At 66.2% G+C, this 225,367-nt stretch carries 208 protein-coding genes, 6 tRNA genes and 3 rRNA genes (2 of these 217 cut by a window edge); 141 read left to right on the top strand and 76 right to left on the bottom strand.

The window, feature by feature from the left end; all coding sequences use genetic code 11:
• The 11 genes from PQB87_RS13070 to PQB87_RS13020 form a co-directional block, all read left to right on the top strand.
• Nucleotides 1-220, top strand: the 3' end of a protein-coding gene (locus PQB87_RS13070; protein WP_489242051.1) for a tyrosine-type recombinase/integrase. 992 nt of this gene lie to the left of the window's left edge; only the last 220 of its 1,212 coding nucleotides appear in the window; its start codon lies off the left edge, out of view; its stop codon occupies nt 218-220.
• A gap of 109 nt (nt 221-329) precedes the next feature.
• Nucleotides 330-542 carry a helix-turn-helix transcriptional regulator gene (locus PQB87_RS13065; RefSeq protein ID WP_212205694.1) on the top strand — a complete coding sequence of 71 codons (213 nt, stop codon included), beginning with the start codon at nt 330-332 and terminating at the stop codon, nt 540-542.
• Nucleotides 539-1,150: a hypothetical protein gene (locus tag PQB87_RS13060; protein WP_489242049.1), complete on the top strand. Its 612-nt coding sequence runs from the start codon at nt 539-541 to the stop codon at nt 1,148-1,150. Before PQB87_RS13065 ends, PQB87_RS13060 begins: the two co-directional genes overlap by 4 nt.
• Nucleotides 1,151-3,430 carry a VapE domain-containing protein gene (locus PQB87_RS13055; RefSeq protein ID WP_489242047.1) on the top strand — a complete coding sequence of 760 codons (2,280 nt, stop codon included), beginning with the start codon at nt 1,151-1,153 and terminating at the stop codon, nt 3,428-3,430.
• A 238-nt stretch (nt 3,431-3,668) separates the two neighbouring features.
• Nucleotides 3,669-4,217 (top strand): terminase small subunit, encoded by a 549-nt coding sequence (locus PQB87_RS13050; RefSeq protein ID WP_489242045.1) that lies wholly within the window; start codon nt 3,669-3,671, stop codon nt 4,215-4,217.
• Nucleotides 4,218-4,420: 203 nt separating this feature from the next.
• Nucleotides 4,421-4,672, top strand: coding sequence for a hypothetical protein (locus tag PQB87_RS13045; protein ID WP_489242043.1), 252 nt, complete (start codon nt 4,421-4,423; stop codon nt 4,670-4,672).
• Between the two features lie 3 nt (nt 4,673-4,675).
• Nucleotides 4,676-5,344 (top strand): hypothetical protein, encoded by a 669-nt coding sequence (locus PQB87_RS13040; RefSeq protein WP_489242041.1) that lies wholly within the window; start codon nt 4,676-4,678, stop codon nt 5,342-5,344.
• The gene (locus PQB87_RS13035; RefSeq protein ID WP_489242039.1) at nt 5,344-6,018 is read left to right on the top strand and encodes a hypothetical protein; all 675 of its coding nucleotides are present in this window, start codon (nt 5,344-5,346) and stop codon (nt 6,016-6,018) included. Before PQB87_RS13040 ends, PQB87_RS13035 begins: the two co-directional genes overlap by 1 nt.
• A 15-nt stretch (nt 6,019-6,033) precedes the next feature.
• Nucleotides 6,034-6,267: a hypothetical protein gene (locus PQB87_RS13030; RefSeq protein WP_489242037.1), complete on the top strand. Its 234-nt coding sequence runs from the start codon at nt 6,034-6,036 to the stop codon at nt 6,265-6,267.
• Nucleotides 6,268-6,284: 17 nt separating this feature from the next.
• Nucleotides 6,285-6,788, top strand: a complete 504-nt coding sequence (locus PQB87_RS13025) for a GNAT family N-acetyltransferase (RefSeq protein ID WP_489242035.1) — start codon at nt 6,285-6,287, stop codon at nt 6,786-6,788.
• Nucleotides 6,788-7,357 carry a hypothetical protein gene (locus tag PQB87_RS13020; RefSeq protein ID WP_489242033.1) on the top strand — a complete coding sequence of 190 codons (570 nt, stop codon included), beginning with the start codon at nt 6,788-6,790 and terminating at the stop codon, nt 7,355-7,357. The genes PQB87_RS13025 and PQB87_RS13020 overlap by 1 nt, the downstream gene beginning before the upstream one ends.
• A 58-nt stretch (nt 7,358-7,415) precedes the next feature.
• Here PQB87_RS13020 and PQB87_RS13015 read toward each other — a convergent pair whose 3' ends face one another.
• Nucleotides 7,416-7,898 (bottom strand): hypothetical protein, encoded by a 483-nt coding sequence (locus tag PQB87_RS13015; protein ID WP_489242031.1) that lies wholly within the window; start codon nt 7,896-7,898, stop codon nt 7,416-7,418.
• A gap of 386 nt (nt 7,899-8,284) precedes the next feature.
• Here PQB87_RS13015 and PQB87_RS13010 point away from each other — a divergent pair, with 386 nt between their 5' ends.
• On the top strand, nt 8,285-8,491 hold the full coding sequence (locus tag PQB87_RS13010) for a hypothetical protein (protein ID WP_489242029.1): 207 nt from the start codon (nt 8,285-8,287) through the stop codon (nt 8,489-8,491).
• Between the two features lie 63 nt (nt 8,492-8,554).
• Nucleotides 8,555-8,938: a helix-turn-helix transcriptional regulator gene (locus PQB87_RS13005; RefSeq protein WP_489242027.1), complete on the top strand. Its 384-nt coding sequence runs from the start codon at nt 8,555-8,557 to the stop codon at nt 8,936-8,938.
• 74 nt (nt 8,939-9,012) lie between these two features.
• On the opposite strand, the gene rng is transcribed toward PQB87_RS13005, so the two are convergent.
• From rng to upp, 9 genes are all read right to left on the bottom strand, one after another.
• Nucleotides 9,013-10,482, bottom strand: coding sequence for a ribonuclease G (gene rng / locus PQB87_RS13000; RefSeq protein WP_021161094.1), 1,470 nt, complete (start codon nt 10,480-10,482; stop codon nt 9,013-9,015).
• 8 nt (nt 10,483-10,490) lie between these two features.
• Nucleotides 10,491-11,123 carry a Maf family protein gene (locus PQB87_RS12995; protein ID WP_489242025.1) on the bottom strand — a complete coding sequence of 211 codons (633 nt, stop codon included), beginning with the start codon at nt 11,121-11,123 and terminating at the stop codon, nt 10,491-10,493.
• 51 nt (nt 11,124-11,174) lie between these two features.
• Entirely contained in the window at nt 11,175-11,645 is a 471-nt protein-coding gene (gene rlmH, locus PQB87_RS12990) for a 23S rRNA (pseudouridine(1915)-N(3))-methyltransferase RlmH (RefSeq protein ID WP_489242023.1), read from the bottom strand.
• Between the two features lie 25 nt (nt 11,646-11,670).
• Nucleotides 11,671-12,117, bottom strand: coding sequence for a ribosome silencing factor (gene rsfS / locus PQB87_RS12985; protein WP_027786832.1), 447 nt, complete (start codon nt 12,115-12,117; stop codon nt 11,671-11,673).
• 4 nt (nt 12,118-12,121) lie between these two features.
• Nucleotides 12,122-12,823, bottom strand: a complete 702-nt coding sequence (locus PQB87_RS12980; RefSeq protein ID WP_254617097.1) for a nicotinate-nucleotide adenylyltransferase — start codon at nt 12,821-12,823, stop codon at nt 12,122-12,124.
• 41 nt (nt 12,824-12,864) lie between these two features.
• Nucleotides 12,865-13,785: an oxygen-dependent coproporphyrinogen oxidase gene (gene hemF, locus PQB87_RS12975; RefSeq protein WP_059688864.1), complete on the bottom strand. Its 921-nt coding sequence runs from the start codon at nt 13,783-13,785 to the stop codon at nt 12,865-12,867.
• Between the two features lie 118 nt (nt 13,786-13,903).
• Nucleotides 13,904-15,181: a phosphoribosylamine--glycine ligase gene (gene purD / locus PQB87_RS12970; protein ID WP_021161100.1), complete on the bottom strand. Its 1,278-nt coding sequence runs from the start codon at nt 15,179-15,181 to the stop codon at nt 13,904-13,906.
• 104 nt (nt 15,182-15,285) lie between these two features.
• Nucleotides 15,286-16,014: a YebC/PmpR family DNA-binding transcriptional regulator gene (locus PQB87_RS12965; protein ID WP_011352741.1), complete on the bottom strand. Its 729-nt coding sequence runs from the start codon at nt 16,012-16,014 to the stop codon at nt 15,286-15,288.
• A 197-nt stretch (nt 16,015-16,211) separates the two neighbouring features.
• Entirely contained in the window at nt 16,212-16,862 is a 651-nt protein-coding gene (gene upp / locus PQB87_RS12960; RefSeq protein ID WP_011352740.1) for a uracil phosphoribosyltransferase, read from the bottom strand.
• Between the two features lie 231 nt (nt 16,863-17,093).
• Between upp and PQB87_RS12955 the strand changes: the two genes are divergently transcribed.
• The 17 genes from PQB87_RS12955 to PQB87_RS12875 all read left to right on the top strand — a co-directional run bounded on the left by PQB87_RS12955 (nt 17,094) and on the right by PQB87_RS12875 (nt 34,356).
• The gene (locus PQB87_RS12955) at nt 17,094-17,873 is read left to right on the top strand and encodes an SDR family oxidoreductase (RefSeq protein WP_489242019.1); all 780 of its coding nucleotides are present in this window, start codon (nt 17,094-17,096) and stop codon (nt 17,871-17,873) included.
• 55 nt (nt 17,874-17,928) lie between these two features.
• Nucleotides 17,929-18,321 carry a methylglyoxal synthase gene (locus PQB87_RS12950; protein ID WP_060063541.1) on the top strand — a complete coding sequence of 131 codons (393 nt, stop codon included), beginning with the start codon at nt 17,929-17,931 and terminating at the stop codon, nt 18,319-18,321.
• A 175-nt stretch (nt 18,322-18,496) separates the two neighbouring features.
• Nucleotides 18,497-19,471 (top strand): quinone oxidoreductase family protein, encoded by a 975-nt coding sequence (locus PQB87_RS12945; RefSeq protein ID WP_059688483.1) that lies wholly within the window; start codon nt 18,497-18,499, stop codon nt 19,469-19,471.
• A gap of 204 nt (nt 19,472-19,675) precedes the next feature.
• A complete protein-coding gene (locus PQB87_RS12940) occupies nt 19,676-19,798 on the top strand; it encodes a hypothetical protein (protein ID WP_258403958.1) in 123 nt (40 codons plus the stop codon).
• Nucleotides 19,795-19,887: a K(+)-transporting ATPase subunit F gene (gene kdpF / locus PQB87_RS12935; RefSeq protein WP_006752209.1), complete on the top strand. Its 93-nt coding sequence runs from the start codon at nt 19,795-19,797 to the stop codon at nt 19,885-19,887. Before PQB87_RS12940 ends, kdpF begins: the two co-directional genes overlap by 4 nt.
• Nucleotides 19,884-21,689 carry a potassium-transporting ATPase subunit KdpA gene (kdpA, locus tag PQB87_RS12930; RefSeq protein WP_489242016.1) on the top strand — a complete coding sequence of 602 codons (1,806 nt, stop codon included), beginning with the start codon at nt 19,884-19,886 and terminating at the stop codon, nt 21,687-21,689. The genes kdpF and kdpA overlap by 4 nt, the downstream gene beginning before the upstream one ends.
• Before the next feature lie 46 nt (nt 21,690-21,735).
• Nucleotides 21,736-23,820: a potassium-transporting ATPase subunit KdpB gene (gene kdpB / locus PQB87_RS12925; RefSeq protein ID WP_059688485.1), complete on the top strand. Its 2,085-nt coding sequence runs from the start codon at nt 21,736-21,738 to the stop codon at nt 23,818-23,820.
• A 25-nt stretch (nt 23,821-23,845) separates the two neighbouring features.
• Nucleotides 23,846-24,427 carry a potassium-transporting ATPase subunit KdpC gene (kdpC, locus tag PQB87_RS12920; RefSeq protein ID WP_489242014.1) on the top strand — a complete coding sequence of 194 codons (582 nt, stop codon included), beginning with the start codon at nt 23,846-23,848 and terminating at the stop codon, nt 24,425-24,427.
• 148 nt (nt 24,428-24,575) lie between these two features.
• Nucleotides 24,576-27,419, top strand: a complete 2,844-nt coding sequence (locus tag PQB87_RS12915; RefSeq protein ID WP_153488614.1) for a DUF4118 domain-containing protein — start codon at nt 24,576-24,578, stop codon at nt 27,417-27,419.
• A complete protein-coding gene (gene kdpE / locus PQB87_RS12910) occupies nt 27,412-28,110 on the top strand; it encodes a two-component system response regulator KdpE (protein WP_027786844.1) in 699 nt (232 codons plus the stop codon). The genes PQB87_RS12915 and kdpE overlap by 8 nt, the downstream gene beginning before the upstream one ends.
• A gap of 158 nt (nt 28,111-28,268) precedes the next feature.
• Nucleotides 28,269-28,553 carry a putative hemolysin gene (locus tag PQB87_RS12905; RefSeq protein WP_301861181.1) on the top strand — a complete coding sequence of 95 codons (285 nt, stop codon included), beginning with the start codon at nt 28,269-28,271 and terminating at the stop codon, nt 28,551-28,553.
• Between the two features lie 137 nt (nt 28,554-28,690).
• On the top strand, nt 28,691-29,011 hold the full coding sequence (sugE, locus tag PQB87_RS12900) for a quaternary ammonium compound efflux SMR transporter SugE (RefSeq protein ID WP_021161112.1): 321 nt from the start codon (nt 28,691-28,693) through the stop codon (nt 29,009-29,011).
• Between the two features lie 211 nt (nt 29,012-29,222).
• Nucleotides 29,223-29,840, top strand: coding sequence for a DUF4126 domain-containing protein (locus PQB87_RS12895; RefSeq protein WP_021161113.1), 618 nt, complete (start codon nt 29,223-29,225; stop codon nt 29,838-29,840).
• A gap of 50 nt (nt 29,841-29,890) precedes the next feature.
• Nucleotides 29,891-32,452 (top strand): ABC transporter permease, encoded by a 2,562-nt coding sequence (locus PQB87_RS12890; RefSeq protein WP_059688515.1) that lies wholly within the window; start codon nt 29,891-29,893, stop codon nt 32,450-32,452.
• 43 nt (nt 32,453-32,495) lie between these two features.
• Complete coding sequence (locus tag PQB87_RS12885) at nt 32,496-32,906, top strand: group II truncated hemoglobin (RefSeq protein WP_006398765.1); 411 nt, start codon at nt 32,496-32,498, stop codon at nt 32,904-32,906.
• Between the two features lie 104 nt (nt 32,907-33,010).
• Entirely contained in the window at nt 33,011-33,742 is a 732-nt protein-coding gene (locus PQB87_RS12880; RefSeq protein ID WP_489242009.1) for an alanyl-tRNA editing protein, read from the top strand.
• Complete coding sequence (locus tag PQB87_RS12875; protein WP_059688489.1) at nt 33,739-34,356, top strand: DUF924 family protein; 618 nt, start codon at nt 33,739-33,741, stop codon at nt 34,354-34,356. The genes PQB87_RS12880 and PQB87_RS12875 overlap by 4 nt, the downstream gene beginning before the upstream one ends.
• A 185-nt stretch (nt 34,357-34,541) precedes the next feature.
• On the opposite strand, the gene PQB87_RS12870 is transcribed toward PQB87_RS12875, so the two are convergent.
• The 11 genes from PQB87_RS12870 to PQB87_RS12820 form a co-directional block, all read right to left on the bottom strand.
• Nucleotides 34,542-36,434 (bottom strand): ArnT family glycosyltransferase, encoded by a 1,893-nt coding sequence (locus PQB87_RS12870; protein ID WP_233345368.1) that lies wholly within the window; start codon nt 36,432-36,434, stop codon nt 34,542-34,544.
• Nucleotides 36,435-36,663: 229 nt separating this feature from the next.
• Nucleotides 36,664-37,425 (bottom strand): SDR family oxidoreductase, encoded by a 762-nt coding sequence (locus PQB87_RS12865; protein WP_027786852.1) that lies wholly within the window; start codon nt 37,423-37,425, stop codon nt 36,664-36,666.
• Between the two features lie 22 nt (nt 37,426-37,447).
• On the bottom strand, nt 37,448-38,029 hold the full coding sequence (locus tag PQB87_RS12860; RefSeq protein ID WP_059688491.1) for an LOG family protein: 582 nt from the start codon (nt 38,027-38,029) through the stop codon (nt 37,448-37,450).
• On the bottom strand, nt 38,026-38,784 hold the full coding sequence (locus PQB87_RS12855) for a TetR/AcrR family transcriptional regulator (RefSeq protein WP_021161119.1): 759 nt from the start codon (nt 38,782-38,784) through the stop codon (nt 38,026-38,028). Before PQB87_RS12855 ends, PQB87_RS12860 begins: the two co-directional genes overlap by 4 nt.
• Nucleotides 38,785-38,990: 206 nt before the next feature.
• The gene (locus PQB87_RS12850) at nt 38,991-39,527 is read right to left on the bottom strand and encodes a diacylglycerol kinase (RefSeq protein ID WP_111942582.1); all 537 of its coding nucleotides are present in this window, start codon (nt 39,525-39,527) and stop codon (nt 38,991-38,993) included.
• On the bottom strand, nt 39,524-40,558 hold the full coding sequence (locus tag PQB87_RS12845) for a glycosyltransferase family 4 protein (RefSeq protein ID WP_027786855.1): 1,035 nt from the start codon (nt 40,556-40,558) through the stop codon (nt 39,524-39,526). Before PQB87_RS12845 ends, PQB87_RS12850 begins: the two co-directional genes overlap by 4 nt.
• A gap of 29 nt (nt 40,559-40,587) precedes the next feature.
• A complete protein-coding gene (locus PQB87_RS12840) occupies nt 40,588-41,526 on the bottom strand; it encodes a UDP-2,3-diacylglucosamine diphosphatase (RefSeq protein ID WP_060063557.1) in 939 nt (312 codons plus the stop codon).
• Nucleotides 41,527-41,776: 250 nt separating this feature from the next.
• Nucleotides 41,777-42,283: an RDD family protein gene (locus PQB87_RS12835; protein ID WP_059688493.1), complete on the bottom strand. Its 507-nt coding sequence runs from the start codon at nt 42,281-42,283 to the stop codon at nt 41,777-41,779.
• A gap of 6 nt (nt 42,284-42,289) precedes the next feature.
• Nucleotides 42,290-43,048, bottom strand: a complete 759-nt coding sequence (locus PQB87_RS12830; RefSeq protein ID WP_060063561.1) for a DUF3106 domain-containing protein — start codon at nt 43,046-43,048, stop codon at nt 42,290-42,292.
• A gap of 26 nt (nt 43,049-43,074) precedes the next feature.
• Nucleotides 43,075-43,515: a DUF3619 family protein gene (locus PQB87_RS12825; RefSeq protein WP_059492618.1), complete on the bottom strand. Its 441-nt coding sequence runs from the start codon at nt 43,513-43,515 to the stop codon at nt 43,075-43,077.
• Complete coding sequence (locus PQB87_RS12820) at nt 43,512-44,075, bottom strand: RNA polymerase sigma factor (RefSeq protein WP_021162797.1); 564 nt, start codon at nt 44,073-44,075, stop codon at nt 43,512-43,514. The genes PQB87_RS12825 and PQB87_RS12820 overlap by 4 nt, the downstream gene beginning before the upstream one ends.
• 355 nt (nt 44,076-44,430) lie before the next feature.
• Between PQB87_RS12820 and PQB87_RS12815 the strand changes: the two genes are divergently transcribed.
• The 6 genes from PQB87_RS12815 (at nt 44,431) to PQB87_RS12790 (ending at nt 51,440) form a co-directional block, all read left to right on the top strand.
• The gene (locus PQB87_RS12815) at nt 44,431-46,194 is read left to right on the top strand and encodes an acetolactate synthase 3 catalytic subunit (protein ID WP_043188873.1); all 1,764 of its coding nucleotides are present in this window, start codon (nt 44,431-44,433) and stop codon (nt 46,192-46,194) included.
• Nucleotides 46,195-46,305: 111 nt separating this feature from the next.
• Nucleotides 46,306-46,797: an acetolactate synthase small subunit gene (gene ilvN, locus PQB87_RS12810; RefSeq protein WP_011352712.1), complete on the top strand. Its 492-nt coding sequence runs from the start codon at nt 46,306-46,308 to the stop codon at nt 46,795-46,797.
• A 104-nt stretch (nt 46,798-46,901) separates the two neighbouring features.
• Nucleotides 46,902-47,918: a ketol-acid reductoisomerase gene (ilvC, locus tag PQB87_RS12805; RefSeq protein ID WP_021162800.1), complete on the top strand. Its 1,017-nt coding sequence runs from the start codon at nt 46,902-46,904 to the stop codon at nt 47,916-47,918.
• 127 nt (nt 47,919-48,045) lie between these two features.
• Entirely contained in the window at nt 48,046-48,690 is a 645-nt protein-coding gene (locus PQB87_RS12800; RefSeq protein ID WP_011352710.1) for a phosphatidylserine decarboxylase, read from the top strand.
• Nucleotides 48,691-48,705: 15 nt separating this feature from the next.
• A complete protein-coding gene (pssA, locus tag PQB87_RS12795; RefSeq protein ID WP_021162801.1) occupies nt 48,706-49,578 on the top strand; it encodes a CDP-diacylglycerol--serine O-phosphatidyltransferase in 873 nt (290 codons plus the stop codon).
• Between the two features lie 317 nt (nt 49,579-49,895).
• Nucleotides 49,896-51,440 (top strand): 2-isopropylmalate synthase, encoded by a 1,545-nt coding sequence (locus PQB87_RS12790; protein ID WP_021162803.1) that lies wholly within the window; start codon nt 49,896-49,898, stop codon nt 51,438-51,440.
• Between the two features lie 71 nt (nt 51,441-51,511).
• Here PQB87_RS12790 and PQB87_RS12785 read toward each other — a convergent pair whose 3' ends face one another.
• From PQB87_RS12785 to PQB87_RS12775, 3 genes are all read right to left on the bottom strand, one after another.
• A complete protein-coding gene (locus PQB87_RS12785) occupies nt 51,512-53,062 on the bottom strand; it encodes a SulP family inorganic anion transporter (RefSeq protein ID WP_301861201.1) in 1,551 nt (516 codons plus the stop codon).
• Between the two features lie 33 nt (nt 53,063-53,095).
• Nucleotides 53,096-53,737, bottom strand: coding sequence for a carbonic anhydrase (locus PQB87_RS12780; protein WP_489241999.1), 642 nt, complete (start codon nt 53,735-53,737; stop codon nt 53,096-53,098).
• 382 nt (nt 53,738-54,119) lie between these two features.
• Nucleotides 54,120-54,632, bottom strand: a complete 513-nt coding sequence (locus tag PQB87_RS12775) for a hypothetical protein (protein ID WP_059688497.1) — start codon at nt 54,630-54,632, stop codon at nt 54,120-54,122.
• A 169-nt stretch (nt 54,633-54,801) separates the two neighbouring features.
• Between PQB87_RS12775 and PQB87_RS12770 the strand changes: the two genes are divergently transcribed.
• The 28 genes from PQB87_RS12770 (at nt 54,802) to PQB87_RS12635 (ending at nt 81,592) form a co-directional block, all read left to right on the top strand.
• Entirely contained in the window at nt 54,802-56,061 is a 1,260-nt protein-coding gene (locus PQB87_RS12770; protein WP_111942578.1) for a branched-chain amino acid ABC transporter substrate-binding protein, read from the top strand.
• A gap of 118 nt (nt 56,062-56,179) precedes the next feature.
• The gene (gene rpsO, locus PQB87_RS12765) at nt 56,180-56,449 is read left to right on the top strand and encodes a 30S ribosomal protein S15 (RefSeq protein ID WP_006398792.1); all 270 of its coding nucleotides are present in this window, start codon (nt 56,180-56,182) and stop codon (nt 56,447-56,449) included.
• A gap of 290 nt (nt 56,450-56,739) precedes the next feature.
• Entirely contained in the window at nt 56,740-58,887 is a 2,148-nt protein-coding gene (gene pnp, locus PQB87_RS12760) for a polyribonucleotide nucleotidyltransferase (RefSeq protein WP_048020531.1), read from the top strand.
• Nucleotides 58,888-59,039: 152 nt separating this feature from the next.
• A complete protein-coding gene (locus tag PQB87_RS12755) occupies nt 59,040-60,059 on the top strand; it encodes an NAD(P)H-quinone oxidoreductase (RefSeq protein ID WP_060357746.1) in 1,020 nt (339 codons plus the stop codon).
• 163 nt (nt 60,060-60,222) lie between these two features.
• Complete coding sequence (gene tpiA / locus PQB87_RS12750) at nt 60,223-60,978, top strand: triose-phosphate isomerase (protein ID WP_021162811.1); 756 nt, start codon at nt 60,223-60,225, stop codon at nt 60,976-60,978.
• A 72-nt stretch (nt 60,979-61,050) separates the two neighbouring features.
• On the top strand, nt 61,051-61,431 hold the full coding sequence (secG, locus tag PQB87_RS12745; protein WP_059688501.1) for a preprotein translocase subunit SecG: 381 nt from the start codon (nt 61,051-61,053) through the stop codon (nt 61,429-61,431).
• A 112-nt stretch (nt 61,432-61,543) separates the two neighbouring features.
• Nucleotides 61,544-61,628 (top strand) — tRNA-Leu (locus PQB87_RS12740).
• A gap of 153 nt (nt 61,629-61,781) precedes the next feature.
• The gene (locus tag PQB87_RS12735) at nt 61,782-62,141 is read left to right on the top strand and encodes an NADH-quinone oxidoreductase subunit A (RefSeq protein ID WP_006398798.1); all 360 of its coding nucleotides are present in this window, start codon (nt 61,782-61,784) and stop codon (nt 62,139-62,141) included.
• A 62-nt stretch (nt 62,142-62,203) separates the two neighbouring features.
• Nucleotides 62,204-62,683, top strand: coding sequence for a NuoB/complex I 20 kDa subunit family protein (locus tag PQB87_RS12730; protein ID WP_006398799.1), 480 nt, complete (start codon nt 62,204-62,206; stop codon nt 62,681-62,683).
• A gap of 21 nt (nt 62,684-62,704) precedes the next feature.
• Nucleotides 62,705-63,307, top strand: a complete 603-nt coding sequence (locus PQB87_RS12725; RefSeq protein WP_006478264.1) for an NADH-quinone oxidoreductase subunit C — start codon at nt 62,705-62,707, stop codon at nt 63,305-63,307.
• 9 nt (nt 63,308-63,316) lie between these two features.
• Complete coding sequence (locus PQB87_RS12720; RefSeq protein WP_043188847.1) at nt 63,317-64,570, top strand: NADH-quinone oxidoreductase subunit D; 1,254 nt, start codon at nt 63,317-63,319, stop codon at nt 64,568-64,570.
• A gap of 185 nt (nt 64,571-64,755) precedes the next feature.
• Nucleotides 64,756-65,241 (top strand): NADH-quinone oxidoreductase subunit NuoE, encoded by a 486-nt coding sequence (nuoE, locus tag PQB87_RS12715; protein ID WP_006756903.1) that lies wholly within the window; start codon nt 64,756-64,758, stop codon nt 65,239-65,241.
• A complete protein-coding gene (nuoF, locus tag PQB87_RS12710; RefSeq protein ID WP_006478267.1) occupies nt 65,238-66,548 on the top strand; it encodes an NADH-quinone oxidoreductase subunit NuoF in 1,311 nt (436 codons plus the stop codon). The genes nuoE and nuoF overlap by 4 nt, the downstream gene beginning before the upstream one ends.
• A gap of 82 nt (nt 66,549-66,630) precedes the next feature.
• A complete protein-coding gene (gene nuoG / locus PQB87_RS12705; protein ID WP_048020499.1) occupies nt 66,631-68,961 on the top strand; it encodes an NADH-quinone oxidoreductase subunit NuoG in 2,331 nt (776 codons plus the stop codon).
• Entirely contained in the window at nt 68,962-70,029 is a 1,068-nt protein-coding gene (nuoH, locus tag PQB87_RS12700; protein WP_059688503.1) for an NADH-quinone oxidoreductase subunit NuoH, read from the top strand.
• 10 nt (nt 70,030-70,039) lie between these two features.
• The gene (gene nuoI, locus PQB87_RS12695; RefSeq protein WP_009691265.1) at nt 70,040-70,528 is read left to right on the top strand and encodes an NADH-quinone oxidoreductase subunit NuoI; all 489 of its coding nucleotides are present in this window, start codon (nt 70,040-70,042) and stop codon (nt 70,526-70,528) included.
• A 112-nt stretch (nt 70,529-70,640) separates the two neighbouring features.
• Entirely contained in the window at nt 70,641-71,291 is a 651-nt protein-coding gene (locus tag PQB87_RS12690) for an NADH-quinone oxidoreductase subunit J (protein ID WP_021162815.1), read from the top strand.
• A gap of 18 nt (nt 71,292-71,309) precedes the next feature.
• On the top strand, nt 71,310-71,615 hold the full coding sequence (gene nuoK, locus PQB87_RS12685; protein ID WP_006478272.1) for an NADH-quinone oxidoreductase subunit NuoK: 306 nt from the start codon (nt 71,310-71,312) through the stop codon (nt 71,613-71,615).
• A 17-nt stretch (nt 71,616-71,632) separates the two neighbouring features.
• On the top strand, nt 71,633-73,687 hold the full coding sequence (nuoL, locus tag PQB87_RS12680) for an NADH-quinone oxidoreductase subunit L (RefSeq protein ID WP_021162816.1): 2,055 nt from the start codon (nt 71,633-71,635) through the stop codon (nt 73,685-73,687).
• Between the two features lie 16 nt (nt 73,688-73,703).
• Nucleotides 73,704-75,194 (top strand): NADH-quinone oxidoreductase subunit M, encoded by a 1,491-nt coding sequence (locus PQB87_RS12675; protein WP_021162817.1) that lies wholly within the window; start codon nt 73,704-73,706, stop codon nt 75,192-75,194.
• A gap of 36 nt (nt 75,195-75,230) precedes the next feature.
• Nucleotides 75,231-76,685 carry an NADH-quinone oxidoreductase subunit NuoN gene (gene nuoN / locus PQB87_RS12670; RefSeq protein ID WP_027786870.1) on the top strand — a complete coding sequence of 485 codons (1,455 nt, stop codon included), beginning with the start codon at nt 75,231-75,233 and terminating at the stop codon, nt 76,683-76,685.
• On the top strand, nt 76,685-76,981 hold the full coding sequence (locus tag PQB87_RS12665) for a DUF2818 family protein (RefSeq protein WP_021162819.1): 297 nt from the start codon (nt 76,685-76,687) through the stop codon (nt 76,979-76,981). The genes nuoN and PQB87_RS12665 overlap by 1 nt, the downstream gene beginning before the upstream one ends.
• Before the next feature lie 36 nt (nt 76,982-77,017).
• Nucleotides 77,018-77,608, top strand: a complete 591-nt coding sequence (locus PQB87_RS12660) for an NUDIX domain-containing protein (protein WP_021162820.1) — start codon at nt 77,018-77,020, stop codon at nt 77,606-77,608.
• Nucleotides 77,609-77,744: 136 nt separating this feature from the next.
• Nucleotides 77,745-78,167: a DUF1178 family protein gene (locus PQB87_RS12655; RefSeq protein WP_048020504.1), complete on the top strand. Its 423-nt coding sequence runs from the start codon at nt 77,745-77,747 to the stop codon at nt 78,165-78,167.
• Between the two features lie 103 nt (nt 78,168-78,270).
• The gene (locus PQB87_RS12650) at nt 78,271-79,467 is read left to right on the top strand and encodes an acyl-CoA dehydrogenase family protein (protein ID WP_111942572.1); all 1,197 of its coding nucleotides are present in this window, start codon (nt 78,271-78,273) and stop codon (nt 79,465-79,467) included.
• A gap of 19 nt (nt 79,468-79,486) precedes the next feature.
• Nucleotides 79,487-80,620 carry an acyl-CoA dehydrogenase family protein gene (locus PQB87_RS12645; RefSeq protein ID WP_060063593.1) on the top strand — a complete coding sequence of 378 codons (1,134 nt, stop codon included), beginning with the start codon at nt 79,487-79,489 and terminating at the stop codon, nt 80,618-80,620.
• A gap of 37 nt (nt 80,621-80,657) precedes the next feature.
• Nucleotides 80,658-81,119 (top strand): MaoC family dehydratase, encoded by a 462-nt coding sequence (locus tag PQB87_RS12640; RefSeq protein WP_059688506.1) that lies wholly within the window; start codon nt 80,658-80,660, stop codon nt 81,117-81,119.
• Complete coding sequence (locus PQB87_RS12635; protein ID WP_060063599.1) at nt 81,116-81,592, top strand: MaoC family dehydratase; 477 nt, start codon at nt 81,116-81,118, stop codon at nt 81,590-81,592. The genes PQB87_RS12640 and PQB87_RS12635 overlap by 4 nt, the downstream gene beginning before the upstream one ends.
• Before the next feature lie 47 nt (nt 81,593-81,639).
• Here the strand turns inward: PQB87_RS12635 and PQB87_RS12630 are convergent, their stop codons facing one another.
• Together PQB87_RS12630 and PQB87_RS12625 are read right to left on the bottom strand one after the other, a co-directional pair.
• The gene (locus tag PQB87_RS12630; RefSeq protein WP_048020511.1) at nt 81,640-82,332 is read right to left on the bottom strand and encodes a glutathione binding-like protein; all 693 of its coding nucleotides are present in this window, start codon (nt 82,330-82,332) and stop codon (nt 81,640-81,642) included.
• Between the two features lie 204 nt (nt 82,333-82,536).
• Nucleotides 82,537-83,328 (bottom strand): oxepin-CoA hydrolase, alternative type, encoded by a 792-nt coding sequence (locus PQB87_RS12625; protein WP_111942570.1) that lies wholly within the window; start codon nt 83,326-83,328, stop codon nt 82,537-82,539.
• A 202-nt stretch (nt 83,329-83,530) separates the two neighbouring features.
• On the opposite strand from PQB87_RS12625, the gene PQB87_RS12620 reads away from it, so the two are divergent.
• The gene (locus tag PQB87_RS12620; RefSeq protein WP_153488604.1) at nt 83,531-84,187 is read left to right on the top strand and encodes a glutathione S-transferase family protein; all 657 of its coding nucleotides are present in this window, start codon (nt 83,531-83,533) and stop codon (nt 84,185-84,187) included.
• A gap of 42 nt (nt 84,188-84,229) precedes the next feature.
• On the opposite strand, the gene PQB87_RS12615 is transcribed toward PQB87_RS12620, so the two are convergent.
• Nucleotides 84,230-85,402 carry a pyridoxal phosphate-dependent aminotransferase gene (locus tag PQB87_RS12615; protein ID WP_059688511.1) on the bottom strand — a complete coding sequence of 391 codons (1,173 nt, stop codon included), beginning with the start codon at nt 85,400-85,402 and terminating at the stop codon, nt 84,230-84,232.
• Between the two features lie 33 nt (nt 85,403-85,435).
• Complete coding sequence (locus PQB87_RS12610) at nt 85,436-85,915, bottom strand: putative toxin-antitoxin system toxin component, PIN family (protein WP_021162828.1); 480 nt, start codon at nt 85,913-85,915, stop codon at nt 85,436-85,438.
• A 57-nt stretch (nt 85,916-85,972) separates the two neighbouring features.
• Here PQB87_RS12610 and yaaA point away from each other — a divergent pair, with 57 nt between their 5' ends.
• Together yaaA and PQB87_RS12600 are read left to right on the top strand one after the other, a co-directional pair.
• A complete protein-coding gene (yaaA, locus tag PQB87_RS12605) occupies nt 85,973-86,755 on the top strand; it encodes a peroxide stress protein YaaA (protein ID WP_059487346.1) in 783 nt (260 codons plus the stop codon).
• A 137-nt stretch (nt 86,756-86,892) separates the two neighbouring features.
• Nucleotides 86,893-88,047 (top strand): M14 family metallopeptidase, encoded by a 1,155-nt coding sequence (locus PQB87_RS12600; RefSeq protein ID WP_048020519.1) that lies wholly within the window; start codon nt 86,893-86,895, stop codon nt 88,045-88,047.
• Nucleotides 88,048-88,129: 82 nt separating this feature from the next.
• On the opposite strand, the gene PQB87_RS12595 is transcribed toward PQB87_RS12600, so the two are convergent.
• The 4 genes from PQB87_RS12595 to PQB87_RS12580 form a co-directional block, all read right to left on the bottom strand.
• Complete coding sequence (locus tag PQB87_RS12595; RefSeq protein ID WP_042977384.1) at nt 88,130-88,783, bottom strand: BspC domain-containing protein; 654 nt, start codon at nt 88,781-88,783, stop codon at nt 88,130-88,132.
• 139 nt (nt 88,784-88,922) lie between these two features.
• Nucleotides 88,923-89,597 (bottom strand): energy-coupling factor ABC transporter permease, encoded by a 675-nt coding sequence (locus tag PQB87_RS12590; protein WP_060063610.1) that lies wholly within the window; start codon nt 89,595-89,597, stop codon nt 88,923-88,925.
• 75 nt (nt 89,598-89,672) lie between these two features.
• A complete protein-coding gene (locus tag PQB87_RS12585; RefSeq protein WP_059688513.1) occupies nt 89,673-90,509 on the bottom strand; it encodes a response regulator transcription factor in 837 nt (278 codons plus the stop codon).
• Nucleotides 90,510-90,720: 211 nt separating this feature from the next.
• Nucleotides 90,721-91,938: a DUF2863 family protein gene (locus PQB87_RS12580; protein WP_021162835.1), complete on the bottom strand. Its 1,218-nt coding sequence runs from the start codon at nt 91,936-91,938 to the stop codon at nt 90,721-90,723.
• A gap of 566 nt (nt 91,939-92,504) precedes the next feature.
• On the opposite strand from PQB87_RS12580, the gene PQB87_RS12575 reads away from it, so the two are divergent.
• The 8 genes from PQB87_RS12575 (at nt 92,505) to PQB87_RS12540 (ending at nt 99,282) form a co-directional block, all read left to right on the top strand.
• A 16S ribosomal RNA gene (locus tag PQB87_RS12575) occupies nt 92,505-94,037 on the top strand.
• A gap of 63 nt (nt 94,038-94,100) precedes the next feature.
• Nucleotides 94,101-94,177, top strand: a tRNA-Ile gene (locus tag PQB87_RS12570).
• An 88-nt stretch (nt 94,178-94,265) separates the two neighbouring features.
• A tRNA-Ala gene (locus tag PQB87_RS12565) sits at nt 94,266-94,341 on the top strand.
• Nucleotides 94,342-94,628: 287 nt separating this feature from the next.
• A 23S ribosomal RNA gene (locus tag PQB87_RS12560) occupies nt 94,629-97,509 on the top strand.
• Nucleotides 97,510-97,664: 155 nt separating this feature from the next.
• Nucleotides 97,665-97,777, top strand: a 5S ribosomal RNA gene (gene rrf / locus PQB87_RS12555).
• Together the 16S, 23S and 5S rRNA genes with 2 tRNA genes alongside form the textbook arrangement of a ribosomal RNA operon.
• Nucleotides 97,778-98,031: 254 nt before the next feature.
• Nucleotides 98,032-98,436 carry a Cu(I)-responsive transcriptional regulator gene (gene cueR / locus PQB87_RS12550; RefSeq protein ID WP_027786885.1) on the top strand — a complete coding sequence of 135 codons (405 nt, stop codon included), beginning with the start codon at nt 98,032-98,034 and terminating at the stop codon, nt 98,434-98,436.
• A 215-nt stretch (nt 98,437-98,651) separates the two neighbouring features.
• Nucleotides 98,652-98,798 carry a DUF3563 family protein gene (locus PQB87_RS12545; protein ID WP_006478295.1) on the top strand — a complete coding sequence of 49 codons (147 nt, stop codon included), beginning with the start codon at nt 98,652-98,654 and terminating at the stop codon, nt 98,796-98,798.
• Between the two features lie 115 nt (nt 98,799-98,913).
• Nucleotides 98,914-99,282, top strand: a complete 369-nt coding sequence (locus tag PQB87_RS12540; protein ID WP_489241985.1) for a hypothetical protein — start codon at nt 98,914-98,916, stop codon at nt 99,280-99,282.
• Between the two features lie 15 nt (nt 99,283-99,297).
• Here PQB87_RS12540 and PQB87_RS12535 read toward each other — a convergent pair whose 3' ends face one another.
• Nucleotides 99,298-100,143 (bottom strand): 23S rRNA (adenine(2030)-N(6))-methyltransferase RlmJ, encoded by an 846-nt coding sequence (locus PQB87_RS12535; RefSeq protein ID WP_021164367.1) that lies wholly within the window; start codon nt 100,141-100,143, stop codon nt 99,298-99,300.
• Nucleotides 100,144-100,255: 112 nt separating this feature from the next.
• On the bottom strand, nt 100,256-101,227 hold the full coding sequence (locus tag PQB87_RS12530) for a potassium channel beta subunit family protein (RefSeq protein ID WP_174414275.1): 972 nt from the start codon (nt 101,225-101,227) through the stop codon (nt 100,256-100,258).
• A 164-nt stretch (nt 101,228-101,391) separates the two neighbouring features.
• Here PQB87_RS12530 and PQB87_RS12525 point away from each other — a divergent pair, with 164 nt between their 5' ends.
• On the top strand, nt 101,392-102,180 hold the full coding sequence (locus PQB87_RS12525; RefSeq protein WP_048026652.1) for a 3-hydroxybutyrate dehydrogenase: 789 nt from the start codon (nt 101,392-101,394) through the stop codon (nt 102,178-102,180).
• 150 nt (nt 102,181-102,330) lie between these two features.
• Here the strand turns inward: PQB87_RS12525 and PQB87_RS12520 are convergent, their stop codons facing one another.
• A complete protein-coding gene (locus PQB87_RS12520) occupies nt 102,331-103,530 on the bottom strand; it encodes an amino acid aminotransferase (protein ID WP_059688937.1) in 1,200 nt (399 codons plus the stop codon).
• Between the two features lie 263 nt (nt 103,531-103,793).
• On the opposite strand from PQB87_RS12520, the gene uvrB reads away from it, so the two are divergent.
• The 5 genes from uvrB (at nt 103,794) to PQB87_RS12495 (ending at nt 109,339) form a co-directional block, all read left to right on the top strand.
• On the top strand, nt 103,794-105,884 hold the full coding sequence (gene uvrB, locus PQB87_RS12515) for an excinuclease ABC subunit UvrB (RefSeq protein WP_027786890.1): 2,091 nt from the start codon (nt 103,794-103,796) through the stop codon (nt 105,882-105,884).
• A gap of 220 nt (nt 105,885-106,104) precedes the next feature.
• Nucleotides 106,105-106,656 (top strand): iron transporter, encoded by a 552-nt coding sequence (locus tag PQB87_RS12510; RefSeq protein ID WP_021163417.1) that lies wholly within the window; start codon nt 106,105-106,107, stop codon nt 106,654-106,656.
• Nucleotides 106,657-106,711: 55 nt separating this feature from the next.
• Nucleotides 106,712-107,044 carry a cupredoxin domain-containing protein gene (locus PQB87_RS12505; RefSeq protein ID WP_047898577.1) on the top strand — a complete coding sequence of 111 codons (333 nt, stop codon included), beginning with the start codon at nt 106,712-106,714 and terminating at the stop codon, nt 107,042-107,044.
• A gap of 58 nt (nt 107,045-107,102) precedes the next feature.
• The gene (locus PQB87_RS12500; RefSeq protein ID WP_021163415.1) at nt 107,103-107,945 is read left to right on the top strand and encodes an FTR1 family iron permease; all 843 of its coding nucleotides are present in this window, start codon (nt 107,103-107,105) and stop codon (nt 107,943-107,945) included.
• A complete protein-coding gene (locus tag PQB87_RS12495) occupies nt 107,942-109,339 on the top strand; it encodes a 4Fe-4S binding protein (RefSeq protein ID WP_027786892.1) in 1,398 nt (465 codons plus the stop codon). Before PQB87_RS12500 ends, PQB87_RS12495 begins: the two co-directional genes overlap by 4 nt.
• Nucleotides 109,340-109,612: 273 nt before the next feature.
• On the opposite strand, the gene hemP is transcribed toward PQB87_RS12495, so the two are convergent.
• The 3 genes from hemP to PQB87_RS12480 form a co-directional block, all read right to left on the bottom strand.
• Nucleotides 109,613-109,858: a hemin uptake protein HemP gene (hemP, locus tag PQB87_RS12490; protein WP_021163412.1), complete on the bottom strand. Its 246-nt coding sequence runs from the start codon at nt 109,856-109,858 to the stop codon at nt 109,613-109,615.
• Nucleotides 109,859-109,996: 138 nt separating this feature from the next.
• The gene (locus tag PQB87_RS12485) at nt 109,997-110,479 is read right to left on the bottom strand and encodes an SRPBCC family protein (RefSeq protein ID WP_027786893.1); all 483 of its coding nucleotides are present in this window, start codon (nt 110,477-110,479) and stop codon (nt 109,997-109,999) included.
• 99 nt (nt 110,480-110,578) lie between these two features.
• Nucleotides 110,579-111,451 (bottom strand): pirin family protein, encoded by an 873-nt coding sequence (locus tag PQB87_RS12480; protein ID WP_059688938.1) that lies wholly within the window; start codon nt 111,449-111,451, stop codon nt 110,579-110,581.
• 122 nt (nt 111,452-111,573) lie between these two features.
• Here PQB87_RS12480 and PQB87_RS12475 point away from each other — a divergent pair, with 122 nt between their 5' ends.
• Complete coding sequence (locus PQB87_RS12475; protein ID WP_021163408.1) at nt 111,574-112,548, top strand: LysR family transcriptional regulator; 975 nt, start codon at nt 111,574-111,576, stop codon at nt 112,546-112,548.
• Nucleotides 112,549-112,932: 384 nt separating this feature from the next.
• Here PQB87_RS12475 and PQB87_RS12470 read toward each other — a convergent pair whose 3' ends face one another.
• The 9 genes from PQB87_RS12470 to PQB87_RS12430 all read right to left on the bottom strand — a co-directional run bounded on the left by PQB87_RS12470 (nt 112,933) and on the right by PQB87_RS12430 (nt 120,236).
• Nucleotides 112,933-113,361 (bottom strand): ExbD/TolR family protein, encoded by a 429-nt coding sequence (locus PQB87_RS12470; protein WP_021163407.1) that lies wholly within the window; start codon nt 113,359-113,361, stop codon nt 112,933-112,935.
• A gap of 13 nt (nt 113,362-113,374) precedes the next feature.
• Nucleotides 113,375-114,106, bottom strand: a complete 732-nt coding sequence (locus tag PQB87_RS12465; protein WP_059489888.1) for a MotA/TolQ/ExbB proton channel family protein — start codon at nt 114,104-114,106, stop codon at nt 113,375-113,377.
• A 36-nt stretch (nt 114,107-114,142) separates the two neighbouring features.
• Complete coding sequence (locus tag PQB87_RS12460; RefSeq protein WP_059688940.1) at nt 114,143-114,874, bottom strand: energy transducer TonB; 732 nt, start codon at nt 114,872-114,874, stop codon at nt 114,143-114,145.
• Nucleotides 114,875-115,091: 217 nt separating this feature from the next.
• Complete coding sequence (locus PQB87_RS12455; protein WP_011352654.1) at nt 115,092-115,328, bottom strand: (2Fe-2S)-binding protein; 237 nt, start codon at nt 115,326-115,328, stop codon at nt 115,092-115,094.
• Nucleotides 115,329-115,479: 151 nt separating this feature from the next.
• Nucleotides 115,480-116,340 carry a glutamate racemase gene (gene murI / locus PQB87_RS12450; RefSeq protein ID WP_489241976.1) on the bottom strand — a complete coding sequence of 287 codons (861 nt, stop codon included), beginning with the start codon at nt 116,338-116,340 and terminating at the stop codon, nt 115,480-115,482.
• 39 nt (nt 116,341-116,379) lie between these two features.
• Nucleotides 116,380-116,856: a bacterioferritin gene (bfr, locus tag PQB87_RS12445; protein ID WP_059535536.1), complete on the bottom strand. Its 477-nt coding sequence runs from the start codon at nt 116,854-116,856 to the stop codon at nt 116,380-116,382.
• 194 nt (nt 116,857-117,050) lie between these two features.
• Complete coding sequence (locus tag PQB87_RS12440; protein ID WP_006478316.1) at nt 117,051-118,574, bottom strand: fumarate hydratase; 1,524 nt, start codon at nt 118,572-118,574, stop codon at nt 117,051-117,053.
• A 34-nt stretch (nt 118,575-118,608) separates the two neighbouring features.
• Complete coding sequence (locus tag PQB87_RS12435; protein WP_059688942.1) at nt 118,609-119,226, bottom strand: TIGR00645 family protein; 618 nt, start codon at nt 119,224-119,226, stop codon at nt 118,609-118,611.
• Nucleotides 119,227-119,339: 113 nt separating this feature from the next.
• Entirely contained in the window at nt 119,340-120,236 is an 897-nt protein-coding gene (locus PQB87_RS12430) for a DMT family transporter (RefSeq protein ID WP_059688943.1), read from the bottom strand.
• 316 nt (nt 120,237-120,552) lie between these two features.
• On the opposite strand from PQB87_RS12430, the gene acs reads away from it, so the two are divergent.
• From acs to PQB87_RS12415, 3 genes are all read left to right on the top strand, one after another.
• Nucleotides 120,553-122,535: an acetate--CoA ligase gene (gene acs, locus PQB87_RS12425; RefSeq protein ID WP_489241971.1), complete on the top strand. Its 1,983-nt coding sequence runs from the start codon at nt 120,553-120,555 to the stop codon at nt 122,533-122,535.
• An 83-nt stretch (nt 122,536-122,618) separates the two neighbouring features.
• A complete protein-coding gene (locus PQB87_RS12420) occupies nt 122,619-122,963 on the top strand; it encodes a DUF4212 domain-containing protein (protein ID WP_021163615.1) in 345 nt (114 codons plus the stop codon).
• A 3-nt stretch (nt 122,964-122,966) separates the two neighbouring features.
• A complete protein-coding gene (locus tag PQB87_RS12415) occupies nt 122,967-124,982 on the top strand; it encodes a sodium:solute symporter family protein (protein WP_060066368.1) in 2,016 nt (671 codons plus the stop codon).
• 71 nt (nt 124,983-125,053) lie between these two features.
• Here PQB87_RS12415 and PQB87_RS12410 read toward each other — a convergent pair whose 3' ends face one another.
• The 3 genes from PQB87_RS12410 to PQB87_RS12400 form a co-directional block, all read right to left on the bottom strand.
• Nucleotides 125,054-125,632: a hypothetical protein gene (locus PQB87_RS12410; protein WP_228395606.1), complete on the bottom strand. Its 579-nt coding sequence runs from the start codon at nt 125,630-125,632 to the stop codon at nt 125,054-125,056.
• A gap of 489 nt (nt 125,633-126,121) precedes the next feature.
• Nucleotides 126,122-126,212 (bottom strand) — tRNA-Ser (locus tag PQB87_RS12405).
• Between the two features lie 57 nt (nt 126,213-126,269).
• The gene (locus PQB87_RS12400; protein WP_222156163.1) at nt 126,270-128,450 is read right to left on the bottom strand and encodes a TonB-dependent receptor; all 2,181 of its coding nucleotides are present in this window, start codon (nt 128,448-128,450) and stop codon (nt 126,270-126,272) included.
• Nucleotides 128,451-128,798: 348 nt separating this feature from the next.
• Between PQB87_RS12400 and PQB87_RS12395 the strand changes: the two genes are divergently transcribed.
• From PQB87_RS12395 to PQB87_RS12360, 8 genes are all read left to right on the top strand, one after another.
• Complete coding sequence (locus PQB87_RS12395; RefSeq protein ID WP_021163610.1) at nt 128,799-129,428, top strand: LysE family translocator; 630 nt, start codon at nt 128,799-128,801, stop codon at nt 129,426-129,428.
• Between the two features lie 45 nt (nt 129,429-129,473).
• Nucleotides 129,474-129,890 carry a hypothetical protein gene (locus PQB87_RS12390; protein WP_104766967.1) on the top strand — a complete coding sequence of 139 codons (417 nt, stop codon included), beginning with the start codon at nt 129,474-129,476 and terminating at the stop codon, nt 129,888-129,890.
• 352 nt (nt 129,891-130,242) lie between these two features.
• Complete coding sequence (locus PQB87_RS12385) at nt 130,243-131,334, top strand: toxic anion resistance protein (protein ID WP_222156161.1); 1,092 nt, start codon at nt 130,243-130,245, stop codon at nt 131,332-131,334.
• Between the two features lie 20 nt (nt 131,335-131,354).
• Nucleotides 131,355-132,101 carry a VWA domain-containing protein gene (locus tag PQB87_RS12380; RefSeq protein ID WP_027786910.1) on the top strand — a complete coding sequence of 249 codons (747 nt, stop codon included), beginning with the start codon at nt 131,355-131,357 and terminating at the stop codon, nt 132,099-132,101.
• Nucleotides 132,102-132,147: 46 nt separating this feature from the next.
• Nucleotides 132,148-133,164 carry a DUF475 domain-containing protein gene (locus PQB87_RS12375; RefSeq protein ID WP_021163606.1) on the top strand — a complete coding sequence of 339 codons (1,017 nt, stop codon included), beginning with the start codon at nt 132,148-132,150 and terminating at the stop codon, nt 133,162-133,164.
• Between the two features lie 94 nt (nt 133,165-133,258).
• On the top strand, nt 133,259-133,915 hold the full coding sequence (locus PQB87_RS12370) for a TerD family protein (RefSeq protein WP_021163605.1): 657 nt from the start codon (nt 133,259-133,261) through the stop codon (nt 133,913-133,915).
• 51 nt (nt 133,916-133,966) lie between these two features.
• Entirely contained in the window at nt 133,967-134,836 is an 870-nt protein-coding gene (locus PQB87_RS12365; protein ID WP_059619892.1) for a hypothetical protein, read from the top strand.
• A 152-nt stretch (nt 134,837-134,988) separates the two neighbouring features.
• Nucleotides 134,989-135,609, top strand: a complete 621-nt coding sequence (locus PQB87_RS12360; RefSeq protein ID WP_021162444.1) for an HAD family hydrolase — start codon at nt 134,989-134,991, stop codon at nt 135,607-135,609.
• Between the two features lie 23 nt (nt 135,610-135,632).
• On the opposite strand, the gene PQB87_RS12355 is transcribed toward PQB87_RS12360, so the two are convergent.
• Nucleotides 135,633-136,742, bottom strand: coding sequence for a fatty acid desaturase (locus PQB87_RS12355; RefSeq protein WP_489241963.1), 1,110 nt, complete (start codon nt 136,740-136,742; stop codon nt 135,633-135,635).
• Between the two features lie 204 nt (nt 136,743-136,946).
• Between PQB87_RS12355 and PQB87_RS12350 the strand changes: the two genes are divergently transcribed.
• Entirely contained in the window at nt 136,947-137,984 is a 1,038-nt protein-coding gene (locus PQB87_RS12350; RefSeq protein WP_059528420.1) for an AraC family transcriptional regulator, read from the top strand.
• 61 nt (nt 137,985-138,045) lie between these two features.
• Here the strand turns inward: PQB87_RS12350 and PQB87_RS12345 are convergent, their stop codons facing one another.
• The 5 genes from PQB87_RS12345 to cysD form a co-directional block, all read right to left on the bottom strand.
• Nucleotides 138,046-139,095: a lactonase family protein gene (locus PQB87_RS12345; RefSeq protein WP_489241961.1), complete on the bottom strand. Its 1,050-nt coding sequence runs from the start codon at nt 139,093-139,095 to the stop codon at nt 138,046-138,048.
• Complete coding sequence (locus PQB87_RS12340; protein WP_489241959.1) at nt 139,082-140,449, bottom strand: MFS transporter; 1,368 nt, start codon at nt 140,447-140,449, stop codon at nt 139,082-139,084. Before PQB87_RS12340 ends, PQB87_RS12345 begins: the two co-directional genes overlap by 14 nt.
• 257 nt (nt 140,450-140,706) lie before the next feature.
• A complete protein-coding gene (locus PQB87_RS12335) occupies nt 140,707-141,894 on the bottom strand; it encodes a helix-turn-helix transcriptional regulator (protein ID WP_021162441.1) in 1,188 nt (395 codons plus the stop codon).
• 138 nt (nt 141,895-142,032) lie between these two features.
• A complete protein-coding gene (gene cysN / locus PQB87_RS12330) occupies nt 142,033-143,946 on the bottom strand; it encodes a sulfate adenylyltransferase subunit CysN (RefSeq protein ID WP_060066336.1) in 1,914 nt (637 codons plus the stop codon).
• Nucleotides 143,946-144,842 (bottom strand): sulfate adenylyltransferase subunit CysD, encoded by an 897-nt coding sequence (cysD, locus tag PQB87_RS12325; RefSeq protein WP_059682380.1) that lies wholly within the window; start codon nt 144,840-144,842, stop codon nt 143,946-143,948. The genes cysN and cysD overlap by 1 nt, the downstream gene beginning before the upstream one ends.
• A gap of 214 nt (nt 144,843-145,056) precedes the next feature.
• On the opposite strand from cysD, the gene PQB87_RS12320 reads away from it, so the two are divergent.
• From PQB87_RS12320 to PQB87_RS12305, 4 genes are read left to right on the top strand one after another with little or no spacing between them, the layout of a single operon-like run.
• Nucleotides 145,057-146,166, top strand: coding sequence for a DUF1214 domain-containing protein (locus tag PQB87_RS12320; protein ID WP_059857759.1), 1,110 nt, complete (start codon nt 145,057-145,059; stop codon nt 146,164-146,166).
• On the top strand, nt 146,163-147,356 hold the full coding sequence (locus tag PQB87_RS12315; RefSeq protein WP_489241955.1) for a sulfotransferase family protein: 1,194 nt from the start codon (nt 146,163-146,165) through the stop codon (nt 147,354-147,356). Before PQB87_RS12320 ends, PQB87_RS12315 begins: the two co-directional genes overlap by 4 nt.
• 41 nt (nt 147,357-147,397) lie before the next feature.
• On the top strand, nt 147,398-148,189 hold the full coding sequence (locus PQB87_RS12310; protein ID WP_489241953.1) for an SDR family oxidoreductase: 792 nt from the start codon (nt 147,398-147,400) through the stop codon (nt 148,187-148,189).
• Between the two features lie 17 nt (nt 148,190-148,206).
• On the top strand, nt 148,207-149,187 hold the full coding sequence (locus PQB87_RS12305) for an acetyltransferase (protein ID WP_226146089.1): 981 nt from the start codon (nt 148,207-148,209) through the stop codon (nt 149,185-149,187).
• A gap of 91 nt (nt 149,188-149,278) precedes the next feature.
• On the opposite strand, the gene PQB87_RS12300 is transcribed toward PQB87_RS12305, so the two are convergent.
• Together PQB87_RS12300 and PQB87_RS12295 are read right to left on the bottom strand one after the other, a co-directional pair.
• Complete coding sequence (locus PQB87_RS12300; RefSeq protein ID WP_059675867.1) at nt 149,279-149,731, bottom strand: nuclear transport factor 2 family protein; 453 nt, start codon at nt 149,729-149,731, stop codon at nt 149,279-149,281.
• Between the two features lie 13 nt (nt 149,732-149,744).
• Entirely contained in the window at nt 149,745-150,224 is a 480-nt protein-coding gene (locus tag PQB87_RS12295) for an SRPBCC domain-containing protein (protein WP_059682387.1), read from the bottom strand.
• A 362-nt stretch (nt 150,225-150,586) separates the two neighbouring features.
• On the opposite strand from PQB87_RS12295, the gene PQB87_RS12290 reads away from it, so the two are divergent.
• A complete protein-coding gene (locus PQB87_RS12290) occupies nt 150,587-152,065 on the top strand; it encodes a cryptochrome/photolyase family protein (protein WP_489241950.1) in 1,479 nt (492 codons plus the stop codon).
• A 135-nt stretch (nt 152,066-152,200) separates the two neighbouring features.
• Here PQB87_RS12290 and PQB87_RS12285 read toward each other — a convergent pair whose 3' ends face one another.
• Nucleotides 152,201-153,433 (bottom strand): MFS transporter, encoded by a 1,233-nt coding sequence (locus PQB87_RS12285; protein WP_027786929.1) that lies wholly within the window; start codon nt 153,431-153,433, stop codon nt 152,201-152,203.
• A gap of 203 nt (nt 153,434-153,636) precedes the next feature.
• Nucleotides 153,637-154,578, bottom strand: a complete 942-nt coding sequence (locus tag PQB87_RS12280) for a LysR substrate-binding domain-containing protein (protein WP_489241947.1) — start codon at nt 154,576-154,578, stop codon at nt 153,637-153,639.
• Nucleotides 154,579-154,976: 398 nt separating this feature from the next.
• Between PQB87_RS12280 and PQB87_RS12275 the strand changes: the two genes are divergently transcribed.
• Nucleotides 154,977-156,017 carry an alpha/beta hydrolase family protein gene (locus PQB87_RS12275; RefSeq protein WP_489241945.1) on the top strand — a complete coding sequence of 347 codons (1,041 nt, stop codon included), beginning with the start codon at nt 154,977-154,979 and terminating at the stop codon, nt 156,015-156,017.
• A gap of 194 nt (nt 156,018-156,211) precedes the next feature.
• The gene (locus PQB87_RS12270) at nt 156,212-156,967 is read left to right on the top strand and encodes a 4'-phosphopantetheinyl transferase family protein (protein WP_111943342.1); all 756 of its coding nucleotides are present in this window, start codon (nt 156,212-156,214) and stop codon (nt 156,965-156,967) included.
• A 21-nt stretch (nt 156,968-156,988) separates the two neighbouring features.
• On the opposite strand, the gene PQB87_RS12265 is transcribed toward PQB87_RS12270, so the two are convergent.
• Entirely contained in the window at nt 156,989-157,945 is a 957-nt protein-coding gene (locus PQB87_RS12265; protein WP_489241943.1) for a glutamate/aspartate ABC transporter substrate-binding protein, read from the bottom strand.
• 213 nt (nt 157,946-158,158) lie between these two features.
• Between PQB87_RS12265 and hutH the strand changes: the two genes are divergently transcribed.
• The 10 genes from hutH to PQB87_RS12215 all read left to right on the top strand — a co-directional run bounded on the left by hutH (nt 158,159) and on the right by PQB87_RS12215 (nt 170,563).
• Entirely contained in the window at nt 158,159-159,682 is a 1,524-nt protein-coding gene (gene hutH / locus PQB87_RS12260) for a histidine ammonia-lyase (RefSeq protein ID WP_059682397.1), read from the top strand.
• Between the two features lie 4 nt (nt 159,683-159,686).
• Nucleotides 159,687-160,382: a histidine utilization transcriptional repressor HutC gene (gene hutC / locus PQB87_RS12255; RefSeq protein WP_027786935.1), complete on the top strand. Its 696-nt coding sequence runs from the start codon at nt 159,687-159,689 to the stop codon at nt 160,380-160,382.
• Between the two features lie 38 nt (nt 160,383-160,420).
• Nucleotides 160,421-162,109 carry a urocanate hydratase gene (hutU, locus tag PQB87_RS12250; protein WP_027786936.1) on the top strand — a complete coding sequence of 563 codons (1,689 nt, stop codon included), beginning with the start codon at nt 160,421-160,423 and terminating at the stop codon, nt 162,107-162,109.
• A gap of 2 nt (nt 162,110-162,111) precedes the next feature.
• A complete protein-coding gene (locus PQB87_RS12245; protein WP_153488580.1) occupies nt 162,112-162,750 on the top strand; it encodes a HutD/Ves family protein in 639 nt (212 codons plus the stop codon).
• Nucleotides 162,751-162,754: 4 nt separating this feature from the next.
• Nucleotides 162,755-163,978, top strand: a complete 1,224-nt coding sequence (hutI, locus tag PQB87_RS12240; RefSeq protein WP_059682401.1) for an imidazolonepropionase — start codon at nt 162,755-162,757, stop codon at nt 163,976-163,978.
• Between the two features lie 8 nt (nt 163,979-163,986).
• On the top strand, nt 163,987-165,363 hold the full coding sequence (locus PQB87_RS12235) for a formimidoylglutamate deiminase (protein WP_111943346.1): 1,377 nt from the start codon (nt 163,987-163,989) through the stop codon (nt 165,361-165,363).
• Between the two features lie 60 nt (nt 165,364-165,423).
• Entirely contained in the window at nt 165,424-166,221 is a 798-nt protein-coding gene (gene hutG, locus PQB87_RS12230; RefSeq protein ID WP_091925843.1) for an N-formylglutamate deformylase, read from the top strand.
• A gap of 762 nt (nt 166,222-166,983) precedes the next feature.
• Nucleotides 166,984-167,790 carry a gamma-glutamyl-gamma-aminobutyrate hydrolase family protein gene (locus PQB87_RS12225; protein WP_489241938.1) on the top strand — a complete coding sequence of 269 codons (807 nt, stop codon included), beginning with the start codon at nt 166,984-166,986 and terminating at the stop codon, nt 167,788-167,790.
• A 12-nt stretch (nt 167,791-167,802) separates the two neighbouring features.
• Nucleotides 167,803-169,140: a glutamine synthetase family protein gene (locus tag PQB87_RS12220; RefSeq protein WP_027786942.1), complete on the top strand. Its 1,338-nt coding sequence runs from the start codon at nt 167,803-167,805 to the stop codon at nt 169,138-169,140.
• Between the two features lie 28 nt (nt 169,141-169,168).
• Nucleotides 169,169-170,563: an aspartate aminotransferase family protein gene (locus PQB87_RS12215; RefSeq protein WP_489241935.1), complete on the top strand. Its 1,395-nt coding sequence runs from the start codon at nt 169,169-169,171 to the stop codon at nt 170,561-170,563.
• A gap of 128 nt (nt 170,564-170,691) precedes the next feature.
• Here PQB87_RS12215 and PQB87_RS12210 read toward each other — a convergent pair.
• Nucleotides 170,692-170,766, bottom strand: a tRNA-Val gene (locus PQB87_RS12210).
• A 99-nt stretch (nt 170,767-170,865) separates the two neighbouring features.
• Nucleotides 170,866-171,768 carry a LysR family transcriptional regulator gene (locus PQB87_RS12205; RefSeq protein ID WP_489241933.1) on the bottom strand — a complete coding sequence of 301 codons (903 nt, stop codon included), beginning with the start codon at nt 171,766-171,768 and terminating at the stop codon, nt 170,866-170,868.
• Between the two features lie 172 nt (nt 171,769-171,940).
• Between PQB87_RS12205 and PQB87_RS12200 the strand changes: the two genes are divergently transcribed.
• From PQB87_RS12200 to PQB87_RS12190, 3 genes are all read left to right on the top strand, one after another.
• Nucleotides 171,941-173,692: an acyl-CoA dehydrogenase family protein gene (locus tag PQB87_RS12200; protein ID WP_301863785.1), complete on the top strand. Its 1,752-nt coding sequence runs from the start codon at nt 171,941-171,943 to the stop codon at nt 173,690-173,692.
• Nucleotides 173,689-174,885: a CaiB/BaiF CoA transferase family protein gene (locus PQB87_RS12195; RefSeq protein ID WP_060063393.1), complete on the top strand. Its 1,197-nt coding sequence runs from the start codon at nt 173,689-173,691 to the stop codon at nt 174,883-174,885. The genes PQB87_RS12200 and PQB87_RS12195 overlap by 4 nt, the downstream gene beginning before the upstream one ends.
• Before the next feature lie 89 nt (nt 174,886-174,974).
• A complete protein-coding gene (locus PQB87_RS12190) occupies nt 174,975-176,390 on the top strand; it encodes an MFS transporter (RefSeq protein WP_059688906.1) in 1,416 nt (471 codons plus the stop codon).
• Nucleotides 176,391-176,529: 139 nt separating this feature from the next.
• Here the strand turns inward: PQB87_RS12190 and PQB87_RS12185 are convergent, their stop codons facing one another.
• Both PQB87_RS12185 and argA read right to left on the bottom strand, forming a co-directional pair.
• Entirely contained in the window at nt 176,530-176,805 is a 276-nt protein-coding gene (locus tag PQB87_RS12185; RefSeq protein WP_006478357.1) for an oxidative damage protection protein, read from the bottom strand.
• Nucleotides 176,806-176,855: 50 nt separating this feature from the next.
• Nucleotides 176,856-178,235, bottom strand: a complete 1,380-nt coding sequence (gene argA, locus PQB87_RS12180) for an amino-acid N-acetyltransferase (protein ID WP_027786948.1) — start codon at nt 178,233-178,235, stop codon at nt 176,856-176,858.
• A 23-nt stretch (nt 178,236-178,258) separates the two neighbouring features.
• Here argA and hrpA point away from each other — a divergent pair, with 23 nt between their 5' ends.
• The 5 genes from hrpA to PQB87_RS12155 all read left to right on the top strand — a co-directional run bounded on the left by hrpA (nt 178,259) and on the right by PQB87_RS12155 (nt 186,380).
• Entirely contained in the window at nt 178,259-182,467 is a 4,209-nt protein-coding gene (gene hrpA, locus PQB87_RS12175) for an ATP-dependent RNA helicase HrpA (protein WP_489241928.1), read from the top strand.
• A 181-nt stretch (nt 182,468-182,648) separates the two neighbouring features.
• Complete coding sequence (locus PQB87_RS12170) at nt 182,649-183,638, top strand: YVTN family beta-propeller repeat protein (protein ID WP_027786950.1); 990 nt, start codon at nt 182,649-182,651, stop codon at nt 183,636-183,638.
• Nucleotides 183,639-183,654: 16 nt separating this feature from the next.
• Entirely contained in the window at nt 183,655-184,629 is a 975-nt protein-coding gene (locus tag PQB87_RS12165; RefSeq protein WP_059688904.1) for a sterol desaturase family protein, read from the top strand.
• 111 nt (nt 184,630-184,740) lie between these two features.
• On the top strand, nt 184,741-185,568 hold the full coding sequence (locus tag PQB87_RS12160) for an EI24 domain-containing protein (RefSeq protein WP_021157649.1): 828 nt from the start codon (nt 184,741-184,743) through the stop codon (nt 185,566-185,568).
• Nucleotides 185,565-186,380, top strand: coding sequence for a competence/damage-inducible protein A (locus PQB87_RS12155; RefSeq protein WP_027786951.1), 816 nt, complete (start codon nt 185,565-185,567; stop codon nt 186,378-186,380). The genes PQB87_RS12160 and PQB87_RS12155 overlap by 4 nt, the downstream gene beginning before the upstream one ends.
• A gap of 115 nt (nt 186,381-186,495) precedes the next feature.
• Here the strand turns inward: PQB87_RS12155 and PQB87_RS12150 are convergent, their stop codons facing one another.
• Nucleotides 186,496-186,960 carry a rhodanese-like domain-containing protein gene (locus PQB87_RS12150; RefSeq protein WP_027786952.1) on the bottom strand — a complete coding sequence of 155 codons (465 nt, stop codon included), beginning with the start codon at nt 186,958-186,960 and terminating at the stop codon, nt 186,496-186,498.
• Between the two features lie 407 nt (nt 186,961-187,367).
• Between PQB87_RS12150 and glnA the strand changes: the two genes are divergently transcribed.
• The 4 genes from glnA to PQB87_RS12130 all read left to right on the top strand — a co-directional run bounded on the left by glnA (nt 187,368) and on the right by PQB87_RS12130 (nt 193,848).
• Nucleotides 187,368-188,783 (top strand): type I glutamate--ammonia ligase, encoded by a 1,416-nt coding sequence (gene glnA, locus PQB87_RS12145; RefSeq protein WP_017331833.1) that lies wholly within the window; start codon nt 187,368-187,370, stop codon nt 188,781-188,783.
• A gap of 160 nt (nt 188,784-188,943) precedes the next feature.
• Nucleotides 188,944-190,086 (top strand): nitrogen regulation protein NR(II), encoded by a 1,143-nt coding sequence (gene glnL / locus PQB87_RS12140; protein WP_021157653.1) that lies wholly within the window; start codon nt 188,944-188,946, stop codon nt 190,084-190,086.
• A 46-nt stretch (nt 190,087-190,132) separates the two neighbouring features.
• Complete coding sequence (gene ntrC, locus PQB87_RS12135; protein WP_021157654.1) at nt 190,133-191,650, top strand: nitrogen regulation protein NR(I); 1,518 nt, start codon at nt 190,133-190,135, stop codon at nt 191,648-191,650.
• 89 nt (nt 191,651-191,739) lie between these two features.
• A complete protein-coding gene (locus PQB87_RS12130; protein WP_489241924.1) occupies nt 191,740-193,848 on the top strand; it encodes a prolyl oligopeptidase family serine peptidase in 2,109 nt (702 codons plus the stop codon).
• 17 nt (nt 193,849-193,865) lie between these two features.
• Here the strand turns inward: PQB87_RS12130 and xth are convergent, their stop codons facing one another.
• Nucleotides 193,866-194,642 (bottom strand): exodeoxyribonuclease III, encoded by a 777-nt coding sequence (gene xth, locus PQB87_RS12125; RefSeq protein WP_048024087.1) that lies wholly within the window; start codon nt 194,640-194,642, stop codon nt 193,866-193,868.
• 182 nt (nt 194,643-194,824) lie between these two features.
• Here xth and PQB87_RS12120 point away from each other — a divergent pair.
• A tRNA-Met gene (locus PQB87_RS12120) sits at nt 194,825-194,901 on the top strand.
• Between the two features lie 98 nt (nt 194,902-194,999).
• Here PQB87_RS12120 and PQB87_RS12115 read toward each other — a convergent pair.
• Nucleotides 195,000-195,692: an aspartate/glutamate racemase family protein gene (locus PQB87_RS12115; RefSeq protein WP_021157657.1), complete on the bottom strand. Its 693-nt coding sequence runs from the start codon at nt 195,690-195,692 to the stop codon at nt 195,000-195,002.
• 136 nt (nt 195,693-195,828) lie between these two features.
• Here PQB87_RS12115 and dinB point away from each other — a divergent pair, with 136 nt between their 5' ends.
• A complete protein-coding gene (dinB, locus tag PQB87_RS12110) occupies nt 195,829-197,022 on the top strand; it encodes a DNA polymerase IV (protein ID WP_175829640.1) in 1,194 nt (397 codons plus the stop codon).
• Between the two features lie 60 nt (nt 197,023-197,082).
• Here the strand turns inward: dinB and PQB87_RS12105 are convergent, their stop codons facing one another.
• From PQB87_RS12105 to fixL, 4 genes are all read right to left on the bottom strand, one after another.
• Nucleotides 197,083-199,170, bottom strand: coding sequence for a M3 family metallopeptidase (locus PQB87_RS12105; RefSeq protein ID WP_027786957.1), 2,088 nt, complete (start codon nt 199,168-199,170; stop codon nt 197,083-197,085).
• A 237-nt stretch (nt 199,171-199,407) separates the two neighbouring features.
• The gene (folD, locus tag PQB87_RS12100) at nt 199,408-200,268 is read right to left on the bottom strand and encodes a bifunctional methylenetetrahydrofolate dehydrogenase/methenyltetrahydrofolate cyclohydrolase FolD (protein ID WP_048024084.1); all 861 of its coding nucleotides are present in this window, start codon (nt 200,266-200,268) and stop codon (nt 199,408-199,410) included.
• A gap of 244 nt (nt 200,269-200,512) precedes the next feature.
• Complete coding sequence (gene fixJ / locus PQB87_RS12095) at nt 200,513-201,151, bottom strand: oxygen response regulator transcription factor FixJ (protein WP_006493245.1); 639 nt, start codon at nt 201,149-201,151, stop codon at nt 200,513-200,515.
• Complete coding sequence (gene fixL, locus PQB87_RS12090) at nt 201,148-203,664, bottom strand: oxygen sensor histidine kinase FixL (RefSeq protein ID WP_027786960.1); 2,517 nt, start codon at nt 203,662-203,664, stop codon at nt 201,148-201,150. The genes fixJ and fixL overlap by 4 nt, the downstream gene beginning before the upstream one ends.
• A gap of 273 nt (nt 203,665-203,937) precedes the next feature.
• On the opposite strand from fixL, the gene aceE reads away from it, so the two are divergent.
• The 3 genes from aceE (at nt 203,938) to lpdA (ending at nt 210,409) form a co-directional block, all read left to right on the top strand.
• Nucleotides 203,938-206,634: a pyruvate dehydrogenase (acetyl-transferring), homodimeric type gene (gene aceE / locus PQB87_RS12085; protein ID WP_059688897.1), complete on the top strand. Its 2,697-nt coding sequence runs from the start codon at nt 203,938-203,940 to the stop codon at nt 206,632-206,634.
• Nucleotides 206,635-206,702: 68 nt separating this feature from the next.
• Nucleotides 206,703-208,355, top strand: coding sequence for a dihydrolipoyllysine-residue acetyltransferase (aceF, locus tag PQB87_RS12080; RefSeq protein ID WP_111941477.1), 1,653 nt, complete (start codon nt 206,703-206,705; stop codon nt 208,353-208,355).
• Nucleotides 208,356-208,642: 287 nt separating this feature from the next.
• Nucleotides 208,643-210,409 (top strand): dihydrolipoyl dehydrogenase, encoded by a 1,767-nt coding sequence (lpdA, locus tag PQB87_RS12075; RefSeq protein WP_489241919.1) that lies wholly within the window; start codon nt 208,643-208,645, stop codon nt 210,407-210,409.
• 198 nt (nt 210,410-210,607) lie between these two features.
• Here lpdA and PQB87_RS12070 read toward each other — a convergent pair whose 3' ends face one another.
• Entirely contained in the window at nt 210,608-211,174 is a 567-nt protein-coding gene (locus PQB87_RS12070) for a phasin family protein (RefSeq protein ID WP_006481973.1), read from the bottom strand.
• A gap of 652 nt (nt 211,175-211,826) precedes the next feature.
• On the opposite strand from PQB87_RS12070, the gene pbpG reads away from it, so the two are divergent.
• Nucleotides 211,827-212,996, top strand: a complete 1,170-nt coding sequence (gene pbpG / locus PQB87_RS12065) for a D-alanyl-D-alanine endopeptidase (RefSeq protein ID WP_489241916.1) — start codon at nt 211,827-211,829, stop codon at nt 212,994-212,996.
• Between the two features lie 92 nt (nt 212,997-213,088).
• Here pbpG and PQB87_RS12060 read toward each other — a convergent pair whose 3' ends face one another.
• Complete coding sequence (locus PQB87_RS12060) at nt 213,089-213,898, bottom strand: IclR family transcriptional regulator (RefSeq protein ID WP_027786965.1); 810 nt, start codon at nt 213,896-213,898, stop codon at nt 213,089-213,091.
• 183 nt (nt 213,899-214,081) lie between these two features.
• Here PQB87_RS12060 and PQB87_RS12055 point away from each other — a divergent pair, with 183 nt between their 5' ends.
• From PQB87_RS12055 to iscX, 12 genes are all read left to right on the top strand, one after another.
• Nucleotides 214,082-214,804, top strand: coding sequence for a (Fe-S)-binding protein (locus PQB87_RS12055; protein WP_021157667.1), 723 nt, complete (start codon nt 214,082-214,084; stop codon nt 214,802-214,804).
• A gap of 34 nt (nt 214,805-214,838) precedes the next feature.
• Entirely contained in the window at nt 214,839-216,248 is a 1,410-nt protein-coding gene (locus PQB87_RS12050; RefSeq protein WP_059707080.1) for a lactate utilization protein B, read from the top strand.
• A 129-nt stretch (nt 216,249-216,377) separates the two neighbouring features.
• On the top strand, nt 216,378-216,605 hold the full coding sequence (locus PQB87_RS12045; RefSeq protein ID WP_027786967.1) for a hypothetical protein: 228 nt from the start codon (nt 216,378-216,380) through the stop codon (nt 216,603-216,605).
• Nucleotides 216,606-216,706: 101 nt separating this feature from the next.
• Entirely contained in the window at nt 216,707-217,189 is a 483-nt protein-coding gene (locus PQB87_RS12040) for a low molecular weight protein-tyrosine-phosphatase (RefSeq protein ID WP_489241912.1), read from the top strand.
• Nucleotides 217,190-217,303: 114 nt separating this feature from the next.
• Complete coding sequence (gene iscR, locus PQB87_RS12035; protein WP_009691731.1) at nt 217,304-217,843, top strand: Fe-S cluster assembly transcriptional regulator IscR; 540 nt, start codon at nt 217,304-217,306, stop codon at nt 217,841-217,843.
• Nucleotides 217,844-217,908: 65 nt separating this feature from the next.
• Nucleotides 217,909-219,132 (top strand): IscS subfamily cysteine desulfurase, encoded by a 1,224-nt coding sequence (locus PQB87_RS12030; RefSeq protein WP_021157672.1) that lies wholly within the window; start codon nt 217,909-217,911, stop codon nt 219,130-219,132.
• A 68-nt stretch (nt 219,133-219,200) separates the two neighbouring features.
• The gene (gene iscU / locus PQB87_RS12025; protein ID WP_006481982.1) at nt 219,201-219,608 is read left to right on the top strand and encodes a Fe-S cluster assembly scaffold IscU; all 408 of its coding nucleotides are present in this window, start codon (nt 219,201-219,203) and stop codon (nt 219,606-219,608) included.
• A 65-nt stretch (nt 219,609-219,673) separates the two neighbouring features.
• Nucleotides 219,674-219,997 carry an iron-sulfur cluster assembly protein IscA gene (iscA, locus tag PQB87_RS12020; RefSeq protein ID WP_012492710.1) on the top strand — a complete coding sequence of 108 codons (324 nt, stop codon included), beginning with the start codon at nt 219,674-219,676 and terminating at the stop codon, nt 219,995-219,997.
• A gap of 94 nt (nt 219,998-220,091) precedes the next feature.
• Complete coding sequence (hscB, locus tag PQB87_RS12015) at nt 220,092-220,619, top strand: Fe-S protein assembly co-chaperone HscB (protein ID WP_042973645.1); 528 nt, start codon at nt 220,092-220,094, stop codon at nt 220,617-220,619.
• Nucleotides 220,620-220,673: 54 nt separating this feature from the next.
• Nucleotides 220,674-222,542: a Fe-S protein assembly chaperone HscA gene (gene hscA / locus PQB87_RS12010; protein ID WP_027786970.1), complete on the top strand. Its 1,869-nt coding sequence runs from the start codon at nt 220,674-220,676 to the stop codon at nt 222,540-222,542.
• Nucleotides 222,543-222,630: 88 nt separating this feature from the next.
• Complete coding sequence (gene fdx, locus PQB87_RS12005; protein WP_011352558.1) at nt 222,631-222,972, top strand: ISC system 2Fe-2S type ferredoxin; 342 nt, start codon at nt 222,631-222,633, stop codon at nt 222,970-222,972.
• A gap of 19 nt (nt 222,973-222,991) precedes the next feature.
• Entirely contained in the window at nt 222,992-223,201 is a 210-nt protein-coding gene (gene iscX, locus PQB87_RS12000) for a Fe-S cluster assembly protein IscX (RefSeq protein WP_021157676.1), read from the top strand.
• 147 nt (nt 223,202-223,348) lie between these two features.
• On the opposite strand, the gene PQB87_RS11995 is transcribed toward iscX, so the two are convergent.
• Together PQB87_RS11995 and lysS are read right to left on the bottom strand one after the other, a co-directional pair.
• Nucleotides 223,349-224,092, bottom strand: a complete 744-nt coding sequence (locus tag PQB87_RS11995) for a glycine zipper 2TM domain-containing protein (RefSeq protein ID WP_021157677.1) — start codon at nt 224,090-224,092, stop codon at nt 223,349-223,351.
• Nucleotides 224,093-224,440: 348 nt separating this feature from the next.
• Nucleotides 224,441-225,367, bottom strand: the 3' portion of a protein-coding gene (gene lysS / locus PQB87_RS11990) for a lysine--tRNA ligase (RefSeq protein WP_021157678.1). It continues 600 nt past the right edge of the window; the window shows 927 of its 1,527 coding nt (coding positions 601-1,527); its start codon lies beyond the right edge, outside the window; it ends in the stop codon at nt 224,441-224,443.

Here is a 225,367-nt window from a genome sequence, read left to right as displayed (position 1 = left end):
GATTCGCCGCTTCACACCTCACGATCTTCGAAGCACGATGAAGAGCCACATGCGGCGGCTAAAGGTGCCGCGCGACATTTCGGAAATGTGCTTGAACCACAAAATCCCGGGCGTGGAAGGGATCTACGATCAGTACACATATTGGGACGAACGCCGTCACGCGCTCGGCACATGGGCGGCGCATCTTCAGCGATGCGCTCGCGGCTGCCCGGATGTTTAATTAATAGGGGATCGATCGCTCGGAAGATACGCACAATCCTGCGCGGGCTTCCCTCGATTATTGAGGCGCGGCGAGATTCGCCGAGACGCTATAAACGATGGGAGTGATCATGGTGACTGCAGCTAGCCGGTGCGGATTGCGTCCGCGGAAAGCCGCCGAATTTATCGGCGTTGGGCTATCGACTTTCTGGCGCTATACGAAGACTCGGGAGGACTTTCCAAAGGGCGTTCCTCTTGCCCGGAATGTGACCGTCTTCTTCGAGGATGAGCTGCGCACTTGGCTCAATAACCAGGCCGATAAACAGCGGGCGGTGGGGGCATGAATTCCATCGACAACGCACGCTATCTCAGCCCCGCCGCGAAGCAGACCGCCGCCGAGCATCTGCTCAGGATCCGCGCACTCCACGGGGACGACCCGTGTTCGCGCGAGCAGACCGCCGCGCACGAGGCCGGGCACACGATCATTGCAATGGCGTTCGGCTGGCGCTTCCTCGGCGCTCACGTTCGTTCGAAGGACGGAGCCTGGACAGGATCCACGCACTACGAGCACCGGATGACCGGGCGTCCGTACACCCTCGACGAAGCGGCCGACATTTTCTTTGCTGAAGCCGTGATGGATCTGGCCGGCGTCGCAGGGGAGCAAGTTGCTGGCCTGTGCCACCCGGCGTCAAGCCATTTCGAGATCAAAAACGCAGCGGCCGCGTGTGCTGCTCTCGATGCATTCACCGACGACGCGCCGAGCAGCCATTTCGCGCGGGCGCTCGCGCTCGCGATGACGGAGATCCGGGCCAATGCCGCGACGTTTGAGATTCTGCGCGCGCACTTCCGACGATCGAAGCGACTGACGCCGGCCGAAGGGCGGCGGATGCTGAAGAACGTCGCACCGCGGCTCGCCGACATGCAGTTCGTGAAAAGAAAAAGCCCGCAGTAAATGCGGGCCCAAAAATTTCAAAGCTCGGTAAACACAATGAATAGTACACCTACAGAAAATACTGTCAAGCCTAGCTGTACACATTCGGATCTCGTCGCCGCGCTCGCGCCGATCGTTTCGCGCGTGCGTACGTCGACGTGCTGCATGAAGCGCCCGGGGAAACCGCCGCAGCACATCGGCCAACCGCTGACTGCCGATCGACTTGCGCATCACGTGAATGGTGGGCCGGCCTACGGCGTGTTCCCGATGCAGCCGGGCAGCGACGTGACGCTGGTGGGATTGCTCGATCTCGATTCGCACAAGGGCGAGACGCCGTGGCACGAAATGCAGGACACCGCGGTCAGCATCGTCACTGCCGCGTCGGCGGCCGGCCTGCAAGGCATTCCATTCCGCTCGTCGGGCGGGGCGGGCATCCATATCTATTTCCTGTGGGACGAAGCGCAGGATGCGTACAGTGTGCGCCAGGCGCTGCGGCGCGTGCTCGGTGCGTGCGGCCTGCAGGACGGGACGAAGGGTGTCGCCGCCGGCCAGGTTGAAATTTTTCCCAAGCAGGGTAGCGTTTCGCACAACGGCTTTGGCAACATGTTCTTGCTGCCGCTTGCTGGCAAGTCGGTGCCGCTCGACTCGTTCGAGCTCGACGACATGCCGAAATCGTACGTGACCGAAATGGACTGGCCGACAAGTGCGCCCGTTCCACGCGCCGAGCGAGAGATTCTCGTGCCGCCGGCGGTCGTCGCGCCTGCGGAGCTCGACGCGCTGAAGTCTGCCCTCGACGCGATCCCGAACAGTGGCGAGCACGAGCTCGATTACGACAGCTGGCGCAACGTGCTGTTCGGTGTGCACCACGCGTCGCGCGGCTCGGATGATGGCTTGGCGCTCGTGCACGAGTTCTCGGCGCGATCGAGCAAGTACGACGCGGCGAAGACGGAGCGGGATTGGGGCTATGCCGGCAAGAACCAGGGCACGCCGATCACGATCGGCACGATCAAGGCGATGGCCGCGGCACACGGTTGGCGGGATCCGGAGCGCGAGCCGAGCGAGGACGACTTCGACGTAGTGCCGGTCGATGAACAGGAACCGCCGCGCCCGGGCTATCGCCGCAACGGCAAGGGCGAGATTCTCGCGCTCGCTGAGAACATCGTGACCGCCGTTCGCGCGCCGCACGAGTGCGGCTGGCACATCCGATACGACGACTTCCGCGCGGAGATCATGCTCGCCGGCGAGGCGGATCCGCGCGGCCTGCGCGCGTTCACCGATCCGGACTATACCCGCTTGCAGATCCGGCTCGAGCGACTCGGTTTCCTCAAGCTCAGCAAGGAGGCGCTGCGCGACGGCGTGGGCCTCGTGGCCGACGAGAATCGAATCGATTCGGCCGTCGAGTGGTTGACCGGGCTGCAGCACGACGGCGTGCTGCGCATCGAGACGTTCCTGCGCAACTACATGGCCGTGGAGGACACGCCGTACACGCGCGCGGTGTCGCGGTATCTCTGGACGGCGCTCGCGGGCCGCGTGCTGTCGCCAGGATGCGAAGCGCCGATGGTGCCGGTGCTGATCGGCGAGCAGGGCGCTGGCAAGACGCGGGCCGTGAAGGCGCTCGTGCCGGCGCAGGAGTTCTACTCCGAGCTGAAGCTCGACGAGCGCGACGACAACGCGTCCCGCATGATGCGCGGCCGCCTGGTGGTCGAGCTCGGTGAGCTGCGCGGCCTGCACACGCGCGACGCCGAATCGATCAAGGCGTTCATCAGCCGGACGCACGAGAACTTCGTGCCGAAGTACAAGGAGTTCAGCGTGACGTTCGCGCGCCGTTTCCTGTTCGTCGGAACGACCAACCAGGACGAGTTTCTCGCCGACGAGACGGGGGAGCGCCGGTGGCTGCCCGTGCGCGTCGGTCGGTGCGACGTCGACAGAATCGCGGCCGACTGCCTGCAGTTGTGGGCCGAGGCCCGCGCGGCATACGAGCGCGCCGGGAATGTCGATTGGCGGGAGGCCGAGACGCTGGCGCGCGAAGTGCACGCGCAGCACAAGCTGTCCGACCCGTGGGCACCGATTATTCACGAATGGCTTGATAGCGATGGTGAATGCGAACTTGGTCTTCCGCCGCGTGAGCGCGAATTTTTACAGGTTCATGAGATCGCAACCGGCGCCCTTGGAATGGCCCACGGTCGCCTGACACGCAGCGACGAAATGCGAATCGGGAAAATTTTGCGAGAAATGGGGTATTCGAAGCAGCAAAAGCGGGTCGCGGGGCGCCCGGTCAAGGTTTGGGTCAAGCGCGCGTAGCTACTGTATCCACCTGATGCGTAGCAGGTGGATACGCGCTGATCCTTATGCGGTATGGGTTGTATCCACCGTATCCACCGTATCCACCTTTCTCTATATACGTGTGCGCGATAAATAAGGGGGATGCAGGGGTTTATAGGAAACAGGGGATACGGTGGATACAGGTGGATACGCCCCGGTGGGGCCGAAAGATGCAGGAAATTACAAGTTCGCAGTACGAATTTAGCGAGGTAAAGCAATGAAGAAACTGACCGCGAAGCAACAACGATTCGTCGACGAGTATCTGCGAGATCTGAATGCGACCGCTGCGTACAAGCGCGCCGGCTACGCCGCGCAAGGCAATGCGGCGCAGGTGAATGCCGCACGTCTGCTAAGAAATGCTCAGGTGCAAACAGCCATCGCCGCTGCGATGAAAGCGCGTAGCGAGCGCACGCACATCACGCAGGATCGTGTGCTGCGTGAGCTCGCACGCATCGCGTTCTTCGACATTCGGCGCCTGTACAACGCCGACGGCACGCTGAAACGACCAGACCAGCTCGACGACGAGGCCGCCGCGGTTCTCGCCGGCGTCGACGTGGTCGAGCAAATGACGTACAGCGCGGACGGTGACGGCGAGCTGATGCCCACGCCGACGCTCACGAAGAAAGCGAAGGTGTTCGACAAGACAGCGGCGCTCACGCTGGCGATGCGCCACCTGGGCATGCTGAACGACAAGCTCGAGATCTCGAAGCTGCGCGTGCGCGTGGTCGACCAGACTGGCCGCAAGCCACGCGTGAAGGACGATTGAAATCCCCACTGGCGATTTTCATTCACGGCGCAGCGCCTTGCGTAGTGGGCGTTGCACGCCGCGCGACTCCCGAAAACGTCACGCAGCTACCCAACTGGCTACCCGCTTTCCCTACGTTTATGGCCATAAATGAAGGGCCATAAACGCACGATTCTGCACGGTGTCGGTGGGATGCTGGCGACGTGACCACTTTGGGGAAGGACATGGCAGCAACCCACATTTACATGGCCCCGCGCACGCGGATGGCGCTGCAGACCTGCGCGCTGTTGCGCGGTGCGTCGATGGCCCGCGTCGTCGCCGATGCCCTGGCCGAATTCATCGAGCGCCACGGACTGCTGAAGGGCGGTGAATGGCGTATCCGCCCGAACGCGGATCACGCGTGGGGCCGAGCCACGGCCGAGCAGGCCGAAGCAGCGCGTGTGCTCGACTGGCAAGTCGAACTGGTGGAGGGCTGATCGATGGCCGATATCCGACTGATCGAAGCGCAGCTCGCAGAAGCGCGCCAGCAGACCGCCACCGCGCAGCAGCAGCTCGAGGATCGACTGCTCGAGAACAACGGTGCGGAGGACGAAGAAACGGCGTCGCTGCGTGCCGTCGCGGATCTGCACCGGTCGCGCGAAGCGTCACTCGTCCGCGTACACGGAGCTGCGGCTCGCGCCAACAGCGCGGCGGCGCTCGAAGCGCGGCGCCAGGAGTCGCGGGACGGTGCGCGCGCGGCTCGCGCTCTGGAGCGCCGATACGTCAACGCGGCGAAGGCGCTGGAAGCCGCGCTCGAAGCGGTCGCAATCGCGCGCAGTGAGTTCTTGCAGATTGAATCAGAACTGCGTGCGGCGATTTGCGCGGTTTGCGCGAATCCCGAGTTGGCCGATGCGCAGCGATCCGGGCTGTATATAAGCGGTGCCCACCCGTGGATATCCAATGATGCCGTTCGGGCGTACGTCAAGTCGATCGTTGGTGACGATTCGCGGCCCGACAGCATCGCGGTCGTCGCAGCGCGGCACATTCAGCAGACCATCACGCGCCTCGAAACCGCGGCGGCATTCCGGAAGCCGACCCATCAACCGCCATACATCATCGACAGTGAGTCCGCGCTGCGCTCGGTGACCGAAGCCGGCGAGGGGGCGTAATGGACGCTGAACAGCAATCCACACCCGTCGAGAAGACGATCGAGGAACGCGCCGCAGCGTTCTACTCGAACACGAAGCAGCCGGGCGTAGCCGAGACGCCACGCACCCCGGTCGAGCAGCCGAAGGCATGGAACGCCGCGGAGAACCTGCGCGTCGACGACGGGCAAAGTGCGCCGCAGGCTGCCGACCAGGATGCGCTGGCGCTCGTTCGCAACGATCGAGCGCGCAAGTTCTACGGCGACGAGGGGGCGCACGGCGCGCTCTACGACGAGCTGACCGGTTCCGGGCAGTGGGGGCAGGAAACCATCGCCTCGATCGACGACGGCCTCGGCGGCACGATCGATCGCAAGGAGTTCGCCGCGATTGTGGCCGACCACGGCGGCAACCAGACCGATGTGCGCGAGTTCATTGCCGACGCCCGGCTGTTTGCGCAGGGCTGGCCGGCGCTGTCCGAGGCCGACAAGCAGGCCCACCTTGCGGACGCGGTGCAGGGCATGAAAGAGACGTTCGGCGATGGGTGGGAGCAGGCATGGGATGCGGCGAACGCGCTCGCGAAGCGCGATCCACGCGTCGCGAAGGTGCTCGTCGAGACGGGCCTCGGCGCCGATCGGAAGACGGTCATCCGGTTCGCGCAGGAAGCGCTCCGGCAGCGTGTCGCCGGAAAACTGAAGTAGTGAGCTGCGATGCGGATGTCGGCGATCAACTGGCGCGCGGTGCTGCTCGATCTGCAGCACTTCTACCCGAAGCCGAAAGACGTTGCTCGTGAACTGCGCGGTGCGATAAGCGAGGCTGCTGTGCGCACGTACATCGATGATATGACTGAGCCGTCGCACGGGCGCGGTGAGCTGATCCTCGATCTCTGGTGCGAGAAGACGGGCAAGCGCCGCAAAGATGCGCCGCGCCGTCCGCACGAGCGCATCTGATTCTGAACAGGACCAACATGACTATCAAATTTCTCCGAACCCGCCGGCGCGCGAGCGATTCAATTCGCGCGAGCCGGATGTGCGCGCCGTTGATCTCGGAGCGCCTGCGGCCCGAGCACATTCTTTCCGTCGAGTTGTCGCCGAGGCACGCCACGGCTATCGGTGCGATGACACGCGAGTCTGCTGAGCGGCTGTGCGCTGCGACGCGTGTCGGTTGGGCGATCGTCGAGAACGGCATCACGCTCGGATGTGGCGGTATCGCTGAGGTGTGGGAGAACCGCGCGCAGGCATGGACGTTGATGTCGCCGTCGCTGATGCAGCCGCGGCGGTTTCGTGTTCTCCACCGGATGGTGCAGGGCGTGCTCGACGATGCGCCGTGGCACCGCATCGAAATGGACATCGACGCCACGAACACGGCAGGTGCGGCTTGGGCCGAGCGTTTGGGGTTCGTGCGCGAATGCGTGCGCCGGAAATACACCGTCGACGGGCGGGATGTGATTCTTTTTGCGAGGGTGAAGTAATGGATCCGACTACGTTGGCGCTCGGCGCCGCGGCAGTAAAGGGTGTGGGGAGCGTCGTCTCGGGTATCTCAGGCAGCGCGCAAGCGAGTCAGCAGGCCGCCGCGCTCGATCGTAACGCCGCGCTGTCCGACCAGCAGGCCGGACAGGTCTATGCGCAAGGTGTCGCGCGTGAAAGCGCGCAACGAGCACAGGCCGGGCAGCAGCTTGGCGAGCAGCGTGCCGCCGTGGCCGAGTCGGGCTTCAATCCGAATGCCGGCTCGGCGCTCGACGTGCAGGTGCAGAGCGTGCGCAATGCCGAGCTCGATGCGTTGCAGACGCGGTACCAAAGCATCCTGCAGGGCAGCACGCTTGAGGACCAGGCGCGACAAGATCGATATGCGGCGCGTACCGCGCGAGCGAGCGCAAACAACAGCCTCATTGCGGGCGGTATTTCGGCTGCCGCCGGATTGTTGGGCGGCTTCGGGAATTACGCAAAGGGCAACAACCTACTCACGGGCAGCACTGGCGGTCTGCTGAAAACGTATGGCACGACGACCGCCGGCAATCCACTGCTGTTCACCATGCCATGATGCGTGCCCGCTATCGCGCGTGCCGATCTCGCGATAGCGGGCACCTCAACGAACGCGATCAGCGAACCGGGCCGAAATTCACAGCCGCATCGTACATGCTGACTAGGCTCGCGTTCCCACCGCTGCCGCATACCTGCGCGTGAACGAGGTAGCGCTTGCCGACACGGATGAAGCTGTTCGCGTGCTGGCGATCGACATTCGACAACCGACCGATGTTCGTCGGCACGGACCATTGATTCCCGTTTTTGTCGGTGAATCGGAACGTTTCGAGCGTACCGCCGCTCGGTGTGAACTGGATACCCTCTACGGTGATGGGCCCGATGAATTGCGTGCAGTTGTCGCCCGGTCGATCGTGCACTTCGTCCATTTCCTCCAGTGCAACCAGGCGTTCTGCAGCCGCCGAGTTGCCGGTTAGATCCTTCGCTTGCCACGTCGTGACAAGGCGTGCACGTGCGTTGAATGACTGCGCGTCTGCCGCTGCAGAGAAGATGACAGCCGCGCTCACGCACGCGGCGAATACAAAGCGTCCGGTTGAATTCACAGCACCCCCGTTTTCGTCGTTGTGGTTCGGCGGATTCTAGCGCGCGGTGCACTCACCGACGAAGCGTGTTTAGTTGCGTCAGGCATCGCTGTACAGCGCGTACAGCGTCGCTTAACCTTTGATTTTGTTGCACTTTATTTCGAATTCGCTCTATACTGAACCCGTCGACGTACACAACGTTGACCGGGTTTGACAGCCCGAATGCATGCGGCAGACAACCGCCGCGATGGCGGTTTTTCTTCGTTTGAGAACGCGCATCTTCTATGGGTGGCGCGAGTGGAGAGGCTTCGGCCTGCCGGGATCCGTATGCCCCGGTCTGTCAACTTCGCTCGTTGCCGCCCACCCCGTTTGACAGCGGGGCGGTGCGATCGCATACGGAGCTCACCATGAACGCCAACGTTCAATCTCTTGCTTTCCCCATCGGTAGTATTCCTGATCAAGTGGTGGTGTCGTCGTGCGACATCGCGGAACTGTTTTCCGCCATCGACGAGGTGCGCGAGCTGATCCGCTCGCGTGGGCCGGAAGTGTCCGACGCGGTGCTGCCGCGGCTTACCGCTGTTGAGCTGCTCGTCGAGCGCATTGCGGGGTTGTAAGTCCTAACGCCTGCGTCCTGCAGCAGCGGGATGTGGGCGGCTAGCCACACTGAAGGAGGGGACATGCCCTACGTATCGAAGACTTTCAAGGCGGGAGTGGCCGTGGCCGCCGGGCGCGACCCGGTGCTGTGCGACGACTTGCTCGATCTGATCGCGGATCGAATCGCGAGCCGCGTTGCCGCGCTGTTGCGCGAGAGGGCGCCAGCGCCAGCGGCGCGACGTCAAGGATTGGCGAACACGGTTGTGCCGCCGGCGTCTACGCTGCGGCCCGACTCGTTGTATCGCGTGGCCGTTGTCATGCAGCGGCTCGGTGTGTCGCGGCCGACCGTCTACAACCTTGTCCGCAGTGGCAAGCTTGAGCTCGTGAAGATCGGTGCGCGGTCCAGTGGGGTGACGGGGAAAAGCCTCATCGCGTTAATCGAACAGAATCACGATGTGAATGGGTAGCTCAGTAGGTAGCTAGCTCGATTGCACCCCTTGCTGGATCCGGCTGCAGCCTTACCCAGCAAGGGAGTCGTATCTTACATCAGCACGATATCGTATTGCTCCTGGCTCAAATTCGACTCCACCTGCAGCGACACCGGCTTGCCGATGAAGTCGATCAGCATCGCGAGATGTTGCGATTCCTCGTCGAGGAACAGGTCGATCACCTGCTGCGCGGCGATCACGCGGAATTCGCGCGGGTTGAATTGCCGCGACTCACGCAGGATCTCGCGCAGGATGTCGTAGCACACGGTACGCGACGTTTTCACCTGGCCCTTGCCCTGGCAGGTCGGGCACGGTTCGCACAGCACGTGCGCGAGCGATTCGCGCGTGCGCTTGCGTGTCATCTCGACGAGCCCGAGCTGCGAGAAGCCGTTGACCGTCACGCGCGTGCGGTCGCGCGACAGCGCCTTCTTCAGCTCGGACAACACCGCGTCGCGATGCTCGGCGTTCTCCATGTCGATGAAGTCGATGATGATGATCCCGCCGAGGTTGCGCAGCCGCAGCTGCCGCGCGATCGTGTGCGCGGCCTCGAGGTTGGTCTTGAAGATCGTGTCGTCGAAGTTGCGCGCACCGACGTAACCGCCCGTGTTCACGTCGATCGTCGTCATCGCCTCGGTCTGGTCGATCATCAGGTAGCCGCCCGACTTCAGGTCGACACGGCGCGACAGTGCGCGCTGGATCTCCGTCTCGATGTTGTACAGGTCGAACAGCGGCCGTTCGCCCGTGTAGTGATGCAGCTTCGGGCTCACGGCCGGCGTGAACTCGGCCGCGAATTCGGAGAGGCGCTGGTAGGTCTCGCGCGAATCGACCTGGATGCGCGTCGTGTCGTCGTTCGCGAAATCGCGCAGCACGCGCTGCGCGAGATCGAGATCCTGGTACAGCAGGCTCGTCGCCGGCAGCCGCTGCGCCTGCCCGACGATCGTCGCCCACGTCTTGCGCAGGTACGTGACGTCGCCGGCGAGTTCGTCGGAAGTCGCATCCTCGGCGATCGTGCGCACGATGTAGCCGCCTTTCTCGTCCGGCGGGATCACGGCGGTCAGCCGTGCGCGCACGGCTTCGCGCTCGGCCTCGCTCTCGATCTTCTGCGAGATGCCGATATGCGGCTCCTGCGGCAGGTAGACGAGCGTGCGGCCCGCGATGCTGACCTGCGTCGACAGCCGGGCGCCCTTCGTGCCGATCGGATCCTTGATCACCTGGACCATCAGCGTCTGGCCCTCGAACACGGTCTTTTCGATCGGCTGGTGCGGCGTGCCCGACTGCGGCTCGCCCGCGAGGCGCGGATGCCAGATGTCGGCGACATGCAGGAACGCCGCGCGTTCGAGGCCGATGTCGATGAATGCCGACTGCATGCCGGGCAGCACGCGCACGACCTTGCCGAGATAGATGTTGCCGACCCGCCCGCGCGACAGCGTGCGCTCGACGTGAAGCTCCTGCACCGCGCCTTGCTGGACGAGTGCGACCCGCGTTTCCTGCGGCGTGAGGTTGATCAGGATTTCTTCGTTCATGGTGGGATTCAGAAGGCGACACGCGCGGCGCGCAACAGCGCCGCGGTCTCAAAAAGGGGCAGACCCATGATACCTGAATGGGAACCGTCGATTCGCTCGATGAACTCGGCGGCGCGCCCCTGGATCGCGTACGCGCCGGCCTTGCCGAACGGCTCGCCCGATTCGACGTAGCGTGCATACGCATCGCGCGACGCGGCCGCGAAGCGCACCGACGAGCGCGACAGCGCGGGCGGCAGCAGTTGGCCGTCGGCATCGATCACGGCGACGGCCGTCAGCACCGCGTGTTCGCGGCCCGCGAGGCGCGTGAGCATCGCGAGCGCGTCGTCGGCGTCGGCCGGCTTGCCGAGGATCGCGCCGTCGATCGTGACGGTCGTATCGGCGACCAGCACCGGCGAAGCCGGCTTGCCGCTCGCGACGAGGCGCGCACGCGCGGCCTCGGCCTTGGCGACGGTCACGCGCCGCACGTAGGCATCGGCGGCTTCGCCGGGCAGTTCGGCCTCGAGCGCTTCGGCGTCCTCGTCGGGGCGCGGCAGCAGCAGCTCGAAGCGTACGCCGATCTGCAGCAGCAGCTCCTGGCGGCGCGGGCTTTGTGAAGCGAGGTAAAGGGTCGGGAAAAGTGCGGGGGACGTGCTGGACGGCATGGTGTCGTTATCTCGGTGAGCGCGCGAGGCGCGCGTCTCGAGGACGACACGTCATGCGCGGTGGTAGGGGTGATTCTGCGTGATGCTCCACGCCCGGTAAAGCTGTTCGGCGAGCAGCACGCGCACCATCCCGTGCGGCAGCGTCATGCTCGAGATGCGCAGCAGCACGTCGGCACGTGCTTTCAGTTCCGGATCGAGCCCGTCGGCACCGCCGATCACGAACGCGACGTCGCGGCCGTCCTGCTGCCAGCCGGGCAGCGCCTGCGCGAGCTGCATTGTGGTCCAGTCGCGGCCGCGCTCGTCGAGCGCGACGAGGCGCGCGCCCTTCGGCAACGCGGCCTCGATCTTCTGCCGCTCGGCCGCCACCACGCTCTCGGCGCTGCGGCCGCCCGAACGCAGTTCGGGCTTGATCTCGCGCAACTCGATGCGCAGTTCCGGCGGCATCCGCTTCGTGTATTCGTCGAAGCCGGACGCGATCCAGCCCGGCATCTTGTGGCCGACCGCAAGAATGAAAAGCTTCATCGGGAGACGCGTAACGACTCGGGGCTCAACGGCGGCGGGCGGCCGTCTTGCGCGCCGGGCGTGCGGGCGCGGCTTCTTCCTCGTCCTCGTCGCCTTCGCTGGCCGTGGCGAAGCCGTTCCCCTTGCCGCCGCCGAGTTTCATCCGCACGGGCTTGTCGCCCCAGATTTCCTCGAGGTTGTAGTACTGGCGCAGGGCCGGCTGCAGGATGTGCACGACGGCGTCGCCGCAGTCGACGAGCACCCATTCGCCGGTGTCTTCGCCTTCGGAGCTGACGATGTCGCCGCCGGCTTCCTTGACCTTGTCACGCACGCTCGACGCGAGGGCCTTGGTCTGGCGGTTGGAGGTGCCCGAAGCGACGACCACGCGGTCGAACAGTTCGGTCAGGTGGCTGGTGTTGAACACCTTGATGTCTTGCGCCTTGACGTCTTCGAGGGCGTCGACGATCACGCGCTGCAGTTTGCGAATATCCATGGATTCAGGAATGGTAGAGGCGATGTTGAAGAATATAGGCCCATACGGCGGCCGGCACATGCTCGGCCGATGCGTCGGGCATTTGTGCATGGCGCGCGATGCATTCGCGCAGGTGTGCGCGGATGTCGGTCGCGGCGATGTCGAACGAAAGGGTCGTATCGATCAGCAGGTGGCCGCCCGGCGTGGCCTTCAGCACGTCGGCGCCGGCCTGCCGCGCGGCGATTTCCCGCGCGACGTCCGGCGGCGCCGCGCCGAGATCGAAGCCCGGGCGCGTCGACACGCAGATGTGCGCGTAGTCGAACAGCGTGCGCCAGTCGCGCCACGTGTCGAGGCGCACGAGCTGGTCGGCGCCGATCAGCAGCGACAGCGACGCGTCCGGGCCGATCCGCGCGCGCCAGCGCGCGAGCGTCTCGACCGTGTAGGTCGGGCCGGCGTGCTCGATCTCGTCGGTGGCGACGGTCACGGTCACGCCCGGCAGGGACAGCGAGCCGGCGGCCGCGCGGGTCATCGCGAGCCGATGCTCGGCGGCCGACACGTCGCGCTTCTGGTACGGCTGCCCGGCGGGCAGCAGCACGAGTTCGGTCAGGGCGAGCAGCCCGGCGAACCGGCGCGCGAGCGCGAGATGGCCGTCGTGGATCGGGTCGAAAGTGCCGCCCAGCAGGCCGATACGACGCGGCAGCGGGGCGGGGCGGGCGATGGTGTCCAGAAAAACGTGTCCTGTTCTTGAGGCGGCGGGGCGCGGCGGGCTCAGACCCAGTCGCGCGGCACGAGGAACTCGCTCAGGCGCGCTTCCGGCGAGCCCGGCTCGGGTTGCCAGTTGTAGCGCCAGTTCGCGACCGGCGGCATCGACATCAGGATCGATTCGGTCCGGCCGCCGCTTTGCAGGCCGAACAGCGTGCCGCGGTCGAACACGAGGTTGAATTCGACGTAGCGGCCGCGCCGGTAAGCCTGGAAGTCGCGCTCGCGCTCGCCGTACGGCAGCGCGACACGACGCTCGACGATCGGCAGGTACGCGTTCAGGAACGCGTCGCCGACGCTTTGCATCATCTCAAACGAGCGTTCGAATCCGGGCTCGGAGAAATCGTCGAAGAAGATCCCGCCGACGCCGCGCGTCTCGTTGCGGTGCTTCAGGAAGAAATACTCGTCGCACCACGTCTTGAAACGCGGATAGAGTTCGGCGCCGAACGGATCGAGCGCGTCCTTGCAGGTCTGGTGGAAATGCCGCGCGTCGTCCTCGAACGGATAAACCGGTGTCAGATCCATCCCGCCGCCGAACCAGAAGACCGGCGCTTCGCCGGGTTTCGTCGCGATCAGCATCCGCACGTTCATGTGCACGGTCGGGCAGTACGGATTGCGCGGGTGCAGCACCAGCGACACGCCGAGCGCCTCGAAGCCGCGGCCGGCCAGCTGCGGACGCGCGGCGCTCGCCGACGGCGGCAGCGCGTCGCCCGCGACGTCGGAAAAACCGATCCCCGCGCGCTCGAACACGCGGCCGCCTTCGAGAATCCGCGTGCAGCCGCCGCCGCGCAGGCGCTCTTGCGGCCCGCGCTGCCACGCATCGGTCGCGAGCGGCGTGCCGTCGAGCGCGCCGAGCGCGTCGGCGATGCGTGTCTGCAGGCCCTGGAGGTACGTGCGCACGCGCGTCACGTCGTAGGTCGAATCGGTCATGTCTGGACTGGGTGCCCCCGTGCGAAGCGGGGGCCGTAAAAAAGGCATCTGCCGGGCATTCTATCGAACCCCGGCAGAGAAGCCGCCGCCGCGCGCGGGCGGGGCGGCGGTTGCAACGTTACGCGCTCTTGCGGTTGAGCGCGCGGAAGCCGATGTCGCGGCGGTACTGCATGCCTTCGAAATTGATCTGGTTGATCGTGTCGTACGCATGCTGCTGCGCTTCGCGCACCGAATCGGCGAGGCCGACCACGCACAGCACGCGGCCGCCGGACGTCGTCAGCTTGTCGCCGTCGAGCGTCGTGCCCGCATGGAACGTGACCGCCTGTTCGGTCTCGGCCGGGATCCCGTTGATGCGGTCGCCCTTGCGCGGCGCGTCCGGATAACCGTGCGCGGCCAGCACGACGCCGAGCGCGGTGCGGCGGTCCCAGTCGAGCTCGACCGTGTCGAGCGTGCCCGCGATCGCCTGCTCGACGACCTTCGAGAAATCGCTCTTCAGGCGCGCCATGATCGGCTGCGTTTCCGGGTCGCCCATCCGGCAGTTGAACTCGAGCGTGCGCGGATTGCCTTCCTTGTCGATCATCAGGCCCGCATACAGGAAGCCCGTGAAGCGGATGCCGTCCTTCTCCATCCCGCGCACGGTCGGCATGATGATCTCGCGCATCACGCGTGCGTGCATCTGCGGCGTGACGATCGGCGCGGGCGAGTACGCGCCCATGCCGCCGGTGTTCGGGCCGCGATCCTCGTCGAGCAGGCGCTTGTGGTCCTGGCTCGAAGCCAGCGCCAGCGCGTGCTTGCCGTCGACCATCACGATGAAGCTGGCTTCCTCGCCGTCGAGGAATTCCTCGATCACGACGCGCGCGCCGGCGTCGCCCAGCTTGTTGCCCGACAGCATCATGTCGACGGCCTGATGCGCTTCTTCCAGCGTCATCGCGACGACGACACCCTTGCCGGCCGCGAGGCCGTCGGCCTTCACGACGATCGGCGCACCCTTCGCGTCGATGTACGCGTGCGCGGCGGCGACGTCGGAGAACGTTTCGTACTCGGCGGTCGGGATGCCGTGGCGCTTCATGAACGCCTTCGCGAAATCCTTCGAGCTCTCGAGCTGCGCGGCTTCGCGGGTCGGGCCGAAGACCTTCAGGCCGCGTGCGCGGAACAGGTTGACGATGCCGGCCGCGAGCGGCGCTTCCGGCCCGACGAGCGTGAACGCGACGCCTTCGCTTTCCGCGAAATCGGCGAGTTCGTCGAGCGCCGTGATGTCGACGTTCTTCAGACGCTCGTCCTGTGCCGTGCCGCCATTGCCGGGCGCGACGTAGACCATCTGGACGCGCGGCGACTGCGCGAGCTTCCACGCCAGCGCATGTTCGCGGCCGCCGGAACCGACGACGAGTAGTTTCATGGGATTCCCCGCAGACTAGAAAACAGGGCGGCCGGCACGCTCAGGCGCGCCGGCCGCGGATTCGATCGGGCCGCCGCCGCAAAGGGTGCGCGGCGGCCGGCATCTCATTCCTCGACGATGACGGCGTTCGTATACACGTCCTGCACGTCGTCGAGGTTCTCGAGCGCGTCCAGGAGCTTCTGCATCTTCGCTGCGTCGTCGCCGGTGAATTCGACTTCGTTCTGCGGCTTCATTGTCACTTCGGCGAGTTCGGCCTTGAAGCCGCCGGCTTCGAGCGCGTCCTTCACCGCCGAGAATGCCTGCCAGTCGCACAGCACTTCGATCGAGCCGTCGTCGTTCGTGTTCACGTCGTTCGCGCCGGCTTCGAGCGCGGCTTCCATCAGCGCGTCTTCCGACGTGCCGGGGGCGAACAGGAACTGGCCGACGTGATCGAACATGAACGCGACCGAGCCGTCGGTGCCCATGTTGCCGCCGAACTTCGAGAACGCATGGCGGACTTCCGCGACCGTGCGGGTGCGGTTGTCGGTCAGCGTGTCGACGATGATCGCCGCGCCGCTGATGCCGTAGCCTTCGTAACGGATTTCCTCGTAGTTCGCGCCGTCCGCGCCGCCGACGCCGCGATCGATCGCGCGCTTGACGTTGTCCTTCGGCATGTTCGCGTCGGCCGCCTTGTCGACCGCGAGACGCAGGCGCGGGTTCGAGTTGACGTCGCCGCCGCCGAGGCGCGCCGCGACCTGGATTTCCTTGATCAGGCGGGTCCAGATCTTGCCGCGCTTCGCGTCGGCCGCTGCCTTCTTATGCTTGATGTTGGCCCATTTCGAATGACCAGCCATACCTTTCTCCGTGCCCGGGCGCGCAGCGCGGGCGATTGTTTCAATGTGTCGTTGAGTCGGCGGCCGTGTCGGCGGGCATGAAGCCGCGGGGCCGCGCGTGTCGAGTGGATCGGGATTTTATCACGCGGCGACCGCCGGATCGGGGCCGCCGCGCATGGCCGAACGGCCGGGTGGGCCGCCGCGGGCCGTGCCGGGGCTCAGTTCTTGGTGCCGAACAGGCGGTCGCCCGCGTCGCCCAGGCCCGGCACGATGTACGCGTGCTCGTTCAGGTGCGAATCGAGCGACGCGACGAACAGCTTCACGTCGGGGTGCGCGTCCTGGAACACCTGCACGCCTTCGGGCGCGGCCACCAGCGCGACGAACATGATGTTCGCGGCCGGCACGTTGCGGCGTTTCAGCACGTCGACCGCGTGCACGGCCGAGTAGCCGGTCGCGACCATCGGGTCGCACAGGATGAAGATGCGGTCTTCCAGATCCGGCAGGCGCACCAGGTATTCGACCGGGCGATGGTCGTCGGCGCGGTACACGCCGATATGGCCGACGCGCGCGGAGGGCACCAGGTCGAGCAGGCCGTCCGACATCCCGATGCCCGCGCGCAGCACCGGCACGATCGCCAGTTTCTTGCCCGCGATCACCGGCGCGTCGACCTCGACGAGCGGGGTTTCGACCCGCTTGGTGGTAATCGGCAGGTTGCGGGTGATCTCGTAACCCATCAGCAGCGTGATTTCGCGCAGCAGCTCGCGGAACGTGCGGGTGGACGTGTCCTTGTCGCGCATGTGCGTGAGCTTGTGCTGGATCAGCGGGTGATCGGTGATGAAGAGATTCGGGAAACGGCTGTCCTGTTTCATGACGGGGGGCGCCTTGGCGGCAAAAGAGGATCGGGGGCGGGGGCGGGCGCAAGCCGGCCGCGCGCTTATGTCCGCAATTTTACCAAGGCGCGCCGCATGATCCGGATAATATCGACGTCTCACGACAATCCGCGCGCCTGCGCCCGCCCGTTCGCCTGCCTGGCCTGCCCGTGGTCCGGGCGCCGAAGCGACCGGGCCGCGCCGGCGCGTGTCGCCACCAAGGAATCGACGATGGATCTCGGCATCGAAGGAAAGACCGCGCTCGTGTGCGCGGCAAGCAAGGGGCTCGGTCGCGGCTGCGCGGAAGCGCTGGCCGCGGAGGGCGTGAACCTCGTGATCGTCGCGCGCACGCGCGACACGCTGGAGGAAGCCGCGGAGGAGATCCGCGCCGGCGCGAACGTGTCGGTGACCGCGGTCGCCTGCGACATCACGACGCCGGACGGGCGCGCCGCCGCGCTCGCCGCGTGCCCGCAGCCGGACATTCTCGTGACGAATGCGGGCGGCCCGCCGCCCGGCGACTTCCGCGACTTCTCGCACGACGACTGGATCCGTGCACTCGAATCGAACATGCTGACGCCGATCGAGCTGATCCGCGCGACCCTCGACGGGATGATCGCGCGCCGCTTCGGCCGGATCGTCAACATCACCAGTTCGGCCGTGAAGGCACCGATCGACGTGCTCGCGCTGTCGAACGGCGCGCGCTCGGGGCTGACCGGATTCGTCGCGGGGCTGTCGCGCAAGGTCGCGGGGCAGGGCGTGACGATCAACAACCTGCTGCCGGGCCTGTTCGACACCGACCGGATCGCGACCACGCTCACCGCATCGGCGAAGGCGCAGGGCGTGACGGTCGACGAGATGCGCGCGCGGCGCACGAAGGAGATCCCGGCCGGCCGCCTCGGCACGCGCGCAGAGTTCGGCGCGGCGTGCGCGTTCCTGTGCAGCGTGCATGCCGGCTACATCACCGGGCAGAACTGGCTGCTCGACGGCGGCGCGTATTCGGGCACGTTCTGACGCGCGTATCTCGAATCACGATCACGACAACAACCGAACGACGAAGGAACCGGAGATGAGCAAAACCCGCATCGCATTGATTGCGCACGACGCGAAGAAGGACGAGATCGTCGCGCTCGCGGGCCAATACCGCGCGACGCTCGCGCAATGCCGGCTGGTCGCGACCGGCACGACGGGCGGCCGCATCGCGGACGCGCACGGGCTGGAGGTCGAGCGCAAGCTGTCGGGGCCGCTCGGCGGCGACCTGCAGATCGGCGCGGAACTGGCGGACGGCCGCGTGGACATCGTCGTGTTCCTGCGCGACCCGATGACCGCGCAGCCGCACGATCCCGACATCACCGCGCTCGTGCGCGCGTGCGACGTGCACGACGTGCCGGTCGCGACCAACGTCGCGACGGCGCGGATGCTGCTCGACGATCTGGCGCGGAACATGCAGGACCGCTGCTAGCCCGCAGCGTGGCCCGATTGCCCCTGTTGCGGGCAGGGCCATGCACGGACGGCGGCGTCGGGCGAGAATCGTGCGTCGCGACGCGCGTGCCGCGGGCTGTTGCCTGCATCGGTCGGCGCCGTGCGTCGGCGATCCGACCATTTCCCTGACCGACAGACAGAAGAGGAGCGAAACGATGCCGAAAGCAATCCGATACGACCAGCCGGGCGGCCCGGACGTGATGAAGTGGGTCGATGTCGAGGTCGGCGAGCCGAAGGCGGGTGAAGTCCGCATTCGGCAGCACGCGGTCGGGCTCAACTACATCGACGTGTATTTCCGCACCGGCCTTTATCCGCAGCCGCTGCCCGGCGGTCTCGGGATGGAGGCGGCGGGCGAGGTGACGGCCGTCGGCGAAGGCGTGACCGCGCTCAAGGCGGGCGACCGCGTCGCGTACGTCGGGCAGCCGCCGGGCGCGTATGCGCAGGAGCGCGTGATGCCGGCCGAGCGGCTCGTGAAGCTGCCGGACGGCATCAGCTACGACGACGCGGCGTCGGTGATGCTGCAGGGCCTGACCGCGCACTACCTGCTGCGCCGCACGTACCCGGTGAAGGCCGGCGACACGATCCTGATCCACGCGGCGGCCGGCGGCGTCGGCCTGCTGGTGTGCCAATGGGCGAAGGCGCTCGGCGCGACGGTGATCGGCACGGTCGGCTCCGACGAGAAAGCCGCGCTCGCGAAGGCGCACGGTTGCGACCATCCGATCGTCTATACGCGCGAGAACTTCACGCAGCGCGTGAAGGAGATCACGAACGGCGCGGGCGTGCCCGTTGTCTACGACTCGATCGGCAAGGACACCTACATCGGCTCGCTCGACTGCCTCGCGCCGCTCGGCTACTTCGTCAGCTTCGGCAACGCGTCGGGCCCGCTGCCGGCGATCGATTCGAAGGAGTTCTCGTCGCGCGGCTCGCTGTTCTTCACGCGGCCGACGCTGTTCTCGTACATCGCGAAGCGCGCCGATCTCGAATCCGCGGCCGCCGAGCTGTTCGACGTGATCCTGTCGGGCAAGGTGAAAACCAGCATCAACCAGCGCTATCCGCTCGCGGAAGTCGGCCGCGCGCATGCCGACCTCGAGTCGCGCAAGACGACCGGCTCGACGATCCTCGTTCCCTGATACCTCCCTTCGTGCCGGCATCATGTCGGCACGCCCTCCCGGCGGGCGGCACCGGCGTGTCGTCCGTCCTGTCTCCCGTCCTGCCCGTCGTTCCGCCCGCCGTTCCCCGCCGCCCGCGTTTACACTTTTTTTATACCCGCCCCGATACCTTTGACCCGTCCTTTACGTGCGTTCCCATAAGGTTCTAGTCGTCTGATTTCGACGATGGAGAACAGAAAAATGGATGGGGTTTTCATCGGCGTACTGGTGCTCTTCACCGCGCTGATCCTCGGTTTGGTTGCCGGTTGCGACAAGCTCGTGCAATACGGTCGCGGGGGGCGAGCATGACCTGGATGCTCTGGCTGGCGGGCGCCTCGACGGCGCTGCTGTTCGCGTATCTCGTCTTTGCGCTGCTGCGCGCGGAGGACATCGAATGAACGCGAACAATCTGTTTCAGACGCTGCTCTTCGTCGTCGTGCTGCTGGCGGCGGCCGTGCCGGTCGCGCGCTACCTGTCCGCGGTGATGGACGGCAGTTCGCGCGTCGTGCGCGTGTTCGGGCCGCTCGAGCGCGCGCTGTACCGCATTGCCGGCGTCGATGCCGGCAGCGAGATGAACTGGAAGCAGTACGCGATCGCGACGATCGCGTTCAACGCGCTCGGCGCGCTGTTCCTCTACGGCCTGCTGCGCCTGCAGGGCTTCCTGCCCGGCAACCCGCAGCAATTCGGCGCGATGACGGTCGACGGCGCGTTCAACACGGCCGTCAGCTTCGTCACCAACACGAACTGGCAGGACTACACGCCCGAGCAGACCGTCAGCTACCTGACGCAGATGCTCGGCCTGACCGTGCAGAACTTCCTGTCGGCGGCAACCGGCATCGTCGTCGTGATCGCGCTGATCCGCGGCTTCGCGCGTCATACCGCGCAGACCATCGGCAACTTCTGGGTCGACCTCACGCGCGTCACGATGTACGTGCTCGTGCCGATGTCGATGATCGTCGCCGCGCTGCTGATGAGCCAGGGCGTGATCCAGAACACGAAGGCGTACCAGGACGTGCCGGTGCTGCAGGCGAGCACCTATGCGGCGCCGAAGCTCGACGCGCAGGGCAACCCGGTGAAGGACGACAAGGGCAACGCGGTCACGGTGCCGACCCCGCTCACGAAGCAGACGCTCGCGATGGGCCCGGTCGCGTCGCAGGAAGCGATCAAGATGCTCGGCACCAACGGCGGCGGCTTCTTCAACGCGAACTCCGCGCATCCATACGAGAACCCGACGCCGTTCGCGAACTTCCTGCAGATCTTCTCGATCCTGATCATCCCGGCCGCGCTGTGTCTCGTGTTCGGCCGGATGATCGGCGACCGCCGGCAGGGCATCGCGGTGCTCGCGGCGATGACGGTCGCGTTCGTGCTCGCGATCGGCGTCGAGGTGAGCGCCGAGCAGGGCGGCAACCCGACGCTCGCCGCGCTGCACGTCGACCAGTCGACGGGCGCGCTGCAGCCGGGCGGCAACATGGAAGGCAAGGAAACGCGCTTCGGGATCGCGCAGACCGGCATCTTCACGGTCGCGACGACGGCCGCGTCGTGCGGCGCGGTCGACACGATGCACGATTCGCTGACGCCGCTCGGCGGCCTCGTGCCGATGCTGCTGATGCAGCTCGGCGAGGTGATCTACGGCGGGGTCGGCTCGGGTCTCTACGGGATGCTCGTGTTCGCGCTGCTCGCGGTGTTCGTCGCCGGCCTGATGATCGGCCGCACGCCGGAATACGTCGGCAAGAAGATCGAGGCGTACGAGATGAAGATGGTGTCGATCGTCGTGCTGCTCACGCCGCTGCTCGTGCTGGTCGGCACGTCGATCGCCGTGCTCGCCGATGCAGGCAAGGCCGGCATCGCGAACCCGGGGCCGCACGGTTTCTCGGAAATCCTCTACGCGTTCAGCTCGGCGGCCAACAACAACGGCAGCGCGTTCGCGGGCCTGACGGTCGGCACGCCGTTCTACAACTGGATGACCGCGATCGCGATGTGGTTCGGCCGCTTCGGCACGATCGTGCCGGTGCTGGCGATCGCCGGCTCGCTGGCCGCGAAGAAGCGCATCGCGGTGACGAGCGGCACGCTGCCGACCCACGGTCCGCTGTTCGTCGTGCTGCTGCTCGGCACGGTGCTGCTGGTGGGCGCGCTGACCTACGTGCCGGCGCTTGCGCTCGGCCCGGGCGTCGAGCACCTGATGATGTGGCTGGGCGCATGACGCGCGGCGACACGTTGAAAAGACTCAAGAGATTGAAGAGATCGCAATGACTCAACATTCCGCAACACGGTCCATGTTCGATCCGGCGCTGCTGCGCCCGGCGATCGTGGACTCGTTCAAGAAACTCACGCCGCGCACGCAGTTCCGCAACCCGGTGATGTTCTGCGTGTACGTCGGCAGCATCCTGACCACGATCCTGTGGATCGCGGCGCTCGCCGGCCAGGCCGAGGCGCCCGCGGGCTTCATCCTCGCGATCGCGCTGTGGCTGTGGTTCACCGTGCTGTTCGCGAACTTCGCCGAGGCGCTCGCCGAAGGGCGCTCGAAGGCGCAGGCCGCGTCGCTTCGCAGTGCGAAGAAAGACGTGATGGCGAAGAAGCTCAACGAGCCGCATCCGAAGTCGCCGATCCGCATCACGACCGCGACCGAGCTGCGCCGTGGCGACGTCGTGCTGGTCGAGGCCGGCGACGTGATCCCGGCCGACGGCGAGGTGGTCGACGGTGTCGCGTCGGTCGACGAATCGGCGATCACCGGCGAATCCGCGCCGGTGATCCGCGAATCGGGCGGCGACTTCTCGTCGGTGACGGGCGGCACGCGCGTGCTGTCCGACTGGATCGTCGTCAAGGTCACCGCGAACCCCGGCGAGGCGTTCCTCGACCGGATGATCGCGATGGTCGAGGGCGCGAAGCGCAAGAAGACGCCGAACGAAATCGCGCTGACGATCCTGCTCGTCGCGCTGACGATCGTGATGCTGCTGGCGACGGCAACGCTGCTGCCGTTCTCGATGTTCTCGGTCGAGGCGATGAAGGCCGGCCACGTCGTGACGATCACCGCGCTCGTCGCGCTGCTCGTGTGCCTGATCCCGACGACGATCGGCGGCCTCTTGTCCGCGATCGGCGTGGCGGGGATGAGCCGGATGATGCAGGCGAACGTGATCGCGACGTCGGGCCGTGCGGTGGAAGCGGCCGGCGACGTCGACGTGCTGCTGCTCGACAAGACCGGCACGATCACGCTGGGCAACCGTCAGGCATCGACGTTCGTGCCGGCGCCGGGCGTGACCGAGGAAGCGCTGGCCGATGCCGCGCAGCTGTCGTCGCTCGCCGACGAAACGCCGGAAGGCCGCAGCATCGTGGTACTGGCCAAGGAACGTTTCAACATTCGCCAGCGCGACATGGCGCAGCTGCACGCGACGTTCATCGGCTTCTCGGCGCAGACGCGGATGTCCGGCGTCGACCTCCCCGGCCGCGAGATCCGCAAGGGCGCGGCCGATGCGATCCGCCACTACGTCGAGACGCACGGCAGCCGCTTCCCGGAAGAAGTGCGCCGCGCGGTCGACGAAGTCGCGCGCCGCGGCAGCACGCCGCTCGTCGTGGCCGACCTGCATGACGGTGCGGCGCGCGTGCTCGGCGTGATCGAGCTGAAGGACATCGTGAAGGGCGGCATCAAGGAGCGCTTCGCGGAGCTGCGCAAGATGGGCATCAAGACCGTGATGGTGACGGGCGACAACCGGCTGACGGCCGCGGCGATCGCGGCGGAAGCGGGCGTCGACGATTTCCTCGCGGAAGCGACGCCGGAAACCAAGCTCGCGACGATCCGCGAGCACCAGGCGGCCGGCCGCCTCGTCGCGATGACGGGCGACGGCACCAACGACGCACCGGCGCTCGCGCAGGCCGACGTCGCCGTGGCGATGAACACCGGTACGCAGGCCGCGAAGGAAGCGGGCAACATGGTCGACCTCGACTCGAACCCGACGAAGCTGATCGAGATCGTCGAGATCGGCAAGCAGATGCTGATGACGCGCGGCTCGCTGACGACGTTCTCGATCGCGAACGACATCGCGAAGTACTTCGCGATCATCCCGGCCGCGTTCGTGACCACGTACCCGCAACTTCGCGTGCTCGACATCATGCACCTGACGTCGCCGGCCTCCGCGATCCTGTCGGCGGTGATCTTCAACGCGCTGATCATCGTCGCGCTGATCCCGCTCGCGCTGAAGGGCGTCACGTACCGGCCGCTCGGCGCCGCGTCGCTCCTGCGCCGCAACCTGCTGGTGTACGGCCTCGGCGGCGTGCTGCTGCCGTTCCCGTTCATCAAGCTGATCGACATGACGCTCGCTGCACTCGGCTGGGCCTGAACCGGCCGCCATTGAAGGAAACATCATGAAAACGTTGATTCGCCCGCTCGTCGTGCTCTTCGTCGTCCTGACCGCCGTGACGGGCCTGGCTTACCCGGCCGTGATGACCGTGTTCGGCCAGGCCGTGTTCCCGTCGCAGGCGAACGGCAGCCTGATCGAGAAGGACGGCAAGCCGGTCGGCTCCGCGCTGATCGGCCAGCCGTTCGATGCGCCGAAGTATTTCTGGGGCCGGCTGTCGGCCACCGCGCCGATGCCGTACAACGCGACCGGCTCCGGCGGCTCGAACCTCGGCCCGCTGAACCCGTCGCTCGCCGACCAGGTGAAGGGGCGCATCGCCGCGCTGCACGACGCGGGCACCGACATGTCGAAGCCCGTGCCGGTCGACCTCGTGACGGCGTCGGCGAGCGGCCTCGATCCGGAGATCACGCCGGCCGCCGCCGCGTACCAGGTCGAGCGCGTCGCGAAGGCGCGCAACCTGGCGCCCGACGCGGTCGCGCAGCTCGTCGCCGCGAACACGACGGGCCGCCAGTTCGGCGTGCTCGGCGAGGCGCGCGTGAACGTGCTGAAGCTGAACCTCGCGCTCGACGCGGCGCAGGCCGCGCACTGAGCGCGTCCGGCAACCGGCGCCCGGCGCGGTCAGCCCGCGCCGGGCGTGCCTTTTCCCGACGGCGCTTGCGCCGTCTTTGCCTTTTGCGGCGATTTGGAACAACAATGCTCGTACTCGCGCGCATCCGGGCGCTCCGCCTTTCTGACGCATGAATCGTCCCGATCCAGACCAACTCCTCGACAAGCTGCAACGTGACGAAGAAAAGCAGCGGCGCGGCCAGCTCAAGATCTTCTTCGGCGCATCGGCCGGTGTCGGCAAGACCTACGCGATGCTGCAGGCCGCGCGCCAGCGCCTGCAGGAAGGCGTCGACGTCGTCGTCGGCATCGTCGAGACCCACGGGCGCAGCGAAACCGCCGCACTGCTCGACGGTCTCGACGTGCTGCCGCTCGCGCGTATCGACTATCGCGGCCGCACGCTCGCCGAATTCGATCTCGACGGCGCACTCGCGCGCCAGCCGCAACTGATCCTCGTCGACGAACTCGCGCATTCGAACGTGCAGGGCGCACGGCACCTGAAGCGCTGGCAGGACGTGTACGAACTGCTCGACGCGGGCATCGACGTCTATACGACCGTCAACGTCCAGCACCTCGAAAGCCTGAACGACGTGGTCGGCGCGATCACCGGCATCCGCGTGTGGGAGACGGTGCCCGACCGTGTATTCGACGCGGCCGACGAAGTCACGCTCGTCGACCTGCCGGCCGAGGAACTGCTCGAGCGGATGCGCGACGGCAAGGTCTATCTCGCGCAGCAGGCCGAGCGCGCGGTGCGCAACTTCTTCCGCAAGGGCAACCTGATCGCGCTGCGCGAACTGGCGTTGCGGCGCACGGCCGATCGCGTCGACGCGCAGATGCGCGAATACCGCGCCGACCGCTCGATCCAGCGCATCTGGCAGGCGCGTGAACGGCTGCTCGTATGCGTCGGGCCGGGCCCCGAGGCGCCGACGCTCGTGCGCGCGGCCGCGCGGCTCGCCGCGAGCCTGAAGGCCGACTGGATCGCCGTTTATGTGGAGACGCCGCGACTGCAGCGGCTGCCCGACGCGCGGCGGCAGCGCACGCTCGATGCGCTGAAGCTCGCCGCCGAACTCGGCGCGGAGACGGCCACGCTCGCCGGTGCCGACGCGGTCGCCGCGCTGATCGGCTATGCGAAGGTGCGCAACGTGTCGAAGATCGTCGCGGGCGGCTCGCCGAAGGTCGGGCTCGTGCGCCGCTTCGCGCGGCCGTTCGGCGAGCAGCTCGCCGAACGCGCGGGCGACGTCGACCTGATGCTGATCCGTGCGTCCGCGAGCGACGAGGCGCGCGCCGCGCCGCTCGACGCGCGTGCGCGCGACTGGCGCGATGCCTTCGCGCAGTTCGGCACGCATCGCTCGCCGCCGCGGCACTACGCGTATGCGGCCGCGATCTGCGCGGCGATCACGGTCGTCGCGAGCCTCGTGTCCGAGCGGCTCGACCTCACGAACCTCGTGATGCTGTACCTGCTCGGCGTCGTGTTCTCGGCCGTGCGCCTCGGGCGCGGCCCGGGCGTGCTGCAGTCGTTCCTGTCGGTGGCCGCGTTCGATTACTTCTTCGTGCCGCCGCGCATGTCGTTCTCGGTCAGCGACACGCAATACCTGCTGACCTTCTTCGGGATGCTGCTGACGTCGCTCGTGATCAGCCACCTGACGTCGACGCTGACGCGCCAGGCGAGCGTCGCGCAGCGCCGCGAGCGCCGCACCGGCGCGATCTACGCGATGGCGCGCGAGCTGGGCGCGGCGCTGACGACCGAGCAGATCGTCGAGATCGGCAGTCGGCACGTGGGCGAGGTGTTCCGCGCGCGCGTCGCGTTCCTGCTGCCCGACAGCGCGGACAAGGTGCGGCAGAAGATCGAGGAGCCCGACGCGGCCGTCACGCTGACGGGCGCCGACCTCGACAGCGACGTCGGCCAGTGGGTGTACGACCAGCAGAAGCCGGCCGGTCGCGGCACGGATACCTTGCCCGCGACGGTCGCGCTGTACCTGCCGCTGAAGGCGCCGATGCGCACGCGCGGCGTGCTCGCGGTCGCGTCACGCGAACCGCGCGAACTCGAGGTGCCCGAGCAGCAGCGGATGCTCGACGCATTCGCCGCGCAGATCGCACTCGCGCTCGAACGCGTGCACTACGTCGAGATCGCGCGCGACGCGCTCGTCAACATGGAATCCGAGCGGCTGCGCAACTCGCTGCTGTCGGCGATCTCGCACGACCTGCGCACGCCGCTCACGACGATCGTCGGGTTCTCGTCGATGCTCGCGAACGGACGCGCGGCCGCACAGGGCGGCGACGCCGCGGCAGCCGAGCGCTTTGCGCAGCGCGAGGGCGAACTCGTCGATGCGATTCACGACGAGGCGCTGCGGATGACGGGCATCGTCACGAACCTGCTCGACATGGCGCGGCTGCAGGCCGGCAGCCTGCAGCTCAAGCGCCAGTGGTCGCTGCTCGAGGAAACCGTCGGCGCGGCGCTCGCCGCATGCAAGCGCGTGCTGTCGCGCCATCCCGCGCGCGTCGTGCTGCCGGCCGACCTGCCGCTCCTGCAGATGGACGCGGTGCTGATGGAACGCCTGTTCACCAACCTGTTCGAGAACGCGGCGAAGTACACGCCGCCCGATACGCCGCTCGAGATCGGCGCCGAGCGCGTGACCGAAGACGGGCTGCCGTTCGTGCGCGTGCATGTCGACGATCACGGCCCGGGCCTGCCGGCCGGCATGGAAACGCGGATCTTCGACAAGTTCACGCGCGGCGAGAAGGAATCGGCGACGCCGGGCATCGGGCTCGGCCTCGCGATCTGCCGCGCGATCGTCGAGGCGCACGGCGGTAAAATCGGCGCGCTCAACCGCACCGCACCCGACGGCCACGTGACGGGCGCGCGCTTCTGGTTCACGCTGCCGGTCGAGACGCCGCCGGCCGCGCCTGCCGTATCCGACGACGAACCCGATGTGCCGGGTGCGTCGTCCCCATCCGAGTCATTGCCAGACCATGAGTGAACCCAGCCTGACCGTCGTCCTGATCGAGGACGAAAAGCAGATCCGCCGTTTCGTGCGCGCCGCGCTCGAGGAGGAGGACATCGCGGTGTTCGAGGCCGAGACGGGCAAGCAGGGGCTGATCGACGCGGCGACGCGCAAGCCCGATCTCGTGATCGTCGACCTCGGCCTGCCCGATACCGACGGCCTCGACGTGATCCGCGAGCTGCGCGGCTGGTCCGAGGTGCCGGTGATCGTGCTGTCCGCGCGCACGCAGGAAGAAGAGAAGGTCGCGGCGCTCGATGCGGGCGCCGACGATTACCTGACCAAGCCGTTCGGCGTGTCCGAGCTGCGCGCGCGGATCCGCGCGCAACTGCGCCGGCGCAACCAGGGCGGCGCGAACGAGTCGCCGAAGGTGAGCTTCGGCACCGTGACGGTCGATCTCGCGCTGCGCCAGGTGTGGCGCGACGGGGAGATCGTGCACCTGACGCCGCTCGAGTACCGGTTGCTCGCCACGCTCGTGCGCCACGCGGGGCGCGTGCTCACGCACCGGCAGCTGCTGCGCGACGTGTGGGGGCCGTCGCACGTCGAAAGCCACCACTACCTGCGCATCTACATGGCGCACCTGCGCCAGAAGCTCGAGCGCGACCCGGCGCAGCCCGAGTACATCGTGACCGAGACGGGCGTCGGATACCGGCTCGTCGGCGCCGCATGACGGGCCCGGCCGGGCCGCGGCGGCGCACGTGCGCGTGACGTCGCGCGCCGGCAGGGTTGCGTCGGCGCGACAGTCCCGCGGCCGGCGCGCGCGTTGCACACCCGGCGCTCATTCCCCGTTATCCTGACCGCTCCGCGAACGAAAACGAGGAGCGTGCAATGTCCGTCCGTCTGGTCGTCATCTGTGCGCTGGCGCTTGCCGCGTCTGGCGCGTTCGCCCAACCGCTGCCGCCCGGGCAGCAACCGTCGTCGTCCCAGCAGGCGATGGCCAATCCCGCATCGGTCAATTGCGCCAAGCTCGGCGGCCACCACACGGTACGCAACCTGTCGAGCGGGCAGGTCGGCATGTGCGTGTTCAAGGACGGCCGCGTGTGCGAGGAGTGGGCGCTGTACCGCGACGACCGCTGCGTCGGCGGCGCCACGCCGACGCGCGTCTCGAACTGACCGGGTCCGGCCGGTCGCGCCCCCGGTCGGCCGCCGGCGTATCCGTAAGCATCTTGTTATACTCGGCGCCGCCCGGGGACGACCCCGGGACATTCGCTTCAACGGGGACGGCCCCATCCGATACGGAGTACGTCGGGATGGCGTGGGTATGGTTGTTGATTGCCGGTTTGCTGGAAGTGGCCTGGGCGGCCGGCCTGAAATCGTCGGACGGCTTCACGAAGCTCGGTCCGTCGGTGTTTACGATCGTGACGGCGCTGGCCAGCTTCGGGCTGCTCGCGGTCGCGATGCGCCAGTTGCCGCTCGGCACCGCATACGCGGTGTGGACGGGCATCGGCGCGGTCGGCGCGTTCGTGTTCGGCATCGTGATGATGGGCGAGGCGCTGACCGTCGCGCGCGTCGCGAGTGCCGCGCTGATCGTCGCGGGGCTGATCGGCCTCAAGCTGTCGTCGGCGGCCTGACGACCGCATCCGGGTGCGTCCGCGCCCGGGTGCCGCGCGGCGGAATTGCGCCGGCCGCCCGTCCGGCCTGTCTATAATGGAACGCATTCGGGCCTGAATACCGTCGTGCTGCTCGTGGCACGCGGTGCCGGTCGCCACGCGCCGCGCGGCCGGTCTGTCCGACCCGATCCGATCAATCGGCAAAGCGCACGGAAAGTGCAAGGAGAGGGCCATGATCGAAGCGATTTCGCTCGGCGCGGGGCTCGCGTGGGCGAGCGGCCTGCGCCTGTACCTGACGGTGCTGATCGCCGGCCTGCTGGCGCGGTTCGGCTGGCTGCACCTGCCCGACACGCTGGCCGTCCTGATGTCGCCGTGGGTCATCGGTGCCGCGGCCGTGCTCACCGTCACCGAATTCCTTGCCGACAAGATCCCCGCGTTCGACTCGCTGTGGGATGCCGTGCACACCTTCATCCGCATTCCCGCCGGCGCCGTGCTCGCGGCCGGCGCGCTTGGCCATGCCGATCCGACCGTGCTCGCGGTCGCGGGGCTCGCCGGCGGTTCGCTCGCCGGTGCCGCGCACGTGGCGAAGGCCGGCACACGCGCGCTGATCAACCTGTCTCCCGAACCGATTTCGAACTGGGTCGCATCGTCGACCGAGGACGGCCTCGTGGTCGGCGGGCTCGTGCTCGCGTTCTTCGTTCCGCTCGCCTTCCTGGTGCTGCTCGCCGCCTTCATCGCTGCTTCCGCGTGGGCGCTCCCGCGCCTGTGGCGGGGGGTCTCGGGCGGCTTTCGCGGCATGGCGAACCACATGGTGTCGCGGCTGAACTCGATCGGGGGGAAGCGCGATTGAAGGGGCGGCAACACGCGGCGCAGCCGCCCGCCGGGCAACCCGGCCATGAGATGCGTGCGCATGCCGGCCGCTTCGGCCTGCGCGACCTGATCCGCCAGGCCGCCCGCATGACCGCGCGCGACTGGCGCGCGGGTGAGCTGACGCTGCTCGTCCTTGCACTGGTACTCGCGGTCGCGGCGCTGACGAGCGTCGGTTTCCTCGCCGACCGGCTGCGCCAGGGGCTCGAGCGCGATGCGCGCCAGATGCTCGGCGCCGATTTCGTCGTGCGGGCCGATCGCCCCGTCGATCCGTCGTTCGACCGGCAGGCCCGCGCGCTCGGCCTGCGTACCGCGACGACCGCGATCTTCCCGAGCATGATCGCGTCCGCCACGGGCGGGCAGGCGTCCGACGCGGCGCCGTCGCGCCTCGCGGCCGTGAAGGCCGTGTCGCCCGGATATCCGTTGCGCGGCGCGGTCGAGATCCTGCCGGCCGGTGCCTCCGCCTCGCAGAAGGCGGCCGGGATTCCCGCGCCGGGTACCGTATGGGCCGATCCGGCGCTGCTCGATGCGCTGCACCTGAAGGCGGGCGATACGGTGCGCGTCGGGTTGCGCACGTTCAAGGTCGCCGCATCGATCTCCCGCGAACTCGATCGCGGGTTTTCGTTCGTCAATTTTTCGCCGCGGCTGATGATGCGCGCGGACGAACTCGCCGCGACGGGGCTCACGGGCTACGGCAGCCGGGTCACGTACCGGCTGCTGGTCGCCGGCGACCAGCAGGCCGTCGCGCGCTTCGAAGCGTATGCGCACGCACGCGTCGACGGCGGGAAGCTGCGCGGTGCCGGTCTCGAGTCGCTGCAGGAAGGCCAGCCGCAGGTGCGGCAGACGCTGGATCGCGCGCGCCACTTCCTGACGCTCGTCGCGCTGCTCACCGCGCTGCTCGCGGCGGTCGCGATCGCGATGGCCGCGCAGCGCTACATGCGGCGCCACCTTGACGGCTGCGCGACGATGCGCTGCCTCGGCGTGAGCCGCCGCACGCTCGGCGCGTTGTTCGCGCTCGAATTCGCCGGCATCGGCATCGTATCCGGCGCCGCAGGCGCGGTGCTTGGCTACGGCGGTCACTGGGCGTTGCTGGCCGCGCTCGGCGGACTGATCGACGTGGTGCTGCCGCCGCCCACGCCGTGGCCGGCGCTGATCGGCGTGGGCGCCGCGCTCGTGCTGCTGCTCGGCTTCGCGCTGCCGCCGCTCGTGCCGCTCACGCGCGTGCCGCCGGTGCGCGTGCTGCGGCGCGAGTGGGGCGACGCGTCGCGCACCGCGTGGGCCGCGTATGCGATCGGCGTCGTGCTGTTCGCGGGGCTGCTGATCGTGGCCGCCGGCAACCTGAAGCTCGGGCTGATCGTCGCGGGCGGTTTCGCCGGCGCGCTGGTCGGTTTTGCGCTGATCGCGCGGCTCGTGCTGTTCGCCGCCGCGCGGGCGGTGCGCAACGCGCGTGTGGCCGCGGGCGTCGGCTGGCGTTACGCGCTCGCGTCGCTGCACCGGCGCGGCACGGCCAGCGCGCTGCAGATCACCGCGCTGGCGCTCGGCCTGATGTGCCTGCTATTGATCGCGATCACGCGCAACGACCTCGTTGCGGGCTGGCGGCAGTCGACGCCGCCCGATGCGCCGAACCAGTTCCTGATCGACATCCAGCCCGACCAGCGTGCCGACGTCGCGGCGTATCTGACCGCGCACGGCGTGCGCGACGCGGTGCCCGCGCCGATGGTGCGCGGCCGTCTCGTCGCGATCAACGGCAAGCCGGTGAATCCGGATGCCTACCCGTCCGACGAGGCCCGCCGGCTCGTCGACCGCGAGTTCAACCTGTCTTATACGACCGAGCTGCCGTCCGACAACCGGATCGTCGAAGGCGACTGGTTCGGCACCGCGGCCACGCCGCAGATCTCGATCGAGGCCGGCCTCGCGAAGACGCTGAACGTGAAGCCGGGCGACGTGCTGCGCTTCGACGTGACGGGGCTGACGGTCGACGCGCCGATCACGAGCGTGCGCAAGCTCGACTGGGGCTCGTTCCGCGTCAATTTCTTCGTGCTGATGCCGCCGCCGGTGCTGAAGGATTTCCCGGCCGTGTACCTGACGAGCTTCCATCTGCCGGCCTCGGACGCCGCGCTGCTCGATCCGCTGATCGCGCGCTACCCGAACCTGACCGCGATCGACGTCGCGCCGATCCTCGCGCAGTTGCAGCGGATGATGCTGCAGGTGGTCGGTGCGGTGCAGTTCCTGTTCGCGTTCACGCTCGCGGCCGGTGTGCTCGTGCTCTACACGGCGCTGGCCGGCACGCGCGACGAGCGGGTGCGCGAGGCTGCGCTGCTGCGCGCGCTGGGCGCATCGCGGGCGCAGGTCAATGCGGTGCAGCGCGCGGAATTCATCGTGGTCGGCGCGCTGGCCGGCGCGCTGGCTTCGGCGGGCGCGATCGCGGTCGGCTGGGTGCTCGCGTCGCGCGTGTTCGACTTCCAGCTCGCCGTCGATCCGTGGCTCGTGCCGGCCGGTATCGCGGCCGGCGTCGCGTGTGCCGGTGCGGCCGGCTGGCTGAGCCTGCATAATGTGCTGCGGCGCCCCGCGCTGCAGTCGCTGCGCGACGCATGAGCGTCGCCGGCGGCCCCGAAGATCCCGTTTTCCGACTATCCGTATGACCGATGTGAATGACGATGCGCCGTCGCAGCCGACGGCGTTCGAACTCGTGGGCGGTGAAGCCCGCGTGCGCGAAATGGTGGACCGCTTTTACGACCTGATGGACCTGGAGCCCGAGTTCGCGCAGATTCGCGCGCTGCACCCGGCGTCGCTCGACGGTTCGCGCGACAAGCTGTTCTGGTTCCTGTGCGGGTGGCTCGGCGGCCCCGACCACTACATCAGCCGGTTTGGCCATCCGCGGCTGCGCGCGCGGCACCTGCCGTTCCCGATCGCGTCGGTCGAGCGCGATCAGTGGCTGCGCTGCATGGCGTGGGCGATGGAGGATGTCGGATTGCCCGAACCGCTGCGCGAGCGGCTCATGCATTCGTTCTACGATACGGCCGACTGGATGCGCAACCGGCCCGGTTGACCGACCGGTACGCCGCTGCACGCGCGCGGGCGATTTGCGTCTGGGCGCGCGCACCGCGTGGCGCGACACTGGCCGCTTCTCCCAATCGATACGAGGTTTGCCCGATGACGACACAAGCGCTGTTTCGCGAAGACGCGTACCTCACGCAATGCGACGCGGTCGTTCTGGCCGTCGGTGAAGACGGCATCCGGCTCGACCGCACCGTGTTCTATCCGCTCGGCGGCGGCCAGGCCGGTGACACCGGCACGCTGACGCTGCCCGACGGCAGCACGATCGCGATCGCCGATACGCGCAAGGCGAAGTTCGACGGCGCGACCCCCGACGATGCCGTGCACGTGCCCGCACCGGGGCAGGAGGCGCGTGTCGCGGCGCTCGTGCCCGGCACGCGCGTCGCCGCGGAGATCGACTGGCTGCGCCGCTACCGCCACATGCGCCTGCATACGGCCGCGCACCTGATGTGCGCGGTGCTGCCGTACGCGGTCGACGGCTGCAGCGTGACGGCCGACTATGTCCGCCTCTATTTCGCGACGTCCGACCCGATCGACCGCGACGATGTCGAGCGGCGCCTCGCCGGCCTGGTGGTCGGCGCGCACCCGGTCACGACCGAGTGGATCACCGACGACGAGATGGCCGGGCGGCCGGACCTCGTGCGCACGATGAGCGTGAAGCCGCCGATGGGCCTCGGCCGGGTGCGGCTGCTGCGCATCGAGCATGTCGACCTGCAGCCGTGCGGGGGCACGCATGTGCGCAACACGGCCGAAATCGGCGAGCTGCGAATCGCGAAACTGGAAAAGAAGAGCGCGCGCACCCGGCGCCTCGTCCTGGAGTTTGCATGACGATCGACACCACCCACGCAGGCGCGACGGCGCTTGATCCACATGCGCGGGAGATCCTGGATTTCTGGTTCGGCGAGCCGGGCTCGGCCGAATTCGGGCAGGCGCGCAAGGTCTGGTTCAACGGCGGGGCGGCGTTCGACGACGTGCTGCGCACACGCTATGGCGCCTTGCTCGACGCTGCGTGCGACGGCGGATGCGATCACTGGGCCGGCTCGCCGCCGGGTGCACTTGCGTTGATCGTCGTGCTCGACCAGTTCTCGCGCAACATCCATCGCGGTACGCCGCGCGCGTTTGCCGCCGACCCGAAGGCGCTCGCGCTTGCACGCCGCGTGGTCGCGGCCGGCTGGGACGCGCAGTTGCCGAGCGGACATCACCGCGCGTTTGCGTATCTGCCGTTCGAGCACGACGAGTCGGTCGAGAGCCAGCGCGAGGCCGTGCGCCTGTGCGCGGGCATTCGCGACGAGGCAGGGTGCGAAAGCTATCACCGCTTCGCGTTGCTGCATGCGGCGGTCGTCGAGCGCTTCGGCCGCTTTCCGCACCGGAACGCGATTCTCGGACGCGAGTCGAGCGACGAGGAGACGGCATTTCTTCGTGAGCCCGGTTCGTCGTTCTGAAGATCCGCGCAATCGCGCGATAAGGGGAGGGGGCAGCCCCGCGGCGTCGCGCGGCCACCGTGTCAGCCGGGCGCGCCGGTCGGCGGCGCGCGTTTCCCGGCGGCTGTTCGCGTGTCAGGCGGCGGTGTTCGCCGTTCCACGCATGGCACGAGGGGACGCACGACGGTGCGCCGTGCCGTCATCCGTCACTGCAGGTGCTGCTCGGGCGTGCGCACGTACACGCGCAGCAGTTCGTCGTTGTCGCCCGGGCGCGCGCCCGACCAGAACAATTTCCATTCGCTGCCCGGCGCCGGATCGACGGCCCGCACACCCTGGACGATCATCCAGGTGCAGCGCGTCGTTTTCGCGTCGTCGATCGGCGTGTGCTGGATGCCGGAGAAGTAGTACAGCATCGGCGCTTCCGATTCGCCGAGCCCGTGCAGGCTCGCCATGCAGTCGCCGTCGTTCCATTCGAGCGCGAGATGCGCGTTCAGGTCGTCGAACACCGAGCGGTAGCTCTTCGCGACGTCGAGCCACGGCAGGAGCAGCGTGTAGATGAGCCCCCATGCGACGAGCGCGCCGGCGCCCCACGACAGTGCGCCGCGCCAGAGGCCCGTCGCGCGCAGTTTCGGCAGCAGCGTGAGCCAGCCGACCGTCAGCACGAGCGCGCCGGTCACGAGCGCGGGTTCGATCGGCATCGTCCAGTCGAGCGGCAGCCAGCGGCCGAGCGGCGCCAGATCCGCGTGCGACGCGGCCGGATCGGCCATCACCGCCCAGATTGCCCAGGCGAGCGCCACGGCCGTGCCGAACAGGATGCGGCTCAGGTAATCCCACGCGAGATGCAGCCGGCGCGGCAGGCGTTCGATGGCCTGCGCGGCGACCAGCGCGAGCGGCCCGAAGAACGGCAGGATGTAGAGCTGGCGCGACGTCGCGGACACTTGCAGCACGGCGAGACCGATGCCGGTAAACAAGACGGGCAGTGCGACGCGCGGCGTCCGCCAGTCGCGCCACACGCCGCGCGCGAGCGCGACGATCGCGAGCGGCGCGACCGGGAAGCCGACGAGCAGGAACGCGCGGAGGATGAAGAACGGCTTGTCGTTTTCCGCGCCCAGTTCGGGGACGGAGAAGCCGAAGAAACGGCCGACGTTGTTATCCCAGAACCACGTCATGAACAGCGTCTCGGAGCGCATGAATAGCGCGGTCGGCCAGATGAGCGCGAACGGCGCGAACACGAGCGCGGCGATGCCGAGCGAGCGCGCGAACGAGCGGGTGCGGCAGGCCGGATAGAGCACCAGCGCGCCGACGAGCGAGGCCGCGAACACGAGCGGCACGAACAGCCCCTTCGCCATCAGCGCAATGCCGACGCCCGCGCCGAAGATCGGTGCGGCCCAGCGGCCCGACGGTCGGACCGGCAGCCCGTGGCGCATCTGCTGCGCGCGCGCGACGTGCTGCATCACGAGTTCGAGCAGCCCGCTAAAGCCGATTGCCGTGCCGGCGAACAGCGCGACGTCGGTCATCATGTCGTGCACGTGCTTGATGACGACGAGCGTGCCCGCGCTCAACACGACGGGACCGATCACGCGCAGGTCGAACCAGGTGTCCGCGCGGCTGGCGACGCGCGCCGTGCGCGCGATGAAGCCGAACGCGAGCGCGGCGAACAGCGCGCTCGCGAGTCGCGCCGCGTCGTGCAGCGGCATCACGCGTTGCAGCAACCATGCGAGGCTGGTCGCGACCCACGCGTAAAGCGGCGGCTTTTCCATGAACGGCAGGCCGGCATTGGTCGGCACGACGAAGTCGCCGGTCTCGAGCATGTGCTGGATGATGCCGAACGTGTAGGTTTCGTCCTGTTTCCAGGGATCGTGACCGAGGACGCCCGGGAGCACATACGCGCAGATCAGTGCGGCGACGAACAGCCATGCGCGCCAGCCGAGCAGGAGCGAGCGCTCGTGCGTGGGGCTGGTTGCGACGGTCGAGGCGGCGTCGGGCGTGCCGGCGACGTCGAGCGTCGCAGTGAGGTCGGTGTCGGCGGTCGAGCGGGTGTGCTGAGCCGGGGCGGGCACAGACGTGCGTCGCCGGCTGGGCGCTGCGGTTCCGGGCATGGAAAAGATCTCGGGTCGAGTCGAGCCGGTCCGGCGACATGGGCAGGACCGATTAGGGCCACATCAAGGGGTAACGGACAGATGTTGATGAGGCCTGTCTGAATGCCCGCTAGTAGACCACGGAATTATTACGAGAGTTTACTCGTAGCGTCACGGAATTGTGGAGATTTGTGGTGTCGTGACGACTGATCGTCTCGGGCGGCGGTTTTTGCTGCGCCGCAGTACGACATTACCGGCCGCCGCCGACGTCGAGCAGGGCACCCGTCGTGTAGGACGCCGCGTCGCCAAGCAGCCAGACGATCGCTTCGGCGATCTCCTGCGCTTCGCCCGCGCGGCCGAGCGGCGTCGTTGCGCCGAGGCGGGCCGCACGGCCCGGCTGGCCGCCGCTCGCGTGAATTTCGGTCTCGATCAGGCCGGGGCGTACCGCGTTGACGCGCACGCCGTGCGGGCCGAGTTCCTTCGCAAGACCGATCGTCAGCGAATCGACCGCGCCCTTCGAGCCCGCGTAGTCGACGTATTCGTTCGGCGAGCCGAGCCGGGAGGCGATCGACGATACGTTGACGATCGCGCCGCCGCGACCGCCACGGTCGGTGGACAGCCGGCGCGCCGCTTCGCGCGCGCACAGGTACGCGCCGAGCACGTTGGTGTCGAACATCCGCCGCAGCCGGTCGGCCGGCATGTCGGCGAGCGGCATCGACGGCGCGACGATGCCCGCGTTGTTGACGAGCGCGTCGAAGCGACCGAATGCGGCCGTGACGGTGTCGAACATCGCGACGACGTCGGCTTCGTTCGCGACGTCGCCCGCGACGACGCATGCACGGCCGCCCGCGTCGCGGACGGCCTGCGCGGTGAGTTCGGCCGCCGCTGCGTCGCGTGCGTAGTTGATGCCGACGTCCCAGCCGCGCCCGGCCGCGAGCACGGCGGTCGCGCGGCCGATGCCACGGCTCGCGCCGGTGATGAGGACGGCCTTGCGGTCGGACGGTGCGGTCATCGCGTGCGGGTTCCGGTGACGGTTACTTGGCTGCGTCGGGCGCCCACTTGTCGCGGGTGGGCGGCTGGTAGCGACGGAGTCGCTCGATCAGTTCGACGGGATCGGATTCGACGCACAGCGCGTCGAAATAGGCCGGACGCATGAAGCCTTCGTCGACCGTATGGCGCAGCAGCGCGATCAACGGATCGTAGAACGAATCGATGTTGTAGACCGCGACGGGTTTGCGGTGATAGCCGAGCTGCGCCCACGTGTAGACCTCGAAGAGCTCTTCGAGCGTGCCGGCGCCGCCGGGCATCGCGACGAACGCGTCGGAGAGGTCGGCCATCATTTTCTTGCGGTGGTGCATGTCGGGCACGACGTGCAGTTCCGACAGCCCCGTATGGCCGACTTCCTTGTCGACGAGCAATTCGGGGATCACGCCGACCGCACGGCCGCCGGCCGCCATCACTTCGTCGGCGATCACGCCCATCAGGCCGACGCGGCCGCCGCCGTAGACGAGCGTGAGGCCCGCATCGACGAGCGCGCGGCCGAATGCGCGCGCGGCGTCGGCATAGATGGGCCGGACGCCGGACGACGAGCCGCAGTAAACACAGACTGCCTTCATTGCTTGGAATCCTTGGCAGGGGCCTGCCCGGTGACGACGGGGCTGTCTGCCGGGCGCGGCGAGCCGTCGCGCGGCGGCAGGTAGTCGGTGAACTGGCGCTTCGGCAGCTTGCCGGAGACCAGGTCGTCGAACAGCTGGCGTGAACGGCCGCGCAGGTACGGTGCCATCACGGAGATCACGTGCATGCTGACCTGGTGCAGTTCCTCGCGGATCGCGTCCTGGTCGTTGTACTTGCGCGGATGCATCACGTACTGATACGACAGCCAGTACGTCGAAATGACGGCCATGTTGGTGGCGATGACCTCGATCTCGGCGGGTGTCGCGACCATCTCGGCGTCGGACACGAGCAGCTCGCACATGTCGCGCGCGAAGCGCACCTTGTGGCTGATGATCTGCTTGAAGTGCGTCTCGAGCGTGCGATTGCGCGCGAGCAGGTCGTTGAGGTCGCGATACAGGAACCGGTAGGTCCACATGAAATCGGCCATGTACTGCAGGTACGACCAAGTTTCGTCGATCGTCGGACGGTGATCTTCGGGAAAGCGCAGCCGCCGTTCGATCTGCTGCTCGAACTGCGCGAAGATGCTGTTGATGATGTCGTCCTTGTTGCGGAAATGGTAGTACAGGTTGCCTGGACTGATTTCCATTTCCTCGGCGATCGTCGTGGTCGTGACGTTCGGCTCGCCGATCTCGTTGAAGAGTTTCAACGACAACTCGAGAATCCGTTCGCGGGTGCGGCGGGGAGGTTTCGCTTCCATGTCGTCCGGCCCTGTGTGTGCCGGACTGGCGGGCGCTGCAATCGATGCTGCGTGATTCGTCCGGCGCGGGTTGCTGTTCTATGTCTAGCGGACGATTATAAACCGGGGTTTCGCCACATCGGGCGCATTTCGTGTGCGCGGCCCCGCACGGCGCATGGTGCAGCGCCGCACGCGGGCGGTGCGCGGCGCGTGTGCCCGGCGCTCGTCTAGAAGCCCAGCCAGTGTGCGACGACCGGGCCGAGCACGAAGCCCCACGTCGTCACGCACGCGAACAGCGCGACCGTCACGGCCGCGCTGCCGAGGTCCTTCGCACGCTTGGAGAGTTCGTGGCGTTCGAGCGAGATGCGGTCGATCGCGGCCTCGACGCTCGAGTTCAGCAGCTCGACGATCAGCACGAGCAGCACCGACGCGATCAGCAGCGCGCGCGAGGCGGCCGGCACCGGCGCAAACGCGCCGATCGGGAGCATCAGCGCGGCGAGCGTGAGTTCCTGGCGAAACGCGCTCTCCTCGCGGATCGCGACGCGAAAGCCGTTCAGCGAATGCTTGAGCGCATACCAGGCGCGCGTGATGCCGCGGTGGCGCTTGTACGGGTTCGGCGGCAGCGGCGTCAGCCGATCGTCGGGGCCGAGCGGCTCGTGCGCATGCACGTCTGCATCGGCATGCGGCTCATCCTCGTCGAACGGACGGTGCCGTTGCGGCGTGGCGTCGGGGGGCGGGGACTTGTCGTTCAGGTCTCGTTTCAAACGGCGGCACCTTCTGCTGGCGAGTACGCGGTCTTCGGCAGCGGCTTCAGATGCGACGCGAACTGCTCGGACGCCGCGCGCCACGAAAAGCGTTCGGCCCATGCGCGCGCAGTCGCGCGTTCGATCTTCAGCGCTTCGAGGCAGGCTTCCTGCAGGTCCTCGTGCATCGCGCCGGCGTCGCCTTCGCCGAGCACGTCGATCGGGCCCGTCACGGGATACGCGGCAACCGGCGTGCCGCAGGCGAGCGCCTCGAGCAGCACGAGGCCGAACGTGTCGGTGCGACTCGGGAACACGAACACGTCGGCCGCAGCATACACCTTCGCGAGCTCGGCCTGTGACAGCACGCCGAGATAGTTTGCCTCCGGATAACGCGACTTCAGCTCCGCGAGCGCGGGACCTTCGCCCGCGACCCATTTCGAGCCGGGCAGGTCGAGGCGCAGGAACGCCTCGACGTTCTTCTCGATCGCGACGCGGCCGACATAGAGGAAGATCGGCCGCGCGGTATTGAGCACCTTCGATTCCATCGGCCGGAACACGTCGAGGTCGACGCCGCGGGTCCACAGCACGACGTTCGTGAAGCCGAATTTCTCGAGATCCTGCTTGACGACCGGCGTCGGCGCCATCACCGCGAGCGACGGGCCATGGAACCAGTGCAGGAAGCGGTAGGTCGCCGCGAGCGGGATGCCGAAGCGCGCCTGCACGTACTCCGGAAAGCGCGTGTGATACGCGGTCGTGTACGGCAGCTTGCGCGAACGTGCATAGCGCCGCGCGGCGAGGCCGAGCGGGCCTTCGGTCGCGATGTGCAGCGCGTCGGGGGCGAACGCGTCGATCCGCGCGCGCAGCTTGCGGTACGGCAGGATCGACAGGCGGATCTCGGGGTAGGTCGGGCAGGGCACCGTGCGGAATTCCAGCGGCGTCAGCAGTTCGACGCGGTGGCCGAGCGCGGTGAGCTCGCGCGACGTGCTCTTCAGCGTGCGCACGACGCCGTTGACCTGCGGTTCCCACGCGTCGGTGACGATCATGATCTTCATCGCGGCAATGTCCTGTAGGTGCGGTTGTGTCAGGCAGTGGCCTTGGCCTTGCGCGACGTGGTTTCCGACGGTGCGGTGCGCATCACCGTCCAGTAGACGATCTTCAGTTCGCCTTCCATCGTTTCGACGAGTGCGGACAGGCTCTCGACCCAGTCGCCGTCGTTGCAGTACAGCACGCCGTCGATGTCGCGGATCTCCGCCTTGTGGATGTGCCCGCACACGACGCCGTCGCAGCCGCGGCGGCGCGCCTCGTCGGTCATCACGGTCTCGAACTGCGAGATGAAGTTGACGGCGTTCTTGACCTGGTGCTTCAGGTACTGCGACAGCGACCAGTACTGGAAGCCGAGCCGGCTGCGGATCCGGTTGAACCAGCGGTTCAGCACGAGGATCAGCGTGTAGAGCGTGTCGCCGAGGTACGCGAGCCATTTCGCGTGCTGGATCACGCCGTCGAACAGGTCGCCGTGCACGATCCACAAACGTTTGCCTGCGAGCGTCGTGTGGAACGCCTCGCCGCGCACCTGGATGTCGCCGAACGCGAGGTCGCAGAACTGCCGCGCGCCTTCGTCGTGGTTGCCCGGGATGTAGACGACCTGCGTCCCCTTGCGTGCCTTGCGCAGGATCTTCTGCACGACGTCGTTGTGTGCCTGCGGCCAGTACCAGCCCTTTTTCAGTTGCCAGCCGTCGATGATGTCGCCGACGAGGTACAGGTACTCCGAATCGTTGTGGCGCAGGAAGTCGAGCAGGTACGGCGCCTGGCAGCCGCTCGAACCGAGGTGGATGTCGGACAGCCAGATGGTGCGGTAGCGATGCGCGGACGAGTCGGGGTCGTCATGCTGCGTGGCGTGACCGGCAGGCGGTTCTTGCGACACCAGCCCGTCGGTTGCGGCGGAACCGGACAGGAAGGCGGTGGCGGCGCGGGCGCCGAGAGGGTGACGGAACAGGGAGGTCGCAGACGTTTTCTGGCCCATGCATGACTCGCGCCGGTTGACATTACCGGCATTCCGCCATGCGGGCGTGACTGTGCCGTGACAGTCACGAGACGTTCTTATTACGACCGCTGCAAGGTGTTTAGCAGTGAATGTCGGGACGTTGTGTGACCTGCCGTACGGAACGTCCGGCGCTTGTCCGGCAAGGCTGTCGGGCCGGGCGGGGAGGTGCCTCGGCGACGTGCTTTCGTCTGGTGAATGCGGTGCGTCAGCGCTTCAACGCTTCAACGCGTCAACGCGGCATGGCGACGACGCGCGTGCGTGCGATCCGGTCGTGCGGAAACTGGCGGCCGGCATGCAGCCGGGCCGCGCCGGCCCACACGACGATCCACGCGGCGGTGAGCGCGAGCGTGACGGGTACCGACAGGCCGAGGAGCGGGTGCAGCGCGAGCGGCGGCAGGAACCACAGCCAGCCGAGCGCATAGCGGACGAGCGCGTGGCCCGCGCTCAGCGGCCGGCCGCTCGACGATTCGAGCCGCAGCCGCCACGTCTTCATCGGCAGCGTCTGGCCGCCGTGGGTCCAGAACCAGACGAAGTACGCGCCGACCACGAGCGCGATCCAGGCGGCGAGCAGGTTGTGATGGACGAGGCCGTTGCGCTGCTGCGTCGCGAGGCTGAACGCGAGCCCGGCGAAGAACACCACGCCGAACAGCAGCACGCCTTCGTAGAGCAGCGCGGCGAGACGCCGCCGCACGGACGGCGCGGCGGCCGGGGTTTCGGGGGCGCGGGCGTTCGCCACGGCCGCTCAGGAGCCCTTGAACAGCGAGGGGGCGTCGGCGGGCGACACCGGTGCCACGGCGGCCGGCGCGGATGCGGTGCCGGCCGTCGACGACGCGGGCACCGGCGGCGTGACCGCGGCCGAGACGGGCGCCGGCGCGGTGGCTGCGCCGCTTGCGGCGTGATCGTGCGAATTGACGAGGCGGCGGACGTCACGGTCGGCGACGGTCGGCGGTGCGCTGACGACGCTCGGCCGGCGGCGGCGCTCGGCGGCCGCGAGACGTTCCTTCTGCTCCTCGGGGAGTTGCTGGTACGCCTTCCAGGCCCGCTCGCGCGCCTGCGCGGACAGCTCCTTCGCACTCTGGTAGTTCTCGCGCGCGACGCGGCGCTGCTCGGGCGTCATCCGCGCCCATTCGGCCATCCGGTCCTGCAGGCGCTTTTGATCATCGGGCGTCAACTTCGCGAAACGCGATGCGATCTTCAGCCATTTTCGCTTGCGCGCGTCGCTGAAGCCGTCCCACTGGTCGGCGAACGGCGCGAGTGCCGCGTGTTGCGCCGGCGTGAGGCGCGCCCAGGACAGCGGGCCGGACGCGGCCGGCAGCGGCAGGGGCAGCGGGGGGAGTTCGGTGGTCAGCCCGGTCGCGGCCGACGCGGGCGCGGCAGGGCTGTTGGCCGCGGCGGTGGGCGTCGCGGGGGCCGGGTGGAATCGTGGGTACGTGGCGACGTAGGAAACGGCGATCGCGATTACGCATCCGAAAAATACGGCCAGGCCGCGCTTCTGACTCACCCGTGCGATCCCCTCGTTATTGTCTGTTAGTGCGCGCGCGACAGATACGCGTTGAACCCGTGATCGAGGTACGCGTTGAGCGGCAGGTCGTCGCTGAGCATCGCCGCGTCGATGTCGGCGAGTTCGGCGGTGCGCTGCATGTCTTCCCAGTAGGCGATGCCGACGAGCCCCGCGAGCAGCAGCGCCAGCGGCCACGCGCGCAGCAGGCGGCGCGCGAACGACGCGTACGGGCGGCCGGCCTGCGGGCGGCTCGCGGGCGCCGTGCCGTACGCACCGGCCGCGCCGGCGAAGGCCGGCACGAACACCGGCACGGTCGCGGCTTCGGGCTTCTTGCGCGCGAGCGCAGCCCGGCGGGCGGCGGCCAGTCGGTCGGTGGTCGCGGCAGGCAGGTCGGCCGCGCGCTCGTCCAGCGCGCGGCGCACCTTCAGCGCGAATTCGTGTTCTCGATTTGCGGGAGCGGAGCTCATAGCGTGATTCCTTTGGCCTTGAGCGCTTGCGCCAGGGTGTGGGTGGCTCGCGAGCAGTGCGTCTTGACGCTGCCCTCGGAGCACCCCATTGCGGCGGCAGTCTCGGCGACATCCATATCTTCCCAATAACGCATCAGGAACGCTTCCCGTTGACGCGCCGGAAGTTTCTGGATTTCTTCGTCGATCAGGGCCAGAACCTGCTCTCGTTCGAGGCGGTGCTCGCTGCTTTCGACGCCCGCGTTGTCGTCCGCGGATTCGAGGGTTTCGAGCGGGTCGAAATCGTCGTCGTCGGTGTTGTTCAGCGACGAGAAGAGCGTGACCCACGTGTTGCGGACCTTCTGCCGGCGGAACCAGTCGTGGATCGCGTTCTGCAGGATCCGCTGAAAAAGCAGCGGCAGCTCGGCGGCCGGCCGGTCGCCGTACTTCTCCGCAAGCTTGATCATTGCGTCCTGCACGATGTCGAGCGACGCATCGTCGTCACGCACGGCGTACGCGGCCTGCTTGAACGCGCGCCTTTCGACGCCCGCCAGAAAGTCGGCGAGTTCCTTGTCTGATGCCATTCCGTGAAGGTATGCGCTGCGGGCCGCTGCGTGGTGAAAAAGGTCGAAAAATTTCGTAAAACCCGCGGATGCTATCAAATTTTCGTGCCGCTTGGCACCGGGGCGGGCGCCGCACGTTGCGCGCGAGCCGCGGCGGCGGGGTGCCGGGCGGCGCCCATGATGCGCTGCGGGATATTTTGCTTGACGACCCATTCGCGACCCGCTATCGTCAACGATTCGCAACATGAAGTGATGGTCTCATTTGAGGCTGGCCCAAGAAGCCTGCCCTTCAAACTGGACGCGCCGCTTGAACCCGAGCCACAAGCCCGGCAGAGAGCACCCGATCAATTTTTTGCCGAAAATTCGAAAGGTCAAAATGAACATGCCCAGCGCGGAATTCTCCACGTCGGAACCCCTTTCCCCTCCCGATAGCGACTCCATCGGCGGTACCGTGCTCATGAAGGCACTGGCCGATGAAAACGTCGAATTCATCTGGGGCTACCCCGGCGGCTCGGTACTCTACATCTACGACGAGCTTTACAAGCAGGACAAGATTCAGCACGTGCTGGTGCGCCACGAACAGGCGGCCGTGCACGCAGCCGATGCGTATGCGCGTTCCACCGGCAATGTCGGCGTCTGCCTCGTGACGTCGGGCCCCGGTGTCACCAACGCGGTGACCGGCATCGCAACGGCGTACATGGATTCGATCCCGATGGTCGTGATCAGCGGCCAGGTGCCCACGGCAGCGATCGGCCAGGATGCGTTCCAGGAGTGCGACACCGTCGGCATCACGCGTCCGTGCGTGAAGCACAACTTCCTCGTGAAGGACGTGCGCGACCTCGCGGAAACCGTCAAGAAGGCGTTCTACATCGCCCGCACCGGCCGTCCGGGCCCCGTGCTGATCGACATCCCGAAGGACATCTCGAAGACGCCGTGCCAGTACGAGCCCGTCAAGAGCGTGTCGCTGCGTTCGTACAACCCGGTCACGAAGGGCCATTCGGGCCAGATCCGCAAGGCCGTGTCGCTGCTGCTGACGGCGAAGCGTCCGTACATCTACACGGGCGGCGGCATCATCCTCGCCGACGCATCGCGCGAACTGAACCAGTTCGCGGACCTGCTCGGCTACCCGGTCACGAACACGCTGATGGGCCTCGGCGGCTATCGCGCGTCGGACAAGAAATTCCTCGGCATGCTCGGCATGCACGGCACCTACGAAGCGAACATGGCGATGCAGCACTGCGACGTGCTGATCGCGATCGGTGCCCGCTTCGACGACCGCGTGATCGGCGATCCGGCGCACTTCGCGTCGCGTCCGCGCAAGATCATCCACATCGACATCGACCCGTCGTCGATCTCGAAGCGCGTGAAGGTCGACATCCCGATCGTCGGCGACGTGAAGGAGGTGCTGAAGGAGCTGATCGAGCAACTGCAGACGGCCGAGCATGGCCCCGACACCGAAGCCCTCGCGCAATGGTGGAAGGACATCGAGGGCTGGCGCTCGAAGGACTGCCTGAAGTACGACCGCGAAAGCGAGATCATCAAGCCGCAGTACGTGGTCGAGAAGGCGTGGGAGCTGACGGACGGCAATGCGTTCGTGTGCTCGGACGTCGGCCAGCACCAGATGTGGGCGGCGCAGTTCTACCGTTTCAACAAGCCGCGTCGCTGGATCAATTCCGGCGGCCTCGGCACGATGGGCTTCGGCCTGCCGGCAGCGATGGGCGTCAAGATGGCGCACCCGGACGACGACGTGCTGTGCATCACGGGCGAAGGCTCGATCCAGATGTGCATCCAGGAGCTGTCGACCTGCCTGCAGTACGACACGCCCGTGAAGATCATTTCGCTGAACAACCGCTATCTCGGCATGGTTCGCCAGTGGCAGCAGATCGAATACAGCAAGCGCTATTCGCATTCGTACATGGATGCGCTGCCTGACTTCGTGAAGCTCGCCGAAGCGTACGGCCATGTCGGCATGCGGATCGAAAAGACTTCGGATGTGGAGCCGGCGCTGAAGGAAGCGCTGCGCCTGAAGGACCGCACCGTGTTTCTCGACTTCCAGACCGATCCGACCGAAAACGTCTGGCCGATGGTACAGGCCGGCAAGGGCATCACCGAGATGCTGCTCGGATCGGAAGACCTGTAACGGCGCGACGCGCGCCTGGGCCGAAGCGGCCGCCTTCACGAAGGGCGGTGCGGCACGCGGCGGCGCGCGGCGCGAGTGAATCGACACGGACACATTCTGGAAGAAGCGAACATGAGACACATCATTTCCGTCCTGCTGGAGAACGAACCGGGCGCGCTGTCGCGCGTGGTCGGTCTGTTTTCCGCACGCGGCTACAACATCGAAACCTTGACGGTGGCGCCGACCGAAGACCAATCGCTGTCGCGGCTCACCATCGTTTCCATTGGCTCCGACGACGTGATCGAACAGATCACGAAGCATCTGAACCGCCTGATCGAGGTGGTGAAAGTGGTGGACCTGACCGACGGTGCACACATCGAACGCGAGCTGATGCTGATCAAGGTACGTGCAGTGGGCAAGGAGCGCGAAGAAATGAAGCGGATGGCGGACATTTTCCGCGGCCGCATCATCGACGTGACCGAAAAGACCTACACGATCGAATTGACGGGCGCGAGCGACAAGCTCGACGCATTCATCCAGGGGCTGGACGCGGGCGCGATCCTGGAGACCGTGCGCACCGGCAGCTCAGGCATCGGACGCGGCGAGCGCATCCTGAAGGTGTGATGCCGACATTGCCAAAGTGGCACGCCGGGTGCGCCGTCATGTCCCGGCCCGCAGTACTCCATCCGAACGAATTGTTGAATTTTTGAATTAGCGAAGGAACCATCATGAACGTTTTCTACGACAAAGACGCTGACCTCTCCCTCATCAAGGGCAAGCAAGTCACGATCATCGGCTACGGCTCGCAAGGCCATGCACACGCGCTGAACCTGAAGGACAGCGGTGTCAACGTGACGGTCGGCCTGCGCAAGGGCGGCGCGTCGTGGAGCAAGGCCGAGAACGCAGGCCTGTCGGTCAAGGAAGTCGCGGAAGCGGTGAAGGGCGCCGACGTCGTGATGATGCTGCTGCCGGACGAGCAGATCGCCGACGTGTACGCGAAGGAAGTGCACGAGAACATCAAGCAGGGCTCGGCGCTGGCATTCGCACACGGCTTCAACGTCCACTACGGCGCGGTGATCCCGCGCGCCGACCTCGACGTGATCATGATCGCGCCGAAGGCACCGGGCCACACCGTGCGCGGCACGTACTCGCAAGGTGGCGGCGTGCCGCACCTGATCGCGGTTGCGCAGAACAAGTCGGGCGCGGCACGCGACATCGCGCTGTCGTACGCTGCGGCGAACGGCGGCGGCCGTGCCGGCATCATCGAGACGAACTTCCGTGAAGAAACCGAAACCGACCTGTTCGGCGAACAGGCCGTGCTGTGCGGCGGTACCGTCGAGCTGATCAAGGCTGGTTTCGAAACGCTGGTCGAGGCAGGTTACGCGCCGGAAATGGCGTACTTCGAGTGCCTGCACGAACTGAAGCTGATCGTCGACCTGATCTACGAAGGCGGCATCGCGAACATGAACTACTCGATCTCGAACAACGCCGAGTACGGCGAGTACGTGACGGGCCCGCGCATCGTCACGGAAGAGACGAAGAAGGCGATGAAGCAGTGCCTGACCGACATCCAGACGGGCGAGTACGCGAAGAGCTTCATCCTCGAGAACAAGGCAGGCGCACCGACGCTGCAGTCGCGCCGTCGCCTGACGGCCGAGCACCAGATCGAGCAGGTCGGTGCGAAGCTGCGCGCGATGATGCCGTGGATCGCGAAGAACAAGCTCGTCGACCAGACGAAGAACTAAGCACCGCGTGCTGTTCCGGCCCCTCGAATAGAGGGCCGGTACCAAAAAGCCGCCCGAAGGCAGCAGTGCCCCGGGCGGCTTTTGTTATGCTACGGGCTTTGCAATTCACCGAACACAGAACGAATCCATGAACTATCCTCATCCGATCATCGCGCGCGAAGGCTGGCCGTTCATCGCGATTGCTGCCGTCATCGCGCTGTTGATCCACGCCGTCGGGGGCTTCGGCTTCGCGTGGCCGTTCTGGCTGCTGCTCGTCTTCGTCGTCCAGTTCTTCCGTGATCCGCAGCGCCCGATCCCGGCGCAGCCGAACGCGGTGCTGTGCCCGGCAGACGGCCGCATCGTCGCGGTCGAGACCGCGCAGGACCCGTACGCGAACCGCGAAGCGCTGAAGATCAGCGTGTTCATGAATGTCTTCAACGTCCATTCGCAGCGTTCGCCGGTCGATGGCGCGATCTCGAAGGTCGAGTACTTCCCGGGTGCGTTCCTGAACGCGGCGATCGACAAGGCGTCCACCGAGAACGAGCGTAACGCGGTCGTGATCCAGACGGCGAGCGGCAAGACCGTGACCGCCGTGCAGATCGCCGGCCTCGTCGCACGCCGGATTCTCTGCTACGTGCGCGCCGGCGAGCCGCTGTCGCGCGGCCAGCGCTACGGTTTCATCCGCTTCGGTTCGCGCGTCGACGTGTACCTGCCGCTCGGCAGCCGCGCGAAGGTGTCGATCGGCGAGAAGGTCTACGCGTCGTCGACGATCCTCGCCGAGCTCGAACAGTAAGCGGCGAGGCGCACGATGGCCGCATTCAAACCGCGTCGGCCGCGCAACGGCGCCGGCCAGACGCCACGCCCGTTCCGCCGCAACAAGGGGATGGCCGCCGATCCGGTGCCTATCGAGAGCCGCCGCGCCGCGCGCCAGCGGTTCCTGAAGACGCGCGGCATCTACCTGCTGCCGAACGCGTTCACGACCGCCGCGCTGTTCTGCGGCTTCTTCGCGGTCGTGCAGGCGATGAACGTGCGCTTCGAGATCGCCGCAATCGCGATTTTCGTGGCGATGGTGCTCGACGGGATGGACGGGCGCGTCGCGCGCATGACGCATACGCAGAGCGCGTTCGGCGAGCAGTTCGACAGCCTGTCGGACATGGTGTCGTTCGGTGTCGCGCCCGCGCTCGTGATGTACGAGTGGGTGCTGAAGGATCTCGGCCGCTGGGGCTGGCTCGCCGCGTTTGTCTACTGCTCGGGCGCCGCGCTGCGCCTCGCGCGCTTCAACACGAACATCGGCGTCGTCGACAAGCGTTTCTTCCAGGGGCTGCCGAGCCCGGCCGCCGCCGCGCTGATCGCGGGCTTCGTGTGGCTCGCCACCGACAACCGCGTGCCGATGAAGCTCGGCTGGCTGCCGTGGGTCGCATTCGTGCTGACGATCTATGCGGGTGTGACGATGGTGTCGAACGCGCCGTTCTACAGCGGCAAGGCGCTCGACGTGCGGCACCGCGTGCCGTTCGCGGCGATCCTGCTGGTCGTCGTCGCGTTCGTGCTCGTGTCGTCCGACCCGCCGCTGATGCTGTTCTGCCTGTTCGTGCTGTACGGGCTGTCCGGCTACGTGTTCTGGGCCTACATGGCCGTGCGCGGGCGGGCAAATCCCGCGCGCTCGTCGCAGCGCGATCACTGACGCGCGTTTTTTTGCCCGGAAACGGCGGCCTCGGGGCCGCCGTTTTCATTTGTCCCCCTGTTCGGCCCGGGCTGCCGGAAACCCGGGGTGCCGTCCGATTGCGCACCCAACGGAATGCCGCTATAGTCTTCGGCATGACTGCATTTTCCCGCCTCTCCCTCCTTCTAGCCGGTGCGCCGCTATGCGCGCTAGCTTCGGCGCGCCTGCCGCGCTGACCGTTCCCGCCCTCCGTCAAGCTTCGTCTGTTGTTGAGCGTCGCCAACGGTGGCGCGATCTCGTTACGTTTGACTTCCGTATAAAGAGCCCTGGAGCCCCCCATGACAGACAAGCTGATCATTTTCGATACGACGTTGCGTGACGGCGAACAATCGCCCGGCGCGTCGATGACGAAGGAAGAGAAAATCCGCATCGCGAAGCATCTCGAGCGGATGAAGGTCGACGTGATCGAGGCCGGCTTCGCGGCCAGCTCGAACGGCGATTTCGACGCGATCCACACGATCGCCGGTCTCGTGAAGGACAGCACGATCTGCTCGCTGGCGCGGGCCAACGACAAGGACATCCAGCGTGCGGCCGACGCGCTGAAGCCGGCCAACAGCTCGCGGATCCACACGTTCATCGCGACGTCGCCGCTGCACATGGAGAAGAAGCTGCGCATGACGCCGGACCAGGTGTTCGAGCAGGCGCGTCTCGCGGTGCGTTTCGCACGCAAGTTCACCGACAACGTCGAATTCTCGCCGGAAGACGGCAGCCGCTCGGACCTCGACTTCCTGTGCCGCGTGCTGGAAGCCGTGATCGCCGAAGGGGCCACGACCATCAACATCGCCGACACGGTCGGCTACGGCGTGCCCGAGCTCTACGGCAACCTCGTGAAGACGCTGCGCGAACGCATTCCGAACTCGGACAAGGCAATCTTCTCCGTGCATTGCCACAACGACCTCGGGATGGCGGTGGCGAACTCGCTCGCCGGTGTGAAGATCGGCGGCGCGCGTCAGATCGAGTGCACGATCAACGGTCTCGGCGAGCGCGCGGGCAACACGTCGCTCGAGGAAATCGTGATGGCCGTGAAGACCCGCAAGGACTACTTCGGCCTCGACGTCGGCATCGACACGACGCAGATCGTGCCGACGTCGAAGCTCGTGTCGCAGATCACCGGCTTCGTCGTGCAGCCGAACAAGGCGGTGGTCGGCGCGAATGCGTTCGCGCACGCGTCGGGCATCCACCAGGACGGCGTGCTGAAGGCGCGCGACACCTACGAGATCATGCGCGCGGAAGACGTGGGCTGGACCGCGAACAAGATCGTGCTCGGCAAGCTGTCGGGCCGTAACGCGTTCAAGCAGCGCCTGCAGGAGCTCGGCGTGTCGCTCGACAGCGAAAGCGAACTGAACGCGGCGTTCATGCGCTTCAAGGATCTGGCCGATCGCAAGGCCGAGATCTTCGACGAGGACATCATCGCGATCGTGTCCGAGGAATCGGCGCTCGCCCACGAGCAGGAGCACTTCAAGTTCGTGTCGCTGTCGCAGCACTCGGAAACGGGCGAGCAGCCGCACGCGAAGGTCGTGTTCGGGGTCGAAGGCAAGGAAGTGACCGGCGAGGCGCGCGGTAACGGCCCGGTCGACGCGACGTTCAATGCGATCGAGAGCGAAGTCGGCAGCGGTTCCGAGCTGCTGCTGTACTCGGTGAACGCGATCACGACCGGTACGCAGGCGCAGGGTGAAGTGACTGTCCGGCTGTCGAAGAGCGGGCGGATCGTCAACGGTGTCGGCACCGATCCGGACATCGTCGCCGCATCCGCGAAGGCGTACATCTCCGCGCTGAACAAGCTGCATTCGAAGGACGACAAGCTCAATCCGCAGCGCTCGTAAGCGCTGCGCGTCGCGCATCACCGAAACGCCCCGTGCGGCCCTGCGCCGCCGGGGCGTTTTTCATGCGCCGCTCATTCGGCGGCCGGCGCACGGAACAGCCAGCGGCGCGTGGCCGTGCGCGGCACCGGGCTGCGGCGCCGGAACTCCACGGCGATGCCGCGTCGCGGCGCATCGGCGACGAACGCGTCGAGCAGTTCGAGCACGTCGTGATCGATGTAATCGGCGCGCGTCGCGTCGATGATCACCGCGGCCCGGTCGGGGATGTGCCGCAGATGATGCTTGACCTGCACCTTGCCGAGAAACGACACGTCCTTGCGGAACGACAGCAGGAAGTGGTCGTCGTGCTGCGCGAGCGTCACGGGGCTTTTCAGGTTCGCGACGGCGACGGCCAGCACGCTGCACGCGAGGCCGAGCGCGATGCCGAACAGCAGGTCGACCGCGAGCACGCCGGCGATCGTCGCGGCGAACGGCACGAAGGCGGCCGGCCCCTGTTTCATCACCGAGCGGAACAGCGCCGGTTTCGCCAGCTTGAAGCCGGTATGGATCAGGATCGCGGCCAGGCTCGCGAGCGGGATCAGGTTGATCAGGCCGGTGAGCGCGAACACGCTCGCGAGCAGCAGCATCCCGTGCACGATCGCCGACATCCGGCTTTGCGCGCCCGCGTTGACGTTCACCGAACTGCGCACGATCACCGACGTGATCGGCAGCCCGCCGACCGCGCCCGCGACGAGATTGCCGACGCCCTGGGCCTTGAGTTCGCGATCGGGCTGGGTCGGCCGGCGCTTCGGATCGATCTGCTCGACGGCTTCGAGGCTCAGCAGTGTCTCGAGGCTCGCGACGACCGCGAGCGTGATCGCGACGCGCCACACGTCCGGATTGACGAGCTGCGCGAAGTTCGGGCCGAGCTCCGCATGCTTGAGCGACGCCGCAAAGGCCGCGAACGAGCCGAGTTCGGGCAGCGTCACGCGATGGGCGGCGCCCGGCGCGACCGACGGTGCGACGATGCTCAGTACGAGCGTGGCGCCGATACCCAGCACGACGACCGCAAGCGGAGCCGGCACCGAGCGCACCAGCGCGAAGCGGCGCAGCGCGGACGTGTCCCACGCGATCAGCAGCGCGAGCGACGCAAGCGCGATGGCCGTGGCAGCCCACGCGACCGGCAGGCCGGGCCAGTTCGCAAACGATTGCGCGGCCGGGCCGCCGATACCGAACGCGAACGGAATCTGCTTCACGATCAGCAGCAGGCCGATCGCGGCGAGCATGCCCTTGATGACGGGTGACGGAACGTAGGCGGCGAAGCGGCCGGCGCGCAGCATGCCGAACCCGAACTGCAGGACGCCGGACAGCAGCACCGCGAGCAGGAACGCGGAGAAGCTGCCGAGTTGTGCGATACCTTCGACGACGATCACGACGAGGCCGGCGGCCGGCCCGCTGACGGACAGCGACGAGCCGCTCAGCAGCGCGACGACGATGCCGCCGACGATGCCGGATACGAGCCCGGCAAACGGTTCGACGCCGGATGCGTTGGCGATGCCGAGACACAGCGGCAGCGCGACGAGGAACACGACGACGCCGGCGACGATGTCGCGCGGCAGGGTGGACAGGCGCTGGTTCAGTTTCATGGTCGGGATGATTTCATTGGCTTTGGGGGCAGGTCAGCCGAGCGCGCAGGCTGCGACGGCCTGCACGGGTTCGACGTCGACGGGCGGGGTGGTGTAGCCGGAATCGAGTTCCTTCAGGCGGCCGTCCGCGAGTGAAAAGATCCAGCCGTGCACGAGCGGTGGCCGTTCGCGGCCCCGCACGATCGGGGACGCGCGCAGCAGCCGTACCTGTTCGAGCACGTTGAGCTCGGCGAGGCGGTCGGCGGCGGCCGTGTCGTCGAGCCCGTCCAGCGTGTCACGATGGCTTCGCGCGAGCGCGCACAGCGGCGCGATGCGGCGTGCGACGTGCGGCAGGTCGGACGGCGGCGGCAGCAGCGATGCGCGTACGCCGCCGCACCCGTAGTGCCCGCACACGATCACGTGGTCGACCTGCAGCACGCGCACCGCGTACTCGAGCACGCTGGCGGAATTGTCGTCGTCGGGATGGAACAGGTTCGCGATGTTGCGATGGACGAACAGCTCGCCGGGCGCGCAGTGCGTGATGGTTTCGGCCGGCACGCGGCTGTCGGCGCAGCCGATCCACAGCACGCGCGGGTTCTGGCCGCGCGCGAGCGCGTCGAAGAAACCGGGCGTGTGTTCACGCGTTTCGCGGGCCCAGGCGATGTTGGCAACCAGCATGCTCTTGGGGCGATTCATGAGGACTCCTTTGAGATAAAGGCAATCGAATATCGGCAAAAATGACGAAATGGCATTCTTTCTAAATTGAAAGGTTTGGTTTCGACTGATATTAGGGGTATGCCCTAGCGCTTCGGGGGTGTTGAAACAAATTGTTTCAAATTGGTTTGGCGTAGTGCATTGCATGCACCAACTCACCGCATGATATGCACTGCGCGTGCCTGTTTTCAGGCAAAGGCCCGCATGACGGGGATGTCAGCGAATTGCCATCGGCATGTCATCGATCGGAAAAGATTTCCGTCGCATTTGCCGAATTAATAAGCCGGCGGAAAAAAGGAAATGGCCATTCACGCAATGATTCGTGAATGGCCATCGAGAAAATTGCGCGTAAATGCGTAATCGGTCAGAACAGGTTGCGGCGGTCGGGGTCGTGCAACGGGTCGGGTGTTTTCTGCGTGATGCGCAGGATGCCCTGCGGGTCGAAGTAGAAGCTGTACATCATGTACCAGACGTTGTCCTCGAGATACCGGTACGTCCATACCTCGCGCTTCATCAGCGGGAAGTAGGACGTCTCGACGGGGCGTCCGAAGTTGACGAGGACGTCGGTCTTCGTCCACTTGCCGATCTCCGCACGATAGAACTCGCTCGGCTGCAGGACCTGGCGCACGTTGACGATCTTGTGGGTCGCGTCGACGTCGGCCGCGACGGTGATCTCGCCCATCGGCTGGGTCGGCCACATCAGGCGCTTGCCGCCGCCGGGCAGGTCGTAGATCTCGCGCGGCGGGCCCATGCGTGCGACGATCGCCGACTCGTCCTGGCCGGCCTGGTATTGCTGCCACGGTTGCGCGCAACCGGTCAGCAGCGCGGCGGCGCCGGCGAGCAGCACCGGCAGGCGCGCGGGAATGCGAATGCGCATGGGGATTCTCCAGAACACGGAAACAAGTCCCGTTTTATCACGGACGGCAAGCGATCGCGCATCGCGCGGAAAAAATCGGTGCGGATCGCCGGCACGGTCGCGCTTGCGGGCGGCGGGGGCGCCGGCCTATGATCCGCGCTTCTCGGGCTGATTGAAGGGCAGGTGGCCGATGCAGGGGTGGAAGCGGTGCGCGCTCGCGTTGAGCGCGGGGTGGATGCTGGTGTCGTCCGCATTTGCCGGCGGCGAGCCGGTGCGGATCGCGCTGATCGAAGGGATGTCGGGCCCGTTCGCGAACGCGGGCGCGGCGGTCGAGCGCAACCTGCGCTTCGGCGTCGAGCAGGTGAACGCGGCGGGCGGCGTGAAGCTGCGCGACGGCGCGCACCCGCTCGAACTCGTCGTGCTCGACAGCAAGGGCAGCCCCGAGGAGGCGCTCGTGCAGCTGCGCGCGGCCGCGGATCGCCGCATCGGCTTCGTCACGCAGGGCAACAGCTCGGCCGTCGCGGCCGCGCTCGTCGCGGCGCTCGACAAGCTGAACGCGCGCGATCCGGACAACCGGATGCTGTTCCTCAACTATTCGGCCGACGATCCGGCGCTGACCGGCGCGCGCTGCAGTTTCTGGCATTTCCGCTTCGATGCGCACGCCGGCATGCGGATGGCCGCACTCGCGGACGTGATGGCACGCGACCGCGCGCTGCGCAAGGTCTACCTGCTGAACCAGGACTACAGTTTCGGCCGCGACGTCAGCACGCTCGCACGGCAGGCGCTGGCCGCGCGGCGCCCGGACGTGACGATCGCCGGCGACGAGTTCCACCCGATCGGCCGGATCAAGGATTTCTCGCCGTATATCGCGAAGATCCGCGCGAGCGGCGCCGACGCCGTTGTGACCGGCAACTGGGGCAACGACCTCACGCTGCTCGTGAAGGCGGCGCGGGAGCAGGGGCTGAATGCGAAGTTCTACACGTTCTACGGCAACAGCCTCGGCGCGCCGGCAGCACTCGGCGACGCCGGTGTCGGGCGGGTTGTCGCCGTGGCGGACTGGCACCCGAACGCAGGCGGCGCGAAATCCGATGCGTTCTACCGGGCGTTCCGGAACCGTTTTCCGGCAGCCCAGGACGACTATCCGGTGCGGCGCATGAGCCTGATGATCGAGATGCTGGCCGCCGCGATGAACCGTGCGGGTTCGGCCGACCCTGTCGCGGTCGCGCGTGCGCTCGAGGGTCTGTCGTTCGACGACGGCTTCCACGCGTCGCGGATGCGCGCGCAGGACCATCAGTTGATCCAGCCCCTTTACGTGATGGAGATGGACAAGGCCGGCACGCCGGGCGTGCGCTTCGACAACGAGGGGTCGGGTTATGGCTTCCGGACGGTGCTCGCGGTGCCGGCGCAGCGCACGGAGATGCCTTCAGCCTGCTCGATGACACGCCCGTGACAGGGGGCGGTAAGAACGGCGAGGAGTTGTGCTACAATGCCCGCCGGTTGTAAGTCACGGCACGGCCATTCTTCCGTGTCCGCCTGTTCAGTTAGAAAGTAGAAACCAAGGAAATCTCATGTCTGTTGCAGATATCAAGAAGTCGGAAGTCGTTGCTCAGTTCGCCCGCGGTACGAACGACACGGGGTCGCCCGAAGTCCAGGTCGCACTGCTGACCGCACGTATCGTCGAACTGACGGGTCACTTCAAGACCCACGCGAAGGACCACCACAGCCGCCGCGGTCTGCTGCGCATGGTGAGCCGCCGCCGCAAGCTGCTCGACTACCTCAAGGGCAAGGATGCCGACCGTTACCGCGCACTGATCGAGAAGCTGGGTCTGCGTAAGTAATCGAGGCGATTGCCGCCAGCAAGATGCCTGTGTCAGTCCGCTGATACAGGCATTTTGTTTTTGCGCGGTGCGTAGCGTCACACGCATCGCAGGCTGTCCGGCACGACTGTGCGGGGCCGCCGCAACGACTGATACCGGGGCAGGATTTGTGTCATTCCAGCGCGTCGCTGTACGAGTGCCGCGCTGGAATGGCATAAAAAACACACCTTGCTCCGGGTGATTCGGTCGGGACGCCGCCGCGCGGGATGGCCGGCGCGGCGAATGAAATGCATGAATTCAAAGGAGCAACCATGTCCATGTTCAACAAGGTCGTGAAGGAATTCCAGTGGGGCCAGCACAAGGTGCGCCTCGAAACCGGTGAAGTCGCTCGCCAGGCAAGCGGCGCCGTGATCGTCGACGTCGAAGACACCGTCGTGCTGGCAACCGTCGTCGGCGCGAAGTCGGCGAAGCCGGGCCAGGACTTCTTCCCGCTGACCGTCGACTACCTCGAGAAGACCTACTCGGCCGGCAAGATCCCGGGTGGCTTCTTCCGTCGCGAAGGCCGTCCGTCGGAGCACGAGACGCTGACGTCGCGCCTGATCGACCGTCCGCTGCGCCCGCTGTTCCCGGAAGGCTTCTACAACGAAGTCCAGGTCGTGATCCACGTGCTGTCCGTGAACCCGGAAATCCCGGCGGACATCCCCGCGCTGATCGGCGCATCGGCTGCGCTCGCCGTGTCGGGCCTGCCGTTCAACGGCCCGGTCGGTGCCGCGCGCGTTGCCTACATCGACAACGCATACGTGCTGAACCCGACGCGTGACCAGATCAAGGCATCGAGCCTCGACCTCGTCGTCGCGGGTACGGAGCGTGCGGTGCTGATGGTCGAATCGGAAGCCGACCAGCTGTCGGAAGATGTGATGCTGGGCGCCGTGGTGTTCGGCCACGAGCAGATGCAAGTCGCGATCGACGCGATCCACGAACTGGTGCGCGAAGGCGGCAAGCCCGAGTGGGACTGGCAGCCGGCGCCGAAGAACGAGGCGCTGATCGCACGCGTGACCGAGCTGGCACAGAACGACCTGCTCGCCGCTTACCAGCTGCGCGACAAGCAAGCGCGTTCGACGAAGCTGAAGGAAGTTTACGCAGCGACCTCGGCGAAGCTCGAGGAAGACGCACAGGCAGCCGGTACGGCAGCGGCCGACAAGGCCACCGTCGGCAACGTGCTGTTCGACATCGAAGCGAAGATCGTCCGTTCGCAGATCCTGAACGGCGAGCCGCGTATCGACGGCCGCGACACGCGCACCGTGCGCCCGATCGAGATCCGTACCGGCGTGCTGCCGCGTACCCACGGCTCGGCGCTGTTCACGCGCGGCGAAACGCAGGCGCTGGTCGTCGCGACGCTCGGCACGAAGGGTGACGAGCAGATCATCGACGCGCTCGAAGGCGAATACCGCGAGCGCTTCATGCTCCACTACAACATGCCCCCGTTCGCGACCGGCGAAACGGGCCGCGTCGGCTCGCCGAAGCGTCGCGAAATCGGCCACGGCCGCCTCGCGAAGCGCGCGCTGGTCAAGTGCCTGCCGAGCGCCGACGAATTCGGCTACTCGATCCGCGTCGTGTCGGAAATCACCGAATCGAACGGTTCGTCGTCGATGGCATCGGTGTGCGGCGGCTGCCTCGCGCTGATGGACGCCGGCGTGCCGATGAAGGCGCACGTCGCGGGTATCGCGATGGGCCTGATCCTCGAAGGCAACAAGTTCGCGGTGCTGACCGACATCCTCGGCGACGAAGATCACCTCGGCGACATGGACTTCAAGGTAGCCGGCACGGAGCAGGGCGTGACGGCGCTGCAGATGGACATCAAGATCCAGGGCATCACGAAGGAAATCATGCAGGTCGCGCTCGCGCAGGCGAAGGAGGGCCGCATGCACATCCTCGGCAAGATGACGTCGGCGGTTTCGGGTGCGAACACGCAACTGTCGGAATTCGCGCCGCGCATGATCACGATCAAGATCAACCCGGAAAAGATCCGCGACGTGATCGGCAAGGGCGGTTCGGTGATCCGCGCGCTGACGGAAGAAACGGGCACGACCATCGACATCTCGGACGACGGCGTCGTGACGATCGCGAGCACGAACAGCGACGGCATGGCCGAAGCGAAGAAGCGCATCGAGCAAATCACGGCCGAGATCGAAGTCGGTCAGGTGTACGAAGGCACGGTTCTGAAGCTGCTCGATTTCGGCGCGATCGTGAACCTGCTGCCGGGCAAGGATGGCCTGCTGCACATCTCGGAAATCGTCAACGAGCGTGTGAAGGACATCAACGACTACCTGAAGGAAGGCCAGCAAGTGAAGGTCAAGGTCATCCAGACGGACGAAAAGGGTCGCGTGCGCCTGTCGGCGAAGGCGCTGCTGAATGAAGCAGCGGCAGCGGCGCAGTCGGATACGCCGCCGCAGCAGTAAGCGGGCAGGCGGACCAACGGCCGGCAGTGCGAAAGCGTGCCGGCCGTTTTTTCTGTAGCATCGTTGTGCGGCGCAGCAGCGCCGGCTACGTGTCCGAGCCGCGCGCGGGCGCGCCATCCGATTCCGATCCTGATCCCGGAGCGACCATCACCATGAAAGCCATCGAAATCACCGAATTCGGCGCCCCCGACGTGCTGAAGCTCGCGGAGCGTCCGCGCCCCGAACCGAAGCGCGGCGAAGTGCTGATCAAGGTGGCGGCTTCCGGCGTGAACCGGCCCGACGTGTTTCAGCGCAAGGGTGCGTATGCACCGCCGCCGGGCGCGTCGGATCTGCCGGGACTCGAGGTCGCGGGTGAGATCGTCGGCGGCGATTTGTCCGACGCGGCGCTGAACCCGTTCGGCCTGAAGCTGGGCGATCGTGTGTGTGCGCTGCTCGCGGGCGGCGGTTATGCCGAGTATGCGGTCGCGCCGCTGCTGCAATGCCTGCCGGTACCCGACGGGCTTACGGATATCGAGGCCGCGTCGCTGCCCGAAACGTTCTTCACCGTATGGAGCAACGTGTTCGACCGTGCGCAGCTCGGCGCGGGCGAGGGCGGCGAGCAGGAGACGCTGCTCGTGCAGGGCGGCTCGAGCGGCATCGGCGTGACGGCGATCCAGATCGCGCATGCGCTCGGTTTTCGCGTGTTCGCGACGGCCGGTACTGCCGACAAGTGCCGCGCGTGCGAGGCGCTCGGCGCCGAGCGCGCGATCAACTACAAGACGGAAGACTTCGTCGAGGTCGTGAAGTCGCTGACGCACGATCGCGGCGTCGACGTGATCCTCGACATGGTGGCGGGCTCGTACGTGCCGCGCGAACTGTCCGCACTCGCGGATGGCGGCCGTCTCGTGCTGATCGCGCTGCTCGGCGGCGCGAAGGCCGACATCAACCTCGGCGAGATCCTGCGTCGCCGGCTGACGATCACGGGTTCGACGCTGCGCCCGCGTCCGGTCGAGTTCAAGGCGCAGATCGCCGCGCAACTGAAGGCGCGCGTGTGGCCGCTGATTGCCGACGGCCGCATCAAGCCGGTGATCTATCGTGTATTGCCGGCCGCGGATGCCGCGCAGGCGCATGCGTTGATGGAAAGCAGCGAGCACACCGGCAAGATCGTCCTGGATTGGGGGTCGAACGCCTGACGGCCCGTGTGGCCGGGCTTGACATACGCGGTTTGACCGGTTCAAGCCGTGCGCAGTAAAATCGCGGGTTTGCTTCGCCAGATCAAACCTGACGGCCGGTTTCCGGCGCGTTAATGGCACGTAAATGGCACGTTAATGACCAAGCGGTGACGAGACAGACACGATGTCGAAACAGAGAACTAAGCGTGTGATCGGCAACTGGAAGATGCACGGCCGGCTGGCCGGCAACCAGGCGTTGCTGAACGAAGTGGTGCAGGGTGCGGGCGCGGTGGCGGCCGAAACATCGGTCGGCGTGTGCGTGCCGTTCCCGTATCTCGCGCAGGTTCAGGCGCAGCTCGACGGCGGCCGTGTCGCCTGGGGTGCGCAGGACGTGTCGGCGCACGAGCAGGGCGCGTTCACCGGCGAAGTGGCGGCCGCGATGGTCGCGGAGTTCGGCGCACGTTATGCGATCGTCGGTCATTCGGAGCGTCGCGCGTATCACGGCGAGCGCAACGAGACGGTCGCGGCGAAGACGCAGCGCGCGCTCGCGGCAGGGCTCACGCCGGTCGTGTGCGTCGGCGAGACGCTCGACGAGCGCGAGTCGGGTGCGACCGAGCAGGTGGTCGGTGCGCAGCTCGACGCGGTGCTGGCGGTGCTGACGGCCGACGAGGCTGCGCGCATCGTCGTCGCGTACGAGCCGGTCTGGGCGATCGGCACGGGCAAGAGCGCGACGTCGGCGCAGGCACAGGACGTGCATGCGTTCCTGCGTGGGCGTCTCGCGGCAAAGGGTGCGGCGGACGTGTCCGTGCTGTACGGCGGCAGCGTGAAGCCGGACAACGCGGAAGAGCTGTTCGCGCAGCCGGACATCGACGGTGGCCTGATCGGCGGCGCGTCGCTGAAGGCGGAAGATTTCCTGGCGATCTGCCGGGCCGCGCGATAAGCGGTCCGGGATCGAATTGAACCATGAGGGTGGCCGGTCGTTCCGGTCGCCCGATCCAATCGGGTGGGTGTGATGCTGTTATTCAAGACGCTGATTATTGTGGTGCAGGTGCTGTCTGCACTCGGTGTGATTGGTCTCGTGCTGCTGCAGCACGGCAAGGGTGCCGACATGGGCGCTGCGTTCGGCAGCGGCGCGTCGGGCAGCCTGTTCGGTGCCACGGGGTCGGCAAACTTCCTGTCGCGTACGACGGGCATTCTCGCGACGATCTTCTTCGTCGCGACGCTGACGCTGACGTATCTCGGTTCGTACAAGGCGACGCCGTCGGCCGGTGTGCTCGGCGCGGCAGCGACCGCGCCGGCATCGGCGCCTGCAGCATCGGCGCCGGTAGTCGCGGCATCCGCCGCCGTTGCGGGTTCGGCTGCGAGCGCGCCGGGCCAGGATGTCCCGAAATAAAAAGTTAAAATTTTTGCGATTGTGCGTTGAACAATTCCGGGACTCAGGTTAGAATTTAATTCTTGAAGCGATTCGCGGGAAACAAGTAGTTACAACCCCGGTTGCATGCAGTGCCGACGTGGTGAAATTGGTAGACACGCTATCTTGAGGGGGTAGTGGCGAAAGCTGTGCGAGTTCGAGTCTCGCCGTCGGCACCAAAGTTACTCAATGCCAGCCGCTTCTAGTGGCTGGCATTTTTCATTTCTGGGGTGTGCTTGCGGTTGTCTTGCGATCGCGTGCACTCCGAAATGATTCCTTCCGCCGGAAGTGGTATTCTCCGGACGCTCAGAACCAACCGATAGAGGATTGCCTTGAACCTCGCAGCCTATTACCCCGTCTTGTTGTTCCTCCTCGTGGGCACTGGTTTAGGTATAGCGCTGGTCAGCATCGGCAAGCTCCTTGGTCCCAACAAGCCGGACGTCGAGAAGAACGCACCGTACGAGTGCGGCTTCGAAGCCTTTGAAGACGCCCGGATGAAATTCGACGTCCGGTACTACCTCGTCGCCATCCTGTTCATCATCTTCGATCTCGAAACCGCATTCCTGTTTCCGTGGGGCGTCGCGCTCCGGGATATCGGCTGGCCGGGTTTCATCGCAATGATGATTTTTCTGCTCGAATTCCTGCTGGGCTTTGCCTATATCTGGAAGAAAGGCGGCCTCGACTGGGAGTGATGGGTTAATCGCCGGTTTGCATGGGCGGCCACGCTCGGTCGCTCGTCTGGAGTGGAAAGCAAATGAGTATCGAAGGGGTCTTGAAGGAAGGGTTTGTCACCACGACGGCTGACAAGCTGATCAACTGGACGCGTACCGGCTCGCTGTGGCCGATGACGTTCGGGCTCGCGTGTTGCGCCGTCGAAATGATGCATGCGGGCGCGGCCCGTTACGACCTGGACCGGTTCGGCGTCGTGTTCCGCCCGAGCCCGCGCCAGTCGGACGTGATGATCGTCGCCGGCACGCTCTGCAACAAGATGGCGCCCGCGCTGCGTCGCGTGTACGACCAGATGGCCGAGCCGCGCTGGGTGATCTCGATGGGATCGTGCGCGAACGGCGGTGGCTACTACCACTACTCGTACTCGGTGGTTCGCGGCTGCGACCGGATCGTGCCGGTCGACGTCTACGTGCCGGGCTGTCCGCCCACGGCCGAGGCGCTGGTCTACGGCGTGATCCAGCTTCAGGCGAAGATCCGCCGCACCAATACCATCGCCCGTCAATAAAGCCCCGAGCGTCCCCTCAATATGGCAAGCAAAATCGAGACCCTCAAGGCAAACCTCGAAGCCGCGCTCGGCGCGCGCGTGGTGAGCCTCACCGAAGCGATCGGTGAACTGACGCTCGTCGTGAAGGCGAGCGATTACCTCGAAGTCGCAAAGACGCTGCGCGACGATCCGAAGCTCCGTTTCGAGCAGCTGATCGACCTGTGCGGCGTCGACTACCAGACCTTCGGCGACGGCGCCTACGACGGCCCGCGTTTCGCGGCCGTGTCGCACCTGCTGTCGGTCACGAACAACTGGCGTCTGCGCCTGCGTGCATTCGCGCCGGACGACGACCTGCCGATCGTGGCATCGCTGGTCGACATCTGGACCTCCGCGAACTGGTACGAGCGCGAAGCGTTCGACCTGTACGGCATCGTGTTCGAAGGCCACCCCGACCTGCGCCGCATCCTCACCGACTACGGCTTCATCGGCCACCCGTTCCGCAAGGACTTCCCGGTGTCGGGTTACGTCGAAATGCGTTACGACCCGGAAGAGAAGCGGGTCGTGTACCAGCCGGTGACGATCGAGCCGCGCGAAATCACGCCGCGCGTGATCCGCGAGGATCGCTATGGCGGTCTGAAACATTAAGGGGGCGTCATGGCAGAAATCAAGAACTACACGCTCAACTTCGGCCCGCAGCACCCGGCAGCGCACGGCGTGCTGCGCCTCGTGCTCGAGCTCGACGGCGAAGTCATTCAGCGTGCCGATCCGCACATCGGCCTGCTGCACCGCGCGACGGAAAAGCTCGCGGAATCCAAAACTTTCATCCAGTCCGTGCCGTACATGGACCGTCTCGACTACGTGTCGATGATGGTCAACGAGCACGGCTACGTGCTTGCGATCGAAAAGCTGCTCGGCATCGAAGTGCCTGAGCGCGCCCAGTACATCCGCGTGCTGTTCGACGAGATCACGCGCGTGCTGAACCACCTGATGTGGATCGGCGCGCACGCACTCGACGTCGGCGCGATGGCGGTGTTCCTGTACGCATTCCGCGAACGCGAAGACCTGATGGACGTGTACGAAGCGGTGTCCGGTGCCCGGATGCACGCGGCGTACTACCGTCCGGGCGGCGTCTACCGCGACCTGCCTGACGCAATGCCGCAATACAAGGCGTCGAAGATTCGCAACGAGAAGGCGCTCGCGAAGATGAACGAAGCGCGCAGCGGCTCGGTGCTCGATTTCATCGACGACTTCTTCACGCGCTTCCCGAAGTGCGTCGACGAATACGAAACGCTGCTCACCGACAACCGGATCTGGAAGCAGCGTCTGGTCGGGATCGGCGTGGTCAGCCCGGAACGTGCGCTGCAGATGGGTCTGACGGGCCCGATGCTGCGCGGCTCGGGCATCGCCTGGGACCTGCGCAAGAAGCAGCCGTACGAAGTGTACGATCGCATGGATTTCGACGTGCCGGTCGGCGTGAACGGCGATTGCTACGACCGCTACCTGGTTCGCGTCGAAGAAATGCGCCAGTCGATCCGTATCGCGAAACAGTGTATTGAGTGGCTCCGTAAGAATCAGGGCCCGGTGATGACCGACAATCACAAGGTTGCACCGCCGTCGCGCGTCGGCATGAAGACCAACATGGAAGACTTGATTCACCACTTCAAGCTCTTCACCGAAGGTTTCCATGTGCCGGAAGGCGAAGCGTACGCGGCGGTCGAGCATCCGAAGGGCGAGTTCGGCATCTACCTCGTGTCGGACGGTGCCAACAAGCCGTATCGCCTCAAGATTCGCGCACCGGGTTTCGCGCACCTGGCGTCGCTCGACGAAATGGCGCGCGGTCACATGATCGCCGACGCCGTCACGATCATCGGTACGCAGGACATCGTGTTCGGCGAAATCGATCGCTAATGGTTGCGCCGCCCGTTTGTCGCGGGCGGCGAGCGGTAAGTCACACGCGAAGTCACATGCTGCATGCGCTGAACCGGCGCGGCTTCGCAAGCTGTCAACAGAGTGAGCGCCAGGTCTGCCGTCCATGCACCCCAGTGTGCGGCAGGTTGTTCGTTCGGTAGGAATTGAAAGAGTCGTGTCTGAAAATGATCTCAGCTGAAGGCCTGAAGGAAATCGATCGAGCGTTGACGAAGTATCCCGCCGATCAGAAACAGTCCGCCGTGATGTCGGCGTTGGCCGTTGCTCAGGAAGAGCACGGCTGGCTGTCGCCCGAACTGATGCAGTTCGTTGCGGACTATCTCGGCATGCCGGCCGTTGCCGTGCAGGAAGTCGCGACGTTCTACACGATGTACGAGCTCAACCCGGTCGGCAAGCACAAGATCACGCTCTGTACGAACCTGCCGTGCCAGCTTGGCCCGCACGGCGGCGCGGAAGCGACTGCCGACTACCTGAAACAGAAGCTGGGCATCGGCTTCGGCGAGACCACGCCTGACGGCAAGTTCACGCTGAAGGAAGGCGAATGCATGGGCTCGTGCGGCGATGCGCCGGTGCTGCTGGTGAACAATCACAGAATGTGCAGCTTCATGAGCCGCGAGAAGATCGACCAGCTGCTTGAGGAGCTCTCGAAATGACGTCCCTCCACGACCGTCACATCAAACCGCTGATCCTCGCTGGTCTGAACGGCGAGAACTGGCATCTCGAAGATTACGTCGCGCGCGGCGGCTACAAGCAGCTGCGCCGCATTCTCGAAGAAAAGATTCCGCCCGAGCAGGTGATCGCCGACGTCAAGGCGTCGGGCCTGCGCGGCCGCGGCGGTGCGGGTTTTCCGACCGGCCTGAAGTGGAGCTTCATGCCGCGCCAGTTCCCGGGGCAGAAGTACCTCGTCTGCAACTCGGACGAAGGCGAGCCGGGTACGTTCAAGGATCGCGACATCCTGCGCTGGAACCCGCATGCGCTGATCGAAGGCATGGCCATCGGCGCGTACGCGATGGGCATCACCGTCGGCTACAACTACATCCACGGCGAAATCTTCGAAGTGTATCGACGCTTCGAGGCCGCGCTCGATGAAGCGCGTGCAGCGGGTTTCCTCGGCGACAACATCATGGGCTCGGAATTCTCGTTCCAGCTGCACGCGCACCACGGCTACGGCGCGTACATCTGCGGCGAGGAAACGGCGCTGCTCGAGTCGCTCGAAGGCAAGAAGGGCCAGCCGCGCTTCAAGCCGCCGTTCCCGGCGAGCTTCGGCGTGTACGGCAAGCCGACCACGATCAACAACACCGAGACGTTCGCCGCGGTGCCGTTCCTGCTGTCCATCGGGCCGCAGAATTACCTCGAGATCGGCAAGCCGAACAACGGCGGCACGAAGATTTTCTCGGTGTCGGGCGACGTCGAGCGTCCGGGCAACTACGAAGTGCCGCTCGGCACGCCGTTCGCGACGCTGATGGAGCTCGCCGGCGGGATGCGCGGCGGCAAGAAGATCAAGGCCGTGATTCCGGGCGGGTCGTCGGCACCGGTGATCCCGGGCGACATCATGATGCAGACGGATCTCGACTACGATTCGATCGCGAAGGCGGGCTCGATGCTCGGTTCCGGCGCGGTGATCGTGATGGACGAGACGCGCTGCATGGTGCGCTCGCTGCTGCGCCTGTCGTACTTCTACTACGAGGAATCGTGCGGCCAGTGCACGCCGTGCCGTGAAGGCACCGGCTGGCTGTATCGCGTCGTGAACCGTATCGAGCACGGCGAAGGGCGCCAGGAAGATCTGGATCTGCTGAACTCGGTGGCCGAGAACATCATGGGCCGCACGATCTGTGCACTCGGCGATGCGGCGGCGATGCCGGTACGCGGGATGCTCAAGCACTACTGGGACGAATTCGCGTACCACGTCGAGCACAAGCACTGCATGGTCGGCGGCCACGCGCACGCGGCGGCAGCCTGAAGCGAACCCGGTTGCGGAATTTGAGCGCACGGTCGGGCGAAGGCGCGAACGGGCGGAAATAGGTTAAGGACCATTCACCATCATGGTTGAACTTGAAATAGACGGCAAGAAGGTCGAGGTGCCCGAAGGCAGCATGGTGATCCAGGCTGCGCACAAGGCGGATACGTACATTCCTCACTTCTGCTATCACAAGAAACTGTCGGTTGCGGCCAACTGCCGGATGTGTCTCGTCGAAGTCGAGAAGATGCCGAAGGCCGTGCCTGCCTGCGCGACTCCCGTGTCGGCCGGCATGATCGTCCATACGCAATCCGACAAGGCCGTGAAGGCGCAGCAGTCGGTGATGGAATTCCTCCTCATCAACCACCCGCTCGACTGCCCGATCTGCGATCAGGGCGGCGAATGCCAGCTGCAGGATCTGGCGGTCGGCTACGGCAAGTCGTCGTCGCGCTACTCGGAAGAAAAGCGCGTGGTGTTCCACAAGAACGTGGGCCCGCTGATCTCGATGGAAGAGATGTCGCGCTGCATCCACTGCACGCGCTGCGTCCGCTTCGGCCAGGAAATCGCCGGCGTGATGGAGTTCGGCATGCTGGGCCGCGGCGAGCACTCGGAAATCACGACGTTCGTCGGCAAGACGGTCGATTCCGAAATGTCGGGCAACATGATCGACCTGTGCCCGGTCGGCGCGCTGACCAGCAAGCCGTTCCGCTACAGCGCCCGTACGTGGGAACTGTCGCGCCGCAAGTCGGTGAGCCCGCACGATTCCGTCGGCGCGAACCTCGTCGTGCAGGTGAAGAACAACCGCGTGATGCGCGTGCTGCCGTTCGAGAACGAAGCGATCAACGAATGCTGGATCTCGGACAAGGACCGCTTCTCGTATGAAGGCCTCAACAGCGAAGAGCGCCTGACGAAGCCGATGCTGAAGCAGGGCGGCCAGTGGATCGAAACCGACTGGCAGACCGCGCTCGAATATGTCGCGAAGGGCCTGAAGGGCATCGCCGCGGATCACGGCGCGAACGCGCTGGCGATGCTCGCGAGCGCGCACAGCACCGCCGAAGAGCTGTTCCTCGTGAAGCAGCTCGCCAACGAACTGAAGACGCCGAACGTCGATTTCCGTCTGCGTCAGCAGGATTTCTCGGCGCCGGTCCAGGGCGCACCGTGGCTCGGCATGCCGATCGCCGACCTGTCGAACGTGGACGCCGCGTTCGTCGTCGGTTCGTTCCTGCGCCGCGACCACCCGCTGTTTGCCGCCCGCCTGCGTCAGGCCGCGAAGAACGGCGCGAAGCTGCACTTCCTGCACGCGACCGGTGACGATGCACTGATCCCGACCGCGCAGCGCATCGTTGCCGCGCCGTCGGCATGGCTCGACCAGCTGGCCGGCATCGCTGCCGCGGTCGCGCAACTGCGCGGCGTCGCGTTGCCCGACGCGCTGGCAGGCGTCACCGCATCGCCGGCCGCGCAGGCTGTCGCCCAGTCGCTCGCGAACGGCGAACGCCGTGCGGTGCTGCTCGGCAACGTCGCGGTCCGCCATCCGGAATTCGCGAAGCTGCACGCCGTCGCCAAGTGGATCGCCGACAACACCGGCGCCACGTTCGGCTTCCTGACGGAAGCGGCGAACACGGTCGGCGCGCACGTCGTCGGCGCACTGCCGGGCGAAGGCGGCCTGAACGCACGTGAAGCGTTCGCGCAGCCGCGCAAGGGCTACGTGCTGCTGAACGTCGAGCCGGAATTCGACACCGCTGATCCGGCACAGGCACTGGCCGCGCTGAACCAGGCGGAAATGGTCGTCGTGATGTCGCCGTTCAAGCACGGCCTCGACTACGCCGACGTGCTGCTGCCGGTTGCGCCGTTCACGGAAACGGCCGGCACGTACGTGAATGCGGAAGGCACCGTGCAGAGCTTCAACGGCGTCGTGCGCCCGCTCGGCGATACGCGTCCGGGCTGGAAGGTGCTGCGCGTGCTCGGCAGCCTGCTCGGCCTGCCGAACTTCGAATACGAGACCTCGGAAGAAGTGCGTCTCGCCGCGCTCGGCGACGCCGGCGTCGCGGGCCGCCTGTCGAACCAGACGTCGGTCGCGCCGGTGCGCGCCGCCGCGAATGCCGCGAACGGCGGCTTCGAGCGTCTGGCCGATGTGCCGATCTATCACGCCGACGCGCTCGTGCGCCGTGCAGGTGCGCTGCACCTGACGGCCGCCGCGAAGGCGGCGAATGCCGCAGCCCTGCCGGCCGCGCTGTTCGACAAGCTGGGCTTGAAGGAAGGCGACGCGGTGCGCGTGCGCCAGGGCGAGCGTGCGGTGCAGTTGCCGGCCGTGCGCGACGCGAATCTTGCGGAGACGGTCGTTCGCGTGTCGGCGGCAACGCCTGCCGGCGCAGCGCTCGGCAGCCTGTCCGGTGAACTGGTGGTGGAGAAGGCGTAAATGAGCTTGTTCGATACGATCAACGCGGGCGGGTCCCAGCTTCTCGGCTTCGCATGGCCGACGGTGTGGGCCGTCGTGCGCATCCTCGTCGTCTCCGTCGTCATCCTGCTGTGCGTCGCGTACCTGATTCTGTGGGAACGCAAGCTGATCGGCTGGATGCACGTGCGTCTCGGCCCGAACCGCGTCGGCCCCGGCGGCCTGCTGCAGCCGATCGCCGACGTGCTGAAGCTGCTGCTGAAGGAAGTCATTCAGCCGAGCGCCGCCAGCCGCTGGCTGTACCTGATCGCGCCGGTGATGACCGTCGTGCCGGCATTCGCCGTGTGGGCCGTGATCCCGTTCCAGGCCGAAGCGGTCCTCGCGAACGTGAACGCGGGCCTGCTGTACGCGATGGCGATTTCGTCGATCGGCGTGTATGCGGTGATTCTCGCGGGCTGGGCATCGAACTCGAAGTACGCGTTCCTCGGCGCGATGCGCGCCGCGGCACAGATGGTGTCGTACGAAATCTCGATGGGCTTCGCGCTGGTGCTGGTGCTGATGACGGCCGGCAGCCTGAACCTGTCGGAAATCGTGGGTTCGCAACAGCACGGGTTCTTCGCCGGCCACGGCGTGAACTTCCTGTCGTGGAACTGGCTGCCGCTGCTGCCGGCGTTCGTCGTCTACTTCATTTCGGGCATCGCCGAAACGAACCGCCACCCGTTCGACGTGGTGGAAGGGGAGTCGGAAATCGTCGCCGGTCACATGATCGATTACTCGGGCATGGCGTTCGCGCTGTTCTTCCTCGCCGAGTACATCAACATGATCGTGATCTCGGCGCTGGCTGCGACGCTGTTCCTCGGTGGCTGGGACGCACCGTTCGAATTCCTGTCGTTCATCCCGGGCGTCTTCTGGCTGGTGCTGAAGGTCTTCGCACTGCTGTCGGTGTTCATCTGGGTCCGCGCAACGTTCCCGCGCTACCGTTACGACCAGATCATGCGTCTGGGCTGGAAGGTGTTCCTGCCCGTCACGGTGATCTGGGTGGTCGTGGTCGGCTGCTGGATGATGTCGCCGCTGAACATCTGGGTGAAGTAAGGACGAAATCATGACGGCTATCCAACACTTCTTTAAGACTTTCTTCCTGACCGAGCTGCTGAAGGGGCTCGCGCTGACCGGTCGTTACACGTTCAAGCGCAAGTTCACCGTGCAGTTCCCGGAAGAGAAGACCCCGATTTCGCCGCGCTTCCGCGGGCTGCATGCGCTGCGCCGTTATGAAAACGGCGAAGAGCGCTGCATCGCGTGCAAGCTCTGCGAGGCCGTGTGCCCCGCGATGGCGATCACGATCGAATCGGAAACGCGCGCGGACAACACGCGCCGCACGACGCGCTACGACATCGACCTGACGAAGTGCATCTTCTGCGGTTTCTGCGAAGAGAGCTGCCCGGTCGATTCGATCGTCGAGACGCAGATTCTCGAGTACCACGGCGAAAAGCGCGGCGACCTGTATTTCACGAAGGAAATGCTGCTCGCGGTGGGCGATCGCTACGAGAAGGACATCGCCGCGGCGAAGGCTGCCGACGCGCCGTATCGTTGATTGTGTTTGCAGTGCCGGCCCGAAGCCTGGGCCGAGCCGCCGCGACGGGTGCGGCTCGCGAGAGCGTCCCGCAAGCCGCGCCTGACTATGGCCTAACGATGAACCGGTAATCATGGAATTCACGACCGTACTGTTCTACATCTTCGCGCTGCTCCTGGTGGTATCAGGGCTGAAGGTGATCACTTCGCGCAACCCGGTGGCGTCTGCGCTTTTCCTTGTGCTGGCGTTCTTCAACGCCGCCGCGATCTGGATGCTGCTGGAAGCGGAGTTCCTCGCGATCCTGCTGGTGCTGGTCTACGTGGGCGCCGTGATGGTGCTGTTCCTGTTCGTCGTGATGATGCTGGACATCAACATCGACTACCTGCGCCGCGACTTCAAGCGCTTCGTCCCGATGGCGACCGTGGTCGGCGCGATCATCGTGATCGAAACCGCGCTGATCCTGTGGCGCGGCTACGGCGACACGCAGACGGTGCACGCGATGGCGACGGGCGAGATGGCCAACTGGTCGAACACGCGACTGATCGGCAAGGTGATCTACACCGACTACATCTTCGCGTTTGAAATCGCCGGCCTCGTGCTGCTGGTCGCGATCATTGCCGCGATCGGGCTGACCGAGCGCAAGGGCAAGGACAGCAAGCGCCAGCGCGTGTCGGATCAGGTCAAGGTGCGCCGCAACGACCGTGTGCGCCTCGTGAAGATGGAAGCGGACAAGCCGCAGCCGGAAACGGCGCAGAGCGAAGCCGGTTCGGGCACCAACGGCTAAGCGGAGGAAAGGAAAACCATGCTGACTCTTGCTCATTACCTCGTGCTCGGCGCGATCCTCTTTGCGATCGCGATCGTCGGGATCTTCCTGAACCGCCGCAACGTCATCATCATCCTGATGTCGATCGAACTGATGCTGCTGGCGGTGAATACCAACTTCGTCGCGTTTTCGCACTACCTCGGCGATGTGCACGGCCAGATCTTCGTGTTCTTCGTGCTGACGGTCGCCGCAGCGGAAGCCGCGATCGGCCTCGCGATTCTGGTGACCCTGTTCCGTAAGCTCGACACGATCAATGTCGAGGATCTCGATCAGCTCAAAGGTTAATTTCAGGCAACGCTGTTATGTCAACGACACTCAATGAAAACCTGCTGCTGGCGATTCCGCTCGCTCCGCTGGCCGGCTCGCTGATTGCGGGGCTGTTCGGGAACGCAGTCGGGCGCAAGGGCGCACACCGGATCACGATCCTCGGCGTAATGATCGCGTTCCTCCTGTCGGCGAAAGTCTTCTTCGACGTGATGGGCGGCGCAAGCTTCAACGCGACCGTCTACGAATGGATGAACGTCGGCTCGCTGAAGCTCGAAGTCGGCTTCCTCGTCGATTCGCTGACCGCGATGATGATGGTCGTCGTGACCTTCGTCTCGCTGATGGTGCACGTGTACACGATCGGCTACATGGCGGAAGAAGACGGCTACCAGCGCTTCTTCTCGTACATCTCGCTGTTCACGTTCTCGATGCTGATGCTCGTGATGAGCAACAACTTCCTGCAGCTGTTCTTCGGCTGGGAAGCGGTGGGTCTGGTGTCGTACCTGCTGATCGGCTTCTACTTCACGCGTGAGAGCGCGATCTACGCGAACATGAAGGCGTTCCTCGTGAACCGCGTGGGCGACTTCGGCTTCCTGCTCGGCATCGGCCTGCTGCTCGCATTCGCCGGCTCGATGAACTACGGCGAAGTGTTCGCGAAGCGCGCGGAACTCGCGAGCCTGCACTTCCCGGGCACCGACTGGGGCCTGCTGACCGTGGCCTGTATCTGCCTGTTCATCGGCGCGATGGGTAAGTCGGCACAGTTCCCGCTGCATGTGTGGCTGCCGGACTCGATGGAAGGCCCGACCCCGATCTCGGCGCTGATTCACGCGGCGACGATGGTGACGGCCGGCATCTTCATGGTGTCGCGCATGTCGCCGCTGTTCGAACTGTCGGATACCGCGCTGTCGTTCGTCACGGTGATCGGCGCGATCACGGCGCTGTTCATGGGCTTCCTCGGCATCATCCAGAACGACATCAAGCGGGTGGTCGCCTATTCGACGCTGTCGCAGCTCGGCTACATGACGGTCGCGCTCGGCGTGTCCGCGTACCCGGTCGCGTTGTTCCACCTGATGACGCACGCGTTCTTCAAGGCGCTGCTGTTCCTCGGCGCCGGCTCGGTCATCATGGGCATGCACCACGACCAGGACATCCGCAACATGGGCGGCCTGCGCAAGTACATGCCGATCACGTGGATCACGTCGCTCATCGGTTCGCTCGCGCTGATCGGTACGCCGTTCTTCTCGGGCTTCTACTCGAAGGACTCGATCATCGACGCGGTGAAGCTTTCGCACCTGCCGGGTTCGGGCTTCGCGTACTTCGCGGTCGTCGCGAGCGTGTTCGTCACGGCGCTGTACTCGTTCCGCATGTATTTCCTGGTGTTCCACGGTGAAGAGCGCTTCCGCAAGCCGAAGCATCCGGAATCGCCGATGGGCATGGCGGCCGCGCACGGCCACGACGACCACGGTCATGGCCATGGTCATGACGACCACGCGCACGAGCCGCACGAGACCCCGTGGGTCGTGTGGGTGCCGCTGGTCCTGCTGGCGATCCCGTCGGTGATCATCGGTGCGATCGCGGTCGGCCCGATGCTGTTCGGCGACTTCTTCCAGCACGGCGTTGCATTCGACAAGGTGATCTTCATCGGCGAAAACCACCCGGCGCTGGCCGAGATGGCCGAGGAGTTCCACGGCTGGGTGGGCATGGGCCTGCACTCGGTGTCGGGTCTGCCGGTCTGGCTCGCGCTCGCCGGTGTCGTTGTCGCCTGGTTCCTGTACCTGAAGCGTCCGGATCTGCCGGCGTCGATCCGCCGCGCGTTCGGCCCGATCTACACGCTGCTGGACAACAAGTACTACATGGACAAGATCAACGAAGTGGTGTTCGCCCGTGGTTCGGTGGCGATCGGCCGCGGCCTGTGGAAGGAAGGTGACGTCGTCGTGATCGACGGCCTCGTCAACGGCAGCGCCCGGTTCATCGGCTGGTTCGCCAGCGTGATCCGCTTCCTCCAATCCGGTTACATCTATCACTACGCGTTCGCCATGATCATCGGCATGCTGGGGCTCCTGACCCTGTTTGTAACGCTCGGCGGCAAATAAGGCGGGGGACAACTTAATGCACGCTTTTCCGATTCTCAGTACCGCGATCTGGCTGCCGATCGTTTTCGGCCTCCTCGTGCTTGCGGTGGGCAATGACAAAAATCCGGGGACGGCCCGCTGGATCGCGCTGATCGGTTCGCTGCTCGGCCTCGCGGTCACGATCCCGCTGATCACGGGCTTCGATTCGAGCACGGCTGCGCTGCAGTTCGTCGAGAAGTCGACCTGGATCGAGCGCTTCGACATCGCGTATCACCTCGGCGTCGACGGCATCTCGATGTGGTTCGTCGTGCTGACCGCGCTGATCACGGTGATCGTCGTGATCGCCGCATGGGAAGTCATCACCGAGAACGTCGCGCAGTACCTCGCGGCGTTCCTGATCCTGTCCGGGATCATGATCGGCGTCTTCTCGGCGGCCGACGGCCTGCTGTTCTACGTGTTCTTCGAAGCGACCCTGATCCCGATGTACATCATCATCGGCGTGTGGGGCGGCCCGAACCGCGTGTATGCGGCATTCAAGTTCTTCCTGTACACGCTGGCCGGCTCGCTGCTGATGCTGGTCGCGCTGATCTACCTGTATACGGAAACGCATTCGTTCGACCTCGCGACGTGGCAGAACGCCAAGATCGCGATGACGCCACAGATCCTGCTGTTCATCGCGTTCTTCCTCGCGTTCGCGGTGAAGGTGCCGATGTGGCCGGTGCACACGTGGCTGCCGGACGCGCACGTGGAAGCGCCGACGGGCGGCTCGGTCGTGCTGGCCGCGATCATGCTGAAGCTCGGCGCGTACGGTTTCCTGCGCTTCTCGCTGCCGATCACGCCTGACGCGAGCCACTTCCTGGCCCCCGTCGTGATCACGCTGTCGCTGATCGCGGTGATCTACATCGGCCTCGTCGCGATGGTGCAGGCCGACATGAAGAAGCTGGTCGCGTATTCGTCGATCGCGCACATGGGCTTCGTCACGCTCGGCTTCTTCATCTTCAACCAGCTCGGCGTCGAAGGCGCGATCATCCAGATGATTTCGCACGGCTTCGTGTCGGGCGCGATGTTCCTCTGCATCGGCGTGCTGTACGACCGCGTGCACTCGCGCCAGATCGCCGATTACGGTGGCGTCGTCAACGTGATGCCGAAGTTCGCGGCGTTCGCGATGCTGTTCTCGATGGCCAACTGCGGCCTGCCGGGCACGTCGGGTTTCGTCGGCGAGTTCATGGTGATTCTCGCGGCCGTCCAGTACAACTTCTGGATCGCATTCGGCGCGGCGTTCACGCTGATCCTCGGCGCTGCTTACACGCTGTGGATGTACAAGCGCGTGTACTTCGGCGCGGTGGCGAACGATCACGTTGCCAAGCTGAAGGACATCGGCCGTCGCGAATTCCTGATGCTGGCCGTGCTCGCCGCGTTCACGCTGCTGATGGGCCTGTATCCGAAGCCTTTCACCGACGTGATGCACGTTTCCGTGGAAAACCTCCTCTCCCATGTCGCGCAGTCCAAGCTGCCGCTGGCGCAGTAATCGCGAGCGGAGGAAATCAAGATCATGAACGCTCCTATGAATGTCCTGTTGCCTGACGCGCTGGTGATGGCCGCCATCGTCGTCGCATGGCTGAACGACACCTTTACCGGTGCTTCCGGCCGCCGCCTGACTTACCTGATCGCGGTTGTTTCGTCGGTCGTCGCCGGCGTGTGGTTCGCGGTGCAGGCACTCGACCCGCAGCAGTACTACTTCTTCTCGAAGATGGTCGTCGTCGACTCGTTCGCGAGCACGATGAAGGCCGTCGTGTCGTTCGGTTTCGCGGTCTCGCTCGTCTATTCGCGCAAGTACCTCGAGGATCGCGACATGTTCCGCGGCGACGTGTTCCTGCTCGGCATGTTCTCGCTGCTCGGCCAGCTGGTCATGGTGTCGGGCAACAACTTCCTGACGCTGTACCTCGGTCTCGAACTGATGTCGCTGTCGCTGTACGCAGTCATCGCACTGCGCCGTGACGCCGCGCAGTCGAGCGAAGCCGCGATGAAGTACTACGTGCTGGGCGCGCTCGCGTCGGGCTTCGTGCTGTACGGCATCTCGATGCTGTACGGCGCGACCGGCTCGCTCGAGCTGGGCGAGGTGTACAAGGCGGTCGGCGGCAACACCGACGCAGCCGTGCTGATGTTCGGCGTGGTCTTCATCGTCGCCGGTATCGCGTTCAAGCTCGGCGCCGTGCCGTTCCACATGTGGGTGCCGGACGTCTACCAGGGCGCACCGACCGCGATGACGCTGTTCGTCGGCGGCGGCCCGAAGGTTGCCGCGTTCGCGTGGGGCCTGCGCTTCCTGGTGATGGGCCTGCTGCCGCTCGCGCAGAACTGGCAGACCGCGCTCGTGATCCTCGCCGCGCTGTCGCTGATCGTCGGCAATATCACCGGTATCGTCCAGCGCAACATCAAGCGGATGCTCGCATATTCGGCGATCTCGAACATGGGCTTCGTGCTGCTCGGCCTGCTCGCGGGCATCGTGAAGGGCGACGCGTCGGCGCCGGCGAATGCATACAGCTCGGCGATGTTCTACGCGATCGTCTACCTGATCACGACGCTCGGCTCGTTCGGCGTGGTGATGCTGCTCGCACGCCGCGATTTCGAAGCCGACACGATCGACGACTTCAAGGGCCTCAACAAGCGCAGCCCGGTGTTCGCGTTCGTGATGATGGTCATGATGTTCTCGCTGGCAGGCATCCCGCCGACCGTCGGCTTCTATGCGAAGCTCGCCGTGCTCGAGGCGACCGTCAACGCGGGCCTCACGTGGCTGGCCGTGCTGGCCGTGATCACGTCGCTGTTCGGCGCGTTCTACTACCTGCGCATCGTGAAGCTGATGTACTTCGATGCACCGCAGGATGCAACGCCGATCACGGGCGATTTCTGCAAGCGCACGATCCTCGTGCTGAACGGCCTGGCGGTCGTCGTGCTCGGCCTGATCCCGAGCCCGCTGCTGACGGCCTGCCTGCAGGCAATTCGCCACACGCTGCCGCTGTAATGTCGGCAGCCGGCTGGTTTATCGTGCTGTTGGCGTTCGTCTGCGCCAACCTGCCGTTCCTGAACCAACGCCTCTTCGCCGTCGTGCCGTTCGGCGCGACGAAGAAGGGCGGGTGGGTGCGGATCGGCGAGCTGATCGTGCTGTACTTCATCGTCGGCGCGCTCGGCTTCTGGCTCGAGTCGCGCGCCGGCAACCGCTTCGAACAGGGCTGGCAGTTCTACGCGATCACGTTCAGTCTTTTCGTCGTGTTCGCGTTTCCCGGCTTCACGTTCCAGTATCTCGTCAAACGACGCTGACGGCTTCGGCCGTCGCGCTCATTCCCGGAGCCGCCGATGGCCGAACTACCCAATCACGACGCCGCACTGACCGAAACCTGCCTCGAGAGCGAGGCGATTTTCGACGGCGCGTTCCTCAAGCTCAAGCGCGATATCGTCCGCCTGCCGGATGGCAAGAAGGCCACGCGCGAATACGTCCAGCATCCGGGCGCGGTGATGGTGATCCCGCTGTTCGACGACGGCCGCGTGCTGATGGAAAACCAGTTTCGCTACCCGATCGGCAAGGTGATGGCCGAATTCCCGGCCGGCAAGCTCGACCCGAACGAAGGCGCACTCGCCTGCGCGGTGCGCGAACTGCGCGAGGAAACGGGTTACACCGCACGCGAGTACGTGTTCCTGGCCCGCATTCATCCGATCATTTCCTACTCGACCGAATTCATCGACCTGTACCTGGCGCGCGGGCTGACGGCCGGCGAGCGCAAGCTCGATGAGGGCGAATTCCTCGAGACCTTCACCGCGACGCAGGCCGATTTGCAGGAATGGGTGCGCACGGGCCAGATTTCCGACGTGAAGACGATCATCGGTACGATGTGGCTCGACAAGGTGCTGTCCGGTACGTGGCCGCTCGGGCCGGTCCTGACGCCCTGAGTGCGGCGTCAGCGGCGGGTGGGGCACCGCGTTACAATCCGGTGACGCGACGCCTCCACGTCGCGCGATCGGTAATTAGCACGATCGTTCACAAAACCGCTTTTTGCGCTACACTCGCCACACGCCCTGATTCAGCATGAAGGTCCTCGATTTGCAGTGCCCGCACGGTCATCGGTTCGAAGGCTGGTTTGCTTCCGCCGATGAATTCGAAGCGCAGTTGTCCCGCAAGCTGGTCGAATGCCCGGTGTGCGGAACGACCGAGGTCAACCGTCTGCCGTCGGCGCCGCGCCTGAATCTGTCGGGCGCGACGCAGGCACAGCCGGCCGATCCGCGCGCAATGCAGGCGCAGGTGATGCGTGCGCTGCGCGAGGTGCTGGAGAAAACCGAGAATGTGGGCGAGCGCTTCGCCGAGGAAGCGCGGCGCATCCATTACAACGAGGCGCCGGCACGCAGCATTCGCGGCGTCACGACGCCCGAAGATGCGCAATCCTTGGCCGAAGAAGGCATCGACGTGATGCCGCTGCCGATTCCTGCCGCGCTGAAAGAACCGCTGCAATGACGTATGCAGTGGGTCCTTGCCGGGCTGGACGGCTGCGGTCAGCCTTGCATGGGACCTGAGTAAGCGCTGAAGCGCAAACTCCGGTCGACAGGAGACACTGCGCATGGATCTGGATTATTCCCCCGCCGACGACGCGTTCCGCGTCGACGTCCGCGCCTGGCTCGAGGCCAACCTGCCTCACGCACTGCGCGCCAAAGTACTCGATCACAAACGACTCGACCGCGAGGATTTCGCGAGCTGGCACCGGATTCTCGGCCAGCGCGGCTGGTCCGCGCCCGCCTGGCCGGTTGAATACGGTGGGCCGGGCTGGAACGCGACGCAACGGCACATCTGGGATGAGGAATGCGCGCGGATCGGCGCGCCGACCGTGCTGCCGTTCGGCGTATCGATGGTCGCGCCGGTGTTGATGAAATACGGCAGCGAAGCGCAGAAGCGTCATTATCTGCCGCGGATTCTCGACGGCTCGGACTGGTGGTGCCAGGGCTATTCGGAGCCGGGTTCGGGATCCGACCTCGCCTCGTTGCGCACGCGCGCCGAGCGCCAGGGCGACCACTACATCGTCAACGGCCAGAAGACCTGGACGACGCTCGGCCAGTACGCCGACATGATGTTCTGCCTCGTGCGCACCGATCCGGCCGCGAAGAAGCAGGAGGGCATCTCGTTCCTGCTGATCGACATGAAGACGCCCGGCATCACGGTGCGGCCGATCGTCATGCTCGACGAGGACCACGAGGTCAACGAGGTGTTCTTCGAGGACGTGAAGGTGCCGGTCGAGAATCTCGTCGGCGACGAGAATCGCGGCTGGACCTACGCGAAATACCTGCTTGGTCATGAGCGCACCGGCATCGCGCGCGTCGGCGCGTCGAAGCGCGAGCTCGCGTTCCTGAAGCGCGTGGCGTCGAACCAGCGCAAGAACGGCAAGCCGTTGCTTGCCGATCCCGTGTTCGCCGCCAAGGTCGCGGCGCTCGAGGTCGAGCTGATGGCGCTCGAGGTGACGGTGCTGCGCGTCGTCAGCCGCGAGACGAGCGGGAAGGGGCCGGGCCCCGAGGCGTCCATGCTGAAGATCAAGGGCACGGAAGTGCAGCAGGCGCTCACCGAGTTGATGGTCGACGCGATCGGCCCGCTCGCCGCACCGTTCGACGTTCCGTTCCTCGACGGCCAGCGCGAGCACAGCATCGCCGGCGACGACGATGCGGCGCCGCTGGCCGCGTACTACTTCAACTACCGGAAGACGTCGATCTACGGCGGTTCGAACGAGATCCAGAAGAACATCATCGCGCAGATGATTCTGGGGCTGTGATCAGGGAACGGAGACAACCATGGATTTCAGCTTTACCGATGAGCAGCAGCAGTTCGCTGACGCGCTGCGCCGGTATCTCGGCGAGCAATACGGTTTCGACGCGCGTCAGGCCATCGTGCGCAGCGACGCGGGCGTGTCGGACACGCAATGGAGCGCCTTCGCCGAACTGGGGTTGACCGCGCTGCCCGTGCCGGACGCACAGGGCGGCTTCGGCGGCGGCCCGGTCGACATGCTGGTCGTGATGCAGGAACTCGGCCGCGCGCTCGTGATCGAGCCGTACTGGGCAACGGCGGTGGGCGTCGAGGCCTTGCGCATCGCCGGCTCCGGCGCCGGTGAGGACGCCGCGCTGCTGGAGGCGATCGCGCAGGGGCAGAAACGTGTCGCGGTTGCTTTCCACGAGCCGCATGCGCGTTACGACCTGTTCGAACTCGATACGCATGCGCGCGAGCAGGGCGGCACGTACCGCCTGACGGGCACGAAGTCGGTCGTTCAGCATGGCGCGCAGGCGCATGCGTGGATCGTGCCTGCGCGCGTCGACGGCGGGGGCATCGGCCTGTTCGTCGTCGAACGCGATGCCGCGAATGCGAAGGTAGCCGACTACCGGACGATCGACGGCCAGCGTGCCGCGACGATCGGTTTCAATGAAACGCCGGCGCGACTGCTGACGGGCGGTGCGCGCGACGCCGCCGCCCTCGAGCAAGTTGCCGATTACGCGACGTTCCTGCTGTGCGCGGAGGCGGTCGGCGCGCTCGACGAACTGAACCGCGCCACGGTCGAATACACGAAGACGCGCGAACAGTTCGGCATGCCGATCGCGCGTTTCCAGGCGCTGCAGCACCGGATGGTCGACATGCTGATCCATGCCGAGCAGGCACGTTCGCTGACCTACCTGGCAGCCGTACGCTATGCGAGTGGCGATGCCGACGCGCGGCGCAAGGCGGTGTCGGCCGCGAAAGCGCGTGTCGGCGCCGCCGCGCGTTTCGTCGGCCAGCAGGCCGTTCAACTGCACGGCGGCATGGGCGTGACCAACGAGGTCGCCGCGGCGCACCTGTTCAAGCGGCTGACGATCATCGAGACGACGCTCGGCGACACCGATCATCATCTTGCGCGCATCGCGGCACTGCCCGATTTCGCGCAGGCCGACGCGGCATGACGGCGACGCGCGAGCGCGCCGGACAAGGAGACATCTAGTGGGCATCAGTTACGAAGACCTGGTGGTCGGCAGCACCACCGAAGTGGGCCGTTACACGTTCGAACCCGACGACATCAAGACGTTCGCGCAACGCTACGATCCGCAGCCGTTTCATCTCGACGAAGAAGCCGGGAAGGCATCGCATTTCGGCGGGCTTGTCGCGAGCGGCTGGCATACGTGTTCGGTGTTCATGAGCCTGCTCGTCAAGAAGCTCGGCGAGGACTCGACCAGCATGGGCTCGCCGGGCATCGACTCGATCCGCTGGCTCAAGCCGGTGAGGGCAGGCGATACGATCACGATGTACCAGAAGGTTCACGACAAGCGTGTGTCGGAGAGCAAGCCCGACCGCGGCATCGTGTCGACGGAATGGGTCGGCGTGAACGAGGCCGGCGAGACGGTGATCACCGTGCACACGAAAGTGATCTTCGGGCTGCGCCATCCGGGAGGCGTGCAGGCATGACGGAGATGACGTTGCCACTGATCGCGTCGGCGCAGGCGCTGCAGGCGCGTGTCGGCGCGGAGCCGCTCGCGAGCGGCTGGATCGCGATCGATCAGAAGCGCGTCGACGGGTTTGCCGACGCGACCGGCGATCATCAATGGATTCACGTCGATCCCGAGCGCGCGCAACGCGAGTCGCCGTTCGGCGGGCCGATCGCCCACGGGTTCCTGACGCTATCGCTGATTCCGGCGTTGATGACCGACGCGATGCGTTTCGAGCAGAAGATGGGCGTGAACTACGGACTGAACCGCGTGCGGTTCCTGAAGCCGGTGCCGGTCGGCGCGCGTGTGCGTGCGCTGTTTGCGGTAAAGGAAACCGCCGAGGCCGCGCGGGACGGCGTGCAGGTGACGTGGTCGGTGACGATGCAGCTCGAGCGTCCCGATGCGCCGCTGCCGGTTTGCGCGGCGGAATTCATCACGCTGCATTACTTCTGAAGCGGGGAGCGGCATGCATGGATGCCGCTCCGCCCGTCACTTGCGTGTCAGTGCTTCGCGTATTGCGTTGCGCCGAACAGCACCTCGCGTGCCTTGTCGTCCTGCAGCGCCTTGCGCATCGACGCGAGCACTTCGACACCGCGCTGCACGGCCGGTCGTGCGGCGATCGTGTCGTACCAGCGCTTCACGTTCGGCAATTCGTCGAGCACGATGCCCTGGTTCTGCCATGAGCGCGTCCACGGGAACGTCGCAATGTCCGCGATCGTGTACGTGTCGCCCGCGAGATATTCGGATTCGCCGAGTCGCTTGTCCATCACGTTGTACAGGCGTTTCGCCTCGTTCGTGTAGCGGTTGACCGCATACTCGATCTTCTCCGGCGCATACAGGCGGAAGTGGTGCGCCTGCCCGAGCATCGGCCCGACGCCGCCCATCTGGAACATCAGCCATTCGAGCGTTGCATAGCGTGCGGCCGGATCGGTCGGCAGGAACTTGCCGGTCTTCTCCGCGAGGTAGATCAGGATCGCGCCCGATTCGAACAGCGAGATCGGCTTGCCGCCGGGGCCGTCCGGATCGACGATCGCGGGGATCTTGTTGTTCGGGCTGATCTTCAGGAATTCCGGCTTGAACTGGTCGCCTGCGCCGATATCGACCGGATGGACACGATAGGCGAGGCCCGTTTCCTCGAGCATGATGTGCACCTTGTGGCCGTTCGGGGTCGCCCAGCTATAGACGTCGATCATCGTGAACTCCTTTGTTGCGTGCGCGAAAACGGCGCTGGCAGCGCCGCGACAGGCGGTCATTAGAGCATGGATCGATGCGCGCTGCTGGCGACGCAAACGTGCGTGCCGATACGTGCGGGCGGGCGTGCGAGCGCTCGCCGCCGCCGTCGCGCGCGGCGTTTCCTGGTGGATGCGTTCAGGCAGGTGGAACGCGGGCGTGGCGGCTCAGCGCTTGTAGCGGGGCGGGCGCTTCTCGAGAAATGCGGTGATGCCCTCGAGCCCGTCCGCATGGTGCAGCGACGCGACGAAATGATCGCGTTCGGTGCCGAGATGCGCGTCGAGCGGTTGCGTCGTTGCGTCGTCGAGCAGCGACTTGATGCGCGTGAGCGCGTTCGGCGAGATGCCGGCGAGTGCATCGGCCCATGCCAGCGCGTCGGTCAACGCCGCGCCCGGCACGGCGAGCCGGTTGACGACGCCGAGCGTGTGCAGACGTTCGGCCGTGACGGGTTTGCCTTCGAACAGGATCTCGGCTGCGAGCGCGCGCGGCAGTGCGCGGGCGATGAACCACGAACCGCCCCCGTCGGGTGTCAGGCCGACACGCGCGTATGACATCACGAATTTCGCATCGTGCGCGGCGACGATCAGGTCGCACGCGAGCGCGAGCGAAAAGCCCGCGCCGGCCGCCGCGCCTTCGACCGCCGCGATCACCGGCTTCGTCGAAGCGTGGATCGCCGTTACCCATGCGGCGAGCTGATCGATGCTGTCGGCCTGGTAGGACGGATCCTTCGAGCGGTTGTCGAGCAGCCGGTTCAGGTTGCCGCCCGCGCAGAAGAAGCGATCGGCGCCGGTGAGCACGACAGCGCGAATCCCGGGATCACGCTCGGCGGTGGCGAGCGCCTCGATGCCGGCCGCGTACATGTCGGGATGCAGCGCATTGCGTGCGCCGGGATTGGATAGCGTGAGGACGAGCGTCGAATCGCTCTCGGGTGGACGCGAGGCCAGCAGTTCAGCACTCATGCGAGCGTGTCTCCATCGGATGGCGGGGCTGCGGCGTCGCGCGCGTAGTGCGCGCGGATGCGGCAGACGTCGTAGCGGATGTAATGTTGTCGTGACGAACGCAATACTTGCTTTAGACTAGCACGAACGTGCTTTTCAGCGCGACGAATCTCGCTGCGGCCGGCACCGTTGCGGCCGCGTTCCAGCAACGAAGGAGACTCCGATGCTACAGCTGTGCGGTATTCCGTTGTCCAACTATTACAACAAGGTGAAGTTCGTCCTGCTCGAGCACGACATTCCGTTCGAGGAGTCGGTGTGCGGTTTGCCGGTCAGCGATCCGGCCCGGCTCGCCGATTCGCCGCTCGGCAAGATTCCGTTCCTGAAGACCGAAGAAGGCGCATTGTTCGAGTCGCAGGTGATCATCGAATACCTGGCGGCGCGTTATCCCGAGAAAGGCATTTTCCCGGCGAGCCCGTTCGCGGCCGCGAAGGTGCGCGAGCTGGTCGGGACGCTCGAGCTGTATCTCGAATGGATGGCGCGCGAGGTCTATACGGAAGCGTTTTTCGGCGGCAAGGTCAGCGACGGGACGAAGGCGCATGTCGAGAAGCGCCTGCCGCGCGCGATCGATGCGTTCAAACAGATGACGCAATTTTCGCCGTATGCGCTCGGCGAGTCGTTCGGCCTCGCCGACATCGCCGCATGGGTCCATCTGCCGGTCATCGGGATGGCGACGAAGGCCATTTTCGGACGCGATTTCCTGCTCGACGCGGGCATCGACTGGAAGGCGCACGCGAAGATCGTCGGCGAGCGTCCGGCCGCGCAGCGCGTGGCAGCCGAGCGCAAGGCGTATATCGAGGCGACGAGCGTCGCGCGATCGTAAACGCGGTTCCAGCAGGGCGGCCTCTGGCCGCCCGTGCGGGATTTACAGGCGGGCGAGCCGTTCGAGCGCGGATGCGAGCGTGCTTTCCTGCTTCGCGAAGCAGAAGCGGACGACGCCCGATTCGTGCGGCTCGTGATAGAACGCCGACACCGGAATGGCGGCCACGCCGATCTCCGACGTGAGCCACTTCGAGAATTCCGCTTCCGGCAGGTCGCTGATCGCCGAATAATCGACGCACTGGAAGTACGTGCCCGTGCAGGGCAGCAGCTTGAAGCGCGTGCGCTCGAGGCCGGCCCGGAAGAAGTCGCGCTTCTTCTGGTAGAAGTCGGCAAGCGTCAGGTACGGTGCCGGGTCGCGCAGGTAGTCGGCGAGCCCGACCTGCATCGGCGTGTTCACCGTGAACACGTTGAACTGGTGGACCTTGCGGAATTCCGCGGTCAGCGCGGCAGGGGCTGCGACATAACCGACCTTCCAGCCCGTCACGTGATAGGTCTTGCCGAAGCTCGACACGATGAAGCTGCGCGCGGCGAGTTCCGGATAACGCGCGACGCTCTCATGGCGCGCGCCGTCATAGACCATGTGCTCGTAGACTTCGTCGGACAGGATCAGCACGTTGGTGCCACGCACGATCTCTTCGAGCTTGCGCATGTCCGCCTCGCGCCACACGGTACCCGTCGGGTTATGCGGCGTGTTGATCAGGATCATGCGCGTTTTCGGCGTGATTGCGGCTGCCAGGCGGTCGAACGGAATCGCGTAGTCGGGCGCTTCCAGCGTGACGAACACGGGCTTGCCGCCCGCGAGTTCGATCGACGGCAGGTAGCTGTCGTAGGTCGGTTCGACGACGATCACCTCATCACCCGGATGCACCGTGCACAGGATCGCGGTCAGCAGTGCCTGCGTCGCGCCGGCCGTGACGGTGATTTCGGTCGCCGGATCGTAACGCCGGCCGTAGACCTGCGCGATCTTGTCTGCGATTGCCTCGCGCAGCGGTGCGACACCGGCCATCGGCGGATACTGGTTGTGCCCGTTGCGCATCGCGGCGGCAACCGCATCGACGATGCGCGGATCGCAGTCGAAATCCGGAAAGCCCTGGCCGAGGTTCACGGCGCCTTTTTCTGCTGCAAGCGCGCTCATGACCGTGAAGATCGTCGTGCCGACGTTCGGCAGGCGCGAAGGGAAAACGGGAGTCGTTGGCATGTCTGAAGGAGCGTTCATCGAGACGGTCGAAATCGGGTGGTGTTGCGTGTGTCAAGCCGGCGTGGCGTCGAGCGCGCAGGCCTCGGCAAAGGGGGCGGGTTGCGCGATCCGGAAGCCGAAATCGCGCGCGGTGCGCTTCGCGAGCTTCAGCAGCGCGCGGTCTTTCGATACGAGCCAATCGGCCTGGGCGGCGCGGGCGAGTTCAAGAAACTTCTGGTCGTCGCGGTCCTTGCACTTCGGCAGCGGCGGCGCGTCGGCGTCGACGGCCGGCGGCTCGACGAGGCTCGCCAGGCGGGCGACGGTTGCGAGCGCGGCCGCCTTGTCGACGGCGCGCGCCTGGAACTGCGGATAATCGAGCACATACTCGAGTTCGGTCAGGCAGCGGCCGTCGATCACGGCGGCAAGCGTGCCGCGTTCGAGCGCGGCGCGGATCGGGCGCGTAGCGGGGTCGTCGAATACGAGGATGTCGATCCAGACGTTCGAGTCGAGCACGACGCGATGCGCGGCATGCGGGGCGGGAGAGCGGGTCATTCGTTACAATCGGTGGTTTTCGTCTGACCGCAAGGCACGGCGTGCCAGCGAGCCTCTATGATAATCGTTCTCTCTCCCGCCAAATCCCTCGACTACGATACGCCCGCGCACGTCCAGTCTTACACGAAGCCTGCATTCGTCGACGACGCGTCCGAGCTGATCGACGGCCTGCGCAAGCTTTCGCCGCAGGACATCGCGACGCTGATGGATATCTCCGATCCGCTTGCACGCCTGAATTTCCAGCGCTACGCGGACTGGTCGCCGACCTTTACGCCGGCCAATGCGAAGCAGGCCGTGCTCGCATTCAACGGCGACGTATATGAAGGATTCGACGCCAAATCGCTGTCGTCCGCCGATCTCGACTATGCGCAGCAGCACGTGCGCGTGCTGTCGGGGCTGTACGGGCTGCTGCGTCCGCTCGATCTGCTGCAGCCGTACCGTCTCGAGATGGGTACGCGTTTCGCGAACGCACGCGGCAAGGATCTGTACGCGTTCTGGGGCGACCGTATCACGCGGGCGCTGAACGAGCAGCTCGAAATGCGCAGCGGCGCGGCGCGCGTGCTCGTCAACTGCGCATCGACCGAATACTTCAAGTCGGTCAAGCCGAAACTGCTGGCCGCGCCCGTCGTCACGCCGGTGTTCGAGGACTGGAAGGGTGGCCGCTACAAGATCATCAGCTTCCATGCGAAGCGTGCGCGCGGCCTGATGGCGCGTTATATCGTCGAGAACCGGATTGCCGACCCGAAGGCGCTGAAGGAATTCGCAACGGAAGGCTATGCGTTCGATGCGGCTGCTTCGAACGATTCGACTTACGTATATCGCCGGCGAGTCGGCGAGTGACCCTGCCGGCCGTTCACGAGACGGCAGGCGCATGCATGAGGCCGGGCAAGCGCTACACCGCCTGTTCCGGTCGCCAGCTTTACATGGGACCGGTGTAAGCGCCAAAGCGCCAACTCCGGTCGACAAAGGAGAGACAGATGGCCCTTTCGATCACCAGCAATTTCGACGCAGGCGCAATCGACGTCGTGTCGTGCGACAGCCCCGATGCGATTCGGTTGCGCGTGCGCGGCGACAACCGCTCGGAATTCGCGCAATGGTTCTACTACCGCTTGACGGGCGCGCGCGGCGAGCGCTGCGTGATGACGTTCGAGAATGCGGCCGAATGCGCGTATCCGTCGGGCTGGCGCAATTACAGCGCGGTGGCGAGCTATGACCGGGTCGACTGGTTCCGCGTGCCGACGACGTTCGATGGCAAGACGATGACCATCGACCATACGCCGGAATTCGACAGCATCTACTACGCGTATTTCGAACCGTACTCGGAAGAGCGTCATGCGGCATTTCTCGGTGCGGTCCAGCAGTTGCCGCAGGCGAGCGTCGTCGAACTCGGTCGCACGGTCGAAGGTCGTCCGATGTCGCTGCTGACGCTCGGTACGCCGGAGACCGACGGCGCACCGAAGAAGAAGGTGTGGATCATCGCGCGCCAGCATCCCGGCGAGTCGATGGCCGAGTGGTTCGTCGAAGGTCTCGTCAAGCGGCTGGCCGGATGGGGCGACTGGGCCGGCGATCCGGTCGCGCGCAAGCTCTACGATCGCGTGACGTTCCACATCGTCCCGAACATGAATCCGGACGGCAGCGTGCATGGCAACCTGCGCACCAATGCGGCGGGCGCGAACCTGAACCGCGAGTGGATGGCGCCCGATGCCGAGCGCAGTCCCGAGGTGCTGGCCGTGCGCGATGCGATCCATGCGATCGGCTGCGACATGTTCTTCGACATTCATGGCGACGAGGATCTGCCGTACGTGTTCGTTGCCGGGTCGGAAATGCTGCCGAGCTTTACCGAGCAGCAGGGCAAGGAGCAGGCTGCGTTCATCGAAGCGTTCAAGGTTGCGAGCCCCGACTTCCAGACTGAGCATGGCTATGCGGCGAGCAAGTACAAGGAGGACGCGCTCAAGCTCGCGTCGAAGTACATCGGCCACCAGTTCGGCTGCCTGTCGCTGACGCTCGAGATGCCGTTCAAGGACAACGCGAACCTGCCCGACGAGCGAGTCGGCTGGAACGGCGAGCGAAGCGCGGCGCTTGGCGCGGCGATGCTGGCTGCGATCCTGGTGCATGTCGACACGTTCGCGTAAGTGCAGCATCGCCGTATGAAAAAAGCCGGGGCATCTCAGGATGCTCCGGCTTTTTTGCTTCTGTCGAGGTCGCTTCGTCGAATCAGGACTTCTTCGCGCTTTTCTTCACGACCTTCTTCTGTCCGCTCGACTTTTTCGTTGCGGCGGCCTTCTTGCTGCCGGTGCGGCCCGATGCTTTCGCCTTGACCTTGCCTCGGTGCGACTTGCCCTTGAACTTCTTCGTCGAGGACGTGGAGCGCTCGACGCGCGGCTTCAGCGGCGGAACCGGGTCGTTCCAGCTGAACGCGAGCATTTGCTGACCGACATAGCCGCATCGGAATTTCAGCGGCGTCGGGTCGCTGCCGTCGCTGTGGATGCCGAGTCCGTCGACAGTGACGATATTGTCGACCTTCACGCGCTGCTTGCCCTGGTCGAACGAGTCGTTCCATGGCGTGATTGTCGCGTTCCCGCTGTCGAATGTGTTCGGCGCGAAGTCGACGCGGTCGAACGCCGACGACGTGCTGGCGATGAAGCTGCCGTGCGCCGCACAATCGGCGGCGAGCGGATCGGCATGCATTTCGTTGACGAATTTGTTGATCAGTTCGGAGCGCTGGTCGAGCAGGTCGGCGAATGCCGGTGTCGGAAGCGCAAGCGACAGGCCCGCAATACAGGCTGCCAGCTTGCCGAGCGCCCGGAAAATCCGGAGCGACGCAGGAGAGCTGTCCATCTGGTTATTGGTGAGGAGCGAATGAGACATCGGGCACGTATAGATGCCCGATGAAGAACCGGAGTTCAATCTTAGCGTAAAAAAGTTGTGCGGCAGTAGATGTCGCATTCTGCCGCACCGCGCGAGGCCCTGCCGGCGGGTGATGGCGGTGCCGCCGCCGGAGGGCGATTCAGGCGCGCGGGCCGCCGAGGCGATAGCGCCGGACGTCGAAGGTCGTGACCCACGCGGGACGATAGACCGCGATGAGTGCCGTTGCCATACCGGTGAACCACGCTTCGCCGAGTGCGAGAAGCGCAGTGTTCAGCAGATAGCCGGCCGGAATCACGACAGGCACGCCGTCCGCCAGCGCGAGCTGGACCCCGGCCGCGGCAGCAGCGACTGCGACGATGGCGATGGCCGGCGACAGGAATCCCTGGCCGGTGATGAACGATGCGAGATTGTGCGGCAACCATGCGAGTGCGGCGCGCTGCAGCAATGCCGACACGGCGACCGGCAGCGCGCCGTAGATCAGATAGGTCAGGCCAATGCCCTGCCAGGGCGCGTCGAAAATGATCGCGGCAATCGCCGTGACGGCGCCCATCGCGATCAATGCGAGTGTCCAGTCGAACAGTGTGACGAGCAGCGTCGCGCCAAGCAGATGCATGACGATGCCGTCTTCGAGCCACGCATTCGAGGCCCAGAGGACCGCAATGGCGGTGACGAGCGCGAGCCACACGTGCTGGAGCGTGGCGTCCTGCAGGCGCACGAAGGGGCGATTCCAGATCGCGAGCGCGAGCAGGGCCACGGCGGCGATCCAGCCACCGATGCCAACCCAGAGCGGAAGCGGTGTGAAGAGAAAACCCATTCGTCCATATTACTCGTTGAGCATCAAAGGTGGGAATCCACACACGCCGACCGTCGCAATATCGAGACTGTCCGGCTAGCGTTCGCGCCGGAACCGCGCCGGCGGTTCAGCGGCGATCGGCAAGTCCTGTGTGCTGTCGATCGAGGCTGGCAACGGGTACGGGCGGTCCTTCCGTTGCGTACGCAGCGGAACCGGGCCCTGTTGGCCGATGGGCGGCTTGCGCGTGCGGTTGCGATTCGCCAGCAGCACCTCGAGGTGGGGCGACAGCCAGCCGTTGTAGATCGCGACCGCGGCGGCGCGGTTGGCGGCACCGAGTTGCTGGAAGATGCTGGCGAGGTGGATCTTGACGGTGCCTTCGCTGATGCCGAGCGTACGGGCGATCATCTTGTTGGTGCTGCCCATGTGGACGAAGCGCATGATCTGAGCTTGGCGTGGCGACAAGAGGCCGCTCGGCGGCCGGCGGGGAAGCGACCCGGCGAGTGTCTGGAAATGGGCATCGTAGCGCGCCGCAGCAGTGGAAGGCAGCAGACGGAGCGCGATCGGCGGGATGTAATGCCCGCCCAGCAGAACGATCTCGAGCGCACGCACGATCAGGTGCGGCCGCGTGGAATGCGGGATCACGCCGGAGACACCATAGTTGAAGAAGCGCTGGATGGCTTCCGGCGATGTTTCGTCGACCAGGACGGCGACGGGTGTCGGCGAGCACGCGCTGCAGAGCGCCTGAAGCTCGCTGAGTCGGCCGACGTCGAGCCAGTCGATCGCGACGAGGTCGAAACGCTGGTTGCGCAGCAGCCTGCGCGCCTGAAAACTGTCGGGCGCATCGTTGATGCTGGCGTGACGGTCGATCTGTCGCAACAGAGCCTTCAGTCCGTCACGCCGCTCGGCGTCTGAATTGAGCATCAGGAACCGCATATTCAACCTCCGTTATGTGAGCCATTGATCTGCCGTCTGGCATGCCTTGGGTCTGATGATGACAAAGACCTTACACGATGTCTGCTTGGCTGAAAGGCTTAGGAAAAGTATGAAATTTCGGACGGAGGAATGGCGGGCAAGAAAAAAGCCGCTCCGGCGGGAACCGTGAGCGGCTTCGGACGGGCAGGCCGTCAGGGTACTGCTGTGTGGATCAGTGAAAGTGCGGTTGGGCAGGTGACGCGTCTTCCGGCATTTCCGCGTGGACGATTTCGCCGAGCGGATCTGCGTAGAGCGGTACGCCGCAGTCGTCGCAGTATTCGGGTTCGAAGCGGCCCGCGTGCCGCCGGACGTCGGTTACACCGCATTCCTTCAGCAGGCTCACGATTTCCTCGAGCGGTCCTTCGATCGGCGCTTCGCCTTCGAGCGTCGCGCTGTCGATCGACACGTCGCCGTTTTCGCGACCGTAGAGCGGCCATACGACGCCGTAGATTACGTCGTTGCTGGCACGCCGCGTGAAGCCGACACGATACTCGTCGATACGGCGTTCGCCGAAGCCGGCGACCACCGCGCGCAGCTCTTGCGGTGCCGCACCAAGTGTGTCGAAAAGATAACGAATGGCGGTTCGCACCGTGTGCGGACGCACCCGTTCGTCCGCATCCCGGCAAGCCGAATAGTACGCGTCCGGAAGTAGGCATTCGAACTCGCAGCCGGGCAGGGCGATCGACAGGTTCGGGCCGCCCTGGGCCGTCCATTGCTCGAGGCACTGGCCACGCTCGATCCGGCTGCCGTTTTCCTCTTCCTGCCATCGGAACAGCGGCGCGCCGGCGGGCGCGGCGACGACGGCGAGCAGGAAGCGCGGGTCGGCCAGGATCGGCGAGGTTTCAGGCAGGTCGCCGAAGCTGAGCTTGGGGGTGTGCTGGGTGATCGCTGCATGAGCGAGCTGCTGGGCCAGCCGGTAGGTCTCGACGTGGTGCCGCGGCAACTGGTCAATGCTGTAAAGGAACGGTGCAAGGCCGACGAGGGTGCCGTTCGCAAGGACGTGAGCCTGCAAGTGCGTTCGCAGCGCGTCGGCAACGTCACCCTTGAGCGGGCCGGACGGAATCATGTAGCGCGTCCATGCGAGAACCGGGACGGCGACCAGCAGCGCGTCGAACGGTTGGCCGTCGTGCTCGATCACCATCGACTCGCTGTGCGTCTCGGCCATGTCGGCGAGCGCGCCATAGGCGTCGGGATGATTCTGCTGAAGATGGTCGAGCGCTGCGTCGAGCGTGGTCTGGTTGCCGTTGCGGACAATCTTGGCGAGCAGCGCGTCGAGCTTCGCTTCCCAGAAGCGATCCTCGATGCGGCTGCCCGACGCGAAGAGCGCAAGCGACAGACCGACCAGTTTGTCGGCATCGGGGGGGAGGCGTTTGGCGATTCGCTGGCGCATATTAAAGACGTATATAGAAAGAGGCGAAGAACCTCACATTCTAGTCCGTTCTTTGCACCATAAGCGGTCTCGTGCCGAGGCATGGCAGATCGGCCGGATCGCAGCCTTTGTAAAAAAGTTGCGTCAAACCCCTTGCGCAGTTCGAAGAGGGTGCTTAGAATTACGCCTCTTTCGCGCTAACGGAAACACGGCGTGAAAGGGGAAGCGAAGCTGGTGGTGTGCTGTAGTGATGGGCGCGCGGCTGGCTTGGAAGTTGAACCCCGCAGTCGCAACGATGTAGTGTAAAAAGTTGTTGACGAGCTGCGAAACACGGTTAATAATCTCGCTTCTCTGCTGCTGAAAACGCAGCGCTGCCGGGAAACACGAAGTTCCTCGCAGATTGCTCTTTAAAAATTAACAGCCGATAAGTGTGGGCGCTTGATGGAAGCGAGCTGATCCTCGGATCAGATAGCGAAAGTATCAAGAGTCTCACACTAAAGTAAGTCAGGTTTATGAAGCAATTCATATTCCTGTCAGCTTTGAGTGAGCGACCGGTTCTTAACCGAACCGAAAACAGTAACAGGTTTAAACTGAAGAGTTTGATCCTGGCTCAGATTGAACGCTGGCGGCATGCCTTACACATGCAAGTCGAACGGCAGCACGGGTGCTTGCACCTGGTGGCGAGTGGCGAACGGGTGAGTAATACATCGGAACATGTCCTGTAGTGGGGGATAGCCCGGCGAAAGCCGGATTAATACCGCATACGATCTACGGATGAAAGCGGGGGACCTTCGGGCCTCGCGCTATAGGGTTGGCCGATGGCTGATTAGCTAGTTGGTGGGGTAAAGGCCTACCAAGGCGACGATCAGTAGCTGGTCTGAGAGGACGACCAGCCACACTGGGACTGAGACACGGCCCAGACTCCTACGGGAGGCAGCAGTGGGGAATTTTGGACAATGGGCGAAAGCCTGATCCAGCAATGCCGCGTGTGTGAAGAAGGCCTTCGGGTTGTAAAGCACTTTTGTCCGGAAAGAAATCCTTGGCTCTAATACAGCCGGGGGATGACGGTACCGGAAGAATAAGCACCGGCTAACTACGTGCCAGCAGCCGCGGTAATACGTAGGGTGCAAGCGTTAATCGGAATTACTGGGCGTAAAGCGTGCGCAGGCGGTTTGCTAAGACCGATGTGAAATCCCCGGGCTCAACCTGGGAACTGCATTGGTGACTGGCAGGCTAGAGTATGGCAGAGGGGGGTAGAATTCCACGTGTAGCAGTGAAATGCGTAGAGATGTGGAGGAATACCGATGGCGAAGGCAGCCCCCTGGGCCAATACTGACGCTCATGCACGAAAGCGTGGGGAGCAAACAGGATTAGATACCCTGGTAGTCCACGCCCTAAACGATGTCAACTAGTTGTTGGGGATTCATTTCCTTAGTAACGTAGCTAACGCGTGAAGTTGACCGCCTGGGGAGTACGGTCGCAAGATTAAAACTCAAAGGAATTGACGGGGACCCGCACAAGCGGTGGATGATGTGGATTAATTCGATGCAACGCGAAAAACCTTACCTACCCTTGACATGGTCGGAATCCTGCTGAGAGGTGGGAGTGCTCGAAAGAGAACCGGCGCACAGGTGCTGCATGGCTGTCGTCAGCTCGTGTCGTGAGATGTTGGGTTAAGTCCCGCAACGAGCGCAACCCTTGTCCTTAGTTGCTACGCAAGAGCACTCTAAGGAGACTGCCGGTGACAAACCGGAGGAAGGTGGGGATGACGTCAAGTCCTCATGGCCCTTATGGGTAGGGCTTCACACGTCATACAATGGTCGGAACAGAGGGTTGCCAACCCGCGAGGGGGAGCTAATCCCAGAAAACCGATCGTAGTCCGGATTGCACTCTGCAACTCGAGTGCATGAAGCTGGAATCGCTAGTAATCGCGGATCAGCATGCCGCGGTGAATACGTTCCCGGGTCTTGTACACACCGCCCGTCACACCATGGGAGTGGGTTTTACCAGAAGTGGCTAGTCTAACCGCAAGGAGGACGGTCACCACGGTAGGATTCATGACTGGGGTGAAGTCGTAACAAGGTAGCCGTATCGGAAGGTGCGGCTGGATCACCTCCTTTCCAGAGCTATCTCGCGAAGTTGAGCGCTCACGCTTATCGGCTGTAAATTAAAGACAGACTCAGGGGTCTGTAGCTCAGTCGGTTAGAGCACCGTCTTGATAAGGCGGGGGTCGTTGGTTCGAATCCAACCAGACCCACCATTGTCTGACGTGTCGGTGATCGTTAGCGCTTTAGCGCTTACGAGTACCCCAAGCCGACAGGCTTACACCTGAGGATATTCTGTACATGGGGGGCATAGCTCAGCTGGGAGAGCACCTGCTTTGCAAGCAGGGGGTCGTCGGTTCGATCCCGTCTGCCTCCACCAATCACCAACGCTAAGTGCTTGGTTCATACGATGAACCGAGAATTTTGCATTGGCGATTGAGCCAGTCAGAGCGGTACGAAAGTATCGGCTGTCGTTCTTTAACAATCTGGAAGAAGTAAGTAATTTGGATAGCGGAAGCGTCTTGAGATGGACGTGGAAACTATCCGGGTTGTGATTGTATCGATGTATCTCAAGATGATTCGAACTCTATGTTTGACTCAATTGGAATACGGCACAACGCGAGAACTCAACCTGTAGCGACTGTCGACGAGACAGACTCGTTATAGGGTCAAGCGAACAAGTGCATGTGGTGGATGCCTTGGCGATCACAGGCGATGAAGGACGCGGTAGCCTGCGAAAAGCTACGGGGAGCTGGCAAACAAGCTTTGATCCGTAGATGTCCGAATGGGGAAACCCACTCCTTTTGGAGTATCCATGGCTGAATACATAGGCCATGCGAAGCGAACGCGGTGAACTGAAACATCTAAGTAACCGCAGGAAAAGAAATCAACCGAGATTCCCAAAGTAGTGGCGAGCGAAATGGGATGAGCCTTGCACTCTTTATTTGTATTGTTAGCCGAACGCTCTGGAAAGTGCGGCCATAGCAGGTGATAGCCCTGTAGGCGAAAACAGTATGAAAGAACTAGGTGTGCGACAAGTAGGGCGGGACACGTGAAATCCTGTCTGAAGATGGGGGGACCATCCTCCAAGGCTAAATACTCGTGATCGACCGATAGTGAACCAGTACCGTGAGGGAAAGGCGAAAAGAACCCCGGGAGGGGAGTGAAATAGATCCTGAAACCGCATGCATACAAACAGTCGGAGCCTCGTAAGGGGTGACGGCGTACCTTTTGTATAATGGGTCAGCGACTTACGTTCAGTAGCAAGCTTAACCGTATAGGGCAGGCGTAGCGAAAGCGAGTCCGAATAGGGCGTTCAGTTGCTGGGCGTAGACCCGAAACCAGGTGATCTATCCATGGCCAGGATGAAGGTGCGGTAACACGTACTGGAGGTCCGAACCCACTAACGTTGAAAAGTTAGGGGATGAGCTGTGGATAGGGGTGAAAGGCTAAACAAACCTGGAAATAGCTGGTTCTCTCCGAAAACTATTTAGGTAGTGCCTCGTGTCTCACCTTCGGGGGTAGAGCACTGTCATGGTTGGGGGGTCTATTGCAGATTACCCCGCCATAGCAAACTCCGAATACCGAAGAGTGCAATCACGGGAGACAGACATCGGGTGCTAACGTCCGGTGTCAAGAGGGAAACAACCCAGACCGCCAGCTAAGGTCCCCAAATATAGCTAAGTGGGAAACGAAGTGGGAAGGCTAAAACAGTCAGGAGGTTGGCTTAGAAGCAGCCACCCTTTAAAGAAAGCGTAATAGCTCACTGATCGAGTCGTCCTGCGCGGAAGATGTAACGGGGCTAAGCTATATACCGAAGCTGCGGATGCGTGCTTGCACGCATGGTAGGAGAGCGTTCCGTAAGCCTGCGAAGGTGCCTTGTAAAGGGTGCTGGAGGTATCGGAAGTGCGAATGCTGACATGAGTAGCGATAAAGGGGGTGAAAGGCCCCCTCGCCGTAAGCCCAAGGTTTCCTACGCAACGTTCATCGGCGTAGGGTGAGTCGGCCCCTAAGGCGAGGCAGAAATGCGTAGCTGATGGGAAGCAGGTCAATATTCCTGCACCATTGTTAGATGCGATGGGGGGACGGATCGCGGAAGGTTGTCCGGGTGTTGGAAGTCCCGGTCGCTGCATTGGAGAAGGCACTTAGGCAAATCCGGGTGCGCAATTCAAGGGTGTGGCGCGAGCTCCTTCGGGAGCGAAGCAATTGGAAGTGGTTCCAAGAAAAGCCTCTAAGCTTCAGTCTAACGATGACCGTACCGCAAACCGACACAGGTGGGCGAGATGAGTATTCTAAGGCGCTTGAGAGAACTCGGGAGAAGGAACTCGGCAAATTGGTACCGTAACTTCGGGATAAGGTACGCCCTTGTAGCTTGACTGGCCTGCGCCAGGAGGGTGAAGGGGTTGCAATAAACTGGTGGCTGCGACTGTTTAATAAAAACACAGCACTCTGCAAACACGAAAGTGGACGTATAGGGTGTGACGCCTGCCCGGTGCCGGAAGATTAAATGATGGGGTGCAAGCTCTTGATTGAAGTCCCGGTAAACGGCGGCCGTAACTATAACGGTCCTAAGGTAGCGAAATTCCTTGTCGGGTAAGTTCCGACCTGCACGAATGGCGTAACGATGGCCACACTGTCTCCTCCCGAGACTCAGCGAAGTTGAAGTGTTTGTGATGATGCAATCTACCCGCGGCTAGACGGAAAGACCCCATGAACCTTTACTGTAGCTTTGCATTGGACTTTGAACCGATCTGTGTAGGATAGGTGGGAGGCTATGAAACCGGAACGCTAGTTTCGGTGGAGCCGTCCTTGAAATACCACCCTGGTTTGTTTGAGGTTCTAACCTTGGCCCGTGATCCGGGTCGGGGACAGTGCATGGTAGGCAGTTTGACTGGGGCGGTCTCCTCCCAAAGCGTAACGGAGGAGTACGAAGGTACGCTAGGTACGGTCGGAAATCGTGCTGATAGTGCAATGGCATAAGCGTGCTTAACTGCGAGACCGACAAGTCGAGCAGGTGCGAAAGCAGGTCATAGTGATCCGGTGGTTCTGTATGGAAGGGCCATCGCTCAACGGATAAAAGGTACTCTGGGGATAACAGGCTGATACCGCCCAAGAGTTCATATCGACGGCGGTGTTTGGCACCTCGATGTCGGCTCATCTCATCCTGGGGCTGTAGCCGGTCCCAAGGGTATGGCTGTTCGCCATTTAAAGAGGTACGTGAGCTGGGTTTAAAACGTCGTGAGACAGTTTGGTCCCTATCTGCCGTGGGCGTTGGATATTTGAAGGGGGCTGCTCCTAGTACGAGAGGACCGGAGTGGACGAACCTCTGGTGTACCGGTTGTCACGCCAGTGGCATCGCCGGGTAGCTATGTTCGGAAGAGATAACCGCTGAAAGCATCTAAGCGGGAAACTCGCCTTAAGATGAGATATCCCTGGGGACTAGATCCCCTTGAAGGGTCGTTCGAGACCAGGACGTTGATAGGTCAGGTGTGTAAGCGCAGTAATGCGTTCAGCTAACTGATACTAATTGCCCGTAAGGCTTGATCCTATAACAAGTCTGCCTTGTAGATCGGCGCCGTGCGACAGCACCGGCCGCAAGATCCAGAGCGACAAGTTGGATTCTCGTGTGTGATACACACAACCTAAATTACTGCTTCTTCCAAGATTGGTTGTGCTGCGAAGCCAGCACAACAACCCTCTTTGCCTGATGACCATAGCGAGTCGGTCCCACCCCTTCCCATCCCGAACAGGACCGTGAAACGACTCTACGCCGATGATAGTGCGGATTCCCGTGTGAAAGTAGGTAATCGTCAGGCTCCCTAAGCCAGAAACCCCCGCCCGAAAGGCGGGGGTTTTTGCATTTCAGCGATGGAAATACATTTGCGTTTGGGAAAAGGGCACGTCATTCATCCCGTCTACCTGACGCGCCGGCCCGATCACTCAGCTTCCATCCTGCAGTCAAACCCTGCCCCGAAACGAAACCACGCGATTTGATACGATCGAAGTGGCGCCGGCGATTGCACTCGTCGACGTTCATGTTCGAAACCAGGGCTTGATGGAGAGGGCGGGAATGAATATTGGCGACGCGTCGCGCGAATCCGGAGTCAGCGCAAAAATGATCCGGTACTACGAACAGGTTGGCCTGCTTGCGCCGAGCAAACGTACCGACGCCGGCTACCGGATCTACGGCGCGGACGAAATTCACATCCTGCGCTTCATCCGTCAGGCGCGACGCCTTGGCTTTCTCGTCGAGGACATCCGCAAGCTGTTGACGCTCTGGCAAGATCGTTCCCGCGCGAGCTCAGAAGTGAAGTCGATTGCGCTCGAGCACGTGGCCGAACTCGACAAGCGCATCGCGGAGCTGAGCGACATGCGCGACACGCTGGCCGATCTTGCTGCGCACTGTCATGGTGACGGGCGTCCCGAGTGCCCGATTTTGGCGCGTCTGTCCGACCCCGTCAGTGAACCAAATTAGTGCGCGTATTAGAGGTTCGAAACGGGCCTCGATTCGATTTCCATAAAAATCAACATGTTACGTGAAGTTGATGCTCGGTCATTCCAAACTGGAATGGTTTCCATGCAAGTATTTCACTAGCATCTTGGTGCGGCATCGCTATAATTCGGGATAACCCTATATGGGAAATCCCTGAATCTCGATTCACCAGGGGTCCCCCTTCCTTGGAGAACGTCATGATCGCCTACATCGTCGAAAAGCTGAGCAACTGGTTCGAATCCGCAGAACGTGAACGCCGTGAGGCTTACCTTGCCACGTCGTCGGACATCGTCCAGCTCGAAAGCCGTATCCGCTCGCTCGAAACCAACGGCTACTCGCTGTAATCGGAGTCGCCGTCAGGTGCCACGTGGCACCGAACGATAAGCAAGCCCCGTATTGACGGGGCTTTGTTTTTTTTGTGCGCCGGATCTGGCGCAATCATCAATGCAGCGCTATGGTATGGGCCTGCTTTTCATCCCGAAGGACACGATCATGCGTTTGCGTCTCGATGGGCGTCGCAGTGCCCGCGCGCGTCTCGTTCTCGGCGCGGTGGTGCTTGTCCACGGACTCGCGGCCGCTGCCGCGACATCGTCCAAACCGCTGATTCTCGATACGCAACGCGGCATCCAGGACGGCAAGGGCGGGTTGGTGCTGCAGACGGCGCCGCTGTCTCCCGAGCCGATCGTCGAGCCGGCAGGCATGCGGGCTCCGGCCGGGCAGGTGCCGAACACGTCGGTTCCGCTGTTCGTCGCACCGTATATCAATGTCCCCACGTGGGGTGGGCAGCCGGCCAACCAGCCAAGGCTCGCGCCTAGACCGCAGCCGTAACGCGCAGTCGCGCGATCAGTTTCCGCGGTGCTCGATCTGGCAACGGGCGCCGCTATCCTGTCCCAGCATCTCGACCAGATAAGGCAGTGCCTCGTTCATGCTCTGGGCGAGGGTGTACGGCGGATTCAGGATGAACATCCCGCTGCCGTAGAGACCGAGTCCGTCAGTGGGCGGATTCGATACCGTCAGTGTCAGGTGCAGCCAGTTGTTCGGTTGCAGGCGCTTCAACTGCTCGGGGAAACGCTGCGATTCCGTCCGGGTCACCTGCGGGTACCAGACGGCATAGCAGCCCGTCGCGAAACGCTTCAGACACTCCGTCACGCAAGTCACCGTGCGCGCGTAATCCTTCTTGTCCTCGTAGGACGGGTCGATCAGCACGAGTGCGCGTCGCGGCGGCGGCGGCAGCAGCGCCTTGATGCCTTCGAAGCCGTCTCCGGCGAAGATCATCGCGCGTCGCCCCGCATCGCGGAAATTGTGGCGCAGCACGTCGATTTCCGTCGTGTGCATTTCGAACAGTCGCATGCGGTCCTGCTCGCGCATCGATCGCCATGCGATGTACGGGGACCCCGGGTAGAAGCGCAGTTCACCGTCGTCGTTCAGCGCGCGGACTTCATCCACGTAGTCGCCCAGCGCTTCCGGCAGGTTCTTTTCGTTCCACAGCCGGCCGATGCCCGTGTCGAATTCCGACGTCTTTGCCGCGTAACCGTCGCGCAGCGAATACACGCCGGCACCTGCATGCGTGTCGATGTACCAGTACGACTTGTCTTTCTTGTTCAGGTAGCGCAGCAGCTGGACGACGACGGCGTGCTTGAGCACATCCGCGTGGTTGCCTGCGTGAAAACCGTGACGATAACTGAGCATGGCGGGCTGCCTGAAACGAAAGGTGAATCGATGAAAGCGGTCGATCGTGCGCGGCCGTCAGGCCGGGCGCAGATGCGGGCCGCGTATTGTACGCGAGTGGCCGTGCATCGCCTCATTCGTACGCATCGCCGACCACCGCCTCGATGCGTTGCTTGATATCCGGTGTCAGCTTCGCGGCAACGTCGAGCGCGCGCATGTTGTCGCCGATCTGCTCGATCCGCGACGCGCCCGTGATGACCGAGCTCACGTGAGGATTCGCGAGCACCCATGCGATTGCGAGCTGGCCGGTGCTGCAGCCGAGCTCCGTCGCAATTTCGCCGAGCCGTTCGACGATGTCGTTGGCGGCCCGGTCAGTCAGGCGGTCGCGCATCCAGTCGTACCCCTGTAACTGCGCGCGGCTGCCGGGCGGTACACCGTTACGGTACTTGCCGGTGAGCAGGCCCGATGCCAGCGGGCTCCAGGTCGTGAGGCCGAGACCGTAGTCGTCGTAGAGCCGTGCATATTCCTTTTCGACCCGCGTGCGGTGGAACAGGTTGTACTGCGGCTGCTCGACAACCGGCTTGTGCAGGTGATGCCGTTCGGCGATCTCGCAGGCAGCACGGATCTCGTCGGCGCTCCATTCCGACGTGCCCCAGTACAGCGCCTTGCCGCGCACGATCATGTCGCTCATTGCCCAGACGGTTTCCTCGATCGGCGTGTTCGGATCGGGGCGATGGCAATAGACGAGATCGACGTAGTCGAGCTGCAGCCGGCGCAGTGAGCCGTCGATGGCGTTCAGCAGGTATTTCCGGTTCAGCGTGTGATACTGGTTCGGTGCTTCGGCGAGCCCCCAGAAGAACTTGGTGGACACGATATAGCTGACACGCGGCCAATCGAGCGACTTGAGCGCGTGACCCATGATTTCCTCGGATTTGCCGCCGGCGTACACCTCGGCGTTGTCGAAGAAATTGACGCCCGCGTCGCGCGCCGCGGCAAGGCATTCGCGCGCGACCCGCTGGTCGACCTGGTTGCCGTACGTCACCCACGAGCCGAGCGAAAGCTCGCTGATCTGCAGGCCGGAGCGGCCTAGCCGTCGATAGTGCATGCGAATCTCCTGCGTGACAGAACCGACCTTAAGCTTAGACGTTTTGCGCGCGAACGGCGGGGCCGATCGTGCACAATGGCGGCTGGCCCGCCGCGTCGATCATGCGATGAACGCCGAGGTGACGGGCGCGTACTTTTTCGATCCGACAACGGGAGGAGACGGACATGGCAGCAGATCTGAATGGCAAGACCGCAGTCGTCACGGGTGCCGCGAGCGGTATCGGCAAGGAAATCGCACTCGAGCTCGCGAAAGCGGGCGCGGCCGTCGCGATCGCCGACCTGAACCAGGACGGCGCGAACGCCGTTGCCGACGAGATCGTCAAGGCGGGCGGCAAGGCGATCGGCGTCGCGATGGACGTGACGAACGAGGAAGCCGTGAACAGCGGTATCGACAAGGTGGCCGAAACGTTCGGCTCGGTCGACATCCTCGTGTCGAACGCGGGCATCCAGATCGTCAACCCGATCGAGAACTATTCGTTCTCCGACTGGAAGAAGATGCAGGCGATCCACGTCGACGGTGCATTCCTGACGACCAAGGCCGCGCTCAAGCACATGTACAAGGACGATCGCGGCGGTGTCGTGATCTACATGGGTTCGGTGCACTCGCACGAAGCGTCGCCGCTGAAGTCGGCGTACGTGACGGCCAAGCACGGGCTGCTCGGCCTGGCCCGCGTGCTGGCGAAGGAAGGCGCGAAGCACAACGTGCGCTCGCACGTCGTGTGTCCGGGCTTCGTGCGCACGCCGCTGGTCGACAAGCAGATTCCGGAGCAGGCGAAGGAGCTCGGGATCAGCGAAGAGGAAGTGGTGAAGAAGGTGATGCTCGGCAATACGGTCGACGGCGTGTTCACGACGGTGCAGGACGTCGCGCAGACGGTGCTGTTCCTGTCGGCGTTCCCGAGCGCCGCGCTCACGGGCCAGTCGGTCGTCGTCAGCCACGGCTGGTTCATGCAGTAAAGGCTTCCGGCACGGGCGGTCGCGACACGTGCTGCTCGGGCGACGACTCCCCGGCAAGTCCGGAGAATCGCAAAAAAAACGCGCTCCGGGGAGCGCGTTTTTCGTTTCGGCAGGACGGGCCGGTGATGGCTGCCGTCCGTTGGTGCCGACTTACTTCAGGACAGCTGCAACGGCATTGGCAACCGCGTCGAGGTTGCGCGTGTTCAGCGCGGCGACGCAGATCCGGCCCGTGCCGACCGCGTAGATGCCGAACTCGTCGCGCAGGCGATCGACTTGCGCCGAGGTCAGGCCCGAATACGAGAACATCCCGCGCTGCGCGTTGATGAAGCTGAAGTCGCGATCGACGCCGCTTGCCTTCAGGCGCTCGACGAGACCGTTGCGCATCGCGCGGATGCGGTCGCGCATTTCACCGAGTTCCTGCACCCACGAAGCGTGCAGTTCCGGCGATGCGAGCACCGCTGCGACCACGGCGCCGCCATGGGTCGGCGGGTTCGAGTAGTTCGTGCGGATCACGCGCTTCAGTTGCGACAGCACGCGCGTCGCTTCTTCCTTGCTCGACGTGATGATCGACAGGGCGCCGACGCGTTCGCCGTACAGCGAGAACGACTTCGAGAACGACGACGACACGAATGCGTTCAGGTCGGCCGCGGCAAACAGGCGCACGGCGGCAGCGTCGGCCTCGATGTTCTCGCCGAAGCCCTGGTAGGCCATGTCGAGGAACGGCACGAGGTTGCGTGCCTTCACGACGTCGACGACCTGTTGCCATTGCGCTTCGGTCAGGTCCACGCCGGTCGGGTTGTGGCAGCATGCGTGCAGCACGACGACCGTGCCGGCCTCGTAGCCGTTCAGCGCCGACAGCATGCCTTCGAAGTTCACGCCGTTGGTGGCAGCGTCGTAATACGGGTACGCAACGACTTCGAAACCGGCCGCTTCAAACAGCGCGCGGTGGTTTTCCCAGCTCGGATCGCTGATCGCGACCTTCACGTTCGGGTTCACGGTGCGCAGGAAATCGGCGCCGATCTTCAGCGCGCCCGTGCCGCCCAGTGCCTGGGCCGTGACCACGCGGCCCGCTGCGATCAGCGGCGAATCGTTGCCGAGCAGCAGCTTCTGCACGGCCGCATCGTAGGCGGCGATGCCGTCAATCGGCAGGTAGCCGCGCGGCAGGCCCGCTTCAACGCGCACCTTCTCTGCTTCGCGAACCGCGCGCAGCAGCGGGATCTTGCCTTCTTCGTTCGTGTACACACCGACGCCGAGGTTGACCTTGGTCGGACGCGCATCGGCGTTGAAGGCTTCGTTCAGGCCCAGGATCGGGTCGCGGGGAGCAAGCTGGACAGCAGAGAAGAGCGACATGATGATTCGGCAGTAGTGAAAAGAGGGTCAGGCTTTCAACGGGCGGGGCGGGCGCGGGGGACCGCGCGCAGGCAGGCACGACGCCGGAAAGCGCAGCAGCCTGACATTGTAGCGAATTCGCGCTGGCGGGGGCGGCGTTTCGGCGGCGAAATTCGGCCGGGAACCGCGATTTCCGGCGGCCGTCGCGCGTCAGGAGCCGACAGCAGTTCGCCCGGCCGCGAAGCGCTAGAATGACTCTTTTGCCCTCGCTCCGGCCGCATTCCATGTCCGAACATCATGCCGAAACCGGCGACGCGCTCGACGAATCGAAATTCGTGACCTTCGAAGGGTCGCCGTTCCAGCTGTACCAACCGTATCCGCCCGCAGGCGACCAGCCGACCGCGATCGACACGCTCGTCGAAGGGGTCGAGGACGGCCTGTCGTTCCAGACGCTGCTCGGCGTGACGGGCTCGGGCAAGACCTTCACGATGGCGAACACGATCGCGCGGCTCGGCCGCCCGGCGATCGTGTTCGCGCCGAACAAGACGCTTGCCGCGCAACTCTATTCGGAATTCCGGGAGTTCTTCCCGCGCAACGCGGTCGAGTATTTCGTCTCTTACTACGACTATTACCAGCCTGAAGCCTACGTGCCGCAGCGCGACCTGTTCATCGAGAAGGACTCGTCGATCAACGAGCACATCGAGCAGATGCGGCTGTCGGCGACGAAGAGCCTGATGGAGCGCCGCGACGTCGTGATCGTCGCGACGGTGTCGGCGATCTACGGTATCGGCAATCCGTCCGAATACCACCAGATGATCCTGACGCTGCGCGCCGGCGACAAGCTCGGCCAGCGCGACGTGATCGCGCGGCTGATCGCGATGCAGTACACGCGCAACGAGCAGGATTTCCAGCGCGGCACGTTCCGCGTGCGCGGCGACACGATCGACATCTTCCCGGCCGAGCACGCGGAGCTGGCCGTGCGCGTCGAGCTGTTCGACGACGAGGTCGAGACGCTGCAGCTGTTCGACCCGCTGACCGGCCGCGTGCGGCAGAAGATCCCACGCTTCACCGTGTATCCGTCGTCGCACTACGTGACGCCGCGCGATACCGTGATGCGCGCGGTCGAGACGATCAAGGACGAACTGCGCGAGCGGCTCGAGTTCTTTCACAGCGACGGCAAGCTCGTCGAGGCACAGCGCCTCGAGCAGCGCACGCGTTTCGATCTCGAGATGCTGCAGGAGCTCGGCTTCTGCAAGGGCATCGAGAACTACTCGCGGCATTTCTCGGGGGCGGAGCCCGGCGATCCGCCGCCGACGCTCGTCGACTACCTGCCGCCCGACGCGCTGATGCTGCTCGACGAATCGCACGTGCTGATCGGCCAGCTGAACGGCATGTACAACGGCGACCGCGCACGCAAGGAAAACCTCGTCAACTATGGCTTCCGGCTGCCGTCGGCGCTGGACAACCGGCCGCTCAAGTTCCCCGAGTTCGAGCGCAAGATGCGCCAGGTCGTGTTCGTGTCGGCCACGCCGGCCGACTACGAGAAGCGCGTGACCGGGCAGATCGCCGAACAGGTCGTGCGGCCGACGGGGCTCGTCGATCCGGAAATCGAAGTGCGGCCGGCGAGCTCGCAGGTCGACGACGTGCTCGCCGAGATCAACGCGCGCGTGAAAGCCGAGGAGCGCGTGCTGATCACCGTGCTGACGAAGCGCATGGCCGAACAGCTCACCGAGTTCCTGGCCGACCACGGGGTCAAGGTGCGTTACCTGCACAGCGACATCGACACGGTCGAGCGTGTCGAAATCATCCGTGACCTGCGGCTCGGCACGTTCGACGTGCTGGTCGGGATCAACCTGCTGCGCGAAGGGCTCGACATTCCCGAGGTGTCGCTGGTCGCGATCCTCGACGCGGACAAGGAAGGCTTCCTGCGCGCGGAGCGCTCGCTGATCCAGACGATCGGCCGGGCCGCGCGGAACGTGAACGGCAAGGCGATCCTCTACGCGGACAACATGACCGAGTCGATGAAACGCGCGATCGGCGAGACCGAGCGGCGCCGCGCGAAGCAGATTGCCTACAACGAGCAGATGGGCATCACGCCGCGCGGTGTCGTGAAGCGCATCAAGGACATCATCGACGGCGTCTACAACGCGGACGAGGCACGCGCCGAGCTGAAGGAAGCGCAGCAGCGTGCGAAATTCGAGGACATGTCGGAAAAGCAGCTCGCCAAGGAAATCAAGCGCCTCGAGAAGCAGATGGCCGACTACGCGAAGAACCTCGAGTTCGAGAAGGCTGCCGCGACCCGCGACCAGCTTGCGCTGCTGCGTGAGCGCGTGTTCGGCGCGAACGTCGGCGATCACGTCAGCGGCGGCCGGTAAATCTTTCCAAGCGTCACAGAAACCTTACGGTAACGAGCCTGTAAGCCTTGTCGGATCAGGGGTTTACACGGCTCGTCGTTTGTTCCGGAACAGGTTCGGTGCTAAACTTCGCAATTATTGAGAATTGTTCGCATTAACGTTATTCGTCGCGTTAGTGTTTTCGGCGGGCAGGCCTGGCGGTCGGTCCGCATGGTTCCAGATCAAATAACAAGGAGTGTCCATGTTGGGTTCTTCGTTCATCCGCACGACGGTTGCGGTAGCGGCGGCGCTTGCCGCGATGTCGGCCTCGGCTGCCGAATATCCGATCGGCAAGCAGCAGATCCAGGGCGGCATGGAAATCGGCGCGGTGTACCTGCAGCCGATCACGATGGACCCGGAAGGGATGATGCGCAAGGCGTCGGATTCCGACATCCACCTCGAGGCCGACATCCATGCGGTCAAGAACAACCCGACGGGTTTCGCGGAAGGCGACTGGATGCCGTACCTGCAGGTCACGTACAAGCTGACGAAGCAGGGTGACACGAAGTGGAAGGCCGAAGGCGACCTGATGGGCATGGTCGCGAGCGATGGTCCGCATTACGGCGACAACGTGAAGCTGAACGGCCCGGGCAAGTATCACCTGACGATGGTCGTCAAGCCGCCGATGCAGACGGGCCACATGGCGTTCGGTCGTCACATCGACAAGGAAACGGGCGTGGGCGCATGGTTCAAGCCCATTACCCTCGAATACGACTTCCCGTTCGCCGGTATCGGCAAGAAGGGCGGTTACTGATCGGTGGCATCACGGACGGCGCGCTTCGGCGCGCCGTCGGCGTAGAGAACCCAGAATGAAAATTCCCCAGAAAATCGTTGCCGCAGCCGCTGCGTTGTGGCTTGCCGGCGCAGCGTACGCTGCCGATCTGCCGACGTTCAAGCTCGAAATGGCGGACGGCAAGCTGAATCCCGCCCGCATCGAAGTGCCGGCCGGCCAGCGTTTCAAGATCGAGATCAAGAACACCGGCAAGGGCGCAGCCGAATTCGAGAGCGTCCAGCTGCGCAAGGAGAAGGTGCTTGCGCCGGGTGCCGATTCGTTCGTGGTCGTCGCGCCGCTGTCGCCGGGCGAATACAAGTTTTTCGACGATTTCCACCAGCAGGCGCAGGGCGTGATCGTCGCGAAGTAACACGTTTTATCTGCGCGCAGGCTCACCAGCCCGGTGTTCTGCGCGTCAGGAGGTATCGATGGGTCAGATCTTGTTCATCGTCTGGCGGGAGAGCGTCGAAGCGCTGCTCGTCGTCGGCATTCTCTATGCATGGCTGAAAAACGGCGACGACGACGCGCGCCGCGGCCTGCCTTTCCTGTGGGCCGGCGTCGGTGTCGGCTTGCTGATGGCCGTGGGCCTCGGCGCCGCGCTGGTCGGTTTCACCGAAGTGCTGTCCGGCGACGCGCAGGACTACTTCCAGACTGCGATGGTGCTGATCGCATGCGTGCTGATCGTGCAGATGGTGCTGTGGATGCGCCGGCACGGCCGCACGCTGAAGCGCGACATGGAGCAATCGCTTCAGCAGAGCACGCGCGATTCGAACTGGTGGGGCGTCGCGGTGCTGGTCGCGCTCGCGATCGCGCGCGAGGGCAGCGAGACGGTGATCTTCCTGTACGGTCTCGGTTTCGGCCAGTCGGGCCACGTCGACGGCAGCCAGATGCTCGCGGTCGTGATCGGCCTCGGCCTTGCGTTCTTCACGTTCTATCTGCTGCAGCTCGGCGGCAAGTACTTCTCGTGGCGGCATTTCTTCCGCGTCACCGAAGTGATGCTGCTGTTCCTCGGCGCAGGCCTGTTCCAGACCGGCGTCGACAAGCTGATCGACAAGGAAATCCTGCCGCTCGGCATTTCGCAGGTGTGGGACACGTCCGCGATCCTCGATGATTCGGGCACGTTCGGCTCGCTCGTCGCGACGCTGACCGGTTATCGCGCGCACCCGGCACTGACCAACCTGGTTGCGTACGCGGTGTACTGGGCGGTGGTCTGGCTGCTGATGAAGCGTGCGAGCCGTCGCCCGGCCGTCGCTGCGGGTCGCGCGGCATGAGCGTTGCCGCCGCAGCCAAGCCGGGCTGGCTCGCGCAGGCGGGCCAGTGGATGCAGCGCCACGGCGCGCTGATCCGCGGCATCCAGTGGGCCGTCGTCGCCGTCTATGCATTCCTGATCATCGTGCCGGCGGTGTTGCCGCTGCCGGACGACTCCGCGCACCTGTGGAGCAACCTCACGCTGATCGCGCAATTCACGTTCTGGGGCATCTGGTGGCCGTTCGTGCTGCTGTCGATGGTGATGCTCGGCCGTGTCTGGTGCGGCGTGCTGTGCCCGGAGGGCGCGCTCACCGAATTCGCGAGCAAGTTCGGCCGGGGCGGCCCGATTCCGCGCTGGATACGGTGGGGTGGCTGGCCGTTCGTCGCGTTCGGGCTCACGACGATCTACGGGCAGATGGTGAGCGTGTACCAGTACCCGCTCGCGGTGCTGTTCGTGCTCGGCGGCTCGACTGTCGGCGCGATCGTGATCGGCGTGCTGTACGGCCGCGAGAAGCGCGTGTGGTGCAAGTACCTGTGCCCGGTCAACGGCGTGTTCGGGCTGCTCGCGCGGCTTGCGCCGATGCGCTACAAGGTCGACGAGGAGGCATGGCGTCGTTCGTACAAGAACGGCGAGCATGGCCATCGCGTGATTCCGATCAACTGCGCACCGCTCGTGCCGTTGCGCAACATGCAGGGCGCGGCGGACTGCCATATGTGCGGCCGCTGCAGCGGGCACCGGGATGCGATTTCGCTGTCGTCGCGCTCGCCGTCCGACGAAGTCGTGAACCTCGGCGCGCAAAAGGCGAACCCGTGGGACACCGCGCTGATCCTGTACGGCCTGCTCGGCGTTGCGATCGGAGCGTTCCACTGGACCGTCAGCCCGTGGTTCGTGCAGATCAAGCAATGGCTCGCGGGCTGGCTGATCGACCATGACATCACGTGGCCGCTCGAAACCAATGCACCGTGGTTCCTGCTCACGCACTATCCGGATCGTAACGACGTCTTCTCCTGGCTCGACGGCGGGCTGGTCGTCAGCTACATCGTCGGCACGGGGCTCGTGTACGGCACGGCGCTGCTGGTGCTGCTGGCCGGCGCCACGCTGATGCTCGGCCGCTTCGAGCGCGTGCGGCTGCATCATCTCGCGCAGGCATTGATCCCGATCGCGGGCGCGGGCGTGTTTCTTGGCCTGTCGGCCACGACGCTGTCGCTGCTTCGTGCCGAGCATGTGCCGCTCGGTTGGGCAACCGATGTACGCATCGCGATCCTGGTCGGCGCCAACGCATGGAGTGCGTGGCTCGCGTGGAAAGTGACGGGGCGTTATGCGGCCTTGCCGCGCCGGCTTGCGGCATTCGCGTGGTTCGCGGTCGCGCTTGCCGTCATCGACAGCGCATGGTGGCTGATGTTCTGGGGTTTCTGAAGCGGCTCGCGCGCCGCTTCGGCGGTCATGCACTCACGCGGTAACGAATCTCGGGAACCTGCTTCGCGCATTGGCCGCCCAAATAAAAAAGCGACACGTCGAAGGACGTGTCGCTTTTTTCTTCCTTGTGCGAGAACCAAAAAAAGTGGCTTGGCTTGCTGCAACGGCTGCTTGAGTGTGTTTGCACGAAGGGGTCTAGATCTCGCGTGCAAGCCGTTACGCTGGCTAATGCCCAACACCTCTCAGGGAGGTGGTCCCCACAATACTCTGTCGTTACTTCGTCAGGATCAGTTTGCCGAGCCGTGTGGCGCGCAACTGATAGGTCTCTCCGTTATGCGCGATGCTGACGTGGCTTTGGCCTTGCAGCAGCGCATCGCTGCTGACGACCCGCGTGCCTGCATCGCGGTTGCCGGCGGGCTTCGCCGGCGTGGTGACCGCTGCCGTCTTCTGGCGGCTGCTGCCTGCGGTGCCGGTCGGGCGGCGCAAGGTCAGCGTGGTCGGGCGCATGGTGTCGGTCATTCGGTTGATCGGTGACTGTCGATACGATGGAATGAATTCTAAATGATAACTATTCCCATTTACAAAAACTCTTTATCGATCGGAAATGGGAATCTGATAGCTTGAATCAAAGGGGCGGCCCGCAGGCCGCCGCCGGGTTCAGTGCAGCGGATCGGGATCCTTGCGGCCCTGCGCGTACTCGCGGATCAGGCGAACCGTGTCGATATCCGACGTGCGGTACGCCTCCTTGACGATCCCGTGCGTCTGGCGCGCGTCTTCGCTGTCGTCGGTGACGACCAGCGTCGTGCGGTATTCGAAACGCAGGAACAGCTCGTGGTCGTCGCGTTCCTCGATCGTCATCGTCAGCGAGCCGCCGATCTCGCCGTCGGCGGCGCGGATGTCGTAGCGGACCTGCTGATTCGGCGTGAACGTGACGTGGTCGCGCACGGTCGCGTGACCGTAGTGCAGTTCACGCTCGAGCGTCGTCTCCGTCCGTTCATGGACGACGCAGCTGTCGAGACCGAGCACGAACAGTTGCGGCTGTTCGGCGCGCAGCACGAGACCTTCCCAGAGTTGGTCGCGGGTGAGGGTAGGCACGGCCGGATCGTCGGAGTTGATCTGGATCAGATGTTCGAAGTTCAAGGGGACGTGTTCCTTCTGGTGGCGGGCGGCCACATGGTTCAAGAAGTCATTGTGACGCAAAACGGGCGGTTTCGCGGCACCTGCCCGGGCGTCCATGCCTCATGCCTCGATACGGCCCATGCGCCCCGTCTGGTAGTCGACGACCGCCTGCCGGATCTCTTCCTCGGTATTCATCACGAACGGGCCGTAGCGGACGATCGGCTCGTTGAGCGGTACGCCGCCGATCAGCAGCAGGTCGAGCGGCGTGTCGCCGGCAGCGAACGTGACCGTGTCGCCGTCGTCGCCATACACGACCATGTGCCGTGCGTCGACTGCCTGCCTGTCGGGCCCGTAGAGGCCCGTTCCGTCGATCGGATAGGCGAATACGCGATAGCCTGCCGGGACGGGCTGCGTGACCGTTGCACCGGGCTGCAGCGTGAAATGCTGGTAGAGGATCGGCGTGCGCGTCTCGATCGCCGCCCGGACGCCGAACGCTTCGCCGGCGATGACGCGCACGCGCGCCAGACCGTCCGGCGACGTGGCGCTCGGGATGCGATCGGCCGGGATCTCCTGGTAGCGCGGCGCGATCAGCTTGTCGCGCCGCGGCAGGTTGACCCACAGCTGGAAGCCGTGGGAGCGGCCGCCTGCCTGCGCGAATTCAGGATCCGGCATCTCGCTGTGCACGACGCCGGCGCCCGCCGTCATCCATTGCACGTCGCCCGGGCCGAGCGTGCCGGCATGGCCGGACGAGTCGCGATGACGGAAGCGCCCGTCGAGTGCGTAGGTCACGGTCTCGAAGCCGCGATGCGGATGGTCGGGGGCGCCCTTGGCTTCGCCGGGCGCGTAGTCGACGGGGCCCATTTCGTCGAGCAGCAGGAACGGATCGAAATCCATCAGCAGCCGGGTCGGGAACGGGCGGTGAACCACGAAGCCGCCGCCTTCGGTCGTGCGAAGGGCGGGGTACGTGCGGTCAAGCGAGCGAGCGGTCGTCATGCGGATACCCTCGAAATCATTGGAATAGCGTTATTTTTGAAACATAGAGCTATTATATTGGGCGTTTTACCGTTCGATTCGCGACGGTTCGCAATGGATTGTTCTGAAATTGGAACGATGAGATGAATATCGATGCACACAACCTGAACGACCTCATGTACTTTTCGCAGGTCGTCGAACATGGCGGTTTCTCGGCCGCGGAGCGCGTGCTGGGCATCTCGAAATCGCGCCTGTCGCGGCGCCTGACCGAACTCGAGGCGGCGCTCGGCGTGCGCCTGCTGCAGCGCTCCACACGCAAGCTCGCGCTGACCGAGGCGGGGGAGCTGTTCTACCAGCACTGCCAGGCGATGCTGGCCGAAGCGCAGGCTGCGATGAACGCGGTCCAGCAGTTGCGCGCATCGCCGCGCGGCTCGGTGCGTGTCAGTGTGCCCGTGACGCTGTCGCAGACGATGCTGTCGCGCATCCTGCCCGAATTCCTGCGCCGCTATCCCGAGGTGAAGGTGCACGTCCGCGTGACGAATCGCGTGATCGACCTGTTCGAGGATTCGATCGACGTCGCGCTGCGGGTGCGCTCGGAGCCGCCGCAGAACGCGAATATCGTCGTGCGGCCGCTGTGGCGCACCGAGCAGATGCTGGTCGGCGCGCCGAGCCTGCTGAGCCAGAATGCGCCGCCGCTGGTACCGGACGACCTGAGCGGCTTCGAAACCCTCGATACGCCGAGCGTCGACGGGCGGCACGTGTTCAACCTGATCGCGCCGGACGGTACGCGTCACGTGCACGAACACGACCCGCGGCTGGTGACGGCCGACCTGATGACGATCCGCGAAGCCGTGCTCGATGGCCTCGGCATCGCGGCGCTGCCGGAGATGATGTACGGCAACGCGCTGCGCGCGGGGCAACTGTCGCCGGTGATGCCGGGCTGGACGCTGCCCGTGCCGCAACTGTACGCGGTGTTCGTGTCGCGGCAGGGGATGCCGCCCGCTGTGCGTGCGTTTGTCGACTATCTGGTCGAGAAGCTCGATCACGGTGCCTACAAGGAACCGGGGTGTCCGGAGCGTGCGAAGAAGGAAGCGGCGGCCGATGTTTCGGCGACCTGAACACGACGTGCGCGGCGAGGCAAATTTGTTTTGTCATTGAAGCGTCGCCTGCAATCGCAAGTTTCAATCGCCGGAACCTTGAATGCGCGTGCGTGCGAGCCTATATTGAAATCCCATTTCGTGAAGGAAGTTCTGAGCGAAATCAGGTGGCCGCATATATTGTGAGCCAGATAGGGCAGAACGCGCAGTCCGTGCAGACCACGGCAGAGTCGCATTTGCGTTGCTCGAGGCGTAACCGATACCGCCAAAGAGCCCGCCGCCCGAAGGCGCCCGCGTGCGCATGAAAAAAGGCCTTCATCTGGCGATGAAGGCCTTTTACTTTGTGCGTGGCCGGCGAGGTGCGGCCGGCCAGGTGCAGCCGGCGAGCGCCTGATTGCGCGTGCGTTACTTCGCTTTTGCGGTCGGCTCGGTCACGAAGCCGAGCTTCGTCAAGCCGCCGGCCTGCGCATCCGACATCACTTCGGCGACGTGTTCGTAGGCAACCTTGCGGTCCGCACGCAGGTGCAACTCCGGCTGCGGCGTGCGTTTTGCCGCTTCCGCGATGCGTTCCTGCAATTGTTCGCGCGTGACCGTATGGTCGTCCCACAGGATCGTGCCGTCGCCCTGGATCGCGACGTCGACCGTCTGCGGTTTCTCGTCGACAGGCTGGCTGCTGGCATGCGGCAGGTCGATCTTCACCGCGTGCTGCATCGCCGGGATCGTCACGAGGAAAATGATCAGGAGTACGAGCATGACGTCGACGAGCGGCGTCATGTTGATCTCGCTCATCACTGCATCGTCGTCATCGTCGCTGAAACCGGTGTTCATTGCCATGGTTCACCCCGTCTCAGCTGGCGCGCGTCGCGAGACGCAGGCCGTCGCGCGTCGACGACGATGCGAGGCTCGCGCCCGTCACGAAATACGCGTGCAGGCCGTGCGCGAAGCGGCGCAGCTTGCTGACCACGCCCTTGTTCGCACGGGTGAGTGCGTTGTAGCCGAGCACGGCCGGGATCGCGACGAACAGGCCGAATGCGGTCATGATCAGCGATTCGCCGACCGGGCCCGCGACCTGGTCGATCGACGTCTGGCCGGATGCGCCGATCGCGAGCAGTGCGTGGTAGATCCCCCAGACCGTACCGAACAGGCCGACGAATGGCGCCGTGCTGCCGACCGACGCGAGGATCGCGAGGCCGCTTTGCATGCGCGAGATGCCTTCGTCCATCGTGTCCTTCAGGCAGCGCGTGACCCAGTCCGACACGTCCATGCGGTCGTGCAGGTGCGGTTGCGTCTGATGGTGGTGATCGGCGGCTTCCTTGCCCGACAGCGCGAGCGCGAGGAACGGGTTGTCGTTCGGCGTCGAGGCGGCGAGCCCGAGCTTCTTGATGCCGTCGTCGAAGTTGTCCGAATGCCAGAACGCCTGTTCGGCGTTCTTCGTCAGGCGGTTCAGGCGGATCACGTTCCAGCCCTTGATGACGATCACGATCCACGACAGGATCGACATCACGAGCAGCGTGATCGCGATGGCGCGCGTGACGAAATCACCTTGCGCCCAGACGTGCGCGATACCGTAGCTTTGCATTTTCTTGTTTCCTTTGAATCTACCGAATATGACGGGTTAGTCGTCGAGCGTGAAGTTGAAGGGCAGCGTATGGGCGGCGCGGATCGCCTGGCCGTTCTCGATATACGGCGGACAGGTGCTGGCGCGCGTCGCCTCGAGCGCGGCTTCGTCGAGACGCGGGTAGCCGCTGCTCTTCTGCAGCTGGACGCTTTCGATCTTGCCCGTCACGCCGATGATGAAGTGAACATAAGCCGTGCCCGTTTCGCCGCGACGCTTCGACATCGTCGGATAGGCGGGCTTCACGAAATTGCAGCTGAGCGCCGTGACGTTCTTCGGTGCGCTGACCTGCATTGTCTCGCGCGCCGGGCCGGGTGCTGCAGCCGGTGCGGCAGGCGCCGGCGCGGCGGGAGCCGGCGTCGGATCGACCGCTGCCGGCGCGGGCGTCGGCGACGGTGCCTGCGCGACCGGCTGAGGCGTCGGGACGGCTTTCTGTACCGGCTTCGGCTCGACCTTCGGCTTCACGCGCGGCGTGGGCTTGGGGGGCGTGGGCTGCTGCGCGGCCGACTGGACCGCGACCGGCTGGGCAGGGGGCGCGGGCGGAATGAGCTGTGCGGTGATCGACTGAACCTCGATCTCCTTCGCCGGCGGCGGCGCGTTGCGATGGAGCCAGGCGGCCGTCAGCATGATCGCATGTGCGGCAAGCACACCGACCGCGGCGACGATCACTCGGGGATTCATACGTGGTGCAGCCGGCAAGATGCCGGCGGGAGTGGAATGCGAAGCCTGCATGTTAGCTTGAAAGAACGATGTCGCACCCGGGGCGCGGCGGGTGAATCGGCATCACTTGCGGAAGATCAGCAGCGAGATGCAAACGGTGGTCACAAATCCGATCAGCAATTCCATAACAGGCTCCTTGGCAGGTAAGCCGCTGGCTCGCGTAGACGGTGGCTTGCTGACGGTCAAAACAAAAATGCGGCCTGGGCCGCATGTACACACCCGGCGCCGGTCAGGCAGCCTTGCGTTCGTAGAACGTGACCGGGATCGGATGAGCGTGGTGCTCGACACCGCACTGGCTCGCGCAGACGCCTTGTTCGGCCATGAGGTCGCGTACGGACTCCTCGCACTTGCCGCAGCACGTGGCCACGCCGAGCTCGAACTGGAGTTCATCGAAAGAGTTCACGCCCTCTGCGAGGGACGCGCGAATCTTGCGATCGGAAACTGACTTGCACACGCAGACGATCATGGTGAGTTGCGATAGCTAACGTTAATGCGAATTATTATCATTAATTTTGCGGACGTTGACAAGCGCGGGTCGGGCTTTTTTTAAGGTCATCGGACCCTTGAAGCGATGGGGGCGGTGGAGCGGCACGCGGAAGCGGGCGTGCCGGCTCGTGTCAGGCGGTCGCGCAGGCGCGCGCGTTCGGCGAGGAAATGGTGACGGATTCGACCGGTGCGGCGAGGCCGAGCAGCGTCGATGCGAGTACCTGCAACTGGCGGCCGTCGCTGGTCGAGCAGAAGCGGGGCGGCGCCGCGCGCGTGCCGGCCGGTGCACGCAGGTTGCGCTCGTCGAGAATCCGGGCGAGCTGGCGCGCGATTGCGTCGCTCGTGTCGACGATCGTCAGGCGGTCGCCCACAAGGTCACGAATCGTTTCCGTGAAGAACGGGTAATGCGTGCAGCCGAGTACCAGCGTATCGGCGCCGTCGTCGAGCATCGGCTGCAGATAGCTGTCGAGCAACGCGCGCAATGCAGGCGAATTCGTGTCGCCGCGCTCGATGGCCTCGACGAGCCCGTGGCCGGGCTGGCAGAGGAAGCGGCGGCCGGCGCCGTAGCGGTCGAGCAGCGCCTGGAAGCGCGGGCTGTTCAGCGTCGACTGCGTGGCGAGGACGCCCGCGACGCCGCTCGCGGACACGGCGACGGCCGGCTTGATGCCCGGCTCGACGCCGACGAGCGGCATCGGCAGGTGTTCGCGGATCGCGGCGATCGCGCGTGCGGTTGCGGTGTTGCAGGCGATGACGAGCGCCTTCGCCCCTTCGCGGGCCAGCCACTCGCCGATTGCCAGCGTGCGTTCCGTAATGAACGCCTCATCGCGCGGACCATAAGGTGCGTGGTGCGAATCGGCGACGTAGATGAACGATTCGTCGGGCAGCTGCGCGCGCGCGGCGCGCAGTACCGACAGGCCACCCAACCCTGAATCGAAGATGCCGATGGGGGCGACGGTCGTGGACGTCACGGCGATAACGGAAGATGTCGACATGAAAGGGCGGGTGGCGATGGCGGGAAGGGCGGAGCGCGCTTACTCCGGCGAACCCATCATCGTTTGCTGGTAGTTCTGCAGGCCGACCTTGCCGATCAGGTCGATCTGCGTTTCCAGCCAGTCGATGTGCTCTTCGGTGTCGTCGAGGATTTTTTCGAAGATCTCGCGCGACACGTAGTCACGAACCGATTCGCAATAGGCGATCGCTTCCTTGCAGGTGGACTGCGAGATCTGCTCGAGCTTCAGGTCGCACTTCAGGATCTCTTCGGTTTCCTCGCCGATGAGCAGCTTGTGCAGGTCCTGCAGGTTCGGCAGGCCGTCGAGCATGAATACGCGCTCGATCAGCCAGTCGGCGTGCTTCATTTCGCCGATCGACTCGTCGTACTCGTGCTTGCCCAGTTTCTCGAGGCCCCAGTGCTTGTACATGCGCGCATGCAGGAAGTACTGGTTGATCGCCGTGAGTTCATTCTTCAACTGGGCGTTCAGATATTCGATGACTTTCTTGTCGCCTTGCATGGCTTGTTCCTTGTTCAGTGGGGCTTCAGAAACCGAAAGATAATCGCTCGTACGAGAAAAGCCAAGCCTCAAAGCCTTGCCGGGCCTGCCTTTTGCATGTAATGAGAATCAGCCTCGAATAACCGGCCGCATGCAGGAATGAGAACGAGAAGCAAAAAGGCCGGACTTGCGTCCGGCCTTGCATTCGATCGCGCTCAAGCGGTTGCGACCGGGATCTTGCCGATCTTCGCCTGCCACTCCTTCGGGCCGGTCTGGTGCACCGACGTGCCCGACGAATCGACGGCGACCGTCACCGGCATGTCCTGCACGTCGAACTCGTAGATCGCTTCCATGCCGAGGTCCTCGAATGCGAGCACCTTCGCGCCGCGGATCGCCTTCGACACGAGGTATGCGGCGCCGCCGACGGCCATCAGGTAGGCCGCCTTGTGCTTCTTGATCGCGTCGATCGCGACCGGGCCGCGCTCGGCCTTGCCGACCATCGAGATCAGGCCGGTTTGCGCAAGCATCGTCTCGGTGAACTTGTCCATGCGCGTGGCCGTCGTCGGGCCTGCCGGGCCGACCACTTCGTCACGCACCGGATCGACCGGGCCGACGTAGTAGATCACGCGGTTGGTGAAGTCGACCGGCAACTTCTCGCCCTTCGCGAGCATGTCGGCGATGCGCTTGTGCGCAGCGTCGCGGCCGGTGAGCATCTTGCCCGACAGCAGCAGCGTCTGGCCCGGCGTCCAGCTGGCGACTTCTTCCGGCGTCAGCGTGTTCAGGTCGACGCGCTTGCTGGTTTCCGTGTTCGGTTCCCACTGGACCTTCGGCCAGGCGTCGAGCGACGGTGCTTCAAGCTTGGCCGGGCCCGAGCCGTCGAGCACGAAGTGCGCGTGGCGCGTGGCCGCGCAGTTCGGGATCAGCGCGACCGGCTTCGATGCCGCGTGCGTCGGTGCCGCCATGATCTTCACGTCGAGCACCGTTGCCAGGCCACCGAGGCCCTGGGCGCCGATGCCGAGTGCGTTGACCTTCTCGTGCAGTTCGACACGCAGTTCCTCGACCCAGTCCTTCGGGCCGCGCGCGATGATTTCCTGGATGTCGATCGGCTCCATCAGCGATTCCTTCGCCATCAGCATCGCCTTTTCGGCGGTGCCGCCGATGCCGATCCCGAGCATGCCCGGCGGGCACCAGCCCGCGCCCATCGTCGGGACCGTCTTCAGCACCCAGTCGACGATCGAGTCGGACGGGTTCAGCATCACGAACTTCGACTTGTTCTCCGAGCCGCCGCCCTTCGCCGCGACCTGCACGTCGACCTTGTCGCCCGGCACGATCTCGTAGTGGATCACGGCCGGCGTGTTGTCCTTCGTGTTCTTGCGGGCGCCTTCCGGCGGATTGACGATCGACGCGCGCAGCACGTTGTCCGGGTGCGTGTAACCGCGGCGCACGCCTTCGTTGATCATGTCGGTGAGGCCCATCGTCGCGCCGTCCCAGCGCACGTCCATGCCGACCTTCACGAAGATCGTGACGATGCCGGTGTCCTGGCAGATCGGACGCTTGCCTTCCGCGCACATGCGGCTGTTCGTGAGGATCTGCGCGATCGCATCCTTCGCGGCCGGGCTTTCTTCCAGCTCGTACGCGCGGCCGAGGGCCTGGATGTAGTCGAGCGGGTGGTAGTAGCTGATGTACTGCAGCGAATCCGCGATGCTCTGGATCAGGTCTTCCTGTTTGATGACGGTCATGGCTGAGACTCTGTGGGGACAGTGGGGAATGCGTTTATGCGTTGGCGGCTGTTTCGGCCGGCTTGCGGGACGCGGGCACGGCGCTCGCGTGCGGCGCGTGCGTCTCGTGGAAATGGGCCGGGTGCGTGTGCGTCGTCAGGCGGTCGACCCACGCCATCACGAGCGCCGACACCAGGAACGACACGTGGATGATCACCTGCCACATGATCGCGTGCATCGTGTGCTGGTCGGGGTTGATGAACGTCTTCAGCAGGTGGATCGACGAAATGCTGATCAGCGCCATCGACAGCTTGACCTTCAGCACGCCCGCGTTCACGTGGTCGAGCCATTCGGGCTCGTCGGGGTGGCCCTCGATGCCGAGGCGCGACACGAACGTTTCGTAACCGCCGACGATCACCATGATCAGCAGGTTCGAGATCATCACCACGTCGATCAGGCCGAGCACCGCGAGCATCACGCTGATTTCGTCGAGGCTGGTCGCATGCGACAGCAGGTGCCAGACTTCCTTCAGGAACAGGAACACGTAGACGGCCTGCGCGACGATCAGGCCGAGGTAAAGCGGAACCTGGAGCCAGCGGCTCATGAAAATCAGCGCGGGAAGCGGGCGAAGCGGGCGACGCGCGGGGCGGCCGGGCGAATGCGGGGCGGACATGGTGGAGACTCGGGCGCGGTGCGCAGGTATCGGGGGTAATCTTGAAAAGGCGCGCTATTGTAACGCGTCGGCCGGCGCGACTGCAGTGACGCGCCGGCACAGCCAGGGACGGATCAGGACGCGGCGGCGGGCACGCGTTTCACGCGCAGGCTCGCGAGCACGATGCCGGTGACGACGCACGCGAGCGCAATGCCGTGGGCGAGGGTCGGCCGCTCGCCGAGGAACACGATGCCATACGCGGCCGCGGCGACCGGCAGCACCGCGCTGAACACGCCGGCGAGGCTGCCCGGCACGTGCCGGATGCCTTTCATCCACAGCCAGAACGAGAAGATGCTGGCCGACAGGCCGTACCAGACGACGAGCGCCCAGGTGCCGGCCGGTACACTCGCGTAATCGAAATGCCACATGGCCGTCGCGCCGAGCGGCAGCATCAGGCACAGGCCGAACAGGTGCGTGTACGCGCAGATGTCGATCGGCGCGAGCGTCTGCGTGAGGCGGCGCGACAGGATCACGTAGATCGATTCGCAGCACACCGCGCCGAGGATCAGCAGGTTGCCGGTGAGTGACGACGATGCGCCGTGCCCGGCGGCGCTGCCGTTCGCGAGGTTGATCGTCACGACGCCGGCGATCGCGAGCGCGATCGACACGAGCGCACGGCCGTTCGGTTTTTCACGCAGGATCAGCCACGCGAACAGCGCGACGATCGCCGGGATGGTGCTGGTGATCACGCCGGCCGCGACCGCGCTCGTGCGCTGCACGCCGTTCAGCATCAGCAGCGTGAACATGAAGGTGCCGAAGAACGCCTGCAGGAACAGGTTCAGCCATTCGCCGCGCTTGACGGTGCGCATCTTTACCGGGCTGAACAGCGGCCACAGCACGGCGATCGCAATCACGAAGCGCAGTGTGGCGAGGATGGCGACGGGAACGAAGACGACGATCGATTTGCCGATACCGACATTGCTGCCGACGAACAGCATCGACAGAACGAGAAAGAAAGCATAGCGATTCAAGCTGGAATCCGGAAGGCGAGTTCAGTTAGGATTGTAGGGTCGCGCTCGTTACAGCGTAAAGCTGCAAGCGGCGCCGCCCGGCGGGCGAAACGGCCGTGCCGCGTAAGTGACGGGTAAGTTGGAGCGCTTATTGTGGACACTGTCGGGTCGCCCGGTCGCCATCGTGCGACGTGGTGCGGCGCAGCATCGCGCAGCGGCCTTCGGGCCGTGCGCGGATGGTGGGTAGGAGACAGCGGCGCGCATGCGCCGGCCAAGACGCGCGGCGTGCACGATCGCGCCGCCATGCAGAGGATTCATGTTCACCAAGGGGTAGTCGATGTCTGCGATTGAATCGGTTCTTCACGAAACCCGCCAGTTTGCGCCGCCCGCGGCGCTCGAGCAGGCGGCGACCATTTCCGGCATGCCGGCCTATCGGGCGCTCGTCGCCGAGGCCGAGCGCGATTACGAAGGCTTCTGGGCGCGCCTCGCGCGCGAGGGCCTCGCGTGGCACAAGCCGTTCACGAAGGTGCTCGACGAGTCCAACGCGCCGTTCTACAAGTGGTTCGACGACGGCGAGCTGAATGCGTCGTACAACTGCCTCGACCGTCACGTCGAAGCCGGCAACGGCGAGCGCGTCGCGGTGATCTTCGAAGCCGACGACGGCACCGTCACGCGCGTCACCTATGCGGATCTCCTCGCCCGCGTGTCGCGTTTCGCGAATGCGCTGAAGAAGCGCGGCATCGGCAAGGGCGACCGCGTCGTCATCTATATCCCGATGTCGATCGAAGGCATCGTCGCGATGCAGGCCTGCGCGCGCATCGGCGCGACCCACTCGGTCGTGTTCGGCGGCTTCTCCGCGAAGTCGCTGAACGAGCGGCTCGTCGACGTCGGCGCGACGGCGCTGATCACGGCCGACGAGCAGGCGCGCGGCGGCAAGACGCTGCCGCTCAAGAGCATCGCCGACGAGGCGCTCGCGCTGGGCGGCTGCGAAGCGGTGAAGAGCGTGATCGTCTATCGCCGCACCGGCGGCAAGATCGACTGGCATGCCGACCGCGACCTGTGGATGCACGAACTGACGGCCGCCGAATCCGACACCTGCGAGCCGGAATGGGTCAGCGCCGAGCATCCGCTGTTCATCCTGTACACGTCGGGCTCGACCGGCAAGCCGAAGGGCGTGCAGCACAGCACCGGCGGCTACCTGCTGTGGGCCGCGCAGACGATGAAGTGGACCTTCGACTGGAAGCCCACCGACGTGTTCTGGTGCACGGCCGACATCGGCTGGGTCACCGGCCACACGTACATCACGTACGGCCCGCTCGCCTGCGGCGGCACGCAGGTCGTGTTCGAGGGCGTGCCAACCTGGCCTGACGCCGGCCGCTTCTGGAAGATGATCGGCGACCACAAGGTCAGCGTGTTCTACACCGCGCCGACCGCGATCCGTTCGCTGATCAAGGCCGCCGAGGCCGACGACAAGGTGCATCCGAAGAGCTACGACCTGTCGAGCCTGCGCATCATCGGCACGGTCGGCGAGCCGATCAATCCGGAAGCATGGATGTGGTATCACAAGCACGTCGGCGAGGAGCGCTGCCCGATCGTCGATACGTGGTGGCAGACCGAGACGGGCGGCCACATGATCACGCCGCTGCCGGGCGCGACGCCGACCGTGCCCGGTTCGTGCACGCTGCCGCTGCCGGGCATCATGGCCGCGGTGGTCGACGAAACCGGCCAGGACGTGCCGAACGGGCAAGGCGGCATTCTCGTCGTCAAGCGCCCTTGGCCGGCGATGATCCGCACGATCTGGGGCGACCCGGAACGCTTCAGGAAGAGTTATTACCCCGAGGAACTCGGCGGCACGCTGTACCTCGCCGGCGACGGCACCGTGCGCGACAAGGACACCGGCTACTTCACGATCATGGGCCGGATCGACGACGTGCTGAACGTGTCGGGCCACCGGCTCGGCACGATGGAGATCGAATCGGCGCTGGTCTCGCACGAGCTGGTGGCCGAGGCGGCCGTGGTCGGCCGTCCTGACGACACGACGGGCGAGGCGGTGGTCGCGTTCGTGGTGCTCAAGCGTGCGCGTCCGGAAGGCGAGGAGGCCGCAGCACTTGCCAAGACGCTGCGCGACTGGGTCGGCAAGCAGATCGGGCCGATCGCAAAGCCGAAGGACATCCGCTTCGGCGACAACCTGCCGAAGACGCGCTCGGGCAAGATCATGCGGCGCCTGCTGCGTTCGCTCGCCAAGGGTGAAGCGATCACGCAGGACACGTCCACGCTCGAGAACCCGGCCATCCTCGAGCAGCTCGCCGAAGTGCGCTGACCGTACCGGTTCCGCATCACGCGCACGAGCCCCTGCGCGGCAATCCCGATTGCCCGCGCAGGGGCTTTTTGTTACATAACGGCATGACCGTTCCGACCCGATCCGCGCCTGCCGCGCCACCGCCCGTTCCCGAGCCGCTCGCGCGTGCCCATGCACGCTACTGGCGCTTTAACGTCGCGCTGATCGCGGTGCTGATGGCGATCGGTTTCGCCGTGTCGTTCATCGTGCCGTTCTTCGGGCCCGCGCTCGCGAGCGTGCGCTTCGCCGGGTTCAGCCTGCCGTTCTACGTCGGTGCGCAGGGCGCGATTCTCGTGTATCTCGTGCTGATCGTCGCGTACATCGGGCTGATGCAACGCGCCGACCGCACGCTGCGCCGCGCGTACGACGATCATGCGGCACGTACCGGCCATCCGAACGGCGGGCGCTGATTCATGCTGACGCATCGACTGATCCGCGCGTATGCGCTCTACACGCTGGGGTTTCTCGGATTCGTGCTGCTGATGTGGCGGATCGAGCGCGCCACCGGCTCCGGCGTCTGGATCGGCTACGTGTTCCTGTTCGTGCCGATCGCGGTGTACGCGGTGATCGGGCTGCTGTCGCGCACGTCCGATCTCGTCGAATACTACGTGGCCGGGCGGCGCGTGCCGTCCGCGTTCAACGGGATGGCGACGGCGGCCGACTGGCTGTCGGCCGCGTCGTTCATCGGCCTGGCCGGCTCGCTCTATACGACCGGCTACGATGCGCTCGCGTACGTGATGGGCTGGACGGGCGGGTTCTGCCTCGTGGCGTTCCTGCTTGCGCCGTATGTGCGCAAGCTCGCGCGCTACACGATTCCCGATTTTCTCGGTACGCGCTTTTCGAGTACGGCCGTGCGTGCGCTCGCGGCCGGCGCGGCGATCCTGTGTTCGTTCGTGTACCTGGTCGCGCAGATCCAGGGGATCGGCCTGATCGCGACGCGCTTCATCGGCGTCGATTTCGCGATCGGGATCTTCTGCGGGCTCGCGGGCATTCTCGTGTGCTCGTTTCTCGGCGGGATGCGCGCGGTCACCTGGACGCAGGTCGCGCAGTACATCATCCTGATCAGCGCGATCCTGATTCCGGTGTCGCTGATCGCGATGAAGAACGGGCTCGGCCCGGTGCCGCAGTTCAGCTACGGCAAGCTGATGGAGCGCGTCGCGGCGCGCGAGGCGCAGGTGCGCGATGCGTCCGACGAACAGCAGGTTCGCAACGCGTATCGACGACAAGCCGCGGACATCCAGACGCGGCTCGACCGGCTGCCTTCGTCGTATGCGGATGCACGCCGGCATCTTGCCGACCAACTGGCCGACCTGCGGCGCCACAACGGGCCGCTGCGCGAGATCAGCCAGCGCGAGCGCGAGCTGGCGGACTTTCCGCGCGATCCGGCGGCGGCGCGGGTCGCGTGGACGCAGGCGCGTGACGACCTGCTGGCCCGTGCCGAGCCGCCCGTGCCGATGCACGAACCGTTTCCCGCCGCGAGCGATGACGAGCGCAAGCCGCGCGAGCGGAATTTCCTCGCGCTGCTGCTGTGCCTGTCGCTCGGCACTGCGAGCCTGCCGCACATCCTGACGCGTTACAACACGACCACGTCGGTCGCGTCGGCGCGGCGCTCGGTCGGGTGGACCCTGTTCTTCATCGCGCTGTTCTACCTCAGCGTGCCGGTGCTCGCGGTGCTGATCAAGTACGAGATCCTCGCGAACCTCGTCGGGCGGCCGTTCGCGGAATTGCCGGCGTGGGTCACGCAATGGCATCACTTCGAACCCGACCTGATCAGCGTCGTCGAGGTGATTCGCGATGGCATCGTGCATTGGTCGGAAATCCAGATGCAGCCGGACATGGTCGTACTGGCCGCGCCGGAGATTGCCGGGCTGCCGTACGTCGTGTCGGGACTGATCGCGGCCGGTGCGCTTGCCGCGGCGCTGTCGACCGCGGACGGGCTGCTGCTGACGATCGCCAACGCGCTGTCGCACGACGTCTACTACTGCATGGTCGCGCCCGACGCATCGAGCCAGCGGCGCGTGACGATCTCGAAGGTGCTGCTGCTCGGCGTCGCCCTGTTCGCGTCGTATGTCGCGTCGCTCAATACGGGGAAGATCCTGTTTCTCGTCGGCGCCGCGTTCTCGCTGGCGGCCTCGAGCTTCTTTCCGGTGCTGGTGCTCGGCGTGTTCTGGAAGCGCACGACGACGCGCGGTGCGATCGCCGGGATGGTGACCGGGCTCGCGGTGTGCGTGTACTACATCGTGTCGACCTATCCGTACTTCACGCAGCTGACGGGATTCGCGGGGCGCACGTGGTTCGGGATCGAGTCGATCAGTTCGGGGGTGTTCGGGGTGCCGGCGGGGTTCGCGGTGGCGATCGTCGTGAGTCTGTTCGATCGAAAGCCGGATGACTATACGCGGGCGCTGGTGGATTACATCCGGCATCCGTGACGCGGGTGTCGTTCGGCATGCTCGCGTGCCGGGGGCGGGGGGGCAGCCCGTACCGGCGTTGTGACGGGCGGTCAGAGCGCGGAAATGCCGAGCTCGGCGCCCTTGGTCGTCTGCACCCGGCTGAAATCGCAGCTTCCGTCCGTCATCCCCTTGGCGTTCGGTATCGCGACGCACACATACGCACGGATGCCATGAGGCAGTGCCACGTGGCGAAACTCGCCGACCTTGATCGTCGCGACCCGGTCGACGGCAAAGCGATCGTTGATCGGTGTCGCGCTCGACGGGATCCACATCGTCGTTTCCGATGAGGTGTTCCCGGTTTGCGATTTCAGCGTCTGGCTGGCGCCGATCTCTCCGTTGACCGAGAAGCGTATCGCCGCCTGTCCTTCGGACACGCGTTGAACCGTGACCGCGAGCGTCGGCATGGCGATTCCCGCCGCGCATTTGCCGGCAGCGCACTCGCGAACGGAAAGCAGCGTGCGAAACGGGGATGCAGGCTGACCGATGACCGACAGGTCGGTAGACGATCCGCCGTCGCGCAGCGCCTTGTCGACCGGCGGGGGAGAGGTCACCGCGACGGTGGTGGTGATCGACGGCGGCGAAAATGCCGTTGCGCAAGCTGACAGCATCGTCGAAGCGACAATCGTCATGGCGAACCCTGGACTGAATCGCATGGATCTGACTCGCGGAGCTGAAACCTCGGATATCGTCAGAAGAATACACATCTTTAGCGAGCGGTGTTCGGGGTTCGGGGTTCGATGTGCGATGGGTGCCGGCGAAACCGCCGTGTCGATGACTTGATTCGCAAAGCCCATGGCCAACATTTTCGTTTGCATCACGTTCATGAATTGCGCATGCAGGCTTTCGCGCAGTGATGAAAAGTCGACGCGGGAAGAAAATGAGTCGCATCCTTGTCGGCGATGCCGATATGCGATCGTGATTCAATTCCGACGGATGGATTGAGTGGCGCTGTCGTTGCGTCGAGAAAAACGATGAAGCGATGAGTAGCGCATTGAACTGCATGGCTGGCGCGATCGCCCGACGCCTGGCGGCGGAAATCGATGCGAAGCGCATGATGGCGGGCGCTTTGGCGTGCAGAAACGAAAAACGGGCCGAACGGCCCGTTTTTGCTGACATCCTGGCGGAGAGAGGGGGATTCGAACCCCCGATAGGCGATTAACCTATACACGCTTTCCAGGCGTGCGACTTAAACCACTCATCCATCTCTCCGGAAGACCGAGAGTATAGCAAACTCTGGCGGCAGCCCGCCACTCCCTTCGGCAATCGTCAAAAATCCGTCGTCATCGACAGCCACACCGACCGCGGCTCGCCCTGCGTCAGGTACCCGCCGGTCGTCGACGACCAGTACGACTTGTTCGTGACGTTGCGCACGGTCGCACGGAACGTCGTCTTCCTGCCGAACAGCGCCGTCGCATAACGCGCACCGAGATCGTAGCGGTCCCATGCCGGAATCGACATCGTGTTTGCGACGTCCAGGTACTGCGGGCCCGTGTGGATCCAGCGCGCGGTCAGCGTGAGGCCGCGCAGCATCGGCACGTCGTATTCGGCACCCGCGTTGAGCAGGAACGACGGCACGCCGATCGGCCGGTTGCCGTCGTTCGCGCCGCCCGCCGTGTTTTGCAGCGTCGCGTTGATATAGGTCGCGCCCGCGATCAGCCGCACGCCTTTCCATGGCTCGCCGTACACGGCCGTCTCGACGCCGCGGTGCCGTTGCGTGCCGTCGGCGCCGAACAGGTTCGACACCGGATCGGTGTACGCCATCGGCTTCTCGATCTGGAACAGCGCGAGCGACGCGCCGACCTTGCTGGTGTCGTAGCGGATGCCGGCTTCGACCTGCTTCGAGCGGAACGGCGACAGCGACTGGCCCGCGTTGCGCGCGGTGTTCGGCGCGATTTCACCCTGCGCGAGCGCTTCGCTGCGGTTCGCGAAGATCGAGACGTTCTGCCACGGCTTGACGACGAGACCGAACACGGGCGTCGTGATCGCGTCGCTGTACGTCGACGACACCGCGCCCGTGTAGTCGAAATTGTCGACGGAGATCGACTGGCGGCGCGCGCCGATCGTGAACAGCACGCGGTCGCCGAGGAAGCCGAGCGTGTCGGACACCGCGACGCTGCGCAGCCAGGTCTTGGTGACCGTGCCCGGATCGCTCATGTCGCCGCCCGCATAGACGGTCGGCGGAAACGCGACCGGCGCCGGATCGTAGAGCGTCGTCGGGAACGCGCCCGACATCGTGTACGCAGACTGGCTGTCGATGCGGATGAACGATGCGCCGGCCGTCACGAAGTGCGACACGGGGCCGGTCGTGAAGCGGCCGCGCACGCCGGCTTCGGCCGATTGGGCATCCTCCTTGTGCGGCACGCTCAGGCGCGAGCCGGTCGTGCCGGACGACGAGTAGGTCGGCGTGTAGTAGTCGCCGTGCTCGTTCGTATGCCGGGCACCGCCCGACACGTAGGCCGTCCACGCGGGCAGGAAATCGTATTCGGCACGCACGATCCCGACCGTATCCTCGAGCTCGCTGAAGCTCCACGGCTGCGCGTAGTTGTGCGTCGCGGACGGCACCGCCGGCGCCTGGTTGCCGCCGATCAGCACGACGGGGCGGCCGTTGTCGATCCGCTCGCGCTGATACAGGAAGTCGCCGTACAGGCGCAGCTTGTCGCCGCGCCAGTCGAGCGACACGGCGGTCACGCTGTTGCGGTGGCGCTCGTCATCGACGGCCGTGTCGCCGCCGCCGATCGACTGGTTCACGCGCACGCCGAACTGGCCGTCGCTGCCGAAGCGGCGGCCGATGTCGACGTGCGTACCGATCGAGCCCGACACCGAGCCGTCGACGGTGACGCGCGTGAGCGGTTTGTCGTCCGCGCGCTTCAGTTGCAGGTTCACGCCGCCGCCGACGGCCGAACCGTTCGGCGATGCACCGCTCAGGAACGCATTCGCGCCCTTGAGCACGTCGACGCGTTCGACCGCATCGGTCTGCACGAGCTGTCGCGGCGTGACGCCGTACAAGCCGTTCAGCGCAACGTCGTCGCCGGCGAGCTGGAATCCGCGGATGATGAATACCTGCGAGAAGTTGCCGTAGCCGGATGCGCTGCGCACGGCCGGATCGTTGTCGAGCACGTCGGCGAGGGTGCGTGCCTGCTGGTCCTCGATCAGCTTCGACGTGTAGGTGGTCATGCTGAACGGCACGTCGCTCGACTTTTGCCGGCCGAGCACGCCGTAATCCGCACCGCGCGCGACCTGGCCGCCTGCGTAGGTCGGCGCGAGGTCGCCGGGCAGCGGCTCGGCGGCGCCCGTCACGTTGATCGACGGCAGCACCGCCGTGTCAGGCACGGTGGGGGCAGCGGGCGCGGCCTGCTGGGCCTGCGCGGGGGCGGCGAGCGCGCAGGCCAGCGTGATGCCGAAGGCGATCGGCGTGAGACGCCGGGCGGGTAACGAAAGTGTCGACATGGGACGCAAATCGGGTGTGGTCGGTAATCCATCCCAGGGCGGCGAGTCGGAATCCGGGCGGTGTGGCGCGTCCGTGCTGTCGCGGACGTGTTTTTATCGAGCGGCGGAGTCTAACGTAAACGAGAATCATTGTCGTTTACGAAAAACGGCGGCTCATTATTTGGGATAGCGGGTGGGCGCCGTGCGGGATCGATGTCACGCAACCGCCGAGCGGGCCTCGGGGCGAACATGCGATCATCGACCGTCCGAATGCGTCGTCATTGTTCGCGTGCGCCGGCAGCGGCCCGCGCGGCCGAAGACGGCGACGCCATCCCGTTCGCAAGCTCCCTTCAGAAGGAACGCCACGCCATGTCGCTGTCCGCCTTGCTCGCTTTTGCCCTGATCCTCTCCGTCGGCGTTGCGACGCCCGGCCCGACGGTGTTGCTTGCGATGAGCAACGGCTCACGGTACGGTTTGCGTCACGCACTGGTCGGCATGCTCGGCGCAGTCACCGCCGATGTCGTGATGGTCGCGCTGGTCGGGTTCGGTCTCGGGATGCTGCTCGAAGCATCGGAAACGGCGTTCGTCACGCTGAAGCTGGCCGGTGCCGCGTGGCTCGCCTATGTCGGTGTGCGGATGCTGCTCTCGTCCGGCGGTCGTGCTGCCGCGCAGGCAGTCGATCAGGCGATGCCCGATCGGCGGACCGCGTTCCTGAAGAGTTTTTTCGTCGCAATGAGCAACCCGAAGTATTACCTGTTCATGTCCGCGCTGCTGCCGCAGTTCGTCGACCGGTCGCACGCGATCGCGCCGCAGTACGCGATCCTCGCAGCCACGATCGTCGCGATCGACGTCGCCGGGATGACCGGCTACGCGCTGCTCGGCGTGCACTCGGTGCGCGTGTGGAAAGCGGCCGGCGAGAAGTGGCTGAACCGCGTCAGCGGGTCGCTGCTGCTGATTCTCGCGGGATATGTCGCGTTGTACCGCAAGGCCGCGAACTGACGCGACGATGCTTCCGGCACTCGATCTCGGCCAACCGGCCCGGCGATGAAGCCGATCGAACGCTTCGCGCTCGAAACGCACGACGGTCCGTACGAAACGTGGCCGTCGCGTACCGCCGTGCTCGTGAACGGCGAGCGCTCCGGCCTCACGGTTTCCGGTTACGTACTGCTTCGCCAGTTCGAGACGCCGGCCGCTTATCTGCTCGTCACCGACTACGACTGCCTGTTCGAGGAGGCCGTCACGTTCACGCTCGTGTCGAAGGATCCATTGACGGAAATCGCGCGGCGCACGGTCGGCGCGATGTATGCGTCGTGCCATCTGGACGACCTCGCGTGGGCCGACGACCGGCATTTCAGCGCGACGTTCGTGGACGTCGACGGACGATGGGATTTTACGATTCGTGACCGATCGGTGCCGTTCATCCTGCCCAGGCTCGGGATGAATCGCGTGCGCGATCGGTAATGCGCGACCGGTGCCCGCGAGGGCCTTGGCCCCGTGAGTGCGCCGTCTGAAACCCGCTCAAACAGGCGGTTTCATTTCTCTTTCGCATTGATCCGACATGTAAGTTTCGGCGCGTCCGAATCTCGCGAGGCCAGCCCGCATCAAGGCAGGAGCGGCGGCGCCCGGGCATGACGTCCGCCCATCACCTTACAAAATGAATGGAATTGAAAGAATTCCGTCCCTTGACGCAAGGCGCTCGGGCCATTTATTGTCCGTCTGCCGCCCGTGAGAGAGCACGGCGGCAATCGCGGATGCGCGCCACGCGCGCACGACAACACGCAGCAGAAAGCAGAAAAGGAAACGTGGTAGCCACATGAAGCCGCTATTCGATGACAAGAACTCCGATGCGGTCAGCGATCGTCCTTCCACCCCGTCTTCGTCACCCGTCGCCGTGCCTGCCGCCGCCGTCACCATGCCGGCCGCGCGCCCTGCGGAGAATGTCCGCCTGATCACCGTCGACGAGATCGACCAGCTCGGCGCGACGCAGGGCACGCGGATCGCCGCTTTTTCCCAGCAGATTCTCGCGAGCGTCCGTGCGTCGGATGCCGACCAGTTCGGTGACAAGCTCAACGAACTGATCGCGACCGCGAAGGGGCTCGATCCGCGCGGTGCCGACAAGGGCGGGCTGCTCACGCAGGTCACGCGGTTGTTTCGCTCGACCAAGGAGAAGCTGCTGTCGCAATACGAATCGGTGAGCAAGCGGATGGACACGCTCGTCGTCGAGCTCGAGAGCCATGCGCGGCGCCAGAAGGCCGGCATCGACGAGCTCGAGCGGATGTACAACGACAATTACGCGCTGCACCAGGAGCTCGCGCAGTCGAAGGCGCACGGCGAAACGGCGCTCGCGACGCTGCGTGCGCATCTCGCGGCCGGCCAGCAGCCGGCGGACGACGCGTTCGCCGCACAACGCCTGCTCGACGTGAAGCGCAAGGTCGACGCGCTCGAAAGCAAGCTCGACGACCTCGACCGCGCGATGCTGATGTCGAAGCAGCTCGCGCCGCAGATCCGCATGGAGCAGGACCAGAAACGCACGCTGACGTCGAAGTTCATGACGATCAAGACCGTGCTGATCCCCGCGTGGACCAATGCGTTCGCGCTCTACCTCGAGCAGCTCAGCACGAAGCGCGCGGCGGCACTCGCGAACGCGACGTACGACGCGGCCGACGAGGCGATCCGCGCGCAGGCCGACCTGAACCGCCAGAACGCGCAGGAAGTCGCGAAGCTCGGCCAGCGCCCGGTGATCTCGACCGACACGTTCGAATACGCGCAGCAGCAGCTGTTCGGCGCATTCGACGACATCACGCAGATCATCGCCGACGGCAAGCGCCAGCGCGAGCAGGACGCGCCGCGCCTGCGCCAGCTCGAACAGGACCTGATCACCCGATTCGCTCCGAAGCACAACTGAGAGAACTGAGAGAACACCGCATGATTACGCTTGAGAAACGCGCGGCGAAGGTCGCGATCGTCCTCGAAAAACGCCAGATCCTGAAGCCGCCCGTCGTGCGCGTCGGCGCGGCGCTCGACATCTCCGGCTCCGCGAAGCCGCTCTACCAGTCGGGCGTGATCCAGGAGACGCACGACCGTATCCTCGGCATCGCACTGAAGTTCGACGACAACGGCGAAGTCGACACGTGGACCTTCACCGAAGGCTACAACCGGCTGCCGACCGCGACGCCGGACAACTACGGCTCGTACATTTCCGACCACGTGCTCGAAGCGCGGATCGACAAATGGGGCGGCACGCAGTACGCGCCGGTGATGAACGACATCGTCGACTTCTTCTTCCGCGCGCCGCAGCCGTCGCCGCAACGCGAAGAGAAGCGCGGCTTCCTGAGCCGGCTGTTCGGCGGCGCGGACGAGACGCCCGCACCGGCGGCTTCCGCGCCGGTGAACGGCCATCTGCCCGCATGGGTGCTGTTCGTCACCGACGGGCAGAACCCGAAGAACGATCGCAAGCGCGTGCGCCAGCTGCTGGCCGAGTCGCAGCACTACCCGCTGTACTGGTCGCTCGTCGGCGTCGGCGACCCGAGCGAATTCGGCTTCCTCGCGGAAATCGCGGAAGAGATGCCGAACGTCGGCTTCCTGCATCTCGAATCGCTCGACATCAGCGACGAACAGATCTACGAACAGTTGATCACGCAGGAATTCTGCGACTGGGTGCGCGCGAAGTAAGCGCGGCCCGCACGTCATTTTTTCCCGAAACTCGAAACCCCACATCATGTTGAAAGACTTCAAGATCCCGCTGTCGCTCACGGCGCTCGCACTGGTCGCCGCGTATTTCCTCGGTGGCGTGAAAGACATGCTGATCGTCGCGGTCCTGTGCGTGCTCGAAATCTCGTTGTCGCTCGACAACGCGGTCGTCAACGCCTCCGTGCTCAAGAACTGGTCGGAGAAGTGGCGCAACCGCTTCATGGTGTTCGGCCTGCCGGTCGCCGTGTTCGGCATGCGGCTCGTGTTCCCGCTGCTGATCGTCGCGGTGATCGGCCACATCGGCATGTGGGATGCGCTGACGCTCGCGATCGAGTCGCCGGAGAAGTACGCGGCGATCCTGACTTCCGCGCATCACCAGGTGTCGGCGTTCGGCGGCGCGTTCCTGCTGATGGTGTTCTTCAAGTTCATGCTCGACACCGAGAAGGACGAGCACTGGATCGGCTTCCTCGAAAGCCCGATGCGCCATCTCGGCCGCATCACCGCGCTGGAAGTGGCGCTGACGCTCGCGATCGTGATCGTCGCGTCGTTCTACGTGCCGTCGGCGGAACAGGTCGCCTTCCTGCTGGCGGGCGCGTTCGGCGTGATCAGCTTCGTGATCGCGCACGGCATCGGCGACCTGATCGGCGGCGAGGAAACGGGCACGCGCGTGGTGCGCGAAGGCGTCGCGGGTTTCATGTATCTCGAGGTGCTCGATTCGTCGTTCAGCTTCGACGGCGTGATCGGCGCATTCGCGCTGTCGAACAACATCTTCCTGATCGCGCTCGGCCTCGGCGTCGGCGCGGCCTATATCCGGGAGATGACGCTCGTGCTGCTGAAGAAGGGCACGCTCGCGCAGTACCGCTATCTCGAGCACGGTGCGTTCTGGGCGATCGGTGCGCTCGCAACGATCATGTTCCTCGGCGTGAAGTTCGAGGTGCCCGAGGTCATCACGGGCCTGGTCGGCGCGGCGATGATCGCCGCGGCCGTGTGGTCGTCGATTGTCGTGCAGCGCAAGGAAGATCGCACCGCGGTGGCCGGCGAATAAGCGCGCGCCGCACGAAAACCATCAACGAGGGGGCCGCGCAGGGCGGCCCGGCATTGCCGCCGGCGCAACGGCGGTTCCAGCAGAAGAGGTTCAGATGATCAATTTGTCGAAAGGCGGTCGCGTCAACCTGTCGAAGGAAGCGCCCGGCACGCAGAAGTTCCGCATCGGTCTCGGTTGGGACGCGAACGCGACGGACACGGGCACGGATTTCGATCTCGACGTGTCGGTGTTCCTGTGCAAGTACGACGCGCAGAGCAATCCGAAGCTGATCTCGGATCAGCATTTCGTGTTCTACAACAGCGAAGTGCGCACGATGGAGCGCAAGGAAACCTTCATCCAGCCGGGCGACGATTTCCCGAAGCGCGGGATGCCCGCGTCGAAGTGCCTGGGTGTCGTGCACAGCGGCGACAACCGCACGGGCAGCGGCGGCGGCGACGACGAGGTGATCTTCATCGACGTGACGAAGCTCGCCGCGGACATCGAGGAAATCTCGGTGGTCGTGACGATCGACCAGGCCGAAGCGCGTCGCCAGAATTTCGGCCAGGTGCGCAACAGCTACATCCAGATCGCCGACGAGGTGTCGGGCGCGGTGATCGCGAAGTACGCGCTCGAGGAAGACTTCTCGATGGAGACGTCGGTGCAGGTGGGCAGCTTCTATCGCCGCGACGGCCACTTCATGTTCAAGGCGGTCGGCGCCGGCTACAACCGCGGCCTGGGCGACTTCGTGCGCGCTTACGGCGGCGCGGTCTGACTGGCGGCAGTCCGGCCGGCGGGACACCGCCGCGCCGGGCAGGAAGCAGCGATGACGAATCCGTCCGACGAGCCGAAGCGGCTCGAGTTCGATACGACGCCCGAGCGCACGCCCGGGCGTCTTGCGTTCGACGCGCCGCCCGCGGCCGCGACGACGCCGGGCACGCGCGCGCCCGAGCGGCCGGCACCGCAGGCGCTCGACTTCGGGCCGGCGCCCGACAGGCCCGTGCGCACCGCGCCGGCCGAGGCGGTCGGCCGCGCGGTGTTCGGCGAATCGAACCATCCGCAGCTCGAAGCATGCTTCCGCGCCGCGCAGGCCAGCTTCCCGAATCTCTATCCCGACTACGCGCCGCGCATCGAGCGGCACATCCGGCAACTGGTGCCGCTGAAGCTCACGACGGTCGCGACGATCGGCGATGGCGCGCTGGAGACGGCGGGCAACCTCGTCGAAGCCGTCGCGGCCACCACGCGCGAATTCAACGAACTCGGCGCGGCCGACATGATGGCCGGCATGCTCGCACAGGCGACGCGCAAGGCCGGCATGTTCGAACGCTGGTTCGGCGGGGCGGCGGGCCATGTCGACTACCGGGCGGCGCTCGGTGCGCTCAAGCAGTCGCTCGGCTTCTTTCCGCGCCGCACCGAGGAACTCGCCGCGAAGGTTCGCCATGCGGAAGAAAATCTCGTGGTCGTGCTCGCGGCGCTGAGCGCGGTGTCGGACGTCGTGCGCGCACCGGACGATGCGGGCGTCGAGCGCACGCTGTTCGATCGCCGCAACATCGTCGGGCAGGCGGTGCAGCAGATCCGCATGCAACCCGCGCAATTGCGCGGGCTCGACGAGCGCGTGACCGATCTGCTGTCGCGCGCCGATCACCTGATGAACGTCGTGCTGCCGGCGGCGCTGGCGGCGCGGCCGCAGCGCTGAGCGAACGGCGCATAGGGCACGAAGCGCACGGATGCGCGCGCCGCGGCGCGCGCGTTCGCTGCGCGGGCCACGCCGCGTCACGCCATTTCACGTGCACCGGCGCGAGTCTGCTATCTTCCCGGGCATCTCATTGCTTTCCCGCCCGATTCTCCATGACCGACCGCATCGTTGCCGCATTCGATTTCGACGGCACCATCACGACGACCGACAGCTTTCGCCATTTCGTCCGCTATGCGGTCGGCACGCCGCGCTTCGCATGGGCCGGGCTGCGTGCACTGCCGTGGATCGTCGCAATGAAGGCCGGGCTGCTGTCGCGTGGCGATGCGAAAGCGAAGTTCGCGTCGTTCGCGTTCGGGCCCGTGCGCGAGGACGCGCTCGATGCGCAGGCACGCACGTTCGTCGACACCTACCTGCCGGGCCTCGTGCGTCCGGAAATGCTCGAACGCATTCGCGAGCACCGGGCACGCGGGCATGAAGTCGTGCTGGTGAGTGCGTCGCCGTCGCTGTACCTGGAGAAGTGGGCGAAGACGGCCGGCTTCGATGCGGTGCTCGCGACGCGGCTCGCGTTCGAGCGCGGCACGTTCGCCGGCCGGCTCGACGGCGAAAACTGCTGGGGGCCGCAGAAGGTCGTGCGGCTGCGCGGGTGGTGGGGCAACCGGCCGCCGAAACAGCTGTTCGCGTACGGCGACAGCCGCGGCGACAAGGAAATGGCCGAGCTCGCGAACTGGTCGTGGATCCGCGGGCAGGGGCCGATGCCGCCGATCGGCGGCTGAGCCGGCGCGGCGCTGGTCTTACATCACGCGTCGGCTTGCGCGTGGCGAGCGCGGCGCGACGGTCGATGCGGGCCCCAGCGATTCGCACGCGCGAAGGTGCCGACGTCGTTGAAGCGCACGCCGACTTCACGCAGCGCCGCATGCGCGGTGCGCGCGGTCAGCTGGCGAATGTAGAACGGGTCGCGCACCACGAAGTGATGGATCGCATGCGTGCTGCCGAAGTTGAAGCAGAACAGCTGGAACGGCAGCATCCACCACGGGTTGAGCACCTGCGTCTGCTGGATCACGTTGCGTGAATCGATATCGCCGAAGTAATGCATGTTCGAGCTGACGAAGTTGATGCAGAAGCTGCGCACGAAGTTCGGCCCGAGCCACACCACGGCCAGGAAATCGACGACGCTCATCACGCGCGCGACGATGGCCGGCACCGTCACCGCGTAGCCGAACGCATGCAGCGCGAACAGGCCGGCGTGATAGACGATAAACGCATGCCACAGCACGTAATACACGTGACCGACCGGCATGTACGACGACACCTGCTCGACGCGCAACTGCAAGCGTTCGGACGGGTCCTGCACCGGCTGCGCGGCTACGTACTGCTTCACCTTGCGGCGCATCGCGGCCGGCCGCAGCACGACGGCGAGCATGCCGTCGGCGATCATCAGCAGGCGCTTCACGCCCCAGCGCTCGCCGTTGGTGATGCCGAATTCCTCGAGATCCGATTCGCCGCCCGACACCTTGTGGTGATGCAGGTGCATGCGCCGCCGCGTCCACGGGTTGATCGTGCCGGGCCGCGTGAGCCAGCACAGCGCCATCATCAGGTGATAGGCCCACGGCGTCTTCTTGAAGTACATCCGGTGGATCAGGTCGTGCTCGAGCTCGTGGATCAGCGACGTGACGAACGCGGCGAGCGGCAGCGCGACGTACCACGCGATCGCCCCGCGCGCATACAGCCACGCGATCGCGAGCATCGCGCTCACCGACACGGCCATCACGGTCGCGCCGACGAGGTTCTGGTTGTCGAGCAGCGGAAAGTGCGCGCGGATCGCGTCGCTCGCGGCGTTGACCTCGCGGCGGACGTACGCGACCTTGTCCGCGTCGTGGCGAAAGGCGGTTCGAGCGGGTTGGATCATCGACCGGATTCCTGCGGAAAGAGTGGGGCGTTATGCCGATGTGACAAGCATAGGCGCGCACCGGGCCGCCCGCGAGGGCCGCGGGTGCCAATGGCGGTGTCATTTCGGGCCACGTTGGCCGGCCGGCGCGGCTAGAGTCTCGCCCCGGTGTCATTGCGGGCCAGCGGCGCTACAATCCGCCGAAACCGCTCCGGAGTCCTCCGCATGGCCCTGTCCGTCCCGGATGCCGCGCGCCAGTTGAACAAGGCGACGGTGTCGTCCGCGTATGCGCTGTTCATGCTGATGCTGGCCGAGGAGCGCGGTATCGACGGCGGCCGCATTCTGGCGGGCTCGGGTGTCGAGCGCGACCGGCTCGCGCAGCCCGATGCGCGCATCACGCCGCTGCAACAGGCGGCGATCGTGTTCAACCTGCTCGACGCGACGGACGATCCGTCGATCGCGATCGAGATCGGCCTGCGCAGCAGCCTGACGAAAGCGGGACTGATCGGCTTCGGGCTGATGAGCTGCGCGACGCTCGGCGAGGCGATCTCGCTCGGCATCCGCTACCTGCCGACGCGCGTGCCGTTCTTCTCGGTGCGGCTCGCGCGGCTCGACGGGACCGTCGACATCGACGTGCTCGAAGCGTTTCCGCTCGGCCGGCTGCGGCAGTTCGCGGTCGAGAACTTCCTGGTCGAGACGGCGATCCTGTTCAATTCGCTGCTGTATCCGGTGCCGGGACGCACGCTGCAGTCGCGCGCCGAACTCCATTTCGAATGGCCCGAGCCGCCGTGGTTCGAGCGTTATCGCGCGCGGCTGCCGCGCTGCCATTTCGACGCGAGCGCGAACCGCATCCGTTGCGATGCCGCGCTGCTCGACGAACCGATCGGCACCGCGAACGCGCACACCGCGCAGATGATCGTGCAGCAGTGCGAGGCCGAACTCGCGCGGCTCGGTTATGCGGAAAGCATCGTCGAGCGCGTGCGCAACCTGCTGATCTGCGGCGAGGGCGGCTATCCGGCGGTCGACGACGTCGCGCGCGAGCTGCATGTATCGGCGCGTACGCTCAAGCGCAAGCTCGCCGAATACGGTGCGACCTATTCGACGCTGCTCGACGAGATCCGGTTGCGCGACGCGCTGCGGCTGCTCGAGGGGACGCGGCTGCCGGTGGACGAGATCGCCGCGCGCGTCGGTTATACGGATCGCGCGAACTTCACGCGTGCGTTCAAGCGCTGGACGGGTGTCGCGCCGAGCGAGCGGCGCTGAACGCGGGCATGCGCCGGCCCGCGCGGCGGGCCTGCCGGTTCATGCGCCACGTATCCCTTCTTCAGACGATCTCGACCCAGTTCGCGCCGCGCCCGCCCGGCACGCGTGCGCGCGGCGACAGCGCGCCATCGTCCTGCGAGATCGCATACACCGACACGTATTCCGACTGTTCGCCGCACGCGACGAGCCAGCGCCCCGACGGGTCGATCGCGAACCCGCGCGGCTGCGTCTCGGTGGCCGTTGCGTGCGCGGGTTCGAACGTGCCGTCAGCGGTGCGGCGATAGCAGAGCAGGCGGCTCGACGTGCGTTCGCTGACGTAGGCGAAACGCCCGTCGGGGCTCAGGTGCAGGTCGGCGGCCCAGACGGAGGGCTCGGTGGGCGCGGGCGGCCGCGCATGGCCCGGCGCGAGTTCGGCGACGGCCGGATGGCGCGCACTCACGTGCGCCTCGCCGAGCCGGCCGGTGTCGGGGTCGCACGCGAACGTGGCGAGCGTGGCCTGGAATTCGCTGACGACGACGAGCGTTCGGCCGTCGCGCGCGAACTGCAGGTGGCGCGGGCCGAACCCGGCCGGCACGCGTGTTTCGCCGTGTTCGAGCGCGCGCAGGCCGGCCGCGTCCTCGACCAGCGCGAAGCTGAACACGCGATCCGAGCCGAGCGAGCTGACATAGGCGAAACGGTTGTCCGGCGACACGATCACCGAGTGCGCGTTCGCGATGCCGCCCACGACCTGCAGCGGCGTGCCGTCGCCGTCGCGCACGCGCGCGGCGTCGTAGAGGCTCAGCGAATTTCCGCCGTACGACGCACCGAGCAGCCAGCGGCCGCCGCGGTCGAGCGACAGGTACGCATGGCTCGCGTCGATCGCGGTCGCGCCGATGCGCACGAGCGCGCCGGTGGCCGGCACGACGCGGAACGCGACGATCGTCGGCTGTTCGCCGCGCGTCGCGACGTAGAGCCGCGCGCGGTCGGCCTGCACGGCGATCGGCATCGCGACGTCGGCTGCGGGATAGCGGGCGAGCGGCGCGAGCGTGCCGTCGGCCGCGAGGGAGAACGTGGCGAGGTCGGCGTCGGCGGCGTTCGAGACGACGACGGTCAGGCGGTCAGTGTTCGGCATGGCGGAGCATCGATGCGTTCGTCAGGGCGGTGTCGGCCGGCAGGCCGCGCGGCGGATCGCTGCGCCGGTGCGTGCGCGCGAACAGCGCGGCCACGGCGGCGACGAGCGAAGCGATCGCGAGCGCATACAGCCCGCCCGTGATCGAACCCGTATGTTGCTTCAGATAGCCGAAGGCCGTCGGCGCGACGAAGCCGCCGAGGTTGCCGACCGAGTTGATCAGCGCGATCACGGCCGCGGCCACGCGCGTGTCGAGATAACCCTGCGGGATCGGCCAGAACAGTGACGCCGCGGCCTTGAAGCCGAGCGCGGCGAAGCAGATCGACGCGAACGACCAGACCGGATCGTGCGACGTCGACGCGAACAGCCCGCACGCGGCGAGCACGAGCGCGAACGCGAGCCAGCGCTGCGGATGCTTCCATTTCGACGACAGCACCGCGAAGCCGTACATCGCGCCGATCGCGATCATCCACGGAATCGTGTTGTACAGGCCGACCTGGAAATCGGTGAGGCCGCCCATCTTGCGGATGATCGTCGGCAGCCAGAACGTGGCCGCGTAGATCGTCAGCTGGATCGAGAAATACAGGAAGCAGAACAGCACGATCTGCTGATCGCGCAGCAGCGCGGCGGCGCGCACCGGCACGTTCGAGCGCACGTCGCGCGTCGCGCGTTCCTCGTCGAGCGCGTTCTGCAGCGCCGTGCGTTCCTCGGCCGTGAGCCACGTCGCGTCGCGGATGTGCGATTTCAGCAGCAGCCAGCTCGCGCCGCACAGCGCGACGGAGAACAGCCCTTCGATCAGGAACATCCACTGCCAGCCTTCGAGGCCGAAGCCGCGGATCGACAGCAGCGCACCGGTGACGGGCCCGGACAGCACCGACGCGAACGCGGAGCCGCCGAGGAAGATCGCCATCGCCTTGCCGCGCTCCTGCGGCGGCAGCCATTGCGACAGGTACAGCACGACGCCGGGAAAGAAACCGGCCTCCGCCGCGCCGAGCAGGAAGCGCAGGGCATAGAACGACGTGTCGTTCCACACGAACGCCATCGCGGCCGCGACGATGCCCCACGTCGCCATGATCCGCGCGAGCCACACGCGGGCGCCGTAGCGTTGCATCAGCAGGTTCGACGGCACCTCGAACAGCGCGTAGCCGACGAAGAACAACCCGGCACCGAGGCCGTACGCGGCCGCGCCGATGCCGATCGACGCTTCGAGGTGGCGATCGACGAAGCCGACGTTCACGCGGTCGATGTAGTTCGCGATGAACATGATCAGCACGAGCGGCAGTACATGCCACTTCACTTTCGAGGCGGCGGACGCGAGCGGGTCGCGTCCGGGCAGGGCGGGCGAGGGCGGGTTCAAGCGTGTCTCCGGTCGGGCGGGGCTGTGTAGTATGTCGTCGTATGACATGGTACGCCTGAGTGCCGATGAAGACGTCGCGGGTTTACCCGGGAATTTCCCGGATATTGGGGAGTTTCATGAGATTCGTCGGATAGCCATCAATGTCTGATGACATATGACATGAAACGAGTGCGCACCAATCGCCGGGGTACACGGTGGTGACCCGCGCGCGTGGTGCATCCCCCGGGCGCCGCGTCCGGCGGCTGCCCTCGCGGCCGCTACGCCATCGACACGACGCTGTTGAGCAGCGTCTTCACGAGCACGGCCTGCCGTGTCGCGCCCGTTTTCGCGAAGATGCCGCGCAGGTGCGCGCGCGCGGTGTTCTTCGTGATGCCGGTCGCGGCGGCGGCCTCGTCGAGCGTCAGCCCGTCGACGAGCAGCAGTGCGATTTCGGTTTCCATCGGCGTGAGCCGGAACAGCCGGTGCAGCATGTCGCGCGACGTCTGCGGCGACGACACGGGATCGCGCACGAACACCGCGACGGCCGGCCGGTGCCGGCGGTCCTCGGCACCGCGGTAGGGCGCGAGCGGGCGCAGCAGCACGCTCAACGGCATCGCGCCGCCGGGGCGCGACAGCGTGGTGGCTTCGATGCGGGCGAGCGCGCCCGCGCGGAAATGCTCGAGCGCGGCCTGCAACGCCTTCTGCAGCCGGCGCTCGTCGAGCGGGCACGAGGCGTGGAGCCGCTCGTGGCGCACGCACAGCCCGTCCTGCTGCTCGATCAGCCGCTCGGCGATGCGGTTGCGCTTGATCACGCGGCCGTCCTCGTCGACGATCGCGGTGCCGACATCGAGCCGGTCGACGGTGCCCGCGTACAGCGCGCGTTCGGCATCGAGCACGTCGAACGCCGCGTGCAGTTCGACTGCCCGCTGCAGGTGCGGCAGCAGCGTCGCGACCTGCGCGCGTTCGGCCGCGTCGAAGTCCCGCCCGCCGTGCGCGCGGCTCACGAAGAACGCGCATTCGACGCCGCGTTCGCCGCGCAGGTTCGCGCCGAGGATGTAGCGCAGGTCGAGCGGCTGCAGGTACTGCCGGTAGAAATCGTGCGCGCGCCACGCGGTTTCGCCGAACAGCCGGTCGGCCGTGAAGACCTGGCCGGGCGGCTGATCGAGAAACGGGCACAGCGCATAGAACTGCTCGCTGTACGAGGGCTCGCCGGGCAGCAGCGGGCCGTGCGCCGACGCGTTGATGATGAGCCCGTGCCGGGCGCCGCCCGGGTTGCGCAGCACCAGTGTCGTGAAGCGCGCGTCGAGCCGCACGCGGACCGCTTCGAGGAAGCCGGCCCACGGGGTCGCTTCCGACGGGCCCTGATAGACGAGCCCGAGCCACGCGCTGAGTTCGCGCGCCGTCCACGCCGCGTCGTCGAAGCCGTCGTGCGCGGCCGGATCGCCGGGTGCCAGCGCGATGGGCATGCTCGTGTTCTCCTGGATCGGGGTGAAGGGTTCCCGAGCCAGCATACCGGCCGCCCGGCGGCACGCGTCATCCGAACGGAGGAGGCGGCGCGCCCGGGCGGGCAGGCGGGCAACCGCCGGGCTGCCCGCCTGCGGCGCCTACGCCGCGCGCTCGCGCAGCAGGTAAGCGACGATGCGCCCGGCCGCTTCGTCGGGGGACTCGGCGACCGTATCGACGCGCAGTTCGGGCCGCGCGGGCGGCTCGTACGGCGAATCGATGCCCGTGAAATGCTTCAGCTCGCCGCGCCGCGCCTTCTTGTACAGGCCCTTCGGGTCGCGCTCCTCGGCGACCGCGAGCGGCGTGTCGACGAACACCTCGACGAACTCGTCGGGGCCTGCGAGCGCACGCGCCATCTCGCGTTCCGAGCGGAACGGCGAGATGAACGACACGAGCGTGATGAGCCCCGCGTCGAGCATCAGCCGCGCGACTTCGGCGACGCGCCGGATGTTCTCCACGCGATCGGCCTCGGTGAAGCCGAGATCGCGATTGAGCCCGTGCCGCACGTTGTCGCCGTCGAGCAGGTACGTGTGCTTGCCGAGCGCGTGCAGCCGCTTCTCGACGAGGTTCGCGATCGTCGACTTGCCGGCGCCCGACAGCCCCGTCAGCCACACGATGCGCGGCGTCTGCGCCTTCTGCGCGGCACGTGCGGCGCGGTCGACGTCGACGGCCTGCCAGTGCACGTTGTGCGCGCGGCGCAGCGCGAAGTGCAGCATCCCGGCACCGACCGTGTCGTTGGTGAAGCGGTCGATCACGATGAAGCCGCCCGTGTGGCGGTTGCGGTCGTACGGATCGAACGCCACGGGCCGGTCGAAGCTCAGGTTGCACACGCCGATTTCGTTGAGCGCGAGCGTGCGCGCCGCGAGATGCTCGCGCGTGTTCACGTCGACCTTGTACTTCGGCGTCGCGCAGGTCGCGCCGACCGTCTGCGTGCCGAGTTTCACGAGATACGGGCGGCCGGGCAGCAGCGGCGCGTCGTGCATCCACACGAGCGTCGCCTCGAACTGGTCGGCCACCTCGGGTGGCGCATCCGCGCGCGCGATCATGTCGCCGCGGCTGATGTCGATCTCGTCGGCGAGCGTGAGCGTCACCGCGTCGCCGGCGTGCGCGATGTCGCTTTCGCCGCGTTGCGTGATCACCGACGCGACGCGGCTCTCCTTGCCGGACGGCAGCACGCGCACGCGCTCGCCGACGCGGATCTCGCCCGATGCGATGCTGCCCGCGTAGCCGCGGAAATTCAGGTGCGGGCGGTTGACCCACTGCACCGGCAGCCGGAACGGCTCGTCGCGCGTCACGCGCGCGGCGAGCGGCAGCGTGTCGAGATGCTGCATCAGCGTCGGGCCCGCGTACCACGGCATCCGCGTGCCTGGCGCGATCACGTTGTCGCCGCGCAGCGCCGACATCGGGATGCTGACGATCTCCGCCAGCCCGAGCTCGGCCGCGAACGCGCGATAGTCGGCGTCGATGCGCTCGAACACGGCCCGGTCGTAGTCGACCAGGTCCATCTTGTTGATCGCGAGCACCACGCGCCTGATGCCGATCAGCGCGACGAGATGGCTATGACGGCGCGTCTGCGTGAGCACGCCCTTGCGCGCGTCGATCAGGATCACGGCGAGATCGGCGGTCGACGCGCCGGTGATCATGTTGCGCGTGTACTGCTCGTGGCCGGGCGTGTCGGCGACGATGAACTTGCGGCGCGCGGTCGCGAAGAAGCGGTACGCGACGTCGATCGTGATCCCTTGCTCGCGCTCGGCCGACAGGCCGTCGACGAGCAGCGCGAAATCGAGCTCGCCGCCCTGCGTGCCGACCTTCTTCGAATCGGCTTCGAGCTGCGTGAGCTGGTCGTCGAACAGCATGTTCGATTCGTAGAGCAGGCGGCCGATCAGCGTGCTCTTGCCGTCGTCGACGCTGCCGCACGTGATGAAGCGCAGCAGGTCCTTCGTCTGCGCATCGTCGGCGTGCATGTTGGGCGTCGCGTGAGCGGGCGCCTCGGGCGCGGTGAGAACGTGTGCCATCAGAAATATCCCTCCTGTTTCTTCTTTTCCATCGAGCCGGCCGAATCGCTGTCGATCAGGCGTCCTTGTCGTTCCGACGTGCGCGTCTCGCGCATTTCCCGAAGGATGTCGTCGAGCGAGCTCGCGTCGCTGTCGATCGCGCCCGTCAGCGGGTAGCAGCCGAGCGTGCGAAAGCGTACCTTGCGCATCTGCGGCACTTCGCCTTTGCGCAGCGGCAGGCGTTCGTCGTCGACCATGATCAGCGCGCCGTCGCGTTCGACGACGGGCCGTTCCTTCGCGAAGTAGAGCGGCACGATCGGGATGTCGTGAAGCTGGATGTACTGCCAGATGTCGAGCTCGGTCCAGTTCGAGATCGGGAACACGCGCAGGCTTTCGCCCTTGCGCTTGCGCGCGTTGTACAGCGACCAGAGTTCGGGGCGCTGGCGCTTCGGGTCCCAGCGGTGCTGCTCGGAGCGCAGCGACACGATGCGTTCCTTCGCGCGCGATTTCTCCTCGTCGCGGCGCGCGCCGCCGAACGCGGCATCGAAGCCGTAATGATCGAGCGCCTGCTTGAGCCCCTGCGTCTTCCACACGTCGGTGTGCATGGCCGAGCCGTGCGTGAACGGATTGATGTCGTTCGCGACGCCGTCGGGGTTCACGTGCACGCGCAGGTCGAGGCCGAGGCGCGCGGCCGTCTCGTCGCGAAACGCGATCATCTCGCGGAATTTCCACGTCGTATCGACGTGCAGCAGCGGAAAGGGCGGCTTCGCCGGGTAGAACGCCTTCATCGCGAGATGCAGCATGACCGAGCTGTCCTTGCCGATCGAATACAGCATCACCGGGTTCTCGCTCTCGGCCACCACCTCGCGCATGATGTGGATGCTTTCGGCCTCCAGTCGCTCCAAGTGGGTCAACATCGTTCGTCTCCTTGTTTCATGCCGGCGCCGCGCGACATGTGCGGCGTTTCGTGCATGACGCAAACGGTATCGAGCGAGCGGCATGCCGCTCTTCGTCCGGGTGGACTAAGCCGCGGCACGGCGGTGGAGCGGATCTTTCCTTAGTCCACCCGGACGAAGAGGTGTGCGACGCCGGCGCTTAAGGTGAGCGCTCGACCATCGGCGGAGACGACACATGACGGACGACACGCGTGCCACGCAATTGCTTTCGGGCCAGACCTGGGCCGATTTCTGCGACACCCTGAAACGCAGCGGCGAGCAGATCCTGCGCGCCGAGGCGCCGGACGATCCACTGACACGCGCGGAAGGCTTTCGTTACCTAAGCCGGCTGATGCGCATCGCGCTCGAAATGCACGTCGAATTCGCGGACGGCGCGTGGCCCGGCTTTTTCTCGCCGTCGCACGAGACCGCGAAGATCGGCGCCGACAATCCCGACAACCTGTACCAGTACGCGCGGCTCGACGGCCGTTGCGAATACCGCGTGACGGGGCGGCGCGGCACGGTGGCCTACCTGAGCTTCGGCACGCAGAAGGGCGGCTACGAGACCGACGGCAAGATGCTGCAGACGGGCTTTCTCGATGCGAAGCAGCTCGAGATCGCACCGGACGGCAGCTTCGAGATCGTGCTCGGCGAGACACCGCGCGCGGGCAACTGGGTGCGCATGGAGCCCGGCACCAACGCGTTGCTGGTGCGCCAGACATTCCTCGACCGGCGCACGGAGACGCCCGCGCAACTGAAGATCGAACGCATCGGCGCGCACGACCGCCCGGCGCCGCTCGATCCGCTCGTGCTGCAGGGCGGCCTCACGCGCGCCGCGCAGTTCGTCGAGCAGACGGCGAAGCTGTTCGCCGACTGGGCCGCGAGCTACCGGTCGCACGTGAACGCGCTGCCGCCGGCCGACCAGGCGCTGTGCCAGTCGGTCGGCGGCGACCCGAACATCTACTACTACCACTCGTGCTGGGAGCTGGCCGACGACGAGGCGCTCGTGATCGACGTCGACACGGTGCCCGACTGCGATTTCTGGAACGTGCAGCTCAACAACTACTGGATGGAGTCGCTCGATTACCGGCACTTCGACATCTGCGTGAACAAGCACGGCGCGCGACGGAATGCGGACGGTGGCGTGACGGTGGTCGTCGCGGCCGCGCGGCCGGGCGACGCGAACTGGCTCGATACGGCCGGGCATCGCACCGGCACGATCTGCTGGCGCTGGGTCGGCGCCGCGCAGCCGGTGCATCCGCGCACGCGGGTCGTGAAGCTCGCCGCGCTGAAGGAGGCCGCATGAACGCGCCGATCGACCTGATCCGCACGCGGCTCGATGCCGACGGACTGATCGCCGAGGCCGTGTCGCGCACGGGCGGACTCACCGCGTTCGGTGACGGCCCGTATCGCGACGCGCTCGACGTGATGTGCGCGTCGCTGATCGACGAAGCGAAGCTGTCCGAACGCGGCGCGGCGATGATGCGCGAGAAGCTCGTCGGGCAACTCGTGAACCGGCTGGTCGTCGAGGATTACTTCCGGCGCCATCCGGAAATCGCGGACATCGCGATCGACGATCCGCTCGTGATCGTCGGCCTGCCGCGCACGGGCACGACGCTGCTGCAGCGGCTGCTGGCCGTCGATCCGCGCTTTCATGCGGCCGCGTGGTGGGAAACCCGCTACCCGGCGCCGCTCGCGGGCGAGACGCTGGCCGAGCCGGCGGTGCGCATCGCCCGCGCGCGGGCCGAAGTCGCGACGATGATCGACTGCATCCCGCAGATCCTGACGATTCATCCGCTCGATGCGATGCTCGCCGACGAGGAGTTCATGCTGATGGAGCACTCGTTCGTGTGCGCGATGGATTCGTACGCCAACGTGCCGCGCTATACGGCGTGGCTCGCGCGGCAGGATCTCACGCCGGTCTATACGTACCTGAAGCGGATGCTGCAGTTTCTGCAATGGCAGAAGGCGCGGCGCGGGGTCGCGCCGGCCATGCGCTGGCTGCTGAAGACGCCGCAGCACCTGCATGCGCTCGACGTGCTGTGCCGCGTGTTCCCGCGCGCGCAGGTCGTGCTCACGCACCGCGACCCGGCGCAGACGATTCCGTCGATGGCCAGCATGGCGCACACGCTGTGGCAGATGTATGCGGACGATCCCGATCCGCTTGCCGTCGGCGCGCAGTGGAACGCCGGGATGGCACGTGCGATCGGCGCCGCGATGGCCGCGCGCGACGCGCTGCCGGCCGGCCGCTTCCTCGACGTGCGTTTCGAGGACACGGTGTCGAATCCGCTCGGCGTGGCCGAGGCCGTGTACGCGTTTGCCGGCATGCCGCTCGACGCGCGGCGGCGCACGGCGATGACCGACTGGATGGCGCGCAACGGCCGCGACAAGCGTGCCGCGCACGACTATTCGATCGCGCGCTTCGGCTTTACCGATGCGCAGCTCGCGCGCGACTTCGCCGCGTATCGCGCGCGGCACCTGCGGGCGGCCGGCTGACGGCCCGGCTCGCGAAACCAACGACAGCCAGGAGACAAGCCATGTTGCTGAAGGACAAGATCGTCGTGATTTCCGGGATCGGGCCGGGGCTCGGCGTGAAGCTCGCCGTCGAGGCCGCGCGTGAAGGCGCGCGCGGGGTGGTCGTCGCGGCGCGCACGACGGAAAAGCTCGACGACGCCGAAACGCGGATCCGTGCACTCGGCGTCGATTGCGACGTGCTGAAGGTGAAGACCGACATCACCGATCGCGCGCAATGCCGGCAGCTCGCGACGCAGGCCGTCGAGCGCTTCGGCCGGATCGATGCGCTCGTGAACAGCGCATTCGTGCACGGCACGTTTCCCGAGCCGGTGGAGGAAGCCGACCTCGACGGCTGGCGCGCGGTGTTCGACACCAACGTGTTCGGCACGATGGCGCTTACGCAGGAAGTCGTGCCGCACATGAAGCGGCACAAGCGCGGCGCGATCGTGATGATCAACACGCAGGCGACCCGCAAGCCGTTTGCAGGGGAAGGCGGCTACGCTGTATCGAAGGGAGCGCTCGCCGTTGCGGCAAAATACCTGGCGCGCGAACTCGGCGTGCACGGCATTCGCGCGAACAGCATCCACATGGGGTGGATGTGGGGCGTGCCGACCCGGACGTATTTCCGGCAGGCGGCGGCCGAATACGGGATGACGGAGGAGCAGGTGATCGCGCCGGTCGCGTCGAACATCGCGCTCGCGAAGCTGCCGACCGACGACGATTGCGCGCGCGCGGCGCTGTTCCTCGCGTCGGACTACGCGAACGCGGTGACGGGCGCGACGCTCGACGCAAATGGCGGCGATTTCATGCCCTGACGACGGAGCAAAGGATCATGCAGGACAACCACGACGAACGACACTTCCTTGCGTTCAACGGCGACGCGGACGGCCTGTGCGCGCTTCAGCAACTGCGGCTCGCGGAGGGCGTGCGCGGCACGCTCGTGACCGGCGTGAAGCGCGACATCAGGCTGCTCGAGCGGATCGACGCGCGCGCGGGCGACATCGTCACCGTGCTCGACGTGTCGCACGACCAGAATCGCGATGCCTGCGCGCGGCTGCTGCGCGAAGGCGCGACGGTCCGCTATTTCGACCATCATTTCGCGGGCGAGCTGCCCGACGATCCGCGCTTCGACGCGCATATCGACACGGCGGCCGACGTCTGCACGAGCGCGATCGTGAACCGTTATCTCGGCGGCCGGCACGTGCGCTGGGCGATCGTCGCGGCATTCGGCGACGAGTTGCCGGCGCTCGGCGGCGCGCTCGCGCGCGAGCACGGGATCGACGACGCGGAGCGCGACACGCTCGCCGAACTGGGCCTCTACCTGAACTACAACGCGTACGGCGAGTGTGTCGGCGATCTGCATTTCGACCCGGCGGCACTTGCCGACGCGATGCTGCCGTGCGTCGACCCGCTCGAGTTCGTGCGCGAGACCGCCGTGTTTGCCGCGCTGCGCGACGGCTACCGCGACGACATGGCACGGGCGTGCGCACTCGCGCCGCTGCGCGAGGTGCCCGGCGCGACGCTGGTCCGGATGCCCGATCATCCATGGGCGCGGCGCGCGACGGGCATGCTCGCGAACGAGCGGATGCGCAACGCGCCGCATGCGGCGCTCGCGGTGCTGTCGCCGCGCGCGGACGGCGGGCTCGTCGTCAGCGTGCGCGTGCCCGACGGCCGGCCGCTCGGCGCCGACGAGTTCTGTCGCGGTTTTCCGACCGGCGGCGGGCGCAAGCGCGCGGGCGGCATCAATCATCTGCCGGAAACCGAGTTCGACGCGTTCGCCGAGCGGTTCGAGGCGGCGTTCCGGCTCGATTGACGCAACGGCTCGCGACGCGCACGCCGTGCATCCAGCCCACGGCGTGCGCGTCGCGGGCGGCGGAGATTGTGGCCGCCGGGTTGCGGCGCGATCAGCCGGTCGCGCCCGCGAGCACGGCCGGCACGTTGTGGCCGTAACAGCGCTCCTCGACACGCTCGGCGATGCGCCAGCCGAGCGCGGTACGCGCGAACCGGTCGACGTACCACAGCCCGAGAAACATCACCTGCGTGCCGCCGTCCGGCAGCGCGACTTCCATCGGATTGAAGCAGATCGTGCGGCCGCGCGCGGTGTCGCCGTCGAGCCGGATCGACAGGTTGCCGACCAGGTGCTGGTACTGCGGAAACCGCGGCAGCACGGTGCGCAGCCATGCCTTCACGTCCGGATAGCGGCCCGCGATGCCGCCCATCGCGCGATAGTCGATCGCCGCGTCGGGCGTGAACACCGCGTCGAGCGCGTCGAAGTCGCGCGTATCGATCGCGGTCGAATACGCGACGATCAGCTCGCGGATGTCGTGATGGTCGGACAGCGTTTGCAGATCGGGCATCGGCGGCTCCCGGTCAGGCGCCGTTGCGCCGGCGTGCCGCATGGAGCGCTTCGGCGCGCCGCTTCACGTCGCGCGCACACTGGTCGAAACCCTGTTTCACCCACGCACCGTGGTTCTGCATGATCGTGTCCGCGTTGATGCCGAGGAACTGGTCGGTCGTGAAATAACGGCAGCGTTCCGCGCCGATCGCGTCGATGTACTGGTCGCGGCGCGCGGCGTCCTTGTTGTCGTCGGTCGGGCGCTGCTCCCACGACAGCAGGCGTTCCGGTTCGCACGCGACGAGGATCTCGTTGACGGGAATCACGGTTTCCGTGCCGGGAATGCGCACCTGCATGTGCACGAAATCGCCGAGCCTGCCGGTCGTTTCGAAGCCGACGCAGAACGTGTTCCATTCGCCGTAGCGCGGGAAGTCGGTCAGCACTTCCCAGACGACGGAGGCCGGTGCGTCGATGTCGACGGTGATCGAGGTGACGAGATTCGAGGGTTTGGTCATGGCGGCGTATCGGGTGAGTATCGGGTGAGTATCGGGTGAGTAGCGGGTGAGGCCGCGCGCCCGGCCGGCCGGGTGCCGCAGCAGTCGGAAAGGTCCGCGCCGGCGTCGGCCGGCGCGCATGGCAGGGGCGGGACGCGCGGTGCCGGTAGCGGCCGGCACGTGCCGCGCGGCGTACCCGACATCGAGCGTAGGCCGGCGCATGCGGCGAAGAATCGTCGGAATGGACTAGGGCGTTTCACCGGGGGCGGCAGGGGGCGGGACGGCCGTGACCGTCGTCGATCCGCCGGTGTGCCGAACGTCGACACCGCGCGGCGCAGCCGCGACAATACGCGTCTCTTCCTGCTTTCGTCATCGAGGTGCCCGTGTCCGCCAAGTCGTCCGTTGCTCCCGCGATCGTCTGGTTCCGCGACGATCTGCGCGTGACCGACCAGCCCGCGCTGACGCGCGCGGTGGCGTCGGGCCGGCCGCTCGTATGCGTATTCGTCGACGACACGGGCGCCGGCGCCGGGCGCGCGCCCGGCGGCGCGGCGCGCTGGTGGCTGCACGGGTCGCTGGCCGGGCTCGACACGGCGCTTGCGCGTCACGGCGGACGCCTGCTGCTGTTGCGCGGCGACGCGCCGCGCGAGATCGAACGCGTCGTGCACGACACGGGTGCGCAAGCGGTGTACTGGAACCGTCGTTATGCGCAACCGCAGCGCGACGCCGACGCGGCGCTGAAGGCGTCGCTCAAGGCGCGCGGCGTCACGGTGGAGAGCAGCAACGGCAGCCTGTTGAACGAGCCGTGGGAGGTGCTGACGGGCAGCGGCGGGCCGTACCAGGTGTTCACCGCGTACTGGCGCGCGGCACGCCGCGATCGCGCGGTGGCCGCGCCGCTGCCCGAGCCGGAACGGATCGGGTTTCATCGCTGGCCGAAGGCCCTGAGCGACCGCGCGCTGGCGCTCGATGCGCTGGCGTTGCGTCCGCGGGCGCCGGATTGGGCCGGCGGCCTGCGCGACGCGTGGCCCGCGCCTGACGAAGGCGGCGCGCACGCGCAGCTCGACGCGTTTCTGACGACGTCGCTCGCCGATTACGCGGATGCGCGCGACCGTCCCGACCGGCCCGCGACGAGCCGGCTGTCGCCGTTCCTGCGCTTCGGCAACGTGTCGCCGCGACAGGTGTGGCACGCGGTGCAGGGCGCCGCGCAGGCCGGCGGCGCGGCATGCGCGGCCGGCGCCGACAAGTTCCTGAGCGAACTCGGCTGGCGCGAATTCAGCTACACGCTGCTGTATCACTTTCCGGCACTCGCGACCGACAACTTCCGCGCGCAGTTCGATGCGATGCCTTGGCGCGACGATCCCGCCGCGCTGCGCGCGTGGCAGCGCGGGCTGACCGGCTATCCGCTCGTCGATGCGGGCCTGCGCGAGCTGTGGACGACCGGCTGGATGCACAACCGCGTGCGGATGGTCGTCGCGTCGTTCATGATCAAGCATCTGCTGATCGACTGGCGCGCGGGCGAAGCGTGGTTCTGGGACACGCTGGTCGACGCCGATCCCGCGAACAACGCGGCGAGCTGGCAGTGGGTGGCCGGCTGCGGTGCCGACGCCGCGCCGTATTTCCGCATCTTCAATCCGGTCGCGCAGGGGCGGAAGTTCGACCCGGACGGTGCGTACGTGCGGCGCTGGGTGCCCGAGCTGACCGGCCTCGACGCCGCATCGATCCACGCGCCGTGGGAGGCCTCGCCGCTGGAACTCGAAGCGGCAGGCGTGCGGCTCGGCGTCGACTATCCGGAGCCGCTCGTCGAGCATGCGGCCGCGCGTGCCCGCGCGCTCGATGCACTGGCCGCATTGCCGAAGCGCCGCTGACCGCCCGCTCCGGATTGCCGCGTCAATTGCAGAACGCGACGTGTTCGAGCAGCGCGTACGCGACGCCCGAATCGAAGTAGGCCGCGCCGCACCACGCGACGAACGCGAGCGTGCCGGCGGCCAGTGCCGCGCGGATCATGCCCACGCCGCGTTGCCCGCTGCCGGACGCGCGACGCGCGCGTCGTTGATCGGCAGGTGCAGCAGCGCCGCGAGTACGCCGAGCGCGATCGAGCCGATCCACAGCGGCATGTACGAATGCGTCGCGTCGTACACGAGCGCACCGAGCCAGACGCCGAAGAAGCTGCCGAGCTGGTGCCCGAAGAACACGAAGCCGAACAGCGTCGCGATGTAGCGCACGCCGAACACCTGCGAGATCACGCCGTTCGTCAGCGGCACGGTGCCGAGCCACGTGAACCCCATGACGGCCGCGAACACGTAGACGCTCGCGGGCGACAGCGGCGCGGCGACGAACACGGCCATCGTGAGCGCACGCACGAGGTACAGCACCGACAGCACGTACTTGCGCCGCAGCAGCCCGCCGAGATGGCCGCACGCATAGGTGCCGGCCACGTTGGTCAGCGCGATCAGCGCGAGCGCGACGCTCGCGTGGCGTGCCGGCAGCCCGTGATCCAGCAGGTACGCGGGAAGATGCGTCGCGATGAAGGCGAGCTGGAAGCCGCACGCGAAGAAGCCCGCGTTCAGCAGCCAGAAGCCGCGATGCGCGAACGCCTCGCGCACGGCTTCGCCGATCGACTGGTCGGGGCCGGCGGCGGCGCCGGCAACCTGCGCGGGCCGGTCGCGCAGCAGCACGGCGAGCGGCGCGAGCACCACCGCGACGAGCGCCAGTGCGATGAACGCATGCCGCCAGCCGATGCCGCCGATCAGTTCCTGCGCGACGGGCACCATGCAGAACTGGCCGAGCCCGCCGATCGCGCCTGCGACGCCGAGCGCCCAGCCGCGCCGGTCGGGCGGAAACAGGCGGCTCAGCGCGCCGTAGATCGATGCGAACGCCGAGCCCGACAGCGCGATGCCGATCACGAGCCCGGCACCGACCGTGAACATGCCGGTCGTCGCCGCATGCGCCATCGTGACGAGCCCGGCCGCATAGAGCAGCATCCCGGCGACGATCACGCGCAGCGACCCGAAACGATCGGCGATCATGCCCGTGAACGGCTGCGCGACGCCCCAGATCAGGTTCTGCAACGCCAGCGCGAGCCCGAACGCTTCGCGCGACCAGCCGTGATCGAGCGATACCGGCGCGAGGAACAGGCCCTGCACGTGCCGGATGCCGAGCGCGGCGCCCATGATCAGGCCGCCGGCCAGTACGGGCAGCCAGCGGCGGCGGACTTCCTGCTCGATCGGGGTCATGCGTGTCTCCGGAAGGGGGCGCGGCAAAACGGCCGCGCTCGATCCGATTAGACGATCGGGCCCGTCGACGCTCAAGCGATCATTCGGTCAGGTTGGCATGCGTGTGGGGAATGCGACGAAGGGCGCGCGGGATCGGGCGGGCGGGCCCGGCCGCGGCCGGCGGCATTCGCTGAATCGGCGCCGGCTCCGGCTCCGGCTTCGGCCTATGCCGACGCCGTATCGTGCGCACGCATCGCGATATCGCATTCGGCTGCTTCGGCGAGCATCCAGTCGCGGACTTCGGCGACCTCTCGCCGCGGTGCCGGATCGTGCTGGAACAGCCAGTAGCCGTAAGCCTCCGACAGCGCCTGCGTGTGCGGCCCGAGCACCGCGAGCCGCCCGTCCGCGAGCATCGGCGCGACGAGCGCGAGCCGCCCGAGCGCGACGCCCTGGCCCGCGATCGCGGCCTGGATCACCTGGTCGTACTGGTTGAAGCGCAGCAGGCCTTTCGGGCGCGCGTCGCCGAGCCCGGCCGCGAGCAGGTGCGTGCGCCATTGCAATTGCGGCTGTGGCGGCCCGTCGAATTCGAGCAGGACGTGGTCGGCGATCGCGGCCGCGTTCGTGACGGGCCGTGCGGCGAGCGCGGGATGGGCGACCGGCACGACGATCTCGTCGAACAGGTGCAGCGCGCCGGCCGGCGCGCGCTCGCGCGGGCAATAGCGGACGCCGAGGTCGATGCCTTCGGCGCGCAAATCGAGTACCTTGTCGTTCGCGGCGACGCGCAGGTCGACCTCCGGCAGGCGCGCCTGCAGCCGCCCGAGCCGCGGCAGCAACCACAGCGCGGTGACGCCGATGCTCGCGGTGATCGTGACGGGCTGGCGCTCGCGTGCGGCGGCGAGCGACGCGACGGTGTCCTGCAGGCCGTGCAGGGCCGCATCGGCGACGCGAAACAGCCGCTCGCCTTCCGGCGTGAACGCGATCTTCCGGTAGCCGCGCTGCAGCAGCGCGACGCCGAGATGCGCTTCGAGCGCGTGCACCTGGCGGCTGACCGCCGATTGCGTGACGCACAGATCCTGCGCGGCGAGCGTGATGCTCATGCGGCGGCCGACGGCGACGAAACCGCGGACGAGGTCGAGCGACGGGAGGCGGACGAGTGGCGTTGACATGCGCGTGACTCATGCGAACGGAGCAGCAAGATTGGTTGAGAACGCGGGGCGCGTCAAGTTCAATGGAGGCTGGCGCGGGGAGTGCGGGGCTGACCGCGAAGCATGGGGTTCGGGTAAGCGCTGAAGTGCCAACTCGGGCCGACCGCGAAGCATGGGGTTCGGGTTAGCGCTGAAGTGCCAACTCGGACCGACCGCGAAGCATGGGGTTCGGGTAAGCGCTGAAGTGCCAACTCGGGCTGACCGCGAAGCATGGGGCCCGAGTAAGCGCCAAAGCGCTAACTCGGACCGACCGCGAAGCATGGGGCCCGAGTAAGCGCTAAAGTGCCAACTCGGACCGACCGCGAAGCATGGGGTCCGAGTAAGCGCTAAAGCGCTAACTCGGACCGACAGGAGACTCGATGGCGATTTCGAACGATAGCAGCGGGACGACGCAGGGCAGCCGTGCGGCAGGCGCATTGCCGCCCGAGCCCGTGACGCTGCGCGCGGCCGACGGCTACGAATTGCGCGGCCATGTATGGCGCCATCGCGGCGGCAGCGCCGCGCGGCCCGTGACGGTCATCAATTGCGCGACATCGGTGCGTTGCGACTACTACTTTCGTTTCGCGGCCTGGTTGTTCTCACAGGGGCGCGACGTGCTCGTCTACGACTATCGCGGCATCGGCGGGTCGCGCCCGGCGCAGCTCGCGAAGCTGCGCGCGAACTGGCTCGACTGGGGGCGGCTCGATTGCGACGCCGCGCTGCGGTACGCGCGCGACGCGTTTCCGGGCCAGCCGATCGACGTGGTCGCGCACAGCATCGGCGGGTTCGCGCTCGGGCTCGCGGCATCGAACGCTCACGTGCGGCACGCGGTGACGGTCGGCGCGCAGTACGCGTACTGGCGCGATTACCTGCCTGCCGAACGGCGGCGCATGTGGTGGAAGTGGCACGTTGCGATGCCGCTGCTCGCGGCCGTGTTCGGCTACGTGCCCGCGAAGCGGCTCGGCTGGATGGAGGACACGCCGCGCGGCGTCGCGTTGTCGTGGGTGCGCTCGCAGGCGAGCTTCGAGGATGGTTATACGCGCGGCCTGTTCGCCGAACCCGTCGCAAGCCGCGCCGCGTTGCCCACCCGCTTCGCGGGACTGTCGGCGCCGATGCTCGCGATCGGCCTCGACGACGACGGGTTCGGCACGGTCGAGGCGATCGAGCGGCTGGTCGGCTACTACACGGGCAGCGACGTCACGCATCTGCGGATCGCGCCGGCCGACATCGGCGTCGAGGCGATCGGCCATTTCGCGTTTTTCCACAGCCGCTTCACCGACACGCTGTGGCCGCTCGCGTTGTACTGGCTGCAGCACGGCGTGCTGCCGGCCGATGCGCCGGGCCACGTGCATGCGCTCCACCCGGCGTCGCGCGGGCGAGGGGCGGGCAGCGGCGTGCCGGGCGTCGCCGCGAACGGGTGAGGCGCGGCGGCTGCCCGGCTGCTGCCCGATGCGTCGCGGGCATGGCGTGCCGCCGTGCGCGGCCTTCGCATGCGGCTCATGAAGCCACGCCGATTCGATGCGGCCGCGGCGAGTCGCACCCGGGCCGGTTCATACGCCGGCGCGATCGATTAACATCGGGCGTTTCCCTCCACGGCACAGGCCGCTGCGCACCGATGTCCATTCCGTTCGATTCCGCTTCTCCGGCCGATACCGCCCGCGCATGGCGCGTGCACGCGCTCGATGTGCCGCCCGCCGCGGCACGCGCGGGGGTGCGGGTCGCGCGTATCGATTTCGACTGGAGCGTGCCGCTCGCGTCGCCGGCCTACGCGGCGCTGAGCGACGACGAGCGCGCGCGCGCCGCGCGCTTCATGCGTCACGAGGATGCGGTACGCAGTGCCGCGACGCGTGCCGCGCTGCGCGACGTGCTCGGCGCGGCCCTCGGTGTCGCGCCGCATGCGGTCGCGATCGTCGTCGACGCATCGGGGCGGCCGTCGCCGGCCCCCGCGCATCGGACGTCACTCGATTTCAACGTGTCGCATGCGGGCGATCATGCCTTGCTCGCGTGGGCGCCCGCGGGCCGTGTCGGTGTCGATATCGAGTGCTGCGACCGCGCAGCCGACTGGCGTGCGCTGACACGCGAAGTCTGCGCGCCTGCCGAGGCTGCGTGGCTCGACAGCGTGTCGCCCGCCGCGCGCGCGGCGGCGTTCATGCGCGTGTGGGCGGCGAAGGAAGCGCTGCTCAAGGCGCTCGGCACCGGCATCGTCGGCGGGTTGCGAGCGTTCGCGGTCGTGCCGCCGCGCGATGTCGCGACCCCTGCGACGACGATCGTCGAGCCGGCCGCGCCCGCCGCCGGCGTCGCGGCGTTCGACGCGGCGTGGCTCGACGCGGCGCCCGGCTACGCGGCGTGCATCGCGTGGACGCGTGCGTGAGCCAGCGTCCACGCGCGGCGCTCATTCGAGCGGCGCGTCGTTCGGTGCCGCGTAGCGCGCCTTGATCACGTCGCTCATCGGGAAGTCGAACGCGAGCCCCTTCGGCGGCACCGGCTTCATGAACCACCTGTCGTACAGCGCATCGATCTCGCCGCGCTTCATCGACTGCACGAGCACGCCGTCGACGAGCGCCTTGAACTGCGGATCGTCCTTGCGCAGCATGAATCCGTAGGCCTCCGACGACTGCGGCGTGCCGACGATCTGCCAGTCGGCCGGCTTCGCGGCGAGCTGGCGCACGCCCGCGAGCAGCACGTCGTCCATCATGTACGCGGCCGCGCGGCCCGATTCGAGCGTGAGGCGTCCTTCGCCGTAGTCCTTCGCGCTGATGATCTGCATGTTCATCTTCCTTTCCTCGTTCATCCTGCGCAGCAGGCGCTCGGACGTCGTGCCCTGGTTCGTCACGACCGTCTTGCCGGCGAGGTCGGGGAAGTCGCGGATGCCCGAGCTCGTGCGCGTGAGCAGGCGCGTCGTCGCGACGAAGAAGGTGGTCGAGAACGCGACCTGCGCGTGACGCGCGGCGAGGTTCGTGGTGACGCCGCATTCGAGATCGACGGTGCCGTTCTGCACGAGCGGGATGCGGTTCTGCGACGTGACGGGGATGAAGCGCACCTGCAGGTCGGGCTTGCCGATGCGCGCCTTCACGGCGGCGATCACGCGGTCGCACAGGTCCTGCGAGAAGCCGATGACCTTGCCGTTCGCGTCGACGTAGGAGAACGGCACCGACGTTTCGCGGTGGCCGATCGAGATCAGGTTGCTTTGCCGGATCTTCTCGAGCGTGCCGGAGAGCGGCTCCGCGGCGAACGAGGCGCCGCATGCGAGTGCGCACGCGGCGAAGAGCAAGGGGCGGCCGAACCGGGCGATGAAACGGGCGATGAAACGGGCGATGAAACGGGCAATGAACCGGGGCGGGAAGGGCATGACGGGCTCCGTGGCGAGTGGTGATTCGTATGTTGCCAAAGACAAAATAATCGCAACATATGTTAAGCGCCGGATCCCGCCGACCGGCCCGGCGGGCCGCACCGGGCATCAGGGAAACTCCCAAGTCGAAATCGGTGAAAAACGGGTTGTCTAGACAAGTTCAGGTGGCTACACTTCAAACCACTCCGAACTTGTCTAGACAGGATTGCTCACATGATTACGTTGACCCCCGGCCACCTGACCCTCCCGCAACTGCGCCAGATCGCACGCGAATCCGTTCAGCTGGCGCTCGACCCGGCCAGCTTCGCGAAGATCGACGCCGGCGCGAAGGCCGTCGCCGACATCGCCGCGAAGGGCGAGCCGGCCTACGGCATCAACACGGGCTTCGGCCGCCTGGCGAGCACGCACATCCCGCACGACCAGCTCGAACTGCTGCAGAAGAACCTCGTGCTGTCGCACGCGGTCGGCGTCGGCGAGCCGATGGCACGTTCGTCGGTGCGCCTGCTGATGGCGCTGAAGCTGTCGAGCCTCGGCCGCGGCCACTCGGGCATCCGCCGCGAAGTGATGGACGCGCTGATCAAGCTGTTCAACGCGGACGTGCTGCCGCTGATCCCGGTGAAGGGCTCGGTCGGCGCATCGGGCGACCTCGCGCCGCTCGCGCACATGTCGGCCGTGCTGTTGGGCGTCGGCGAAGTGTTCATCCGCGGCGAGCGCGCGAGCGCGCTCGACGGCCTGCGCGTCGCGGGCCTCGCGCCGCTGACGCTGCAGGCGAAGGAAGGCCTCGCGCTGCTGAACGGCACGCAGGCATCCACCGCGCTCGCGCTCGACAACATGTTCGCGATCGAAGACCTGTACCGCACCGCGCTCGTCGCGGGCGCGCTGTCGGTCGACGCGGCTGCCGGCTCGGTGAAGCCGTTCGACGCACGCATTCATGAACTGCGCGGCCATCAAGGCCAGATCGACGCGGCAGCGTCGTATCGCGACCTGCTCGAAGGCTCGCCGATCAACCAGTCGCACCGCGATTGCGACAAGGTGCAGGACCCGTACAGCCTGCGCTGCCAGCCGCAGGTGATGGGCGCGTGCCTGGACCAGATGCGTCACGCGGCCGACGTGCTGCTGATCGAAGCGAATGCCGTGTCGGACAACCCGCTGATCTTCCCGGATACCGGCGAAGTGCTGTCGGGCGGCAACTTCCACGCCGAGCCCGTCGCGTTCGCGGCCGACAACCTCGCACTGGCCGCATCGGAAATCGGCGCACTGGCCGAACGCCGCATCGCGCTGCTGATCGACGCGACGCTGTCGGGCCTGCCCCCGTTCCTCGTGCGGGACGGCGGCGTGAACTCGGGCTTCATGATCGCCCACGTGACGGCCGCCGCACTCGCATCGGAAAACAAGACGCTCGCGCACCCGGCGTCGGTCGACTCGCTGCCGACCTCGGCGAACCAGGAAGACCACGTGTCGATGGCGACGTTCGCCGCACGCAAGCTCGCCGACATCGCGGACAACACGAAGCACATCCTCGCGATCGAACTGCTGGCCGCCGCCCAGGGTGTCGACCTGCGCGCGCCGCACCACACGAGCCCGAAGCTCGCGCCGGTGATGGAAACGATCCGCGGCAAGGTCGCGCACTACGAGCTCGACCACTACTTCGCACCGGACATCGCGGTGATCGCGAAGCTGGTCGGCGAGCGTGCGTTCGCGAAGGTCGCGCCGTTCTCGTTCGCGTCGGAACAGTAAGCCCATGAGCGCGCCGGTCTACCAGGAGATCAAGGATTTCATCCTGGCCCGCATCCACGCAGGCGAGTGGGAGGAGGGCGACCAGGTGCCGTCCGAGAACGAGCTGGCGCGCGAGTTCAAGGTGGCGCGCATGACCGTCAACCGCGCGCTGCGCGAGTTGACGGCCGAGCAGGTGCTCACGCGCATGAAGGGTGCGGGCACCTACGTCGCGCGGCCGAAGTACGAGTCGACGCTGGTGGCGATCCGCAGCATCTCGGAGGAGGTCGGCGCGCGCGGGCATGCGTATCGCGCGAGCGTGCTCGGCCTCGACACGATCCGCGCCGACGAGGTGCTCGCGGACGAGATGCAGGTGGCCGTGCGCACGAAGCTGTTTCATTCGCAGGTGCTGCACTTCGAGAACGACGAGCCGGTGCAGCTCGAAGAGCGGTGGGTGAATCCGGCGGTCGCGCCGGATTACGCCGAGCAGGATTTCACGAACACGACGCCGAACCTGTACCTGATGCGCGCGGCTCCGCTGCAGCGCGTCGAGTACCGGATCGAAGCGGCGGCCCCGGCGCCGGAGCGGCGCGAGCAGCTGCGGATGGACGACGTCGAGCCGTGTCTGGTTTTACATCGGCGCACCTGGTCGCAGGGCGTCGTCGCCTCGGTGGCGAATCTGTGGCATCCCGGCAGCCGTTATCGCTTCACCGGGCATTTCTGATTCCTATTTGATATTCATTTCCCTCGGGAGCAGTCGTCATGAACCATCCGAAACACATCGATCCCCGTCTCGATCCGACGCGCACGATCCGCGCGCCGCGCGGCAGCGAGAAGGTCTGCAAGACCTGGCTGGCCGAAGCGGCCTACCGGATGATCCAGAACAACCTCGACCCGGAAGTCGCCGAGCATCCGCATGCGCTCGTCGTGTACGGCGGCATCGGCCGTGCCGCGCGCAACTGGGAATGCTACGACCAGATCCTCGCGTCGCTGAAGGATCTCGAGGAAAACGAAACGCTGCTGATCCAGTCGGGCAAGCCGGTCGGTGTGTTCCGCACACACAAGGATGCACCGCGCGTGCTGCTGGCCAACTCGAACCTCGTGCCGCACTGGGCGAACTGGGACCACTTCCACGAGCTCGACCGCAAGGGCCTGATGATGTACGGCCAGATGACGGCCGGCAGCTGGATCTACATCGGCAGCCAGGGCATCGTTCAGGGTACCTATGAAACGTTCTTCTCGGTCGCGAACCAGCACTTCAACGGCGATCCGTCGGGCCGCTGGATCCTGACGGGCGGCCTCGGCGGCATGGGCGGCGCGCAGCCGCTGGCCGCGACGATGGCCGGCTTCTCGATGATCGCGGTCGAATGCGACGAGACGCGCATCGACTTCCGCCTGAAGACGCGCTACGTCGACAAGAAGGCAACGACGCTCGACGAGGCGCTCGGCATGATCGAGGAAGCGAAGCGCACCGGCAAGCCGGTGTCGGTCGGCCTGCTCGGCAACGCGGCCGACGTGTTCGCGGAACTCGTCACGCGCGGCATCACGCCGGATTGCGTGACCGACCAGACGAGCGCGCACGACCCGATCAACGGCTACCTGCCGCAAGGCTGGACCGTCGCGCAATGGCGCGAAGCGCAGAAGGTCGATCCGCAGAGCATCGTGAAGGTCGCGAAGCAGTCGATGGCCGTCCAGGTGCGCGCGATGCTGGCGCTGCAGGAGCGCGGCGCGGCGACGCTCGACTACGGCAACAACATCCGCCAGATGGCGCTGGAAATGGGTGTCGAGAACGCGTTCGACTTCCCGGGTTTCGTGCCGGCCTATATCCGCCCGCTGTTCTGCGAAGGCAAGGGCCCGTTCCGCTGGGTCGCGCTGTCGGGCGATCCGGAAGACATCTACAAGACCGACCAGAAGGTGAAGGAGCTGATCCCCGACGATCCGCACCTGCACAACTGGCTCGACATGGCGCGTGAGCGCATCGCGTTCCAGGGCCTGCCGGCGCGGATCTGCTGGGTCGGCGTGAAGGATCGTTATCGCCTCGGCCAGGCGTTCAACGAGATGGTGAAGAACGGCGAACTGAAGGCCCCGATCGTGATCGGCCGCGACCACCTCGACACCGGTTCGGTCGCGAGCCCGAACCGCGAGACGGAATCGATGAAGGACGGTTCGGACGCCGTGAGCGACTGGCCGCTGCTGAACGCGCTGCTGAACACCGCGGGCGGCGCATCGTGGGTGTCGCTGCACCATGGCGGCGGCGTCGGCATGGGCTTCTCGCAGCACTCGGGCGTCGTGATCGTCGCCGACGGTACCGCCGAAGCGCACGAGCGTCTCGGCCGCGTGCTGCTGAACGACCCGGCGACGGGCGTGATGCGCCATGCGGATGCCGGCTACGAACTCGCGCAGCAGACGGCCCGCGAAGCCGGCCTGAAGCTGCCGATGCTCGGCCGCTGAGCATGACGGCGCTCGATCAGGCGCCGGTGAACGCGACGATGATGCGCGCAGCGGATCTCGTCGCGTCGCCATGGAAGAACGGCGGCGGCGTGACGCGCGAGATCGCGGCGTTCTCCCCCAAGGGGACTTCCTTCGGGGCGCCGCCGGGCGCCGCGCTCGACGCGTTCGCGTGGCGCGTGAGCGTCGCGGACGTCGGCACGGACGGCCCGTTCTCGCGTTTCGACGGAGTCGACCGCACGCTCGTGCTGCTGTCCGGCGCGGGCATGACGCTCGCCGAGGAAGGCGGCGCACGCCACGTGCTCGACGCACCGCTGGCCCGCGCGGATTTCGCGGGCGAGGCGGCGATCGACGCGACGCTGCACGACGGCGCGACGCGCGACTTCAACCTGATGACGCGCCGTTCGGCCGCGCGCGGCACGCTCGACGTGTGGCGCGCAGGCGCGCACCGCATCGGGCATGCCGATACCGTGCTGCTGTTTTGCGCGACCGGCGAGGCCGCTGTTGAAATCGACGGCACGCGCTACACACTGGAAGAAATGGACACGTTGCGGCTCGACGGGCCGCGGCGTGCGTTTGACGTCGTCGTGAGCGGTAGCGGCGCGTTGCTCGCCGTGTCGCTCGCCATCGGCGAACGAGACTGAACGCATGAAACCGACTGTCTGGCATCACCTGAGGCTGTGTCCGCACGGCCATCCTGACGAGACGATCGACGACGCGGCGATCGCCGTCGACGAAACCGGCACGATCGCCTGGCTCGGCGCGATGTCCGCGCTGCCGCACGGTTATGCCCACTGGCAGCGCGAGGATCTGCACGGCGCGTGGGTGACGCCGGGCCTCGTCGACTGCCATACGCACCTCGTGTACGGCGGCACGCGTGCCGACGAATTCGCGCAGCGCCTCGCGGGCGTCAGCTACGAGGAGATCGCGCGGCAGGGCGGCGGGATCGTGTCGACGGTGCGTGCGACGCGCGCGGCCGACGAGACGACGCTGTTCGTGCAGGCCGCCGCGCGGCTGCAGCCGCTGCTCGCCGAAGGCGTGACCGCGATCGAGATCAAGTCGGGCTACGGGCTCGACCTCGCGAGCGAACGCAAGATGCTGCGTGTCGCGCGCCAGCTCGGCGAGCGCTTCCCGGTCACGGTCTACACGACGTTCCTCGGCGCGCATGCGCTGCCGCCGGAATATGCGGGCCGCGCGGACGACTACATCGACGAAGTGTGCGACCGGATGCTGCCGGCGCTGGCCGACGAGGGGCTCGTCGACGCGGTCGACGTGTTCTGCGAACGCATCGGCTTTTCGCTCGCCCAGACCGAGCGCGTGTTCGAAGCCGCGACGCGGCGCGGGCTGCCCGTCAAGCTGCATGCGGAGCAACTGTCGAACGCGGGCGGCACGGCGCTCGCTGCCCGCTACCGGGCACTGTCCGCCGACCACCTCGAATTCCTCGACGAAGCCGGCATCGAGGCGATGAAGGCGGCCGGCACGGTCGCCGTGCTGCTGCCCGGTGCGTACTACTTCATCCGCGAGACGCAACTGCCGCCGATCGAGCTGCTGCGCAAGCACGGCGTGCCGATCGCGCTCGCGACCGATCACAACCCCGGCACGTCGCCGCTCGAATCGCTGCTGCTGACGTTGAACATGGGCTGCACGCTGTTCCGCATGACGGTGCCCGAAGTGCTGCAGGGCGTGACGCGCCACGCGGCCGCGGCGCTCGGCCGCGCGGATCGCCACGGCGCGCTCGAAGTCGGTCGCCAGGCCGACTTCGCCGCATGGTCGGTCGGCTCGCTGGCGGAGCTCGCCTACTGGATCGGCCGGCCGCTGTGCGAGCAGGTCGTACGCGGCGGCACGACCGTGTTTCGCCGGATGAACGGATAGATAGCCTTATGACCGACACCCTGTTGTTTGCAGACCATGCGTACCTGCCCGACGGCTGGCGCCGTAACGTGCTGCTGCGCTGGGACGCGGCCGGCACGCTGACCGGCGTGACGCCCGACACCGACGCCCCGGCAGGCGTCGCGCGTGCGGCCGGGCCGGTGCTGCCCGGCATGCCGAACCTGCATTCGCACGCGTTCCAGCGCGCGATGGCGGGGCTCACCGAATACCGCGCGAATCCGGCCGACAGCTTCTGGAGCTGGCGCGACCTGATGTACCGCTTCGCGCTGAAGATCACGCCCGACGCGCTCGCCGCGATCGCGCGCTGGCTGTACGTCGAGATGCTCAAGTGCGGCTATACGTCGGTGTGCGAATTCCACTACGTGCATCACGCGCAGGACGGCTCGCGTTATCCGCAGATCGCGGAACTCGGCACGCGCGTGGTCGACGCCGCGCGCTCGGCCGGCATCGGCATCACGATGCTGCCCGTGTCGTACCAGTTCGCCGGCTTCGGCAACAAGCCGCCGCGCGACGACCAGCGCCGCTTCATCAATACGCCCGACGGCCTGCTCGAACTGCTCGACGCGATGCGTCGCGCGGCGCCGGAGCACGGCGGCCTGCGCTACGGCGTCGCGCCGCACTCGCTGCGCGCGGTGTCCGAGAACGGGCTGCGCGTGCTGCTCGACGGGCTGCCCGACGACGCGCCCGTGCATATCCATATCGCCGAGCAGACGGCCGAAGTCGACGACTGCGTGCGTGCCTACGGCGCGCGCCCCGTGCAATGGCTGCTCGATCGCTTCGATGTCGACGCACGCTGGTGTCTCGTGCACGCGACGCACGTCGACGCAGCCGAAACGGCCGCGCTCGCGCAGCGTCGCGCGGTCGCCGGCCTGTGCCTGACGACCGAGGCGAACCTCGGCGACGGCGTGTTCCCGGCCGTCGACTATCTCGCGCAAGGCGGCGTGATCGGCGTCGGCTCGGACAGCCACGCGTCGGTCGACTGGCGTGCCGAGCTGCGCCTGCTCGAATACGGGCAACGGCTCGTGCACCGCGCGCGTAACGTGCTGGCGAGCGACACGCAGGCGCATGTCGCCGATCGCCTGTTCGACGCGTCGCTCGCGGGCGGCACGCAGGCCAGCGGGCGGCGCGTCGGTGCGCTGCGCGAAGGGTGCCGCGCCGACTGGCTCGTGCTCGATCCCGATCATCCGGCGATCGCCGAACACGACAGCACGTCGTGGTTGTCGGGTATCGTGTTCGCGGAGCACGGCGAGACGCCGGTGCTCGACGTCTACACGGGCGGCGAGCGCGTCGTGAGCGGCCGCCGCCATCGCGACGAAGCCGTCGCGTATGCCGACTACCGCGCCGCGCTGGCGCAACTGCTGCGCTGACGCGCGGCAACCGGCGCACGCCGCCTGCGTGCGCCGGCAGACCTTCAACGGTGATGCGACATGACTGAACAACCGGCTGTATTCACGCTGAAGCAGGGCACGCTGCCGCTGCTGATCTCGATTCCGCACGCAGGCACGTACATCCCCGACGACATCGCCGCGACGATGACGGCCGACGCGCGTTTCGTCGACGATTGCGACTGGCATCTCGAACGGCTGTACGGCTTCGCGGCCGGCCTCGGCGCATCGATCCTCGTTCCGTCGCATGCGCGCTACGTCGTCGACCTGAACCGTCCGCCCGACAACGAGAACCTGTACCCGGGGCAGGACACGACGGGGCTCGTGCCGGTCGATACGTTCGACAAGGCGCCGCTGTATCCGGCGAACGCGCTGCCCGGCAACGACGAGATCATGCGCCGCCGCGATCGCTACTGGCTGCCGTATCACGACGCGCTGCAAGGCGAGGTCGCACGCCTGAAGCGCGAGCACGGCCGCGTGCTCGTGTGGGAAGCGCATTCGATCCGCTCGCACGTGCCGCGTTTCTTCGACGGCCGCCTGCCGGACTTCAACTTCGGCACGTCGAGCGGTGCAAGTGCCGCGCCGGGCCTGGCGGAGGCGCTCGCCGCGCGCGTGCTCGAACATGGCGGCTATACGGCCGTCGCGAACGGGCGCTTCAAGGGCGGCTACATCACGCGCCACTACGGCGTGCCCGAAACGGGCGTCGAGGCCGTGCAGCTCGAGCTCTCGCAGATTACCTACATGGAAGAGACGCGCCCCTACGCGTACGACGAAACGCGTGCGGCGCGGATTGTGCCGCTATTGCAGACGCTCGTCGAAACCGCGCTCGCGCATCGCTGAACCCGGGCCGCACGGATGCGGCAGCGCGGCGGAGCCGGTGCGCGACGGCCCGCCGGCCCGCCGGCACGCAGCGTGCCGCACCGATGCACTGCACAACACGGCATCGATCCACGAGATCGGTGCCGTTTTTTTTCGTCCGGGTTTCGTCTGATCGATGTCGTCATCCGCACCTGAAAATTTGACGCAATTTTTGGGTGATATAAGCTGAATGTCAGGAAGTCGTCACGCGCGCACCGGCGGCGGGCCATCGATCGTGGCCGCACCGCACCGGAATGCGCGGCGAGACACCTTGCCGACGTGTCGCCGCGCGGCATTGCCGCATGCGCTTCATCGCGACACGTGTCCTGCATTCGTCAGTCGAGTACGATCGTGAAAGCCGCCAGCCCTTCGATACGCCGGACGCGAAGTCCGTCGGCGGGCGCGCCGCCTCAGGCCGGGCCGATCCGGCATGCTGATCGCGGCACGCGTGCCGCCTCTTTGCGCGAACCTCGTTTCTTCGCCATTTCCCGTCGCGGCCTGCGCCGCTTCAACCTCGTGGCTGCCCGCGTGTTCAGCGCGGTGCAGTGCGACGGCAGCGCATCGTTGTTGCCCTAGCGTCCCTTTCCACGTCCGTTCCGGGCCGCACCGCCTGTTGCCGCATCGTCCGCGCGGCACGATCGCGTTTGGGCATGCGGCGCATCGTGGTGCGCGCGTGCGGTGCCGGCGCGAACCTTCATCGTCCCGCGTGCGAACGTGTCGCGCGCAATTGCCGGAGAGACACCCATGCGTGTGCGACCGATCGTAGCCGTGACCGCCGACCGCATCCTGCGCGGTGCGCATCCGAACCACACGGCGGGGGAGAAGTACCTGGCCGCGCTCGTCGACGGCGCGGGCGCGCTTGCCTTCGTGCTGCCCGCGCTCGGCGCGCGCCAGCCGGCCGATGCGATCGTCGCGGCGGTCGACGGGTTGCTGTTGACCGGCAGTTACTCGAACGTCGAGCCGCATCATTACGGCGGTGCCGCGAGCGCGCCCGACACGCTGCACGATCCCGCGCGCGATGCGACCGCGCTGCCGCTGATCCGCGCGGCGATCGACGCGGGCGTGCCCGTACTCGCGATCTGTCGCGGCATGCAGGAGCTGAACGTTGCCTACGGCGGCACGCTGCATCAGCGGCTGCACGCGACGACCGGCTTCGACGATCACCGCGAGCGGCCGGCCGATCCGCTCGAACGGCAGTACGGCCCCGCGCACGTCGTGCAGTTCGCGCCGGGCGGCCTGCTGCAGCGGATCGCGCACGGCGCACCTGAAGCGACGGTCAATTCGCTGCACGACCAGGGCATCGCGCAGCTCGGCGCGGGGCTCGTCGTCGAAGCCAGCGCGCCCGACGGGCTGGTCGAGGCCGTCAGCGTGCGCGGCGCGCGTGCGTTCGCGCTCGGCGTGCAGTGGCATCCCGAATGGCGCTACGCGGAACAGCCGCTGTCGCGCGACATCTTCGCGGCATTCGGCGCGGCGTGCCGCGCGCGCATGACCCATCGCATTCATGCGGCAGGCGGCGCGATGCCGTCGCCGGCCGCATCCGACGTCGACTGATAGAGGCCGATCATGCAACCCGAACTGAGCGAATTCCTGCGACAGCACCGCATCACCGAGGTCGAGGCGATCATTCCCGACATGGCCGGCATCGCGCGCGGCAAGATCATTCCGCGCAACAAGTTCGAATCCGGCGAATCGATGCGCTTGCCGCAGGCCGTGATGGTGCAGACCGTCACCGGCGATTATCCGGAGGACGGCACGCTGACCGGCGTGACCGATCCCGACATGGTGTGCGTGCCCGATCCGTCGACGATCTGCCTGATTCCGTGGGCCGTCGATCCGACCGCGCAGGTGATTCACGACTGCGTGCACTTCGATGGTTCGCCGGTCGAGATCTCGCCGCGCTACGTGCTGCGCCGTGTGCTCGACCTGTACAAGGCGAAAGGCTGGCAGCCGGTCGTCGCGCCCGAGCTCGAGTTCTACCTGGTCGACATGAACGCCGATCCGGACCTGCCGCTGCGTCCGCCGGTCGGCCGCACCGGGCGTGCGGAAACCGGCCGGCAGTCGTATTCGATCGAGGCCGTCAACGAGTTCGATTCACTGTTCGAGGACATCTACGAATACTGCGAGATGCAGGGGCTCGATATCGAGACGCTGATCCATGAAGTCGGCGCCGCGCAGATGGAGATCAACTTCGTGCACGGCGATGCGCTGTCGCTGGCCGACCAGGTGTTCCTGTTCAAGCGCACGGTGCGCGAGGCCGCGTTGCGCCACAACATGTACGCGACCTTCATGGCGAAGCCGATGCAGGACGAGCCGGGCTCGGCGATGCACATCCACCAGAGCCTGGCCGACGCGCGCACGGGGCGCAACCTGTTCTCGGGCGAAGACGGCGCCGTGTCTCCGATGTTCCACAGCTATCTCGCGGGGCTGCAGAAGTACACGCCCGCGCTGATGCCGATCTTCGCGCCGTACATCAACTCGTATCGCCGCCTGTCGCGCTTCATGGCCGCGCCGATCAACGTGCAGTGGGGCTACGACAACCGCACGGTCGGCTTCCGCATCCCGCAGTCGGGCGCGTCGGCGCGCCGCATCGAGAACCGGATTCCGGGTGTCGACTGCAACCCGTACCTCGCGTTCGCGGCGACGCTCGCCGCCGGCTATCTCGGCCTGTCGCAGCAGCTCGCGCCGACCGAGCCGATCGCGTCGGACGGCTACAACCTGCCGTACCAGCTGCCGCGCAATCTCGAGGAGGGGATCTCGCTGATGGCGGCGTGCACGCCGCTCGCCGGCATTCTCGGCGACAAGTTCGTGAAGGCCTACCTGGCACTGAAGGACACCGAATACGAAGCGTTCTTCCGCGTGATCAGCTCGTGGGAGCGCAGGCATCTGCTGCTGCACGTCTGAGCGTGCGGCAGCGTTATCCGGAGGAAACATGACCGATCGAAACGAAGCCTTCTCACCGCATTCGACCGCCGAATACCGCGCGCTCGACGCCGCGCACCACATCCACCCGTTCTCGGACATGGGTGCGCTGAACCGCGCGGGCAGCCGCGTGATCGTGAAGGCCGACGGCGTCTACCTGTGGGACTCGGACGGCAACAAGGTCATCGACGGGATGGCCGGCCTCTGGTGCGTGAACGTCGGCTACGGCCGCAAGGAACTCGCCGACGCCGCGTATCGCCAGATCCAGGAACTGCCGTTCTACAACACCTTCTTCAAGACCACGCACCCGCCGGTGATCGAACTCTCCGCGATGCTCGCGGAAGTCACGCCGAAGGGTTTCAACCACTTCTTCTATTGCAACAGCGGCTCGGAAGGCAACGATACCGTGCTGCGCCTCGTGCACCAGTATTGGCGCGTGCAGGGCCAGCCGCAGAAGAAGTTCGTGATCTCGCGCAAGAACGGTTACCACGGCTCGACGATCGCCGGCGGCACGCTCGGCGGGATGGGCTACATGCACGAGCAGATGCCGTCGAAGGTCGAGCACATCGTGCACATCGACCAGCCGTATTTCTTCGGCGAGGCGGCGGCCGGCGAAACGCCGGAAGCGTTCGGCCTGGCCCGCGCGCAGCAGCTCGAGACGAAGATCCTCGAACTCGGCGCGGAAAACGTCGCGGCGTTCATCGGCGAGCCGTTCCAGGGCGCGGGCGGCGTGATCTTCCCGCCGTCGACGTACTGGCCGGAAATCCAGCGGATCTGCCGCAAGTACGACATCCTGCTGGTGGCCGACGAAGTGATCGGCGGGTTCGGGCGCACCGGTGAATGGTTCGCGCATCAGCACTTCGGCTTCGAGCCGGACCTGATCACGATGGCCAAGGGCCTCACGTCGGGCTACGTGCCGATGGGGGCCGTCGGCATTCACGAGCGCGTGGCGCGGCCGATCATCGACAACGGCGAATTCAATCACGGCCTCACGTACTCGGGCCACCCGGTGGCGGCGGCCGTCGCGGTCGCGAACCTGAAGCTGCTGCGCGACGAAGGGATCGTCGAGCGCGTGAAGAACGACATCGGGCCGTACTTCCAGCGCCGGCTGCGCGATGCGCTGGGCGACCATCCGATCGTCGGGGAGATTTCGGGAGCGGGGCTCGTGGCGGGCGTTCAGCTTGCACGCGACCGGAACCGGCGCGAGCGGTTCGGTGCGAACGTCGATATCGGCACGATCTGCCGCGACTTCTGCTTCAACGGCAACCTGATCATGCGCGCGACCGGCGACCGGATGCTGCTGTCGCCGCCGCTCGTGATTCGCGAGGCGGAGGTCGACGAGATCGTCGACAAGGCGAAACGGGCGTTCGATGCGACGGCGCAGCGGGTGGGGCACGCACGGTAAGCCGGTATCTGGGTAGCGGCGTGTGGACGTGGGCGTCGTCGAATGACATGGCGCCCGCGTCGCTCGAAGCACGCGCGACGCCAAAACGAAAAGGGCCTGCGTCGTGAGACGCAGGCCCTTGAATTCTTTGGTGGGCGGTACTGGGATCGAACCAGTGACCCCTGCCGTGTGAAGGCAGTGCTCTACCGCTGAGCTAACCGCCCAAAGAAGAATCAAATTATGTCAGAGCTTTTGGGGTTCGTAAAGCCCTTTCTGCAAATATTTTTCAGATACCCGCAAATACCTGCCAGCCGGCCATGCACTCAGCCCGCGAGCGCGGGCAGTGCGTCGATCGACGCGCGCACGTAGTCGGCGAAGCGCAGCGCAACCGGCTCGGCGGTGCTGCTGCGCTTCAGCGCGAGCGTGCGCGATTCGAGCGACGCATCCTTCAGCGGCCGGAACGCGAGCCGGTCGCTCTTCGCCTGCTGCAGCACGCGCGGCACCAGCGCGACGCCCATCCCGAACTCGATCATCGACAGGATCGTCTGCCACAGCCGCGCTTCGTGGCGAATCAGCGGGCTGAAGCCGGCGTTTACGCATTGCGCGATGATCAGGTCGTGATAGTGCGGCGCCGCTTCGCGCGGGAACAGGATGAACGGTTCCGCGGCCAGCGCGGCCAGCGCGACCTGCCTGCGCCGCGCGAGCGGATGTGCGGCCGGCAGGCAGCACACGAACGGTTCCGCATAGACGGGTACCGATTCGACCTCGGGCGGGAAGTGGCCCCAGTGCGCGTAGCCGAGATCGATCTGGCCGCGCTGGATCGCCTGCACCTGCGCGTGCGTGTTCATCTCGCTCAGCACGACCTCGACGCCCGGATAGTCGGCCTCGAAACGCCGCACCGCATCGGGCAGCCCGCGATACAGCATCGAATGAACGAAGCCGATCCGCAGCCGGCCCGCGAGGCCCGACGCGGAGCGCACCGTCAGGCGTTCGGCCTCGGCCGCCTGCAGCTGCAGCCGGCGCGCTTCGCCGAGCAGCACCTCGCCCGCATTGGTCAGCGCGACGGTCTTGTTGGTGCGCGAGAACAGCTGGACGCCGAGCGCGTCCTCGAACTTGCGGATATCGAAACTCAGCGCCGGCTGCGAGATGAACAGGCGCTTTGCCGCGCGCCCGAAATGCAGTTCCTCGGCGACCGCCACGAAGTAGCGCAACTGCCTCAGTTCCATGGTGTCTCCTCGTGGCGTCGGCATCGATAAACGGTATCTATCGTACCGGACAAATCCTGTATTGGACGCTTATCGATCGCGCGCCTACGCTCTGGAAGGCTTTGCACGGGACTGGCCGGGCGCCGCGGCGCCCCCCGCCGGCCGATGTGCAGGCAACCCAGGAGACCCACGCATGAACGACACCGCTCGCACGCCGGACGCCGGCGCATCCAACATCCCCGACAGCCGGGGCCTCAATTTCTTCACGGTCGATCCCGATCTCGGCGCGTTGCTGAAGCTGCATCTCGGCGACGCGGACTATGCCGAACTGGAGCCTCGGCTGCGCGCGCTCGGCGCACGCGTGTCGGGCGAACTCGACGAATGGGCGTCGCGCGCGGACAAGCACCCGCCCGTGCTCGAACACCGCAACCGGCGCGGCGAGGCCGTGCAGCGGATCGACAAGGATCACGCGTATGTCGCGCTCGAACGTGTCGCGTATGCCGAGCTCGGGCTCGCGTCGCTGAGCCACGGGGCGGAATCCGTTGCGCCGCTCGTCAAGTACGCGCTGACGTTCCTGTTCGTGCAGGCCGAATTCGGGCTGTGCTGCCCGGTCAGCATGACCGATTCGCTGACGCGTACGCTGCGCCGCTTCGGCGATCCGGCGCTCGTCGCGCGCTACCTGCCGGGGCTCGCGTCGCGCGACTTCGACACGCTGTACCAGGGCGCGATGTTCATGACCGAGCAGGCGGCGGGTTCCGACGTCGGCCGGATCGCCACGCGGGCGACGCGCGAGACGGACGCGCACGGCGAGACCGTCTGGCGCCTGACCGGCGACAAGTGGTTCTGCTCGAACGCGGACGCCGATCTCGCGATGGTGCTCGCGCGGCCCGACGGCGCGCCGGACGGCATCAAGGGCCTCGCGCTGTTCCTGCTGCCGAAGACGCTGCCGGACGGCACGCGCAACCGCTACCGGATCGTGCGCCTGAAGGACAAGCTCGGCAGCCGGTCGATGGCGAGCGGCGAGATCGCGCTCGAAGGCGCGCAGGCGTTCCTGATCGGCGAGATCGGCCGCGGTTTCCACCAGATGGCCGACATGATCAACATGTCGCGGCTGTCGAACGGCGTGCGCGCGGCGGGGCTGATGCGGCGCGCGCTGAACGAGGCGCTGCACGTCGCCGCTCATCGCGAGGCGTTCGGCCGCAAGCTGATCGAGATGCCGCTGATGCAGCGCCAGTTGCTGAAGATGCTGCTGCCGGCCGAGGCCGCGCGCGCGATGTTCATGCAGATCGCGCTGCTGCTGCCGCAGGCCGATGCCGGCGACGAGCAGGCCGCGCGCTGCGTGCGGATCCTGACGCCGCTGATCAAGTTCCGCGCGTGCCGCGATGCGCGGCGCGTGACGGGCGATGCGATGGAAGTGCGCGGCGGCACCGGCTACATCGAGGAATGGAGCGACGCGCGCATCGTGCGCGATGCGCATCTCGGCTCGATCTGGGAAGGCACGAGCAACATCGTCGCGCTGGACGTCGCGCGGGCCGCGCAGCGCGAGCAGGCGCTCGACGCGCTGCGTACCTTTCTCGGCGACCGCCTCGGCGCGGCACCGCTGCCCGACGCGAGCCGCGCGGCACTGCGGCGCATCCTCGCGCGCGCTTGCGACGGGCTTGCGCGGGTCGCGGCGGAAGGCGACGACGCGCGCGTGCGGCAGGCCGCGTCCGCGCTGTACTACGCAAGCGCGGCCGTGCTGATGGCGTGCGAGGGCGCGCGGCTCGCGCCGGATTTCCGGCGTCTCGCGCTCGCGCACCTGATCGTGCGCCACAAGCTGCTGCCGGTCGACCCGCTTGCGCCGGCATCGCGCGACGACGAATCCGCCGCCTGCGCTGCGCTGCTGCGCGGCACGCCCATCGCGCTCGATACCGCGCTCGACCTGCTGCCGGAGGTCGAACGATGACCGCCTCGCGTGGCGCACTGGACGGCCTGAAGGTCGTCGACCTGAGCCGCGTGCTCGGCGGCCCGTACTGCACGCAGGCACTCGCCGATCACGGCGCGACGGTGATCAAGATCGAGCCGCCGGACGGCGACGAGACGCGCGGCTGGGGGCCGCCGTTCCTCGGCGACACCGCGTGGTACTTCATGGGCGTGAACCGCAACAAGGAAGGGCTCGCGCTCGACCTGTCGCGCGACGAAGGGCGCGCGATCCTGTGGCACCTGCTCGACGAGGCGGACGTGCTCGTCGAGAACTTCAAGCCGGGCACGCTCGCGCGCTGGGGGATGGACTATGCACGCGACTTGCAGCCGCGCTTCCCGTGGCTGATCCACTGCGCGGTGACGGGCTTCGGCGCGGACGGTCCGCTCGGCGGGCTGCCCGGCTACGACGCGGTGATCCAGGCGATGGCGGGGCTGATGAGCGTGAACGGCGAGCGCGATGGAGATGCGACGCGCATCGGTCTGCCGATCGTCGACATGGTCACGGGCCTCAATGCGCTCGCGGGCATCCTGCTGGCGCTCGCGGAGCGCGAGAAGAGCGGGCTCGGGCAATCGATCGACATCGCGCTGTACGACTGCGGCGTGTCGCTGCTGCATCCGCACCTGCCGAACTTCTTCGGTTCGGGGCGCGTGCCGGCGCGCAGCGGCAACGCGCATCCGAACATCGCGCCATACGACAGCTACCGCACGGCGACCGTGCCGATCTTCCTCGCGATCGGCAACGACCGGCAGTTCGCGCGGCTCGTCGCGCATCTCGGCGTGCCGGCGCTCGCGGGCGATCCACGTTTCGTCGACAACCGCAACCGCTGCGCGCACCGTCCCGAGCTGAAGGCCGAACTGGAAGCGCGGCTCGCCGCGCACGCATGCGAGCCGCTCGCGCGCGACCTGATGGCGGCCGGCGTGCCGTGCGGGCCGGTGCGAACGGTAGCCGACGTCGCGCACGATCCGCATGCGCTGCACCGGAACCTGTTCGTCGAGATCGGCGCGTATCGCGGCACCGCATCGCCGGTGAAGCTGTCGCGCACGCCGGCTACCTATCGTTCGCCGCCGCCCGCGCTGGGCGGCGACACGCGCGCGGTGCTCGATCGCCTCGGCGTCGATCCCGCGCTCCAGCAGCAATTGCTCGACGCCGGCGTGCTGAGGGAAGCCCCCGGCTGACACGACGCCGCCGGCCGGCGGCGCCATGCCGGCCACCCGGGAAAGGCGCGCGGCAGTCGCGCCCCGGAAACACAAACATGGAGACATCGATGAGCCGTCAGCCATCCCCGCCCGCCGCGCAGCAGCCGCGGCCCGGCCGTGCCGCCTTTGCGGCGTTCGTCGGCACCACGATCGAGTGGTACGACTTCTACATTTACGGCACCGCCGCGGCGCTCGTGTTCGGCAAGGTGTTCTTTTCGAGCAGGATGGATCCCGGCGTCGCGACGCTGCTTGCGTTCGTCACGTTCTGGGCCGGCTTCGCCGCGCGGCCGCTCGGCGGCATCGTGTTCGGGCATCTCGGCGATCGTGTCGGCCGCAAGACGGCGCTCGTGATCACGCTGGTGATGATGGGGCTCGCGACGACCGGCATCGGCCTGCTGCCCGGTTATGCGCGGATCGGTGTATGGGCGCCGGCCGGCCTCGTCGCGCTGCGCGTGCTGCAGGGGATCGCGGTCGGCGGCGAGTGGGGCGGCGCGGTGCTGATCGCGAGCGAGAACGCGCCGAAGCATCGCAGCATCCTGTACGCGGCGTTCGCGCAGCAGGGTTCGCCCACCGGCAACCTGCTGGCCACGGCCGCGTTTTTCGCGCTGAGCGCGCTGCCGACACCGTCGTTCCTGATGTGGGGCTGGCGCATTCCGTTCCTGCTGTCGGCCGTGCTGGTGATCATCGGCATGGTGATCCGGCTGAAGCTCGAGGAGTCGGCCGACATGCAGCGCGTGCTCGCGCGCAAGCGCACCGTGAAGCTGCCGCTGCGCGACGTCGTGCGCGATCACCGGGTCGTCGTGCTGCTCGCGGCCGGCACGCTGCCGGTGATCAACGTCACGTACTTCCGCAGCACGTTCGCGCTGTCGTGGGCGACGAAGGAACTCGGCTACGCGCAGGGCACGTTCCTCGGCATCCTGTCGATCTCGCTCGTCGTGCAGTTCCTGATGCAGCCGGTCGGCGCGTGGTTCGTGTCGAAGGTCGACATGCGCCGCGCGATGTGCTGGATCCTGATTCCGGAAATCGTGCTGATGCCGGTGATGTTCCATGCGCTCGCGACGCGTTCGTATTGGGTCGCCGTCGCGGGCATGTGCATCTCGACGATTCCGTCGGCGATGTTCTACGGCGCGGTCGGCGGCGTGCTCGCGCGCGTGTTCCCGGCGAACATCCGCTACACGGGCCTGTCGCTCGCGTATCAGTTGAGCGCGCTCGTCGTCGGCGGCGGCACGCCCGTGCTCGCGCAGGCGATCCTCAACACGACCGGCAGCATCGTCGGCGTCGCGGTCGCGTCGGGGCTTTACGCGCTCGTGTCGCTCGTCTGCATGCTCGCGCTGCTGAATCGCACCGGATATCGCGCGGACGAACTGTCGACGGCCGAACGCAGCGATGCGGCCGAATGGGGCACCGAAGGCGGCAGCACGGCACCCGCGGCCGACGGGAGCGCGCAGCCGGGCGACGGCGGCGCGCTGAAGCCGGCCGGCTGAGCGGCACGCCATGCCGCCGCGCGGGAGGCGGGAACGCCCCGAGCGCATGTCGCCAAAAGAAAACGGCACCGCGCGAAACACGGTGCCGTTTTTCCCGGAGCACGCGGCCGGCAGGCTGCCGGCCGCGCGCATCGCATCATCAGCCTTCCGTCGGCGGCACGTAGCCGGACGCCTGGTCCGCGCCGTCGCCGAAGAAGTACTTCTCGGTTTGCTTCATCAGGTACTGGCGCGCGCGCGGGTCGGCCATGTTCAGGCGGTTCTCGTTGATCAGCATCGTCTGCTGCTTGAGCCAGCCCTGCCACGCTTCCTTCGAGACGCTCTCGTAAATGCGCTTGCCGAGTTCGCCCGGCAGCGGCGGGAAATCGAGGCCTTCGGCTTCCTTGCCGAGCTTCGCGCATTGAATCATTCGAGCCATCGTGTACTTCTCCTGTAATCGAACTGGGGGGAGGGCAGTCGTGCCTGCGCTCAGAGCTGCTTCATCAGCACGAGCGACTTGCGCTGCCAGTTATAGAGTTTGCGGCGGTCTTCGGGGAGGTCGTCGACGCTGACCTTGACGAAGCCGCGCTTGAGGAACCAGTGCTCGGTGCGCGTCGTGAGCACGAAGATGTGCGTGAGGCCGCGTGCACGGGCGCGCTGCTCGATGCGCTTGAGCAGGCGTTCGCCGTCGCCCGAGCCCTGCGCTTCCGGCGCGACCGTCAGGCACGCCATCTCGCCGATCTTCTCCTGCTGGTACGGATACAGCGCCGCGCAGCCGAACAGCACGCCATCGTGCTCGATCACCGAGAAGTGGTCGATGTCGCGTTCGATCTGGTGGCGGCCGCGGCGCACCAGCGTGCCGTCCGACTCGAGCGGCTCGATCAGCGACAGGATGCCGCCGACGTCGTCCGGCGTCGCTTCGCGCAGGCTCTCGAGGTTCTCGTACGAGATCATCGTGCCGACGCCGTCGTGCAGGAACAGTTCGAGCAGCATGCTGCCGTCGAGCGACTGCGGGATCAGGTGGGCCCGGGTCACGCCGCCGCGGCATGCGCGGATCGAGTGCTTCAGGAAGAACGCGTCGTCGCCCTGGACGTTGCCGGAATCGAGCAGCTCGGCGGCCGCGTCGAGCGACATTTCGCGCACCAGCCCGCCTTCGTCGTCGACGATGCCGGGCGCTTCGGTCAGGAAGATGATCTTGTCGGCGCGCAGTGCGATCGCGGCGGCCGACGCGACGTCTTCCATCGACAGGTTGAACGCTTCGCCGGTCGGCGAGAAGCCGAGCGGCGACAGCAGCACGAGCTTGCGGCTCGCGAGAGAATGACGGATCGACTCGGCGTCGATCTTGCGCACGATGCCCGTATGCGCGAAATCGACCCCGTCGAGAATCCCCACCGGCCGCGCGGTCACGAAGTTGCCCGACACGACGCTGATGTGCGCGTGCGCCATCGGCGAGTTCGGCAGACCCTGGCTGATCGCGGCCTCGATGTCGAGACGCACTTCGCCGGCCGCTTCCTTCGCGGATTCGAGCGCGCGCGCATCGGTGATGCGCAGGCCGTGCGAAAACTCGGATTCGACACCGTGCAGGCTCAGCTGCTCCTCCACCTGCGGGCGCGAACCGTGCACCAGCACGATCTGGATACCCATCGCCTGCAGCAGCGCGATGTCGGACACGAGCGCGTTCAGGAGCCCCTGCTGCACCACCTCACCGCCAAACCCCACGACGAACGTGCTGTTGCGGAACTTGTGGATATAGGGCGCGACGGAGCGCATCCAGTCGACGAACTGCGCGTGACTGGCGGCCGAATCGTCGGCGGCCGGCGGCGTCGCGGCGCCGGTCTGGGCGGGGGGGAGGTCGGTTTGGGAATTCATGGGCGGGATTATAATGCGCCCCCATGTCGAATGTTTCTAAAAGTCCCGCGCCGACGCGGGCCAATACGCCGTCGGCCCGGCACCCGGATGGTGCGGCCGACGCACGCGAGCAGCAGGGCCAGCCGGCGCGCCAGCAGCAGGAAAAGCCGGCGGGCAAACCGGCAGACGCGCCGCGCGCACCGCGCGGTGACGAACGGCGCGGCGATGCGCGCCAGCCGGCCGCGAAGGGCGCACCCCAGGCAACGGGCGAGCGCCCGCCGCGCCGCGAGCGTCCGCCGCGCGCCGTCGTCGCACCGAATCCCGTCCCGCCGATCACGTACCCCGAAAGCCTGCCCGTGTCGGGCAAGCGCGACGAAATCGCACGCGCGATCGCCGGTCATCAGGTTGTCATCGTCTGCGGCGAAACCGGCTCGGGCAAGACCACGCAGCTGCCGAAGATCTGTCTCGATCTCGGCCGCGGCCTCGGCGCCGGCGGCACGGGCCTGATCGGCCATACGCAGCCGCGGCGGCTCGCCGCGTCGTCGACCGGCCGGCGGATCGCCGAGGAACTCGGCACGCCGTTCGGCGAAGTGGTCGGCTACAAGGTGCGCTTTACCGACAATCTCGCGCCGGGCGCGTCCGTCAAGCTGATGACGGACGGCATCCTGCTCGCCGAGACGCAGACCGATCCGCTGCTGAAGGCGTACGACACGCTGATCATCGACGAGGCGCACGAGCGCAGCCTGAACATCGACTTCCTGCTCGGCTACCTGAAGGAAATCCTGCCGAGGCGGCCGGACCTGAAGCTGATCGTCACGTCCGCGACGATCGACGCCGATCGCTTCGCGCGCCATTTCGGCACCGACGAGCGTCCCGCGCCCGTGATCGAGGTGAGCGGGCGGCTGTATCCGGTCGAGATGCGCTACCGGCCGGTGGCCGAGGATCGCCCGGCCGTGAAAAATGCCGAAGGCACGGGCGGCCGCGATCGCGTGAAGACCGCGCGCGAAGCCGAGCGCGACCTGATGGACGCGATCGTCGACGCGGTCGACGAACTGTGCCGCGAAGGCCCCGGCGACGTGCTGGTGTTCCTGCCCGGCGAGCGCGAGATCCGCGAGGCGGCCGAGGCGCTGCGCAAGCACCATCCGCCGCACACCGAGATCCTGCCGCTGTTCGCGCGGCTCTCGGCGGCCGACCAGGACAAGGTGTTCAAGGCATCGAATGCGCGCCGCATCGTGCTCGCGACCAACGTGGCCGAAACCTCGCTGACGGTGCCGGGCATCCGCTACGTCGTCGATACCGGCCTCGCGCGCGTGAAGCGCTATTCGTACCGGAACAAGGTCGAGCAGCTGCAGGTCGAGTCGATCTCGCAGGCCGCCGCGAACCAGCGCGCGGGCCGCTGCGGCCGCGTGGCCGACGGCGTCTGCATCCGCTTGTACGAGGAAAGCGACTACCAGGCGCGGGCGCGCTTCACCGATCCGGAAATCCTGCGCTCGTCGCTCGCGTCGGTGATCCTGCGGATGAAGTCGCTGCACCTGACGGCGATCGAATCGTTCCCGTTCCTCGAACCGCCGCCCGGCCGCGCGATCGCGGACGGCTACCAGCTGCTCAACGAGCTCGGCGCGGTCGACGACGACAACGCGCTGACGCCGCTCGGCCGCGAACTCGCGCGGCTGCCGCTCGACCCGCGCGTCGGCCGGATGATTCTCGCCGCGCGCGACCAGCAGTCGCTGCGCGAGGTGCTGATCATCGCGAGCGCGCTGTCCGTGCAGGACCCGCGCGACCGCCCGATCGAGGCGCAGGAGCAGGCCGACCAGGCGCACCGCCGGTTCGCCGACGAGCGTTCCGAGTTCCTGCAGTGGCTGAAGATCTGGGCGTGGTTCGAGGAGGCGGTCGCGCACAAGAAGTCGAACCGCCAGCTCGTCGACGCATGCCGGCAGAACTTCCTGTCGCACCTGCGGCTGCGCGAGTGGCGCGACGTCCATTCGCAGCTGCTGACCGTCGTGCGCGAGCACGGCTGGCGGCTCAACGAAGCCGAGGCGACGTACGAACAGGTCCATCTGGCCCTGCTGACGGGCCTGCTCGGCAACCTCGGCCTGAAGGCCGATGACAATCCGCACTATCTCGGCGCGCGCGGGATCAAGTTCTACCTGTGGCCGGGTTCCGTGCTCGCGAAGAAGGCCGGCCGCTGGGTGATGGCGGCCGAGCTCGTCGAGACGAGCCGGCTGTATGCGCGCTGCCTCGCGAAGATCGAGCCGGAGTGGGTCGAGAAGATCGGCGCGCACCTGCTGAAGAAATCGCTGTCGGAGCCGCACTGGGAGAAGCGCCCGGCGCAGGTCAGCGCGTTCGAGCGCGCGACGCTGTACGGGCTGCCGATCTACCACCGCCGGCGCGTCGCGTTCGGCAAGCAGGATCCGGCGCGGGCGCGCGAGCTGTTCATCCGCGGCGCGCTGGTCGAAGGCGAATTCGACACGAAGCTGCCGTTCTTCGCGCACAACCGCAAGCTGCTCGCCGACATCGAGCAGCTCGAGCACAAGTCGCGCCGGCAGGACGTGCTGGTCGACGACGAGCTGATCTACGCGTACTACGACCAGGCGATTCCGGAGGGCATCCACACGGGCGCCGCATTCGAGCGCTGGTATCGCGACGAAGTGAAGAAGGGCGGCCAGCCGGAGGACAAGCAGCGGCTGCTGTACCTGTCGCGCGACGACCTGATGCGCCACGAGGCGGCCGGCGTGACGACCGAGCTGTTCCCGAAGCGCGCGACGATGGCCGGCGTCGAGATGGCGCTCACGTATCACTTCGAGCCGGGCACGCCGCGCGACGGCGTGACGCTCGCGGTCCCGCTGTACGCGCTGAACCAGGTCGACGCGCGCCGCTGCGAGTGGCTCGTGCCGGGGATGCTGAAGGAAAAGGTGCAGTTGCTGCTGAAGTCGCTGCCGCAGAAGCTGCGCCGGCACTGCGTGCCGCTGCCCGAATACGCGGCCGGCTTCGTCGAGCGGATGGGCCGCGAGCGCTTCGGCGCGGGCGGCCTCGTCGAGGCATTGATCGCCGACGTGCGCGGCGAGACGCAGGTCGCGATGAAAACGGCCGACTTCAAGCTCGAGACGCTGCCCGCACACCTGTTCATGAACTTCAAGGTGATCGACGAGCACGGCCGCCAGCTCGCGATGGGGCGCAATCTCGCGCAGCTTCGCCAGGAGCTGGGCGCGCAGGCGCAGCAGCAGTTCCAGAAGATCGCGGCGGCGTCGACGATCGCGGCTGGCGGCGATGCCGAGGCAGGTCAGCCGGTCGGCCAGGCGCCGGCGGCGGCGGGTACGGCCGGCGCACCCGGCCGCGGCCCGAAGCCCGCGAAGGGCGCGGCGCCGCAGACGTCCGCTCCGGCGGAAGCCGGCGCGACGGCGCTGTACGAGAACCTGACGACGTGGAATTTCGGCAAGCTCCCCGAGCTGCTGGAAATCCGCCGGCGCGGCCAGACGCTGTACGGCTACCCGGCGCTCGTCGATCGCGGCACGCATTGCGACGTCGAGGTGTTCGATTCGCCGGAGGAGGCCGCGCGCATCCACCGGGCCGGCCTGCGGCGGCTGTTCGCGCTGCAGCTGAAGGAGCCGATCAAGTTCCTCGAGAAGAACCTGCCGGGCCTGCGCGAGATGGCGATGCAGTACATGTCGCTCGGCACGCAGGACGAATTGCGCGACCAGCTGATCGACACGGCGCTCGACCGCGCGTGCCTGCAGGACCCGCTGCCCGACGACGACGCGAGCTTCCACGCGCGCCGTGACGAGGGCCGAAGCCGCCTGAACCTGCTCGCGCAGGAAATCGCGCGGCTGGTCGGGCAGGTCCTGGCCGAATACGCGGGTCTCGTGAAGAAGCTCGCGCAGGCGAAGCCGTTCGCGCAGGCGCATGCGGACCTGCAGCAGCAGCTCGCCGCGCTGGTCGGCAAGCGCTTCGTGATCGATACGCCCTACGCGCAACTCGCGCACTTCCCGCGCTACCTGAAGGGCATCGCGCTGCGGATCGACAAGCTGAAGGCCGATCCGGCGCGCGACGCGAAGCAGTCGGCCGACCTGCTGCCGCTCGCCCAGCAGTACCAGCGCGCGGTGTCGCAGCGCGGCGGCGTCGCCGATCCGCGGCTCGCGGAATTCCGCTGGCTGCTCGAGGAATTGCGGATTTCGCTGTTCGCGCAGGAACTGCGCACGCCGATGCCTGTCTCTGTCAAGCGTCTGCACAAGGTCTGGGAGTCGATGCAGCGCTAGCGCAACATCGGCTTCCCGGGCTCCGCGCCGGCGGCGGGCCCCGGCCGGCCGCGCGGCGCTTGCCGCGCCGCCCGGCCTGGCCGCCGCCGCGTGCGTCGAAGTGGCGCAATGCCGGCCCAGGTCAACCGGCCGGGCCGGTTGAACGTTTTACAATGACGGTTGTTCCACGACGTGAGTCTTCATGCGCACTTTCCTTTCCCTCGGCCGCACGCTCGCGCTGGCCGCCGCCGTGCTGGCGCCCGCCGCCCACGCGAATAACGTGATCATCCTCAATTCGGCCGAAGCGACGCTTTCCCTGATCGACCAGCAGACCCGTCAGGTCGTCGGCACGATGCCGACCGGCAAGGAACCGCACCACCTGATGGCAACGCCCGACAATTCGTCGCTGATCGTTGCAAATTCGGTCTCGAACAGCCTGATGTTCCTCGATCCGAAGACGGGCAAGCTGCAGCGCACCGTCGAAGGGATCGACGATCCTTACCAGCTCGGTTTCTCGCCCGACCGCAAGTGGTTCGCGGCCGCCGGCCTGCGCCTCGACCGCGTCGACATCTACGGCTACGACGGCCGCGACCTGAAGCTCGTGAAGCGCGTGCCGCTCGAAGTCATGCCGAGCCACCTCGCGTTCACGAAGGACAGCAAGACGCTGCTCGTGTCGCTGCAGGTGTCCGGCGAGATCGCGGCGATCGACCTGCCGACGCAGACGGTCAAGTGGAAGATGAAGGTCGGCAAGGTGCCGGCCGGCCTGTGGCTCACGCCGGACGACAAGTACCTGCTCGTCGGGATGACGGGCGCGGATTACGTCGCGGTGGTCGACTGGCGCAACCAGAAGGTCGTCAAGCAGATCTACACCGGCAAGGGCGCGCACAACTTCCGTTCGCTCGCCGACGGCACCCACGTCGCGGTGACGAACCGGGTCGCGAACACGATCAGCATCATCGACGAGAACACGCTCACCAACGTCGGCGACATCACCGGCCTGCTGCCGGGCCCGGACGACATGGAGCTGTCCGCCGACAAGAAGACGCTGTGGGTGACGTTCCGCTTCGCGAAGAAGGTCGGGATCATCGACCTGGCGTCGCGCAAGCTGGTGCAGACGATCGCCGTCGGCCGTTCGCCGCACGGGATCTACTTCTACGACCGCGCGCCGTGGCGCGCCGCGAACGGCGCGTGACGGGCGGGGGAGAACGATGCTGCACCTGATCGATGCGTTCGTATCGGACATCCAGACCTGGCTGTACGTCGACGTCGTGCAGCCGCTCCTCTTCAAGTTCAACCTGATGGACTACGACGAGGACACCTACGACGCGCTGTACTGGGTGATCGTCGGCGCGCTGCAGATGGTGCTGATGTTCGTGCTGCTGCGCCCGCTCGAGGCGCTGCGGCCCGTCGAGCGCTGGACGAACCGCCGTGCCGTGCGGGTCGACGTGATCTACACCGCGATCGCGAAGCTCGGCATCTATTCGCTGTTCTTCTTCTTCGCGCTGCAGCCGCTGTTCGACAACTTCCAGGCGTGGCTGCGCCTGCACGGGGTCGCGAACGTCAACCTCGACTACCTGTGGCCGGGCGTGACCTCGAAGCCGATCATCGCGTTCGCGATCTATCTCGTCGTGCTCGATTTCGCCGGCTACTGGTATCACCGCTGGCAGCACAAGTTCGGCGTCTGGTGGGAGCTGCACGCCGTGCATCACAGCCAGCGCCAGATGTCGCTGTGGTGCGACGACCGCAACCACGTGCTCGACGACGTGATCCAGTCGTGCTTCTTCGCGGCGATCGCGCTCGTGATCGGCGTGACGCCGTCGCAGTTCGTCGTGCTGACCGCGTTCACCAACTTCATGCAGAGCATTCAGCATACGAATGCGCGCCTGTCGTTCGGCTGGCTCGGCGAGCGCCTGTTCGTGAGCCCGATCTTCCACCGGCGCCACCACGCGGTCGGCTACGGCCACGAAGGCACGAAGTACGGCTGCAACTTCGGCGTGCTGTTCCCGTGGTGGGACATGATGTTCGGCACCGCGTCGTGGAACCGCACGGTCGAGCCGACCGGCATCCGCGACCAGGTCGAGGGCGTGTCCTACGGCGAAGGCTTCTGGGCGCAGCACGGCCTCGCGTTCGTGCGGATCTTCCGGCGCCTGTTCCCCGCCAAGCGCGGCGCGGCGTCGGCCTGATCCGGCCATTCCCACGTTGAGCGGCTCTCCCACGCGGCCCGCATGTGCTTTGGCGCATGCGGGCCGCGTGGTTTATCCTTTCCCCGTTTTTCTCCGTCGATACAGGCTCGCATGAACGACTTGCTGCGTTCCTTCGTCCGGGCATTGGCGAGCGCACTGCATCCACGCATGCTCTGGCTCACCCTGATGCCGTTTCTCGTCTCGGCCGTCCTGTGGGGCGTCGTGCTGTGGTTCTCGTGGCAGACGCTGCTGGACCTCGCACGCGGCGCGCTCGACGGCTTCGTGCTGACGGCCCTGCTGTACCGCGCGTTCGACGCGATCGGCATGTCGCAGCTGCATGCGGTCGTCGCGCCATTCGTGGTCGTGTCGCTCGCGATTCCGCTGATCGTGCTGACCGTGCTGTTGCTGATCGCGACGATTTCGATGCCGGTCGTGATCAAGCACCTGTCGAACCGGCAGTTCGCGGCGCTCGAGCCGAAGCGGGGCGGCACCTTCTTCGGCAGCGTGTTCAACTCGCTGTGGGCGGCGCTGGCCGGCGTCGTCGTGCTGGTCGTCACGATCCCGCTGTGGCTGATTCCACCGTTCTTCGCGCTGCTGCCGCCCGTGATCTGGGGCTGGCTCACGTACCGCGTGATGACCTACGACGCACTCGCGCTGCACGCGAGCCGCGACGAGCGCCGGGCGCTCGTGCGCCGGCACCGCTGGCCGCTGATCGGCATCGGCGTCGCGACCGGGCTGCTCGGCACCGTGCCGACCTTCGTGTGGGTATCGTCGGTCTGGATGATGGTGCTGTTCCCGTTCGTCGCGGCGGCCATGATCTGGGTTTACGCTTTCATCCTCGTCTTCTCGGCGCTGTGGTTCGGGCATTATTGCCTGCGCGCGCTGGAGGACCTGCGTGCGAGTTCGCGCGCCACCGCAATCGACATGGGGCAGGCATGAGCATCGGCATCATCATCATCGGCGACGAAATCCTTTCGGGCCGCCGGCAGGACAAGCATCTGGCGAAGGTCATCGAGCTGCTCGGCGCACGCGGCCTCGCGCTCGACTGGGCCGAATACGTCGGCGACGATCCGGCGCGCATCACGGCGACGCTCGCGCGCGCGATCGCGTCGGGCGACATCGTGTTCTCGACGGGCGGGATCGGCGCGACGCCGGACGACCACACGCGCCAGTGCGCGGCCGCCGCGCTCGGCGTGACGCTCGAGCTGCATCCGGAAGCGAAGGTGCTGATTTCGGAGCGGATCCGCGAAACCCACACCGACCCGGCCACGCCGGTCGATTTCGATTCTCCGGAGAACCAGCACCGCTTCAACATGGGCGTGTTTCCGGTGGGCGCGACGATCATCCCGAACGGCTACAACCGGATTCCCGGTTTCTCGGTCGGCGACCTGCATTTCGTGCCGGGCTTCCCGGTGATGGCGTGGCCGATGATCGAATGGGTGCTCGATACGAAGTACGCGCACCTGCATCACGCGACGCCGCACGCGGAGCGTTCGCTGTACGTGTTCGAGCTGCCGGAATCGACGCTCACGCCGTTGATGGAGCGCATCGAGCGCGATTTCCCGGGCGTGCGCGTGTTCAGCCTGCCGAGCGTGGGTGATGCGGAGCGTGGCGGGATCTTCGCGCGCCGTCACATCGACCTCGGCGTGAAGGGCGAGCCGGAAGCGGTCGCGGCCGCGTACGTGAAGCTGCGCGAAGGTGTGCACCTGCTCGGCGGCGACGTCGTCGAAGCCGAGACGTCGCGCGCCTGAGCGGCGCGCCAGCCGGCCGCACAAAAACCACGGGCCGCGCAACGCGGCCCGTCATCGGCATGTCATCGCCCGGCTCGACGATGAGGCTGTCGTCACCGGTGGGCGCGGCGCGCCGTCAGGCGCCGATCCACGGCAGTTTCCGGAAGCACCAGCCGTCGACCGTCTTGCGGTGGCCTTCGGCGTCCTTCGCGCCCTCGAAGCCTTCGAGCAGGTCGAACGCCTTCGTGAAGCCGGCCTGCGTGGAGGCGACCGCGGCGAGCTTCGAGCGCGCGGCGCTGCGGCACAGGAACAGGATGGGGGTATCGGCCGGGAGGGCCGCCTTCAGTTCGTTGACGAATTCGGCGTTCGGCACGCCGCCCGGGTAGCGCGTCCATTCGAGGTGCAGGTACTGGCCGTCGCCGACGAGCGGGCGGCCGATCCAGTCGAGTTCGGCGCGGGTGCGCACGTCGACGAGGCGTGCCGACGGATCGAGCTGCAGCAGTTCGAAGGCTTCGGCCGGCAGCAGCGCCCCGGCGTAGTTGAGCGCGCCTTGGGCGCGGCGTTCGTCGGCCTTCGCGTAAAGCTGGTCGAGCGTACTCATGGCAGGGAGTCTCCGTATCGGTCAAACGAGCATTCTAGCGCGGCGTCGCGGCACGGATGGCCGCGTGCGGTGCGATGCACGTGTGACCCACGCGTTCACCAAAAAAGTGCAGAATGGCACGCATGCACCAGAATGATTCCTTGGCTGCGACGGGCCGCCGGAATTGCACCATCGCAGTGCTTTCGGCGAGCGACCGGTGCGGCGCAAGGCCCCGGAATCGCGCAGCCCGGCCCTGTCGTGGCGAGCCCCGGCGCGATTTGCGCCCGTCGTTCGCAAAGGTGGCACGGAAGCTGCTATATAGAATTCGGTCGAATCGGGGCGCGCTGCGCCAAAGCAAGACCCCGGTCAGCTCGATAAACGAGGCGGTTCCCAGTCCGCCGGAATTGTTCTAATCAGGAGAAGAGGTTATGAGTAAAACCGTCGCCGACGTCATGCAGCTCGTGAAGGACGAGGACGTCAAGTTTGTCGATTTCCGCTTCACGGATACGCGCGGCAAGGAGCAGCACGTGTCGGTGCCGGTTTCGGCGTTTGACGAAGACAAGTTCGAAAGCGGCCATGCATTCGACGGCTCGTCGATCGCCGGCTGGAAGGGCATCGAGGCGTCGGACATGCTGCTCATGCCGGACCCGAGCGCCGCTTTCGTCGACCCGTTCTATGAAGAGTCGACCCTCGTGCTGACCTGCGACGTGGTCGAGCCGGCCGACGGCAAGGGCTACGAGCGCGATCCGCGTTCGCTCGCGAAGCGCGGCGAAGCGTACCTGAAGAGCACGGGCATCGGCGACACGGCCTACTTCGGTCCGGAACCGGAATTCTTCATTTTCGACTCGGTCCAGTGGAACACGGACATGTCGGGCTGCTTCGTGAAGATCAACTCGGAAGAAGCGCCGTGGTCGGCAGGCAAGGAATTCGAAGGCGGCAACACGGGTCACCGTCCGGGCACGAAGGGCGGCTACTTCCCGGTCGCACCGGTCGACACGTTCCAGGACATGCGTTCGGAAATGTGCCTGCTGCTCGAACAGCTCGGCATCCCGGTCGAAGTGCACCACCACGAAGTGGCGGGCCAGGGCCAGAACGAAATCGGCACGAAGTTCTCGACGCTGGTTCAGCGCGCCGACTGGACGCAATGGTCGAAGTACATCATCCACAACGTCGCGCACTCGTACGGCAAGACGGCGACGTTCATGCCGAAGCCGGTCGTCGGCGACAACGGTTCGGGCATGCACGTTCACCAGTCGATCTGGAAGGACGGCCAGAACCTGTTCGCGGGCAACGGCTACGCCGGCCTGTCGGAACTGGCGCTGTTCTACATCGGCGGCATCATCAAGCACGCCCGTGCACTGAACGCGATCACGAACCCGACGACGAACTCGTACAAGCGTCTGGTCCCGCACTTCGAAGCACCGGTCAAGCTCGCGTACTCGGCGCGCAACCGTTCGGCATCGATCCGCATTCCGCACGTGTCGAACCCGAAGGGCCGCCGTATCGAAACGCGCTTCCCGGATCCGATGGCGAACCCGTACCTGTGCTTCACGGCGCTGATGATGGCCGGCCTCGACGGGATCCAGAACAAGATCCATCCGGGCGAAGCAGCGGACAAGAACCTGTACGACCTGCCGCCGGAAGAAGATGCAAAGATCCCGACCGTCTGCGCGGGCCTCGACCAGGCACTCGAAGCGCTCGACAAGGATCGCGAGTTCCTGACGCGCGGCGGCGTGTTCACGGACGGCATGATCGACGCGTACCTCGCGCTGAAGGAGCAGGAGCTGGCGAAGTTCCGCATGACGACGCACCCGATCGAGTTCGAGATGTACTACTCGCTGTAATCGGCGATGGCGCTTCGATTCAGCGCCGTTTTGCCGGTTCGTTCCCGCCGCGCGGTTGGCGGCGGGGGCGGCGGAGTCTGAAAGGGGCGGCGTTCAGCCGTCCCTTTTTTGTTCCGGTGATTTTCCTTTTCTGGCCCGTTGAGGCGCGACAAGCACGCAGATGGTTCTGAAGAATCTGATCAAGGCGAAAACGGGGCAGCCCGAGCGACTGACGGACGACGAGCGGCTCGCACGCTCGGGCCTGCTGGCGGGGCTGGAAGCGCTGCCGACGGTCGTGCTCGTGCTCGACCGCAAGACGCTGCGGATCGCGTTCGCGAACCCGTCCGCGGAGGCGATGCTCGACATCTCGCGCCGGCAGCTCGCGCAGCGGCCGTGGGGCGAGATCTTTCCGAACGCGAACGAACTGGCGTCGACGATCACCGCGATCGGCGAGGAACGCTTTCACGCGACGCACCTCGATACCGTGCTCGACCGGCCCGGCCGCGAACCGCTGCACGTGCACGCGATCGTCGGCTTCCTCGAGACCGCGCCCGATTTCGTGCTCGTCGAGCTGTTCGAGAACGAACGGCAGTCGCGCACCGATCGCGAGGAGCGCATCCACGACCTGACCGCGGTCAACAAGCAGCTGATCCGCAACCTCGCGCACGAGATCAAGAATCCGCTCGGCGGCATTCGCGGCGCAGCCCAGCTGCTCGAATTCGAACTCGGCGAGCGCGAGCGCGGCGAGTTGCGCGAATACACGCAGGTGATCATCAAGGAGTCCGACCGCCTGCAGACGCTCGTCGACCGGTTGCTGGAGCCGCACCGGCATCCGCACATCGTCGGCGACGTGAACATTCATGAAGTATGCGAACGCGTGCGCGCGGTGATGCTCGCGGAATTCCCGCGCGGGCTCACGATCGAGCGCGACTACGACGTGAGCGTGCCGGACCTGCGCGGCGACAAGGAGCAACTGATCCAGGCGCTGCTCAACATCGTGCGCAACGCGGCGCAGGCGCTGCGCGAACGGATCGCGCAGGGCGACGCGAAGATCGAGTTGCGCACGCGCATCGCGCGCAAGGTGACGATCGCGAAGCGCCTGTACCGGCTGGCACTGGACTTGCACGTGATCGACAACGGACCCGGCATCCCGGAAGACATCCGCGACCGGATCTTCTACCCGCTCGTGTCCGGGCGCGACGACGGCAGCGGCCTCGGCCTGACGCTCGCGCAGACGTTCGTGCAGCAGCACGACGGGACGATCGAGGTCGAAAGCCGGCCCGGACGTACCGAATTTCAGATCCTGCTGCCGCTCGATCATTGAGCGGCGGCATGGCGATTCACCGGATTCACCAATATCTGACCGACCTATGAAGCCGATCTGGATAGTAGACGACGACCAATCGATCCGCTGGGTGCTTGAAAAGGCGCTTGCCCGGGACAGCTTCGCGACGAAGAGCTTCGCGAACGTGCGCGACGCGCTGGCCGCGCTCGACCACGAGACGCCGCAGGTGCTCGTATCCGACATCCGGATGCCGGGCGGCTCGGGCCTCGAGTTGCTGCAGGCGATGCACGAGCGCCTGCCGGGCCTGCCCGTCATCATCATGACGGCGTTCTCCGATCTCGACAGCGCCGTCGCGGCGTTCCAGGGCGGCGCGTTCGAATATCTTGCGAAGCCGTTCGACGTCGACAAGGCGGTCGAGCTGATCCGCCGCGCCGTCGAGGAAAGCCTGCGCGGCGGCGTGCCGCAGGACGAGCGCGTGGCCGAGGCGCCCGAGATGCTCGGCCAGGCGCCCGCGATGCAGGACATGTTCCGCGCGATCGGCCGCCTGTCGCACTCGGCCGCGACCGTGCTGATCACCGGCGAATCGGGCACCGGCAAGGAGCTCGTCGCGCGTGCGCTGCACCGTCACAGCCCGCGCGCGAACGGGCCGTTCATCGCGCTGAACACCGCGGCGATCCCGAAGGACCTGCTCGAATCCGAGCTGTTCGGCCATGAGCGCGGCGCGTTCACCGGCGCGCAGTCGACGCGGCAGGGCCGCTTCGAGCAGGCCGAGAACGGCACGCTGTTCCTCGACGAAATCGGCGACATGCCGTTCGACCTGCAGACGCGCCTGTTGCGCGTGCTGTCGGACGGGCAGTTCTATCGGGTCGGCGGGCACAACCCGCTGCGCGCGAACGTGCGCGTGATCGCCGCGACGCACCAGAATCTCGAATCGCGCGTGCGGCAGGGCCTGTTCCGCGAAGACCTTTACCACCGGCTCAACGTGATCCGGCTGCGGCTGCCGCCGCTGCGCGAGCGCAGCGAGGACATCGCGCTGCTCACGCGCCACTTCCTGCAGAAGAGCGCGCGCGATCTCGGCGTCGAGCCGAAACGCGTGTCCGACGAGGCGCTGGCCTACCTGACGTCGCTCGCGTTTCCCGGCAACGTGCGCCAGCTCGAGAACCTCGCGAACTGGCTGACCGTGATGGCGCCCGCGCAGACGGTCGAGATCAAGGACCTGCCGCCCGACCTCGTGCCGGCCGGCGCGCCGGTCGTCGCTGCAGGCGAAGGTGCGGGCACGCACGTCGGTGGTGGCGATACGGCACTCTCGGCACCGGTGACGGGCACGGCGCCGGTGGCGTCCGCGCCAGTCGCGGCCGCGCCGAACGGCAGCGCGCCGGCCGGCTATCCGGTGTGGGAGCATGGTTTGCGCACCGAGGTTGCACGGCTGTTGCGCGAGAACTCGGCCGACGTGATGGACGAACTCGCACGCCGCTTCGAGGCGGCCGTGATCCGCGAGGCGCTCGACTTCACGCGCGGTCGCAAGGTCGAGGCCGCGGAGCGCCTCGGCATCGGCCGCAACACGATCACGCGCAAGATCCAGGAACTCCATCTGGAGCCCTGAGCACGATTTGCGGCATGCGCGGGCATCGCGCATGCCGCGATCGGACATAATCGCGGTTTGCACGCCGTTTGCCATTCCGCCCATCCGCAATGTCCGATTCCTTCCGCTGGCCCACCGGGGCCGACCCGTTCCGTTTCCTCGAAGCGCTCGACAGCAAGCGTGCCCGCACGTGGGTCGACGAGCAGAACGCGCGCACGCGCGCCGCGCTGCGTGACGACGATGCCTATCGCGCGCTCACGGCGCGCCTCGCGAAAGCGTACCTGCCGCGCGAACGCCCGGTGATTCCAACCCGCTGGCGCGACTGGGCCTACGACCTGTGGCAGGACGATCTCCATCCGAAGGGGCTGTGGCGCCGCACGCGCTGGGACGACTGGCGTGCGGGCCGGCCGGCGTGGGAAACGCTGCTCGACGTCGACGCGCTCGGCGCGGAGGAGGGCGAATCGTGGGTGTTCGAGCAGGACGCGATCCTGTACCCGGACGGCGATCGCGCGCTGCTGTCGCTGTCGCCGGGCGGTGCCGACGCGGTCGTCGTGCGCGAATTCGATCTCGTCGAACGTCGTTTCGTCGACGGCGGCTTCACGATCGACGAGCCGGGGCATCACACGGTCGGCTGGATCGATCGCGATACCGTCTACGTGAGCTGGGATCGCGGCGACGCGCATGCCACCGCGGCCGGCTATCCGTATGAAGCGCGGCGCTGGGTGCGCGGCACCGCGCTTGCCGATGCGCCTGTCGTCTTCAGCGGCGAACCCGACGACATCAGCGCGGGCGCGGGGTTCGATCCGATCGACAACCGCCACGTCGCGTGGCGCAGCGTCGACTTCTTCGATGCGCATGCGTACCGGCTGACCGATGCGGGCGAGTGGGCGCGCTACGACGTGCCGCCCCATGTCGAGGTCGGGTTCTGGGAAGGCTGGCTCATGCTGGAGCCGCGCCTCGACTGGGATTGCGGCGGCGTGCGCCATGCGGGCGGCTCGCTGCTGGCGATCCGCGAGCAGGCGTTCCTGGCCGGGTCGCGCGAACTCACGACGCTGTTCGCGCCGCAGCCGACGACGTCCGCGTGCACGTGGACGCACACGCGCACGACGCTGATCGCGAGCTGGCTCGATGACGTGCACAACCGCACGCTGCTGTGGCAACCGCGACAGGTCGACGACGGTACGTGGACATGGGATGCACGGCCGTTCGAGTGGGCGGGCGACGCGCAGATCGACGTCGAGCCCGTCGAGGCGACGCTGAACGACGAGGTGTACGTCGACGTCGACACCTATCTCGATCCACCCGAATGCTGGCTGGCGGATCTGGCCGACCGCGCGGACGATGCGTCGTCGCGCCGCGTGCTGCTCGACCGGCCGCCGGTGCAGTTCGACGCGACGGGGCTCGTCGTGCGCCGCGCGAGCGCGCGCTCGCAAGACGGCACGATGGTGCCGTACACGCTGATCGGGCCGCGCGATGCACTCGATCCGGCCGAAGGCGCCACGCGCGTCGCGCGGCCGTGTTTGCTGTCGGGCTACGGCGGTTTTGCGATCCCGAACCTGCCGGGCTACAGCGACGCGTTCGGCATCGGGTGGCTCGAGCGCGGCGGCGTGATGGCGTTCGCGCACATCCGCGGCGGCGGCGAGTTCGGGCCGCGCTGGCACGTCGACGCGCAGCGCGAACACCGCCAGCGCTCGTTCGACGATTTCATCGCGGTGGCCGAGGATCTGGCCGCGACCGGCGTGACGAGCGCCGCACAGCTCGGCATCGAGGGCGGCAGCAACGGCGGGCTGCTGGTTGCCGCGTGCATGGTGCAGCGGCCGGAGCTGTTCGGCGCGGTGCTCTGCCGCGTGCCGCTGCTCGACATGCGGCGTTATCCGAAGCTGCACGCGGGCGCCGCGTGGCTCGACGAATACGGCGACCCGGACGATCCGCACGAAGGTGCGGCGCTGGCCGCGTATTCGCCGTATCACCGCGTGCGCGAGGGCGTCGCGTATCCGCCGTTACTGCTGACGACGTCGACGCGCGACGACCGCGTGCATCCCGCGCATGCGCGCAAGATGGCCGCGCGCATGCATGCGCTCGGTCATGAACGGGTGTGGTATTGGGAGAACACCGACGGCGGCCACGGCAGTGCCGACGATCTGGAACGCGCGGAAGCCGACGCGGCGGAATTCGGGTTCCTGTGGGCCCATCTCGGGCCGGCGCCCGCGCGGCGCTGAACGCGCGGGCTGCCCGGTCAGCCGACGACCGCGACCACGGGCGTGTGGTCGGACGGCTGTTCCCACGTGCGCGGCGTGCGATCGACCTCGCACGACGTGCAGGTTTGCGCGAGCGCCGGCGACAGCAGCACGTGGTCGATGCGCAGCCCCGCGTTGCGGCGGAACGCCATCATCCGGTAGTCCCACCACGTGAAGGTCTTCTCCGGCTGTTCGAAGCGGCGGAACGCATCGACGAAGCCGAGTTCGATCAGTTGCGCGAAGTGGGCGCGCTCCTGCGGCGACACGAGGTTCTGGCCTTCCCATTTCGCGGGGTCGTGCACGTCGCGGTCTTCCGGCGCGATGTTGTAGTCGCCGAGCAGCGCGAGCTTCGGGTAGCGCTGCAGCTCGGTGCGCAGCCACGCCTGCAGCGCGTCGAGCCATTGCATCTTGTAGACGAACTTGTCCGAGTCGGGCGCCTGGCCGTTCGGGAAATACGCGGACACGATGCGCACGCCGTCGACCGTCGCGGCGATCACGCGCTGCTGGGGATCGTCGAAGCCCGGAATGTTGCGCACGACGTCCGATTCGTCGACGGACAGCGTGTCGCGCGCGAGGATCGCGACGCCGTTGTAGGTCTTCTGGCCCGTGAACCAGCTGCGGTAGCCGGCGGCTTCAAGATCGGCGCGCGGGAATTTCTCGTCCGGCAGCTTCAGTTCCTGCAGGCACAGCACGTCGGTGCCGCTTTGCGCGAGCCAGTCGAGTACGTGCTGCTTGCGGACGTTGAGCGAGTTGACGTTCCAGGTGGCGATTTTCATGAACGGGAGTGTGCGTGCGGGGTAAATGCGAAGGCCGCCATCTTACCGCGAGCACGCGGTGCGAACGCGCCCGTCGTGCGGGGCGGGGCGGTGCCTCGCACCGCCGTCGCGGGGAATCGGGAAGAAATTGTGACAAAAGTATTGACGTGAGTACTTCCTCACCCTATAATTTATTTCTCTGACGCGGGGTGGAGCAGTCTGGCAGCTCGTCGGGCTCATAACCCGAAGGTCGTAGGTTCAAATCCTACCCCCGCAACCAAGCACACCAGACGATGTGCAGCGCAAGTGACCGATGCGCGCTTCGTCGACAAGAACCCGGCCCCGTGCCGGGTTTTTTGTTTTCTGCGCGCGGCGCCGCTATTGCGCCGCCCACTCGACCGCCGCCTTCGCATGCAGCGCGGTCGTATCGAACACCGGCAGCGGCGAGTCGTCCGCGCCGATCAGCAGCGTGATTTCCGTGCAGCCGAGGATCACCGCCTGGGCGCCGCGTGTCGCCAGTTCCTCGATGATCGTCACGTACGTCGCGCGCGATTGCGGCGCGATGATGCCGTGGCACAGCTCGTCGTAGATGATCCGGTGCACGTCGTCGCGCCCACGTTCGTCCGGCACGAGTACCTCCATGCCGAACCTGTCGCGCAACCGCTCCGCGTAGAACGGCAACTCCATCGTGTAGCGCGTGCCCAGCAGCGCGACGCGCTCGATGCCCGCATCGCGCAGCGCGGCGCCGGTCGGATCGGCGATGTGCAGGAACGGCAGCGTCACCGCGGCTTCGATCGCGGCGTGGACGCGATGCATCGTATTGGTCGTCAGCACGACGAGATCGGCGCCGGCCGCTTCGAGCTGCCGCGCGGCGCCGGCCATCCGCTCGCCGAGCGCGGCCCAGTCGTGCGTGCGCTGCAGCGCTTCGATCTCCGCGAAATCGACCGTGACCAGCACGCTTTTCGCGTTGTGATGCCCGCCGTGCAGCGCCTTCGAATGGCGATTGATCATCCGGTAGTACTCGGCCGACGATTCCCAGCTCATCCCGCCGATCAGTCCGATCGTCTTCATTCGTTACCTTTGCGTTTCGTGTATTGCGGCAGACGAGTATAGGCGCCGCTGCCCGCGCCGGCCGGTACGATCCGTGCAAAGCGGGCCGGTACGGCACAGCCGGGCGCGACCGCACGCGACAGTTGAAACCGGCACTGTGTTTTTGTACAGTATCGGCACCGTGAACCCGACCATCATTCCGCCTGCCGATCCGCACGCGCCGCCACCGGGCGACGTGCTGCCGCGCATGCGCAAGATCATTCATTGCGATTGCGACTGCTTCTACGCGTCGGTCGAGATGCGCGACGACCCGTCGCTGCGCAACCGGCCGCTCGCGGTCGGCGGCCGGCCCGACCAGCGCGGCGTGATCGCGACCTGCAACTACGAGGCGCGGCGCTACGGCGTGCATTCGGCGATGTCGTCGGCGCTGGCGATGCGCAAGTGTCCGGACCTGCTGATCCTGCCGTCCGCGATGGACAAGTACCGCGCGGCATCGCGGCAGATCATGGCGATCTATCGCGACTACACGCCCGACGTCGAGCCGCTGTCGCTCGACGAGGCGTACCTCGACGTCAGCGGGTCGGAACGGTGCCAGGGCAGTGCGACGCTGATTGCGCGGGAGATCCGCCAGCGCGTGCACGATACGGTCGGCGTGACCGTGTCGGCCGGCGTCGCGCCGAACAAGTTCATCGCGAAGATCGCGTCCGACTGGAACAAGCCGGACGGGCTGTTCGTCGTGCGGCCGCACGAGATCGACGCATTCGTCGCGGCGCTGCCGGTGCGCAAGCTGCACGGCGTGGGCAAGGTGACGGCCTCGCGGCTCGACCGGCTCGGCATCCAGACCTGCGCGCAATTGCGCGACTGGCCGCTGATCGACCTGCACCGCGAATTCGGCGCGTTCGGGCGGCGGCTGTACGAATTGTCGCGCGGGATCGACGAGCGGCCGGTGCAGGCCGACCAGGAGCGCAAGTCGGTCAGCGTCGAGACGACCTACGTCACCGATCTGACGACGCTCGAGCAGTGCGCGGAAGAAATCCGCCGCCTCGTCGTGCAGCTCGATGCGCGTATCGCGCGGGCGGGCGCCGCGCGGTCGATCCGCAAGCTGTACGTGAAGATCCGTTTCGCCGATTTCCAGCGGACGACGGTCGAGTGCGTGGCCGACGCGACGCATGCGGATACGGCCGTCACGCTGCTCGCGAAGGGGCTGCAACGGCGTGCGCAGGCGGTGCGGCTGCTCGGCGTCGGCGTGCGCATCGACGAGGATACCGCCGAGCGCCACGGGCAGTTCTCGCTGTTCGACGACGAAGCTGGTAACGCCGGCGACGCAGCCGACGACCCCCCGGCGCCATGAAAAAAGGCACCGCCGCGGCGGTGCCTTTCGATGCAGCCGGACGAGCCGGACAGCGGGCGCTCAGTGCGCGGGTGCGGCCATCCCGTTGTGGCGCAGCAGCGCATCGATCTGCGGCTCGCGGCCGCGGAACGCCTTGAACGAATCCATCGCCGGGCGGCTGCCGCCGACCTCGAGGATTTCGCGGCGATAGCGCGTGCCGGTCGCTGCGTCGAGCACGCTGCCGCTCGCGGCAGCCGCTTCCTCGAACGCCGCGTACGCATCGGCCGACAGCACCTCGGCCCACTTGTAGCTGTAGTAGCCGGCCGCGTAGCCGCCCGCGAAGATGTGGCTGAACGTGTTCGGCCAGCGCGAGAACGCGGCTTGCGGGATCACGTGATAGCGTTCGTTGATCTCGCGCGCGAATGCGGTCACGCCGGTGGCGCCCGCCGGGTCGAAGTCGACGTGCAGCAGCATGTCGAACATCGAGAACACGATCTGGCGCAGCGTGCCGAGCCCGCTCTGGAAGTTCTTCGCGGCGATCATCTTGTCGAACAGCTCGCGCGGCAGCGCGGCGCCCGTATCGACGTGCGACGACATCGACGACAGCACGTCCCATTCCCAGCAGAAGTTTTCCATGAACTGCGACGGCAGCTCGACAGCATCCCATTCGACGCCGTTGATGCCCGACACGCCGAGCTCGTCGACGCGCGTGAGCATGTGGTGCAGCCCGTGACCGAACTCATGGAACAGCGTGATGACTTCGTCGTGCGTGAAGCATGCGGGCTTGCCGCCGACCGGTGCGGAGAAGTTGCAGGTCAGGTACGCGACCGGCGTCTGCACGGTGCTGCCGCGCTTCGCGCGCGAACGCGCGTCGTCCATCCACGCGCCGCCGCGCTTGCCTTCGCGCGCGTACAGGTCGAGATAGAACTGCGCGACGAGCGAGCCGTCGCGGTTTTCGACGCGGAAGAAGCGCACGTCCTTGTGCCACACCGGCGCATCGTCCGGCTTGATCTGGACGCCGAACAGCGTCTCGGTGACGGTGAACAGGCCCTTCAGCGCGGCCGGCTCCGGGAAGTACTGCTTGACCTCGTTTTCCGAGAACGCGTAGCGCTGCTGGCGCAGCTTCTCGGCCGCGTATGCGACGTCCCACGGCGCGAGTTCGGCGAGGCCGAGTTCCTTCGCGGCGAACGTGCGCAGCTCGTCCCAGTCCTTGTCCGCGTGCGGGCGTGCGCGCGTTGCGAGATCCTCGAGGAACGCGATCACCTGCTGCGGCGATTCGGCCATCTTCGGCGCGAGCGACACTTCGGCGAAGTTGCGGTAGCCGAGCATCTGCGCCTCTTCGCGGCGCAGCTTCAGCGCATCGGCGACGATCGCCGTGTTGTCCCATTCGGCCTTGCCGTCGCCGTACTGCGGCCCGAGTTCCGACGCGCGCGTCGCATAGGCGCGGTAGAGCGTCTCGCGCAGTGCGCGGTTGTCGGCGTATTGCAGCACCGGGAAGTACGACGGGAAGTGCAGCGTGAATTTCCAGCCTTCCTTGCCGTCCTTCTGCGCGGCTTCGCGGGCGGCCTCGATCGCGTCGCCGGGCAGTCCGGCCAGTTCGGCGTCGTCCTGCACGATGTACGCGTACGCGTTGGTCGCGTCGAGCACGTGATCGGAGAAGGCCTTCGACAGCGCGGCCTGCTGTTCCTGCAGTTCGGCGAAGCGCGGCTTCTGGTCCTCGGGCAGCTCGGCGCCCGACAGGCGGAAATCACGCAGCGCGTTGTCGAGGATCTTTTTGCGTTCGGTGGACAGCGTTGCGTATTCGGCACTCGCGGCGATCGCCTTGTACTTCTCGTACAGCGCGAGGTTCTGGCCGACGCTCGACCAGAATTCGGTCACGCGCGGCAGGTTTTCGCCGTAGGCGGCTCGCAGTTCGGGGGTATCGGCGACCGCGTTCAGGTGGCCGACGATGCCCCACGCGCGACCGAGCGGCTCCGTCGCGTGCTCGACCGTCTCGACGACATCCGCCCAGGTTGCCGGCGTCGCGGCGGCGCTTGCCGTCTCGACCGCGCGGTTGGCGGCATCGAGCAGCGTGTCGAGCGCGGGCGTCACGTGTTCCGGGCGAATCTCGCCGAAGCGGGGCAGGCCCGAGAAGTCGAGAAGCGGGTTGGTGTTGGCGCTGGCGGACATAAGACTCCCTGTCTGTTGCCGGATGAACCGGAGTGAAAAGGGTAAGGCGCGCACGGCAGCGCGGCGCCCGATATCGACATTATTGGGGCGCATCGCGCGCTTTCCAATCGTTAGTTTCTAACGACGCGATTGGCGCGGGGTCGAATGCGGGATGGGGTGGCCGGCAAGGTGCAACCGGCAAGGTGCGGCCGGCGAGGCGCCGGCGCGCGGAACCGCACGCCGGCTGAACGGGCAGGGTCAGGCGGCTGCGTCGGCCGCGCGCTCGGCGGCTTCGATCGTGTTGATCAGCAGCATCGTGATGGTCATCGGGCCGACGCCGCCCGGCACCGGCGTGATGTGGCCGGCCACTTCCTTCACGCCCGCGAAGTCGACGTCGCCGCACAGCTTGCCCGCATCGTCGCGGTTCATGCCGACGTCGATCACCGTCGCACCGGGCTTCACCATGTCGGCGGTCAGGATGTTGCGCTTGCCGACCGCGGCGACCACGACATCGGCCTGCCGCGTATGCGCGGCGAGGTCACGCGTCTTGCTGTGGCAGATCGTCACGGTCGCGCCGGCGTCGAGCAGCATCATCGCCATCGGCTTGCCGACGATGTTCGAGCGACCGATCACGACCGCGTTCGCACCCTGCAGCGGGATGCCGTGCGCCTCGAACATCTTCATCACGCCGTACGGCGTGCACGGCCGGAACAGCGGCTTGCCGGTCATCAGCGCGCCGGCGTTCGCGATGTGGAAGCCGTCGACGTCCTTCTCCGGCGCGATCGCCTCGATCACCTTGTGGCTGTCGATGTGCGCGGGCAGCGGCAGCTGGACGAGGATGCCGTGGATCTTCGGGTCGCGGTTCAGCTCGTCGATGCGCGCGAGCAGGTCGGCTTCCGACAGCGTGGCCGGGTACGCATCCTTCAGCGAGAAGAAGCCGTTGTCCTCGCACGCCTTGATCTTGTTGCGCACGTAGACTTCGCTCGCCGGGTTGGCGCCGACGAGGATCACCGCGAGACCGGGCTGGTGGCCGCGTGCGGTCAGGGCGGCGGCGCGTTCGGCGGCCTGCGCGCGCAAGGTCTTCGAGAGGGCGTTGCCGTCGATGAGGAGGGCTGTCATGGTGGTGGTCCTGCCGGGAAGTTGGAATGCGGGCGTGCGGCACGCGAAGCGCCGCAGCAAAGCACGCAATTATACCGGTCGCCTGCCGTCGTCCGACAGTGAATACAAGGAAAGCGTCATGGCGCCGGTGCCGGCGCTCCGGGAGGAAGCGCCGGGCCATGCCGCGCGAGTGGGCCGCATCGCGCGGCGCGGTAGCCGATGGTGCGGCCGGCCGGGCAGGGCTGCCCGGAGCCGCGCGCGACGCTCAGGCCTGCTTCTTCGACAGCGCGAGGCGCAGCAGGTCGGCCACCGTATTGACGTTGAGCTTTTCCATGATGTTCGCGCGGTGCGCTTCGACCGTCTTGATGCTGATGCCGAGATCGTCCGCGATCTGCTTGTTCAGGCGGCCCGCGATGATCCGTTCGAGCACCTGCTGTTCGCGCGCGGTCAGCTTCGACAGGCGTTCGCTCGCGGCACGCTGCTCCTGGACGCTCTTGCTTTCGCTTCGGGCCTTGTCGAGCATCCGCTCGACGAGCTTGCGCAACTCGGCTTCGTCGAACGGTTTCTCGATAAAGTCCATCGCACCCTTTTTCATCGTCGACACGGCCATCGGCACGTCGCCGTGACCCGTGACGAAGATGATCGGCAGCGCGGCATTGTCGGCGATCAGGCGCTCCTGCAGCTCGAGACCGCTCATGCCCGACATCCGCACGTCGAGGATCAGGCACGCGATCTGGCCGGCCTGCTGCGCCGGCTGGTACGCATCGAGGAACTGCTCGGCGCTCGAGAAGCATTGCACGCGATAGCCGTTCGCCTCCAGCAGCCAGCGCAGCGAGTCCCGTACGGCCTCGTCGTCGTCGACGACGAAGACGGTTTCCTGAGTGGTGGTGACAGGGCTATTCATAGTTCTCCCGTAACGGTATGTGATGCCGATGCCTCGCGCCCCCCTTGGCCGAGATCAGCGGGTTCCCCAATGGGCAGGCTGCAGTGGAACGTCGCGCCGGAAATGCGGCCATCCGGCTCGACGTTGTTGACCACCCACAGACGCCCCCGATGCGATTCGATGATCGAACGGCAGATGTTCAGCCCCATGCCCATGCCATCGGACTTGGTGCTGTAAAACGGTTCGAACAGGCGCTCGGCGGTCGCTTCGTCGACGCCCGGGCCCTGGTCGATCACGCGGATGTCGACGAATCCCGCCTCGATGTCGGCGATGACGCGGATCACGCCGTCCGCCGACGCCGGCTTCACGTCGGCCATCGCCTCGGCCGCGTTCTTCATCAGGTTCACGAGCACCTGCTCGATCAGCACGGGGTCGACATAAATAATAGGCATTCTTGCGAGGATTTCCGTGACGATCCGGATCCTGCGCTTCCTGGCCTCGATTTCAGCGAGCCCGACCGCGTCGGCGACGATGTCCGCGACCCGGGCCGGCTGGCGCTTCGGCTCGCTGCGCTTCACGAATTCGCGGATCCGCTTGACGATCATCCCGGCGCGCAGCGCCTGCTGCGCGGTCTTTTCCAGCGCGGGCTGCAGCGTCTCGGGCGTGCCGCGGCCGCTCTTGACGAGCGCAAGCGTGCCCGAGCAGTAGTTGTTGATCGCGGCGAGCGGCTGGTTCAATTCGTGAGCAATCGACGACGCCATTTCACCCATCGTCATCAATCGGCTCGTGAACTGCAGCTTCTCTTCCTGCTGGTGCGCGAGCTCCTGCGCCTTCTTGCGGGTCGTGATGTCGGTCGCGATCTGCATCTGCGCGAGGTGGCCGTCCACCCACTGGATGTACTGGCGGCGCACCTCGAACCACTTCTGGATGCTCTCGACGTACACCTCCTGCGCATCGGCCGTGCTGCTCGTCAGCGCGGCGGCCGGCAGGCCCGCGAACGCGTCGACCATGTCGATCGAGTCGGACGATGCCTGCGCGCGGTCGAAGCCGCCGCCCGACAGCTCGAGATGGCCGTCCGGGCGAATGCCGAACAGGTGGCGGTAGTAGCGGTTCGCGAACAGCAGCTCGGCTTCGTCGGCGGCCAGCACCGACACCGCGGCGTCGAGGCTTTCGAGCACCGTCGTGAAGCGCTCGTGCGCGGCCGCGAGTTCCTCGCGCGCACGCTTCGGCTCGGTGATGTCGGTCATCGACGACATCCAGCCGGTCTGTCGGCCCGAACTGTCGATCAGCGGCGACACGTACAGGCGCGCATGGAACAGCGTGCCGTTCTTGCGCCGCACGCGCAGCTCGAAGCCCGAGCTCGGCGCCTTGCCGCGCAGCGTCATGTCGAGCTGGCGCTGCATTTCCGGGTAAGCGTCGCGCGGCCAGTACGGGAACGGCGCGACCTTGCCGACGAGGTCGGTTTCGTCCCAGCCCGTCATCCGGCAGAACGCGGGGTTCACGTGCGTGATGCGGCCGTGCATGTCGAGCACGCGCATGCCGATCAGCACCGAATTCTCCATCGCGCGGCGGAAGAACGCCTCCGCGTACAGCGCCTGCTGCGCCTCGAAGCGCTGGCGCGTGTGCTTCCACAGGCTCCAGAGGCTCCACAGCACGAAGCACGACAGGCCCGCCACGAGCCACACGAGCGTGTTGTTGGTGAGGTTCGTGAGCTGCGGGAATGCGTACACGCGCACGGTCAGCCCCTGGCCGGGCGGATCGAGCGGCAGGTCGTAGTGCGAGTCGCGCGGCAGGCGCGGGCGTGTCGACGTGGACGACAGCTCGCGGTTGTTCGCGTCGGTGATCGAGATCTTGTACTTCGACGACAGTTCCTGCGGGATGTCGTGCTTCAGGATGCCTTCGACCGAGAACACCGCGGCGATCGAGCCGAGGTACTCGCGGTCGCCGCGCATGACGGGCGTCTGCAGCGTGATGAAGCCGTTGCCGAAGTCGTCGTAGATCAGCGGCGAATAGGCCTGGCGCCGCGTGCTGCGCGCCTCGTCGTACGCGCCGCGCACGGCGTCCTGCATCTGCGCTTCACCGGGCTTCGCGAGCCGCTGGCCGAGCAGCGGTGGATGCACGGTCGGCCAGCGCTGTACGCCGGGCGACGTGTACCAGTTCAGGTAGAGGATTTCCGGGTGCGTCTGCATCACGTCCGCGACGGCCATCTGGAACGCGTTCTGGTCGAGACGGCCGGACGCGAGGTCGCGCGACAGTGCCTGGAGCTGTTCCTGCGCGCCCGTCATCGACAGGCGGATCTGCTGCTGCGCCCACGCGACGTTCCGGAAGAGGGTGTCTTCCTGCTGCTGCTGTTCGCGGCGGTTGAGGCTCCACAGGATGAGGCTCATCACCACCAGGAACACGAGGATCGACAGCAGTGGCGTCAGCAAATAGGAATTGGACCACCACGGTCCGTGGTGCCAACGGGACGGCTGCGACTCCGCCGGCGGGCCCGACGGTCGCGCCGAGCGTGCGAAAAGCCGATCGGTCAACATGGCAGGATTGTAGCGCAGCGCAATACATGGAAAACCTATACCGGATATGTTGAACGGAAACGGATTTGTTCCGCCGGGACGCGCCGGAGAGCCCCGAAATATGGGTGCAGCGCAGCAATATTTCGTATTGCGAGAAAAGATCTCACAATTCGAAAATTTTGTTGCGCAGGCCCGCGCACGCTCATTACAATCCGCTGGAGCTTGCCCGCAGCCGGTCGCGTCGCGTCGTCTGCACGAGAGCGATCCTCACATTCCAGGACCCAGGAGACGAGAATGTCCGCTGTACCGAACGAAGTGATGAAATATGTCGCCGCCGAACGTGACGACGACCCGCAAGAAACCGTCGAGTGGCTGGAGTCGCTCGATGGCGTGATCTCCTCCGTGGGCACCGGCCGCGCGCATTACCTGATCGAAAAGCAGATCGAGTTCGCCCGCATGCACGGCGAACACCTGCCGTTCTCCGCCAATACCCCGTACATCAACACGATCCCGGTCGAAGCCCAGGCGAAGATCCCGGGCGACCAGGACATCGAGCACCGCATCCGTTCGTACACGCGCTGGAACGCGCTGGCGATGGTGCTGCGTGCAGGCAAGGACACGAACGTCGGCGGCCACATCGCGTCGTTCGCGTCGGCCGCGACGCTCTATGACGTCGGCTACAACCACTTCTGGCACGCAGCGTCCGAGCAGCACGGCGGCGATCTCGTGTTCGTGCAGGGCCACTCGTCGCCGGGCGTGTACTCGCGCGCATTCCTGCTCGGCCGCCTGAAGGAAGAGCAGCTCGACAACTTCCGCCAGGAGGTCGACGGCAACGGCATTTCGTCGTACCCGCACCCGTGGCTGATGCCGGACTTCTGGCAGTTCCCGACCGTGTCGATGGGCCTCGGCCCGATCATGGCGATCTACCAGGCACGTTTCATGAAGTATCTGGAAGCGCGCGGCATCGCGAAGACGGAAGGCCGCAAGGTGTGGGCATTCCTCGGCGACGGCGAGACGGACGAGCCGGAATCGCTCGGCGCGATCGGGATGGCGAGCCGCGAAAAGCTCGACAACCTCGTGTTCGTGATCAACTGCAACCTGCAGCGTCTCGACGGCCCGGTGCGCGGCAACGGCAAGATCATCCAGGAACTGGAGTCGGAATTCCGCGGTGCCGGCTGGAACGTGATCAAGGTCATCTGGGGCAGCCGCTGGGATGCGCTGTTCGCACGCGACAAGACGGGCGCGCTGATGCGCCGCATGATGGAAGTCGTCGACGGCGAGTACCAGACGTACAAGTCGGAGTCGGGCGCGTTCGTGCGCGAGCACTTCTTCAACACGCCTGAACTGAAGGCGCTCGTCGCCGACTGGTCCGACGACGACATCTGGGCGCTGAACCGCGGCGGCCACGATCCGCACAAGATCTACGCGGCGTTCCACGAAGCCACGAACACGAAGGGTGCGCCGACCGTCATTCTCGCGAAGACCATCAAGGGCTACGGGATGGGCGAGTCGGGCCAGGCGATGAACATCACGCACCAGCAGAAGAAGCTGCCGGTCGAGCAACTGAAGAAGTTCCGTGACCAGTTCCGCCTGCCGATCACCGACGAGCAGATCGCCGACGTGCCGTACCTGAAGTTCGAGGAAGGCTCGAAGGAACTCGAATACATGCGCAAGCAGCGCATGGATCTCGGCGGCTACCTGCCGCATCGCCGCGAGAAGGCGACGTCGCTGCCGGTGCCGGCGCTCGACGCGTTTGAACCGCTGCTGAAGGGCACGGGCGAGGGCCGCGAGATCTCGACGACGATGGCGTTCGTGCGGATCCTGAACATCCTGCTGAAGGACAAGGCGCTCGGCAAGCGCGTCGTGCCGATCGTCCCGGACGAATCGCGTACGTTCGGCATGGAAGGCCTGTTCCGCCAGATCGGTATCTGGAACCAGCAGGGCCAGAAGTACGTGCCGGAAGATTCCGACCAGCTGATGTTCTACAAGGAATCGGAGACCGGCCAGATCCTGCAGGAAGGCATCAACGAAGCGGGCGGCATGTGCGACTGGATCGCGGCGGCGACGTCGTATTCGACGCACGGCGAGATCATGGTGCCGTTCTACATCTTCTATTCGATGTTCGGCTTCCAGCGGATCGGCGACCTGGCATGGGCCGCGGGCGACATGCGTTCGCGCGGCTTCCTGCTCGGCGGTACCGCGGGCCGCACGACGCTGAACGGCGAAGGCCTGCAGCACGAAGACGGTCACTCGCTGCTGTGGGCGGCATCGGTGCCGAACTGCGTGAGCTACGACCCGACCTTCGGCTACGAACTCGCGGTGATCGTCCAGGACGGCCTGCGCCGCATGGTGCAGGACCAGGAAGACGTGTACTACTACATCACGGTGATGAACGAGAACTACGAGCACCCGGCGATTCCGCAGGGCGAGCACGTGGCGGCCGACATCATCAAGGGCATGTACGCGTTCAAGAAGGCCGACGCCGACAAGAAGGCGCCGCGCGTTCAGCTGCTCGGCGCGGGCACGATCTTCAACGAAGTGATCGCTGCCGCCGACCTGCTGAAGAACGACTGGGGCGTCGCCGCCGACCTGTGGAGCGTGCCGAGCTTCACCGAGCTGGCGCGTGAAGGCCACCAGGTCGAGCGCTGGAACCTGCTCCATCCGACCGAGGAGCGTCGCCTGTCGCACGTGCAGAAGTGCCTGAAGGACACGCAGGGCCCGGTCATCGCGTCGACCGACTACGTCCGCGCGCTGGTCGACCAGATCCGCGGCCAGATCGATCGCCGCTTCGTCGTGCTGGGCACCGACGGTTTCGGCCGCTCGGATACCCGCGAGAAGCTGCGTCACTTCTTCGAAGTCGACCGTCACTGGGTCACTGTCGCCGCGCTCAACGCGCTGGCCGACGAGGGCACGATCGAGCGCAAGGTGGTCGCGGACGCGATCGCCAAGTACAACCTCGATCCGTCGAAGCCCAACCCGATGACCGTTTAACGCACACGCCGTGTGATGCCGCGCGCCGCTTCCGCGAGAAGCGCGCGTGGCCATGGAGACAGAAACAGATGAGTCAAGCGATCGAAGTGAAGGTGCCGGATATCGGCGATTACAAGGACGTGCCGGTGATCGAGATCGGCGTGAAGGTCGGCGACACGGTCGAGCCGGAGCAGTCGCTCGTCACGCTCGAGTCGGACAAGGCGACGATGGACGTGCCGAGCCCGGTAGGCGGCGTCGTGAAGGAAATCAAGGTCAAGGTGGGCGATTCCGTGTCGGAAGGCTCGCTGATCATCCTGCTCGAAGGCGGCGCCGCGGCGCAGGCCAACGGCGCGGCCGCGCCGGCCGCAGCACCGGCTCCGGCGGCCGCGCCTGCGCCGGCCGCAGCGGCACCGGCTGCCGCACCGGCAGCCGCCGGCGGCACGCTCGAAGTGAAGGTACCGGACATCGGCGACTACAAGGACGTGCCGGTGATCGAGATCGGCGTGAAGGTCGGCGACACGGTCGAGAAGGAACAGTCGCTCGTCACGCTCGAGTCGGACAAGGCGACGATGGACGTGCCGAGCCCGGCAGCGGGCGTCGTGAAGGAAATCAAGGTCAAGGTGGGCGATTCGGTGTCGGAAGGCACGCTGATCGTGCTGCTCGAAGCCGCAGGTGCAGCGGCTGCCGCACCGCAGGCGAGCGCACCGGCGCCCGCCGCTGCAGCGCCGGCGCCAGCACCGGCAGCACCCGCACCGGCACCCGCGAAGGCCGCACCGGCCGCTGCTGCGCCGGCTCCGGCCGCGGCACCGTCGGGCGAATACCGCGCCAGCCACGCATCGCCGTCGGTACGCAAGTTCGCGCGCGAACTCGGCGTCGAAGTCGCGCGCGTGCAGGGCTCGGGTCCGAAGGGCCGCATTACGAAGGAAGACGTCACGGGCTTCGTGAAGGGCGTGATGAGCGGCCAGCGCGCGGCACCGGGCGCGGCAGCCGCGCCGGCCGGCGGCGGCGAGCTGAACCTGCTGCCGTGGCCGAAGGTCGACTTCTCGAAGTTCGGCCCGTTCGAGGCGAAGCCGCTGTCGCGCATCAAGAAGATCTCGGGCGCGAACCTGCATCGCAACTGGGTGATGATCCCGCACGTCACGAACAACGACGAAGCGGACATCACCGAGCTCGAAGCGCTGCGCGTGCAGCTGAACAAGGAGCACGAAAAGGCGGGCGTGAAGTTCACGATGCTCGCGTTCGTGATCAAGGCGGTCGTTGCCGCGCTGAAGAAATTCCCGACCTTCAACGCGAGCCTCGACGGCGACAACCTTGTGTTCAAGCAGTACTACCACATCGGTTTTGCCGCGGACACGCCGAACGGCCTCGTCGTGCCGGTGATCCGCGATGCGGACAAGAAGGGGCTCGTCGATATCGCGAAGGAAATGGCCGAGCTGTCGAAGGCCGCACGCGACGGCAAGCTGAAGCCGGACCAGATGCAGGGCGGGTGCTTCTCGATCTCGTCGCTCGGCGGGATCGGCGGCACCAACTTCACGCCGATCATCAATGCGCCGGAAGTCGCGATCCTCGGGTTGTCGCGCGGCCAGATGAAGCCGGTGTGGGACGGCAAGCAGTTCGTGCCGCGTCTGACGCTGCCGCTGTCGCTGTCGTATGACCATCGCGTGATCGATGGCGCGGAAGCCGCGCGGTTCAATGCGTATCTCGGCGCGTTGCTCGCCGATTTCCGTCGCATCATTCTTTGATGAGCGGGGAGCTTGCTCGCGGGGGCGTGGGTTTATGTCGGTGTTATCCACGTTTCGACGTTGAACCTGTCTTGCTAACGGTCTGCTAGCGTCGCCCCTGCGCGGGGCGGCGGTCACTTTTCTTTGTCTTCCAAAGAAAAGTAACCAAAAGAAAGGCGCGTCCTTGGGCGGACGGCAAAGGTGGTCCTGCCCAGCGTCGCGTTCTCTTGTCAGGCCGTAGTCGCAGTAGTGGGTTCTTCCGCGGGTTTCTCCCTCTCTGTCTGCAGCTAATCAAGAAGGGGACAGTAATGAGTCTCATCGAAGTCAAGGTTCCGGATATCGGCGATTTCAGCGGCGTCGATGTCATCGAAGTCAACGTGAAACCCGGCGACGTGATCGAAAAAGAGCAGACGCTCATCACGCTCGAATCCGATAAAGCCTCCATGGAAGTGCCCAGCGACGTCGCCGGCACCGTCAAGGAAGTCAAGGTCAAGGCCGGCGAGAAAGTCTCGCAAGGCACCGTCATCGCCATCGTCGAAGCATCGGCAGGCGCCGCCGCGCCCGCGAAAGCACCCGAAGCGCCGAAGCCCGCAGCAGCTGCGCCGGCACCGGCCGCAGCCGCCCCGGCGCCCGCGCCGCAAGCCGGCAGCTACGCAGGCGCCGTCGACATCGAATGCGACATGCTCGTGCTCGGCGCCGGCCCCGGCGGCTACTCGGCTGCGTTCCGCGCAGCCGACCTCGGCATGAAGACCGTGCTCGTCGAGCGCTACTCGACGCTCGGCGGCGTGTGCCTGAACGTCGGCTGCATCCCGTCGAAAGCGCTGCTGCATACGTCGCTCGTCGTCGAGGAAGCCGCGGCGCTCGCGTCGCACGGCATCACGTTCGGCAAGCCGGAAGTCGATCTCGACAAGCTGCGCGACTTCAAGGGCGGCGTCGTCAAGAAACTGACGACGGGCCTCGCCGGCATGGCCAAGGCGCGCAAGGTCGAAGTGGTCACGGGCGTCGGCGCATTCGTCGATCCGTTCCACATGGAAGTGCAGGGCGAAAACGGCAAGAAGGTCGTCAAGTTCAAGCAGGCGATCATCGCGGCGGGCTCGCAGGCCGTGAAGCTGCCGTTCATGCCGGAAGACCCGCGCGTCGTCGATTCGACCGGCGCACTCGAACTGCGCCAGCTGCCGAAGCGCATGCTCGTGATCGGCGGCGGCATCATCGGCCTCGAAATGGCGACGGTGTACTCGACGCTCGGCGCCGAGATCGACGTCGTCGAAATGATGGACGGCCTGATGATGGGCGCGGACCGCGATCTCGTGAAGGTCTGGGAAAAGTACAACGCGAAGCGCTTCGGCAACGTGATGCTGAAGACCAAGACGGTCGGCGCGGAAGCGAAGGAAGACGGCATCTACGTGAAGTTCGAGGGCGAGAAGGCGCCGGCGGAAGCGCAGCGCTACGACCTCGTACTCGTCGCGGTGGGCCGCAGCCCGAACGGCAAGAAGATCGGCGCCGACAAGGCGGGCGTCGCCGTCACGGATCGCGGCTTCATCGACGTCGACAAGCAGATGCGCACGAACGTCCCGCACATCTTCGCGATCGGCGACATCGTCGGCCAGCCGATGCTCGCGCACAAGGCCGTGCACGAAGGCCACGTCGCAGCGGAAGCCGCGCACGGCGAGAAGGCGTACTTCGACGCGCTGCAGATCCCGTCGGTGGCTTACACCGATCCGGAAGTGGCGTGGGCCGGCAAGACGGAAGACCAGTGCAAGGCCGAAGGCATCAAGTACGGCAAGGCCGTGTTCCCGTGGGCCGCATCGGGCCGCGCGATCGCGAACGGCCGCGACGAAGGCTTCACGAAGCTGATCTTCGACGAGGAAACCCACCGGGTGATCGGCGGCGCGATCGTCGGCCTGAACGCGGGCGACCTGATCAGCGAAGTGTGCCTCGCCGTCGAGATGGGCGCGGACGCGGAAGACATCGGCAAGACGATCCATCCGCACCCGACACTCGGCGAATCGGTCGGCATGGCCGCCGAACTGTACGAAGGCGTCTGTACGGACCTGCCGCCGCAGCGCAAGAAGTAACGCGACCGGGGCCGGCATGTTGCCGGCCACAAAAAACGCCGCCTCCCGGGCAATCCGGGCGGCGGCGTTTTCTTTTGCGGGCGGCCGATGCTCAAACGATCGTTCGGGCAAGGCAGGTGGCTTGGCGATTCCGGCGTGGTGCGGCGCCAGAAACGAAAAAGCCGCGCTGTGCGCGGCTCTTTCAGGAGCAGGGGACGCTTACGCGGCCGGCTTGCTCGAACGACGTGCGGCAGCGGCGGTAGCAGCCTTCGTTGCGACGGCAGCAGCAGCGTTGAAGTTCGTTTCAGCGATCTCGACGGCTTGCTTCGTGGCCTTCTGAACCGTTTCGTACGTGGTGTTCGCAGCGTTCAGTGCCGACTTCAGTGCGGCGACAGCCGTTTCCGAACCGGCCGGGGCGTTCTTCGCGACGTTGTCGACGAGTGCCTGAACCTTCTTGTTCTGCTCTTCGAATTGCGCTTCTGCAACCTTCGCGAACTCGGCTTGCGTCGACGATGCGATTTCGTACAGGTGACGGCCGTACGACAGCACCTTTTCCGCGACCGGCTGCGACAGGCTGGCTTGCAGTGCGATCAGTTCCTGTGCGTCCTTCACCGACAGCAGGCGCTGTGCGTTTTCCTGGCCTTCGGCCAGCGTCGACTTCACGACCTGCAGGTTGAGTTCGATCAGCTTCTCGACGCCTTCGAACGCCTTGGTCGTCAGACCGAACAGGCTTTCGAGGTTGGCTTTCTGTGCAGCGGCGATTTGCTCGGGGGTCAGCAAGGACATGTCCAGCTCCTGAAAAGCGATCGCGTCGATCGCAGGGTAAAGGGCACTACGACGGGGAACCTCGGATGCGCGTGCTTTGTGCGACGCAGCAATGAGGCCTATTTTAGGGCAGGGAAAACGGATGTCAAGTGTTTTTTGTGCGTTGCACAATCGCGACAAATTATCGATAAAACAACAAGTTATCGTGCCCGTTCGGAATCGGTTTCACGCGCATCTCCCAGATGGTGCGCACGGACGCGGGGCGCACGCGGCGCACCATGATCATGCACAGGTAAACCTGACAGGGTCATGGAACGTTATCCTTCTGTTCCTGTCGAAAACGCGCCGTTTCGATGCGCGTACCGTGGCGACGTGCCGCCGCCACGGCCGAGACCGGCTCCCAGGCACCCCGAGCGCCGGATACGTAGTTTCCCCGCTTTAAATCGCCTCCGAAGTGACGTTATCTCAATTAACCGTGTGTAATCGGGAGACGGGTACTGTCGGGCAGCGCATCCCATGAATTTTTTCGATGGGAGCGGGAGGGTTCATTGGTCAGAGGTTGGCCAACCCTTACATTCCGGTTTAACGACGATCGGTAAGTGCCTAATATTGCTCTTTTTTTCAGCTTTAACTACACTTGCGGAAACCTCCCGCCCGCTTTGTCCAGACCCCAATGAAAGCCGAATCGTTTTCACCGCGCAGATTGTTGCAGAGCATGACGCTCGGCACGGCTGTGTCGGTCGCTGTCGCCTTGCTGGCGACCACCGCGTCCGTCACGCCCGCTGACGCCTTTGCCGCCACTGCGAAGACCCAACAAGCCGCCAAGAAAAAGGCTGTCGCTCCTGCTTCGTCCGCGAAGAAGAAGTCGGCCAAGGCTACCTCCGACAAATCCGCCAAGGTCGCCGCGGCCGATGCGCCGCGCGCAAAGGCGTCGCGCAAGCGCGTGACGCTCGCGGCGAACAGCGTGCGTGCCGGCCATCACGGCGCGGTTCGCAAGGTCGCGTTCCAGCCGCGCCGGCAGAGCGTCGGCCAGGCGTTCGGCCTGCACGACACGCCGGACGCGCTCGCGCTGCGTTCGAGCGTCGCGTACGTCGTCGACCAGAATTCCGGCGAGCCGCTGTTCGACAAGAATTCGCACGCCGTCGTGCCGATCGCGTCGATCTCGAAGCTGATGACGGCGATGGTCGTGCTCGACTCGAAGGCGCCGATGGCCGACCAGATCGAAGTCACCGACGAAGACCGCGACTACGAGAAGGGCACGGGCTCGCGCCTGTCGGTCGGCTCGGTGCTGTCGCGTGAAGACATGCTGCACATCGCGCTGATGGCGTCTGAAAACCGCGCGGCCGCCGCGCTGTCGCGTTATTACCCGGGCGGTCGCCCGGCGTTCATCGCCGCGATGAACGCGAAGGCGAAGTCGCTCGGCATGGTCGATACCCATTTCGAGAATTCGACCGGCCTGTCGAGCTCGAACGTGTCGAGCGCGCGCGATCTGGTGAAGATGGTCAATGCGGCGTACCAGTACCCGATGATCCGTCAGTTCTCGACCGATCGCAGCTACGAGGTGTACACGGGCAAGCGCAATCTCGCCTACAACAGCACGAACGCGCTGATCCGCGGCAACGGCTCGTGGGACATCGGTCTGCAGAAGACGGGCTTCATCAACGAAGCGGGCGAATGCCTCGTGATGCAGGCGACGATCCACGGCCGGCCGATGGTGATGGTGCTGCTCGATTCGTTCGGCAAGTATTCGCGCTTCGCCGACGCGGCGCGTCTGCGCAACTGGCTCGACGCCGGCGGCGGCGAGCGCCTGACGGCGGCCAACACGCCGAACGGCGGGACCTGATCGCACGGCGGCGTGACGGTTCGCTGCCGCGCCGTTGGCAAAAAAAGCCCCGCAATCGCGGGGCTTTTTTACTGCGGGCGCGCGGGAACGGCTTACGCCTGTCGCTGCAGCCCGTCCGCATCCTTCGTGGGCGCCGGCCGGTAGCCGAGCGATTCCGAAATGGTGAGGGCAGTACGGCTCAACTGGCCGAGCCACGCATCCTGGAGACGATCGGCCGGCGCCGACAGCGACAGGCCCGCGACGAGCTTGCCCGAATCGTCGTAGATGCCGGCCGCGATACAGCGCACGCCGAGCTCCAGTTCCTCGTTGTCGCGTGCGCACGATTGCTGGCGGACGATCGTCAGCTCGCGCTCGAGCTTCGCGATGTCGGTGATGCTGTTCTGCGTATGGCCGGACAGCCCCGTGCGCGTTGCATAGGCGCGCACGCGCGACGTTTCGTCGGCTGCAAGGAACAGCTTGCCGACCGACGTGAGGTGCAGCGGCGCGCGGCCACCGATCGCACGGACGACCTGCATCCCCGAGCGCTCCGAATACGCGCGCTCGATGTAGACGATCTCGTCGCCCTGGCGCACCGACAGGTTCACGGTCTGCCCGGTGAGGCGGTGCAGCTCGCGCATCGGCATCAGCGCCGCGTCGCGTACCGACAGGCGTGCCTTCACGAGGTTGCCGAGCTCCAGCAACCGCATGCCGAGGCGATACGTGCCGGGATCGGAGCGGTCGACGAGGCGGCAGGTCACCATGTCGTTGAGGATGCGGTGCGCCGTAGACGGGTGCAGCTCCGTGCGCTGCGCAAGTTCCTTCAGGCTCACGGGGTCACTGTGCGCGGCGAGCGCGTCCAGCAACCGCATCATGCGTTCGATCACCTGGATCGACGTTTTGGAATCCGGGGTGGGTTGGCTCATGTCGGGGGAGAAATCGGTTGACGCGGCAAGCGGTGTTGCAACGATTGTATCTCGTATTGTGAAAAAAGCGAACGCCGTTCGAGGAAGTCCTCGTTTCGCGCACTGCGGGCTTGCGCGCGAGCCGGCGTTGGTCTCGCCGGCCAAACGGCGGATAATGAGAGCCGTTTTCTCGAAGGAGCGCGTATGCGAGTCGGTTTGTTCGTGACCTGCCTGGTCGATCTGATGCGTCCGGAAATCGGTTTTTCGGCGCTCAAGCTGATTCGCGACGCCGGCTACGAGGTGATCGTGCCGCCCGCACAGACTTGCTGCGGCCAGCCGGCCTACAACTCGGGCGACCGCGCGCTCGCCCGCGATCTCGCGGAAAAGACGCTGCGCGAGTTCGAGCAGTTCGATTACGTCGTCGCGCCGTCGGGTTCGTGCGGCGGGATGATCCGCGCGCACTACGGCGACCTGTTCCGCGACGACCCCGAACTGATGGGGCGCTACACGCGGTTCCAGCAGAAGGTCTACGAACTGACCGATTTCCTGGCGAATGTCGCGAAGGTCTCGCTCGCGCCGGGTGAATTCACGGGGCCCGTCACCTATCACGATTCATGCTCGGGCCTGCGCGAACTCGGCGTGAAGGCGCAGCCGCGCGCGCTGCTCGCGCAGCGCGGCATCGCGGTTACCGAGATGAAGGACTGCGAGCACTGCTGCGGCTTCGGCGGCACGTTTGCGGTGAAGTACGGCGACATCTCGGCGGCCATCGCGGACGAGAAGTGCGCGAACGTGCGCGCGTCGGGCGCAGGCGCCGTCGTGCTCGGCGATCTCGGCTGCATGCTGAACATCGAAGGGCGGTTGCGCCGCACCGGCGACCGCGACACGCGCGTGCTGCACGTCGCGCAGGTGCTGGCGGGCGACGTCTGACGCCCGGTTCCGCTCACTTTTCCCCGATACCGCGATGCAAGTCCAATCGATGCATTTCAAGGCGCGCGCCGGCCAGAAGCTGGCCGACCAGCGCTTGCAGCAGAATCTGAAGAAGCTGTCGACGAAGTTCGTGTCCGCGCGTGCCGACGCGATGACCGCGATCGACTTCCCGGCCACGCGGGCCGCGCTCAAGGCGCGCCGCAACCGCGCGCTGGAGAACCTCGACGTGTGGCTCGAGGCCTTCGAGCGCGAGGCGACGCGGCGCGGCACGACCGTGCTGTTCGCCGAGACGACGGCGGACGCCGCGCGGCTCGTGGCCGACATCGCGCGCCGTCACGACGTGAAGAAGGTCATCAAGACCAAGTCGATGGTGTCGGAGGAAATGCGCCTGAACGCGGTGCTCGCGGAAATGGGCGTGCAATCGATCGAGACGGACCTCGGCGAATACATCCTGCAGATCAACGACAACGAGCCGCCGAGCCACATCATCGCGCCCGTCGTCCACAAGGACAAGGACGAGATCGCCGACCTGTTCGCGCGCACGCACCACCGCGAGCGGCTCACCGAGATTCCGGACATGACGCGGGAGGCGCGCGAGGTGCTGCGCCCGCATTTCATGTCGGCCGACATGGGCGTGACCGGCGGCAACTTCGTGATCGCCGAGACCGGGTCGGTCGCGATCGTGACGAACGAAGGGAACGAGGGGATGTGCACGGTGATGCCGCGCGTGCATGTGGCGGTGACGGGCATCGAGAAGGTGCTGCCGACTCTCGAGGACCTCGCGACCGCGATGCGCCTGCTGCCGCGTTCCGCGACGGGGCAGAAGACGTCGAACTATTTCTCGCTGCTGACCGGGCCGCGCGGGCCGGATGACGAGGACGGCCCCGAGCACAACTACGTGGTGCTCGTTGACGGCGGCCGCACGGGGCTGATCGGCGGCGAGTTCCAGGAGATGCTGCGTTGCATCCGCTGCGGCGCATGCATGAACCATTGCCCGGTTTACCAGAAGGTCGGCGGCCATGCGTACGGCTGGGTCTACCCGGGGCCGATGGGTTCCGTGCTGACGCCGAGTTACGTCGGGCTCGATCGCGCGCTGGATCTGCCGCAGGCCGCGACGCTTTGCGGAGAATGCGACAGCGTCTGCCCGGCCGGGATTCCGTTGTCGCACCTGTTGCGCACGCTGCGCGAGAAGCAGGTCGAGCGGCACCTGCGGCCGTGGCGCGAGCGGGCGGCGCTCGCTGCATGGGGATTCGTCGCGCGGCGGCCGATGCTGTACGCGCTGACGACGAAGCTCGCGGTGCGCATCCTCGAGCGGCTGGGCGCCGGCGGCACGCTGCGGCGCCTGCCGATGATGGGCGGCTGGATGGACACGCGCGACATGCCGACCCCGACCGGGCGCACGTTCCGCGAACTGTACGCGGCGTCGCAAAGCCACCTCGGCTGACGACTGTTCATCCGGCGACAACAGTGCGTTCGCTATTTGGATATTTATCTCGATAGATGCGGTCTATAGAATCTCGTCTGTAGTCCCCGGAATTGGGTTTCGGGGTACGAGGTCAAGGAGGTCCGCATCATGAAAAAGACAATATCGATGTACTGGCCGCTGGCAATCGTCGTTCCGCTGGCTGCGGCTGCCTATCTGCATGCGATGGCCGATGCGCCGTCGCGTGGCCCGCTCGCAGTTCACCAGGCATCTGCCGAACTGGCGCGAGCGGTGTCGTTCGGGCTGGTCGACGACGCGGCGAAGCCGCTGCCGGCGGCATCCGGCGACGTCGCGCTCGTCGCGCCGAAGGCGCTGTAATGCACGGCGCCGTCGCTTTGCCGGGCGGCGCGATTCCGGTCGCCTTTGTATAATGGCGTGTTCTTCTCCCGCGCGGTTCGCCGCGGCTTTCCGATAGTGCGATGACCCGCGTTTCGATCTGTTTCGTCTGTCTCGGCAACATCTGCCGTTCGCCCACCGCGGAAGGCGTGATGCGTCATCAGGTCGATGCGGCCGCGCTGGCGGACCGGATCGCCATCGATTCGGCCGGCACCGGCGACTGGCATGTCGGCGAACCGCCCGATACGCGTGCGCAGGCGGCCGCTCGCGGCCGCGGCTACGACCTGTCGGCGCTGCGCGCACGACAGGTGAGCGCGGCGGATTTCGAGCGCTTCGACCTGCTGCTGGCGATGGACGAGGCGAATCTCGCGGAGCTGCGCCGCCGCTGTCCGCCGCAGCATGTCGACAAGGTGCGCCTGCTGATGGAATTCGCGCCGGATTCGACTGAAACCGAAGTGGCCGATCCGTATTTCGGCGGCGCGCAGGGTTTCGAGCAGGTGCTCGACCAGGTCGAGCGCGCGTGCGCGGGCCTGCTCGAGACGCTCCGCGCCCGCACGGATCGCTGATCGCGCGATATTCAGCGGTCTGCGAATACCCTTTCAAAGACATGGATACTTGACTAAAAACGTCAAATATTTATACTTGACCAAAATCGTCAAGATTGCAGTCCCCTAGACACCATGAGACTCACCACCAAAGGCCGTTTCGCCGTCACGGCGATGATTGACTTGGCACTGCGCCAGGAGCAGGGCCCGGTGACGCTTGCAGGCATCAGCCAGCGCCAGCGGATTTCGCTCTCGTATCTCGAACAGCTGTTCGGCAAGCTGCGCAGGCATGAAATCGTCGAATCCGTGCGCGGCCCGGGCGGCGGCTACAACCTCGCGCGTCGCGCGCAGGACGTCACCGTTGCCGACATCATCATCGCGGTCGATGAACCGCTCGACGCCACGCAGTGCGGCGGCAAAGGCACGTGCGACGGCTCGAAGCAGCCCGACGGCCATTGCATGACGCACGAGCTGTGGTCGACGCTGAACCAGAAGATGGTCGAATACCTCGACTCCGTGTCGCTGCAGGATCTCGTCGATCAGCAGCGCGCACGCGAGGGTGCCCCTGCGGTGTTGCGCGATCGCCGCACGCCGGAGCCCGTCGCCGCACCGGCCGAGCCGGTGCGCACGATGCCGCTCGGTCCCAATTCGGTGTTCAACATCGCGAGCTCGTGAGCGCGAAGGCGCCCGCCATATCCCATAACGCACATAGTCCCTGCACAGAATTCCCGGAGCGACAGATGACCCAAGAGACTCTCCACCTGCCCATCTACATGGATTACAGCGCGACGACACCGGTCGACCCGCGTGTGGTCGACAAGATGGTGCCGTACCTGCGCGAGCAGTTCGGCAACCCGGCATCGCGCAGCCACGCGTACGGCTGGGATGCCGAGCGTGCGGTCGAGGAAGCACGCGAACAGGTGGCCGCGCTCGTGAACGCGGATCCGCGCGAGATCATCTGGACGTCCGGCGCAACGGAGTCGGACAACCTCGCGATCAAGGGTGCCGCGAACTTCTACAAGGGCAAGGGCAAGCACATCGTCACGGTGAAGACCGAACACAAGGCCGTGCTCGACACGTGCCGCGAGCTCGAGCGCGACGGCTTCGAAGTCACCTATCTCGACGTGAAGGATGACGGCCTGATCGACCTCGACGTGTTCAAGGCCGCGCTGCGTCCGGACACGATTCTCGTGTCGGTGATGCACGTGAACAACGAGATCGGCGTAATCCAGGACATCGAGACGATCGGCGAAATCTGCCGCGAGAAGGGCATCGTGTTCCACGTCGACGCCGCACAGTCGACCGGCAAGGTCGGGATCGATCTCGCGAAGCTGAAGGTCGACCTGATGTCGTTCTCGGCACACAAGACGTACGGCCCGAAGGGCATCGGCGCGCTGTACGTGCGCCGCAAGCCGCGTGTGCGCATCGAAGCGCAGATGCACGGCGGCGGCCACGAGCGCGGGATGCGTTCGGGCACGCTGCCGACGCACCAGATCGTCGGCATGGGCGAAGCGTTCCGCATCGCACGTGAAGAAATGGCGACGGAAAACGAGCGCGTCCGCATGCTGCGAGACAAGCTGCTGCGCGGCCTGTCGCAGATCGAGGAAACGTACGTGAACGGCGACATGGAACGCCGTGTCCCGCACAACCTCAACATCAGTTTCAACTTCGTCGAAGGCGAGTCGCTGATCATGGCGATCAAGGACGTCGCGGTGTCGTCGGGCTCCGCGTGCACGTCGGCGTCGCTGGAGCCGTCGTACGTGCTGCGTGCGCTCGGCCGCAACGACGAGCTGGCGCACAGCTCGATCCGCTTCACGGTCGGCCGCTTCACGACGGAGCAGGAAGTCGACTTCGTGATCAACCTGCTGAACAGCAAGATCGCGAAGCTGCGCGAACTGTCGCCGCTCTGGGAAATGCACCAGGAAGGCATCGATCTGTCGACGATCGAATGGGCCGCACACTGAGCGCCGGATTGAACATACCCGCGGGCGGATTCGCGCACGCAGACGTAACGAGTCAAGGAGTCTGAGTCATGTCTTACAGCAACAAGGTTCTGGATCACTACGAAAACCCGCGCAACGTCGGTTCGTTCGCGAAGGACGACGACACGGTCGGCACGGGCATGGTCGGCGCGCCGGCCTGCGGCGACGTGATGAAGCTGCAGATCCGCGTCGGCGCGGACGGCGTGATCGAAGACGCGAAGTTCAAGACGTACGGTTGCGGTTCGGCGATCGCGTCGAGCTCGCTCGTCACCGAGTGGGTGAAGGGCAAGACGCTCGACGAAGCACTGTCGATCAAGAACACGCAGATCGCCGAAGAACTCGCGCTGCCGCCGGTGAAGATTCACTGCTCGATCCTCGCGGAAGACGCGATCAAGGCAGCCGTGGCCGACTACAAGAAGCGCCACGACACCAAGGAAGGCGATCAGGCAGCAGCCTGAGCGGCATCGAGCGGCTAGAGAAGGAAACGCGGCGGGCCCCGGTGGCGCGCCGCGGCAAGGACATCATGGCAATTACACTGACCGAAAAAGCAGCACAGCACGTCCAGAAATACCTCGTCCGTCGCGGCAAGGGTATGGGCCTGCGGCTTGGCGTTCGCACGACCGGGTGCTCGGGGCTCGCGTACAAGCTCGAGTATGTCGACGAGCTGGCTCCCGAGGATCAGGTGTTCGAGAGCCATGGCGTGAAGGTGATCGTCGATCCGAAGAGTCTTGCGTACATCGACGGCACCGAACTCGACTTCGCCCGCGAAGGCCTGAACGAAGGGTTCAAGTTCAACAACCCGAACGTGAAGGACGAGTGTGGTTGCGGCGAATCGTTCCGCGTGTGACGCGGATCTCCGCGCGATGCGGGCAAGAGGCGGCACGGGCCGCCTTTTTAATGTGCGGCGTTTGCCGTGCGACGAACCGGAATTGAACGCGACGATGGTCTCGCTGAAAGACAGCCACTTCGACCTGTTTCACCTGCCGGCGCAATTCGCGCTCGACGAGACGGCGCTCGACGCCGCCTATCGGACGGTGCAGACGCAGGTGCATCCGGACCGCTTCGCGGCGGCCGGCGATGCGCAGAAACGCATCGCGATGCAATGGGCAACCCGTGCGAACGAGGCGTACCGCACGCTGCGCGATCCGCTGAAGCGCGCGTCGTATCTGCTGTCCCTGCGTGGTGTCGACATCGGTGCGGAAAACAACACCGCGATGGAGCCCGCGTTCCTGATGCAGCAGATGGAGTGGCGCGAGGGCATCGAGGATGCCGCGGCCGCCCGCAATGTCGACGCGCTCGACGCGCTGCTCGCCGAGTTGCGCGAAGAGCGGCGCGTGCGTGTGGAACGTCTCGGCACGCTGCTCGACAGCGGCGCGGATCAGGCGGCCGCCGAGGCCGTGCGCCAGCTGATGTTCATCGAACGGGTCGCGTCGGAAGTGGGCGCGCAGATCGAGCGCCTCGAAACTTAACCGCGTGCCTCGCGGCACGCGCAGCAAACGGGCCGAGCGCCCGAACGAACCAAGATGGCTTTACTGCAAATTTCCGAACCGGGCATGGCGCCGGCGCCGCATCAGCGGCGACTCGCCGTCGGGATCGATCTCGGCACGACGAACTCGCTCGTCGCGGCCGTGCGTAACAGCGTGCCGGAGGTGCTGCCGGACGAAGCGGGCCGTGTGCTGCTGCCGTCGGTGGTCCGCTATCTCGAGAAGGGCGGCCGGCGTATCGGCCACGAAGCGAAGGAGCAGGCCGCGACCGATCCGCGTAACACGATCGTGTCGGTCAAGCGCTTCATGGGCCGCGGCAAGGCCGAGGTCGAAGGCGCGGCGAACGCGCCGTACGAATTCGTCGACGCGCCGGGCATGGTGCAGATCCGCACCGTCGACGGCGTGAAGAGCCCGGTCGAAGTGTCGGCCGAGATTCTCGCGACGCTGCGCTATCGCGCGGAAGATTCGCTTGGCGACGACCTCGTCGGCGCGGTGATCACGGTGCCCGCGTATTTCGACGAAGCGCAACGCCAGGCGACCAAGGACGCCGCGCGCCTCGCGGGCCTCAACGTGCTGCGCCTGCTGAACGAACCGACCGCCGCGGCGATTGCCTATGGCCTCGACAACGGGGCCGAAGGCCTCTACGCGGTGTACGACCTCGGCGGCGGCACGTTCGACCTGTCGATCCTGAAGCTGACGAAAGGCGTGTTCGAAGTGCTGGCCGCGGGCGGCGATTCCGCGCTCGGCGGCGACGATTTCGATCACGCGCTGTTCGGTCACGTGCTCGCGCAGGCCGGCATCGATGCGAAGACGCTCGCGCCCGAGGACGTGCGCCTGCTGCTCGACCGTGTGCGCGTGCTGAAGGAAGCGCTGTCGTCCGCGCCGCAGGCGTCGCTCGACGTGACGCTGTCGGGCGGTGCGCATCTCGTGCAGACGATCTCGCACGATACGTTCGCGTCGCTCGTCGAGCCGCTCGTGCAGCGTACGCTCACGCCGACCCGCAAGGCGCTGCGCGACGCGCAGGTCACGCCGGCCGACATCAAGGGCGTCGTGCTCGTCGGCGGCGCGACGCGCATGCCGGTGATTCGCGACGCGGTCGCGAAGTATTTCGGCCAGCCGCCGCTCGTGAACCTCGATCCGGACCAGGTCGTCGCGCTCGGCGCGGCGATCCAGGCCGACCTGCTCGCAGGCAATCGCGGCACCGGCGACGACTGGCTGCTGCTCGACGTGATTCCGCTGTCGCTCGGTGTCGAGACGATGGGTGGCCTCGTCGAGAAGATCATCCCGCGCAACTCGACGATTCCGATCGCGCGCGCGCAGGAATTCACGACCTTCAAGGACGGCCAGACCGCGATGGCGATCCACGTCGTGCAGGGCGAGCGCGAGCTCGTCGCCGACTGCCGCTCGCTCGCGCGCTTCGAGCTGCGCGGCATTCCGCCGATGACGGCCGGTGCGGCGCGCATTCGCGTGACCTACCAGGTCGATGCGGACGGGCTGCTGTCGGTGTTCGCACGTGAGCAGCATTCGGGCGTCGAGGCGTCGGTCGTCGTGAAGCCGTCGTACGGTCTTGCCGACGACGACATCGCGAAGATGCTCGAGGACAGTTTCAAGACTGCCGAAATCGACATGCGCGCCCGCGCGCTGCGCGAAGCGCAGGTCGAGGCCGAGCGGATGCTCGAGGCGACGCAGGCTGCGCTGGCGGCCGACGGCGAGCTGCTCGACACGGACGAGCGCACGCAGGTCGATGCGTTGGCCGCGGCGCTGCGCACGATCGCGCAGGGCGACGACACGGACGCGATCGAAACCGCGACCAAGGCGCTGGCCGACGGCACCGACGAATTCGCGGCGCGCCGGATGGACAAGAGCATCAAGCGCGCGTTGTCGGGCCGCCGGCTCGACGAGATCTGAACTCACGAACTGCGCATCGGCCGGTAACGGCCCGCGCGATATTGAACCGTGCGGCGCCTGGCGCCGCACCCTGACTGACGGAACGGACATGCCTCAACTGGTGGTGCTGCCTCACGTCGAACTGTGCCCGGACGGCGCGGTGATCGACGCGACGCCCGGCAAGAGTATCTGCGACAACCTGCTCGAACACGGGATCGAGATCGAGCATGCATGCGAGAAGTCGTGCGCGTGCACGACGTGCCACGTGGTGATCCGCGAAGGCTTCAACGATCTGACACCGTCCGAGGAGGACGAGGACGATCTGCTGGACAAGGCGTGGGGCCTCGAGCCGACGTCGCGCCTGTCGTGCCAGGCGATCGTGAAGGAAGATTCGGACCTGGTGGTCGAGATTCCGAAGTACTCGATCAACCACGCGAAGGAAAATCACTGACAGGAACCGGAGGCAGGCGATGAAATGGACCGATTCGCGTGAAATAGCCATTGCGCTGGCGGACAAGCACCCCGACATCGACCCGCAGCGGATCAACTTCGTCGACCTGCGCCAGTGGGTGCTCGAACTCGACGGTTTCGACGACGATCCCAAGCACTCGGGCGAGAAGATCCTCGAAGCGATCCAGGCCCACTGGATCGACGAATCGGATTTCGACGACGAAGACTGAACACCGCGTGCGCCGCAACGGCGCAGACGGCCGGTCATGAAAAAACGGCTCGTGAGCAATCGCTCACGAGCCGTTTTCGTTTTCAGGCCGCTTGCCCGCGCACGACACGCGGGCAGGGGGCACCGATGCGATCAGGCGATCAGGCGATTACGCGCCGACCAGCGTGCCGTTCTCGATCCGCACGCGCTGGCCCTGGCCGAAAGGCGGCGGGTTGTGGTACGTAAACGTGCGCGTCGCGCCGCTCTCCATCTGCACTTGCACCTGATAGTCGGTTTCCGCGCGCACCTGCTTTTCGACCTGGTTGCCGGCGAGACCGCCGCCCAGCGCACCGATGATCGTCATCGCGGTGCGGCCGTTACCGTGGCCGAACTGGTTGCCGAGCAGGCCGCCGGCTGCAGCGCCGCCCACGGCGCCGATCCCCGAGCTCTGGCCCGGCGTGCGCGTCTGCGTGATCGCGACGACCGTGCCGCAGCTCTGGCAGTAGGTCTGGGCCGGCGCCGACGGCTGCTGCGCGTATTGCGGCGGCTGCGGTGCCGTCGTATGACGGCGATGCGGTGCAGCCGGGCGCGGCGCGGGCTTCGGCTCGGCCTGCGCGATGGCAGCCTTCTGTTCGGCCGCCTTCTGCTGCGCGGCGGCCTGTTCGGCTGCCTGCTGCTGGGCTTGCGCGGCCAGCGCGGCGCTGGCGGCCGCGGCCGTATCGACGGCCGGCTGCGATGCGATCAGCGCGGCCTGGGTCTGGCCGTTCTGTGCGTTGCTGCTGCTGGCCTTCGGGAAGATGCCTGTGATCGCAGCCGTCGCCGCGAGGCTGGCGACGATGACGGCGCCGGCGGCGGTGGCGATAAGCGGGTGAAGGCGTTGCTTTTGCGGCGTGGTCTGATTCTGGTTGTCCATTTTTTTCTCCGATGTCGATCCGGATCGGCACTGCGGCGCCGGGCCTGATCCCACGCTTCGGGCTCGAGCAGACTTGGCGTTCCTGCGCCTCGTTCTGGGCCCGTGGTCATGCGTGGTGACGCAAACGGAGTGTCGTCCACCGGCAAGCGGCGCGCCGTATCAAGGTGTAACGAATTGCAGCGGGGCGCTGGCGACCATGACAGGGAAAACCCGGAGAAGGCCGTCGCGACGGGGGAATAAAACGGGGGAGGATCGAGAGCCGGCGAACGCCGGCTGAAGGGATTTACGCGTCGTTACAAAGCTGACGCGTGCGCGCCGCAGGGCGCGGCGCACACGCGGGCGCGGCGATCAGTCTTCGCGGCGCAGATGCGGGAACAGCAGCACGTCGCGGATCGTCGGGCTGTCGGTCAGCAGCATCACGAGACGGTCGATGCCGATCCCGCAGCCGCCGGTCGGAGGCATCCCGTATTCGAGCGCGCGGATGTAGTCGGCGTCGAAGAACATCGCTTCCTCGTCACCCGCATCCTTCTGCTCGACCTGCTTCTTGAAGCGTGCGGCCTGGTCTTCCGGATCGTTCAGCTCCGAGAAGCCGTTCGCGATTTCGCGGCCGGTCATGAACAGCTCGAAACGCTCGGTGATGCCCGGCACCGTATCCGATGCGCGTGCGAGCGGCGACACTTCGACCGGGTAATCGATGATGAAGGTCGGCTCCCACAGCTGCGCTTCGGCCGTTTCCTCGAACAGCGCGAGCTGCAGTGCGCCGGTACCCGCGTTCAGGAACGCCGGCTGCGACACGTCGACGCCGAAGCGCTTCAGTTCGGTGCGCAGGAACGCGTCGTCCGACAGCTGGCCGTCGGTGTAGTCCGGTGCGTACTTCTGGATCGCCTGCGTGATCGTCAGGCGATGGAACGGCTTCGCGAGGTCGAGTTCGCGGCCCTGGTACTGGATCGTCGCGGTGCCGAGCGCATCGATCGCCGCCTGGCGGATCAGTTGCTCGGTGAAGTCCATCAGCCAGCGGTAGTCGGTGTACGCGGCGTAGAACTCCATCATCGTGAATTCCGGATTGTGACGCGGCGACACGCCTTCGTTCCGGAAGTTACGGTTGATCTCGAACACGCGTTCGAAGCCGCCGACGATCAGGCGCTTCAGGTACAGCTCCGGCGCAATGCGCAGGAACATCTGCATGTCGAGCGCATTGTGATGCGTGACGAACGGCTTCGCCGCTGCGCCGCCCGGGATCGGGTGCAGCATCGGCGTTTCGACTTCCATGAACTC

This window comes from Burkholderia sp. KL41 (assembly GCF_057005415.2).
This window is presented reverse-complemented; position numbering and strand designations above follow the sequence as displayed.

What these genes read in the sequence shown, in the direction of transcription:
- PQB87_RS12465 (WP_059489888.1), bottom strand. Translation starts at nt 114,106, where the DNA reads ATGCAAAGCTACGGTATCGCGCACGTCTGGGCGCAAGGTGATTTCGTC.
- fixL (WP_027786960.1), bottom strand. Translation starts at nt 203,664, where the DNA reads ATGTTGACCGATCGGCTTTTCGCACGCTCGGCGCGACCGTCGGGCCCG.
- cysD (WP_059682380.1), bottom strand. Translation starts at nt 144,842, where the DNA reads ATGTTGACCCACTTGGAGCGACTGGAGGCCGAAAGCATCCACATCATG.
- hutC (WP_027786935.1), top strand. Translation starts at nt 159,687, where the DNA reads ATGAGCGCGCCGGTCTACCAGGAGATCAAGGATTTCATCCTGGCCCGC.
- pnp (WP_048020531.1), top strand. Translation starts at nt 56,740, where the DNA reads ATGTCCATGTTCAACAAGGTCGTGAAGGAATTCCAGTGGGGCCAGCAC.
- PQB87_RS12780 (WP_489241999.1), bottom strand. Translation starts at nt 53,737, where the DNA reads ATGAATCGCCCCAAGAGCATGCTGGTTGCCAACATCGCCTGGGCCCGC.
- PQB87_RS12965 (WP_011352741.1), bottom strand. Translation starts at nt 16,014, where the DNA reads ATGGCTGGTCATTCGAAATGGGCCAACATCAAGCATAAGAAGGCAGCG.
- uvrB (WP_027786890.1), top strand. Translation starts at nt 103,794, where the DNA reads ATGTCCGAACATCATGCCGAAACCGGCGACGCGCTCGACGAATCGAAA.
- hutI (WP_059682401.1), top strand. Translation starts at nt 162,755, where the DNA reads ATGAAACCGACTGTCTGGCATCACCTGAGGCTGTGTCCGCACGGCCAT.
- upp (WP_011352740.1), bottom strand. Translation starts at nt 16,862, where the DNA reads ATGAAACAGGACAGCCGTTTCCCGAATCTCTTCATCACCGATCACCCG.
- kdpE (WP_027786844.1), top strand. Translation starts at nt 27,412, where the DNA reads ATGAGTGAACCCAGCCTGACCGTCGTCCTGATCGAGGACGAAAAGCAG.
- PQB87_RS12160 (WP_021157649.1), top strand. Translation starts at nt 184,741, where the DNA reads ATGAACGACTTGCTGCGTTCCTTCGTCCGGGCATTGGCGAGCGCACTG.
- rlmH (WP_489242023.1), bottom strand. Translation starts at nt 11,645, where the DNA reads ATGAAGCTTTTCATTCTTGCGGTCGGCCACAAGATGCCGGGCTGGATC.
- PQB87_RS12690 (WP_021162815.1), top strand. Translation starts at nt 70,641, where the DNA reads ATGGAATTCACGACCGTACTGTTCTACATCTTCGCGCTGCTCCTGGTG.
- PQB87_RS12345 (WP_489241961.1), bottom strand. Translation starts at nt 139,095, where the DNA reads ATGCCGAACACTGACCGCCTGACCGTCGTCGTCTCGAACGCCGCCGAC.
- PQB87_RS12495 (WP_027786892.1), top strand. Translation starts at nt 107,942, where the DNA reads ATGAGCGTTGCCGCCGCAGCCAAGCCGGGCTGGCTCGCGCAGGCGGGC.
- PQB87_RS12675 (WP_021162817.1), top strand. Translation starts at nt 73,704, where the DNA reads ATGCACGCTTTTCCGATTCTCAGTACCGCGATCTGGCTGCCGATCGTT.
- PQB87_RS12905 (WP_301861181.1), top strand. Translation starts at nt 28,269, where the DNA reads ATGTCCGTCCGTCTGGTCGTCATCTGTGCGCTGGCGCTTGCCGCGTCT.
- acs (WP_489241971.1), top strand. Translation starts at nt 120,553, where the DNA reads ATGTCTGCGATTGAATCGGTTCTTCACGAAACCCGCCAGTTTGCGCCG.
- PQB87_RS12510 (WP_021163417.1), top strand. Translation starts at nt 106,105, where the DNA reads ATGTTGGGTTCTTCGTTCATCCGCACGACGGTTGCGGTAGCGGCGGCG.
- hemP (WP_021163412.1), bottom strand. Translation starts at nt 109,858, where the DNA reads ATGACCGACACCATGCGCCCGACCACGCTGACCTTGCGCCGCCCGACC.
- PQB87_RS12410 (WP_228395606.1), bottom strand. Translation starts at nt 125,632, where the DNA reads ATGACGATTGTCGCTTCGACGATGCTGTCAGCTTGCGCAACGGCATTT.
- PQB87_RS12645 (WP_060063593.1), top strand. Translation starts at nt 79,487, where the DNA reads ATGGATTTCAGCTTTACCGATGAGCAGCAGCAGTTCGCTGACGCGCTG.
- PQB87_RS12775 (WP_059688497.1), bottom strand. Translation starts at nt 54,632, where the DNA reads ATGCGCATTCGCATTCCCGCGCGCCTGCCGGTGCTGCTCGCCGGCGCC.
- PQB87_RS12945 (WP_059688483.1), top strand. Translation starts at nt 18,497, where the DNA reads ATGCCGAAAGCAATCCGATACGACCAGCCGGGCGGCCCGGACGTGATG.
- PQB87_RS12870 (WP_233345368.1), bottom strand. Translation starts at nt 36,434, where the DNA reads ATGCCCGGAACCGCAGCGCCCAGCCGGCGACGCACGTCTGTGCCCGCC.
- PQB87_RS12885 (WP_006398765.1), top strand. Translation starts at nt 32,496, where the DNA reads ATGACCGATGTGAATGACGATGCGCCGTCGCAGCCGACGGCGTTCGAA.
- PQB87_RS12195 (WP_060063393.1), top strand. Translation starts at nt 173,689, where the DNA reads ATGACCGCCTCGCGTGGCGCACTGGACGGCCTGAAGGTCGTCGACCTG.
- hrpA (WP_489241928.1), top strand. Translation starts at nt 178,259, where the DNA reads ATGTCGAATGTTTCTAAAAGTCCCGCGCCGACGCGGGCCAATACGCCG.
- PQB87_RS12315 (WP_489241955.1), top strand. Translation starts at nt 146,163, where the DNA reads ATGAACGCGCCGATCGACCTGATCCGCACGCGGCTCGATGCCGACGGA.
- PQB87_RS12350 (WP_059528420.1), top strand. Translation starts at nt 136,947, where the DNA reads ATGGCCCTGTCCGTCCCGGATGCCGCGCGCCAGTTGAACAAGGCGACG.
- PQB87_RS12535 (WP_021164367.1), bottom strand. Translation starts at nt 100,143, where the DNA reads ATGCTCAGTTATCGTCACGGTTTTCACGCAGGCAACCACGCGGATGTG.
- PQB87_RS12800 (WP_011352710.1), top strand. Translation starts at nt 48,046, where the DNA reads ATGAACTATCCTCATCCGATCATCGCGCGCGAAGGCTGGCCGTTCATC.
- PQB87_RS12815 (WP_043188873.1), top strand. Translation starts at nt 44,431, where the DNA reads ATGAACATGCCCAGCGCGGAATTCTCCACGTCGGAACCCCTTTCCCCT.
- PQB87_RS12840 (WP_060063557.1), bottom strand. Translation starts at nt 41,526, where the DNA reads ATGGGCCAGAAAACGTCTGCGACCTCCCTGTTCCGTCACCCTCTCGGC.
- PQB87_RS13045 (WP_489242043.1), top strand. Translation starts at nt 4,421, where the DNA reads ATGGCAGCAACCCACATTTACATGGCCCCGCGCACGCGGATGGCGCTG.
- yaaA (WP_059487346.1), top strand. Translation starts at nt 85,973, where the DNA reads ATGATAATCGTTCTCTCTCCCGCCAAATCCCTCGACTACGATACGCCC.
- PQB87_RS12475 (WP_021163408.1), top strand. Translation starts at nt 111,574, where the DNA reads ATGAATATCGATGCACACAACCTGAACGACCTCATGTACTTTTCGCAG.
- hutG (WP_091925843.1), top strand. Translation starts at nt 165,424, where the DNA reads ATGACTGAACAACCGGCTGTATTCACGCTGAAGCAGGGCACGCTGCCG.
- PQB87_RS12650 (WP_111942572.1), top strand. Translation starts at nt 78,271, where the DNA reads ATGGATCTGGATTATTCCCCCGCCGACGACGCGTTCCGCGTCGACGTC.
- nuoK (WP_006478272.1), top strand. Translation starts at nt 71,310, where the DNA reads ATGCTGACTCTTGCTCATTACCTCGTGCTCGGCGCGATCCTCTTTGCG.
- PQB87_RS12070 (WP_006481973.1), bottom strand. Translation starts at nt 211,174, where the DNA reads ATGTCCTTGCTGACCCCCGAGCAAATCGCCGCTGCACAGAAAGCCAAC.
- PQB87_RS12310 (WP_489241953.1), top strand. Translation starts at nt 147,398, where the DNA reads ATGTTGCTGAAGGACAAGATCGTCGTGATTTCCGGGATCGGGCCGGGG.
- fdx (WP_011352558.1), top strand. Translation starts at nt 222,631, where the DNA reads ATGCCTCAACTGGTGGTGCTGCCTCACGTCGAACTGTGCCCGGACGGC.
- PQB87_RS12150 (WP_027786952.1), bottom strand. Translation starts at nt 186,960, where the DNA reads ATGAGTACGCTCGACCAGCTTTACGCGAAGGCCGACGAACGCCGCGCC.
- PQB87_RS12630 (WP_048020511.1), bottom strand. Translation starts at nt 82,332, where the DNA reads ATGATCGACGTCTATAGCTGGGCGACCCCGAACGGCCACAAGGTGCAC.
- PQB87_RS12355 (WP_489241963.1), bottom strand. Translation starts at nt 136,742, where the DNA reads ATGATCCAACCCGCTCGAACCGCCTTTCGCCACGACGCGGACAAGGTC.
- PQB87_RS12225 (WP_489241938.1), top strand. Translation starts at nt 166,984, where the DNA reads ATGCGTGTGCGACCGATCGTAGCCGTGACCGCCGACCGCATCCTGCGC.
- bfr (WP_059535536.1), bottom strand. Translation starts at nt 116,856, where the DNA reads ATGCAAGGCGACAAGAAAGTCATCGAATATCTGAACGCCCAGTTGAAG.
- PQB87_RS12615 (WP_059688511.1), bottom strand. Translation starts at nt 85,402, where the DNA reads ATGAACGCTCCTTCAGACATGCCAACGACTCCCGTTTTCCCTTCGCGC.
- PQB87_RS12420 (WP_021163615.1), top strand. Translation starts at nt 122,619, where the DNA reads ATGACCGTTCCGACCCGATCCGCGCCTGCCGCGCCACCGCCCGTTCCC.
- iscX (WP_021157676.1), top strand. Translation starts at nt 222,992, where the DNA reads ATGAAATGGACCGATTCGCGTGAAATAGCCATTGCGCTGGCGGACAAG.
- PQB87_RS12950 (WP_060063541.1), top strand. Translation starts at nt 17,929, where the DNA reads ATGAGCAAAACCCGCATCGCATTGATTGCGCACGACGCGAAGAAGGAC.
- iscU (WP_006481982.1), top strand. Translation starts at nt 219,201, where the DNA reads ATGTCTTACAGCAACAAGGTTCTGGATCACTACGAAAACCCGCGCAAC.
- PQB87_RS12285 (WP_027786929.1), bottom strand. Translation starts at nt 153,433, where the DNA reads ATGACCCCGATCGAGCAGGAAGTCCGCCGCCGCTGGCTGCCCGTACTG.
- PQB87_RS12865 (WP_027786852.1), bottom strand. Translation starts at nt 37,425, where the DNA reads ATGACCGCACCGTCCGACCGCAAGGCCGTCCTCATCACCGGCGCGAGC.
- PQB87_RS12790 (WP_021162803.1), top strand. Translation starts at nt 49,896, where the DNA reads ATGACAGACAAGCTGATCATTTTCGATACGACGTTGCGTGACGGCGAA.
- PQB87_RS12220 (WP_027786942.1), top strand. Translation starts at nt 167,803, where the DNA reads ATGCAACCCGAACTGAGCGAATTCCTGCGACAGCACCGCATCACCGAG.
- PQB87_RS12665 (WP_021162819.1), top strand. Translation starts at nt 76,685, where the DNA reads ATGTCGGCAGCCGGCTGGTTTATCGTGCTGTTGGCGTTCGTCTGCGCC.
- aceF (WP_111941477.1), top strand. Translation starts at nt 206,703, where the DNA reads ATGAGTCAAGCGATCGAAGTGAAGGTGCCGGATATCGGCGATTACAAG.
- PQB87_RS12580 (WP_021162835.1), bottom strand. Translation starts at nt 91,938, where the DNA reads ATGCGCCAGCGAATCGCCAAACGCCTCCCCCCCGATGCCGACAAACTG.
- PQB87_RS12505 (WP_047898577.1), top strand. Translation starts at nt 106,712, where the DNA reads ATGAAAATTCCCCAGAAAATCGTTGCCGCAGCCGCTGCGTTGTGGCTT.
- lpdA (WP_489241919.1), top strand. Translation starts at nt 208,643, where the DNA reads ATGAGTCTCATCGAAGTCAAGGTTCCGGATATCGGCGATTTCAGCGGC.
- ntrC (WP_021157654.1), top strand. Translation starts at nt 190,133, where the DNA reads ATGAAGCCGATCTGGATAGTAGACGACGACCAATCGATCCGCTGGGTG.
- PQB87_RS12370 (WP_021163605.1), top strand. Translation starts at nt 133,259, where the DNA reads ATGATCAATTTGTCGAAAGGCGGTCGCGTCAACCTGTCGAAGGAAGCG.
- hutU (WP_027786936.1), top strand. Translation starts at nt 160,421, where the DNA reads ATGAACCATCCGAAACACATCGATCCCCGTCTCGATCCGACGCGCACG.
- aceE (WP_059688897.1), top strand. Translation starts at nt 203,938, where the DNA reads ATGTCCGCTGTACCGAACGAAGTGATGAAATATGTCGCCGCCGAACGT.
- PQB87_RS12845 (WP_027786855.1), bottom strand. Translation starts at nt 40,558, where the DNA reads ATGAAGATCATGATCGTCACCGACGCGTGGGAACCGCAGGTCAACGGC.
- purD (WP_021161100.1), bottom strand. Translation starts at nt 15,181, where the DNA reads ATGAAACTACTCGTCGTCGGTTCCGGCGGCCGCGAACATGCGCTGGCG.
- glnA (WP_017331833.1), top strand. Translation starts at nt 187,368, where the DNA reads ATGAGTAAAACCGTCGCCGACGTCATGCAGCTCGTGAAGGACGAGGAC.
- PQB87_RS13065 (WP_212205694.1), top strand. Translation starts at nt 330, where the DNA reads ATGGTGACTGCAGCTAGCCGGTGCGGATTGCGTCCGCGGAAAGCCGCC.
- PQB87_RS12280 (WP_489241947.1), bottom strand. Translation starts at nt 154,578, where the DNA reads ATGTCAACGCCACTCGTCCGCCTCCCGTCGCTCGACCTCGTCCGCGGT.
- hscB (WP_042973645.1), top strand. Translation starts at nt 220,092, where the DNA reads ATGGTCTCGCTGAAAGACAGCCACTTCGACCTGTTTCACCTGCCGGCG.
- PQB87_RS12380 (WP_027786910.1), top strand. Translation starts at nt 131,355, where the DNA reads ATGATTACGCTTGAGAAACGCGCGGCGAAGGTCGCGATCGTCCTCGAA.
- PQB87_RS13025 (WP_489242035.1), top strand. Translation starts at nt 6,285, where the DNA reads ATGACTATCAAATTTCTCCGAACCCGCCGGCGCGCGAGCGATTCAATT.
- pbpG (WP_489241916.1), top strand. Translation starts at nt 211,827, where the DNA reads ATGAAAGCCGAATCGTTTTCACCGCGCAGATTGTTGCAGAGCATGACG.
- PQB87_RS12365 (WP_059619892.1), top strand. Translation starts at nt 133,967, where the DNA reads ATGACGAATCCGTCCGACGAGCCGAAGCGGCTCGAGTTCGATACGACG.
- fixJ (WP_006493245.1), bottom strand. Translation starts at nt 201,151, where the DNA reads ATGAATAGCCCTGTCACCACCACTCAGGAAACCGTCTTCGTCGTCGAC.
- PQB87_RS12860 (WP_059688491.1), bottom strand. Translation starts at nt 38,029, where the DNA reads ATGAAGGCAGTCTGTGTTTACTGCGGCTCGTCGTCCGGCGTCCGGCCC.
- argA (WP_027786948.1), bottom strand. Translation starts at nt 178,235, where the DNA reads ATGAATTCCCAAACCGACCTCCCCCCCGCCCAGACCGGCGCCGCGACG.
- PQB87_RS12165 (WP_059688904.1), top strand. Translation starts at nt 183,655, where the DNA reads ATGCTGCACCTGATCGATGCGTTCGTATCGGACATCCAGACCTGGCTG.
- PQB87_RS12185 (WP_006478357.1), bottom strand. Translation starts at nt 176,805, where the DNA reads ATGGCTCGAATGATTCAATGCGCGAAGCTCGGCAAGGAAGCCGAAGGC.
- PQB87_RS12875 (WP_059688489.1), top strand. Translation starts at nt 33,739, where the DNA reads ATGACGATCGACACCACCCACGCAGGCGCGACGGCGCTTGATCCACAT.
- PQB87_RS12055 (WP_021157667.1), top strand. Translation starts at nt 214,082, where the DNA reads ATGCGAGTCGGTTTGTTCGTGACCTGCCTGGTCGATCTGATGCGTCCG.
- tpiA (WP_021162811.1), top strand. Translation starts at nt 60,223, where the DNA reads ATGTCGAAACAGAGAACTAAGCGTGTGATCGGCAACTGGAAGATGCAC.
- PQB87_RS12995 (WP_489242025.1), bottom strand. Translation starts at nt 11,123, where the DNA reads ATGCCGTCCAGCACGTCCCCCGCACTTTTCCCGACCCTTTACCTCGCT.
- PQB87_RS12235 (WP_111943346.1), top strand. Translation starts at nt 163,987, where the DNA reads ATGACCGACACCCTGTTGTTTGCAGACCATGCGTACCTGCCCGACGGC.
- iscR (WP_009691731.1), top strand. Translation starts at nt 217,304, where the DNA reads ATGAGACTCACCACCAAAGGCCGTTTCGCCGTCACGGCGATGATTGAC.
- PQB87_RS12755 (WP_060357746.1), top strand. Translation starts at nt 59,040, where the DNA reads ATGAAAGCCATCGAAATCACCGAATTCGGCGCCCCCGACGTGCTGAAG.
- nuoI (WP_009691265.1), top strand. Translation starts at nt 70,040, where the DNA reads ATGACGGCTATCCAACACTTCTTTAAGACTTTCTTCCTGACCGAGCTG.
- PQB87_RS12215 (WP_489241935.1), top strand. Translation starts at nt 169,169, where the DNA reads ATGACCGATCGAAACGAAGCCTTCTCACCGCATTCGACCGCCGAATAC.
- PQB87_RS12375 (WP_021163606.1), top strand. Translation starts at nt 132,148, where the DNA reads ATGTTGAAAGACTTCAAGATCCCGCTGTCGCTCACGGCGCTCGCACTG.
- PQB87_RS12455 (WP_011352654.1), bottom strand. Translation starts at nt 115,328, where the DNA reads ATGATCGTCTGCGTGTGCAAGTCAGTTTCCGATCGCAAGATTCGCGCG.
- PQB87_RS12955 (WP_489242019.1), top strand. Translation starts at nt 17,094, where the DNA reads ATGGATCTCGGCATCGAAGGAAAGACCGCGCTCGTGTGCGCGGCAAGC.
- rpsO (WP_006398792.1), top strand. Translation starts at nt 56,180, where the DNA reads ATGTCTGTTGCAGATATCAAGAAGTCGGAAGTCGTTGCTCAGTTCGCC.
- PQB87_RS13020 (WP_489242033.1), top strand. Translation starts at nt 6,788, where the DNA reads ATGGATCCGACTACGTTGGCGCTCGGCGCCGCGGCAGTAAAGGGTGTG.
- PQB87_RS12295 (WP_059682387.1), bottom strand. Translation starts at nt 150,224, where the DNA reads ATGACCAAACCCTCGAATCTCGTCACCTCGATCACCGTCGACATCGAC.
- PQB87_RS12530 (WP_174414275.1), bottom strand. Translation starts at nt 101,227, where the DNA reads ATGCACTATCGACGGCTAGGCCGCTCCGGCCTGCAGATCAGCGAGCTT.
- PQB87_RS12305 (WP_226146089.1), top strand. Translation starts at nt 148,207, where the DNA reads ATGCAGGACAACCACGACGAACGACACTTCCTTGCGTTCAACGGCGAC.
- PQB87_RS12525 (WP_048026652.1), top strand. Translation starts at nt 101,392, where the DNA reads ATGGCAGCAGATCTGAATGGCAAGACCGCAGTCGTCACGGGTGCCGCG.
- hscA (WP_027786970.1), top strand. Translation starts at nt 220,674, where the DNA reads ATGGCTTTACTGCAAATTTCCGAACCGGGCATGGCGCCGGCGCCGCAT.
- PQB87_RS12360 (WP_021162444.1), top strand. Translation starts at nt 134,989, where the DNA reads ATGACCGACCGCATCGTTGCCGCATTCGATTTCGACGGCACCATCACG.
- PQB87_RS13030 (WP_489242037.1), top strand. Translation starts at nt 6,034, where the DNA reads ATGTCGGCGATCAACTGGCGCGCGGTGCTGCTCGATCTGCAGCACTTC.
- PQB87_RS12050 (WP_059707080.1), top strand. Translation starts at nt 214,839, where the DNA reads ATGCAAGTCCAATCGATGCATTTCAAGGCGCGCGCCGGCCAGAAGCTG.
- PQB87_RS12590 (WP_060063610.1), bottom strand. Translation starts at nt 89,597, where the DNA reads ATGGGTTTTCTCTTCACACCGCTTCCGCTCTGGGTTGGCATCGGTGGC.
- cysN (WP_060066336.1), bottom strand. Translation starts at nt 143,946, where the DNA reads ATGGCACACGTTCTCACCGCGCCCGAGGCGCCCGCTCACGCGACGCCC.
- glnL (WP_021157653.1), top strand. Translation starts at nt 188,944, where the DNA reads ATGGTTCTGAAGAATCTGATCAAGGCGAAAACGGGGCAGCCCGAGCGA.
- PQB87_RS12545 (WP_006478295.1), top strand. Translation starts at nt 98,652, where the DNA reads ATGATCGCCTACATCGTCGAAAAGCTGAGCAACTGGTTCGAATCCGCA.
- PQB87_RS12730 (WP_006398799.1), top strand. Translation starts at nt 62,204, where the DNA reads ATGAGTATCGAAGGGGTCTTGAAGGAAGGGTTTGTCACCACGACGGCT.
- PQB87_RS12725 (WP_006478264.1), top strand. Translation starts at nt 62,705, where the DNA reads ATGGCAAGCAAAATCGAGACCCTCAAGGCAAACCTCGAAGCCGCGCTC.
- PQB87_RS13060 (WP_489242049.1), top strand. Translation starts at nt 539, where the DNA reads ATGAATTCCATCGACAACGCACGCTATCTCAGCCCCGCCGCGAAGCAG.
- nuoG (WP_048020499.1), top strand. Translation starts at nt 66,631, where the DNA reads ATGGTTGAACTTGAAATAGACGGCAAGAAGGTCGAGGTGCCCGAAGGC.
- hemF (WP_059688864.1), bottom strand. Translation starts at nt 13,785, where the DNA reads ATGACCGATTCGACCTACGACGTGACGCGCGTGCGCACGTACCTCCAG.
- xth (WP_048024087.1), bottom strand. Translation starts at nt 194,642, where the DNA reads ATGAAAATCGCCACCTGGAACGTCAACTCGCTCAACGTCCGCAAGCAG.
- PQB87_RS12030 (WP_021157672.1), top strand. Translation starts at nt 217,909, where the DNA reads ATGACCCAAGAGACTCTCCACCTGCCCATCTACATGGATTACAGCGCG.
- ilvN (WP_011352712.1), top strand. Translation starts at nt 46,306, where the DNA reads ATGAGACACATCATTTCCGTCCTGCTGGAGAACGAACCGGGCGCGCTG.
- PQB87_RS13055 (WP_489242047.1), top strand. Translation starts at nt 1,151, where the DNA reads ATGCGGGCCCAAAAATTTCAAAGCTCGGTAAACACAATGAATAGTACA.
- nuoL (WP_021162816.1), top strand. Translation starts at nt 71,633, where the DNA reads ATGTCAACGACACTCAATGAAAACCTGCTGCTGGCGATTCCGCTCGCT.
- PQB87_RS12270 (WP_111943342.1), top strand. Translation starts at nt 156,212, where the DNA reads ATGTCCATTCCGTTCGATTCCGCTTCTCCGGCCGATACCGCCCGCGCA.
- PQB87_RS12880 (WP_489242009.1), top strand. Translation starts at nt 33,011, where the DNA reads ATGACGACACAAGCGCTGTTTCGCGAAGACGCGTACCTCACGCAATGC.
- PQB87_RS12385 (WP_222156161.1), top strand. Translation starts at nt 130,243, where the DNA reads ATGAAGCCGCTATTCGATGACAAGAACTCCGATGCGGTCAGCGATCGT.
- PQB87_RS12245 (WP_153488580.1), top strand. Translation starts at nt 162,112, where the DNA reads ATGACGGCGCTCGATCAGGCGCCGGTGAACGCGACGATGATGCGCGCA.
- PQB87_RS12275 (WP_489241945.1), top strand. Translation starts at nt 154,977, where the DNA reads ATGGCGATTTCGAACGATAGCAGCGGGACGACGCAGGGCAGCCGTGCG.
- PQB87_RS13010 (WP_489242029.1), top strand. Translation starts at nt 8,285, where the DNA reads ATGAACGCCAACGTTCAATCTCTTGCTTTCCCCATCGGTAGTATTCCT.
- PQB87_RS12300 (WP_059675867.1), bottom strand. Translation starts at nt 149,731, where the DNA reads ATGCCCGATCTGCAAACGCTGTCCGACCATCACGACATCCGCGAGCTG.
- rsfS (WP_027786832.1), bottom strand. Translation starts at nt 12,117, where the DNA reads ATGGATATTCGCAAACTGCAGCGCGTGATCGTCGACGCCCTCGAAGAC.
- PQB87_RS12130 (WP_489241924.1), top strand. Translation starts at nt 191,740, where the DNA reads ATGTCCGATTCCTTCCGCTGGCCCACCGGGGCCGACCCGTTCCGTTTC.
- PQB87_RS12435 (WP_059688942.1), bottom strand. Translation starts at nt 119,226, where the DNA reads ATGTCCGCCCCGCATTCGCCCGGCCGCCCCGCGCGTCGCCCGCTTCGC.
- PQB87_RS12320 (WP_059857759.1), top strand. Translation starts at nt 145,057, where the DNA reads ATGACGGACGACACGCGTGCCACGCAATTGCTTTCGGGCCAGACCTGG.
- rng (WP_021161094.1), bottom strand. Translation starts at nt 10,482, where the DNA reads ATGAACGAAGAAATCCTGATCAACCTCACGCCGCAGGAAACGCGGGTC.
- PQB87_RS12785 (WP_301861201.1), bottom strand. Translation starts at nt 53,062, where the DNA reads ATGAAACTGAACCAGCGCCTGTCCACCCTGCCGCGCGACATCGTCGCC.
- PQB87_RS12915 (WP_153488614.1), top strand. Translation starts at nt 24,576, where the DNA reads ATGAATCGTCCCGATCCAGACCAACTCCTCGACAAGCTGCAACGTGAC.
- PQB87_RS12585 (WP_059688513.1), bottom strand. Translation starts at nt 90,509, where the DNA reads ATGCGGTTCCTGATGCTCAATTCAGACGCCGAGCGGCGTGACGGACTG.
- PQB87_RS12600 (WP_048020519.1), top strand. Translation starts at nt 86,893, where the DNA reads ATGGCCCTTTCGATCACCAGCAATTTCGACGCAGGCGCAATCGACGTC.
- kdpA (WP_489242016.1), top strand. Translation starts at nt 19,884, where the DNA reads ATGAACGCGAACAATCTGTTTCAGACGCTGCTCTTCGTCGTCGTGCTG.
- PQB87_RS12480 (WP_059688938.1), bottom strand. Translation starts at nt 111,451, where the DNA reads ATGACGACCGCTCGCTCGCTTGACCGCACGTACCCCGCCCTTCGCACG.
- PQB87_RS12190 (WP_059688906.1), top strand. Translation starts at nt 174,975, where the DNA reads ATGAGCCGTCAGCCATCCCCGCCCGCCGCGCAGCAGCCGCGGCCCGGC.
- PQB87_RS13050 (WP_489242045.1), top strand. Translation starts at nt 3,669, where the DNA reads ATGAAGAAACTGACCGCGAAGCAACAACGATTCGTCGACGAGTATCTG.
- PQB87_RS12890 (WP_059688515.1), top strand. Translation starts at nt 29,891, where the DNA reads ATGCGTGCGCATGCCGGCCGCTTCGGCCTGCGCGACCTGATCCGCCAG.
- nuoH (WP_059688503.1), top strand. Translation starts at nt 68,962, where the DNA reads ATGAGCTTGTTCGATACGATCAACGCGGGCGGGTCCCAGCTTCTCGGC.
- nuoE (WP_006756903.1), top strand. Translation starts at nt 64,756, where the DNA reads ATGATCTCAGCTGAAGGCCTGAAGGAAATCGATCGAGCGTTGACGAAG.
- PQB87_RS12265 (WP_489241943.1), bottom strand. Translation starts at nt 157,945, where the DNA reads ATGCCCTTCCCGCCCCGGTTCATTGCCCGTTTCATCGCCCGTTTCATC.
- PQB87_RS12460 (WP_059688940.1), bottom strand. Translation starts at nt 114,874, where the DNA reads ATGCAGGCTTCGCATTCCACTCCCGCCGGCATCTTGCCGGCTGCACCA.
- hutH (WP_059682397.1), top strand. Translation starts at nt 158,159, where the DNA reads ATGATTACGTTGACCCCCGGCCACCTGACCCTCCCGCAACTGCGCCAG.
- kdpC (WP_489242014.1), top strand. Translation starts at nt 23,846, where the DNA reads ATGAAAACGTTGATTCGCCCGCTCGTCGTGCTCTTCGTCGTCCTGACC.
- PQB87_RS12500 (WP_021163415.1), top strand. Translation starts at nt 107,103, where the DNA reads ATGGGTCAGATCTTGTTCATCGTCTGGCGGGAGAGCGTCGAAGCGCTG.
- sugE (WP_021161112.1), top strand. Translation starts at nt 28,691, where the DNA reads ATGGCGTGGGTATGGTTGTTGATTGCCGGTTTGCTGGAAGTGGCCTGG.
- PQB87_RS12040 (WP_489241912.1), top strand. Translation starts at nt 216,707, where the DNA reads ATGACCCGCGTTTCGATCTGTTTCGTCTGTCTCGGCAACATCTGCCGT.
- PQB87_RS12825 (WP_059492618.1), bottom strand. Translation starts at nt 43,515, where the DNA reads ATGAGCTCCGCTCCCGCAAATCGAGAACACGAATTCGCGCTGAAGGTG.
- PQB87_RS12045 (WP_027786967.1), top strand. Translation starts at nt 216,378, where the DNA reads ATGAAAAAGACAATATCGATGTACTGGCCGCTGGCAATCGTCGTTCCG.
- PQB87_RS12390 (WP_104766967.1), top strand. Translation starts at nt 129,474, where the DNA reads ATGAAGCCGATCGAACGCTTCGCGCTCGAAACGCACGACGGTCCGTAC.
- PQB87_RS11995 (WP_021157677.1), bottom strand. Translation starts at nt 224,092, where the DNA reads ATGGACAACCAGAATCAGACCACGCCGCAAAAGCAACGCCTTCACCCG.
- PQB87_RS12440 (WP_006478316.1), bottom strand. Translation starts at nt 118,574, where the DNA reads ATGACCGTCATCAAACAGGAAGACCTGATCCAGAGCATCGCGGATTCG.
- ilvC (WP_021162800.1), top strand. Translation starts at nt 46,902, where the DNA reads ATGAACGTTTTCTACGACAAAGACGCTGACCTCTCCCTCATCAAGGGC.
- PQB87_RS12620 (WP_153488604.1), top strand. Translation starts at nt 83,531, where the DNA reads ATGCTACAGCTGTGCGGTATTCCGTTGTCCAACTATTACAACAAGGTG.
- PQB87_RS13040 (WP_489242041.1), top strand. Translation starts at nt 4,676, where the DNA reads ATGGCCGATATCCGACTGATCGAAGCGCAGCTCGCAGAAGCGCGCCAG.
- PQB87_RS12170 (WP_027786950.1), top strand. Translation starts at nt 182,649, where the DNA reads ATGCGCACTTTCCTTTCCCTCGGCCGCACGCTCGCGCTGGCCGCCGCC.
- PQB87_RS12625 (WP_111942570.1), bottom strand. Translation starts at nt 83,328, where the DNA reads ATGAGTGCTGAACTGCTGGCCTCGCGTCCACCCGAGAGCGATTCGACG.
- PQB87_RS12635 (WP_060063599.1), top strand. Translation starts at nt 81,116, where the DNA reads ATGACGGAGATGACGTTGCCACTGATCGCGTCGGCGCAGGCGCTGCAG.
- PQB87_RS12115 (WP_021157657.1), bottom strand. Translation starts at nt 195,692, where the DNA reads ATGAAGACGATCGGACTGATCGGCGGGATGAGCTGGGAATCGTCGGCC.
- kdpF (WP_006752209.1), top strand. Translation starts at nt 19,795, where the DNA reads ATGACCTGGATGCTCTGGCTGGCGGGCGCCTCGACGGCGCTGCTGTTC.
- PQB87_RS12155 (WP_027786951.1), top strand. Translation starts at nt 185,565, where the DNA reads ATGAGCATCGGCATCATCATCATCGGCGACGAAATCCTTTCGGGCCGC.
- PQB87_RS12105 (WP_027786957.1), bottom strand. Translation starts at nt 199,170, where the DNA reads ATGTCCGCCAGCGCCAACACCAACCCGCTTCTCGACTTCTCGGGCCTG.
- PQB87_RS12660 (WP_021162820.1), top strand. Translation starts at nt 77,018, where the DNA reads ATGGCCGAACTACCCAATCACGACGCCGCACTGACCGAAACCTGCCTC.
- PQB87_RS12335 (WP_021162441.1), bottom strand. Translation starts at nt 141,894, where the DNA reads ATGCCCATCGCGCTGGCACCCGGCGATCCGGCCGCGCACGACGGCTTC.
- PQB87_RS12820 (WP_021162797.1), bottom strand. Translation starts at nt 44,075, where the DNA reads ATGGCATCAGACAAGGAACTCGCCGACTTTCTGGCGGGCGTCGAAAGG.
- PQB87_RS12655 (WP_048020504.1), top strand. Translation starts at nt 77,745, where the DNA reads ATGAAGGTCCTCGATTTGCAGTGCCCGCACGGTCATCGGTTCGAAGGC.
- PQB87_RS12400 (WP_222156163.1), bottom strand. Translation starts at nt 128,450, where the DNA reads ATGTCGACACTTTCGTTACCCGCCCGGCGTCTCACGCCGATCGCCTTC.
- PQB87_RS13005 (WP_489242027.1), top strand. Translation starts at nt 8,555, where the DNA reads ATGCCCTACGTATCGAAGACTTTCAAGGCGGGAGTGGCCGTGGCCGCC.
- murI (WP_489241976.1), bottom strand. Translation starts at nt 116,340, where the DNA reads ATGTCGACATCTTCCGTTATCGCCGTGACGTCCACGACCGTCGCCCCC.
- PQB87_RS12855 (WP_021161119.1), bottom strand. Translation starts at nt 38,784, where the DNA reads ATGGAAGCGAAACCTCCCCGCCGCACCCGCGAACGGATTCTCGAGTTG.
- PQB87_RS12520 (WP_059688937.1), bottom strand. Translation starts at nt 103,530, where the DNA reads ATGTCGCTCTTCTCTGCTGTCCAGCTTGCTCCCCGCGACCCGATCCTG.
- PQB87_RS12395 (WP_021163610.1), top strand. Translation starts at nt 128,799, where the DNA reads ATGTCGCTGTCCGCCTTGCTCGCTTTTGCCCTGATCCTCTCCGTCGGC.
- PQB87_RS12205 (WP_489241933.1), bottom strand. Translation starts at nt 171,768, where the DNA reads ATGGAACTGAGGCAGTTGCGCTACTTCGTGGCGGTCGCCGAGGAACTG.
- PQB87_RS13035 (WP_489242039.1), top strand. Translation starts at nt 5,344, where the DNA reads ATGGACGCTGAACAGCAATCCACACCCGTCGAGAAGACGATCGAGGAA.
- nuoF (WP_006478267.1), top strand. Translation starts at nt 65,238, where the DNA reads ATGACGTCCCTCCACGACCGTCACATCAAACCGCTGATCCTCGCTGGT.
- PQB87_RS12540 (WP_489241985.1), top strand. Translation starts at nt 98,914, where the DNA reads ATGGGCCTGCTTTTCATCCCGAAGGACACGATCATGCGTTTGCGTCTC.
- cueR (WP_027786885.1), top strand. Translation starts at nt 98,032, where the DNA reads ATGAATATTGGCGACGCGTCGCGCGAATCCGGAGTCAGCGCAAAAATG.
- iscA (WP_012492710.1), top strand. Translation starts at nt 219,674, where the DNA reads ATGGCAATTACACTGACCGAAAAAGCAGCACAGCACGTCCAGAAATAC.
- folD (WP_048024084.1), bottom strand. Translation starts at nt 200,268, where the DNA reads ATGACAGCCCTCCTCATCGACGGCAACGCCCTCTCGAAGACCTTGCGC.
- PQB87_RS12895 (WP_021161113.1), top strand. Translation starts at nt 29,223, where the DNA reads ATGATCGAAGCGATTTCGCTCGGCGCGGGGCTCGCGTGGGCGAGCGGC.
- PQB87_RS12060 (WP_027786965.1), bottom strand. Translation starts at nt 213,898, where the DNA reads ATGAGCCAACCCACCCCGGATTCCAAAACGTCGATCCAGGTGATCGAA.
- nuoN (WP_027786870.1), top strand. Translation starts at nt 75,231, where the DNA reads ATGAATGTCCTGTTGCCTGACGCGCTGGTGATGGCCGCCATCGTCGTC.
- PQB87_RS12415 (WP_060066368.1), top strand. Translation starts at nt 122,967, where the DNA reads ATGCTGACGCATCGACTGATCCGCGCGTATGCGCTCTACACGCTGGGG.
- pssA (WP_021162801.1), top strand. Translation starts at nt 48,706, where the DNA reads ATGGCCGCATTCAAACCGCGTCGGCCGCGCAACGGCGCCGGCCAGACG.
- PQB87_RS12610 (WP_021162828.1), bottom strand. Translation starts at nt 85,915, where the DNA reads ATGACCCGCTCTCCCGCCCCGCATGCCGCGCATCGCGTCGTGCTCGAC.
- kdpB (WP_059688485.1), top strand. Translation starts at nt 21,736, where the DNA reads ATGACTCAACATTCCGCAACACGGTCCATGTTCGATCCGGCGCTGCTG.
- PQB87_RS12595 (WP_042977384.1), bottom strand. Translation starts at nt 88,783, where the DNA reads ATGTCTCATTCGCTCCTCACCAATAACCAGATGGACAGCTCTCCTGCG.
- PQB87_RS12770 (WP_111942578.1), top strand. Translation starts at nt 54,802, where the DNA reads ATGCAGGGGTGGAAGCGGTGCGCGCTCGCGTTGAGCGCGGGGTGGATG.
- PQB87_RS12720 (WP_043188847.1), top strand. Translation starts at nt 63,317, where the DNA reads ATGGCAGAAATCAAGAACTACACGCTCAACTTCGGCCCGCAGCACCCG.
- secG (WP_059688501.1), top strand. Translation starts at nt 61,051, where the DNA reads ATGCTGTTATTCAAGACGCTGATTATTGTGGTGCAGGTGCTGTCTGCA.
- PQB87_RS12470 (WP_021163407.1), bottom strand. Translation starts at nt 113,361, where the DNA reads ATGGCAATGAACACCGGTTTCAGCGACGATGACGACGATGCAGTGATG.
- PQB87_RS12200 (WP_301863785.1), top strand. Translation starts at nt 171,941, where the DNA reads ATGAACGACACCGCTCGCACGCCGGACGCCGGCGCATCCAACATCCCC.
- PQB87_RS12940 (WP_258403958.1), top strand. Translation starts at nt 19,676, where the DNA reads ATGGAGAACAGAAAAATGGATGGGGTTTTCATCGGCGTACTGGTGCTC.